At 72.6% G+C, this 229,774-nt stretch carries 197 protein-coding genes and 1 pseudogene (1 of these 198 cut by a window edge); 124 read left to right on the top strand and 74 right to left on the bottom strand.

Annotated elements, in window-relative coordinates; all coding sequences use genetic code 11:
• Positions 1-19 precede the first annotated feature (19 nt).
• From ACIBK9_RS16085 to ACIBK9_RS16055, 7 genes are all read left to right on the top strand, one after another.
• Positions 20-661 carry an HAD family phosphatase gene (locus ACIBK9_RS16085; RefSeq protein ID WP_364338290.1) on the top strand — a complete coding sequence of 214 codons (642 nt, stop codon included), beginning with the start codon at positions 20-22 and terminating at the stop codon, positions 659-661.
• An 85-nt stretch (positions 662-746) separates the two neighbouring features.
• Positions 747-1,211: a cellulose synthase gene (locus ACIBK9_RS16080; RefSeq protein ID WP_397158741.1), complete on the top strand. Its 465-nt coding sequence runs from the start codon at positions 747-749 to the stop codon at positions 1,209-1,211.
• Positions 1,212-1,485: 274 nt separating this feature from the next.
• Positions 1,486-2,484 carry an ABC transporter permease gene (locus ACIBK9_RS16075; protein WP_352364026.1) on the top strand — a complete coding sequence of 333 codons (999 nt, stop codon included), beginning with the start codon at positions 1,486-1,488 and terminating at the stop codon, positions 2,482-2,484.
• Positions 2,485-2,547: 63 nt separating this feature from the next.
• Positions 2,548-4,314 (top strand): ABC transporter substrate-binding protein, encoded by a 1,767-nt coding sequence (locus ACIBK9_RS16070; protein WP_397158738.1) that lies wholly within the window; start codon positions 2,548-2,550, stop codon positions 4,312-4,314.
• 93 nt (positions 4,315-4,407) lie between these two features.
• Entirely contained in the window at positions 4,408-5,421 is a 1,014-nt protein-coding gene (locus tag ACIBK9_RS16065; RefSeq protein WP_352364030.1) for an ABC transporter permease, read from the top strand.
• Positions 5,418-6,446, top strand: a complete 1,029-nt coding sequence (locus ACIBK9_RS16060) for an ABC transporter ATP-binding protein (RefSeq protein ID WP_358298997.1) — start codon at positions 5,418-5,420, stop codon at positions 6,444-6,446. The genes ACIBK9_RS16065 and ACIBK9_RS16060 overlap by 4 nt, the downstream gene beginning before the upstream one ends.
• Complete coding sequence (locus ACIBK9_RS16055) at positions 6,443-7,474, top strand: ABC transporter ATP-binding protein (protein WP_397158735.1); 1,032 nt, start codon at positions 6,443-6,445, stop codon at positions 7,472-7,474. The genes ACIBK9_RS16060 and ACIBK9_RS16055 overlap by 4 nt, the downstream gene beginning before the upstream one ends.
• Before the next feature lie 79 nt (positions 7,475-7,553).
• On the opposite strand, the gene ACIBK9_RS16050 is transcribed toward ACIBK9_RS16055, so the two are convergent.
• The 3 genes from ACIBK9_RS16050 to ACIBK9_RS16040 all read right to left on the bottom strand — a co-directional run bounded on the left by ACIBK9_RS16050 (position 7,554) and on the right by ACIBK9_RS16040 (position 10,356).
• On the bottom strand, positions 7,554-8,237 hold the full coding sequence (locus ACIBK9_RS16050; RefSeq protein WP_358298999.1) for a response regulator transcription factor: 684 nt from the start codon (positions 8,235-8,237) through the stop codon (positions 7,554-7,556).
• Positions 8,234-9,409: a sensor histidine kinase gene (locus ACIBK9_RS16045; RefSeq protein ID WP_397158733.1), complete on the bottom strand. Its 1,176-nt coding sequence runs from the start codon at positions 9,407-9,409 to the stop codon at positions 8,234-8,236. The genes ACIBK9_RS16050 and ACIBK9_RS16045 overlap by 4 nt, the downstream gene beginning before the upstream one ends.
• An 86-nt stretch (positions 9,410-9,495) precedes the next feature.
• Positions 9,496-10,356 carry a RecB family exonuclease gene (locus ACIBK9_RS16040; RefSeq protein WP_352364040.1) on the bottom strand — a complete coding sequence of 287 codons (861 nt, stop codon included), beginning with the start codon at positions 10,354-10,356 and terminating at the stop codon, positions 9,496-9,498.
• A 116-nt stretch (positions 10,357-10,472) separates the two neighbouring features.
• On the opposite strand from ACIBK9_RS16040, the gene ACIBK9_RS16035 reads away from it, so the two are divergent.
• Together ACIBK9_RS16035 and ACIBK9_RS16030 are read left to right on the top strand one after the other, a co-directional pair.
• Positions 10,473-11,609 carry a site-2 protease family protein gene (locus ACIBK9_RS16035; protein ID WP_364338295.1) on the top strand — a complete coding sequence of 379 codons (1,137 nt, stop codon included), beginning with the start codon at positions 10,473-10,475 and terminating at the stop codon, positions 11,607-11,609.
• Positions 11,610-11,925: 316 nt separating this feature from the next.
• On the top strand, positions 11,926-13,449 hold the full coding sequence (locus tag ACIBK9_RS16030) for an FHA domain-containing protein (RefSeq protein ID WP_397158730.1): 1,524 nt from the start codon (positions 11,926-11,928) through the stop codon (positions 13,447-13,449).
• 505 nt (positions 13,450-13,954) lie between these two features.
• Here ACIBK9_RS16030 and ACIBK9_RS16025 read toward each other — a convergent pair.
• Both ACIBK9_RS16025 and ACIBK9_RS16020 read right to left on the bottom strand, forming a co-directional pair.
• Complete coding sequence (locus tag ACIBK9_RS16025) at positions 13,955-14,425, bottom strand: hypothetical protein (protein WP_397158728.1); 471 nt, start codon at positions 14,423-14,425, stop codon at positions 13,955-13,957.
• Between the two features lie 189 nt (positions 14,426-14,614).
• Positions 14,615-15,706 carry a GNAT family N-acetyltransferase gene (locus ACIBK9_RS16020; RefSeq protein WP_397158726.1) on the bottom strand — a complete coding sequence of 364 codons (1,092 nt, stop codon included), beginning with the start codon at positions 15,704-15,706 and terminating at the stop codon, positions 14,615-14,617.
• A 55-nt stretch (positions 15,707-15,761) separates the two neighbouring features.
• Between ACIBK9_RS16020 and ACIBK9_RS16015 the strand changes: the two genes are divergently transcribed.
• From ACIBK9_RS16015 to dop, 6 genes are all read left to right on the top strand, one after another.
• Positions 15,762-16,613 carry a tRNA (adenine-N1)-methyltransferase gene (locus ACIBK9_RS16015; protein ID WP_352326892.1) on the top strand — a complete coding sequence of 284 codons (852 nt, stop codon included), beginning with the start codon at positions 15,762-15,764 and terminating at the stop codon, positions 16,611-16,613.
• Positions 16,614-16,817: 204 nt separating this feature from the next.
• Positions 16,818-18,581, top strand: coding sequence for a proteasome ATPase (gene arc / locus ACIBK9_RS16010; protein WP_358299011.1), 1,764 nt, complete (start codon positions 16,818-16,820; stop codon positions 18,579-18,581).
• A 147-nt stretch (positions 18,582-18,728) separates the two neighbouring features.
• On the top strand, positions 18,729-20,987 hold the full coding sequence (hypF, locus tag ACIBK9_RS16005; RefSeq protein WP_397158723.1) for a carbamoyltransferase HypF: 2,259 nt from the start codon (positions 18,729-18,731) through the stop codon (positions 20,985-20,987).
• Between the two features lie 65 nt (positions 20,988-21,052).
• Entirely contained in the window at positions 21,053-22,072 is a 1,020-nt protein-coding gene (locus ACIBK9_RS16000; protein ID WP_397158721.1) for a pyridoxal-phosphate dependent enzyme, read from the top strand.
• Between the two features lie 66 nt (positions 22,073-22,138).
• On the top strand, positions 22,139-23,218 hold the full coding sequence (locus tag ACIBK9_RS15995) for an acyltransferase family protein (RefSeq protein ID WP_397158719.1): 1,080 nt from the start codon (positions 22,139-22,141) through the stop codon (positions 23,216-23,218).
• An 86-nt stretch (positions 23,219-23,304) separates the two neighbouring features.
• Positions 23,305-24,822, top strand: coding sequence for a depupylase/deamidase Dop (dop, locus tag ACIBK9_RS15990; protein ID WP_358299020.1), 1,518 nt, complete (start codon positions 23,305-23,307; stop codon positions 24,820-24,822).
• Positions 24,823-24,847: 25 nt separating this feature from the next.
• Here the strand turns inward: dop and ACIBK9_RS15985 are convergent, their stop codons facing one another.
• Positions 24,848-25,252 carry a hypothetical protein gene (locus ACIBK9_RS15985; protein ID WP_352327589.1) on the bottom strand — a complete coding sequence of 135 codons (405 nt, stop codon included), beginning with the start codon at positions 25,250-25,252 and terminating at the stop codon, positions 24,848-24,850.
• Between the two features lie 149 nt (positions 25,253-25,401).
• Between ACIBK9_RS15985 and ACIBK9_RS15980 the strand changes: the two genes are divergently transcribed.
• Positions 25,402-25,611: a ubiquitin-like protein Pup gene (locus tag ACIBK9_RS15980; protein ID WP_132622197.1), complete on the top strand. Its 210-nt coding sequence runs from the start codon at positions 25,402-25,404 to the stop codon at positions 25,609-25,611.
• Between the two features lie 85 nt (positions 25,612-25,696).
• Here the strand turns inward: ACIBK9_RS15980 and ACIBK9_RS15975 are convergent, their stop codons facing one another.
• Genes ACIBK9_RS15975 through ACIBK9_RS15955 form a run of 5 tightly spaced genes read right to left on the bottom strand, consistent with a single transcriptional unit; the run spans position 25,697 to position 30,899 of the window.
• Positions 25,697-26,743: a DNA polymerase IV gene (locus tag ACIBK9_RS15975; RefSeq protein ID WP_397158716.1), complete on the bottom strand. Its 1,047-nt coding sequence runs from the start codon at positions 26,741-26,743 to the stop codon at positions 25,697-25,699.
• Between the two features lie 32 nt (positions 26,744-26,775).
• Positions 26,776-27,822 carry an ABC transporter ATP-binding protein gene (locus ACIBK9_RS15970; RefSeq protein WP_397158714.1) on the bottom strand — a complete coding sequence of 349 codons (1,047 nt, stop codon included), beginning with the start codon at positions 27,820-27,822 and terminating at the stop codon, positions 26,776-26,778.
• Positions 27,819-28,637, bottom strand: a complete 819-nt coding sequence (locus ACIBK9_RS15965) for a carbohydrate ABC transporter permease (protein ID WP_352364067.1) — start codon at positions 28,635-28,637, stop codon at positions 27,819-27,821. Before ACIBK9_RS15965 ends, ACIBK9_RS15970 begins: the two co-directional genes overlap by 4 nt.
• Positions 28,634-29,560 (bottom strand): carbohydrate ABC transporter permease, encoded by a 927-nt coding sequence (locus tag ACIBK9_RS15960; protein WP_397158712.1) that lies wholly within the window; start codon positions 29,558-29,560, stop codon positions 28,634-28,636. The genes ACIBK9_RS15965 and ACIBK9_RS15960 overlap by 4 nt, the downstream gene beginning before the upstream one ends.
• The gene (locus tag ACIBK9_RS15955) at positions 29,535-30,899 is read right to left on the bottom strand and encodes an extracellular solute-binding protein (RefSeq protein WP_397158710.1); all 1,365 of its coding nucleotides are present in this window, start codon (positions 30,897-30,899) and stop codon (positions 29,535-29,537) included. Before ACIBK9_RS15955 ends, ACIBK9_RS15960 begins: the two co-directional genes overlap by 26 nt.
• A gap of 170 nt (positions 30,900-31,069) precedes the next feature.
• Between ACIBK9_RS15955 and prcB the strand changes: the two genes are divergently transcribed.
• The 8 genes from prcB (at position 31,070) to ACIBK9_RS15915 (ending at position 38,231) form a co-directional block, all read left to right on the top strand.
• The gene (gene prcB, locus ACIBK9_RS15950) at positions 31,070-31,918 is read left to right on the top strand and encodes a proteasome subunit beta (RefSeq protein WP_397158707.1); all 849 of its coding nucleotides are present in this window, start codon (positions 31,070-31,072) and stop codon (positions 31,916-31,918) included.
• A 21-nt stretch (positions 31,919-31,939) separates the two neighbouring features.
• Complete coding sequence (gene prcA, locus ACIBK9_RS15945; RefSeq protein ID WP_397158705.1) at positions 31,940-32,794, top strand: proteasome subunit alpha; 855 nt, start codon at positions 31,940-31,942, stop codon at positions 32,792-32,794.
• Between the two features lie 152 nt (positions 32,795-32,946).
• Positions 32,947-33,507 (top strand): hypothetical protein, encoded by a 561-nt coding sequence (locus ACIBK9_RS15940; RefSeq protein ID WP_397158703.1) that lies wholly within the window; start codon positions 32,947-32,949, stop codon positions 33,505-33,507.
• Positions 33,508-33,643: 136 nt separating this feature from the next.
• Complete coding sequence (gene pafA, locus ACIBK9_RS15935) at positions 33,644-35,002, top strand: Pup--protein ligase (protein WP_125642647.1); 1,359 nt, start codon at positions 33,644-33,646, stop codon at positions 35,000-35,002.
• Positions 35,003-35,121: 119 nt separating this feature from the next.
• Positions 35,122-36,030 carry an FKBP-type peptidyl-prolyl cis-trans isomerase gene (locus ACIBK9_RS15930; RefSeq protein WP_397158701.1) on the top strand — a complete coding sequence of 303 codons (909 nt, stop codon included), beginning with the start codon at positions 35,122-35,124 and terminating at the stop codon, positions 36,028-36,030.
• A 94-nt stretch (positions 36,031-36,124) separates the two neighbouring features.
• On the top strand, positions 36,125-37,051 hold the full coding sequence (locus tag ACIBK9_RS15925) for an FKBP-type peptidyl-prolyl cis-trans isomerase (RefSeq protein WP_397158699.1): 927 nt from the start codon (positions 36,125-36,127) through the stop codon (positions 37,049-37,051).
• Positions 37,052-37,070: 19 nt separating this feature from the next.
• The gene (locus ACIBK9_RS15920; protein ID WP_397158697.1) at positions 37,071-37,718 is read left to right on the top strand and encodes a helix-turn-helix transcriptional regulator; all 648 of its coding nucleotides are present in this window, start codon (positions 37,071-37,073) and stop codon (positions 37,716-37,718) included.
• Between the two features lie 33 nt (positions 37,719-37,751).
• Entirely contained in the window at positions 37,752-38,231 is a 480-nt protein-coding gene (locus ACIBK9_RS15915) for a DUF3291 domain-containing protein (RefSeq protein WP_357977352.1), read from the top strand.
• Here ACIBK9_RS15915 and ACIBK9_RS15910 read toward each other — a convergent pair.
• Entirely contained in the window at positions 38,177-39,244 is a 1,068-nt protein-coding gene (locus ACIBK9_RS15910) for a DUF3866 family protein (RefSeq protein WP_387680262.1), read from the bottom strand. The genes ACIBK9_RS15915 and ACIBK9_RS15910 overlap by 55 nt on opposite strands.
• Positions 39,245-39,282: 38 nt before the next feature.
• On the opposite strand from ACIBK9_RS15910, the gene ACIBK9_RS15905 reads away from it, so the two are divergent.
• The 10 genes from ACIBK9_RS15905 (at position 39,283) to ACIBK9_RS15860 (ending at position 49,757) form a co-directional block, all read left to right on the top strand.
• A complete protein-coding gene (locus tag ACIBK9_RS15905) occupies positions 39,283-40,245 on the top strand; it encodes a WYL domain-containing protein (protein ID WP_358299042.1) in 963 nt (320 codons plus the stop codon).
• On the top strand, positions 40,242-41,210 hold the full coding sequence (locus ACIBK9_RS15900) for a helix-turn-helix transcriptional regulator (protein WP_397158694.1): 969 nt from the start codon (positions 40,242-40,244) through the stop codon (positions 41,208-41,210). The genes ACIBK9_RS15905 and ACIBK9_RS15900 overlap by 4 nt, the downstream gene beginning before the upstream one ends.
• Positions 41,207-41,425, top strand: coding sequence for a hypothetical protein (locus ACIBK9_RS15895; protein WP_397158692.1), 219 nt, complete (start codon positions 41,207-41,209; stop codon positions 41,423-41,425). The genes ACIBK9_RS15900 and ACIBK9_RS15895 overlap by 4 nt, the downstream gene beginning before the upstream one ends.
• Positions 41,426-41,438: 13 nt before the next feature.
• The gene (gene tatA / locus ACIBK9_RS15890) at positions 41,439-41,789 is read left to right on the top strand and encodes a Sec-independent protein translocase subunit TatA (RefSeq protein ID WP_358299048.1); all 351 of its coding nucleotides are present in this window, start codon (positions 41,439-41,441) and stop codon (positions 41,787-41,789) included.
• A 35-nt stretch (positions 41,790-41,824) separates the two neighbouring features.
• Positions 41,825-42,706, top strand: coding sequence for a twin-arginine translocase subunit TatC (gene tatC, locus ACIBK9_RS15885; RefSeq protein ID WP_364341932.1), 882 nt, complete (start codon positions 41,825-41,827; stop codon positions 42,704-42,706).
• A 16-nt stretch (positions 42,707-42,722) separates the two neighbouring features.
• Complete coding sequence (locus tag ACIBK9_RS15880) at positions 42,723-43,607, top strand: YegS/Rv2252/BmrU family lipid kinase (RefSeq protein WP_352364096.1); 885 nt, start codon at positions 42,723-42,725, stop codon at positions 43,605-43,607.
• Positions 43,608-43,686: 79 nt separating this feature from the next.
• Complete coding sequence (locus tag ACIBK9_RS15875) at positions 43,687-46,413, top strand: DEAD/DEAH box helicase (RefSeq protein ID WP_358299052.1); 2,727 nt, start codon at positions 43,687-43,689, stop codon at positions 46,411-46,413.
• 574 nt (positions 46,414-46,987) lie between these two features.
• Positions 46,988-48,637, top strand: a complete 1,650-nt coding sequence (locus tag ACIBK9_RS15870; protein WP_397158689.1) for an ABC transporter ATP-binding protein — start codon at positions 46,988-46,990, stop codon at positions 48,635-48,637.
• A 128-nt stretch (positions 48,638-48,765) separates the two neighbouring features.
• Complete coding sequence (locus tag ACIBK9_RS15865) at positions 48,766-49,344, top strand: TetR/AcrR family transcriptional regulator (protein ID WP_397158687.1); 579 nt, start codon at positions 48,766-48,768, stop codon at positions 49,342-49,344.
• Positions 49,345-49,586: 242 nt separating this feature from the next.
• Positions 49,587-49,757: a hypothetical protein gene (locus tag ACIBK9_RS15860; RefSeq protein WP_352331507.1), complete on the top strand. Its 171-nt coding sequence runs from the start codon at positions 49,587-49,589 to the stop codon at positions 49,755-49,757.
• Positions 49,758-49,875: 118 nt separating this feature from the next.
• Here the strand turns inward: ACIBK9_RS15860 and ACIBK9_RS15855 are convergent, their stop codons facing one another.
• Positions 49,876-51,291, bottom strand: a complete 1,416-nt coding sequence (locus ACIBK9_RS15855; RefSeq protein ID WP_358299252.1) for an RNB domain-containing ribonuclease — start codon at positions 51,289-51,291, stop codon at positions 49,876-49,878.
• A 36-nt stretch (positions 51,292-51,327) separates the two neighbouring features.
• Positions 51,328-51,660, bottom strand: coding sequence for an STAS domain-containing protein (locus tag ACIBK9_RS15850; RefSeq protein ID WP_352324744.1), 333 nt, complete (start codon positions 51,658-51,660; stop codon positions 51,328-51,330).
• 270 nt (positions 51,661-51,930) lie between these two features.
• Here ACIBK9_RS15850 and ACIBK9_RS15845 point away from each other — a divergent pair, with 270 nt between their 5' ends.
• On the top strand, positions 51,931-54,021 hold the full coding sequence (locus ACIBK9_RS15845; protein WP_397158684.1) for an alpha-galactosidase: 2,091 nt from the start codon (positions 51,931-51,933) through the stop codon (positions 54,019-54,021).
• Positions 54,022-54,200: 179 nt separating this feature from the next.
• Here the strand turns inward: ACIBK9_RS15845 and ACIBK9_RS15840 are convergent, their stop codons facing one another.
• Complete coding sequence (locus ACIBK9_RS15840) at positions 54,201-54,599, bottom strand: DUF3592 domain-containing protein (RefSeq protein WP_357977393.1); 399 nt, start codon at positions 54,597-54,599, stop codon at positions 54,201-54,203.
• A gap of 237 nt (positions 54,600-54,836) precedes the next feature.
• Here ACIBK9_RS15840 and ACIBK9_RS15835 point away from each other — a divergent pair, with 237 nt between their 5' ends.
• The 3 genes from ACIBK9_RS15835 (at position 54,837) to ACIBK9_RS15825 (ending at position 58,300) form a co-directional block, all read left to right on the top strand.
• Entirely contained in the window at positions 54,837-56,906 is a 2,070-nt protein-coding gene (locus ACIBK9_RS15835; protein WP_397158682.1) for an FUSC family protein, read from the top strand.
• An 84-nt stretch (positions 56,907-56,990) separates the two neighbouring features.
• Entirely contained in the window at positions 56,991-57,494 is a 504-nt protein-coding gene (locus ACIBK9_RS15830) for a MarR family transcriptional regulator (RefSeq protein ID WP_352364113.1), read from the top strand.
• Between the two features lie 158 nt (positions 57,495-57,652).
• Positions 57,653-58,300, top strand: a complete 648-nt coding sequence (locus ACIBK9_RS15825) for a DedA family protein (RefSeq protein WP_352324749.1) — start codon at positions 57,653-57,655, stop codon at positions 58,298-58,300.
• Here the strand turns inward: ACIBK9_RS15825 and ACIBK9_RS15820 are convergent.
• The 4 genes from ACIBK9_RS15820 to ACIBK9_RS15805 form a co-directional block, all read right to left on the bottom strand.
• A complete protein-coding gene (locus ACIBK9_RS15820) occupies positions 58,244-58,984 on the bottom strand; it encodes a GntR family transcriptional regulator (RefSeq protein WP_358299066.1) in 741 nt (246 codons plus the stop codon). The two genes, ACIBK9_RS15825 and ACIBK9_RS15820, sit on opposite strands and share 57 nt — an antisense overlap.
• A gap of 28 nt (positions 58,985-59,012) precedes the next feature.
• Positions 59,013-59,714: an HAD family hydrolase gene (locus ACIBK9_RS15815; RefSeq protein WP_397158679.1), complete on the bottom strand. Its 702-nt coding sequence runs from the start codon at positions 59,712-59,714 to the stop codon at positions 59,013-59,015.
• Positions 59,711-60,436: a hypothetical protein gene (locus ACIBK9_RS15810; protein WP_358299070.1), complete on the bottom strand. Its 726-nt coding sequence runs from the start codon at positions 60,434-60,436 to the stop codon at positions 59,711-59,713. The genes ACIBK9_RS15815 and ACIBK9_RS15810 overlap by 4 nt, the downstream gene beginning before the upstream one ends.
• Before the next feature lie 110 nt (positions 60,437-60,546).
• Entirely contained in the window at positions 60,547-61,200 is a 654-nt protein-coding gene (locus ACIBK9_RS15805; protein WP_352364123.1) for a GntR family transcriptional regulator, read from the bottom strand.
• 60 nt (positions 61,201-61,260) lie between these two features.
• On the opposite strand from ACIBK9_RS15805, the gene ACIBK9_RS15800 reads away from it, so the two are divergent.
• Both ACIBK9_RS15800 and ACIBK9_RS15795 read left to right on the top strand, forming a co-directional pair.
• Positions 61,261-62,448 carry a CoA transferase gene (locus ACIBK9_RS15800; RefSeq protein ID WP_358299074.1) on the top strand — a complete coding sequence of 396 codons (1,188 nt, stop codon included), beginning with the start codon at positions 61,261-61,263 and terminating at the stop codon, positions 62,446-62,448.
• Positions 62,445-63,281: a CoA ester lyase gene (locus ACIBK9_RS15795; protein WP_358299076.1), complete on the top strand. Its 837-nt coding sequence runs from the start codon at positions 62,445-62,447 to the stop codon at positions 63,279-63,281. The genes ACIBK9_RS15800 and ACIBK9_RS15795 overlap by 4 nt, the downstream gene beginning before the upstream one ends.
• Here ACIBK9_RS15795 and ACIBK9_RS15790 read toward each other — a convergent pair.
• Positions 63,278-63,916 (bottom strand): TetR/AcrR family transcriptional regulator, encoded by a 639-nt coding sequence (locus ACIBK9_RS15790; RefSeq protein WP_358299078.1) that lies wholly within the window; start codon positions 63,914-63,916, stop codon positions 63,278-63,280. The two genes, ACIBK9_RS15795 and ACIBK9_RS15790, sit on opposite strands and share 4 nt — an antisense overlap.
• Before the next feature lie 129 nt (positions 63,917-64,045).
• On the opposite strand from ACIBK9_RS15790, the gene ACIBK9_RS15785 reads away from it, so the two are divergent.
• The 9 genes from ACIBK9_RS15785 (at position 64,046) to ACIBK9_RS15745 (ending at position 73,414) form a co-directional block, all read left to right on the top strand.
• Positions 64,046-65,026, top strand: coding sequence for a sugar ABC transporter substrate-binding protein (locus tag ACIBK9_RS15785; RefSeq protein WP_397158675.1), 981 nt, complete (start codon positions 64,046-64,048; stop codon positions 65,024-65,026).
• A gap of 52 nt (positions 65,027-65,078) precedes the next feature.
• Complete coding sequence (locus tag ACIBK9_RS15780; RefSeq protein WP_397158673.1) at positions 65,079-66,119, top strand: ABC transporter permease; 1,041 nt, start codon at positions 65,079-65,081, stop codon at positions 66,117-66,119.
• Positions 66,116-66,871, top strand: coding sequence for an ATP-binding cassette domain-containing protein (locus ACIBK9_RS15775; protein ID WP_364341843.1), 756 nt, complete (start codon positions 66,116-66,118; stop codon positions 66,869-66,871). Before ACIBK9_RS15780 ends, ACIBK9_RS15775 begins: the two co-directional genes overlap by 4 nt.
• A 108-nt stretch (positions 66,872-66,979) precedes the next feature.
• A complete protein-coding gene (locus ACIBK9_RS15770) occupies positions 66,980-67,939 on the top strand; it encodes an alpha/beta hydrolase (RefSeq protein WP_397158671.1) in 960 nt (319 codons plus the stop codon).
• Positions 67,940-68,027: 88 nt separating this feature from the next.
• On the top strand, positions 68,028-68,444 hold the full coding sequence (locus ACIBK9_RS15765) for a nuclear transport factor 2 family protein (RefSeq protein WP_358299091.1): 417 nt from the start codon (positions 68,028-68,030) through the stop codon (positions 68,442-68,444).
• Positions 68,445-68,608: 164 nt separating this feature from the next.
• Positions 68,609-69,928, top strand: a complete 1,320-nt coding sequence (locus ACIBK9_RS15760; RefSeq protein WP_397158669.1) for an MFS transporter — start codon at positions 68,609-68,611, stop codon at positions 69,926-69,928.
• Positions 69,925-70,860, top strand: a complete 936-nt coding sequence (locus ACIBK9_RS15755) for a hypothetical protein (protein WP_397158667.1) — start codon at positions 69,925-69,927, stop codon at positions 70,858-70,860. The genes ACIBK9_RS15760 and ACIBK9_RS15755 overlap by 4 nt, the downstream gene beginning before the upstream one ends.
• Complete coding sequence (locus ACIBK9_RS15750) at positions 70,857-71,912, top strand: DUF917 domain-containing protein (RefSeq protein ID WP_397158665.1); 1,056 nt, start codon at positions 70,857-70,859, stop codon at positions 71,910-71,912. Before ACIBK9_RS15755 ends, ACIBK9_RS15750 begins: the two co-directional genes overlap by 4 nt.
• Positions 71,909-73,414, top strand: coding sequence for a PucR family transcriptional regulator (locus ACIBK9_RS15745; protein WP_397158663.1), 1,506 nt, complete (start codon positions 71,909-71,911; stop codon positions 73,412-73,414). The genes ACIBK9_RS15750 and ACIBK9_RS15745 overlap by 4 nt, the downstream gene beginning before the upstream one ends.
• Before the next feature lie 22 nt (positions 73,415-73,436).
• Here ACIBK9_RS15745 and ACIBK9_RS15740 read toward each other — a convergent pair whose 3' ends face one another.
• The 3 genes from ACIBK9_RS15740 to ACIBK9_RS15730 all read right to left on the bottom strand — a co-directional run bounded on the left by ACIBK9_RS15740 (position 73,437) and on the right by ACIBK9_RS15730 (position 78,445).
• Entirely contained in the window at positions 73,437-74,657 is a 1,221-nt protein-coding gene (locus tag ACIBK9_RS15740; protein ID WP_397158661.1) for a right-handed parallel beta-helix repeat-containing protein, read from the bottom strand.
• 123 nt (positions 74,658-74,780) lie between these two features.
• A complete protein-coding gene (locus tag ACIBK9_RS15735) occupies positions 74,781-76,421 on the bottom strand; it encodes a hydantoinase B/oxoprolinase family protein (RefSeq protein ID WP_397158659.1) in 1,641 nt (546 codons plus the stop codon).
• Entirely contained in the window at positions 76,418-78,445 is a 2,028-nt protein-coding gene (locus ACIBK9_RS15730; protein ID WP_397158657.1) for a hydantoinase/oxoprolinase family protein, read from the bottom strand. The genes ACIBK9_RS15735 and ACIBK9_RS15730 overlap by 4 nt, the downstream gene beginning before the upstream one ends.
• A gap of 135 nt (positions 78,446-78,580) precedes the next feature.
• On the opposite strand from ACIBK9_RS15730, the gene ACIBK9_RS15725 reads away from it, so the two are divergent.
• Positions 78,581-79,201: a YigZ family protein gene (locus ACIBK9_RS15725; protein ID WP_352364154.1), complete on the top strand. Its 621-nt coding sequence runs from the start codon at positions 78,581-78,583 to the stop codon at positions 79,199-79,201.
• Positions 79,202-79,207: 6 nt separating this feature from the next.
• Here ACIBK9_RS15725 and ACIBK9_RS15720 read toward each other — a convergent pair whose 3' ends face one another.
• Positions 79,208-80,443 (bottom strand): isochorismate synthase MenF, encoded by a 1,236-nt coding sequence (locus ACIBK9_RS15720; protein ID WP_397158654.1) that lies wholly within the window; start codon positions 80,441-80,443, stop codon positions 79,208-79,210.
• A 218-nt stretch (positions 80,444-80,661) separates the two neighbouring features.
• On the opposite strand from ACIBK9_RS15720, the gene ACIBK9_RS15715 reads away from it, so the two are divergent.
• The 3 genes from ACIBK9_RS15715 to ACIBK9_RS15705 all read left to right on the top strand — a co-directional run bounded on the left by ACIBK9_RS15715 (position 80,662) and on the right by ACIBK9_RS15705 (position 83,034).
• Positions 80,662-81,492, top strand: coding sequence for an SGNH/GDSL hydrolase family protein (locus ACIBK9_RS15715; RefSeq protein WP_397158652.1), 831 nt, complete (start codon positions 80,662-80,664; stop codon positions 81,490-81,492).
• 119 nt (positions 81,493-81,611) lie between these two features.
• Positions 81,612-82,175, top strand: a complete 564-nt coding sequence (locus tag ACIBK9_RS15710; protein WP_397158650.1) for an RNA polymerase sigma factor — start codon at positions 81,612-81,614, stop codon at positions 82,173-82,175.
• Entirely contained in the window at positions 82,168-83,034 is an 867-nt protein-coding gene (locus ACIBK9_RS15705; RefSeq protein WP_397158648.1) for a CU044_5270 family protein, read from the top strand. The genes ACIBK9_RS15710 and ACIBK9_RS15705 overlap by 8 nt, the downstream gene beginning before the upstream one ends.
• A gap of 129 nt (positions 83,035-83,163) precedes the next feature.
• Here ACIBK9_RS15705 and ACIBK9_RS15700 read toward each other — a convergent pair whose 3' ends face one another.
• From ACIBK9_RS15700 to ACIBK9_RS15665, 8 genes are all read right to left on the bottom strand, one after another.
• The gene (locus ACIBK9_RS15700; protein WP_397158646.1) at positions 83,164-86,349 is read right to left on the bottom strand and encodes a S8 family serine peptidase; all 3,186 of its coding nucleotides are present in this window, start codon (positions 86,347-86,349) and stop codon (positions 83,164-83,166) included.
• 92 nt (positions 86,350-86,441) lie between these two features.
• Positions 86,442-87,155 carry an HNH endonuclease family protein gene (locus ACIBK9_RS15695; protein WP_397158644.1) on the bottom strand — a complete coding sequence of 238 codons (714 nt, stop codon included), beginning with the start codon at positions 87,153-87,155 and terminating at the stop codon, positions 86,442-86,444.
• Between the two features lie 79 nt (positions 87,156-87,234).
• The gene (locus ACIBK9_RS15690; RefSeq protein ID WP_397158642.1) at positions 87,235-88,083 is read right to left on the bottom strand and encodes a hypothetical protein; all 849 of its coding nucleotides are present in this window, start codon (positions 88,081-88,083) and stop codon (positions 87,235-87,237) included.
• Complete coding sequence (locus ACIBK9_RS15685; protein WP_397158640.1) at positions 88,080-88,406, bottom strand: PadR family transcriptional regulator; 327 nt, start codon at positions 88,404-88,406, stop codon at positions 88,080-88,082. The genes ACIBK9_RS15690 and ACIBK9_RS15685 overlap by 4 nt, the downstream gene beginning before the upstream one ends.
• Before the next feature lie 101 nt (positions 88,407-88,507).
• The gene (locus tag ACIBK9_RS15680) at positions 88,508-89,842 is read right to left on the bottom strand and encodes a glycosyltransferase family 4 protein (protein ID WP_397158638.1); all 1,335 of its coding nucleotides are present in this window, start codon (positions 89,840-89,842) and stop codon (positions 88,508-88,510) included.
• Positions 89,843-89,976: 134 nt separating this feature from the next.
• Complete coding sequence (locus ACIBK9_RS15675; protein WP_397158636.1) at positions 89,977-93,099, bottom strand: PDZ domain-containing protein; 3,123 nt, start codon at positions 93,097-93,099, stop codon at positions 89,977-89,979.
• Between the two features lie 273 nt (positions 93,100-93,372).
• Positions 93,373-95,790, bottom strand: a complete 2,418-nt coding sequence (locus ACIBK9_RS15670) for a GTP-binding protein (protein WP_397158634.1) — start codon at positions 95,788-95,790, stop codon at positions 93,373-93,375.
• Positions 95,791-95,940: 150 nt separating this feature from the next.
• Positions 95,941-96,975 carry an Rv2578c family radical SAM protein gene (locus tag ACIBK9_RS15665; RefSeq protein WP_397158632.1) on the bottom strand — a complete coding sequence of 345 codons (1,035 nt, stop codon included), beginning with the start codon at positions 96,973-96,975 and terminating at the stop codon, positions 95,941-95,943.
• Positions 96,976-97,109: 134 nt separating this feature from the next.
• Between ACIBK9_RS15665 and ACIBK9_RS15660 the strand changes: the two genes are divergently transcribed.
• Positions 97,110-97,388, top strand: coding sequence for a DUF3040 domain-containing protein (locus tag ACIBK9_RS15660; protein WP_352328164.1), 279 nt, complete (start codon positions 97,110-97,112; stop codon positions 97,386-97,388).
• 24 nt (positions 97,389-97,412) lie between these two features.
• Here the strand turns inward: ACIBK9_RS15660 and ACIBK9_RS15655 are convergent, their stop codons facing one another.
• The 5 genes from ACIBK9_RS15655 to ACIBK9_RS15635 form a co-directional block, all read right to left on the bottom strand.
• The gene (locus tag ACIBK9_RS15655; protein WP_358299144.1) at positions 97,413-97,880 is read right to left on the bottom strand and encodes an OsmC family protein; all 468 of its coding nucleotides are present in this window, start codon (positions 97,878-97,880) and stop codon (positions 97,413-97,415) included.
• Positions 97,877-98,521, bottom strand: a complete 645-nt coding sequence (locus ACIBK9_RS15650) for a GntR family transcriptional regulator (RefSeq protein WP_358299147.1) — start codon at positions 98,519-98,521, stop codon at positions 97,877-97,879. Before ACIBK9_RS15650 ends, ACIBK9_RS15655 begins: the two co-directional genes overlap by 4 nt.
• 87 nt (positions 98,522-98,608) lie before the next feature.
• Complete coding sequence (locus ACIBK9_RS15645) at positions 98,609-100,183, bottom strand: penicillin-binding transpeptidase domain-containing protein (protein WP_397158629.1); 1,575 nt, start codon at positions 100,181-100,183, stop codon at positions 98,609-98,611.
• Positions 100,184-100,262: 79 nt separating this feature from the next.
• Positions 100,263-100,940 carry a lysophospholipid acyltransferase family protein gene (locus ACIBK9_RS15640; RefSeq protein WP_387653850.1) on the bottom strand — a complete coding sequence of 226 codons (678 nt, stop codon included), beginning with the start codon at positions 100,938-100,940 and terminating at the stop codon, positions 100,263-100,265.
• A 239-nt stretch (positions 100,941-101,179) separates the two neighbouring features.
• Positions 101,180-101,794: a TetR family transcriptional regulator gene (locus ACIBK9_RS15635; RefSeq protein ID WP_397158627.1), complete on the bottom strand. Its 615-nt coding sequence runs from the start codon at positions 101,792-101,794 to the stop codon at positions 101,180-101,182.
• A 66-nt stretch (positions 101,795-101,860) separates the two neighbouring features.
• On the opposite strand from ACIBK9_RS15635, the gene ACIBK9_RS15630 reads away from it, so the two are divergent.
• The 3 genes from ACIBK9_RS15630 to ACIBK9_RS15620 all read left to right on the top strand — a co-directional run bounded on the left by ACIBK9_RS15630 (position 101,861) and on the right by ACIBK9_RS15620 (position 106,008).
• Positions 101,861-103,831 (top strand): HelD family protein, encoded by a 1,971-nt coding sequence (locus tag ACIBK9_RS15630; protein ID WP_397158625.1) that lies wholly within the window; start codon positions 101,861-101,863, stop codon positions 103,829-103,831.
• Between the two features lie 93 nt (positions 103,832-103,924).
• Positions 103,925-104,236, top strand: coding sequence for a hypothetical protein (locus tag ACIBK9_RS15625; protein ID WP_387674300.1), 312 nt, complete (start codon positions 103,925-103,927; stop codon positions 104,234-104,236).
• Between the two features lie 116 nt (positions 104,237-104,352).
• Entirely contained in the window at positions 104,353-106,008 is a 1,656-nt protein-coding gene (locus ACIBK9_RS15620; RefSeq protein ID WP_397158623.1) for an acetolactate synthase large subunit, read from the top strand.
• Between the two features lie 25 nt (positions 106,009-106,033).
• On the opposite strand, the gene ACIBK9_RS15615 is transcribed toward ACIBK9_RS15620, so the two are convergent.
• On the bottom strand, positions 106,034-106,630 hold the full coding sequence (locus ACIBK9_RS15615) for an NUDIX hydrolase (protein ID WP_387674294.1): 597 nt from the start codon (positions 106,628-106,630) through the stop codon (positions 106,034-106,036).
• 43 nt (positions 106,631-106,673) lie between these two features.
• The gene (locus ACIBK9_RS15610; RefSeq protein WP_397158621.1) at positions 106,674-107,852 is read right to left on the bottom strand and encodes a cysteine desulfurase-like protein; all 1,179 of its coding nucleotides are present in this window, start codon (positions 107,850-107,852) and stop codon (positions 106,674-106,676) included.
• A gap of 9 nt (positions 107,853-107,861) precedes the next feature.
• Here ACIBK9_RS15610 and ACIBK9_RS15605 point away from each other — a divergent pair, with 9 nt between their 5' ends.
• The 6 genes from ACIBK9_RS15605 (at position 107,862) to ACIBK9_RS15580 (ending at position 111,508) form a co-directional block, all read left to right on the top strand.
• Entirely contained in the window at positions 107,862-108,917 is a 1,056-nt protein-coding gene (locus ACIBK9_RS15605; RefSeq protein ID WP_397158619.1) for a winged helix DNA-binding domain-containing protein, read from the top strand.
• 71 nt (positions 108,918-108,988) lie between these two features.
• Positions 108,989-109,564 (top strand): exonuclease domain-containing protein, encoded by a 576-nt coding sequence (locus ACIBK9_RS15600; RefSeq protein ID WP_397158617.1) that lies wholly within the window; start codon positions 108,989-108,991, stop codon positions 109,562-109,564.
• An 84-nt stretch (positions 109,565-109,648) separates the two neighbouring features.
• The gene (locus ACIBK9_RS15595) at positions 109,649-110,245 is read left to right on the top strand and encodes an SMI1/KNR4 family protein (protein WP_397158615.1); all 597 of its coding nucleotides are present in this window, start codon (positions 109,649-109,651) and stop codon (positions 110,243-110,245) included.
• A gap of 98 nt (positions 110,246-110,343) precedes the next feature.
• A complete protein-coding gene (locus ACIBK9_RS15590) occupies positions 110,344-110,727 on the top strand; it encodes an SMI1/KNR4 family protein (protein ID WP_397158613.1) in 384 nt (127 codons plus the stop codon).
• Between the two features lie 77 nt (positions 110,728-110,804).
• Entirely contained in the window at positions 110,805-111,371 is a 567-nt protein-coding gene (locus ACIBK9_RS15585; protein ID WP_397158611.1) for a DUF4291 domain-containing protein, read from the top strand.
• Entirely contained in the window at positions 111,368-111,508 is a 141-nt protein-coding gene (locus tag ACIBK9_RS15580) for a hypothetical protein (RefSeq protein WP_397158609.1), read from the top strand. Before ACIBK9_RS15585 ends, ACIBK9_RS15580 begins: the two co-directional genes overlap by 4 nt.
• A gap of 145 nt (positions 111,509-111,653) precedes the next feature.
• Here the strand turns inward: ACIBK9_RS15580 and ACIBK9_RS15575 are convergent, their stop codons facing one another.
• Together ACIBK9_RS15575 and ACIBK9_RS15570 are read right to left on the bottom strand one after the other, a co-directional pair.
• Positions 111,654-112,646 carry a hypothetical protein gene (locus tag ACIBK9_RS15575; RefSeq protein ID WP_397158607.1) on the bottom strand — a complete coding sequence of 331 codons (993 nt, stop codon included), beginning with the start codon at positions 112,644-112,646 and terminating at the stop codon, positions 111,654-111,656.
• 49 nt (positions 112,647-112,695) lie between these two features.
• The gene (locus ACIBK9_RS15570) at positions 112,696-113,535 is read right to left on the bottom strand and encodes a hypothetical protein (protein WP_397158605.1); all 840 of its coding nucleotides are present in this window, start codon (positions 113,533-113,535) and stop codon (positions 112,696-112,698) included.
• 314 nt (positions 113,536-113,849) lie between these two features.
• On the opposite strand from ACIBK9_RS15570, the gene ACIBK9_RS15565 reads away from it, so the two are divergent.
• The 7 genes and pseudogenes from ACIBK9_RS15565 (at position 113,850) to ACIBK9_RS15535 (ending at position 125,482) form a co-directional block, all read left to right on the top strand.
• Positions 113,850-114,209, top strand: coding sequence for a hypothetical protein (locus ACIBK9_RS15565; protein ID WP_397158603.1), 360 nt, complete (start codon positions 113,850-113,852; stop codon positions 114,207-114,209).
• 851 nt (positions 114,210-115,060) lie between these two features.
• Positions 115,061-115,963, top strand: a pseudogene (locus ACIBK9_RS15560) (RNA polymerase sigma factor); the annotation flags it as partial.
• 343 nt (positions 115,964-116,306) lie between these two features.
• Entirely contained in the window at positions 116,307-117,065 is a 759-nt protein-coding gene (locus ACIBK9_RS15555) for a class I SAM-dependent methyltransferase (RefSeq protein WP_358299223.1), read from the top strand.
• A gap of 11 nt (positions 117,066-117,076) precedes the next feature.
• Entirely contained in the window at positions 117,077-118,015 is a 939-nt protein-coding gene (gene add, locus ACIBK9_RS15550) for an adenosine deaminase (protein ID WP_397158601.1), read from the top strand.
• A 157-nt stretch (positions 118,016-118,172) separates the two neighbouring features.
• The gene (locus ACIBK9_RS15545) at positions 118,173-122,015 is read left to right on the top strand and encodes a Pls/PosA family non-ribosomal peptide synthetase (protein WP_397158599.1); all 3,843 of its coding nucleotides are present in this window, start codon (positions 118,173-118,175) and stop codon (positions 122,013-122,015) included.
• Positions 122,012-123,307, top strand: a complete 1,296-nt coding sequence (locus ACIBK9_RS15540) for a M1 family metallopeptidase (protein WP_397158995.1) — start codon at positions 122,012-122,014, stop codon at positions 123,305-123,307. Before ACIBK9_RS15545 ends, ACIBK9_RS15540 begins: the two co-directional genes overlap by 4 nt.
• An 81-nt stretch (positions 123,308-123,388) precedes the next feature.
• Positions 123,389-125,482 (top strand): molybdopterin-dependent oxidoreductase, encoded by a 2,094-nt coding sequence (locus ACIBK9_RS15535; protein ID WP_397158597.1) that lies wholly within the window; start codon positions 123,389-123,391, stop codon positions 125,480-125,482.
• On the opposite strand, the gene ACIBK9_RS15530 is transcribed toward ACIBK9_RS15535, so the two are convergent.
• From ACIBK9_RS15530 to ACIBK9_RS15485, 10 genes are all read right to left on the bottom strand, one after another.
• Positions 125,475-125,957 carry a metallophosphoesterase family protein gene (locus ACIBK9_RS15530; RefSeq protein ID WP_397158595.1) on the bottom strand — a complete coding sequence of 161 codons (483 nt, stop codon included), beginning with the start codon at positions 125,955-125,957 and terminating at the stop codon, positions 125,475-125,477. The genes ACIBK9_RS15535 and ACIBK9_RS15530 overlap by 8 nt on opposite strands.
• Positions 125,958-125,964: 7 nt before the next feature.
• Complete coding sequence (locus tag ACIBK9_RS15525) at positions 125,965-126,690, bottom strand: SRPBCC domain-containing protein (RefSeq protein WP_397158593.1); 726 nt, start codon at positions 126,688-126,690, stop codon at positions 125,965-125,967.
• A 1-nt stretch (position 126,691) separates the two neighbouring features.
• Positions 126,692-127,279 carry a helix-turn-helix domain-containing protein gene (locus tag ACIBK9_RS15520; protein WP_358299237.1) on the bottom strand — a complete coding sequence of 196 codons (588 nt, stop codon included), beginning with the start codon at positions 127,277-127,279 and terminating at the stop codon, positions 126,692-126,694.
• A 32-nt stretch (positions 127,280-127,311) separates the two neighbouring features.
• Complete coding sequence (locus tag ACIBK9_RS15515; RefSeq protein ID WP_397158590.1) at positions 127,312-128,538, bottom strand: RNA polymerase sigma factor; 1,227 nt, start codon at positions 128,536-128,538, stop codon at positions 127,312-127,314.
• Positions 128,535-128,879: a YciI family protein gene (locus ACIBK9_RS15510; RefSeq protein WP_397158993.1), complete on the bottom strand. Its 345-nt coding sequence runs from the start codon at positions 128,877-128,879 to the stop codon at positions 128,535-128,537. Before ACIBK9_RS15510 ends, ACIBK9_RS15515 begins: the two co-directional genes overlap by 4 nt.
• A 19-nt stretch (positions 128,880-128,898) precedes the next feature.
• Positions 128,899-129,375, bottom strand: a complete 477-nt coding sequence (locus ACIBK9_RS15505; protein ID WP_397158588.1) for an ATP-binding protein — start codon at positions 129,373-129,375, stop codon at positions 128,899-128,901.
• 114 nt (positions 129,376-129,489) lie between these two features.
• Positions 129,490-131,838 (bottom strand): SpoIIE family protein phosphatase, encoded by a 2,349-nt coding sequence (locus ACIBK9_RS15500; RefSeq protein ID WP_397158586.1) that lies wholly within the window; start codon positions 131,836-131,838, stop codon positions 129,490-129,492.
• A gap of 25 nt (positions 131,839-131,863) precedes the next feature.
• A complete protein-coding gene (locus ACIBK9_RS15495; RefSeq protein WP_397158991.1) occupies positions 131,864-136,117 on the bottom strand; it encodes a HAMP domain-containing protein in 4,254 nt (1,417 codons plus the stop codon).
• 191 nt (positions 136,118-136,308) lie between these two features.
• Positions 136,309-136,683: an STAS domain-containing protein gene (locus tag ACIBK9_RS15490; protein ID WP_397158584.1), complete on the bottom strand. Its 375-nt coding sequence runs from the start codon at positions 136,681-136,683 to the stop codon at positions 136,309-136,311.
• A gap of 368 nt (positions 136,684-137,051) precedes the next feature.
• A complete protein-coding gene (locus tag ACIBK9_RS15485) occupies positions 137,052-138,011 on the bottom strand; it encodes a helix-turn-helix transcriptional regulator (protein WP_397158582.1) in 960 nt (319 codons plus the stop codon).
• 141 nt (positions 138,012-138,152) lie between these two features.
• On the opposite strand from ACIBK9_RS15485, the gene ACIBK9_RS15480 reads away from it, so the two are divergent.
• A complete protein-coding gene (locus ACIBK9_RS15480) occupies positions 138,153-139,346 on the top strand; it encodes an amidohydrolase (protein WP_387674231.1) in 1,194 nt (397 codons plus the stop codon).
• A gap of 62 nt (positions 139,347-139,408) precedes the next feature.
• Here ACIBK9_RS15480 and ACIBK9_RS15475 read toward each other — a convergent pair whose 3' ends face one another.
• From ACIBK9_RS15475 to ACIBK9_RS15465, 3 genes are read right to left on the bottom strand one after another with little or no spacing between them, the layout of a single operon-like run.
• Entirely contained in the window at positions 139,409-140,068 is a 660-nt protein-coding gene (locus tag ACIBK9_RS15475; protein ID WP_397158579.1) for a GntR family transcriptional regulator, read from the bottom strand.
• A gap of 4 nt (positions 140,069-140,072) precedes the next feature.
• On the bottom strand, positions 140,073-141,041 hold the full coding sequence (locus ACIBK9_RS15470; protein ID WP_364338849.1) for a LysR substrate-binding domain-containing protein: 969 nt from the start codon (positions 141,039-141,041) through the stop codon (positions 140,073-140,075).
• Positions 141,042-141,072: 31 nt separating this feature from the next.
• Entirely contained in the window at positions 141,073-142,383 is a 1,311-nt protein-coding gene (locus ACIBK9_RS15465; protein ID WP_358299276.1) for an MFS transporter, read from the bottom strand.
• A gap of 173 nt (positions 142,384-142,556) precedes the next feature.
• Between ACIBK9_RS15465 and ACIBK9_RS15460 the strand changes: the two genes are divergently transcribed.
• From ACIBK9_RS15460 to ACIBK9_RS15430, 7 genes are read left to right on the top strand one after another with little or no spacing between them, the layout of a single operon-like run.
• Positions 142,557-143,990, top strand: coding sequence for a 2-hydroxymuconic semialdehyde dehydrogenase (locus tag ACIBK9_RS15460; RefSeq protein WP_397158576.1), 1,434 nt, complete (start codon positions 142,557-142,559; stop codon positions 143,988-143,990).
• A gap of 8 nt (positions 143,991-143,998) precedes the next feature.
• Positions 143,999-144,796: a 2-keto-4-pentenoate hydratase gene (locus tag ACIBK9_RS15455; protein WP_397158575.1), complete on the top strand. Its 798-nt coding sequence runs from the start codon at positions 143,999-144,001 to the stop codon at positions 144,794-144,796.
• Entirely contained in the window at positions 144,793-145,539 is a 747-nt protein-coding gene (locus ACIBK9_RS15450; RefSeq protein ID WP_397158574.1) for a 2-keto-4-pentenoate hydratase, read from the top strand. The genes ACIBK9_RS15455 and ACIBK9_RS15450 overlap by 4 nt, the downstream gene beginning before the upstream one ends.
• A complete protein-coding gene (locus ACIBK9_RS15445) occupies positions 145,536-145,961 on the top strand; it encodes a RidA family protein (protein ID WP_357981716.1) in 426 nt (141 codons plus the stop codon). Before ACIBK9_RS15450 ends, ACIBK9_RS15445 begins: the two co-directional genes overlap by 4 nt.
• The gene (locus ACIBK9_RS15440; protein ID WP_357981713.1) at positions 145,958-146,500 is read left to right on the top strand and encodes a 3-hydroxyanthranilate 3,4-dioxygenase; all 543 of its coding nucleotides are present in this window, start codon (positions 145,958-145,960) and stop codon (positions 146,498-146,500) included. Before ACIBK9_RS15445 ends, ACIBK9_RS15440 begins: the two co-directional genes overlap by 4 nt.
• Positions 146,501-146,502: 2 nt before the next feature.
• Complete coding sequence (locus ACIBK9_RS15435) at positions 146,503-147,480, top strand: amidohydrolase family protein (protein WP_397158989.1); 978 nt, start codon at positions 146,503-146,505, stop codon at positions 147,478-147,480.
• On the top strand, positions 147,477-148,715 hold the full coding sequence (locus tag ACIBK9_RS15430; protein WP_397158572.1) for a carboxylesterase family protein: 1,239 nt from the start codon (positions 147,477-147,479) through the stop codon (positions 148,713-148,715). Before ACIBK9_RS15435 ends, ACIBK9_RS15430 begins: the two co-directional genes overlap by 4 nt.
• Here ACIBK9_RS15430 and ACIBK9_RS15425 read toward each other — a convergent pair.
• Complete coding sequence (locus ACIBK9_RS15425; RefSeq protein ID WP_397158570.1) at positions 148,693-149,142, bottom strand: Lrp/AsnC family transcriptional regulator; 450 nt, start codon at positions 149,140-149,142, stop codon at positions 148,693-148,695. The two genes, ACIBK9_RS15430 and ACIBK9_RS15425, sit on opposite strands and share 23 nt — an antisense overlap.
• 166 nt (positions 149,143-149,308) lie before the next feature.
• Here ACIBK9_RS15425 and ACIBK9_RS15420 point away from each other — a divergent pair, with 166 nt between their 5' ends.
• The 4 genes from ACIBK9_RS15420 to ACIBK9_RS15405 are packed head-to-tail and all read left to right on the top strand — an operon-like array spanning position 149,309 to position 153,469.
• Positions 149,309-150,169 (top strand): tryptophan 2,3-dioxygenase, encoded by an 861-nt coding sequence (locus ACIBK9_RS15420; protein ID WP_397158568.1) that lies wholly within the window; start codon positions 149,309-149,311, stop codon positions 150,167-150,169.
• A gap of 14 nt (positions 150,170-150,183) precedes the next feature.
• Positions 150,184-151,449 (top strand): kynureninase, encoded by a 1,266-nt coding sequence (kynU, locus tag ACIBK9_RS15415; protein ID WP_397158566.1) that lies wholly within the window; start codon positions 150,184-150,186, stop codon positions 151,447-151,449.
• On the top strand, positions 151,446-152,780 hold the full coding sequence (locus ACIBK9_RS15410; protein WP_387674203.1) for an FAD-dependent oxidoreductase: 1,335 nt from the start codon (positions 151,446-151,448) through the stop codon (positions 152,778-152,780). Before kynU ends, ACIBK9_RS15410 begins: the two co-directional genes overlap by 4 nt.
• Before the next feature lie 2 nt (positions 152,781-152,782).
• Positions 152,783-153,469, top strand: coding sequence for an alpha/beta hydrolase family protein (locus tag ACIBK9_RS15405; RefSeq protein ID WP_397158564.1), 687 nt, complete (start codon positions 152,783-152,785; stop codon positions 153,467-153,469).
• Here ACIBK9_RS15405 and ACIBK9_RS15400 read toward each other — a convergent pair.
• Entirely contained in the window at positions 153,435-154,766 is a 1,332-nt protein-coding gene (locus tag ACIBK9_RS15400; RefSeq protein WP_397158562.1) for a M14 family zinc carboxypeptidase, read from the bottom strand. The genes ACIBK9_RS15405 and ACIBK9_RS15400 overlap by 35 nt on opposite strands.
• Positions 154,767-154,834: 68 nt before the next feature.
• On the opposite strand from ACIBK9_RS15400, the gene ACIBK9_RS15395 reads away from it, so the two are divergent.
• The 12 genes from ACIBK9_RS15395 (at position 154,835) to menC (ending at position 169,735) form a co-directional block, all read left to right on the top strand.
• Positions 154,835-155,446, top strand: coding sequence for a TetR/AcrR family transcriptional regulator (locus ACIBK9_RS15395; RefSeq protein ID WP_397158560.1), 612 nt, complete (start codon positions 154,835-154,837; stop codon positions 155,444-155,446).
• A 63-nt stretch (positions 155,447-155,509) separates the two neighbouring features.
• Positions 155,510-156,943 (top strand): MFS transporter, encoded by a 1,434-nt coding sequence (locus ACIBK9_RS15390; RefSeq protein WP_397158558.1) that lies wholly within the window; start codon positions 155,510-155,512, stop codon positions 156,941-156,943.
• 2 nt (positions 156,944-156,945) lie between these two features.
• Positions 156,946-157,800 (top strand): M55 family metallopeptidase, encoded by an 855-nt coding sequence (locus ACIBK9_RS15385; protein ID WP_387674189.1) that lies wholly within the window; start codon positions 156,946-156,948, stop codon positions 157,798-157,800.
• A 59-nt stretch (positions 157,801-157,859) separates the two neighbouring features.
• Entirely contained in the window at positions 157,860-159,425 is a 1,566-nt protein-coding gene (locus ACIBK9_RS15380; RefSeq protein WP_397158555.1) for a serine hydrolase domain-containing protein, read from the top strand.
• Between the two features lie 121 nt (positions 159,426-159,546).
• Positions 159,547-161,106 (top strand): ABC transporter substrate-binding protein, encoded by a 1,560-nt coding sequence (locus tag ACIBK9_RS15375; protein ID WP_397158553.1) that lies wholly within the window; start codon positions 159,547-159,549, stop codon positions 161,104-161,106.
• Positions 161,106-162,053 carry an ABC transporter permease gene (locus ACIBK9_RS15370; protein WP_352325726.1) on the top strand — a complete coding sequence of 316 codons (948 nt, stop codon included), beginning with the start codon at positions 161,106-161,108 and terminating at the stop codon, positions 162,051-162,053. Before ACIBK9_RS15375 ends, ACIBK9_RS15370 begins: the two co-directional genes overlap by 1 nt.
• Complete coding sequence (locus ACIBK9_RS15365; protein WP_352355187.1) at positions 162,050-162,907, top strand: ABC transporter permease; 858 nt, start codon at positions 162,050-162,052, stop codon at positions 162,905-162,907. The genes ACIBK9_RS15370 and ACIBK9_RS15365 overlap by 4 nt, the downstream gene beginning before the upstream one ends.
• Positions 162,900-164,612, top strand: coding sequence for an oligopeptide/dipeptide ABC transporter ATP-binding protein (locus tag ACIBK9_RS15360; RefSeq protein WP_397158550.1), 1,713 nt, complete (start codon positions 162,900-162,902; stop codon positions 164,610-164,612). The genes ACIBK9_RS15365 and ACIBK9_RS15360 overlap by 8 nt, the downstream gene beginning before the upstream one ends.
• A gap of 41 nt (positions 164,613-164,653) precedes the next feature.
• Entirely contained in the window at positions 164,654-166,204 is a 1,551-nt protein-coding gene (locus ACIBK9_RS15355) for an amidohydrolase family protein (protein ID WP_397158548.1), read from the top strand.
• A complete protein-coding gene (locus tag ACIBK9_RS15350) occupies positions 166,201-167,808 on the top strand; it encodes a PucR family transcriptional regulator (RefSeq protein ID WP_397158546.1) in 1,608 nt (535 codons plus the stop codon). Before ACIBK9_RS15355 ends, ACIBK9_RS15350 begins: the two co-directional genes overlap by 4 nt.
• Positions 167,809-167,861: 53 nt before the next feature.
• On the top strand, positions 167,862-168,620 hold the full coding sequence (locus ACIBK9_RS15345; RefSeq protein ID WP_397158544.1) for a GNAT family N-acetyltransferase: 759 nt from the start codon (positions 167,862-167,864) through the stop codon (positions 168,618-168,620).
• On the top strand, positions 168,617-169,735 hold the full coding sequence (menC, locus tag ACIBK9_RS15340; RefSeq protein WP_397158542.1) for an o-succinylbenzoate synthase: 1,119 nt from the start codon (positions 168,617-168,619) through the stop codon (positions 169,733-169,735). The genes ACIBK9_RS15345 and menC overlap by 4 nt, the downstream gene beginning before the upstream one ends.
• Positions 169,736-169,765: 30 nt before the next feature.
• Here the strand turns inward: menC and ACIBK9_RS15335 are convergent, their stop codons facing one another.
• On the bottom strand, positions 169,766-170,221 hold the full coding sequence (locus tag ACIBK9_RS15335) for a MarR family transcriptional regulator (RefSeq protein WP_358299336.1): 456 nt from the start codon (positions 170,219-170,221) through the stop codon (positions 169,766-169,768).
• 89 nt (positions 170,222-170,310) lie between these two features.
• On the opposite strand from ACIBK9_RS15335, the gene ACIBK9_RS15330 reads away from it, so the two are divergent.
• Complete coding sequence (locus ACIBK9_RS15330; RefSeq protein ID WP_397158539.1) at positions 170,311-170,856, top strand: YceI family protein; 546 nt, start codon at positions 170,311-170,313, stop codon at positions 170,854-170,856.
• An 18-nt stretch (positions 170,857-170,874) separates the two neighbouring features.
• Here the strand turns inward: ACIBK9_RS15330 and ACIBK9_RS15325 are convergent, their stop codons facing one another.
• Positions 170,875-171,936, bottom strand: a complete 1,062-nt coding sequence (locus ACIBK9_RS15325; protein ID WP_397158537.1) for a hypothetical protein — start codon at positions 171,934-171,936, stop codon at positions 170,875-170,877.
• A 54-nt stretch (positions 171,937-171,990) separates the two neighbouring features.
• On the bottom strand, positions 171,991-172,347 hold the full coding sequence (locus ACIBK9_RS15320; RefSeq protein WP_397158535.1) for an ArsR/SmtB family transcription factor: 357 nt from the start codon (positions 172,345-172,347) through the stop codon (positions 171,991-171,993).
• A gap of 136 nt (positions 172,348-172,483) precedes the next feature.
• Between ACIBK9_RS15320 and ACIBK9_RS15315 the strand changes: the two genes are divergently transcribed.
• Positions 172,484-173,908: an MFS transporter gene (locus ACIBK9_RS15315; RefSeq protein ID WP_397158533.1), complete on the top strand. Its 1,425-nt coding sequence runs from the start codon at positions 172,484-172,486 to the stop codon at positions 173,906-173,908.
• A gap of 141 nt (positions 173,909-174,049) precedes the next feature.
• Here ACIBK9_RS15315 and ACIBK9_RS15310 read toward each other — a convergent pair whose 3' ends face one another.
• Positions 174,050-174,475: a MerR family transcriptional regulator gene (locus tag ACIBK9_RS15310; RefSeq protein WP_358299351.1), complete on the bottom strand. Its 426-nt coding sequence runs from the start codon at positions 174,473-174,475 to the stop codon at positions 174,050-174,052.
• Between the two features lie 180 nt (positions 174,476-174,655).
• On the opposite strand from ACIBK9_RS15310, the gene ACIBK9_RS15305 reads away from it, so the two are divergent.
• Both ACIBK9_RS15305 and ACIBK9_RS15300 read left to right on the top strand, forming a co-directional pair.
• Entirely contained in the window at positions 174,656-175,111 is a 456-nt protein-coding gene (locus tag ACIBK9_RS15305) for an SgcJ/EcaC family oxidoreductase (RefSeq protein WP_397158530.1), read from the top strand.
• A 39-nt stretch (positions 175,112-175,150) separates the two neighbouring features.
• Positions 175,151-175,777, top strand: coding sequence for an NAD(P)-dependent oxidoreductase (locus ACIBK9_RS15300; protein WP_387674145.1), 627 nt, complete (start codon positions 175,151-175,153; stop codon positions 175,775-175,777).
• Positions 175,778-175,791: 14 nt separating this feature from the next.
• On the opposite strand, the gene ACIBK9_RS15295 is transcribed toward ACIBK9_RS15300, so the two are convergent.
• Positions 175,792-176,448, bottom strand: coding sequence for a TetR/AcrR family transcriptional regulator (locus ACIBK9_RS15295; protein ID WP_397158528.1), 657 nt, complete (start codon positions 176,446-176,448; stop codon positions 175,792-175,794).
• Positions 176,449-176,503: 55 nt separating this feature from the next.
• Between ACIBK9_RS15295 and ACIBK9_RS15290 the strand changes: the two genes are divergently transcribed.
• From ACIBK9_RS15290 to ACIBK9_RS15280, 3 genes are read left to right on the top strand one after another with little or no spacing between them, the layout of a single operon-like run.
• Positions 176,504-177,160 carry a CatB-related O-acetyltransferase gene (locus ACIBK9_RS15290; RefSeq protein WP_364338778.1) on the top strand — a complete coding sequence of 219 codons (657 nt, stop codon included), beginning with the start codon at positions 176,504-176,506 and terminating at the stop codon, positions 177,158-177,160.
• A 38-nt stretch (positions 177,161-177,198) separates the two neighbouring features.
• Positions 177,199-178,386, top strand: coding sequence for a macrolide family glycosyltransferase (locus ACIBK9_RS15285; protein WP_397158525.1), 1,188 nt, complete (start codon positions 177,199-177,201; stop codon positions 178,384-178,386).
• A gap of 41 nt (positions 178,387-178,427) precedes the next feature.
• On the top strand, positions 178,428-178,994 hold the full coding sequence (locus ACIBK9_RS15280) for a YciI family protein (RefSeq protein ID WP_397158523.1): 567 nt from the start codon (positions 178,428-178,430) through the stop codon (positions 178,992-178,994).
• A 109-nt stretch (positions 178,995-179,103) separates the two neighbouring features.
• Here ACIBK9_RS15280 and dgoD read toward each other — a convergent pair whose 3' ends face one another.
• From dgoD to ACIBK9_RS15265, 3 genes are read right to left on the bottom strand one after another with little or no spacing between them, the layout of a single operon-like run.
• Positions 179,104-180,246 carry a galactonate dehydratase gene (gene dgoD, locus ACIBK9_RS15275; RefSeq protein WP_397158521.1) on the bottom strand — a complete coding sequence of 381 codons (1,143 nt, stop codon included), beginning with the start codon at positions 180,244-180,246 and terminating at the stop codon, positions 179,104-179,106.
• The gene (locus ACIBK9_RS15270; RefSeq protein ID WP_397158519.1) at positions 180,243-181,322 is read right to left on the bottom strand and encodes a Gfo/Idh/MocA family protein; all 1,080 of its coding nucleotides are present in this window, start codon (positions 181,320-181,322) and stop codon (positions 180,243-180,245) included. The genes dgoD and ACIBK9_RS15270 overlap by 4 nt, the downstream gene beginning before the upstream one ends.
• Before the next feature lie 19 nt (positions 181,323-181,341).
• Positions 181,342-182,466, bottom strand: a complete 1,125-nt coding sequence (locus tag ACIBK9_RS15265) for a GntR family transcriptional regulator (protein WP_358299374.1) — start codon at positions 182,464-182,466, stop codon at positions 181,342-181,344.
• 89 nt (positions 182,467-182,555) lie between these two features.
• Here ACIBK9_RS15265 and ACIBK9_RS15260 point away from each other — a divergent pair, with 89 nt between their 5' ends.
• From ACIBK9_RS15260 to ACIBK9_RS15220, 9 genes are all read left to right on the top strand, one after another.
• Positions 182,556-184,160 carry a hypothetical protein gene (locus tag ACIBK9_RS15260; protein ID WP_397158517.1) on the top strand — a complete coding sequence of 535 codons (1,605 nt, stop codon included), beginning with the start codon at positions 182,556-182,558 and terminating at the stop codon, positions 184,158-184,160.
• Between the two features lie 15 nt (positions 184,161-184,175).
• Positions 184,176-185,426, top strand: coding sequence for an enolase C-terminal domain-like protein (locus ACIBK9_RS15255; RefSeq protein WP_397158515.1), 1,251 nt, complete (start codon positions 184,176-184,178; stop codon positions 185,424-185,426).
• A 114-nt stretch (positions 185,427-185,540) separates the two neighbouring features.
• Positions 185,541-186,899 carry an extracellular solute-binding protein gene (locus ACIBK9_RS15250; RefSeq protein ID WP_397158513.1) on the top strand — a complete coding sequence of 453 codons (1,359 nt, stop codon included), beginning with the start codon at positions 185,541-185,543 and terminating at the stop codon, positions 186,897-186,899.
• Positions 186,896-187,828, top strand: a complete 933-nt coding sequence (locus ACIBK9_RS15245) for a carbohydrate ABC transporter permease (RefSeq protein ID WP_397158511.1) — start codon at positions 186,896-186,898, stop codon at positions 187,826-187,828. The genes ACIBK9_RS15250 and ACIBK9_RS15245 overlap by 4 nt, the downstream gene beginning before the upstream one ends.
• On the top strand, positions 187,825-188,679 hold the full coding sequence (locus tag ACIBK9_RS15240) for a carbohydrate ABC transporter permease (RefSeq protein ID WP_397158509.1): 855 nt from the start codon (positions 187,825-187,827) through the stop codon (positions 188,677-188,679). The genes ACIBK9_RS15245 and ACIBK9_RS15240 overlap by 4 nt, the downstream gene beginning before the upstream one ends.
• Positions 188,679-189,524 carry an NAD-dependent epimerase/dehydratase family protein gene (locus tag ACIBK9_RS15235; RefSeq protein ID WP_397158507.1) on the top strand — a complete coding sequence of 282 codons (846 nt, stop codon included), beginning with the start codon at positions 188,679-188,681 and terminating at the stop codon, positions 189,522-189,524. Before ACIBK9_RS15240 ends, ACIBK9_RS15235 begins: the two co-directional genes overlap by 1 nt.
• Before the next feature lie 22 nt (positions 189,525-189,546).
• Positions 189,547-192,699 carry a sugar-binding protein gene (locus ACIBK9_RS15230; RefSeq protein ID WP_397158505.1) on the top strand — a complete coding sequence of 1,051 codons (3,153 nt, stop codon included), beginning with the start codon at positions 189,547-189,549 and terminating at the stop codon, positions 192,697-192,699.
• A 91-nt stretch (positions 192,700-192,790) separates the two neighbouring features.
• A complete protein-coding gene (locus ACIBK9_RS15225) occupies positions 192,791-193,498 on the top strand; it encodes an RraA family protein (RefSeq protein WP_397158503.1) in 708 nt (235 codons plus the stop codon).
• A complete protein-coding gene (locus ACIBK9_RS15220; RefSeq protein ID WP_397158501.1) occupies positions 193,498-196,650 on the top strand; it encodes a hypothetical protein in 3,153 nt (1,050 codons plus the stop codon). Before ACIBK9_RS15225 ends, ACIBK9_RS15220 begins: the two co-directional genes overlap by 1 nt.
• On the opposite strand, the gene ACIBK9_RS15215 is transcribed toward ACIBK9_RS15220, so the two are convergent.
• Positions 196,575-197,357 carry a polysaccharide deacetylase family protein gene (locus ACIBK9_RS15215; protein WP_397158499.1) on the bottom strand — a complete coding sequence of 261 codons (783 nt, stop codon included), beginning with the start codon at positions 197,355-197,357 and terminating at the stop codon, positions 196,575-196,577. The two genes, ACIBK9_RS15220 and ACIBK9_RS15215, sit on opposite strands and share 76 nt — an antisense overlap.
• A 142-nt stretch (positions 197,358-197,499) precedes the next feature.
• On the opposite strand from ACIBK9_RS15215, the gene ACIBK9_RS15210 reads away from it, so the two are divergent.
• From ACIBK9_RS15210 to ACIBK9_RS15200, 3 genes are read left to right on the top strand one after another with little or no spacing between them, the layout of a single operon-like run.
• A complete protein-coding gene (locus ACIBK9_RS15210; protein WP_397158497.1) occupies positions 197,500-198,984 on the top strand; it encodes a twin-arginine translocation signal domain-containing protein in 1,485 nt (494 codons plus the stop codon).
• Positions 198,981-202,592 (top strand): beta-galactosidase, encoded by a 3,612-nt coding sequence (locus ACIBK9_RS15205; RefSeq protein ID WP_397158495.1) that lies wholly within the window; start codon positions 198,981-198,983, stop codon positions 202,590-202,592. Before ACIBK9_RS15210 ends, ACIBK9_RS15205 begins: the two co-directional genes overlap by 4 nt.
• Before the next feature lie 41 nt (positions 202,593-202,633).
• Entirely contained in the window at positions 202,634-204,493 is a 1,860-nt protein-coding gene (locus ACIBK9_RS15200) for a glycoside hydrolase family 97 catalytic domain-containing protein (RefSeq protein ID WP_397158493.1), read from the top strand.
• Positions 204,494-204,538: 45 nt separating this feature from the next.
• Here ACIBK9_RS15200 and ACIBK9_RS15195 read toward each other — a convergent pair whose 3' ends face one another.
• Positions 204,539-205,828, bottom strand: a complete 1,290-nt coding sequence (locus tag ACIBK9_RS15195; RefSeq protein WP_397158491.1) for an ROK family transcriptional regulator — start codon at positions 205,826-205,828, stop codon at positions 204,539-204,541.
• 127 nt (positions 205,829-205,955) lie between these two features.
• Between ACIBK9_RS15195 and ACIBK9_RS15190 the strand changes: the two genes are divergently transcribed.
• Together ACIBK9_RS15190 and ACIBK9_RS15185 are read left to right on the top strand one after the other, a co-directional pair.
• On the top strand, positions 205,956-208,187 hold the full coding sequence (locus tag ACIBK9_RS15190) for an FAD-dependent oxidoreductase (protein WP_397158489.1): 2,232 nt from the start codon (positions 205,956-205,958) through the stop codon (positions 208,185-208,187).
• Positions 208,188-208,205: 18 nt separating this feature from the next.
• Positions 208,206-211,175 (top strand): alpha-mannosidase, encoded by a 2,970-nt coding sequence (locus ACIBK9_RS15185; RefSeq protein ID WP_397158487.1) that lies wholly within the window; start codon positions 208,206-208,208, stop codon positions 211,173-211,175.
• Here the strand turns inward: ACIBK9_RS15185 and ACIBK9_RS15180 are convergent.
• Positions 211,156-212,190, bottom strand: a complete 1,035-nt coding sequence (locus ACIBK9_RS15180) for a LacI family DNA-binding transcriptional regulator (RefSeq protein WP_397158485.1) — start codon at positions 212,188-212,190, stop codon at positions 211,156-211,158. The two genes, ACIBK9_RS15185 and ACIBK9_RS15180, sit on opposite strands and share 20 nt — an antisense overlap.
• A gap of 210 nt (positions 212,191-212,400) precedes the next feature.
• Here ACIBK9_RS15180 and ACIBK9_RS15175 point away from each other — a divergent pair, with 210 nt between their 5' ends.
• From ACIBK9_RS15175 to ACIBK9_RS15155, 5 genes are all read left to right on the top strand, one after another.
• Positions 212,401-213,780, top strand: a complete 1,380-nt coding sequence (locus tag ACIBK9_RS15175; protein ID WP_397158483.1) for an ABC transporter substrate-binding protein — start codon at positions 212,401-212,403, stop codon at positions 213,778-213,780.
• Positions 213,764-214,651, top strand: a complete 888-nt coding sequence (locus tag ACIBK9_RS15170; protein WP_397158481.1) for a carbohydrate ABC transporter permease — start codon at positions 213,764-213,766, stop codon at positions 214,649-214,651. The genes ACIBK9_RS15175 and ACIBK9_RS15170 overlap by 17 nt, the downstream gene beginning before the upstream one ends.
• Entirely contained in the window at positions 214,648-215,526 is an 879-nt protein-coding gene (locus ACIBK9_RS15165) for a carbohydrate ABC transporter permease (RefSeq protein ID WP_397158479.1), read from the top strand. The genes ACIBK9_RS15170 and ACIBK9_RS15165 overlap by 4 nt, the downstream gene beginning before the upstream one ends.
• Before the next feature lie 4 nt (positions 215,527-215,530).
• Complete coding sequence (locus ACIBK9_RS15160; protein WP_397158477.1) at positions 215,531-218,659, top strand: glycosyl hydrolase; 3,129 nt, start codon at positions 215,531-215,533, stop codon at positions 218,657-218,659.
• Between the two features lie 108 nt (positions 218,660-218,767).
• On the top strand, positions 218,768-219,769 hold the full coding sequence (locus ACIBK9_RS15155) for a LacI family DNA-binding transcriptional regulator (protein ID WP_397158475.1): 1,002 nt from the start codon (positions 218,768-218,770) through the stop codon (positions 219,767-219,769).
• 95 nt (positions 219,770-219,864) lie between these two features.
• On the opposite strand, the gene ACIBK9_RS15150 is transcribed toward ACIBK9_RS15155, so the two are convergent.
• The 5 genes from ACIBK9_RS15150 to ACIBK9_RS15130 all read right to left on the bottom strand — a co-directional run bounded on the left by ACIBK9_RS15150 (position 219,865) and on the right by ACIBK9_RS15130 (position 223,885).
• A complete protein-coding gene (locus tag ACIBK9_RS15150) occupies positions 219,865-220,584 on the bottom strand; it encodes a cupin domain-containing protein (RefSeq protein ID WP_397158473.1) in 720 nt (239 codons plus the stop codon).
• Positions 220,581-221,489, bottom strand: a complete 909-nt coding sequence (locus ACIBK9_RS15145; protein WP_397158471.1) for a PmoA family protein — start codon at positions 221,487-221,489, stop codon at positions 220,581-220,583. The genes ACIBK9_RS15150 and ACIBK9_RS15145 overlap by 4 nt, the downstream gene beginning before the upstream one ends.
• 210 nt (positions 221,490-221,699) lie before the next feature.
• A complete protein-coding gene (locus ACIBK9_RS15140) occupies positions 221,700-222,884 on the bottom strand; it encodes an alpha/beta hydrolase family protein (RefSeq protein WP_397158469.1) in 1,185 nt (394 codons plus the stop codon).
• Between the two features lie 222 nt (positions 222,885-223,106).
• On the bottom strand, positions 223,107-223,502 hold the full coding sequence (locus ACIBK9_RS15135) for an STAS domain-containing protein (protein ID WP_397158467.1): 396 nt from the start codon (positions 223,500-223,502) through the stop codon (positions 223,107-223,109).
• Positions 223,502-223,885: an STAS domain-containing protein gene (locus ACIBK9_RS15130; RefSeq protein WP_397158465.1), complete on the bottom strand. Its 384-nt coding sequence runs from the start codon at positions 223,883-223,885 to the stop codon at positions 223,502-223,504. The genes ACIBK9_RS15135 and ACIBK9_RS15130 overlap by 1 nt, the downstream gene beginning before the upstream one ends.
• A 228-nt stretch (positions 223,886-224,113) precedes the next feature.
• On the opposite strand from ACIBK9_RS15130, the gene ACIBK9_RS15125 reads away from it, so the two are divergent.
• The 3 genes from ACIBK9_RS15125 to ACIBK9_RS15115 are packed head-to-tail and all read left to right on the top strand — an operon-like array spanning position 224,114 to position 225,244.
• Positions 224,114-224,446 (top strand): helix-turn-helix transcriptional regulator, encoded by a 333-nt coding sequence (locus ACIBK9_RS15125; protein WP_397158463.1) that lies wholly within the window; start codon positions 224,114-224,116, stop codon positions 224,444-224,446.
• A 51-nt stretch (positions 224,447-224,497) separates the two neighbouring features.
• The gene (locus ACIBK9_RS15120; RefSeq protein WP_358299460.1) at positions 224,498-225,070 is read left to right on the top strand and encodes a dienelactone hydrolase family protein; all 573 of its coding nucleotides are present in this window, start codon (positions 224,498-224,500) and stop codon (positions 225,068-225,070) included.
• Between the two features lie 51 nt (positions 225,071-225,121).
• A complete protein-coding gene (locus ACIBK9_RS15115) occupies positions 225,122-225,244 on the top strand; it encodes a hypothetical protein (RefSeq protein ID WP_358299463.1) in 123 nt (40 codons plus the stop codon).
• 18 nt (positions 225,245-225,262) lie between these two features.
• Here the strand turns inward: ACIBK9_RS15115 and ACIBK9_RS15110 are convergent, their stop codons facing one another.
• Together ACIBK9_RS15110 and ACIBK9_RS15105 are read right to left on the bottom strand one after the other, a co-directional pair.
• Positions 225,263-225,748, bottom strand: a complete 486-nt coding sequence (locus tag ACIBK9_RS15110) for a DUF4232 domain-containing protein (protein ID WP_397158461.1) — start codon at positions 225,746-225,748, stop codon at positions 225,263-225,265.
• A gap of 215 nt (positions 225,749-225,963) precedes the next feature.
• Positions 225,964-228,969, bottom strand: a complete 3,006-nt coding sequence (locus tag ACIBK9_RS15105; protein ID WP_397158459.1) for a M4 family metallopeptidase — start codon at positions 228,967-228,969, stop codon at positions 225,964-225,966.
• Positions 228,970-229,388: 419 nt separating this feature from the next.
• Here ACIBK9_RS15105 and ACIBK9_RS15100 point away from each other — a divergent pair, with 419 nt between their 5' ends.
• Positions 229,389-229,774, top strand: the start of a protein-coding gene (locus ACIBK9_RS15100; RefSeq protein WP_397158457.1) for a hypothetical protein. Its footprint extends 1,684 nt past the window's final position; the window shows 386 of its 2,070 coding nt (coding positions 1-386); its start codon is at positions 229,389-229,391; its stop codon lies off the right edge, out of view.

The raw sequence follows: 229,774 nt of genomic DNA, 5'->3' as shown, positions 1-229,774 counted from the left end.
CGTCATCGGGGGAAAGCACGTGGAAGCGGTCTTCTTCGACATGGACGGCCTGCTCGTCGACAGCGAGAAGGTCTGGCTGGAGATCGAGACCAGGGTGATGGCCAGGCTCGGCGCCGAGTGGACGCCGCAGCACCAGGCCCACCTGGTCGGCGGGTCCATGGAGCGCACGCTCGACTACATGCTCGCGGTCTCCGGGGCCGACGTCCCGGCGCCGACGGTGCAGGAGTGGATGGTCTCCGGCATGGTCGAGCGCCTGGCCGAGGGCGTCGCCGTCATGCCGGGGGCCGCGGAGCTGCTGGAGGCGCTGCGCGACGAGGGGGTGCCGGTCGGCCTGGTCACCTCGTCGATGAAGGAGATCGCCGACGCCGTGCTGAAGGGCTTCGGCGAAGACCGCTTCGACGTCGTCGTCACCGCCGCCGACGTCGAGCGGACCAAGCCCGACCCCGAGCCCTACCTCAAGGCAGCCGGGCTGCTCGGCGTCGAGCCGGTGCGCTGCGTGGTGCTGGAGGACTCACCCAACGGCGTGGCGGCCGCCACGGCGGCCGGCTGCGCCGTCGTGGCCGTCCCCAACCTGCTGCCCGTCGAGCCGGCCCCCGGCCGTCTGGTGGTCTCCTCGCTGGCCGGCGTCGGCGTCGCCGATCTGCGCGCGCTGATCCCCTAGGGGGCGTCTGGTCCTCGCGGAGGAGAGGCCCCCGGCGTTTCGCGTGCCAGGATGGAAGGCGTAGTCGAGACGAGGGGCGGCCTTAATGTTCAATCAGATCGCCTGGTTGCCGCTGTGCGCCGGGGTGACGGCGGTAGGGCTGGTGCTGAGCTTCCTGGCCTTCAGGCGCCGGGGTGCGGCCGCGGGGATGAGGCTGGCGGCCTGGTCCCTGCTGCCGGTGGCGGCCTACCTGACCGGCGCGCTCAGCGCGCTGTGGACGATCGGGGCGACCGCGGTGGGGTTCGTCACCGGGCTGGTGCTCAACCCGATGGTGTGGGCCGGTGTGGCCGTGGCGGGCCTGGCCGCCGTGCTGTTCGTGGTCTCCGGGGTGATGCGCGGCCGCAGGCTGTCCGTGGGGCGCAAGAAGAAGGCCGCTCCCGAGCCGGGAGGGAAGCCGCCGGTTCAGCCCGTAGCGAACAAGCCCCAGCCGTCGGTGGCCGCGAAGACCCCCAAGAACGACGATGACTTCTCCGATATCGAAGCGCTTCTGAAGCGCCGCGGCATCAGCTGATTTCGGACGGAAACGGTCGTGGATCGGCACTGTCACAGTTCCGAGACCCAACCGGGACGGGCCGTAGACATTCACATCAAGATCGATACGAATAAGTTTCGCGTCAATCACAGTTGAGCCACATCGAGCGCTGAGGGACTGGTCATACCAGCTCAGGCCATAGATTCTGCCTCCTGGGGCCGCGACTCTGCGGACTCGCCTTGCACGGGCGCACTACCCTGACCGGGTCGCGCCGACACGGACGACGTCGTCTGGAATCCAGGGGGCCACTGGCATGACCGCACCGCTCGATGTTCCTGACTCGGCCGTCGAGGCCGGGCCGGAGACCGTTCTTGAGGGGGCGGAGTCTTCAGTCATCCGGGGGCGTTCCCTCGGGCAGATCGCCTGGATGCGCCTCAAGCGCGACCGCATCGCGATGATCGGCGGCATCGTCATCGTCCTGCTGATCCTCGTGGCGATCTTCGCGCCGCTGCTGGTGTCGTGGTTCGGTCACGACCCGGCCGAATGGCACCGGGAGAAGATCGACCCGGCGATCCAGGCTCCGATCGGCGCCTTCGGCGGCATGAGCTGGGACTTCCTGTTCGGTGTCGAGCCCACCACGGGCCGCGACCTGTTCAGCCGGATCCTGTACGGCGCCCGCATCTCGCTGCTGATCGCGTTCTTCGCGACGCTGCTGTGCGTGGTGATCGGCACCGTGCTGGGGATGATCGCCGGCTTCTTCGGCGGCTGGGTCGACACCATCATCTCCCGCCTCATGGACATCTTCCTCGCCTTCCCGCTGCTGGTGTTCGCGCTGGCGCTGGCCGGCGTCATCCCCGACAAGGCGTTCGGCATGTCGGGCGACACCCTCAGGATCAGCCTGCTGGTGTTCATCATCGGCTTCTTCAACTGGCCCTACATCGGGCGCATCATCCGGGGCCAGACGCTCTCCCTGCGCGAGCGGGAGTTCGTCGACGCCTCCAGAAGCCTGGGCGCGCGCAGCCACACGATCCTGTTCAAGGAGATCCTGCCCAACCTGCTCGCGCCGATCCTCGTGTACTCGACGCTGCTGATCCCGTCGAACATCCTGTTCGAGGCCGCACTCTCCTTCCTCGGCGTGGGCGTGCGGCCGCCGACCCCCACGTGGGGAGGCATGCTGGCTGAGGCGGTCCACAACTACGACGTGGCGCCCAACTTCATGATCTTCCCCGGCCTCGCGATCTTCATCACCGTGCTGGCGTTCAACCTGCTCGGTGACGGCCTCAGGGACGCCTTCGATCCCAAGGCCCGATAAGGCCTCGTGAGTAGTTATCCGCAAGTTCTCTCAACTCCTAGATTCAAGGGGTGTGTCAGGTCGATGAAGATGAGATCTAAGGCGTCGGCGATCGCGGTGACCGCCGCTCTCGCCGTGGTCGTCTCCGCGTGTGGCGGCGGCGGTGGCAGCAAGAACACCAGCGGCTCGGGCAGCGACGACAAGCCGTCCAGCAAGTACAACGCGGGCGTGACGGCGGTCATCAACCCGTCGGAGAAGGTCGGCGGCACCCTGCACATGGGCATGCCCGGCGACTTCGACTCGGTGGACCCGGGCGACATGTACTACGGCTACGCCTGGAACTTCGCCCGCCTCTACACGCGCGCGCTCACCATGTTCAAGCCGGTCCCCGGCGAGGAGGGCCTGCAGCTCGTCGGCGACCTGGCCGAGGGCCTGGGCACGCCGAGCGACGGCGGCAAGACGTGGACGTACAAGCTGCGCAAGGGCGTCAAGTTCGAGGACGGCACCCCGGTCACCTCGAAGGACGTCAAGTACGGCGTGGCGCGCTCGCTGGACAAGGACATCCTGCCCAGCGGCCCGACGTACTTCAACGACTGGCTCGACGTCGGCAGCTACACCGGCCCGTACAAGATGAAGGGCAAGCTCGACGACTTCAAGGCGATCGAGACCCCCGACGACCAGACCATCGTCTTCCACCTGAAGAAGGCGTACGGCGGTTTCGACTACTTCGCCATGCTCCCGCAGACGGCCCCCGTGCCCGAGGCCAAGGACACCGGCTCGAAGTACAAGGAGCACCCGGTCGCGACCGGCCCGTACATGTTCAAGGCGCACGAGCTCACCAAGCGCATCGAGCTCGTCAAGAACCCGAACTGGGACGCGGCGACCGACCCCAACCGCAAGCAGCTCAACGACTCGATCGAGGTGCTGCTGGGCCAGAACGAGGACGACCTCGACCAGCGCCTGCTCTCCGGCAAGATCGACGTCAAGGTCAACAGCACCGGCGTGGCGGCCAACGCCCGCAAGACGGTCCTGACCGACGAGAAGGTCAAGCAGTACGCCGACTCGGCCCCGATCGACCGCACCTGGTTCACCAACATCAACGGTGACGTGCCGCCGTTCGACAACATCCACTGCCGCAAGGCCGTGCTGTACGCGACCGACCGCTCGGCCATCCAGGGCGCCTACGGCGGCCCGGACGCCGGTGGCGACGTGGCCCTCAGCCTCATGCCGGCCAAGATGACCGGTTACGAGAAGATCGACCCCTACGGCGTCGAGGCCAACCCGACCGGTGACCTCACCAAGGCCAAGGAAGAACTGGCGGCCTGCGGCCAGCCCAACGGCTTCAGCACCACCATCTCCTTCCGCAACGAGCGCTCGGCCGAGAAGCAGACCGCCGAGTCGCTGCAGCAGTCGCTCGGCCGCGTGGGCATCAAGCTGGAGCTCAAGGGCTTCCCGCAGGGTGACTACTTCAAGCTGTACGCCGGCAAGCCCGACTTCGCCAAGAAGAACAACCTGGGCCTCATGGTCTACGGCTGGGGCGCCGACTACCCCGAGGGCTTCGGCTTCTTCCAGCAGATCGTCGACAGCCGGGTCATCCGTCCCGCCGGTAACACCAACCTCGGCGTGAAGGACCCCAAGATCGACGAGCTGATCGACCAGGCCGCGGGCGAGACCGACGCGACCAAGCGCAACAGCATCTGGGCCGCTGTCGACAAGCAGGTCATGGAGTCGGCCTACATCCTTCCCTACGTCTGGGCGCACGGCCTGTTCTACCGTCCGCCGCAGCTGAAGAACGTCTTCGTCTCCCAGAACTGGGGCATGTACGAGTTCCTCACGCTGAGCACCCAGTAACAACGGCGCCAACTGCCGGAACGTCCCGTACCGAAAGCAGGTGAAGGCTTCGGCGGCCGGGCTCACAAGGCCCGGCCGCCATGGCCGAGATCAGTGTTCACATACATTCTCAGACGGTTGATAGCGGCCGTCATGCTGCTCTTCGTGGTGAGCATCGCGACGTTCGCCATCTTCTTCCTCGTGCCTCGGCTCGCTGGGATGTCCGCTGACGACCTGGCCTCCCGGTACGTGGGCAAGGCGGCCAACGCCGAGGTGATCCACGACACGGCTGTGCGCCTCGGCTTCTACGACCCGATCCTGGTCCAGTACGGGCGTTTCGTGCAGGGCATCTTCGTCGGCGTCGACCGCAACTACGGCCCCGGCATCGAGCACTGCCCGGCGCCCTGCTTCGGCTACAGCTACGTCAGCCAGAACCCGGTCCTGCCCGACCTGCTCAACCGCCTGCCGATCACCTTGTCGCTGGCGCTCGGCGCGGCCGTGGTGTGGGTCATCTTCGGCGTGGCCACCGGCGTGCTGTCGGCGCTGCGCCGCGGCAGCTTCTTCGACCGCCTGTCCATGGGCATCGCCCTGGCCGGCGTCTCGCTGCCGATCTTCTTCACCGGCATCGTCTCCCTGGCCATCTTCCGCGACCAGCTCGGCCTGGTCGGCGACGTGGCCGACTGGGTGCCGATCAGCGAAGACCCGCTCACCTGGGCCAACAACCTCATGCTGCCCTGGGTGACGCTCGCCTTCCTGTACGCCGCCGGCTACGCCCGCCTCACCCGCGCGGGCATGTTGGAGACCATGTCGGAGGACTACATCCGCACGGCCAGGGCCAAGGGCCTGCCCGAGCGGAAGGTGGTGCTCAAACACGGGCTGCGGGCCACGCTCACCCCCGTGGTCACCATGTTCGGCCTCGACCTGGGGCTGCTGCTCGGCGGCGCCGTCCTGACCGAGAGCACCTTCTCGCTGCCCGGCATCGGCAAGTACGCCGTCGACGCCATCAGCAACAACGACCTTCCCCAGGTGATGGGCGTCACGATCGTCGCGGCGGCCTTCATCATCCTGGCCAACCTGATCGTCGACCTGCTCTACGCGGTCGTTGACCCGAGAGTGAGGCTGGCGTGAGTCCCTTCCTCGACGTCAAGGACCTGAAGATCCACTTCCCGACCGACGACGGCCTCGTCCGCTCCGTCGACGGGCTGACCTTCAGCCTCGAACGCGGCAAGACCCTCGGCATCGTCGGCGAGTCCGGCTCGGGCAAGTCGGTGACCAGCCTCGGCATCCTCGGCCTGCACAAGGGCAAGGGCGCCAACGTCTCGGGCGAGATCTGGCTCGACGGCGAGGAGCTCGTGGGCGCCTCGCAGGAGCACGTGCGCGGGCTGCGCGGCAAGAAGATGGCGATGATCTTCCAGGATCCGCTGTCGGCGATGCACCCCTTCTACACGGTCGGCGACCAGATCGTCGAGGCGTACCGGATCCACCACAAGGTCACCAAGGCCGTCGCCAAGAAGCACGCCGTGGACATGCTGGGCCGCGTGGGCATCCCCGAGCCGCAGCGCCGCGTCGACTCCTACCCGCACGAGTTCTCCGGCGGCATGCGCCAGCGCGCGATGATCGCCATGGCGCTGTCGTGCGACCCCGAACTGCTCATCGCCGACGAGCCGACCACCGCGCTCGACGTGACCGTGCAGGCCCAGATCCTCGACCTCATGGTCGACCTGCAGCGCGAGTTCAACTCCGCGCTGATCATCATCACCCACGACCTGGGCGTGGTGGCCGAGCTGTCCGACGACATCCTGGTCATGTACGGCGGCAAGTGCATCGAGTACGGCACCGCCGACGACATCTTCTACCGTCCCGAGCACCCCTACACATGGGGTCTACTGGGATCGATGCCCCGCCTCGACCGGGAGCCCACCGAACGGCTGCTGCCGATCAAGGGCTCGCCGCCGTCCCTGATCAACGTGCCTTCGGGCTGCGCCTTCCACCCCCGCTGCCCCTACGCCGAGCGCACCGGGGGCAAGTCCAGCAGCGAGGTGCCCGGCCTGATCGAGACCGAGGGCGGCCACCTGGTGCGCTGCCACATGAGCAGGACGGAGCGGCGGGAGCTGTGGGAGAACGAGATCAAGCCAGTGCTGGAGAGCCAGTGAGCGAGACGGTGACCGCGAACGAGCCGCTTCTTTCCGTCCAGGGGCTGGAGAAGCACTTCCCGGTGACGAAGGGCCTGCTCAAGCGGCAGGTCGGCGCCGTCAAGGCGGTCGACGGGGTCAGCTTCGACGTCTACAAGGGCGAGACGCTCGGCCTGGTGGGGGAGTCCGGCTGCGGCAAGTCCACCACCGGCCGCCTGGTCACCAGGCTCCTTGAGCCGACCGGCGGCAAGGTCGTCTTCGAGGGCCAGGACATCACGCACATGGGGCAGGGCAGGCTCAGGCCGCTCCGCCGCGACATGCAGATGATCTTCCAGGACCCGTTCTCTTCGCTGAACCCCCGCCACACCGTCGGCACCATCGTCGGCGCGCCCTTCCGCATCCAGGGCGTGCAGACCGAGAACGGCGTCAAGAAGGCGGTCCAGGACATCCTCGCCCTGGTCGGGCTCAACCCCGAGCACTACAACCGCTACCCGCACGAGTTCTCCGGCGGTCAGCGGCAGCGCATCGGCATCGCCCGCACGCTCGCGCTCAAGCCCAAGCTCATCATCGCCGACGAGCCGGTCTCCGCGCTCGACGTGTCCATCCAGGCTCAGGTCGTCAACCTGCTGGAGGACCTGCAGAACGAGCTCGACCTGACCTACGTCGTGATCGCCCACGACCTGTCGGTGGTGCGCCACATCAGCGACCGGGTCGCGGTCATGTACCTGGGCAAGATCGTCGAGATCGCCGACCGCAAGAGCCTCTACAGCTCGCCGATGCACCCCTACACCAACGCCCTGCTGTCGGCCGTGCCCGTGCCCGACCCCAAGGCGCGCAAGGAACGCGAGCGCATCAGGCTCACCGGCGACGTGCCCAGCCCGCTCAACCCGCCGCCCGCCTGCCGCTTCCACACCCGCTGCTGGAAGGCGCAGGAGATCTGCAAGACGGTCGAGCCGCCCCTGGAGCAGCTGGCCGACGGCCACCGCGTGGCCTGCCACTTCCCGGAGAACGCGCCCGCCGCCGCGACCGCCGCGGCGACTCAGGCCTGAACCGGGCCTGAGCCGGGCTCGACCGGCCCCGATCGGGGCCTGATCTTGCGGCCGCCGCCCTCCTGCCGGGGCGGCGGCCTCAGGATGTCGCGCCGGGCGTGATCAGCCCGGTCTCGTACGCCAGCACCACGGCCTGCACCCGGTCGCGCAGCCCCAGCTTGGTCAGCACGTTGCCCACGTGCGTCTTGACCGTCGTCTCGCTCACCACGAGCTTGGCCGCGATCTCCGCGTTGGACATGCCCTTGGCGATCAGCCGCAGCACCTCCAGCTCCCGCTCGGTCAGCCGGTCGAGGCGGGCCGGCGTGGCCTGCTCGTAGGCCGAGGGCAGCCGCTTGGAGAACCGGTCGAGCAGCCGCCTGGTCACGCTCGGCGCCACGATCGCGTCGCCCGCCGCCACCACCCGGATCGCCTGCACCAGCTCGTCGGGCGGCACGTCCTTGAGCAGGAAGCCCGACGCCCCCGACCGCAGCGCCTCCACGATGTACTCGTCGAGGTCGAACGTGGTCAGCACCAGCACCTTCGGCACGTGCGCCGTGGGCGCGGCCTCCCGCACGATGCGGCGGGTCGCCTCGATGCCGTCGACGCCCGGCATGCGGATGTCCATGAGCACCACGTCGGGCAGCAACGCCCTGGTCTGCTCCATCGCGTCCTTGCCGTCGCCGGCCTGGCCGACCACCGTGATGTCGGACTCGGCCTCCAAGATCAGGCGAAATCCCGTGCGCAGCAGCGGCTGGTCGTCCACCAGCAGCACTCTGATCGTCATTGGCCGTCCTTCAACGGGAACCTCGCCCGCACCTCGAAACCGCCCCCCGGTCGCGGACCGATGTTCAGAATTCCACCATAGAGTGCGACCCGCTCGCGAATGCCGACCAGGCCGTGGCCCGTCCGGTCGGCCGCAGGCGCGGCGCCCCTGCCGTCGTCCTCGACGCGTACGTCAAGGCCCGAGGGGGCGTGCGAGACGGTGACCACCGCCTCGGCCCCGGCCCCCGCGTGCCGCAGGCTGTTCGTCAGCCCCTCCTGGACCAGCCGGTAGGCGGCCAGGTCGACCCCCGCGGGCAGCGGCCGCGGCTCGCCCTCCACGCGCAGCCGCGTGGGCAGCCCCGCCTCGCGCATCTGCTCCACCAGCCCCGGCAGGTCGCCCACGCCCGGCTGCGGCCCCAGCTCGGCCCGCGCGTCGGTACGCAGCACGCCCACGATGTTGCGCATCTCGGACATGGCCAGGCGCCCGGTGTTCTCGATCGCCGACAGCGCCTCCCGCGCCAGGTCGGGATCGGCGGCCAGCACCCGACGCGCCGCGGCCGCCTGCACCGTCATCACGCTCACGTGGTGGGCCACCACGTCGTGCAGCTCACGGGCGATGCGCGAGCGCTCCTCGGCCCGCGCGGCCCGCGTGTCGGCCGCGTGGGCCCGCTCCAGCCGGGCCGCCCGGTCGCGCAGCTCCTCCAGGTACGCCCGCCGCAGCCGCAGGCTCCTGCCTGCCCCCCAGACCGCCAGCAGCACCAGGACCGCCACCACGTGCCCGCTCGCGCCCGGCGGCGTGACCGGCCCGGCGACAGCCCCCACCGCGTACGTCAGCAGCGAGACCAGCAGCCCGCCCAGCGCCACCGCCAGCCCCCGGTTGGAGGCCACCGAGTACACCAGCACCAGGCCGGACACCCCCGACGCGCCGGTGCCGTAACCCAGCGCGGTCAGCGCCGTCTCGGGGATCAGGCCGGCGCACAGCGCCGCCAGCGGCCAGCGCCTGCGCACCGCGATGGGGGCGGCGGCCAGCACCAGCAGCGCCGCCCCGAGCCCGTCGGGCGCGCGCATGCTCACCGTCGTCAGCTCCGCCGGCTCCAGGCGCTCGGGCCCGTAGAGGAGGAAGAGCGTCACCGAGGCCGCGGCCACCACCACGGCCAGGACCGTGTCGTGGAACAGGGGTCGGTCGATCCGCACCGCTTCACTGTAGGCCCAGGTGAGAGCCTTGAACTCCTCCCTTCGGAGGATAAGGTGCGGCCTGCGGGAGGGCTACGGGCCCAGGGCTACAGCTCGTCGGTGGCCGCCCGCCGGTTGCTGCGCACCGTGTCGCCGGGCTGGCGGTCGGGCACCGGCGGCGGGGTGCCGCCGAACTCCGGGCACAGCGCCTGATGGTCGCACCAGTCGCACAGCCGGCTGCGGCGCGCCCGCCACTCGCCGGTCTCCAGCGCCCGCTCGATCGCCGTCCACAGCGCCATCACCTTGCGCTCGGTGGCCAGCAGGTCGGCCTCGTCGGGGGCGTAACGCAGCACCTCGCCGCGCCCGCCCAGGTAGACCAGCTGCAGCAGCCGGGGCACCTGCCCGCGCAGCCGCCACAGCACCAGCGCGTAGAACTTCATCTGGAACAGCGCCTTGGCCTCGAAGTCGGGGCCGGGCGCGCTGCCCGTCTTGTAGTCGACCACCCGGACCTCGCCGGTGGGCGCCACGTCGAGCCGGTCGACGTAGCCCCGCAGCATCAGGCCGCCGTCGAGCACCGCCTGCACGTAGAGCTCGCGCTCGGCGGGCTCCAGCCGGGTCGGGTCCTCCAGCGTGAAGTAGCGCTCCAGCATCGCCCGCGCCTGCGCCAGCCACTCGGCCTGCTCGGCGTCGTCGGCGAACATCCGCGCGTACTGCTCGTCCTCCTGCAGCAGGCGCTGCCACTGGGGCTCCAGCAGCTCCAGGGCCGCCTGGACCGACCGGCGCGGCGCCGGCAGGTCGTAGAGCCGCTCCAGGACGGCGTGCACCACGGTGCCGCGCACGGCCGCGGGGGAGGGTTTCTCGGGCAGCTGGTCGATGACCCGGAACCGGTAGAGCAGGGGACAGGTCATGAAATCGCCTGCCCGGGACGGGGAGAGAGCTCCGATGATCACCGGTTCGGTCAACGTCATGCACCGCACTCTAGGTCAAGAGCCCGACAGAATAACCCTCGCCGGGACGAGGATCACGTGATCCGGCGCGTAGCATCGAGGCAGCAACAGCACGTAATGGACGTACGAGGAGTGCGGTGAGCGAGCAGAGCCCGCGTCAGGAGTTCCCCGGCCTTCGGATGGGGCGGCCCTTCGGCATCCCGGTGTACGTCTCCTGGACGTGGTTCATCGTCGCTGCCTTCATCACCGTCATGTTCGGCCCCCGCATGCGCGACATGCTGCCCGAGCTGGACAGCACCGTCGCCTACGCGGTGGCCTTCGTCTTCGCCGTGCTGCTCTACGTCTCGGTGCTGCTGCACGAGCTGGCCCACAGCGTGCTGGCCAAGATGTTCGGCCTGCCGGTGCGCCGGATCACCCTCTACTTCCTCGGCGGCGTGTCGGAGATCGAGAAGGAGCCGCCGACGCCGGGCAAGGAGTTCCTGGTCGCCGCCGCCGGGCCGGCCCTGTCGCTGGGCCTGGCCGGGCTCGGCCTGCTCGCCGACACGTACGTGATCAACGACGGCGGCATCGCCGAGGTGCTCATCTGGCAGCTGTGGGTGGCCAACCTCATCGTCGGCGTGTTCAACCTGCTGCCCGGCCTGCCGCTCGACGGCGGCCGGATGCTGCGCGCGGGCGTGTGGAAGCTGACCAGGAACCCCGGCTCCGGCACGGTCGTGGCCGCCTGGGGCGGGCGCGTGCTGGCCGTGCTGCTGGTCGTCCTGCCGTTCGCGACGTCGATGACGAGCGGGCAGGAGTTCGACCCGGTCGAGCTGCTGTGGCCGGTGGTGCTGGCCTCCTTCATCTGGATGGGCGCCACCCAGTCGCTGCGCGTGGCGCGCATCCGCGCCCGCATCCCGCAGGTCAACGCGCGCGCGCTGGCCCGCAGGGCGATCCCGGTGGCGGCCGAGACGCCGCTGGCCGAGGCGCTGCGGCAGGCCGCCGAGCAGCGGGCGGGCGCCCTGGTGGTGGTCGACCACGACGGACGGCCGGTCGCCATCGTCAACGAGGCCGCCGTCCAGGCCACCCCCGAGCATCGGCGCCCCTGGGTCGACGTGGGCTCGCTGGCCAAGGCGCTCGAACCGACCATGGTGCTGGCCGCCGACCTGACCGGCGAGCCGCTCATCGACGCCATGCGCTCGGCCCCCGCGGGTGAGTACCTGCTGGTGGAGCACGGCGGCGACATCTACGGCGTGCTCGCCACCGCCGACGTCAACCGCGTCTTCACCGGGGTCTGACATGCCCGGCGCGTTTGCGGCTAAGGTCTTGTCCGGCCACTTCCCGTAGCCCGGCGATTTCGATGCCAGGACGGCAGGCCGATAGTCTTCTGTTTGGCCGAACTTGCACAGTTGACGGGTTGGTCGTGGTCCACCGGTTCACCGAATCGAGACGCCTGGGCCGCGACACGGCGTCGTCGTCTGGGTATGCGTATGGCTGGTGGCCGGCACGGCAGTGCGGGTGCCGTAATACCGCCGGCTTCCGGGAGGAGAGTTGAGTGACCGAGCGCAGCGAGGGCACCGATGAGCGCAGCACGGTCGTCATGAGGGAGGGCGCATGAGCGGCCAGGGCTTCGGAGTGGTGCGTCCCCTTCCCGGCGACGGGCTGGTCGCCTACATCGGCGGCCTGCTGCTGGTGTGCGACGCGGGCGAGGCGGCCGCCGACGGCCTGATCGAGGCGCTGCGCGACACGGCGGCCTCCGGCGGCGACGGCCGGGCGCTGGCCCGCCGCGCGGCGCAGGTGCTGGCCGCCAACATGGCGGGCGACCCGGCCACGTGCGCGGTCGCCGGTCCCGTCGACGGCGGCGTGGCCGTCCTGGTCAGCGGCTCGGCCTCGGCCTCGGTCAGCACCTCCGGCGGCGAGACGCGCCTGGCCGGCAGCGACTCCCTCACCTGGGCCGACCGGCTGATCAGCGGCCCGGTCGAGCGCGTCGAGCTCACCCTGCCCGGCGCCGGCAGTGCGCATCCCGCGGTCGGCTTCGAGGGCGGCGTCGTCCACGGCGGCGGCCTGATCGGCGACCTCACCGACCAGCCGTCGCACGTCCGTCCCCAGGGGCAGGCGGCCGACCGGTCCAGGCCGCTCACCAGTGAGATGCCCAACACGGCCCTGCACATGGAGCCCGACCTGGCCCCGCCGCCCGAGCGGCCGGTGGAGCGGCCCGTCGAGCGGCCTCCCTATCCGCTGGCCGACCAGCCGCCGATCGTCCAGGGGCCGCCCTCGGGCGCGCAGGCCGGCGTCCCGCACCCGGGCCCCCAGCCCGGTCCTCACTCCGGCCCGCCGTCGCTGGACCAGCCGCCGTTCGGGCACGAGCAGCCGCCCTTCGGCCAGGAGCAGGCGCCGTTCGGGCACGAGCAGCCGCCCTACCTTCCGCCCCAGGACCAGCCTCCCTTCCTGCCCGTGCAGGAGCAGCCCCAGCCCGAGCCCCAGCAGCAGTTCCCGTCCTACGACGAGCTGCCGCCGTCCGGCAACGGCATGGCCGACCAGCCGCAGCACATGGGTCCGCCCGATCACTTCGACCAGCCGGCCCCGCCCGTGCTCGGCCCGCCGGAGCACTTCGACCACCCGGGGCCGCCGCCGCAGGAGCAGCAGCAGGGCGACCACGGCGACCGCCCGCTGGTCTACGGGGTCGACTGCAAGAACGACCACTTCAACGACCCGAGGGTGCCCTACTGCGCCGTCTGCGGCATCGCCCTGGTGCAGCGGACGCTGGTGCCGTACAAGGGGCCGCGGCCCTCGCTCGGGGTGCTCATCCTCGACGACGGCACGGCGCTGCCGCTGGAGAGCGACTACCTGCTGGGCCGTGACCCCGAGCGCGCGCCCGAGGTGGCGGGCGGCTCGGCCCGGCCGGCCAAGGTCACCAGCCCCGACGGCTCGGTCTCGCGCCGCCACCTGCGGGTGGCCCTCGACGGCTGGGACGTCAACCTGGTCGACCTGGGCTCGGTCAACGGCACCCAGATCCAGCCGCCGGGCGACCCCAACTTCTACGACATCCCGCCCAACGAGCCGGTCACCATCGCGCCCGGCACGACGGTTCGCGTGGGCGTCTCCCGCACGCTCCGCTTCGAGGCCCACCGGGGCTGATCCCGGCACCTGTCCGCCCGCACCTCTTTCCCGGGGGTGCGGGCGTTCGTGTTTCCGGAAACCCTTCAGGAAATGCGTCAGGAATGTCCGGTGGTAAATGGCTGAATGGGAATTGCCGGGGCCGGGGGAGGGGGTGAGTAAGGGTATTTCGTGGGCAATGGGCGATATTTCGGGAAAAGTCAGGACCGGGTTCGCGGCCCTTTCTGAATGAGGGATCCGGACCGTCCCAAAGGGCGGCCGTGCCCATGGGACAGCCGTTCCGAGGGGGCGGAAGTTCGGGGGGTGCAGCCGTTTCGAGGGCGGGCGTTCCGAAGGTGCAGCCCGTCCCGAAGAGGTGGCGGGGCCGAAGGTGCAGCCGTTCCGAGAGGGTGGGTGTCCCGGACGTGCAGCCCGCCCCGAAGGGCGGCAGGCCCGAAGGTGCAGGTGTTTCGAGGGGGGTGGGGTTCGGAAGGGGCGGCCCATGCCCGGAGGGGCGGGCGGTCCGGGAGGGTGGCTGGGCTGGGGGTCAGGTGGGGCGGAAGGTGCGTACGCCGCGCAGCAGGCGCACGGCCGCCTCCAGGCCGCGGGCCCCCTCCACCGCCCGTCCCGCCGCCGTCGCGTACCGGCTCAGCAGGTGTTCGTCCCCCTCCTGGAACCCCCGTCCCGCCACCCACACGAACGTGTGGTCGCGGACCTGCGCCGGCACCGGCACGGCCAGGAACCCCGGCTCGCCCATCGTCTCGTCCCGCGCCAGCCGGAGCGACCCCTCCGCGGTGGCCAGCTCCTTCAGCACCCCGGACCCCGACAACCAGCGCCGCACCCGCAGCGGGTCTCCCGGCGGCGCGTGGACGTGCAGCGGACGGGCGTCCCGCCGCAGTGCGTCCACGTGCACGAACCCCGCGTACGCGGTGCCCGCCACGGCCGCCGCGGCGCGCGCGAGCCGATCGATCACGTCGGCGACCTCCAGGCAGGAGAACGCGGTGATGAGTTCACGCATGGCGATATCGACACGGTTGTTTGGCATCGCGGTGATTCCCTCGGGTGGAGGGGGGAAGAGATCGCGCGGCCCGATCACGCGAAACTCCGAACGGTGCCCCGGAGTATCACCCTCGACGCGGCTCTTGACTACCCCTCAACAGGAAATTGCGATTTTTCCGCATTTCGCAGGCAGAGCCGGTAGAGCCGTTCACGACGAGCGCAGCCGCACCCACTCCACGTCGTCCGCCCGCGTGCCGTCCGGCTTCGGGAACAGCTCCCGGTGCAGGCTCTCCCTGCTGAAACCGGCACGTTCCAGCACCGCGTGCGAGGCCGCGTTCACCACGTCGGTGCCCGCCACCACCCGGTGCAGGGCCGTGCGCGCGAACGCCCAGTCGACCAGCAGCCGCACCGCGCGGGTCATGAACCCCCTGCCGCGGAAATCCGGCACCAGCGAGTAGCCGATCATGGCCTGCCCGAGCACGGGGACGACCTGCATGAGCTGGAGGTGCCCGGCGAACGCGCCGGTGGCGGCGTCCCGGACCGCCAGTTCGATCCGCTGCCCGGTGACCCACCAGTAGCCGGTGCAGCGGCAGCGCTGCTCGTCCTCCTCCAGGGAGGCGGGCGGGGTCAGGGAGTAGGCGGTCACGCTCGGGTCGCACATCATCCGGTGGTACTCCGGGGCGTCCTCCACCGAGAGCGGCACGAGCCGCACCACGCCGTCGGTCAGCTCGCCGCCGTCGAAGAAGGGCAGGTACGGCTCCTCGGCCGCGGCCGGCTCCCCGGCGATCCGGGCGAAGGACACCAGGTCGGCCCACCGCCCGTCGCGCAGCCGCTTGGCCTTGCGCCGCCGGCCCTCCTCGCGGAACCCGGCCCTGAGCGCCACCCTGAGGCTGGCCACGTTCTCCACCTCGGCCTGCAGCTCCACCCGGTGCACACCCTGGTCGGTGAGCCAGTCGGACACCGCCCTGGCGGCCCGGGCGGCCACGCCCCTGCCGCGCGCCCACGGCGCCACCACGTAACCGATCTCGGCCGTGCCCCAGCGGTCGGGCGGGCGGACCCCGATCGCGCCGGCGTAGCGGCCGTCCTCGGTGACGGCCCACTCCGCGCCGCCCGACGCCCACTTGTCCTCGGCGAACTTCAGGTACGCGCGGGCGTCCTCGACCCGGTACGGCGACGGCAGCAGCGGCAGATGCCGGGCGGTGACGGGATCGTCCATCATGCGCGCGATCGCCTCGGCGTCGGGGTCGGCGGGCATTCGCAGGATGAGGGGACCGGTGGAGATCACGTCGCGCGGGAGCATCCCCCATAGATACCGTGCGTCCGGAGGCGTGAGAAACCCATATAACCTTGCCGACATGGGTTTCCGCAGGCATGGGCCGTTCCAGGCAGGGGATCAGGTGCAGCTCACCGACCCCAAGAACAAGCGCCACACGATCACGCTCAAGCAGGACGGCGTCTTCCACACGCACAAGGGCGCCATCCCGCACAGCGAGCTGATCGGGCAGCCTGAAGGCTCCGTCGTGCGGTCCTCCGGCGGCACCGCCTACCTCGCCTTCCGCCACCTGCTCCAGGACTACACGCTCGCGATGCCGCGCGGCGCGGCCGTCATCTACCCCAAGGACGCCTCGATGATCGTCGGCATGGCCGACGTCTTCCCCGGCGCCCGGGTGATCGAGGCCGGCGTCGGCTCCGGCGCCCTGACCTGCTTCCTGCTGCGCGCCGTCGGCCCCGAGGGCCACGTCACCTCCTACGAGCGCCGCGAGGAGTTCTCCGAGGTGGCCCGCAAGAACGTGGAGAAGTTCTTCGGCGACCCGATGGAGGACAACTGGCGCCTGGTCGTCGGCGACCTGGTCTCCTCGATCGACGAGGCCGACGTCGACCGCGTCATCCTCGACATGCTGGCCCCCTGGGAGTGCGTCGACGCCGCCGCCAAGGCCCTCACGCCGGGCGGCGTCATCTGCTGCTATGTCGCCACCACCACCCAGATGTCCAAGACCGTGGAGGCCATTCGCGATCACGGGTGTTTCACCGAGCCTCATGCGTGGGAGACCCTGGTTCGCGACTGGCATGTCGAAGGGCTCGCGGTTCGTCCCGATCATCGGATGATCGGCCACACCGGCTTCCTCGTCAGCGCCCGCCGCATGGCAGACGGAGTGACGCCGCCGCCGCGACGCCGCCGACCGAAGGGAACCACCGAGGAACTATGACAATTTGGCCACGAGGGTGCGTTGGTGCGTGACACGGGAACAGATCGCCGTGTTCATATGCTGGGAGTATTAAACGCACCATTGGGGATTATTCACCGAATACTGCATGTCACTCGACGAACACTGCCCGGCCAGGTTACGGAGGGGCCCGAGATAGGTAAGGTCCTTAGTAGTCGCCCTCGACTGGGAAGGAGGTGACGGGGCGTGGCAGCTCGCGATGATGCTGAGGCTCGAGCCGCGCAGCGCGAACGGGAGGTCGCTGATCTTTCAACACAGGTCTCCTTCCTCCAGGAGGAGATCACCGCGCTGAGGCGGAAGCTGGCCGAGTCACCCCGTCAGGCCAGAGTCCTCGAAGAACGTCTCCATGAGGCACAGGCGAATCTCGCGGCCGTGACAGGCCAGAACGAGCGCCTGGTGGCCACACTCAAGGAGGCCCGGGACCAGATCGTCGCTCTCAAGGAGGAGGTCGACCGGCTGGCGCAGCCGCCGTCCGGCTTCGGCACCTTCCTTGAAGCCCGAGAAGACGGCACGATCGAGGTGTTCACCGGAGGGCGCAAGCTCCGGGTGAACGTCAGCCCCGCCGTCGACGTCGACTCGCTGAGGCGTGGCCAGGAGGTCATGCTCAACGAAGCACTCAACGTGGTCGAGGCGCTCGGCTACGAAGAGGTCGGCGAGATCGTCATGCTCAAGGAACTGCTGGACGAGGGCAGGCGGGCCCTGGTCATCTCGCACGCCGACGAGGAGCGCGTCGTGCGACTGGCCGACTCGCTGGTCGGCCAGCCCATCAGGGCCGGTGACTCGCTCCTGCTCGAACCCCGCTCCGGCTACGTCTACGAGCGCATACCCAAGTCCGAAGTCGAAGAGCTCGTGCTCGAGGAGGTCCCCGACATCTCCTACGAGGAGATCGGCGGGCTCATGCGGCAGATCGAGCAGATCAGGGACGCCATCGAGCTGCCCTACCTGCACGCCGACCTGTTCCGCGAGCACAAGCTCCGTCCCCCGAAGGGCGTGCTGCTCTACGGCCCGCCCGGCTGCGGCAAGACGCTCATCGCCAAGGCGGTCGCCAACTCCCTGGCCAAGCAGGTCGCGGAGAAGACCGGCCAGTCCGGCAAGAGCTTCTTCCTCAACATCAAGGGCCCGGAGCTGCTCAACAAGTACGTCGGCGAGACCGAGCGGCACATCCGCCTGGTCTTCCAGCGGGCCCGTGAGAAGGCCTCCGAGGGCACCCCGGTGATCGTGTTCTTCGACGAGATGGACTCGATCTTCCGCACCCGAGGCTCCGGCGTCTCGTCCGACGTGGAGAACACCATCGTCCCTCAGCTGCTGTCGGAGATCGACGGCGTCGAGGGCCTGGAGAACGTCATCGTGATCGGCGCCTCCAACCGCGAGGACATGATCGACCCCGCGATCCTGCGGCCGGGCCGCCTGGACGTGAAGATCAAGATCGAGCGGCCCGACGCCGAGGCGGCCAAGGACATCTTCTCCAAGTACCTGCTGGCCGAGCTTCCCCTGCACCCCGACGATCTGTCCGAGCACGGCGACTCTCGCGAGGCGACCATCCACGGCATGATCCAGAGTGTGGTGGAGCGCATGTACACCGAGAGTGAGGAGAACCGCTTCCTCGAGGTGACCTACGCCAACGGTGACAAGGAAGTCCTCTACTTCAAGGACTTCAACTCCGGCGCGATGATCCAGAACATCGTCGACCGGGGCAAGAAGATGGCCATCAAGCAGTTCCTGGAGAGCGGACAGAAGGGCCTGCGGGTGCAACACCTGCTCACCGCCTGCGTCGACGAGTTCTCCGAGAACGAAGACCTGCCCAACACCACCAACCCCGACGACTGGGCCCGCATCTCCGGCAAGAAGGGCGAGCGGATCGTCTACATCCGCACGCTGGTCTCCGGCAAGCAGGGCACCGAGGCCGGCCGTTCGATCGACACGGTCGCCAACACCGGCCAGTACCTGTAGGGAACGTCTGGAAAGGGCCGCGCGGCCGTCCGCGCGGCCCTTTCCATGCCCACCGGGGGAGATGGGCACGTTGACTTCCTGAGAGGAAGGCCGCGACACGCCTCATCCGGCGTACAAGCCGCCCCGGCGAGGCGCACACTGGGGCCTGTGACCGTCCGTAAACGGGTGGACGTCCGCGTCGAAGGCGTCGTCCAGGGCGTGGGGTTCCGCCCCTTCGTGTATTCGCTGGCCAGCAGGCTCGGCCTGGCCGGCCGCGTGCGCAACGACGTCGAGGGGGTGTTCATCGAGGTCGAGGGCGCCCTGGCCGGGGTCGAGGAGTTCCTGACCGCGCTGGAGCGCGACGCGCCCGCCCTGTCGGAGATCGAGAGCGTCACCGTCGTCAGCGGCGCGCCCGCCGGCCACCGGGGCTTCAGCATCGCCGCCGGCGACCCGGCCGGCCCGCGCCGCGCCCTCGTCCCGGCCGACCTGGCCACCTGCGACGACTGCCTGCGCGAGCTGGCCGACCCGGCCGGCCGCCGTCACCGCTACCCGTTCATCGCCTGCGCCAACTGCGGGCCGCGCTTCACCGTCGTGCGCGGCGTGCCCTACGACCGGCTGCTGACCACCATGGCCGGGTTCGCGATGTGCGCCGGCTGCTCGGCCGAGTACCACGACCCCGGCGACCGCCACTTCCGCGCCGAGTCCACCTGCTGCCCGGCCTGCGGCCCGTCCCTGCGCCTGCTGGACGCCCGCGGCGCCGAGCTGTGCGGCGACCCGGTCAGCGCCTGCGCGACCCTGCTGCGGGCCGGCCGCGTCGTCGCCGTCAAGGGGCTGGGCGGGTTCCACCTGGCCGTGCCCGCCGCCCACCAGGAGGCCGCCGCGGCGCTGCGGGCCCGCAAGCACCGCGCGGAGAAGCCGTTCGCCGTCATGGTCGCCGACCTCGACCAGGCCCGCCGGCTGTGCGCGGTCGACGGGCAGGGCGCCGCGCTGCTCACCGGCCGCGCGCGCCCGATCGTGCTGCTGCCCCGGCTGCCCGGCGCGCCCGTCGCCGACGCCGTCGCGCCCGGCAGCCGCGACCTCGGCCTGATGCTGCCCTGCACGCCGCTGCACCACCTGCTGCTCGCGGAGCTGGCCGAGCCCATCGTCCTGACCAGCGGCAGCGTCGGCGACGAACCCCTCGCCTACGAGGACGCCGACGCGGTCACCCGGCTCGGCGGCATCGCCGACGCCTTCCTGGTCCACGACCGGGCCATCCACGTGCCCGCCGACGACTCGGTGCTGCGCCCCTGGTCCGGCGGGCACACCGTGCTGCGCCGCGCCCGCGGCCATGCGCCCGAGCCGCTCACGCTGCGCCGTCCCGCGCCCCGCCCGGTGCTGGCCTGCGGCGCCGAGCTGCGCAGCACCTTCTGCCTGGTACGCGGCCGGCGCGCGTTCCTGTCCCAGCACATCGGCGACCTGGACGACCAGGAGACCCTGCGCTCCTTCGTCGAGGGCATCGACCACTTCTGCGGCCTGTTCGACATCCGTCCCGAGGTCGTCGCCCACGACCTCGACCCCGGCTACCTGTCCACCAGGCACGCCCTGGAGCTGACCGGCGTCGAGCTGGTCGGCGTCCAGCACCACCACGCCCACATCGCCTCCTGCCTGGCCGACAACGGCGAGACGGGCCCGGTGATCGGCGTGGCCCTCGACGGCCCCGGCCACGGCCTCGACGGCACGCTTTGGGGCGGCGAGTTCCTGCGCGCCGACCTGACCTCCTGCCACCGGCTCGGCCACCTGGCCCTGGTCCCGATGCCCGGCGGCGGCGCCGCGGCCCGCCAGCCGTGGCGCATGGCCGCCGCCTACCTGCGCGACGAGCACCCCGGCCTGGACGTCGTCCGCCGCAACGCCGCCCACTGGCCCGACGTGCTCGCCCGGACCCGCACCGGGCTGGGCGCGCCCATGACCTCCAGCGCCGGGCCGCTGTTCGACGCCGTCTCGGCGCTGCTCGGCATCCGGGACGCCGTCACCTACGAGGGGCAGGCGGCCGCCGAGCTCGAACAGCGCGCCGACCCGGCCGAGAGCGGCTCGTACCCGGCGACCATCACCGAGGGCGACCTGCTCGTCGTGCACGCCGCCGACCTCGTCCGGGCCGCCGCCGCCGACGTCGCGGCCGGGGTGGCCACCGGCTCGATCGCGGGCCGCTTCCACAACGGCGTGGCCGACGCCGTCGTGCGGTGCTGCGTCATGCTCAGGGACGGCACCGGCCTGAACACCGTGGCGCTGTCGGGCTCGGTGCTGCAGAACGCGCTGCTGCTCGAACGGGCCGTCGAGCGCCTGCGCGGGGCCGGGTTCCGGGTGCTCACCCACACCCGGGTGCCGCCCGGCGACGGCGGCCTCAGCCTCGGCCAGGCCGCCGTGGCCGCCGCCCGCGACCGGTCCGCGTGACATGCGGCCGGGCGCGCCCGCCGGGTGCCGGGGAACGCCGCCCGGCCCGTCCTAGCATGGCGATCATGCATTTCTTCAACCCCGGCCGCACGCCCTACGCCGAACGCGACCGTGAGCTGATCGGTGTGGAGCACGCCCGGCTCGCCCGCGCCCATTTCGCCCGGCACCCGGCCTACCGGCCCACGCCCGTGCACACCCTGACCGATCTGGCCGGGGCGGGCACCGTGCACGTCAAGGACGAGAGCGGCCGCATGGGCCTGGGCAGCTTCAAGGCGCTCGGCGGGGCCTACGCCGTGCACCGGCTGTCCGAACGCGACGGCGGCGGCACCACGTACGTCTGCGCCAGCGCCGGCAACCACGGCATCTCGGTCGCGGCCGGGGCCAGGGAGCTCGGCGCGCACTGCGTCGTCTACCTCAGCGAGCAGGTGCCCGAGCCGTTCGCGCACCGGCTGCGCGCCCTGGACGCCGAGGTCCGCCGCGAGGGCGGCGACTACGACGCCAGCCTGGCCGCCGCCCTGCACGCCTCCCAGGAGCACGGCTGGCGCCTGGTCGCCGACACCTCCTGGGAGGGCTACGACGACATCCCCCTGGACGTGATGCGCGGCTACACCGTCCTGTTCGACGAGATCGAGATCCCGCCCACCCACGTGTTCGTGCAGGCCGGGGTGGGCGGGCTGGCCGCCGCCGCGGCCGGGTACACGCGCGACCGCTGGGGCGAGCAGCCGAGGATCGTCGTGGTCGAGCCCGATGGCGCGCCCTGCCTGCTGGAGAGCGCCCGCGCGGGACGGCCGGTGCACGCGACCGGTTCGCCCACGCGCCTGGGCAGGCTCGACTGCCTGGAACCGTCCCTGATCGCCTTCGACCTGCTGAGCCGCCAGGCCGACCTGTTCGTCACCGTGGCCGACGAGCAGGCCGCCGAGGCCGCCGCGCTGCTGGCCGAGCACGGGGTGGCGCTGTCGGAGTGCGGCGCGGCGGGGGCCGCCGGGCTGCTCGCCCTCGACCCGGGCACCCGCGAGGCGATCGCGCTCGGCCCGTCCGCACGCGTGTTGCTGGTGGGAACAGAGGGACCCGTGGAACCAAAGTGATCAGCGGGTCGTCAAAAGGGCGTGCATCAAGCTAACCGGCCAAAGCATGCTCGGGGAGACGGCCGGTTGGCCGAGCTCGACCTGCTGCGCTTCCTCGCCGCCCTGGCGGTCGTCGCCTTCCACTACCTGGTGGCCTTCGCCTCGGTCTGGGGGGCCAGGCCCGCCGCGCTGTTCCCCGCGCTGGCGCCCTTCGCCGGGCTGGGCATCCTCGGCGTCGAGCTGTTCTTCGTCATCAGCGGGTTCGTCATCCTCATGACCGTGTGGGGGCGGGGGCTCGGGGCGTTCGCCCGGTCGCGGCTGGTGCGGCTCTACCCGGCGTACTGGCTGAGCCTGGGCGCGGTGGCGGCCCTGTACGGGCTGACCGGAGCCACCGCGCTGGACCCAAAACTTTCACCAGGGCAGTACCTGGTGAACGCCACCATGTTCCAGCGGCTGTTCAAGGTGGCCGACGCCAGCGGCGTCTACTGGTCGCTCTGGGCCGAGCTGCGCTTCTACCTGCTGATCGCGATCCTGGTGATCGCCGGCGTCACGTACGGGCGCGTTTTGGTCTTCTCGGGCGTCTGGCTGGCCGCCGCGCTGGCCGCCAGGTTCGTGGAGAACGATCTGCTGAAGGAGATCGTCATGCCCGACTACGCCCCCTATTTCGTCGCCGGCATGGCCCTGTATCTCATCCACCAGAACCGCAAGGCCCTGCTCCCGTGGCTGTACGTCGCCGCCGGATACGCCATGGCCATTCCCGCCGCGCTGGGCCGCGTGCACCGCCGCATCGACGCCGCCGGGTTCAAGAACATGCCCGTCACCGACACCAGCGTGATCGTCACCCTCACCCTGATCTTCGCCGCCATGGCCCTGGTCGCCCTCGGCCTGATCCGCCTCAAACCCTCCAGGACGCTCACCGCGCTGGGCGCCACCACTTACCCGCTTTACCTCTTCCATGGGGTCGTCGCGGCGGCGCTCATCCCGCTGCTCACCGGCGACCTGCCCCCCTGGACGGTGGCCCTGGTCACGACGCTGGCCGCCGTCGTGCTGTCGTATCTGATCTACTCCTTTGCCGAACGGCCGATCCAGCGACTCCTCAAGCCCCGCAGATCACCGCAAACCACAACAAGCTCCGCCGTACAGATTCAGAAGGCGTCGGTGCCATAACTCTGTGGCCTCGGGGCACTGTGAAGGGCATAGGCTCGGGCATATAAACGGCGGATAGGCAGATCCGGACGAACAGAGGGTGTTGCATGACGGTGCGTCGGGTGATGGGCATCGAGACCGAATACGGCATCTCCGTACCAGGTCAGCCAGGCGCCAACGCGATGGTGACCTCCTCCCAGGTCGTGAACGCCTACCTGGCCGCCTCGGCGGCCCGCGCGCGCAGAGCGCGATGGGACTTCGAGGAGGAGAACCCGCTGCGCGACGCGCGCGGCTTCGACCTGGCCCGCGAGGTCGCCGATCCCAGCCAGCTCACCGACGAGGACCTCGGGCTGGCCAACGTCATCCTCACCAACGGGGCCAGGCTCTACGTCGACCACGCCCACCCGGAGTACTCCTCGCCGGAGTGCACCAACCCGCGGGCCGCGGTCATCTGGGACAAGGCCGGCGAGCGCGTGATGTACGACGCGGCCACCCGCGCCTCGGCGATCCCGTCCAACGCGCCGATCCAGCTCTACAAGAACAACACCGACGCCAAGGGCGCCTCCTACGGCTGCCACGAGAACTACCTGATGCGGCGGGCCACGCCGTTCGCCGACATCGTCCGGCACCTGACGCCGTTCTTCGTCTCGCGGCAGGTCGTCACCGGCGCGGGCAAGGTCGGCATCGGCCAGGACTCCCGCGGCGAGGGCTTCCAGATCAGCCAGCGCGCCGACTTCTTCGAGGTCGAGGTGGGCCTGGAGACCACGCTCAAGCGGCCCATCATCAACACCCGCGACGAGCCGCACGCCGACCCCGAGAAGTACCGCCGGCTGCACGTGATCATCGGCGACGCCAACATGTCGGAGATCTCCACCTATCTCAAGCTCGGCTCCACCGCGCTCGTCCTGGCCATGATCGAAGAGGGCTTCCTGACCCGCGACCTGGCCGTGGAGAACCCCGTTCAGTCGCTGCGGGCGGTCAGCCACGACCCGACCTGCCGCTACGAGATCCCGATGCGCGACGGCCGCAGGCTCACCGCCGTGCAGCTCCAGATGGAGTACCTGGAGCAGGCCCGCAAGTACGTCGAGGAACGCGGCACCGCCCAGGACGAGATGAACAAGGACGTCCTCGACCGCTGGGAGTCCGTGCTCACGCGCCTGGCCGAGGACCCGATGCAGCTCTCGCGCGAGCTCGACTGGGTCGCCAAGCTGGAGCTGCTGGAGGGCTACCGCACCCGCGACAGCCTGCCCTGGTCCCACCCGCGGCTGCAGCTCGTCGACCTCCAGTACTCCGACATCCGCCCCGACCGCGGCCTGTACAACCGGCTCGTGGCGCGCGGGCGCATGCAGCGCCTGATCAGCGAGGAGGAGGTCGAGCGCGCGATCGAGCTGCCGCCGACCGACACCCGCGCCTACTTCCGCGGGCGCTGCCTGAGCCAGTACAGCGAGTCGGTGGCCGCCGCCTCCTGGGACTCGGTGATCTTCGACATCCCCGGCCGGGAGTCCCTGCAGCGCGTGCCCACGCTCGAACCGCTGCGCGGCACCAAGGCCCACGTCGGCGAGCTCTTCGACCGCTGCCGCACCGCGGCCGAGCTGGTCGCGGCGCTGACCGGCACCGGGGAGTAGCCGGGGCCCCGGGCCGTCCCGGGGCTCACAGCAGGCCGATGCCGAGCGTCAGCGTGCCCGCGGCCAGCGACGCGCCGCCCACCGCGGTCAGCCAGATCAGCCGGTTCGGCTTGGTGTCGCGCGGACGCAGCACCGACAGGAAGAAGCCCAGCGGCATCAGGATGGGCGCGGCCACGATGAGCGTGCGCGTCAGCGCCTTCACGCCTTCGGACAGGCTCGCCTGGTCCACGTACACCATCGCGACCAGGCTGAACAGCACCAGGACGCCCGCGTGCGCGTGCCCGGCCCGCCACAGGCCCCTGCGGACGGGGTTGTCCAGATAGCCCGGCTCGTTGCGCATGAGGAAACGCAGCAGCGTCACGCCGCCGAACGCGACGCCGGGGACTGTGATGAGGAGCACACCTGCCGTGTGCAGCGACGAAGGCGACATGTCGGGATCTCCTTGTGTAGAGGTGGATCCATTATTGGATAGGAGTGCTATCCAGTCAAGCCGCCAAGATCGCAGGGTGTTCGACGCGAAATGTCGTCCGGTTCGGGGAAGATATGCCTTAGAGGCAGTCCCCCAAGCGGAGGTAGGACATGGCAACCAAGGACACCGGCGGGCAGAAGCAGACCGGCCGGCGTGAGGCCGAAGTTGAGGAGACCGAGGCCTCGGCGGCGCCGGACGTGCAGGAGCGACAGGAGAAGCTCACTGACGATGTCGACGCGATCCTGGACGAAATCGACGAAGTACTCGAAGAGAACGCAGAGGAATTCGTGCGTTCCTATGTGCAAAAGGGTGGCGAGTAGGGCCAGTAGGGCCTTGTCCTCACCGCTCTGACCATGGGGAAGGAGGAGCCCCGGCCGATGCGGCCGGGGCTCACTCCTCTGGCACTCAGCCAGGAGTTCGGTCGGGCGCCGTGTAGTCGACCGCCACGCCGAGCAGCCGGACCGGGCGGTCCAGGTCGAAGCGGCCCAGAGCGGCGAGCGCCGCCTCGGTCAGCGCGCCGGCGTCGGCCGTGGGCTCGGGGAGCGTGCACTGCCGGGTACGGGTCAGGAACGGGGTGAAGCGCACCTTGACCGTCACCCGCGCGCAGAGACGCCCCGCCGCCACGGCGTCGCGGGCGACCTGCCCGGCGAGGTCGGCCACCTGGCCGGCGACGGCCTCCCGATCGGTGAGGTCACGGGGAAAGGTGATCTCGCGGCTGTGACCGCGGGCCACCCAGGGAGTGGTGTCCACCTCGGCCTCGCCCTTGCCGAGGGCCAGGTAGTGGAACCAGGGGCCGTTCACCGGGCCGAAGGCCCGGGCCAGCTCGGCGGGGTCGGCGGCGGCCAGGTCGGCGACCGTGCGCAGGCCGAGCCCGGCGAGCTTCTTCGCCGTCCGGGCGCCGATGCCCCACAGCGCGTCGGTCGGCCGGTCGTTCATCACCTCGGCCCAGTTCTCGCCGGTCAGGCGGTAGACGCCGGCCGGTTTGGCGAAGGCCGAGGCGAGCTTGGCCTGGTGCTTGTTGTCGCCGATGCCGACCGAGCAGCTCAGCGTGGTGCGGTCGAGCACGACCCGCCGCAGGTCGGCCGCCAGCGCCTCGGGGTCGTCGGTCGTGGCGCCGACGAACGCCTCGTCCCAGCCCCAGACCTCCACCAGCACCGGCAGCTCGCGCAGGGCGGCCATGACGCGCTCGGAGGCGGCCTCGTAGGCGGGCGGGTCGCTGGGCAGGAAGACGGCGTCGGGGCAGCGCCGCAGCGCGGTGCGCAGCGGCATGCCGGAGTGCACGCCGTGCGCGCGGGCCTCGTAGGTGGCGGTCGCGGCGACCGTGCGCGGCTGGGCGGGGTCGCCGGAACCCCCCACGACGACGGGCCTGCCGCGTAGCTCGGGATGGCGCAGCAGCTCGACGGCGGCGATGAACTGGTCGAGGTCGACGTGCAGGATCCAGGACCTGGCCATGAGTCCAGTATGCGAGGCGGGCCGCCCCGGGGTCACAGCAGCCGGTCGTCGCGGTAGACCAGGGCGCGGCGCGGCACGGCCCAGCGGGCGGCGCCGAGCGGCGGCTCCTCGCCCTCCGGCACGACGGCCTGGATGAGCGCGTCCGGCGACTCCAGGGTGATGAGGGTGTGGGTGCCCATGTTCTCCAGGACGGAGACCACGCCCGGGAAGGCGTCGGGGCGCTCGGCGGGGGACAGGTCCATGTACTCCGGGCGCACGCCGTACGTCACGGGGGCGTCGTCGTCCGGGGTCAGGCCGTCGGGCAGGGGGCGCAGGGCGCCGGCCACCTTGAGCCCGGAGCCGGTGACCTGGGCGGGCAGCAGGTTCATCGGGGTGGAGCCGATGAAGGAGGCCACGAACGTGGTGGCCGGCCGGTGGAAGATCTCCGCCGGGGTGCCGACCTGGATCATCGAGCCCCTGGACATGACGGCGATACGGTCGGCCAGCGCGAGCGCCTCGGCCTGGTCGTGGGTGACGAACACGGTGGTGACGGCCAGCTCCCGCTGCAGCCGCTTGAGGAAGGTGCGCGCCTCCAGACGCAGGCGGGCGTCGAGGTTGGACAGCGGCTCGTCGAACAGGAACGCGGCCGGATGGCAGGCGATCGCGCGGGCCAGCGCCACCCGCTGCTGCTGGCCGCCGGACAGCTCGGACGGACGCCGCAGCAGCAGCTCGGTGAGGCTGAGCCGGGCCGCGACCTCGGCCGCCTTCTCCGTCCGGCGGGCGCGGGGGACCTTCCTGATGCGCAGCGGGTAGGCGATGTTGGCGGTGACGTCCATGTGGGGGAAGATCGCGTAGTCCTGGAAGACCATGGCGACGTCGCGCTCGCCCGGCGGCAGCGCGGTGACGTCCTTGCCGTTGATGGCGACGGTCCCGGAAGTGGGGGTCTCCAGGCCGGCGATGCTGCGCAGGAGGGTGGTCTTGCCGCAGCCGGAGGGGCCGAGCAGGGCGAAGAACTCGCCGTCCTCGACGGTGAGGGCGAGGTCGTCGAGCGCGCGCACGCCCCCGGGGAACACCTTGGTCAGGCCGTGCAGGGAGATCAACGCTTGATTCCTCCGTGGAAGCGGAAACCGTACCGCTGGGAGACGAACAGGTACATCAGCACCACCGGCAGGGAGTACAGCAGCGAGAAGGCGGAGATGAGGTCGAGCCGGGGCGCGCCGCCCTCGGTGTAGAGCGTGTAGAGGATGATCGAGCCGGGCGCCTTCTCGGGGTCGCGCAGCAGGATGAACTGGAACAGGAACCCGCCCCACACGCTGGCCAGCGCCCACACGGCGATGGTGGCCAGCCCCGGCCGGACGAGCGGGACCACGATGTGCCGCAGGATCTGCAGCGACGAGGCGCCGAAGACCCGGGCCGACTCCTCGTAGGAGGTGGGCGTCTCGTCCATGAAGTCCTTCAGGATGAAGATCGCGGCGGGCAGCAGACCGGCCGAGACCACGAGGACGACGCCGAGATGGGTGTCGATGAGGCCGAGCCGGGTGGCCAGCTCGAAGATCGGCACCATCGCCGCGGTGCCGGTGACCACGGACGACAGCAGCAGGAGCAGGTAGAGCAGCACGTCGCGGCCGGGCAGCCGCACCCGCGACAGGGCGTAGGCGGCCAGCGCCGACAGGACGACGACCAGCACCGCCGCCCCGCCCCCCTGGATGAGTGAGTTGCGGATCGAGCCCAGCGCGTACGGGTTGTCCAGGACGGCGGCGAAGTTGCGCAACGTGAACTCGGGGATCGACGTGGTGATCGTCGGCGTGTCGTCGAAGGGCGCGCTGGCCAGCCAGAGCATGGGCAGCGCGAAGAAGGCCAGGACGACGGCGACGAACACGGTGGCGGCCAGCCGTCCGAGCGTGTGGCGGATCATGCGGGCGGTCCTCCGGCGGCGGCGACCTCCCGCGTGCGGCGACGTCCGCGCAGCAACCGCAGGTAGGCCAGGGCGAAGACGAGGTTGATCAGCAGGATGAGGAAGGAGATGGCGGCGCCCACGCCGAGCTGCCCGTCCTGGAGGGCGACGCGGTAGACGTACACGGGCAGGATCTCCGAGCGGCCCTCGGGCCCGCCGCCGGTCAGCACGAACGGCGTGAAGTCGTTGAACGTCCACAGGCTGATCAGCAGCAGGTTCGTCAGGACGTGCCGCCTGATGGCGGGCAGCACCACGTCGCGCAGCTGCTGCGGCACGCTCGCGCCGGCCAGCCGGGCGGTCTCCAGGTGCGAGGGCGGCACGTTCTCCAGGGCGGCCGAGTAGAGCATCATCGAGAACGCGGTGCCGCGCCACACGTTGAAGACGATGATCGACAGCAGCGGGTAGTCCAGCAGCCAGGCGAACCCGGGCGTGTGCAGCAGGGCGTTGAGCGTGCCGTCGTCGCGGTCGAGCAGCGCGAACCACAACATGCCGACCACGGTGCTGGGCAGGATCCACGACAGCAGCACCGCGCCCTCGACGACCCGGCGCAGCGGGCCGGTGCGCGAGCGCAGGATCCAGGCCAGGGCGAAGCCCAGCCCGGCCTGCCCGACGACGGCCGAGCCGCCGACGTACAGCAGGGTGAGCCACAGCGAGGACAGGAATCGGGGGTCGGCGAGCGCGGCGGTGTAGTTGTCCAGTCCGACGACCTGGGGGTCGGCGGCGGCCAGGCCGGTCAGCCGGTAGTCGGTCAGGCCGAGGTAGATGGTCCACAGGGCAGGGAAGAGCAGGAAGACGCCGATCAGGACCAGGGCGGGCAGGACGAACGCGACCGCCCCGCCCCGGCCCAGTCCGGCGGCGTCAGCCGCCGACGTTGGCCGCGCCACCGACCAGTCCCTCCAGCTTGCTCCGGTACGCCGCGGCCGCCTCTTCGGCGCTCTTCCCGGCCACCACGGCCGCGGTGGCCTCCTGCAGGGCGGTGGAGACCTGCGGGTAGACGGCCAGGCCCGGCCGGTAGGCGGTGATGGGCAGCACCTCGTCGGCGACGAACTTGAGCATGGGGTCGGCGCTCAGCACCTCTTCGTTGACGTCGGTGCGGGCGCTGACGCGGGCCTGCCCGGCCAGCTGCGACTTGGTCGCGGCGGCCGAGTGCATGAAGGCCAGCAGCTCCCAGGCCGCCTTGGGGTTCTTGGAGAAGGGGTTGAGCACGCGGACCGCCCCGCCGGACATGCTGACGAAGTCCTGGCCGCGGATGCCGCCGCCGGGCTGCCTGGCCGGGATCTTGGCGTAGCCGACGACCTGGTCGCGGTCGGGCATGGGGGCGACCCCGGCCTTGGGCTCGATGACCGAGCGCCAGAAGTAGTCGCTCTCGGCCAGGATGGCGATCTTGCCGGCGGCGAACTGCGCGAAGGACTTGTCGCGGCCCTTGGCCTCCTGCTGGAGCTTGGGGTCGCCGAGCCCGCTGCCGCCGTAGACCTGCTGGTAGAAGCCGAGGACGTCCTTGACGGCCTGGGAGGCGCCGGTCCACTTGCCCGAGGCGTAGATCTCCGCCCCGGCGCCGGCCAGCAACGGCAGCACGCCCTGCATGGTGGTGGCCTCGCCCATGGCGGTGCCGGCGTCGATCTGGAGGGGCGTGGGCACCCCGGCGGCCTTGAGCTTGACGCCGGCGTCGATGATCTGCTGCCAGCTGGTCGGCTGCCAGGTCTCGGGCAGCCCGGCCTTCCTGAACAGCGCCTTGTTGTAGTACAGCACGCGGCCGTCGGTGCCCTGGGGCAGGCCGTACTTCTTGCCGTCGAAGATGCCGAGGCCCTGGACGGCCTGCGGGATCTGCGACCAGCCCTCCCACTGCTCGACGCCGGCGCCGCCGACCTCGGTGAGCGGCTTGATGTATCCGGCCTGGGCGAACTCGCCGACCCAGATGCCGTCGAGGTCGATGACGTCGGCCCCGGTCCTGGACTTGAGGTCGAGGGCGATCTTGGTCTTGTACTGCTCGTCGTCCACGCCGTTGCCCTGGAAGAGCACCTTGACGTTCTGGTGGGTCTTCTCGAACTCGGGGATGACCCACTTCTTGATCCAGGCGGCGGACTCGGAGTTCTTGCCGCCCTCGATGGAGTTGGCGGTGATGGTGAGGGTGATGCTGCCCCCGGACTGGGTGCCGGAGCCGCAGGAGGTGAGGGCCAGGACGGCTGCGGCCGCGACGAGCGCGGGCCGGCTGGGAAGTCGCAAGTCGGCCTCCTGTTCAGGACGTGCAGACATACCGACAATCGCACGGGGTGTGGCGGGCGTAAAGAAACGATCTGATGAACGGTTCGCCGTGAGCTGATCGTGGGAAGTGCAGACAGCAACGCAACATGAGTAGGGTCGGCCTAGAGACACTGATGTTGGGAGGGAGTCGCGTGGCACCGAACAGGGATCTGCCCGTCGGCCTGGTGGACCAGCTTTTCCGAAACTCAGGGAACTCCTCGTTCACCGAGTTCGTCGGCTCTTACGCGCCCGAGTTGCTGCCGCAGCGTCACCAGGCGCTGGCCACTCCGATCGGCGACCAGGTCCCGCACGCGACCACGATCGTGGCCGCCACCTTCGCCGGCGGCGTGGTGATGGCGGGCGACCGGCGGGCCACGTCGGGGAACATCATCTCGCAGCGTGACATCGAGAAGGTGTTCCGCTCCGACGACTACTCGTGCATGGGCATCGCGGGCACGGCCAGCACCGGCATCGAGATGGCCCGCCTCTACCGCGTGGAGCTGGAGCACTACGAGAAGATGGAGGGCCGCACGCTCTCGGTGGCGGGCAAGGCCAACCGCCTGGCCACCATGATCCGCGGCAACCTCGGCATGGCGATGCAGGGCCTGGTGGTGGTGCCGCTGTTCGCGGCCTACGACCCCGACCGCGACGAGGGCCGCATCTTCAGCTACGACGTGGCGGGCGGCCCCTACGAGCGCGACCGGTACGACGCCATCGGCTCCGGCTCGATCTTCGCCCGCGGCTCGCTGAAGAAGCTCTACCGCGACGGCGCCTCGGCCGACGACATGGTGATGACGGTGATCCAGGCCCTCTACGACGCGGCCGACGACGACTCGGCGACCGGCGGGCCCGACGTGTCCAGGAAGATCTGGCCGATCGTGTCGATGATCGACGCCGACGGCTTCCGCAGGCTGACCGACCAGCAGGTGGCCGCCAAGGTCGAACAGATGCTGGAGGCGCGGATGATCTCGCCCGACGGCCCCATCGCCCCGCTGCGCTAGAAAGGACCACTGCCCGTGTCCATGCCTTTTGGATATGCGTCCCCTGAGCAGATCATGCGGGACAAGGCCGACTACGCGCGCAAGGGCATCGCGCGGGGCCGGTCGGTCGTCGTGTTGCAGTACGTCGACGGCATCCTGTTCGTGGCGCCCAACCCGTCGCGGGCGCTGCACAAGATCAGCGAGATCTACGACCGCATCGGGTTCGCCGCCGTCGGCCGCTACAACGAGTTCGAGGAGCTGCGCCTCGGCGGCATCCGCTACGCCGACATCAACGGCTACACCTACGACCGCTCCGACGTGACCGGCCGCGGGCTGGCCAACCTCTACGCCTCCAACCTGGGCCGCATCTTCACCGAGTCGATCAAGTCGCTGGAGGTGGAGGTCGTCGTCGCCGAGGTCGGCGACACGCCCGACGGCGACGCCATCTACCGGCTGACCTTCGACGGCTCGGTGTTCGACGAGCACGGCTTCGCGGCCATGGGCGGCCAGGCCGACGCCGTGGCCGGGCGGCTGAAGGAGCGCTACCGCGAGTCGATGTCGCTGGCCGACGCCCTTGAGGTGGCGCTGGCCGCGCTCACCGAGCCGGGCGGCGAGCGGCCGCCGGTCACCCAGCTGGAGGTCGCGGTGCTCGACCGCAACCGCGAGCACCGCAAGTTCCTGCGGCTGACGGGCGCGCGGCTGGAGCGCCTGCTCGCCCAGACGACGACGTCCGCCGCGCAGCCCGCCACCCCGCCCGAGGCCCCGCCGACCGGGCCCGCCGCGGAGTCGTCCGAGACGGCGCCTGAGACCCCGCCCGCCACGCCGCCCGCCGCGCCGCCGACCGGTCCGCCCACGGGCCCCGAAGGCGACGTCGACGACGGCTCCGGGCCGCTCTGAGCCTTCGAAGACCGCAGGGAAGGGGCGAGGGCCGCCATGACGGCTCTCGCCCCTTCCCTTGAGCTCACCGCCCGCGCCAGGGCTCGCGCTGTGTGACCTGTATCACCGGCATGGCGGTGAACCCCGGGGCGCGAGGTGGGATCTCAGCAAGCGTGAACACAACGATGCGCACCCTCCTCGCCGGCGGCACCGCCGCCGCCGCGCTGCTGGCCTCCGGCGTCGCCGCCCACGCCGCCACCGCCACCGCCACCGCCACGGCGAGCCAGGCCGCCACCGCCTACCCGGCGTACAAGAAGCCCGCGATCTTCGGCACGAGCTTCCAGGCCGACCCCGGCCACGACTTCACCAAGGGCATCCACTCCCGCCGCAACGGCATCCTGCGCGGCTGGATCACCGACGTGCGCGACGGCGTCGCCGAGTACGAGCCCATCAAGTGGAAGCGGTCCAAGACCACCGAGGGCTACTTCGTCGGCCCGCCCGAGGGCGACGTGACGGCCTACGCCTCCCCGATCGCCAAGGACGTCGTCTTCCTGTCGGCCTACGGCTGCAAGCCGGTGATGGCGGCCATGACCGTCGACCGCAACACCGGCCTGGGCGCCAAGCGCTGCCCCGCGTCCGTGCTGGTCAAGCGGCACGACAAGCAGCGGCAGCCGTCGCTCATCACGGTGCACCAGGGCAAGATCGTCAAGGTGCAGGAGATCTACACCCCGTGATCCCGGCTCCGCGCTTCGCGGGGGCGGGCGCGGACCTGGTAAAACCCACCCAGCAAATCTGGCAAATGGGACGTCCGCCGGAAAACACCTGTGAAGATCTCTCCCGATCGCCGATCCGTGGGCATAGTGTGAGGTGATGGATCGTCGCATCTTCGGGCTGGAGAACGAGTACGGCGTGACCTGCACGTTCAGGGGACAGCGCAGGCTGTCCCCCGACGAGGTCGCGCGCTACCTGTTCCGGCGGGTCGTGTCCTGGGGCCGATCGAGCAACGTCTTCCTCCGCAACGGCGCACGTCTCTACCTCGACGTGGGCAGCCATCCTGAGTACGCAACACCCGAGTGTGACAACGTCATCGAACTCGTCACCCACGACAAGGCGGGCGAGCGCATCCTTGAGGGCCTTCTCGTCGACGCCGAGAAACGCCTGCGCGAAGAGGGCATCGCGGGTGACATCTACCTGTTCAAGAACAACACCGACTCGGCCGGCAACTCCTACGGCTGCCACGAGAACTACCTGGTGGGCCGGCACGGCGAGTTCGGCCGTCTGGCCGACGTGCTGATCCCGTTCCTGGTGACCCGGCAGATCGTGTGCGGGGCGGGCAAGGTGCTCCAGACGCCGCGCGGCGCCGTCTACTGCGTCTCGCAGCGGGCCGAGCACATCTGGGAGGGCGTCTCCAGCGCCACCACCCGGTCCCGGCCGATCATCAACACCCGCGACGAGCCGCACGCCGACGCCGAGCGCTTCCGCCGCCTGCACGTGATCGTCGGCGACTCGAACATGAGCGAGACCACGATGCTGCTCAAGGTCGGCGCGACCGACCTGGTGCTGCGCATGATCGAGGCCGGCACGGTGATGCGCGACCTGTCCCTGGAGAACCCGATCAGAGCCATCCGCGAGGTCTCCCACGACATGACCGGCCGCCGCCGGGTGCGCCTGGCCAACGGCCGGGAGGCCTCCAGCCTGGAGATCCAGCAGGAGTACCTGTCCAAGGCCCAGGACTTCGTCGACCGGCGCGGCGGCGACGCCATCACCCGCCGGGTGCTGGAGCTGTGGGAGCGCACGCTGCGCGCGGTCGAGACCGGCGACCTCGACCTGGTCTCGCGCGAGATCGACTGGGTGACCAAATACCAGCTGATCGAGCGCTACCGCAAGAAGTACGACCTGCCGCTGTCCTCGCCCAGGGTGGCCCAGCTCGACCTGGCCTACCACGACGTCCACCGCAAGCGCGGCCTGTTCTACCTGCTGCAGAAGCGCGGCTCGGTCGAGCGGGTGGCCTCCGACCTGAAGATCTTCGAGGCCAAGTCGGTGCCGCCGCAGACCACCAGGGCGCGCCTGCGCGGCGAGTTCATCCGCAAGGCGCAGGAGAAGCGGCGCGACTTCACCGTCGACTGGGTTCACCTGAAGCTGAACGACCAGGCCCAGCGCACGGTGCTGTGCAAGGACCCCTTCCGCAGCGTGGACGAGCGCGTCGACAAGCTCATCGCCGGCATGTGAGGCAACGGCCGGGGCGTGGTGTTTACCTCGGCCCTACCTCGATGTCGGGTAGGGTGACGCGAATCTGACGTCTTTTCCGAGGGAAGTCCATGCGCCGCGCTCTGGCCGTACTGGCAGCCGTGCCTTTGATCTTCGTCGCCGCCGCGTGCGGCGACACCGACGCCGGGGCGAACGGAGGCGCCACCACCGGCACCGACGCGGCCGGGCTCACCGTCACCGGGAACGTGGGCGTCAAGCCCACGGTGACCTTCCCCGCCGGCTCGCCGGCGACGAAGTCCTCCTACAAGGTGATCCAGCCGGGCACCGGCCCGGAGGTCAAGACCGGCGACAAGCTGATCGTCAACCTGACCGTCTACAACTGGGACGGCAAGGGCAACGCGATCCAGGGCTCCTCCTACGACACCAAGCAGCCCGAGACCGTCCCGGTCAACGAGCAGCTGCCGCAGGTGCTGCGCGACGGCTTCACGAAGGTCAAGCACGGCGGCCGGCTGCTGGCCGTGCTGGCCAACGACTCGGCCCCGGCGGGGCAGGCCACGGCCGGCGCCGAGCCGACGAAGGTGTTCGTGCTCGACGTGGTCGGCGCCCGGCCCCCGGCGCTGAAGGCGGCCACGGGCAAGGAGACCGGCCAGACCCTCAAGGGCGTCAAGGTGGACAACCCGGGTGGGGAGAAGGCTCCGACGCTGACCACCAAGACCGGCGAGAAGCCGTCCAAGGAGCTGGTGGTCAAGACCATCATCGAGGGCACCGGCGCCAAGGTGCAGCCCACCCAGACGCTGACCGTCCACTACACGGGCAAGATCTGGGGCACCGACAGCCAGTTCGACTCCAGCTGGGAGCGCGGCGAGCCGGCCGAGTTCCCGCTCGCGAACGTGATCCAGGGCTGGCAGAAGGGCCTGGCCGGGGTGCCGGTCGGCAGCCGGGTCGTGATGAGCATCCCGCCGGACCTCGGCTACGGCGACCAGGCCCAGGACAAGATCCCCGCCAAGAGCACGCTGGTGTTCGTGGTCGACGTGCTGGCGGCCTCCTGACCGGGTGATCTCCTGACGGGCCGTCCGACGACGCGGTAGCATCTCGTGGCCCGGTGGCGTCTCGCCGCCGGGCCACTTTGTCGTGGGAGGGCAGATGCGCCGCCGTACGATCGTGCCGTCGCTGGCGTCGCTGCTGCTGCTGGCCGCCGCCTGCACGGGCCCGACGGCCGGCGCGCCCGCGCCCAAGGCGGCGGAGAAGCTCGACCTGAAGGTGGGCGGCGCGTTCGGCGCCCGGCCCACGATCGTCTTCCCCGCCGGCCGGCCCGCCGCCGATCTCCAGGTCGACGAGCTGACCACGGGCGGCGGCGACCGGCTGGGCGACGACGACGTCGCGGTCGTCCAGTACACCGCGCACGTCTGGGACGGCCGTGACAACCGCCTGGTCGACTCCAGCTTCAACCGGGGCGCCCCGGCGGCCTTCCCGGTGGGCTCGCTGCTGCCGGGGCTCGGCAGGGCGCTGCGCGGCCGTACGGTGGGCAGCAGGGTGCTCGCGGCAGTCCCGCCCGACCAGGGCTTCGGCGCCACCCCGCCGCGCGGCGTCGGCCCGGCCGACGACCTGGTCTACGTCGTGGACATCCTGGGCGCCCACCGCAAGGGCGCCTCGGTCGAGGCGGCCGGCGGGTCGCTGGCCGGCGTCCGGGTGACCGGCGGTGAGCGGCCGAAGGTGTCGATCCCGGCCGCCGCGCCGCCGCGCGCCTTCGCCGCCAAGGTGCTGCGGCGGGGGAGCGGCGGCCCGGCGCGGGCCGGGCAGCTCCTGGTCACCCAGTACGAGGGCGCGATCTGGGCCCGGCGCGCGGTCTTCGACGCCACCTGGTCGACCGGCCTGCCGAAGGCGTTCCGGATCGGCGACGGCACCGTGATCAAGGCGTGGGACAAGGCGCTGGTCGGCGTGCCGGTCGGCAGCCGGGTGCTGATGGTCGTCCCGCCCGCCTACGGCTACGGCGCGCCGGGCCATCCCGCGTACGGGATCAAGGGCTCCGACACCCTCGTGTTCGTCGTGGACGTCCTGGCCGCCTACTGAGGCTCCGTAGACTCCGGCTGTGAGCACTGACGACGACCTGCAGGCGCTCGGCCTGCTGCACGACCCCGTGCGCCGCAGCCTGTACGAGGCCGTGACGGCCGGCGGCGGCGACGTCGGCAGGGGCGAGGCCGCCGAGGCGGCCGGCGTGTCCAGGACGCTGGCCGGCCACCACCTCGACAAGCTCGTCGAGGCAGGGCTGCTGGAGAGCGGCTTTCGCCCCCAGGACAGGAAGGGCCCCGGCAGCGGCCGCCCGGCCAAGGTCTACCGCAGGGCCAAGGGCGAGCGCACGGTCAGCCTGCCCCCGCGCGACTACGCGACGCCCGCCGCGGTGCTGGCCGACGTGGTGGAGCTGCTCGGCGCCGAGGAGCAGGCCGAGCAGGCGGCCCGCCGGGCGGGCGCGCGCATCGGCAGGGGGCGCGGCGGCGAGCCCGTCGGCCGGGTGCTGCGCGAGCGCGGCTACGAGCCCTACGACGAGGGCGGCGCGCTGCGGCTGCGCAACTGCCCCTTCCATCTGCTGTCGCAGGAGCAGCCGCTGCTGGTGTGCTCGATGAACCTGGCGCTGTGCCAGGGGCTGCTGGAGGGCATGGGCGAGGACCCGGGCAGGGCGCGGCTGGATCCGCGGCCGGGGGAGTGCTGCGTCTCGCTTTCTAAAACAAATGAAGATTGACATAGAGGCCGCGAGAGTGATGTGCTGAGCCCCATGCATCTGGCCCAGCTCAACGTCGCGCACCTGCGCGCGCCCATCGACGCCCCCGAACTCGCCGAGTTCGTCGCCCTGCTCGAACCCGTCAACGCCGTCGCCGACGAGGCCCCCGGCTTCGTGTGGCGGATGAAGGAGAGCGAGAGCGACCCCACCGCCACCGTCGTGCACGACTTCGGCGACCACCTGCTGATCAACTTCTCGGTGTGGGAGTCGCTGGAGACCCTGTGGGACTTCACCTACCGCAGCGTCCATCTGGGCGTGCTGCGCCGGCGCAGGGAGTGGTTCCTGCGCGTGGCCGAGCCGTACATGGTGATGTGGTGGGTGCCCGAGGGGCACATCCCGTCGCTGGCCGAGGGCATGCGGCGGCTGGAACGCCTCAGGACCGAGGGGCCGAGCCCCGAGGCGTTCACGTACAAGGACTCCTACGACAGCAGCGAGGCCGCCAGCCTGCCCGCCGCCGCCGAGGTCAGGAAGTAGGGCAGGTCCTCCTCCAGGCCCCTGCCCATGGTGGACAGCTTCACGGGCGCGGCGCGCAGCGCCTCGTGCAGGCCGTCCACCGGCACCGGCACCAGCCGGTGCCGGGCCGCCAGCGGCCCGGCCTGCTCGCGCACCCGCTCGCCGAACGCGCCGGGCAGCTGCGGCACCGCCACGTCGGCCGGCGAGAGCGCGACCCGGCCGTAGGCGGTCAGCGAGTGGTGGGAGACGCCGACGTGCCGCTCGCGCGCGTCGCCCTCGCTGACCCGCAGCGCCGCCACCGGACGGCCGCCCAGCACCCCGGCGGCGTTGACCGCCTCGCCCGCCGCCACGCCCGAGAAGCCCCAGCGGGTGCCCGTCCCCAGGTTGCCCGGGCCCTGCGTGACGATCGCCACGTCGGCCCGCAGCACGTGCCTGGCCGCCAGCAGCCCGGTGTGGACGGTGACCGTCTCGACGTCGCCGCCGAACGCCTGGCCCGTCGTCACCACCCCGGCCAGCCAGCCGGTCTCGCGCAGCCGGGCCGCCGACATCGAGAACCAGGCGGGCAGCGCGCCGCCGTCCTGCATCACGTACGCCACCCGCGGGCCGGGGGCGCCGTCGTACAGGCCGGACAGGATCGGGGCCAGCGCGGAGTGCAGATCGGCCACGATCACCGGCATCCCGGCCAGGTCGTCGGCCTCGCTCAGGACGTCGTGGAACGGCGAGTCCTGCTCGTCGGCGCCCAGCACCGTGGCCTGCAGCGGCGTGTAGCGGGCCTTCACCAGGTGCCCCGGACCCACCGGATCTTGCGGCAAACGGTTCGGGACGGCCACCACCATGGCGTAACCTCCCGTACCGAGACCCATCGCGAGTGCGGTCGTGTTGAGCAGCACCTCGTCACCGGGTTCCGGGCGGCCCACCAACGGGGGGTAGGCCAGTGCCCGGCACTCACCTTCGGGAACGGCGACGTCCAGCTCCACCGCTCCCGGCCACTCGCGTCGGATCCGGACAACCTCGCCCTTGCGCCATCTGATCACGGGGGCAGGGTAGCGTCGATGAAGGAGGAGTGAGGCAGATGTCGCGCCGTAAGACCGAGCGGTTGCTGAATCTGGTGATCTGCCTGCTCGCCACCCGTCGCCCGCTGTCGGCCGAGCAGATCCGCCAGGCGGTTCCCGGCTACGACCGCGACGGCGACGAGGCGTTCCAGCGCATGTTCGAACGCGACAAGAACGAGCTGCGCGAGATCGGCATCCCCATCGACGTCGTGCGCGACCCGTGGGAGGACGAGCCGGGCTACCGCATCGACCCGCAGTCCTACGAGCTGCCGGAGATCACCCTGGAGGCCGACGAGGCCGCCGTGCTGGGCCTGGCGGCGCAGGTGTGGCAGCGGGCCAGCCTGGCCGAGGCCGCCTCGGGGGCGCTGCTGAAGCTGCGCGCCGCCGGCGTGGCCACCGACGAGCCGGTCGGCGGCCCGATCGGCGGCGGCGCCCTGGAACTGCGCGTCGACACCCGCGACCCAGCCTTCCCCGCCCTGTGGGACGCCGTGCGCGACCGCCGCGTGGTGCGCTTCGACTACCGCGCCTCCGGCAGCGAGACCGTGCGCGCCCGCACCGTCGAGCCGTGGGGCGTGGTCAGCCGGCGCGGGCGCTGGTACCTGGCCGGTTTCGACCGCGACCGCGCCGCGCCGCGCGCCTTCCGGCTCAGCCGCATCGCCGGGCCGGTCACCGCCCTCGGCCGCCCCGGCGTGGTCGAGGTGCCCCACGGGGTCGACCTGCGGGCCATGGTCGGCTTCCCCGAGGAACCCGTGGACGAGCGCGTCGCCGTCATCCGGGTGCGCCGGGGAACCTGCGAGGGCCTGCGCCAGCTCGCCAGGGCCGTGCACCCGCGCGAGGACGGCTGGGACGAGGCCGAGCTGGCCTTCGCCGACCCCGAACGCCTCGCGGGCTGGATGGCCAGCCTCGGCGCCGACGTCGAGGTGGTCGGGCCGCCCGACGCCCGCGAGGCCGTCATCCGCCGACTGAAGGGAGCCCTGGCATGAGCGGTTCGGCTGACCGGCTGCCCAGGCTGCTGGCGCTGGTGCCGTACCTGATGTCCCACCCGGGGGCCCAGGTCGGCGAGGTCGCCGAGGTCTTCGGGCTGAGCGAGAAGCAGCTCATCGACGACCTGCAACTGGTGTGGATGTGCGGCCTGCCCGGCCACACCCCCGGCGACCTCATCGACGTCTCCTGGGACGGCGGCGAGATCATCATCGACAACGCCGACACCATCGCCCGGCCGCTGCGGCTCGGCATCGACGAGGCCAGCGCGCTGCTGGTCGCGCTGCGCATGCTGGCCGCCACGCCCGAGCTGGCCGACGTGGCCGCCGGCGACGCGCTGCCGCGCGTGGTGGCCAAGCTGGAGCGCGCCGCGGGCGAGGGCGCGGCCACCGTCAGCAGCCAGGTCGCCTTCGACGTCGAGGCCGCCCCCGACGCGCTCGGCCGGGTGCGCGAGGGGCTCACCGCCCGGCGCCGGCTGTCGCTGCGCTACTACGTGCCCGGGCGCGACGAGGTCACCCCGCGCGAGGTCGACCCGACCCGGGTCGTGGTCGCCGACGGCCGCACCTACCTGGAGGGCTGGTGCTACCGGGCCGAGGCGATGCGGCTGTTCCGGCTCGACCGGGTGCTCGGCGTCGACGTGCTCGACGTGCCGGCCGACCCGCCGGCCGAGGCCGAGCCCATCGACGTCACCCGCGGCGTCTTCCGTCCCTCGCCGACCGACGAGCTGGTCGAGCTGGAGGTCAGCGCCGCCGGGCGGTGGGTGGCCGAGTACTACCCGTGCGAGGAGGTCACCGAGCTCGGTGAAGGACGGCTGAAGATCTCGTTGCGGGCGCGTGACGAGGACTGGATCGTCAAGCTGGCGCTGCGGCTCGGCGACACCGGCCGGGTCGTCTTCCCGCCCGCGATGGCCGAGACCGTGCGCGGGGAGGCCGAGCGGGCCCTGGCCCTGTACGCTCAGCACCCATGACGTGGATCTTCTTGGCCGCCGGGCTGGTCCTGGCCGGGCTGGCCGTGCTCGGCGTCGCGGGCGCCAGGGCCGCCGCCGCGGCACGTTCCCTGAAGAGGGAGGTCGCCGCGGCGAAGGCGCGTCTGGACCGGGGGCAGGTCAGATTGACGCCCCGGAAGGATGAGACCACGGCCCCTGGGGGCGTACCATCGGGGCTGAAGACCGGCACTCGCTGATAAAGGACGTTTCATGTCGAACCTTGGAGTTCCCGAGCTCCTGATCATCGCAGGCGTGCTCGTCCTGCTGTTCGGTGCCAAGAAGCTGCCCGACGTGGCCAGGGGCGTCGGCAGGTCGCTGCGCATCTTCAAGTCGGAGACCGCCAAGCTCCGCGATGACGACGACGACACGCCCCACACCACGGTCCAGGCGCAGCCGGCCCCGGCTCCGGCCCAGCAGGCCGCACCGCAGCCGATCACCCCCGCTCCCGCCCCGGCCCCCGCCGCCGCCCCGGCGCTCTCGGCCGAGGAGCAGGCCCGCCAGCTCGAGGAGCAGGCCGCCCGCCTGCGCGCCAGCGCCGCCCAGGCCGACAAGCAAGGCTGACCCCCCTTCCTCCTCCTTCACCCCTGGACGTGCGAATGGCGCTGCTCAAACGGTCGAGAGATTCCGGATCGGCCCCCGACCCCGAGGGCCGGATGCCGCTCATGGAGCACCTGCGCGAACTGCGCAACAGGCTGCTCATCTCGGTTCTCGCGGTGGTCGTGGGCATCGTCGTCGGCTGGATGCTGTTCGACCCGGTGTGGGAGGCGCTGCGCGCGCCCTACTGCGAGACGGTGCAGTCGCGCCAGCTCAACGGTCACTGCAGCCTGGTCTACAACGGCATCTTCCAGTCCTTCTTCATCACCCTGAAGGTCTCGGCGATGGTGGGCGTCGTGGTGGCCTCACCGGTCTGGCTCTACCAGATCTGGGCCTTCGTCACCCCGGCCCTCTACCGCAACGAGAAGCGCTACTCGATCGCGTTCCTCGGCCTGGCCGTCCCGCTGTTCGTGTTCGGCGCGGGCCTGGCCTACGTCATCATGGACACCAGCCTCGGCATCCTGCTGAGCTTCTCGCTCGAGGACACCGTCGCGACGATCTCGATCGACGAGTACCTCGACTACGTCCTGATCATGTTGATGATCTTCGGCGTGTCGTTCGAGCTGCCGCTGCTGCTGGTCTTCCTCAACGTCATCGGCGTCCTGTCCCACGCGACCGTGAAGAAGCACCGGCGTACGGTGATCTTCGCGATGTTCGTGTTCGGGGCGGTCATCACCCCCGGTGGCGACCCGCTCACCATGATGGCGCTGGCCGCGCCGATGATCATCCTGTACTTCCTCGCCGAGCTCTTCATGTACGTGCGGGAACGCCGCAGGCCCGCGGGCGAGGACTTCTCGCACCTGTCCGACGACGAGGCCTCGCCGCTGGCGGACGCCCCGTCCGACGCCGCGTCCGACGCCGAGGATTCCGACGGCGCCCGATAGGCGATAGGTTCCGGGCGTGGCCCCCCAAATCGCCCTGCTCGTCAACCCCGCCGCACGCGGCGGGCGCACCCTGCGACTGCTCGAACCCGTCGCCCGCCGGTTGCGGGCCGGCGGCGCCGAGCTGTCGGTGATCGTCGGCGCCGACGCCGCCGACGCCCTCGAACGTGCCTGCACCGCCGTCGCCGAGCGCCCCGACGCGCTGGTCGCCTTCGGCGGCGACGGGCTGGTCCACCTCGCCGTCCAGGCCGTGGCGGGCACCGACGTGCCGCTCGGCATCATCCCGGCCGGCACCGGCAACGACTTCGCCGCCGCCCTGGGGCTGGCGCGCGACCCGCTGGCCGCGGCCAGGACCGTGCTGCGGATGCGGGCCCGGCCGGTCGACGCGGCCCGCGTACGGGCCGGGGAGTCGGAGGAGCTGTTCGCCGGGGTGCTCTGCTGCGGCTTCGACTCACGCGTCAACGAACGCGCCAACCGCCGCACCTGGCCGCCCGGCAAGGGCCGCTACCTGGTGGCGGTGGCCGAGGAGCTGCGCGCCTTCCGGCCCATCCCGTTCCGGGTCACCCTCGACGACGGGGAGGTGGTCGAGCAGGAGGCCATGATGGTCGCCGTGGCCAACACCCGCTCCTACGGGGCCGGCATGCGCGTGTGCCCCGACGCCTCGCCCGACGACGGCCTGCTCGACGTGATGATGGTCGGCGCGGTGTCCAAGGGCGAGTTCCTGCGCGTCTTCCCCGGCGTCTACCGGGGCACCCACGTGGGGCACCCGGCGGTGTCGGTGCGGCGGGCCCGCCGGGTCACGCTGGAGGCGGCCGACGTGGTGGCCTACGCCGACGGCGAGCGCGTGGGGCCGGTGCCGGTCAGCTGCGAGATCCAGCCCGGCGCGCTCCGCGTGATCACCTGATCCACGACGTGAAGGCTGTTCGCCGCGGGCCGAGTCCGCCGGGACGGACCGGAATGGCGATTTCGGTAGGCTGACGGGTATGACAACGCCAGCGGAACGCTACGCGGCCTTCCGTCAGAAGCACGGAGACGACGGAGGGGCGCTGAGATCGTTCCGCGGTCTCTACGACTTCGAGCTCGACGACTTCCAGCTCGACGCCTGCCGGGCCCTGGAGGCGGGCGACGGCGTCCTGGTGGCCGCGCCCACCGGGTCGGGCAAGACGGTCGTCGGCGAGTTCGCCGTCCACCTGGCCTTGGAGCAGGGCCGCAAGTGCTTCTACACCACCCCCATCAAGGCGCTGTCCAACCAGAAGTACAACGACCTGGTCAAGCGCTACGGCACGGCCAAGGTCGGCCTGCTGACGGGCGACAACAGCGTCAACGGCGAGGCCCCCATCGTGGTCATGACCACCGAGGTGCTGCGCAACATGCTCTACGCCGGCTCGGCCACCCTGGCCGGGCTGGGCTTCGCCGTCATGGACGAGGTCCACTACCTCGCCGACCGCTTCCGCGGCGCGGTGTGGGAAGAGGTCATCATCCACCTGCCGGAGTCGGTGCGCCTGGTGGCGCTGTCGGCCACGGTCAGCAACGCCGAGGAGTTCGGCGAGTGGCTGGGCGAGGTGCGCGGCGACACCACGGTCATCGTCGACGAGCACCGGCCGGTGCCGCTGTGGCAGCACATGATGGTCGGCAACCGCGTCTACGACATGTTCATGACCGACGACCTGACGCCGCGCATCAACCCCGCGCTGATGCGGGTGACGCGCGACGCCGAGCGGCTGATGGCCGGGCGGCGCGGGCGCGGCGGCTACGGCAAGGTCCACCGCTCGCGCCCACCCGACCGCGTCCAGGTGATCGAGAAGCTCGACTCCGAGGGGCTGCTCCCGGCGATCACGTTCATCTTCTCGCGGGCCGGCTGCCAGGCGGCCGTGCAGCAGTGCCTCTACGCCGGCATCCGGCTGACCACCGACCGCGAGCGCCACGAGATCAGGCAGCTCGTCGACGAGCGCACCGCCCACCTGCCCGACGAAGACCTGGCCGTGCTGGGCTACCTGGAGTGGCGCGACTGCCTGGAGCGCGGCCTGGCCGCCCACCACGCGGGCATGCTGCCGGCCTTCAAGGAGGTCGTCGAGGAGCTGTTCACCCGGGGGCTGGTCAAGGCCGTCTTCGCCACCGAGACGCTGGCGCTCGGCATCAACATGCCCGCGCGCAGCGTGGTGATCGAGAAGCTCGACAAGTGGAACGGCGAGACCCACGCCGACCTCACCCCGGGCGAGTACACCCAGCTCACCGGGCGGGCCGGGCGGCGCGGCATCGACGTCGAGGGGCACGCGGTGGTGCTGTGGCAGCCGGGCATGGACCCGCTGTCGGTGGCCGGGCTGGCCGGCACCCGCACCTACCCGCTGCGCTCCAGCTTCCAGCCGTCCTACAACATGGCCGTCAACCTGGTGGGCCAGTTCGGCCGCGAGCGCGCCCGCACGCTGCTGGAGGAGTCCTTCGCGCAGTTCCAGGCCGACCGGGCGGTCGTGGGCCTGGCCAAGCAGCTGCGCAAGCACGAGGAGGCCCTGGAGGGCTACCAGGAGGCCATGACGTGCCACCTGGGCGACTTCCCCGAGTACGCCGCGCTGCGCCGGCGTCTGTCGGACCGTGAGGCCGAGCTGTCCAAGCAGCGCGGCGCGGCCCGGCGCGCGGCCGCCGTGCGCTCGCTGGAGGCGCTGCAGCCGGGCGACGTGATCCGGGTGCCGGGCGGGCGCCGGGCGGGCCTGGCCATCGTGCTCGACCCCGGGCGCAACCCGCGCGGCCACGGCCCGAGCCCGCTGGTGCTGACCATCGGCAAGCAGGTCAAGAAGCTCGACCCGGCCGACTTCCCGGTGCCGGTCGAGCCGCTGGAGAAGCTGCGCATCCCGAAGAACTTCAACGGCCGCTCGCCGAAGGAGCGCGCCAACCTCGTCTCCACCCTGCTGGCCAAGATCGGCGACCGCGACCTCGGCAAGCCGGCCAGGGCGCGCGACCACTCGGTCGACGACGACGAGGTCAACGAGCTGCGCCGGAGCATCCGCCAGCACCCCTGCCACGGCTGCGACGAGCGGGAGGACCACGCCCGCTGGGCCGAGCGCTACTACAAGCTGCAGCGCGAGACCGAGGGGCTGCGCCGCCGCGTGGAGGGCCGCTCCCACGTCATCTCCCGCACCTTCGACCGCATCTGCTCGGTGCTGGAGCAGCTGGGCTATCTCGACGGCGAGGCCGTCACCGACGAGGGCCGCCGCCTGGGCCGCCTCTACACCGAGCTCGACCTGCTGACCGCCGAGTGCCTGCGCGGCGGCCTGTGGGAGGAGCTCGAACCGGCCGAGCTGGCGGCGTGCGTGTCGGCGCTGGTGTTCGAGTCGCGGCAGTCCGACGACGCGCGCCGTCCCAAGATCCCGGCCGGGCGGGCCGAGGACGCGCTGTCGTCGATGATCCGGCTGTGGGGCGAGCTGGAGGGCATCGAGTCCGACCACGGGCTTTCCACCATCCGTGAGCCCGATCTGGGGTTCGCGTGGGCGGCGTTCCGGTGGGCCAAGGGCCACAGCCTCGACGCGGTGCTGCTGGAGGGCGTGGCCGGCAACGAGCTGGCGGCCGGCGACTTCGTGCGATGGATCAAGCAGCTGATGGACCTGCTCGGCCAGCTCGGCAACGCGGCCCCCGAGGGCAGCAAGATCAAGCAGACCGCGGGCAAGGCGATGGACGCCATGCGGCGCGGCGTCGTTGCGTACTCGTCGCTCACCTGAGGACTCACCTTGAGGGCTCATCTGAGCCGCGGGAATGTCCGCGAAGGGCGGGCGGATCCGGCCGGATCCGCCCGCCCTTCGGGTTTTCCGATTAGGTGAGAACCAGTTCTGAGTAGCATCTTTGGGCGTTCCGTGACCGCTATCAGCGGATTTCGCGATTTACGGCTCATTTAAGTGGCCGGCAGCAGTGCCTTTGTGGCCGGGATTCACCGGTCAATTCTCCCTTTAAGTCCGAACTTCTGGTGATTTGCGGCGAATTCGTGGGTATCGTCCCATTTGTCGAATGGAACAGCCATACGGGGGAGGAAAACATGGCTAACAACCAGCTGACCCAGCCCGGCTTCCAGGAGTCCTGGCGCTGCCGCCGTCGCCGGTGGTACCGCCGTCGCTGCTGCTACCGCAGGTGGTGGGGCTGGGGGTGGTAGAGCAACCCCGTGAGAGCCGGCGGCCCAGCCGCCGGCTCTCCCTTACGCTCTCCGGCCGTGAACTCGCTCCTGCAGTTTCCATCCGTCGAACCTTTCGGGAGTTCTGGCCGGACACCAAAGGTCTGCGCCGGTTCTTCGCGTGTGGCGTGGTGTTCGCCGTCCTTGCAGCACTTTGCGAGGTCGCCGCGATCCGTCTGTTCGGGCACATCACGGACGACGTGCTCGCCACCCGCGATCTGGACGCCTTCTGGGCGCCCGCCTTCACCTGGCTCGGGCTCGCCGCCTTCGCCGGGCTGACGTCCTTCGTCGGGACGTACGCCACGGCCTACGGCGCGGAACGTTTCCTGCTCGCCCTGCGCGACCGCGTGTTCGCGCACATCCAGACCCTGTCGCCGGACTTCTCGGAGAACCGGCGGCTCGGTGACCTCATGGCCCGGCTGACCGACGACATCCAGGCCATCGAGGAACTGGTCGGCTCCGGCCTGGTCAAACTGTTCACCACCGCGGCCAGCGTGGTGTTCTTCGCCGGCGCCGCCTTCCTCATCCGCTGGGACCTCGCCCTCGTCACGATGGCGCTGATCCCGGCGTTCCTGGTCGTCTCGAAGCTGTTCGCGGCCAGGTTCAGGACGGCGGCGGCGCGCGAGCGGCTCAGCAACGGCGCCATGAACAGCGTGCTGGAGGAGGGCCTGGCCAACCAGGCGCTCGTCCAGGCCTACAACCGGCAGGGGGCCGAGTCCGGGCGCCTGCACGGCGAGGGCCGCCGCTGGCTGCGCGCCAACCTGTCCCAGGCCTGGCTGTCGGGGCTCTACCAGCCCGTCGTCCAGGTCATCGAGACGGTCTGCCTGATCGTCATCATCGGGTTCGGCGCCTGGGAGATCGTCTCCGGACGGCTCACCCTGGGCGGCCTGCTCGCCTTCGCCGCCTACCTGGCGATGCTCTACCCGGCCGTGCAGAGCCTGGGGGAGCTCGCGCTGACGGTGTCGGAGGCGGCGGCGGGATCCGACCGGGTGATCGAGGTCCTGCACGTCCGGCCCCTCGTCACCGACCCCGAGGGGGCGGTGGCGCTGCCCGGCCGGGCCGAGGGACGGGTGGAGTTCGACGGCGTCGGCTTCACCTATCCGGGACGCACCCGTCCCGCCGTGCGCGATGTGTCGTTCACCGCCGGGCCCGGCGAGCTCATCGTCTGCACCGGGCCCAGCGGGAGCGGCAAGTCGACGCTGGCCAAGCTGCTGCTGCGGTTCTACGACCCGGAAAGCGGGCGCATCCTGCTCGACGGCCGCGACATCAGGGGCCTGACGCGGGAGTCGCTGCGTGCCAACGTGGCGATCCTGCACCAGGAGACGCTGCTGTTCTCGGGGTCCGTACGCGACAACATCGCCTACGGCCGGCCGGGCGCCTCGCTCGACGAGGTGATCAGGGCGGCCGAGGCCGCGGGCGTGCACGACTTCGTCAAGCTGCTGCCCCAGGGGTACGACACCCCGGTCGGGCAGCGGGGCCGGCTGCTGTCCGGCGGCCAGCGGCAGCGGATCGGGATCGCCAGGGCCATCCTGCGCGACGCGCCCGTCCTGGTGCTCGACGAGCCGATGACCGGGCTGGACGACGCCACCGTCGCCCAGGTCATGAAGCCGCTGCGGCGGCTGATGGCCGGGCGCACGACCATCCTCATCACCCACGACCTGCGTCACGTGCCCGAGGGCGCGCGAGCCGTGGAGCTGGAGCCGGTGCCCCGCGAGGAGCGCATCCGGCTCAAGCGCGTCGGCTCGTTCGGCCTCAGGCCGCGGCTGACGACGCCGCCCTGAGCGGCGGGTGCGACAGGTCCCACGCGGCCGCCCCTCCTGGCTCCGGCCAGGGCGGGCGGCCGCGCCACGCCGGGCTACCGCCCGGTAGAATCGGAGCCCTCCCTCCGCTTGCCGAAGGCAGGTTCCCCATGGGCGACCACAGCTCCGCCCGGCCGTTACGCGCCGACGCCCGCCGCAACCGCGAGCGGGTGCTGCAGATCGCGCAGGAGGCGCTGGCCGCCGACGGGCTGACCATCTCCCTCGACGAGATCGCCCGCCGCGCCGGGTTCGGGGTCGGCACCGTTCACCGGCATTTCCCCACCGAGGAGGCGCTGCTGGCGGCCGTGCTGCTCGGCCGGGCCGAACGTTTCGTGGCCGACGCCCGCGCGCTGGCCACCGCCGAGGACGCCGGGCGGGCCTTCTTCGGCTGGTTCTGCCGGGTCGCCGAGCAGGCCGCGGCCCACCAGGCGCTGTGCGACCTGCTGGACGGCGGCGCGGGGCCGGCGCCGCGGCCCGGCTCGGCGCTGGAGGCCGACCTGGCCGACGCGGTCGGGCGGCTGCTGGCCCGCGCGCAGCGCGCCGGGGCCGTGCGCCGCGACCTGTCCGCCGACGACGTCCGCGACCTGCTGCGCGGGGCCCTGGCGGCCGAACGCCACGCGCGGGGCAGGGGCGCGGCCGGGCGGATGGCGGCCGTGATGTGCGACGGCATGCGCGCCACAGCCGACTGACCGGCCGCCCGTCCCGCCGCACATCACAGAGCACAGCCGGCTGACCGGCCGCCCGTCCAGCCGCACATCACAGCGGCCGGAGCCGACTGACCGGCCGGTCAAGGGGGTGTCGTCATATGGCTACAGATCGTCACCCTCGGGGCAGTTTCTCCGCCGAATCCGGCGGACATCCCCAAGACGTAGGAAAGGGATCCCCCTTCAGGCCCATGAGGCCGGGGTCCGGTCAGCTCGGGAGGTAACCCGTGTTCGCTCTCATCGCCGCCCTGTTCTTCCTGCTCGCCCTGATCTTCGACATCGCCGGCACCGCCGTCGGCAACGTGCTCACCGCGGGCACGCTCACCACGGCCGGGCTGCTGTGCGTCGCCCTCCACCTGCTGGGGGTCGGCGCGGGATGGTCGCCGCTCAAGCGGTGAGGGCAGGTCCACCGGGGGCCGCGCGTGAGGTCGTCGAGCGCGCGGCCCTCGCCGTGCCCGTGGGCGCCCGGCGGCGCGGCCCTCGCCGTGCCTGCGGGCACCGGCCCCGCGGTGGGTTTCAGGCCAGGGTGAAGCGGACCTCGCGGGTGGCCGGGTCGGCCTGCGTCAGGCGGACGGTGACCCGCTCGCCCAGCGGCAGGACGCCGTCGCAGCGGGCGATCACGGCCGGCTCGACGAGCTGCACCTGGCCGCCGCCGCGGCGCTCGTCCACGTCGATCACCATCGCCTCGAACGACTGGCCGATCCGCTCCCGCAGCAGGAACGCCTCCACCAGGTCCACGCAGGCCCGGTCGACCGCCCCGGCGCGGCGGCCGGTCGCCGACATGATGTCGGGCAGCAGCGGCAGCGCGGCCCGTACCTCGGCGGGCACCGGCTCGCCCGCCGCGACCGCCAGGCACACCTCGGTCGCGTACCGGTCCACCAGACGCCGCAGCGGAGCCGTGACGTGCGCGTACGGCGCCGCCACCGCCGCGTGCTCGGCCAGCTTGGGCGGCGCGCCGTCGAAGGCCGCGTACCCGGCGCCGCGCAGCAGCACCTTCGACTCCTGCAGGAACGCCGCCTGCTGCGGGTTCTTCGGGTCGAGGTCGTGCACGACCTCCCCGTAACCGGCGCCCTCGGGCCACGGCACGCCGAGCGCCTGCGCGACCCTGCGCACCTTGGCCAGGTCGTCCGGCTGCGCCGCGGGCAGCACGCGCAGGATGCCGACCTCGGCGTCCAGCATCATCGAGGCGGCCGCCATGCCGGTCAGCAGCGAGATCTGGGCGTTCCACGCCTCGGCGGGCAGCGGCACGCGGAACTCCAGCCGGTAGCCGCCGTCGGCGTCCCGGACGACCTCCTGCTCGGGCGTGGGCAGGGTGACGCCGCCGCGCGCCCGCTCCAGCCCCAGCCGCAGCGCGCCGATCTCGGCCAGCAGGCTCAGGGTGCCGTCGGCGGTGCCGGTGTCCACGGCCGCCTGCACGTAGGCGTAGTCGAGCCGTTCGCGGCTGCGCACCCGGGCACGCTGCACGTCCGCGCCGACTATCCGGCCCTCGGCGTCGAGGTCGACGCGCCAGACCGCGGCCGGACGGATCGCGCCCGGCAGCAGGCTCGCCGCGCCCTCCGACAGCACCTTGGGATGCAGCGGCACCCTGCCCACCGGCAGGTACACCGTCTCACCCCTGGTCCGGGCCTCGACGTCGATCGGGCCGCCCGGCCGGACGAAGGCCCCGACGTCGGCGATGGCGTACCAGACGCGGTAGCCGTCGCGCAGCCGTTCCAGGTGCAGGGCCTGGTCGAGGTCCATCGAGCCCGGCGGGTCGATGGTCACGAACGGCACGTCGGTCAGGTCTTTGGCGTCAAGCCTGGGCACCTGCGCCACCCAGTCGGCCTCGTCGAGCACGTCCTGGGGGAACCCGGCGGGCAGCCGCTGCTCGCGCAGCACGCGGTCGAACCCGTCCTCCAGCCTGGCGGGGATCGGGCCAGGAACCTGAATCATCGACACGCCCACAACCTACTCAAGGCGGGCGTACCGTCACGACTGGGGCGTCAGGTGGGCGTCGAGACCGGTGATGCGCAGCAGGCGCTTCATGTTGGGCGGGACGTTGGCCAGCCGCAGGCTGGTGTGCCCGCGGGCGGCCTGGTTGTGCAGGGAGACCAGGATGCCGAGCCCGGCCGCGTCGATGAAGGACAGGCCGCCCACCTCGATCACCACCGACATGTCCGGCCGCCGCGCCCGCCCGGCCTCCTCCAGCACGCCGAGCAGGTGGCCGCGGACGGCCTCGGTGGTGGCGATGTCGAGCTCGCCGCTCAGGGAGACGGTCACGGTCGTGTCGTGGCGGCTGGTGGTCAGGTGAAGAGAATCCATGTCGGCTCCCCGCTGTTGGTCCGGGCGGAGGAAGGTGGTGCTGACTACGGGGACCCGCCCCTGGCCGAAGGCGCCGGATGCGATGATCGTCACGCAGCGCTACGGTCTGTTTCCGAAGAGGAGTGTACATGCCCTCCTGTCCGGGCTCGCGGAGCAGGCCCCCTCCGTGCGGAGAGCCCGCGGCGACCGGCGCCACGGGCGTTGCGGGCGGGGGTGTACTGCCCGGTAACGTCTCGTTCCACCTGATCTACTGACATAGAGGAGCGTGACGTGCCCCCCGTCATCCTTTCCGCCGCCGGCTCGGCCCTGGTGCTCGACGACTCCGGCCCCGGGCTGCCGCGGGTGCGGCACTACGGCGCCGACCTCGGGGCGGTCGCCGGAGCCGACCTGGCGCCCGCCCTGCTGTCGCTGGCCCCCGCTCTGGCGCTGCTGCCCGGCCAGGACGAGTCCTGGTTCGGCCGGCCGGGTCTGTCCGGTGACCGGGCCGGTGAGCACTGGCCGGTGCGCTGGAGCGCCGAGAGCGTCGAGACGGCGGCCGAGCCGGGCGCGGGCGGCCGCGTCACCGTCGCCGCCGTGGACGCCGAGGCGGGGTTGCGGCTGCTCAGCGAGCTGGTGATGGACGCCTCCGGCGTCGTCATGATGCGGCACACGGTGACCAACACCGCCGCCTCGCCGTACCGGCTGCAGGGATTGACGTGCGCGCTGCCGCTGCCCGCCAGGGCCGGGGAACTGCTGGACTTCACCGGACGGTGGGCGCTGGAGAAGGTGCCGCAGCGCAGGGAGTTCGGGCAGGGGGTGTGGTCGCGGGAGAGCCGTCGCGGCCGAACCGGACATGACGCGACCGGTCTGCTCGTCGCGGGCACGCCCGGCTTCGGGTTCCGCTCCGGCGAGGTGTGGGCCGTGCACGCCGGCTGGAGCGGCGGCCACGTCCACTACGCCGAACGGCTCGTCGAGGGGCAGGCCGTGCTGGCCGCCGGCGAACTGCTCGAACCCGGCGAGATCACCCTCGCCCAGGACGGCGCCTACACCACCCCGTGGGTCTACTTCACCTGGTCCGGCAGCGGCCTGGACGAGGCCGCCGGTCGCCTGCACGACCACCTGCGCGCCGCCCGTCCGCTCCCGGTCCGCCCGGTCACCCTGAACAACTGGGAGGCCACCTACTTCGACCACGGCCTCGACCGGCTGCGCGAGCTGGCCGACAAGGCGGCCGCCGCCGGCGTCGAACGGTTCGTGCTCGACGACGGCTGGTTCCGCCACCGCCGCCACGACCGCGCCGGGCTCGGCGACTGGTACGTCGACGAGGACGTGTGGCCCGGCGGCCTGCACCCGCTGGCCGAGCACGTACGCGAGCTGGGCCTGCAGTTCGGCCTGTGGTTCGAGCCCGAGATGGTCAACCCCGACTCCGACCTGGCCCGCGCCCACCCCGACTGGATCCTCGCCCGCGCCGCCCGTCCGCCCGCGCTCTGGCGCAACCAGCAGGTGCTCGACCTGGCCCGGCCCGAGGTCTACGACTACCTCCTCGACCGCCTGGACACGCTGACCCGCGAGTACGCGCTGGACTACATCAAGTGGGACCACAACCGCGACCTGGCCGAGCCCGTCCACGACGGGACGCCCGGCGTGCACGCGCAGACGGCCGCGGTCTACCGGCTGATCGACGAGCTGCGCCGCCGCCATCCCGGGCTGGAGATCGAGTCGTGCTCGTCGGGCGGCGCGCGCATCGACTACGGCGTCCTGGCCCGCACCGACCGCGTGTGGGCCTCCGACAGCAACGACGCCCTCGACCGGCAGGCCATCCAGCGCTGGACCGGGCTGCTGGTGCCGCCGGACCGCATGGGCTGCCACGTCGGCGCGCCTCACGATCACATCACCGGCCGCGCGCTGCCGCTCGCCTTCCGGGCGGCGACCGCGATGTTCGGCCACATGGGCGTGGAGTGGGACCTGACCTCGGCGAGTCCGCAGGAACTGGAGGAGCTGGGCGTCTGGATCGCGCTGCACAAGCGGCTGCGGCCGGTGCTGCACGCCGGGCGGGTCGTGCGGGCCGACCATCCCGACCCCTCGACGCTGGTGCACGGGGTCGTGCTGCCGGAAAAGGCCGTGTTCGCCTGCGTCCAGCTCACCAGCCGCGTCACCGTCAGCCCCGAACCGTTGCGGCTGCCGGGGCTCGACCCGGCCGCGCTGTACGAGGTGCGCGCCGCGGGGCCGCTGCCGGAGGGCGCGGGGCTGCCGCAGTGGGTGTTCGCGCCGGCCCGGCTGCCGGGGGCGGCGCTGGCCGAGCTGGGGCTGCCGGGGCCCGCGCTGCGTCCGGCCTCGGCGCTGGTCTTCGAGGTCGAACGGGTGGCAGGGGGCCGGCAGAGCTAGCCGCTCGATCGCGGGGCCCGACCGCCCGCTGCCGTTGCATGAGGACCACTCCCGGTCGCGCGGTGCTCAGGCCGGGGGCCGGGTCCCGTGGGGGTTCGGTGGTGTGCTCAGCGGGGCAGTCGATGGCGCGGCCGGTGGCGCGGCCGGTGGCGCGGTCAGCGGTGCGGTCTGCGGGGCGGTCAGTGGGTGGCCGGGCGCCAGGGGGCGTCGGCGGGGGAGGGGCGCCAGGCTGCCCAGTCGATGCGCACCCGGTCCGGCCGGGCCGGGTCCACCTTCACGGGCAGCACCGCGCCCGGGACCACCAGGCCCATGGGGATGCGCGGCAGCGTCTGGCGGTGGGCGACCCGGTAGGCGGGGCCCTCGTGCGGCTGCACCACCAGCCCGAAGCTGACGACGGGCTGGTCGTTGACGGACATGTGGGTGTCGGCCATCGACTCCACCACGGCCTGCGCGGGAATCCCGGTCGCCAGGAGCCGCTGGCCGTTCCTCGCCATGATCAGGAACGGCACGCCGACCGCGGCCGTGATCAGCGTCGTCCCGGCGGTGATCGCCACAGCCAGCAAGATTCCCGTGGTCACTGTGCTTCCCCAGTTCTGTCCTCCGCCCGGCGTCCGGGCGGCTCGTTCCGTCTGATCTCGAAGGACTTTCTAGCCGGGACGGCTTGACCGCCGCTTGATCGCCGGTTGCAAGATCCCGTCGTCGACCTGGTTTATTTCACAGGTAAAACACCTGGTAATCTTTTGGGGATGACCAGAGCCCTCCGATCCCGTGCCCGATTCCTGCTGACCCCTGCCTCGCCTTCGCTGGGGCCCTCCTTGCGGTCTGCGGTGGGGGCGTCGGCGGGGTGGCGGGCGCGGCTGCCCGTGCGTGCGGCGCTGCGGCTGGGGCCCGTCGGTGACATCTGGCACAAACCCGCCCTCAGCGCCGTCGTCGCCCTCGCCGTCCCGCTGCTCGCCCTCCTGTGGGCCGGGCGGCTCGACCTCGTGCCCTACGCCGCCGCCGGCTCGATGTGCGCCCTGTACGGTCACGGCCTGCCGTACGCGGCCCGTGCCAGGGCGCTGGCCTGGGTGGTGCTGGGGATGACGTCCGGCACGGCGGTCGCGCTGGTCGCCTCGGCCCTCACCGGCTCGGTCGCCGTCCGGGTGGCGGTGGCCGCCCTGCTGGCCGGGTTGCACAAGGCGGTCTGCGACGCCACCCGGATCGGGCCGCCGGGGAACGTCGTGCTCACGTTCGTCGCCGCCGGCGCGGTGTTCGTCCCGCAGGAACTGGGCGACGTGCCGGCCCACGTCGGCCTCGGGCTGCTCGGCGGGCTCCTGGCCTGGACGGTCGGCATGGCCCCCGTCCTCCTCCGCCCCGACGGCCCCGAACGCATCGCCGTCGCCCGCGCCCTCGAATCCACCGCCCACCTCCTGCGTACGACCCCCGAGCCCCGCGCCCTCCCCGAGACGTGCACTCTCGCCGAGACTCGCGTTCTCCTGGAAGGACGCAGCCTCCTCAGCACCCGCAGCCTCCCCGGCGCCCGTGGCCTCTTCGATGGGCGTGCTCTCTCCGGCATCCGCGGCCTCTTCGAGGGGCGCGATCTCTCCGAGACCCGCGATCTCTCGGAGGCCCGCGACGTCCCTGAAGGGCGCGAGGCCGCCGCGGTCCACCAGGCGCGCCATGCCGCTGCGGCGGCGGTCAACGCCGCCTGGCAGACGCTGTTGCGCTCCGGCGTCCCTGCTCGGCGCCGTGACGCGCTGGCCCGGCTGCTGGTCCGCGCCGAGTCGGCCGCCGCTGGGATTGTCGGTGAGACCGGTCCGGGCGCTGCGAGGACACCGGGCCTTCGGGGCCTTTCGGGTGTTTCAAGCCTTCCCGGTGTTTCTGGCCCTCCTGGCCCTCCTGGTGTGCCCGCTGTTTCGGGGGTTCGGGTGATTCCTGGGGCTCCGGCTGCTTCAGGTGCGGTGCGGCGGGCCACCCCCGGAGAGCTCGCTGACTGGGCCCGCGACCTGCGCAAGGGACGCCCGCTGCCGTCCCCGCGCGAGGTCGCGCTCCCTGCGGATGAGCGGGCCGAACTCGAAGGCGTCGCGGTTGGACGGGACGAGTCCGCGATGACCGGGGGACGTGCGGCAGCGGCCGCCGGGGTGCGGCGTGGGGCGGCGGGCGGTGGGGTGCGTGGATCGGGCGAGGGAGTGCGGGGTGGGCCAGGGGGTGGCGTTGTGCGGGTGGTGGGCGAGGTGGTGAGGCGGTGGCGGGTTGTCGGGATGGTGTTCGCCGGGGCCGCTGCGGCCGGGTGGGGGTCGATGGCGTTGGGGGTGGGCAGGCCGTACTGGGCGGTGGTGACGGCGGCGGCCGTGTTCGCGGCCAACACCACCCTCTCCTGGAGCCGCGCGATCCAGCGTGTCGTCGGCAACCTGCTGGGCGTCGGGCTGTTCACCCTGGTCGCCCCCGTGACCCGGCTCGGCGCGGTGGCGCTCGTCGTGGCCGTGCTGGCGTTGCAGTTCGCGACGGAGGCGGCCATCACGCGCAACTACTGGCTGGGAAGCGTCTTCGTCACGCCGATGGCCATCCTCATGGGGGAGTTCGCCGGGACGCGGCCGGTGGCCGAGCTCGTGGCCGATCGCTGGCTGGACACGTGTCTCGGCGCGGTGGCGGGGCTGCTGGCCTGCGTGCTGGTGCCGGACCGGCGGGCGGCCCGGCGCGTACGGGCGGGGCTCGTACGTCTGGAGCGGATGCTGGCAGGGACGCCGGAACCGGGGGACCGCGACCGGCTCCGCGCGGCGCTGGTGGAGGTCCGCGAAGCGGCCGACGTGGCTTCGGGCGAGTGGTGGACCGGGGCGCTGCCCCATGAGCGCATCGCCGCCGCCGAGCGCGCCGGTCACCGCAGACTCGCCACCCTGTACGCCTGATCGTTCCACCCGGGGCCGGAGCGGCGCCGTCGGCGCGTACGATCGGAGCCACCGGAAGATCGGCACGATGAGAGGAACGAGCACGTGGAGGACGCCGTCGCGAAGGCGTTGCGGCAATGGCGGCAGGTCCTTCCCGACGCCGACCTCGACACGATCGCCGTCATCGGCAGGCTCAACCGCTGCGCCGCGCTCCTGCAGCAGGCCGCCGACGCCCCGCTCGGGCGGGCCGGGGTGAGCCGTCCCGAGTACGACCTGCTGTGCGCCCTGCTCAGGGTCGGCGGCGAGCTGACGCCGGGCAGGCTGGCCCGCGAGACGTTCGCCTCGGGAGCGGCGGTGACCAAGCGGGTCAGGCGGCTGGAGGAGATCGGCCTGGTCGCCCGGCGGGTGGACGAGCGAGACCGGCGCGTCGCCCACCTCTCGCTGACCGGACGCGGCAGGGAGCTGATCCTGCGCCTGCTGCCCGAGCAGCTCGACTACGAGACCGAGCTGCTGGAAGGGCTTCCCCGCGACCGCGAACGCCAGCTCGCCGACCTGCTGGCCGAACTGCTGCTCGTCCTGGAGGGCCGCCTCGGCGGCCTGCTCGGCTGAGCGCCCGCCACCTCAAGCACCCCCACCGCCGCACGGCGGGCCCGCCGACGGGCGGCCCGGGAGTGGCCCGGGGAGCGCGACCCGGGAGTGCGGCACAAGGAGTGCGGTTCGGGTGGCGGACGGATGGAGGAGGCGGGGAGCGGGGTTAGGGTGGCCGCGTGCATATCGACGAATGGCTGCAAGCGATCCCCGCCGCCTGGTTGTGCGCGATGGTCGCGCTCGTGATCGGCCTGGAGAGCCTCGGCATCCCGCTGCCCGGCGAGATCGTGCTGGTCAGCGCCGCCATTCTGTCCGCCAAGGGCGTGGTCAGCCCGGTCGCCGTGGGCGTGTGCGCGAGCGCGGGGGCGATCGTGGGCGACTCCGCCGGCTACGCCATCGGGCGCAAGGGCGGCCGCCGGCTGTTCGAACGGCTGGGCCGCCGCTTCCCGCGCCACTTCGGCCCCCGCCACGTCGCCAAGGCCGAGAACTACTTCCACCGGTACGGCGTCTGGGCCGTGTTCGTCGGCCGCTTCATCGCGCTGCTGCGCATCCTGGCCGGGCCGCTGGCGGGGGCGCTGCGCATGCCGTACTGGCGGTTCGCCGTGGCGAACGTGCTGGGCGGCATCGTGTGGGCGGGCGGCACCACCGCGGTGATCTACTATCTCGGCATGGTGGCCGAGAAGTGGCTGAAGGGCTTCTCCTGGGTCGGGCTCGGGGTGGCCGTCCTGTTCGGCATCGGCACCACGCTCTACCTCAAGCGCCGCGCGGCCTCAGCGCTCGATGAGGGTGACCTCGAGGGAGTAGTGCGAGGCCCGATAGACGTGTGAGCCGTGCTCGACGGCCCGGCCCTGGTCGTCGTACGTCGTCCTGATCATGGTGAGCAGCGGCGCGCCGCGGCGCTCGTCGAGCAGCTTGGCCTCGATCTGGCCGGCGGCGCGGGCCCCGATGCGCTGGTTGGCCACCCGCATGCGCACGCCCGCGCCGCGCAGCAGCTCGTACAGGCCGCGGCCCTCCAGGTCGGCGGCCGAGAGCGGGGCCAGGCCCAGCGGCAGCCAGTTGTGCAGCACGGCGAGCGGCTCGCCGGCGGCGAAGCGCAGGCGTTCGAGGTAGAGGATCTCGGTGCCGGGCTCGACGCCCAGGATGGCCGCCTTGTCCTCCTCGACCGGGCGCGGCTCCAGCGCGAGCACCTGCGTGGCCGGCTCCTGGCCCGAGCGGCGCAGGTCGTCGTAGAGGCTGGTCAGCTCGACCGAGCGCTTGACCTGGCCGTGCACCACCTGCGTGCCGACGCCGCGCTTGCGCACCAGCAGGCCCTTGTCCACGAGGTATTGGATCGCCTGGCGGATCGTCGGCCTGGACAGGCCGAGCTTGTCGGCGAGCAGGATCTCGTTGTCCAGCCGGGAGCCGGGCGCCAGGTCGCCGCGCCGGATCGCCTCGGCGATCTGCTCGGCCACCTGGAAGTAGAGCGGCACAGGGCTGGATCGGTCCAGGTCGATGGCCAGGTTCGGGGTCATGCTGATCAGCCTAACCGAGGTCAGAATGTCAAGACAAATAGCGAGTGGCGAGCAGCGCGGGCAGCCCGGCGAGCGAGGTGAGGCGGGGGAACCCGGCCGGCGCCGCCTCGACTCCCAGCCGGTCGAGCCACACCGAGGGCATGCCGGCCGCCGCCGGGCCGCGTACGTCGTTGTCGAGGTCGTCGCCCACCAGGAGCACCTGCTCGGGCGGCAGCCCGAGGGCCCGCGCGGCGGCGGCGTAGCAGGCGGCGGACGGCTTGAAGTGCCCGCCCAGGCACTCGCCGGTCAGCACCGGGCCCACGTCGAGGCCGAGCGCCCGGATCTTGGCCTCCTGCACGCCCTGTGACCCGTTGGTCAGGACGCCCAGCGTGTAACCGCGCAGCCCGGCCAGCGCCGGGGCCACGTCGGGGTAGGCGGCCCAGCCGCGCCGGTAGTGGTCGGCGTAGCTCGCGAAGGCGGCCTCCAGGTCGGCGGGCGCCTCCACGGACAGCTCCCGGCACAGGGCGCGCACCCGGCGGCGGCGCTGCTCCTGCCAGGAGCACTCGCCGGCCTGCCAGGCGGCCAGGTGGGGGATCTCCAGCGCCGCCCACAGCGAGGCGACCTCGGGCAGGCGGGGATGGCCGGGGGCCAGCTCCGACGCCCACGCGGTGATCGCGGCGTCGGCCGCGCCGCGATGGTCGAGCAGAGTGCCGTCGAGGTCGAACAGGATTCCCTTGATGCTGCCGCTCACCCGGCGAGCATATCGGCGGCGACGCGGGCGGCCGTCTCGCGCGGCGGGTAGCCCAGGGTGAGGCCGCGCACCGAGCGCGGCGCGGCGGCGAAGCGCGCCTCGGCGTCCTCGCCCAGCACGTAGGCCAGGGCGGGGGACAGGCCGCGATGCGACTCCAGCGCCGCCACCTCGGCCGCGGCCCGCCCGGGGGGCAGGGCCTCGTGGTAGTCGGCGATCAGGGAGTCGAGGTCGAAGAGCCGCTCGTAGGGCTCGGTGGTGCCGGCCACGACCCGGACGGCCGCGCCTTCGGCGCGCGCCCGGTAGACCAGGCCGGTGCCGCCGCTCTTGGCGAACCAGCGCAGCGCCTCCTCGGCGGGCAGGGTGAAGGTGCCGTACGGCTTGCGCCCGTACAGCAGGGCCTCGGCGATCCAGCGGTCGCACCAGTGCTCGTCGCGGTACGGCGTCGGCGACCCCGGGTCGCAGCTCAGGCCCTGGGCCAGCACCGGGTTCCAGGCCGAGACCAGCGGGCTGCTGAAGCGCGGCATGCGGGGGCCCAGGCAGCGGCTCAGCGCGTAGCCGTACCAGACGGTGACGACCTCGGTGCGCCGCTTGGGACGCCTGCGCTCGTAGGCGCCGTTCATCACCTGGCCGTCGGGGTGGCGCCAGGGGCCGGGTTCGGTGGCCTGGTCTGTGGGGACCCGGGGGGTGCGGTAGTCGGGATTGAGCGTCCACACGTCCGCCACAGTGTCGGCTCCTTCGGCGTCGGGGTCGCGGCAAGACCATCAGAGTGACTCATCGTGCAACACCCGTCACGGTGAATCAATGAACCGGGGGTGAACGATGATGTTTGTCATCAGTGGTGCTTGCGGTACTCGCCCGCCTGCCGGATGTGGTCGATCATGACGCGCTCCGCGGCGTCGGCGTCGCCCGCCTCCAGCGCGGCCAGCAGCCGCTCGTGCGCCTGGAGCTGCCGCCCGACCTGCTCCGGGTCGAGCCACAGCGACGCCTCGGCGGGCACCGGGACGCCGTTGCGCACCGACCTGGCGTGGGCGCCGAGGAAGGCCGGGCCGCCGATGTCGACGATGCGCAGGTGGAAGCGGCTGCTCTGGTCGGCCAGCCGGTCGTGCCTGCCCTGCTCGGCGTCGGCGGCCATCTCGCGGTGCAGGTCGCGCAGCCCGGCGAGGTCGTCGGCGGTGATCCGGGCGGCGGCCAGCCGCGCCCCCAGGCCCTCGACGACCGCGCGCAGCCCGTAGTACTCGGCCAGGGCGTCGTCGCCGAGGTCGATGACGGTCGCGCCGTGGTGGGCCTCGTAGCTGATCAGCCGGTCCTTCTCCAGCCGGCGCAGCGCCTCGCGCACGGGGGTGACCGAGACGCCGAGCCGCCGGGCGACGGCCCCGGCGCGCAGGGCGGTGCCGCCCGGGATGCGGCCGCCGCGGATCTCGTCCAGCAGCACGCTGTAGACGTAGTCGGCCTTGCTCATGGGCGGCGTGGGCTCGCTGGCTGTCATGTCCCCAGTCTCTCGCACGGCCGGTCGCGGCTATAAATTATTTCTTATAACTTACAAACTATGACAAGTCTGGCCGACCTGCGGGTCATCGACGCGGCGACGCTGTTCGCCGGTCCCTCCGCCGCGATGATGCTCGGCGACTTCGGCGCCGACGTGATCAAGATCGAGCACCCGCGCCGCGGCGACCCCTCGCGCGGCCACGGCGCCTCGGTGGACGGCGTCGGCCTGTGGTGGAAGTCGTTGTCCCGCAACAAGCGCACCGCCGCCGTCGACCTCTCCCGCGCCGAGGGCCAGGAGATCCTGCGCCGCCTGGCCGAGCGCTCCGACGTGCTGATCGAGAACTTCCGTCCCGGCACCCTGGAACGCTGGAACCTGGCCCCCGAGGACCTGCTCAAGGCCAACCCGCGGCTGATCGTGGCCCGGATGACCGGCTTCGGGCAGATCGGCCCGATGGCCGGGCAGCCGGGGTTCGGGACGCTGGCCGAGGCCATGAGCGGGTTCGCGGCCATGACCGGCGAGCCGGACGGCCCCCCGACCCTGCCGCCGCTGGCCCTGGCCGACGGCATCGCCGGCCTGGCCATGTCGTACGCGATCATGGTGGCCCTGCACGCCCGCGCGGCGACCGGCCGCGGGCAGGTGATCGACCTGGCCATCATCGAGCCGATCCTGGGCCTGCTCGGGCCGCAGATGACTGCCTACAAGGCGCTCGGGGTGGTGCCGCGGCGCACCGGCAACCGGTCCAGCAGCAACGCCCCGCGCAACACCTACCGCACCCGCGACGGCCGCTGGGTGGCGATCTCCACCAGTGCCCAGCCCATCGCCGAGCGGGTCGTCACCCTCGTCGGGCGGCCGGACCTGGTCGAGCAGCCCTGGTTCGCCAGCGGTCACGGCCGCGTCCAGCACGTGGACGAGCTGGACGAGGCGGTCGCCACCTGGATCGCCGCCCGCGACGCCGACGAGGTGATCGCCCGCTTCGAGGAGGCCCAGGCCGCCGTCGCCCCCATCTACGACGTCACCGACCTGGCGACCGACCCGCAGTACGCCGCGCTCGGCACGTTCGTCGAGCTGCCGGACGCGGAGCTGGGCACGGTCACCCTGCAGAACGTGCTGTTCCGCCTGTCGGAGACGCCCGGCGAGATCCGCTGGCCCGGCCGCCCGCTCGGCCACGACACCGACGAGGTGCTCGGCGAGCTGGACTACCCGGCCGAGACCGTCGCGGCCCTGCGCGAGGCCGGGGTGATCGCGTGAACGCCCCCGTCACCTGGCTGTACGTGCCCGGCGACCGTCCCGAGCGCTTCGCCAAGGCCGCCGCCTCGGGCGCCGACGTCGTCATCATCGACCTGGAGGACGCGGTCGCGCCCGCCGCCAAGGACGCCGCCCGCGCCCACGCCGTCGCCTACCTGCGCGGGCCCAGGCAGGCCGGGCCGCGCATCCACGTCCGGGTGAACGACGTGACGACCGCGCGCGGCCTGGACGACCTGGCGGCCGTGGGCGAGCTGGCCGACGCCGTACGGCTGCCCAAGGTCGAGTCGGCCGCCGCGCTGGACGCCCTGCCCGGCACGGCCCCCCTGTACGCGCTGCTGGAGTCGGCGGCCGGGATCGTCGAGGCCCGCGCCGTGGCCGCGCACCCGCGGGTGGCCGGCGTGGCGCTGGGCGAGCAGGACCTGGCCGCCGAGCTGTCCCTCACCGACGAGACCGCCATGAACCACCTCAGGCTGCAGGTCGTCCTGGCCGCCGCGGCGGCGGGCCTGCCGCCGGTGCCCATGTCGGTCTACCCCGACATCAAGGACGAGGACGGGCTCCTCGCCTCCTGCCGGGCCGGCCGCGCGCTCGGCCTGTTCGGCAGGACCGCCATCCACCCCGCGCAGCTCCCGGCCATCCGGCGGGCCTTCCGTCCCACCGAGGAGGAGACGGCCAGGGCCGCCGAGATCGTCGAGGCGGCCGAGCGGGCGGGCGCGGGCGCGGGGGCGGTCGCCCTGCCCGACGGCCGCTTCGTGGACGCCCCGGTCCTCGCCAGGGCCCGCCGCGTGCTGGACCTGGCCCGCCGGCTCGCCCCGGCGGACCGGCCAGGACCCGGTTAACGCGACGGGTACCAGCGGACCTGCAGCTCCTCGTCCGCCGGGGCCGGGCCGGGCAGGTCGCGGTGGGCGGGCGGCACCCGCAGCGAGTCCATCATCAGCGTCAGGTAGCGGTGGCGGAGCTGGGAGGTGCGCTCCTCGTCGCCGAGCTTGATCGAGGCGATCTGCTCGAACAGCAGCGCGATGTCGGCCACCGTGACGTCGGCCCGCAGCACGCCCGCCTCGACCGCCCGGCGGTGCAGCCGGGCGGCCAGGTCGCCGGCGCGGACGGCGTCGTGGTAGAGCTCCTCCGTCGGCTGGAAGGTGCCGGCCAGCTTGATCGTCAGGGAGTTGGTGTCGGCGTCCACGATGCCGCGCAGGTAGGAGGCGAACGCCTCCCAGGGGTCGCCCTCGTCGTCCATCGCGCGCTGGGCCACGGCGGCGTAGAGCTTCAGCCCGTCGCCGCACAGCTTCTGCAGCAACGCCTCCTTGCTGGGGTAGCGGCGGTAGAGCGCGCTGATCCCGACGCCCGCCTTCTCGGCCACGGCCGCGATGGGGGCGCCCGGATCGGCGGTGAAGACAGCCCTGGCCGCCTGGAGGATCAGCTCGTCGTTGCGGGCGGCCTGCGCCTTGCGGCCGCTCATGGGTGCGCTGGTCATGCCTCCAGCATACGGGAACGAAAGATTCCGTTCTACTCCAGTGAAGATCGAAGCGCTGGTCCGTATGTCTATACAAAGAGATCACATTGCGGTAGAACCAGGCTAGCCCGTTGGTCTTGGAGGTATTCGATGAGACGTACCCCGATCGTGCTGGCGCTGGCCGGCGTACTCGCCCTGACCAGCTGTTCCTCCTCCGCCGAGCAGGGCGCGCAGAGCGCCGCGCCCGGCTCGGCCGCCGCCCCGGCGGCCGGCGGCGGCAGCTTCGCCGTCATCACCCACGGCGGCGCCGGGGACGCCTTCTGGGACGTGGTCAAGAACGGCGCCGAGGCCGCCGGCAAGCAGTACGGCGTCAAGGTCACCTACCAGGGCGACGGCGACCCCGCCAAGCAGTCGCAGCTCATCGACCAGGCCGTCGCGGAGAAGGTGGACGGCCTCGTCGTCTCCATGGCCAACCCCGACGCGCTCAAGGAGGCCGTCGGCAAGGCCGTCGCGGCGAAGATCCCGGTCGTCACCATCAACTCCGGGGCCGACTCCTCCAAGGCGTTCGGCGCCCTCACCCACGTCGGCCAGTCCGAGGACGTGGCCGGGCGCGGCGCCGGCGAGCAGCTCAAGGCCGCGGGCGTCACCAAGCTGCTGTGCGTCGTGCACGAGGCCGGCAACGTCGGCCTCGACCAGCGCTGCAAGGGCGCCGAGCAGACCCTGGGCGGCACGGTCGAGCGCCTGCAGGTGGACGTCGCCAACCTGGCCGACGTCACCTCCAAGGTCACCGCCAAGCTGCAGTCGGACAAGCAGGTCAACGGCGTGCTCGCGCTCAACCCGGCGGTCGCCGTGGCGGCCAGGGACGCGATCAAGGACTCGGGGTCGCAGGCCAAACTCGCCACCTTCGACCTGTCGGGCGACGTGGTCGCCGCGATCAAGGACGGCGAGATCCTGTTCGCCGTCGACCAGCAGCAGTACCTGCAGGGCTACCTGCCGATCACGTTCCTGAAGCTGTACAAGGACAACCTCAACACCGTCGGCGGCGGGCTGCCGGTCAACACCGGGCCCGGGTTCGTCACCAAGGACAACGCCGAGCAGGTGGCCAAGCTGGCCGAGGCGGGCACCCGATGAGCGGCCGCCGGGACGCGGCCGGGGACGAGGCCGGGCACGGGGAGGGCCGCCGATGACGGCCGCTCCCGCGCGGGCCGACGAGCGGGTCGCCCGCGTCGGCCTGGCCCGCCGCCTGATCGTCCGGCCCGAGCTCGGCGCCGTGGTGGGGCTGGTGGTGGTGTTCGCGTTCTTCGCCGCGCAGTCGGAGGTGTTCCGCTCGCCGGCCGGGATCGCCAACTGGCTCGACCCGGCCGCCACGCTCGGGATCATGGCGGTCGCGGTGGCGCTGCTCATGATCGGCGGCGAGTTCGACCTGTCGGCGGGCGTGCTGACCGGCACCAGCGGGCTGATCCTGGTCACGCTGGCCACCCGTTACGGGTTCGGCGTGTGGCCGGCGATGCTGGCCGGGCTGGTCGTGGCGCTCGCCGTGGGGTTCGCCAACGGCCTGGTGGTGACCCGGACGAAGCTGCCCAGCTTCATCGTCACGCTGGGCACGTTCCTCATGCTGCAGGGCGTCAACCTCGGCGTCACCAAGGCCGTCACCGGGACCGTGCAGGTCGGCGGCCTGCGCCGGGCGGCCGGGTTCGACGGCGCCAGCGCGCTCCTCGCGGGCACGATCCAGATCGGCGGCGCGTCGTTCCGGGTGGCGATCCTGTGGTGGATCGCGATCACCGCGCTGGCCACGTGGGTGCTCATGCGCTCCCGGCCGGGCAACTGGATCTTCGCCGTGGGCGGCGACGAGCAGGCCGCGCGGGCGGTCGGGGTGCCGGCGGCCCGGACGAAGATCGCGCTGTTCATGACCACGGCGGTGGCCGCCTGGCTGGTCGGCTCGATCCTGGCGCTGCGCTACACCTCCGTCCAGGCCAACATCGGCATCGGGCAGGAGTTCGTCTACATCATCGCGGCCGTCATCGGCGGCTGCCTGCTGACCGGCGGGTACGGCTCCGCCGTCGGCGCCTCCATCGGCGCGGTGATCTTCGGCATGGCCGACAAGGGCATCGTGTTCCTGGGGTGGGACGCCGACTGGTTCAAGTTCTTCCTCGGGGCCATGCTGCTGCTCGCCACGCTGGCCAACCGGATGGTCCGGCGCTACGCCGAGGAGGTGCGGCATTGATCCTGCAGACCCGCGACATCGGCAAGACGTTCGGCTCGGTGCTGGCCCTGCGCGGGGTGTCGATGGGCGTGGAGGCGGGCTCGGTCACCTGCGTGCTCGGCGACAACGGGGCCGGCAAGTCCACGCTCATCAAGATCCTGGCCGGGGTGCACCAGCACGACACGGGGACGTACCTGGTGGACGGCGCCGAGGTGCGCTTCGCCGGCCCGCGCGAGGCGCTCGACCGCGGCATCGCCACCGTCTACCAGGACCTGGCGATGATCCCGCTCATGTCGGTCTGGCGGAACTTCTTCCTCGGCTCCGAGCCCCGCAAGGGGCTCGCCTTCGACGTGGCCAGGGCCCGCCGGGTGGCGGCGGAGGAGCTGCGCGCCATGGGCATCGACATCCGGGACGTCGACCAGCCCGTCGGCACGCTGTCGGGCGGCGAGCGGCAGTCGGTCGCCATCGCCAGGGCCGTGCACTTCGGCGCGCGGGTCCTCATCCTGGACGAGCCCACCTCGGCGCTGGGCGTCAAGCAGGCGGGCGTGGTGCTGCGCTACATCGCCCGCGCCCGCGACCGGGGGCTCGGCGTGGTGTTCATCACCCACAACCCGCACCACGCCTACCCGGTCGGCGACCGGTTCCTGCTGCTCAACCGCGGGACCAGCATGGGCGAGTACGCCAAGTCCGACATCGGCAAGGACGAGCTGACCGCGCTGATGGCCGGCGGCGCGGAGCTGGCGGAGCTGGACCACGAGCTCCGGCGCGAATGAGCACCGCTTGATCGGAATTTGACGAAACCGGGCGATCGGATCGAGGTAGGCCAAGGCAGGAACCGGGGTGGACCACACTGACGACCGGGGGCGGCCACCGTGACGACGATGATCAGCAAGCAGATCGTGCTGGAGAAGGCGGCGCAGGAGTTCGCCGACGCCAACGCCAAGCGGCCCTTCATCTATGAGCTGCCGCCCGAGCAGGGCCGCGAGGTCCTGGAGAAGCTGCAGTCCGACCCGAGCGTGCCCAAGCCGGAGATCGACGAGGAGTGGATCCAGGTCCAGGGCGGCCCGACGGGCATCGTGCCGGTGCGCATCGTCAAGCCCAAGGGCGCCACGGGCACGCTGCCGGTCATCTTCTACATCCACGGCGCGGGCTGGGTGTTCGGCTCGGCGCACACGCACGACCGGCTCGTGCGCGAGCTGGCCGTGCGGACCGGCGCCGCCGTCGTCTTCCCCGAGTACGACCGCGCGCCCGAGGCGAAGTACCCCACGCAGATCGAGCAGAACTACGCCGCCGCCCAGTGGGTGGCCGAGCACGGCGCGGAGAAGGGCCTGGACCCCTCCCGCATGGCCGTGGCCGGGGACTCGGTGGGCGGCAACATGTCGATCGTGCTCACGCTCATGGCCAAGGAGCGCGGTGACGTGCGGCTGCTCGGCCAGGTGCTGTTCTACCCCGTCACGGACGCGAACTTCGACACCGAGTCCTACAAGCAGTTCGCCACGGGCTACTACCTCAACCGGGACGGCATGAAGTGGTTCTGGGACCAGTACACGACAGATCCGGCGCAGCGCGCGGAGAGCCACGCCTCGCCGCTGCGCGCGAGCGACCAGGAGCTGCGCGGCCTGCCGCCGGCCCTGGTGCTGAACGGCCAGGCCGACGTCCTGCGGGACGAGGGCGAGGCGTACGCGGCCCGGCTGCGGGAGGCGGGCAACGACGTCACGGCGGTCGAGCTGGCGGGGATGGTGCACGACTTCGCCATGGTGGACCTGCTGCGCGACACCAACGCCAACAAGGCCGCCATGAGCCTGGCGGTCACCAAGCTGCGCGAGTGGCTGAACGCCTGATCTACAACGTAAAGACGCCCGCGTTCCACGCTGCCCATACGGTGAGAAAGAACCATATTTCTCCACCAAGACAAAGGAGTACGGAAGCGTGGCACGCGACGCTGTCTGGGCCGTTATTACCGGCATGTACGACGCCTACGCGCGAGGCGACAGGCAGGGCATCGACCGGCTCCTCCACCCGGAGGCCACGATCTGGGACTCCGCCGAGCCCGGCCTGATCACCAGCAGGCGGCAGCTCGAAAGAGTGCGCGACGCACGGCCGTCGGACGGCCCGGCGGAGACCTCCGTCCGGGCCATCGACGAGATCGTGGACGTGTGGGGCGACACCGCCCTGGCCCGGTACCTGCTGCAGGTGGACTTCGAGCACGGCGACCCCGAACTCGTCCGGACGACCAGCGTGCTGCGCCTGGTGGACGGCGAGTGGAAGATCGTCCACGTGCACGAGAACACGCTCAGCTCGTGCACCAGGCCGCACACGGACGACGCGCGCGCGGACACGCCCTGACGACCTGACCGGGCGCGGGCGCGCCACGCGGGGCCCGGCACAGCGACCCGGCAGTGCGCCGCGCACAGCCGGGCCGGCTCCGGCCGGGCGTCGCGCACACCGAGGCGGAAGGGGGACGGCCCTATGGTGCGGCAATACTTCGCGCCCCCCTCCGAGGAGCTTGTATGACCGCCACCGACGCACCGACGCTCCCCATCGGGGCGGCGTTCGACCGGATGCCGTTCTCCCGCCGGCACGTGCTCATCGCGCTCGCCCTGTTCATCGCCTTCGTCATCGAGTCCTGGGAGCAGCTCGCCCTGGTCTACGTCTCCGGCGACCTCGGGCCGGCGTTCGGCATCGACGAGGCCGGGATCGGCGTCGTGCTGTCGGCGGTGGCGTTCGGCATGATCCCCGGCGTGCTGGTCTGGGGGCCGCTCGCCGACCGCGTCGGGCGCCGGCCGACCGCGTTCTGGTCGCTGCTGGCCTACGGCGTGATCGCGTTCGCCTCGGCGTTCGCGCCGAACATGGCGACCCTGGTCGCGCTGCGCGTCTGCTCCGGGCTCGCGCTGGCCGGGGTCTACACGATCACCTTCCCGCTCTTCCTGGAACTGCTGCCGACCAGGCACCGGGGCCGGGCCGCGGTCTACCTGTCGATCGGCTGGCCCATCGGCATGCTGGCGGCCATCGCCGCCTCGGTGACGCTCGGCGGGCTCGGCTGGCACGTCGTGGTCATCGCCAGCGCGGCGGCCGGGCTGTGGGCGTTCGCGATCAGGGCGTGGGTGCCCGAGTCGCCGTACTGGCTGGCCGCCCGCGGACGGCAGGAGGAGGCGCGGGCCGTGCTGCGCGTCCTGGGCAGCCCCGACGCCGAGGCCACGTTCACGATCGCCGGAACGGTGGCCGGCGCGCGGGCCGGCAACCCCATGGACCTGTTCCGCGGCCGGCTGGCCCGGATCACCGTGCTCATGCTGCTGCTCAACTTCGTCTTCAACTGGGGCTACTGGGGGCTGCAGACCTGGCTGCCGACGCTGCTGCAGGCCAAGGGGCTGTCGCTGTCGGCCTCGCTCGGCTTCGCCGCGCTCAGCGCGCTGATGATGATCCCCGGTTACGTGAGCGCGTCCCTGCTGACCGGCCGGTTCGGCCGCAAGAAGGTCTTCCTGTTCTACGTGGTCGCCGCCGTGCTGGGCGGCCTGTGGTTCGCCACCGCGAGCAGCCTGACCGGCCTGTACCTGGGCAACTTCGTCCTGTCGTTCTTCAGCCTGGGCGCGTGGGGCGTCTGGAACACCTGGAACGGCGAGTTCTACCCGACCGCCCTGCGCGGCACCGGCTACTCCTGGGCCACGGCCTCCCAGCTCGTGGCCACCACGGTCGCGCCGTCGGCCGTGGGCGCGCTGCTGGCCCACGCCACCGGCTTCACCGCGACGATGCTGGTGATCAACGCGTTCATGGTGGCCACGGCGCTGCTGGCCATGCCGCTGCCCGAGACCGAAGGGCGCGAGCTGGAGTGATCCTCGGCGTCGCGCTGGACGGGCCGTCGCCGGCGGTGGTGGCCGTCGGCGACGGCGCTCCGCTGTCGCAGGCCGTACGCGCCTGCGTGGCGGTCGACCTCGACGGGATCCCCCGCGCGCCGGTGGCCGCGATCCGCGTCGGCGGACCGTGCCCGCCGGTGCTGCGGCCGGTGGCCGACCCGGGGGTGGCCACGATCGTGCGCGGCGGGCACAGCCTGACCGGCCGCCCGCTGGCGCCGCTGGACACCGGCGCGGTACGCGAGTTCGCCGCCGGCTGCGGCCTGGTCGACTTCGCGGTGACGGCGACCGGCTCGCCGATGCTGGCCGACCACGAGCTGGCGGTGGCCGCGATCATCGCCGCCGAGGTGCCCGCGGCCAGGATCACGCTGTCGTACGAGTTCGGCCGCCCCGGCCTGCGGGAACGCGAGGCGCACGCGATCCGGAACGCGGCGCTCGGCCCCGAGGCGGGCCGGATCGCCGACCGGGTGGCGCGGGAGCTGCCCGGGGTGCCGGTGTTCTTCGCCCGCACCGGCAGCGGCCTGGTGTCGGCGCACTACTTCCGCAGGTTCCCGCGGGCCTGCGACCGCGGCGGGACGACCAGCCTGCGCCGCGGCCGGGCCGCCCTGGCCACGGCGGACGTCCCGGCGCCGTTCCAGGTGGTCGAGTCCGCGGGCGAGGACCTGCTGGCCGCGGCCTACGGCGCGGCGCTCGCCCGTCCCGAGGCGCAGGTGGAGCGCATCGTGCAGGCCCGCGGCCGGGCCGAGCTGGACCGGGCGCTGCAGGACGCCAGGGACGAGGCCCTGACCCGCGTGGTCAGCGCCGGCGCCGCGCCCGGCTTCGCCCGGATCGCCGAGACCACCGTCAACCCGCTGTCCTACCTGCCCGACGGCTTCTACCGGGTGCGCGTCACGGCCGAAGGCGCGACGCCGTGACCCGGCGCGTCGGCCCCGAAGAGCTGCGCCGCTTCTCGGCCGGGTCGCGGCTGTTCGCCACGGGCGCGGGCGAGTCCTCCTACGGCCTCACCCTGGCCTGGGCGGAGTCGGTGCTCGGCGACGGCGTCGAGCTGGCCGCCGCGCGCGAGCTGGACCCGGGGACGTTGTGCATGGTGGTCAGCCTGGTCGGGTCCACGACCGCGCTGGGCGAGCAGCTGCCCGCGGGCGACGAGCCCGTACGGGCGGTGCGGGCGCTGGAGCGGCGGCTGGGGGAGCGGGCCGGAGCCGTGGCGGCGCTCAACCTGGCGGCCGAGAACGCGCTGATCCCGCTGGTCGCCGCGGCGGCCCTGGGCGTGCCGCTGGTCGACGGCGACGGGACGGGCCGGGTGTTCCCGCTGGTGGAGCAGACGACGTACAGGCTGGGCGGGCTGAGCGCGTCCCCGCTGGCGCTGGCCGGGGCGTCGGGGGAGCTGGTGCTGCTGGAGACCGCGGGCGGCCGGGTGGAGGAGCTGCTGCGTCCCGTCGTGCTGGCGGTGGGCGGGTGGGCGGTGGCCGCCTGCTACCCGATGGCGGCGCGGGACCTGGCCCGGGTGCTGGTGCCGGGCACGGTCAGCCTGCTGCTGGCGGCCGGGGTGCCCGGCGCGCCGCGCTCGGCGGCCGCCCCGTACGGGGTGCGCACGCTGTGCGCGGGCCGCATCCTGGCCGTCGAGGGCAGCACGGGGCACGGCGCCGACGTGGCCATGCCCTCGCTGCCCTCCAGCATCGTGGTGCAGGAGACGGGCGGCCTGCGCAGGCTCGTCCGGCTGGAGGCGCACAACGAGATCGTGCTCGCCCTGGCCGACGGGGCGCCGGTGGCGATGGCGCCGGACCAGATCTGCATGATCTCGTCCGCCGACGGCCTGGTCGTGGACGTCGACAAGGCGGCGCCCGGCATGGAGGTGGAGGTCATGGTGGTCAAGGCCGCGCCGGTCTGGCACACGGACGCGGGGCTCGCGCTGGGCGGGCTGCGGGCGTTCGGGATCCCGTTCGAGCAGCGGGCGGAGTCGCCGTGAGCGGCCTGCGCGAGCCCGGCTGGGAGGCGCCGGTCACGGTGGCGGAGCTGGTCAACACCGGCCCGCTGGCCGGGGCCAGGATGTACGGCGGCGGCGACAACCCCGTGCACCAGGTCCGCATCGTGGACGACCTGTCGGTGTTCGGCGCGGTGACGCCGCACACGGCGGTCGTGCTGATCGGCGCGGCGGCCGGCGGCGGCTGGGCGGTCGAGATGGCCATGCGCCGGGCCTGGGAGCAGGCGGCGGCCTGCGTGATCGCGCCGTCGGGCGGCCTGAGCGCCGGGTCGGGCGAGGTGCTGGCCGAACGGCTCGGCGTCACCCTGATCTTCGTGGACGAGGACCCGCTGATCGTCGCCGTCCGGGTGGCCTCGGCGGCCTCCAGGCCGGAGGCGGCCCGCACCCAGCTCGTCGCCCGCTGCGCGACCCGGCTGGCCGACGCGGGCCCCTCGGCGCGGCGGGTGCTCGGGGTGCTCAACGCCGAGCTGCCCGGCACGTCGGTGGCCTTCCTCGACCGGTACGGCCTGCACGTCGCCGGCCGCCAGAGCGCCACCCGCGCGCCGGGCGAGCACGAGCCGGCCCGGCCGCCGGGGTCCCGGTGGGCGGCCGAGGTCGAGGTGCCCGGTCAGGAGGGCCCGGCGCTCGGGACGCTGGTGGCCGCCGGCACGTCCCGCTCGCCCGGCTGGCCCGCGGTGGTGCGGACCGTGCTGGGCCTGGCGGTGGCCCCGCTGGCGGCGTGGGCGGCCCAGGAGCGCCTGCGCGCCTCGCGTGACTTCGCGCTGCAGTCGGCGCTGGCCCGGCGGCTGCTCGCGGCGGGCCGGCCGGCCCACGAACCGGCCGGCGACGGCGGCATCTGGCTGGAGGGGGCGCCGGCCGAGGCCGTGGCGCTGGGATGGGGGGTGCGCGGCACGCTGACCGCCTACCACGTCCGCCCGATGGGGGCGCTGGCCGACGACGGGCCGCTGGTGCAGGCGCTGGTCACCGCGGCGCTGGGCCAGGTGCCGGTGCTGCGGCGCGGCGAGGGCTGGGCCGGGTGGTCGCCGGAGCCGCCCGGCGAGCTCGCCGAGCACCTGCGGCGCTGCGTGCACGGCATGCCCTGGCCGTGCGCGGCCGGGGTGGGCGCGGCGGCGGAGGGGCTGGAGGCGGTGGGGGAGTCGCTGCTCGGCGCCGAGGCGGCGGCGTTCGTGGCCGGCGCGGGCACGGTGGCCCGCGCCGACCGGATGGGACCGGCCGAGCTGCTCGGCGCGCTCCCGGCGGGGGTGCTGCGCGCGCCGGCGACCGTCGTGCTCCAGCCGCTGCTGGCCGTCGACAAGGACGGCACGCTGCTGGTGACGCTGGCCGCCGTCCTGGACGAGGGCGGCGCGCTCAAGGCCGCCGAACGCCTGGGCGTGCACCGCAACACGGTCACCACCCGCCTGGACCGCATCAAGGCCGCCGGCTTCGACCTGGACGACGCCGCCACCCGCCTGGCGCTGCAGCTCGCCTGCCACGTGCTGCTGCGCTGAGCCGGGCGGCGGCGTCGCCGGGTCAGTAGCCCCTGGTGAGGTGGACGCCCGCGCCGACCTTGCGCTGCTTCCCGACGCCGTCGAGGAGGTTGCCCGAGGAGGCGATCGACATCGACTCGCCCTCGCCCTTGGCCAGCAGGATGCCGGTCTCTTGCTTGGTGCCGTGGCCGACGACGGTGTTGCCGGTGATCGCGGCGTGGCCCGCGCCGTAGTTGACCGCGTCCAGCGCCAGGTAGACGAAGTCCACGCCGTCCGGGAGCGGGCCGGTCGCGGCGATCTTGCGCTCGGGCGGCGCCGCGCCGCTCTGGCGGGCCTTGCGCAGCTCGGCCAGCGCGTTCGGCGGCGGCAGGAACTTGTGCACGCGGTTGCCGGTGATCGTGGTGGCGGCGTCGCCCTGCAGGTCGCAGCGGATGCCGTAGTACGTCTGGCCGGCCGTGCTCTCGGCGCCGAAGTCCTCGATGTAGTTGTCCTGGATCGAGGTGCCGAAGCAGCGGTGGGCGTCGATGGCGTTCTTCGGCGTCCCGTACAGGTGCAGGCCGCTCATCGTCCAGCCGGCCGCGTTGTCGCTCTGGATGGCGCTGGTGCCGCTGAAGCCGATCCAGGAGCGCTGCAGCGTCCAGTCGGTGACGGAGTTGCCCGGGTCGACGACGCGGATCCCGGCCTCGGCGGCGCCTTCGATGTAGACGTCGCTGATGACGCTGTTGACCATGGTGTTGCGCAGCGTCGTGCCGTTCCTGGACGGATTGCTGATGCGGATGCCGTCGGACGGCGTGCCGTAGATGTCCACGTCGTAGACGCGGGTGTTCCACGAGCGCAGCAGCAGGCCGACCGTGCCGGTGTTGTGGTCGCGGTTGCCGTCGATGGTCAGCCGCTCGACCCGCACGCTCTCGCCGCTGAACTCGGTGTCCTCCAGCCAGCCCTTGGAGGCCAGCACGGCGGGCAGGTTGGCGCCGTCGGCCTGCTTGAGCACCGTGCCGGCCTTGGCGTCGCCCCGGTAGGTGCGCCGGTCGGCCAGGCTGATCGTGGCGTTGATCAGGCACGGCCCCTTGATGACGATCTCGTCGCCGTCCTTGGAGGAGTCGATGGCGGCCTGGATCGCCGCGGCGTCGCCGGGGGCGTCGGAGCAGGCGGCCTCCACCCTGTCGGCCGAGGCGGGCGCGGCCGGCGTCAGCACGGCGACGCCGGCCAGGCCCGCGGCGAGCGCGGCCGAGCCCGCGAGCAGGCGCGTTCGTAACGCAGTCATGAGAGTCCCCTCGTGAAGATGGTCATGACGGGGACACAGCCTCCCCAGGCTTCGCGTGCCCCGCGTTGTCGATCATCTTCACAGACCGGAGAACAATCCGTGCGATTTTCGGTCGAATGCGGATCAGTTCGTGATCATGCCCTCGGCCAGGTCGGCCGCCCGCGCCAGGGGGGAGCGCCGGTCGGCCGGGCCGTAGCCGCCGCCTCCGCCGGACTCGCAGCGCAGCACGTCACCGGCCGACACCGGCAGGGCGTTGACCTTGAGCATCCGGCGCTCGCCCGCCGTGCCCGGATTGAGCGTCACCCGTGGGGGAGCGCCCGCCGCTCCGCCGGCCAGGCCCCACGCGGGCGTGACCGAGCGCTCGAACCACAACGACAACGAGGTGTCGCCGCAGAACTCGTACTCCCGCACCACGCCGTTGCCGCCGCGCCACTGACCGGCGCCGCCGGTGTCCGGACGCATCTCGTAGCGGCGCACCCGGACCGGGAACAGCGTCTCCAGCACCTCGATCGGCATGTCCCGCAGCGAGCCGTTGACGTTGTTGATCAGGCACGACTCGCCGTCGCCGCCCTCCCACGCCCCCCAGCCGCCGACCGTGGCCTCCTGGGAGACGTACAACTTCCCGGTACGCGGGTCGGTCCCGGTGAACTGCACGATCATCGAGTCCCCGTACGAGGCCGCCGCCGCCTTGCCCGGCAGCGCCGGGGCCAGCGCCTTGACCACCAGGTCGATGAGCAGCCCGAGGTGGGAGTAGTAGTACTGGCAGGCGGCCGGCGACCGCGCGGCCAGCATCGAGCCCGGCCGGGTCTCGACGCTCAGCGGGCGGAAGGAGCCGCCGTTGAGCGGCACGTCCCCCGACACCAGCAGCTTGTACCCCACCCGCACCGCCGCAACGGCCTGCGCCGCGCCGCAGTTGACCGGCCCGCGGGCCTGGTCGGCGCAGTCGGTCAGGTCCACGTGCATCGACTCGCCCGACACCGTGACCCGCACGTTCACCGGCAGCGGCGTGGCCAGGTCGACGCCGTCGTTGTCGAGGAAGCCGGACGCCTCGTACACGCCGTCGGGGATCGCGGCGATGGCCTGGCGTTCCATGCGCTCGGTCTGGGCGAAGATCTCGTCCCGGGCGGCCATGACCGTCTCCAGGCCCCAGCGCGAGACGATCTCCTGCAGCCGCCGCTGGCCGGTCATCGCGCAGCTCACCTGGGCCCGCATGTCGCCGAGCGTGGCGTGCGGGAAGCGCACGTTGCGGGCGATCACCTCGTGCAGGTCGCGGCACGGCCGCCCGCCCGCGTACACCTTCACCGGGCCCAGCCGCAGGCCCTCCTGGAAGATCGAGGTGGAGTCCATCGAGCCGCCCGGGTCCTTGGAGCCGACGTCCAGCCAGTGGGCGCGCGAGGCGGCGAACCCGGCCAGCTCGCCGCCGGCGAAGATCGGGCCGTAGACGGTGACGTCGTTGAGGTGGGTGCCGCCGACGTAGGAGTCGTTCAGCACCCACACGTCGCCCTCCTGCCACACCTCGCGGCCGTACATGCGCTCGGTCTCGCGGGTGCACACCTCCAGGTTGCCCAGGAAGATCGGCAGGCCGGACGACTGCCCCAGCACGTTGTGGTCGCGGTCGAGCAGCGCCACCGCGCAGTCCTTGGCCTCGTAGATCACCGGCGTGTACGAGCTGCGGATCAGCGTGGTGTTCATGTCCTCGGCCGCCTGCAGCAGAGCGCACCGGATGATCTCTGTGGTAACCGCGTCGATCATTGGGTCGATCACTGGACGTCCACCTTCACGATGAGGAAACCGTTGTCGTCGACGGCCGCCAGGCAGCCCGGCGGGATGACCGTGGTCGCGGTCTCCTCGACCACGATCGCGGGCCCGGCGAACGAGCCGGACAGGCCCGCCCGCCGCAACACGGGCGTGCGGTGCACCACCCCGTCGAAGATCACGTCCCGGACGTTCCCCGACGTCTCCTCGCGCGGATCGGCGGCCCCGGCGGCGGCGCGCGGGAACGAGCCGAACCCGGTGCTGCGCAGCATGACGAACTCGACCGGCGCCTCGGGGGTGGCGTGGCCGTACCGGCTGGTGTGCGCCTCGGCGTAGCGGGCCGCGACCGCGGCGAGGAAGCCCGGCTCGCCCGGCTCGGCGGCGTCGCGCAGCGGGACGGTGAGCGTGTAGTCCTGGCCCTCGTAGCGCATGTCCACGGCGTGCTCGACCCGGCGGCGCTCCTCAGGGACGCCCTGCCCGGCCAGCGCCTCCAGCGCCTCCCGCTCCAACGTCGCCAGATGCCCGGCCATGTCGTCGCCGTCGAGCGTGTCCTGCGGCCGGAAGTACGGGTGCGTCAGGTCCCGCCGCACGTCCGCCTCCAGCATGCCCCAGGCCGAGAACGCCCCCGGGAAGCGCGGCACGACCACCTCGGAGATGCCCAGCTCGCGGGCGATGAAGACGGCGTGCATCGCGCCCGCGCCGCCGAAGGCGACCAGCGCGAACTCCCGCGGCTCCACCCCGTGCTCGACCGTCAGCGTGCGGATCGCCTGGGCCATCTTGGCGTTGGCCACGTCGCACACGCCCTCGGCCAGCCGCAGCGGGTCCAGATCCAGCTCCCGCGCCAGCGTGACCACGGCCGCGCCCGCGGCCTCCTCGTCCAGCGTCATCAGCCCGCCCGCGAACCAGGCCGGGTCCACCCGGCCGAGCACCACGTTCGCGTCGGTCACGGTGGGCTGGGTGCCGCCCCGGCCGTAGCAGGCCGGGCCCGGCACGGCCCCGGCCGACTCCGGGCCGACGCGCAGCGCGCCCGCCTCGGCGTAGGCGATCGAGCCGCCGCCCGCGCCGATGGTGTGCAGGTTCACGATGGGCATGAGCACCGGGTAGCCCTCGATGCGGGCCTCGGCGCTGACGTCGGGCCGCCCGTTCACCACGAGCGAGACGTCGAAGGAGGTGCCGCCCATGTCCACGCAGATCGCGTTCTCCCGGCCCAGCATGCGGGCCGCGGCCACGCCGCCCATCGTGCCGCCGACCGGCCCCGACAGCAGCGTCTGCAACGGCCGCCGCATCGCGTACGAGGCGTTGACCAGCCCGCCCGACGACTGCATCACGTGCACCGGCACCGACAGGCCGCGCTCGGCGAAGCGCCGCTCGATCCTGGCCAGGTACCTGCGCACGACCGGCCCGGTGTAGGCCTCCAGCACCGCCGAGGAGGTGCGCTCGTACTCGCGCCACTCGCGCGCGACCTCGTGCGAGAGCACCACGAGCACGTCCTCGCCCAGCTCGGCCCGCAGGATCTCGCCCGCGCGCAGCTCGTGCGCGGGGTCGGCGAAGGAGAACAGCAGGCACACGGCGACGGCGTCGAAACCCTCCTCGCGGGCCCGCCGCGCGGCCCGCCGCACCGCCTCCTCGTCGAGGGGTTCCAGCTCGCGGCCCCGGTGGTCGAGGCGGCCGCCGGCCTCCATGACGTCCTGGCGCGGCACGAGCGGCGACGGCTTGCGGTAACGCAGGTCGAACATGCGGTCGCGGTTGCCGCGGGCGATCCGGTAGACGTCCCCGGCGCCCCGGCTCGCCAGCAGCAGCACCCGCGCGCCCTTGCGCTCCAGCAGGGCGTTCAGTCCCTGCGTGGTGCCGTGCACGAAGAAGGAGATGGCCGCGGGGTCGTCCACGACCCGGCCGAGCGCGGCGAACACGCCCTCGGCCAGGTCCCCCGGCGTGGTGGGCGCCTTCGAGGCGGTGACGGCCCCCGTGCGCTCGTCGTAGCAGACGACGTCGGTGAAGGTGCCGCCGATGTCCATGGCGACGCGATAGGTCATGCGCCGCACCGTACGCGCGCGGCGGCGCCGCGATCATGGGCGTCCTGCACAGGGACGGGACGCCGCCCGTGCATCGCGCTCAACCGGGTGCGCCCGCCCAAAAATCTACAACGTAAAGGCGGTAGCCTGGCAGGCGTGTCCCAGTCGTACCTCACCCTCGCGACCGGCGTCGAGCACGAGACCGAGGTGCGCCGCTCCCGGTTCGTCTGCGCGCTGGCCCCCGCCCGTACCGTCGAGGAGGCCGCCGCCTTCATCGCCGCCCGCCGCCGCGAGCACGCCGGCGCCACCCACAACTGCACCGCGTACGTGATCGGCGGGCGGCTGCAGAAGGGCGACGACGACGGCGAGCCCGGCGGCACGGCGGGCACGCCGATGGTCCAGGCGCTGGTCGGCCGGGGGTTCAACGACGTGGTCGCGGTGGTCACGCGCTATTTCGGCGGCGTCCTGCTGGGCGCGGGCGGGCTGGTGCGCGCCTACGGGGGAGCGGTGACCGAGACGCTCGACCTGGTGGAGCCGGTGCGGATGGTCCCGGCCAGGCTGGTGAGCGTCTCGGTGGCCCACGACCAGGCCGGCCGGGTGGAGAACGACCTGCGCGCCTCCCGCTACGCGCTGCGCGAGGTGACCTACGCGGCCGGGGTGACGTTCTCGGTGGCGGTGGGGGAGGACGAGGTGGCGGCGTTCGGCGAGTGGGTGGCCGCGCTGACGGCCGGCCGGGCCCGCGTCGAGGTGGGCGAGGGCGTGCACGTGCCCGGCTGAGGCCGCTCAGCCCTCCAGGGCGTACTGCATGACGCGGAACTTGGCCTGGGCCTCGGCCAGCTCGGCGGCCGGGTCGGAGTCGCCCATGATGCCGCCGCCGGCGAACAGCCGGGCGCGGTTGCCCTCGATCAGCCCCGAGCGCAGGGCGATGCCCCATTCGCCGTCGCCGTGGGCGTCGATCCAGCCGACCGGGCCCGCGTAGCCGGCGCGGTCCATGCCCTCCAGCTCGCGGATGACCTTGATGGCGGTGTCGGTCGGGGTGCCGCCGACGGCGGCGGTGGGGTGCATGGCGGCCACCACGTCGAGCACGGACGCGCCGTCGGCCAGCCGCCCGGTGACGTGGCTGGCCAGGTGCTGGACGTTGGGCAGCACGAGGAGTTCGGGCTCGTCGGGGGTGTGCAGGGAGGAGCAGAGGGGGGCGAGGGTCTGGCGCACGGAGGCGATGGCGCACTCGTGCTCGTGGCGGTCCTTCTGGGAGGCGAACAGCGCGGTGCCGCGGGCGACGTCGTCGGCCGGGCCGGTGCCGCGGGCGGTGGTGCCGGCCAGGACGAGGGACTCGATCTCCTGCCCGGTGCGGCGGATGAGCAGCTCGGGGGTGGCGCCGACGAGGCCGGCCACGGAGAAGGTGTAGCACTCGGGGTAGCGCCGGGCCAGCCGGGTCAGCAGCAGTCGCACGTCGATGGGGTGCTCGGCGGTGGCGAGCAGGTCGCGGGCGAGCACGACCTTCTCCAGTTCGCCGTCGCGGATGCGGCGGGCGGCCCGGGCGACGACGTGCTCCCATTGGGGGGCGGTGAGGCTGCCGTCGCCGTAGCTGATGCGGCCGGGCTCGCGGATGGGGCTGAACGTCTCCAGCGGGGCCTCGCCGACGGTGGTGAGCCAGGCGCGGCCGCCGCGGCGGGCGAGCACGGCGCGGGGGACGACGAGCACGGATCCGGGGGCGTCCTCGTCGAAGGTGAAGCTGCCGAAGGCGACGGGGCCGGAGCCGGAGCCGGGGGCGCGCCCGGCGTCGTCGGCGGGCGCGTCGCCGAGGACGGTGCGCAGCCACTCGCGAGCCCAGGCGAAGCGGCCGGGGCCCGGCGGCACGGCGACGCGGGCGGCCTGGCCCCATCCCACCAGGCCCTCGCCGTTCCTGATCCAGGCGTAGGGCGCCGTCTTCGGGAGGGATGCCAGCAGGTCACCGGGGTCGCCGACAGGGGTGGTGCGAACCGGTAGCGGGCGGGTTGTTCCGAGCGCGACACTCACTCAAGACACTCTATGCGGGAACTGAACACGTTCGACTCGGACCCCCGTGAATGCGGTGTTACTGCCCACGAGCCAGGAAATAACCGGATCTTGACGTTCATTGGGGGCGCCCAGCTCGCGGAGGCACTGTCAAGCGGCGATAGGAAGACGGTCCTGAAATGGCAGACCTCGCCTGAAGGTCATGGTGCGTCCTTGATCGACTCCCTACCTTTGGGGCCATGATCGGTCGCCTGTCCCCTGTCGTCACCGCCGTCCTCGTCCTGGCCGCTTCGGGCCCCGCGCAGGCTGTCGTCGCAGCTCAGCCCGTCCCTGAGACGATGGCGGCGCTGGGCGACTCGATCTCCACGGGCTTCAACTCCTGCGGCTGGTACGTCTCCTGCGCGGCCCGTTCCTGGGCGGCCGGCGACAACGCGCAGGTGGTCAGCCACTACCTCCGGCTGCGGGGCCTGGCTGGAACGCTCCACCGGGAGAACTTCGCGGTGCCGGGCTCGACGAGCGCCGACCTGCTCGGCCAGGTCAACCAGGCGATCGCGGCGAAGGCCGATTATGTGACGATCCTCATAGGCGCCCAGGACGCGTGCAAGCGCACCGAGCGGGAGATGACGCCGGTCGCGCTCTACCGCCGGCGCATGGACGCCGCGCTGTCGGCCCTGCGTGCCGGCATGCCGCAGGCCAGGGTGTTCATCGCCAGCGTGCCCGACCTGCGGCGGTTGTGGCAGGTCGGCAAGGGCAACCCGCTGGCCCGTACGTTCTGGACCGTCGGGAGGATCTGCCAGACCATGCTGGCCGACCCGGCCTCGGTGAAGAAGGCCGACGTCGAGCGGCGGGCCCGGGTGCGGGCGCGGGTGATGGCCTACAACAGGGAGGCGGCGTTGGCGTGCGAGGCGATGGGGCCCTCGTGCGACACCGACGAGGGCGCGATCTTCTCCTTCCCGTTCACGCTCGACCACGTCAGCAAGTGGGACTTCTTCCATCCCAACCTCGCCGGGCAGAAGGCGCTGGCCGAGCAGACGTTCGAGCACGGCTTCGTCTGGGAGGACCCGCGCTAGCCCCACCCGGGTGAGTGGCCGCCTTCCGGCGCGCGGGAAGAAAAGCCGCGTACGCCGCGAAGGATGGGTGAAAGCAATGATCACCCACCGGAAGGCACACTCATGACGGAGACGGGCACATGACCGCCGACGTGGGCGAGCAGGTGACCGACGCCGACCTCGTCGCCGGCTACCGGCGGAACCCTGAGCTGTTCACCGCCGTGTATGACCGGTATTTCCGTGACGTCTACCGGTACGTGGCGGGACGCCTGGGCGCCCAAGCGGCCGAGGACGTCGCGGCCGAGACGTTTCTGCTGGCGTTCGACCGGCGTGACCGTTTCGCGCTGGAAAAAGGTGCTCTGCGGCCCTGGCTGCTCGGCATCGCCACGAACCTGGTGGCCCGGCATCGGCACAAGGAGGCCCGCCGGTACAAGGCGCTGGCCCGGCTGGACCCCGTGCCGGTCGTGGAAGGGCACGAGAACCGGGTCGTCACCGCCGCGACCGCGCAGCCGTACCTGGCCATGGCGCTCGCCTCGCTGAACGGCGGCGAGCGTGACGTGCTGCTGCTCCTGGCGCTGGGCCAGCTCAGCTACCTCGAGATCGCCCAGGCGCTCGGCATTTCCCTCGGCACGGTCGGCTCACGCCTCAGCCGGGCCCGCGCCAAGATCCACGCCCTCACCGACAAGGAGACCCCTCATGCGTGACCTGGAAGAGATCGCCGCTTTGCTGGACGAGCCTGAGCCGTCCGCCGAGACGGTCGCGCGCGGCAGGGAGCGCCTGCAGCGGCGGGTGCCGGCGGGCCGGGCGCGCCGGCGTGCCGGCTGGTTCGTCCCGGGAGTGGCCCTGGCCGCCGCCGGTGCCGTCGCCGCGGTCGTGTTCGCCACGGGGGCGCCCACGAACGACGGCGCACCGGTCACGGGCAAGGAGGTCCTGCTCATGGCCGCCGTCCGCGCGGAACGCACGCCCCAGGGCTCCGGGACGTACTGGCACGTCACGCGCCGGTGGCTCTCGTCGGACGCCCCGCCGATGGAGAGCTGGACCAGGCGCGACGGCAAGCGCTGGACCAGGGCCGTGCCGGGGGATCCCGCCGGCGCCGTCATCCAGGCGCCGGAGGGGCAGACGCTCAGGCTCAAGGGCGCCGAGGTGAGCTTCGAGGAGCTCGAAGGGCTGCCGACGGACCCCGAGGCGCTGAAGGCGTCGCTCGTCGCCCGCAAGGGTCAGGAGAGGGACATGACCGGGTCAGAGATACGCGGCGATCCCACCCTCACCCTGCTGGCGCTGATCACGGACCTGCCGGCGCCCGGGGAGGTCCGCTCGGCGGCGTTCCGCGCGCTCGCCGCGACACCGGGGGTGGAGAACGCGGGCGCGGTCGAGGGCGGTCAGCATCTGCGCATTCCCGACCCCGATGGCGACACGGACATCGAACTGGTCGTCGATCCCGAGGAGGCCCGGGTGGTCCGCGCCAACCTCGTCCTCGTCGACGACGGCGGCCTGGCGTTCAGCGCCCAATTCATCTCCGTGACCACCGAGTGGACGGACCAGCTTCCCGCGGTGCAGAGCTGAGGCGGGATGCCGTGAGCCCCGCGGGTGATCGCGACCGCTGACGGTCCTCCTCTCCCGCACGCGTCCGCCCCCCGGGCTGGAAGGCCCGGGGGGCGGACGCGTCGTGATTCAGCTTTCCGGCCGTACGGGTCAGCCCACGGCGTAGGCGCGGGTCACGGTCTGGGTGACGCCGTTGCCCGCCTTGTCGGTGACGGTCGCGCGCAGCGAGACGTGTCCCGCGGTGGCGGGGTTGTCCAGCTGTGCCGTCCAGCCCGATCGGCTCGCCCGGACGTGCACCGGCCGCCACGTCCTGCCGTCGTCGGCGGACGCCTCCAGCTTGATCGAGGAGACCGCCGCCCTGGCGGCGCCGGGAGCGCGTTCGACCTGGATCGGGACGGTGGTCCGTGATCCCGGCCTGGCGCGGTTGGCGTCACCGAGGCCCTGGGGCGCGTAGCGCACGGCCATCAGCGGCAGCGGCTCGGGCTTCGCCGTACGGGCCGAGCGGAAGGTCCAGACGGCGTCGACGCCGGTGGACAGCTCGGCCTGCGATCGCCGGGTGGAGGCGGTCAGGGTGTAGGCGGTGTCGGCCTGCGGCAACGTGGCGGTGAGCGTGCACTCCGCGCCGGGGTAGGGCAGGCAGCCGGTGATGCCGGTCGTGGCGATCTGCTTGCCGTTCCCGGTCAGGGTGAGGGTGCCGGTCGCGGTCGCGTCCATGCCGGTGCGTCCGGCGACGCCGCTGCTGTACAGCCCGTGGGCGGGGAAGGCCAGGGTGTCGCCGGCCCGGCTGCCGCCGGAGGCGGCGAAGGAGGGGCCGGTCACCGCGGCGTTCCAGACCTGGGTGAAGTTCCTGTCGCGCACCGGGCCGGTGCCGAGCTCGGTCAGGCCGCCCGTGATGAACTCGTCGTTCCACGCGAATCCCGGGGTGAGGTACCTTGTCACGCTGCTCGGCAGCGGGATGTCGTCCCAGATGCCCAGTCCTGGCGAGAGGGCGTCGCCGGGCGGCACCGGCCCCGTGATCAGCGTGCCGGTGGCGCCCGGGACGGTCGAGCGGTAGGTCTCGGTCGCCTTGACCAGGTCCCGGGTCCGCGCGGCGTACCCGGGGGCGTCGGGGAAGCCGTCCGTCCTGTGGTCGACGAGGTCGTAGCGGTACGGGCTGGGCGTCGTGTCCTTCTTGGTCCACGTGGTCTGGGCCAGGTAGGTGAGCCCCGGCTGCCGCACCGGGACGACGTAGAAGCCGCCGGAGTAGCCGAACGCGCTCATCGCGGTCCTCCAGGGCCCGTTGGCCACGGAGAGGGCGAATCCGGGACCGGGGACGGCGGTGGGCTCGTCCACCGTGAACGTGATCCGCTTCGCCTGGCGGCCGTCGACCGTCAGCGACACGTCGGCGTCGCCGACCTCGAACGGCCGGTGCGCGAGCGTCAAGCTGCGCTCCGCCCTCCCGAGGATCTCGGTGTAGAGGTTCCAGCGTCCCTTCGGCAGCCTGATCCTGGCCGTGCCGCCGTGGAAGACGAGGTTGCGCGGCGCGCCGGTCGCCTGGTCGTAGACGACGCCCTGCGCATAATCGGTGGCGGCCCCGTCCCTGTCCTGGACGGTTACCGTGACGTCATGGGACTCCGGCTCCACGTAGGCCCCGGCCGGGGTGCGGACCACCGTGTCGCCGGCCGTGGCGGTGACGATGCCCGGATGGTCGCCGGGGCCCTTGCCCTCGGCGTCGATCGTCACCGCGACCGAGGCCTGCCCGCCCGCGGGCACCTCCAGTCGTTGCGGCGACAGCGTGAGCACGTCGGAGCCGGCCGCGAGGTCCAGGGTGACGGGCGTGGCCCCGGTGTTGCTGTAGGTGATCTTCCCGGTGGCCCGCCGCTCGCCCGGCCGGTCCCAGGGGAAGGCGGCCCACACGCCGGTGGGAGTGGCGATCACCTCCTGGGCCAGCGAGCGGAGCACGTCCACCCGCCCGGTGCCCTGCTGGTACGGCGTGGCGCCGTCGGTTGGCCGGGCACTGCCGACGAGCGCCGCCTTGAGCTGCTGCCCGCTCCAGTCGGGATGGCGCTGGGCGAGGATGGCCGCCGCTCCCGCCACGTGCGGACTGGCCATCGACGTGCCGCTCATCGCCACGTGGGTTCCGTCGGCGGTGCCCGCCGCGGCGGCGGCCATGATGTCCACGCCGGGGGCGGTGACGTCCGGCTTGACGGCGTGGTCGCCGATCCGCGGGCCCGTGCTGGAGAAGTCGGCCACCTGGTCGGAGCGGTCCACCGCGCCGACGGTCAGCGCGGCGTCCGCGCTGCCGGGGCTGCTCACGCTGCCCCCGCTCTGCTCGCCCTCGTTGCCCGCGGCCGCCACGAACAGGGTGCCCGTGGCCTGCGAGAGGGTGTTCACGGCCTGCTCGATCGGGTCGAGGCCGGCTTCGTCGGGGCCGCCGAAGCTCATGTTGACGATCTTGGCCTTGACCTCCGTGGCGGCCCACTCCATCCCGGCCAGGATCGCGGAGTCGCTGATCTGCGTGCCCAGCTTGCCGAAGGCGATGCGGGCTCCCGGCGCCACGCCGCGGTACTTCTCGCCGGCGCCGGCGATGATCGAGGTGACGTGCGTGCCGTGCCCGAGTCGATCAGTCATGTCAGGCTCGTCGGAGAAGTTCCGCGACTGGGTGACCACGTCCTTCAGGTCGGGATGCGTGGGGTCGTACCCGCTGTCGAGCACGGCGACCGTGACGCCCTGTCCGGTGAATCCCCGCTGCCACGCCTCGGTCGCGCCGATCTGCCTGGTGCTGCGGTCCAGGGTGTAGGCACGCCGGCCGTCGAGCCAGATCCTGCCCTTGCCCGCGGCCAGCGTGGACGCCCCGCCGAGCAGGCTCCGCCACGCCTGGCCCGCGCCCTTCTTGGCCACCCGCTGGGCCGTCATGTCGAGGGCGGCCAGTCGCCGGGTGGTGGCCGCGCCGCGCAGCGCGGGGGCGCTTCCCCGCGGCGACTGGGTGATCAGCGGGATGTCGGGCGTGTCCGCGTCGCCGTAGCGCCAGGCGAGCAACTGGGTGACGTCGAACAGCCGCTCGTCCAGCACCCCCTGGGCGACCAGGGGCGCGGCGTCGGACGGGACGACGTACAGGTGCCCGGCGCGGTAGCCGGAGGAGAAGTGCACCTCCCGGGCCGTGCCCGGCTCCACCCGGAAGCTCCTGCCCGTCACCACGACCCGGTCGCCGGTGAGCAGCGTCACACTGCCCGCCGGGCCGGAGCGCGGCTCACCGGGACGTGCCTGGCCCGCCTCGGCCGTGCCGGTTCCCGTTGTCGCGCCCATACCCAGCGTGCCTGCCAGGACCGCTGCCAGCAGTCCTTTGCCTAACGTCATTGATCCTCGCAAGAAGAGAAGACGATCGCTTTCCTCTCCTCTTCCGCGTAAGGCGGATTCTTCTTCCCTGGGCCCCTGAGGCGGGGGACGAGCTAGCGGCACTGCGCGAGCATGGCGTTCTTGTCGGCCCTGGTCACGGGCAGGTCGTACTTGAGCGCGACCTGGGCGAAACGGGTGACGTACGCGCAGCGGACGCGGCGCTGGGGAGGCAGCCACCCGGCCGGGCCGGAGGCGTCCTTCTCCTCGTTGGCGCGGCCGTCGACGGGTAACAGGTTGAGCGGGTCGTTGGCGAAGTCGAGGCGTTTCGACATCGGCCAGCGCGGCGCGCCCATGCGCCAGCCGTAGTTGAGCGGCACGACGTGGTCCACCTGCACCTCGTCGGCCTGGGCCTTGTGCCAGGAGATGAGCCGGCCGGTGTAGGGGTCGGTCAGCTCCATGGCGACGACCTCGCAGCTCGACCCGGGCCGGTACTCGACGCCGGTGCCGTCGCGGGCGAGCAGGTCGTCGCGGGTGCGGCAGCCGTTGCGGGCGTAGGGGACGCCGGTGGCGGTGTCGGCCCAGTTCTCGCCGTACCGGCTGCGGGCGTAGCCGGTGTTGGGGCCGCGGCCCTTGACGCGTAAGCGGCCGATGAGGGCGCGCGCCCTGGCCCTGTCGCCGTCGGACAGGACGGGGGCGAGGCCGGGCAGCGTCCCGCTGGCGTTGCTGAGGGGGCTGGCGGCGGTGGCGGCGGGGCTCTTGGCGCTGCCGATGAAGGAAGCGACGATGACGGCTCCGGCGAGGATCGCGATGGCGTCCTTCGTGCTCAAGCAGCCCTCCGTGGCTCCCGCGGGCGAAGTTGTCTAGAGAATTCCCGCCATCGCCGGATTTGACACAGGAAGGCTTCCGTCACTGATCGACCCCGCGCCGCCTCACCCGCACTCCCCACCGCTCGCGCAGCTTCTCCACGCCTGCCCAGTACACGACGACGCCCGGGATCGTGAAGACCGCCGATCCCCATCCCTGCTGCAGGAACACGTTGACGATCGCCAGCAGCAACGGCGGGCCCAGCACGCCCCACGTCCGCCACTCCGAGCCCAGGACCCAGCACGCCAGACGGTGCAGCCGGAACCATCGGGGACGCAGCGGCTCCTTCAGGGCCGCCCGGAGCCGCCACACCCCGCGCAGTTGCCGCAGGGCGTACCGGGACTGCCCGGCGGGGGTGGCTCCCGCCCGCGCGAGATCGTGGAGCTCGGCGTGGAACTCCTCGGCGTACCGGGCTCTGTGGGCGGGTGGCAGCAACCGGAGTTCGACGTCGATGAGCTTCTCCGCCGGGCGTGCGGCGGTGACCGCCCGCGCCGCGGCGACGCCGGTCGCGGTGTTCCGCGGCGGTGGGCCCGCCGGGTCCTGCGCGGAGAACGTGGCCGCCTGGTCGGCGAGCCGCCGGTGCAGCCCCGCCCCGAGGGCCCACGCGCCGGGGAAGCCGCCGAGCAGGGCGCGGGCCGTCTCGTAGGCCGGCGCCAGGTCGCGGACGACGGCGGTCTCGACGGCCCGGAACAGGCGGTGGACGACGAGCAGGTCCTCGCGCAGGCGGGCGTCGAGGGAGCGGGCGAGGACGAGCAGGCCCTCCAACTCGGTCAGCGGCGCTTCGACCTGCGTGAGTCCGGCGCTCGCCGCCTCCAGGCGGTGGCCGATCCGCCGGGTCTCGCGTAACGCCTCGCCGGACAGGCCGCGCCTGGCCGGTGCCAAGGTGTTCACGCCACACCGCCGGAGGGCCGCAGCCGCAGGGCGGCGCGCTTGGCGGCGGAGCGGTCGAGCGCCTGCCTGGCCAGCTGGGCGCCGTCGGGGGTGAAGCGGTAGTAGCGGCGGCGCGGACGGCCCTCCTCGCGCGGATCCAGTTCCTCCCAGCTCGACTCCAGCCAGCCGAAGCCTTCCAGCCGGGCCAGGATCGGATGGATGGTGCCGCTGGGCAGGCCGGCAGCCGCGCAGATCTCCAGGCCGTACATGGCGCGGGTGGGGTCTTCGAGCAGGGCGCGGAGCACGAGCATGGTCGGCATGGTCATGCGGGGGAGGCTTCCCATGGTCTAACTCTACCTAGGGGTGTCGCAGGCCGCCAGATCCCTCGACGCCGCCCTTCGCCGAGCCGGTGCAGGTCCGGCCCGGCGGTGTGACGCTCGTCCCGCTAGGCCCGGGGCCCGGCCGGCCCGGTGGCCTCGACGGGCGTGGTGGCCTCGTCGGGTTCGGGGGCGGGGCGGGGCGGCCGGACGTACGTGCCGTTGCGGCGGGCCACCAGTTCGTCCAGCAGCTCGTCCCACTTCTGGCCCACCGCGTGCACGTCGTACGTGCGCGCCGTCTCCAGCGCGGCCGCCGCCAGCGACCGGCGCAGCGGCTCGTCCTCGATGACGCGCATGATGGAGGCCGCCAGGTTGGCGTTGGTACGCGGCTTGACCAGCAGCCCGTCCACCTCGTCGGTGATCATCTCCTTGGGCCCGTGCGGGCTGTTGAAGCTGACGATGGCCAGCCCCTTGGCCATGGCCTCCAGGATCGTCATCGGGAAGCCCTCGTGCCGCGAGCTGAGCACGAAGATCGACGCCTTCTCCAGCTCGGCCCCCACGTCGCTGGTCGGCCCCGGCAGCTCCACCTTGCCCTCAAGCCCGGCCTCGACGATCTGCGCGGCCAGGTTGTCCTCCTGCGGCCCGGCGCCGAAGATGCGCAGCTTCCAGTCGGGGTGCGCGGCGGCGACGGTCTCCCACGCGGTGATCAGCCGGTGGAAGCCCTTGAGCCGGGTCATCCGGCCCACGGCGACGACGACCTTGGCGTCCAGCCTGGACACCTCGCCGCTCATCGGCGGGACGGCGTTGGGGATGCGCGCCAGCTTCTTCGGCTTCTTCGGCAGCGTGCTGCGGTAGTCGCGCAGGTCGGCCTTGGTGAGGGTGACCAGGGCGTCCATCCGCCGGTACCGCCACTTGATCAGCTTCTGCATCGGCTCGGCCTGGGTGCGCAGGGCCACGTGCTCCTGCCCGATGGTGATCACGCCCGGCTGCGCCAACTGCGCCATGGCCAGGTTGAGCCCGGGACGGGTGGCCATCAGCACGCCGCTGTCGAGCGAGCGGATGTAGCGGGCCAGCTTGTAGTCGGTCCACAGGGTGAAGCGGTGGTAGGCCGTCTCCTCCGGCGGGATCAGCTTGCTGGGGAACTTCGACAACATCGCCCGCAGCGGATCGGGGCTGGGCTTGAGCCGGTCGTCGAGGAAGCGGAAGCGCACCCGCGGGTCGATCGGGAAGAACGGCTCCTCGGCCTCCTTCAGGATGCTGACGATCTCGACGTCGTGCTTCTCGGCCAGGTAGCCGGCCAGGTTGAACACCGTCCTGATCGTGCCGCCCATGCCGTTGGCGTGCAGGAGCAGGATCCTGATGCGGTCGGTCGACGGCGGCGGCGCGTTGCGTGCCTTGCGCCGGTTGTACCCCCGGTACAACCGGACCATCGCCGACTTCCCCCTGCGTGCCAGTGCGCGCACCTGGACGATCCCCCTTGTGCTCGGTTGCATTCGCATGCGCGCGGAGCCGGTCGTCAGGCCGCGCGCGAGCGGAGTGCACATGTCATCCCCTGTGCGCTTTCCCCGCCTATGATCTTTAGACGCCCAAGAGGTTCCTAAGGTTGCATACCTGGCCGATGCGACGGATCCGGCGTATGCGGCGAATGCTCGGCAAGCAGGCCAAGGGCGACGTCGATGGCCCGCTCCAGCTGCGTGTCCACGCCTTTGGCGTAGTCCTGCGGGGTGATGTCCACCTCGATGTCGGGATCCGTGCCGTAGTTCTCCACCTGCCAGCCGACGTCGTCGAAGGCGAAGGAGAACTCCGGCTGCGTGGTCACGGTCCCGTCGGCGAGCCGGTGGCGCGGCCAGATGCCGATCACCCCGCCCCAGGTGCGCTTGCCGACCAGCGGGCCCAGCTTGAGCAGCTTGAAGGTGTGGCTGAAGATGTCGCCGTCCGAGCCCGCCCACTCGTTGGTGATGGCCACCAGCGGCCCGCGCGGCGACTCCGGCGGGTACGGCTCCGGGTCCCCCCACCGCGGGTAGTCGTAGCCGAGCCGCCGCCTGGCCAGCTTCTCCAGCAGCAGCGCCGAGACGTGCCCGCCGCCGTTGAAGCGCACGTCCACGATGAGGGCGTGCCGGTCGTACTCGGCCAGGAAGCCCCGGTGGAACTCGCCGAACCCCTCGGTGCCCATGTCGGGGACGTGCAGGTAGCCGATGCGCCCGCCGGAACGCTCGTGGCACTCGGCGCGGTTGAGGTTCACCCAGTCGCGATAACGGGCCGGCTGCTCGTCGGCCAGCGCGCGCACGGTCACCGTGAACACCCGCTCCTCGCGCCGCAGGGTCAGCTCCACCTCCTCGCCGGCCTGGTTGACCAGCCGCTCGTTCGGGGTGGCCGCGCGGCCGATGGGCGCGCCGTTGATGGCCAGCACCGCGTCCCCCGGCCGCACGTCGAGCCCCAGCCGGTTCAGCGGCGAGGTGGCCTCGGGGTCCCAGGGGTCGCCGGTGACGATCGCGCGCACGCGGTAGACGCCGTCGCGGTAGTCCCAGTCGACGCCCAGCTTGCCCTGGCTGTAGTCCGGCCCGGGACGGTACTCCCCGCCGCTCTCGTAGGCGTGGCTGGTGCCCAGCTCGCCGTGCAGCTCCCACAGCAGGTCGGAGAACTCGCCCCGGGTGGTGACCCGGTCCACCAGCGGCTCGTAGCGCCGGTACACGCCCGGCCAGTCGACGCCGGCCATGTCCTCGGTCCAGAAGTTCTCCCGCTGCAGCCGCCACGCCTCGCGGAACATCTGCCGCCACTCCGACTCCGGCGCCACCGACACCTTGATGCGCGACAGGTCGATCCAGCCGCTCTCGCGTCCGGGCGGGTCGTCGTCGTGCTCGGGCACCTCGCCGGCCCTGACCACGCGCAGCCGGCTGCCGGCCCGGTACAGCAGCGTCTTGTGGTCGCGGCCCAGCTCGAACGCGGTGACGCCGTCGGCGAACGTCTCGTTCCTGCCCTTGGCGAAGTCATACAGGTGCAGGGTGTTCTCGCCCTCCAGCGGGCTGGTCAGCAGCAGCGCCTTGCCCTTGAGCCCGGCCACCCCCTCGTAGCGGCCCTCCGGCAGCGGGAAGGCGGTGACGCGGGCGGCCAGCCCGTCCAGGTCCACCCGGACGGCCTCCACCGGCTCGTCCTCCTCCTCGTCCTTGCCGTTGAGCGGACGACGTCCGGGCACGAACGGGTCGGGCGCGTCGGCCCGCAGCGCGATCGCGTACGGCCGGGTGCCCAGCGGGAACCCCAGGTCGAACTGCAACTGGTCGTAGACGGGCGAGAAGACCCGCTGGCCGATGAAGTACAGGTAGCGGCCCTGGGGGTCGAAGGCCGGCATCGAGTCCTTGAGCACCGGCTCGGAGGCGGCCACCGTCCGGCCGGTCTCCGGGTGGTGCAGCTTGATCGCGGTCGTCTGGGCGTTGAGCGGCCCGGCGTAGGCCAGCCACTGGCCGTCGTGCGACCAGGCCGGGTCCTCGGGGGGCCCGTGCGGGTTGCGTTCCACCAGCGTGGCCGCGCCCGTGGCCAGGTCCAGCAGGTACAGCTCGTGGCGGTGGTTGACCACCGCCACGCGGTCGTGCGCGGGGTCGGGGACCAGCTCGTTGATCCGGCCCAGCCGGGCCACCTCGACGCCGCAGCCGCCCTCGTGGCCCTCCAGGATGACCAGCGTCTCCTCGTCGGACTCGCCGCTGGCCGCGGCGATCAGCCGCACGCCGTCGTTCAGCCAGGTCAGGAAGCGGTAGCGGACGCCGTCCGGCTCGCCGTGCTGGCTCACCGGGCCCTCCCAGTCGGCCATCGCGTACGCCTTGCCGCGCGAGGTGATCGCCAGCGCGCTGCCGTCCGGGCTGAGGGTCGCGCTGTCGAGGAAGTCCTCGGCGTCGACGAACCGGCGGTTGCGCTGCGTCCTGGAGCTGGCCAGCCGCACGTCCAGCCGCCTGGGCCCGTCGCCCGGCCCGTCGCCCGGCTCCAGCAGGTACAGGTCGGCGCCGGCGTGGTAGACCAGCCGGTGGCCGTCGCCGGACAGGTTGCGCGCGTAGTAGTCCTCGTGGTGGGTGTGCTTGCGCAGGTCGCCGCCGTCCGGAAGGCAGGAGTAGACGTTCCCGACCCCCTCGTGGTCGGACAGGAAGCACACCCGACGGCCGCTCCAGCACGGCGAGGCCAGGTTTCCCGGCAGCCGGATCAGCCGCCTGAACTCGCCGTCGCCGTCGGTGTCGATCCACAGGTCGCCGACCGTGCCGCCGCGGTAGCGCTTCCAGCGCGCGGGGTCGGCGGTGTTGCGGCCGAGCACGATCATCCCGTCGGGGCCGTGGGCGATCGAGTTCGCCGGTCCGTACGGCAGCCGCTGCGGCACCCCGCCCGGCGCCACGCGGTGCAGCCATTTGCGCCCGGCGAACGGCTGGGACTGGTCGCTGGCGTACAGGATGCGGCCCTCGTGGTCCCAGCCGGTGACCGTGCAGCGGGCGCCGTGGAAGGTGACCCGGCGCGCGGCGCCGCCGACGGCCGGCATCACGTAGACCTCCTCCGGGCCCTCCTCCCGGCCGACGAACGCGATCTGGTCGCCGCGCGGGGAGATGCGCGGGTAGCCGGCCTCGGCCGCGCCGGCGGTCAGGCGGAACGCGCGGCCGCCCTGGGCCGAGACCATCCACAGGTCGTCCTCGGCGGCGAAGACCACCACGTCCTGAAATACAGTGGGAAAGCGGAGATAGGCCGACATGTGCGCAGCTCCTCTTCCACCGGACAGCCGAGGGCCGCCGGCCCCCGGCTGCGCGATTCACCTCACGGGGTCATCCCTCGTCGGTCCTTCGGGTTTCCTTCTTGGTCTCCTTGGCCTGCCGGCTCGTCTTGATCGCCTGCTTCTTGGCCTTGCCCGACTTGGTGGCCGGTTTCTTCTTCGTGTCAGCCATTGTTCTCCCCCTGTAACGGTTGCGCCCGATTGGCACACTATGGCGGATTAATACCCATCTATCCCTGATATCCGACATACCGCCTATCGCGTACGAATCGGGCGATCTCCGGACGGACGCGACCACCAAACCCCTTCGCCGCGCGACAGGCCCGGCAGCCGCCGCTCGGCCTCGTGCACGGCCGCCGCCGGGATCTCCCCTTCGAGCACCCACGTCCCGTCCCGCCTGCTCGTGCCGTCCAGGACCGCGCCCAGCCCGGCCAGGCGGGACGACACGGCGGCGAAGGCATCGGCGGGCACCTCCGCCTCGAAGCGGTGACACGGCTCGTACACCCTGGTCCCGGCCCTGCGCAGCGCCTCGGCCAGCACGACCCGGGCCTGCCCGCGGAAGTCGCCGGCGGTCGTGACCGGGGAGGCGTAACCCGTCGCCGTCAGCGTGACCAGCACGTCGGTGACCGGCCACCCGCGCGGGCCCGCCCCGAGGCCGTGCCGCACGCTCTCCTCGATCGCCCGGTGGAAGGCCAGGGGCAGCGAGCCCAGATCGACCTCCAGCCGGTAGAGCACGCCCGAGCCCGGCGCGGCCGGCTCGACCCGCAGGCCCACGGTCGCCATGAACGCGCCCCCGGCCTGACGCATCTCCTTGCTGGCCGCGCCGGTGCCCGCCGGACGCTCGAAGTGCACCGGACGGCTCGGCTCGAACTCCGCCTCCACGCCGAAGTCCCTGGCCAGGGTCTCGCCGATGACCTCCTTCTGGACCTCGCCGTACAGCAGGACCGACGTCCGGCCGCCGGGCAGCGTACGGGTGCCGATCAGGGGGTCCTGCTCGGCCAGCGCGACCAGCGCGGCGTGCAGGCGCGGCTCCTGGCCGGGGACCCGGGGGCGTACGACGGTCTCCAGGCTGGGCGGCGTGAAGTGGGCCTGCCCCGCCGGGCCGGGCTCGCCCAGCCGGTCGCCGACCCGGATCTCGGGCACGCCCCGGACCGTGGCGATGTCGCCCGCCACCGCCACCCGCGCCCCGGACCCGACGACGGCCACCCCGCTCGGCCGCCCCTCGTACGCGTGGACGCCCCCACCCGGCTCCCGCCGCAGAAACGTCACCCGCTCCCGCGCCCGCAGCTCTCCGCTCCACATCCGCAGATACGCGACCTTCTCCCCACCCCGCCCCCGCCCCACCGCAAACACCACAGCCACAGCCACAGTCGCCGTCGCCGTCGCCGTCGCCGTCGCCGTCGCCGTCGCCGCCGCTGCCGCCGTGCGGTCGGCGCTTCCATCCGCGCCGAGCGGCGGCTGGGGAACCGCGGGCAGCAGCCGGACCGCCCCGAGCAGCTCGGCCACGCCCTGGCCGGTGATCGCCGACCCGAACAACGCCGGATGCGCATCGCCCGCCGCGCACTGCGCCGCAAGTGCCTCCCGCACCCGCCCCGCACCCGGAACCACGTCATCGACGAGCAACTCCAACAGCCCGTCATCCCCCTCGGCCAACACCTCAGCCGCCACCATCCCCGCAGCCTCTGCGCCGCCCTCTGCGCCGCCCTCTGTGCCGCCCTCTGCGCCGGGCCCGGCGTCGGCCGCCAGGTCGGCCTCCGTCCTGGCGGGCTCGGCCTCGACGGGCCCAGCGGCCCGCACCACCTCCTCCGAGCCGTCGCCCGCCACCCCTGGGCGGGAAGCACCCCCGGAGGAGGGGGGAGCAAAGACGGGGGAGCGGGTGGCGACGACCGGGCCGCCGGAAGCCGCCCCGGAAGTCGAGGAAGGTCCGGTGGCGGGGGCCGGGTCGCGGGGAGCGGCCCCGGAGGACGGGGGAACGGAGGTGACGAGACTGGAGGGAGCCGCCTCGCGGGGAGTGGCGCCCGGAGGCAAGGGAGTGGAACCCGGTGGCGAAGGAGCGGAGCCCGGGGGCGGGGGAGTGGAGGCGAGGGGGTCAGGGGGCGGGGCGCTCGGGGCGGTGCCGAAGGGAGGCGGGGCGAAGGTGAAGGGAGGCGGGGCGAAGGTGAAGGGGTGGGTGGTGGCGGACGGGCCGCCGATGCCGCTCACCGTGTTGAGCGGGACCACCCGCGGCGACAACCACCGCCGGATCTCGGCGAGCACCCCCGCCTCCCGCGCCCCCATCCGGTCGATCTTGTTCACGAAGATCAGCGTGGGCAGCCGCAACCGCCGCAGCGTCTTCATCAGGACCCGCGTGTGCGGCTGTACGCCCTCCACGGCCGACACCACCAGGACGGCGCCGTCGAGCACGCCGAGCGCGCGTTCGACCTCGGCCACGAAGTCGGCGTGGCCCGGCGTGTCCACCAGGTTGACCCGCAGGTCGCCCATGGTGAACGAGGCCACCGCCGAGCGGATGGTGATGCCGCGGCGGCGTTCGATCTCGCCGCTGTCGGTCTGCGTGCTGCCGTCGTCGACGCTGCCGAGGCGCGCGATGACCCCGGTCTCGAACAGCAGCCGCTCAGTGAGGCTGGTCTTGCCCGCGTCTACGTGCGCGAGGATGCCGATGTTCAGGATGTGCATGAGTGGTGGAGCCCTCGAGAACTCTCGTGCCAATGGGGCGCTGGAAGATCTCTGGGCGGCGCCGCATCTCATGCTCCTGAACGTCGTCCGGCTGGGTGCCCGGTCATCCTGTCACCGGGGCGGGCCGGCGGACCACCGATTTAAACCGGGTCACAACAGGCGAAGCTGCTCCGGCTCTGCGACGGTGCCGGGCGTTCGGCGGGGCGGAACGCGGCGGGCCATGGCGGGCGTGGCTCTGCCGACCCCGTGGCGGCGGGCCAGCTCCTTGACCTGGGCGACGACGCGGTCCTGGTAGGAGGCGGGGGCGTAGGCGCCGCGGCCGTACAGCTCCAGATAGCGCGGCACCAGGCGCGGGTGCTCGCGCCCGAGCCAGCTCACCCACCACTCGCGCGCCCCCGGCCGCAGGTGCAGGACGATCGGGGCGAGGTGGGTGGCGCCGGCCTCGGCGATCTCCTTGACGGTGCGTTCGAGCTGGGCGGGGGAGTCGGTCAGGTACGGCAGGATCGGCGCCATCAGCACCCCGCACGCCACGCCGTTGTCGTTGAGCGTGGCGCACGCCTCCAGCCGCCGGCGCGGGTTGGGCGTGCCGGGCTCGACCTCGCGCCACACCGCCTCGTCCACGAAGCCGACCGACACGCTCGTGCTGACGTCGGTGACCTCGGCCGCCTCGGTGAGCAGATCGAGGTCGCGCAGGATCAGCGTGCCCTTGGTGAGCACCGAGAACGGGTTCGCGGCGTCGCGCAGCGCGGCCAGGATGCCCCGCATGAGCCGGTAGCGGCCCTCAGCGCGCTGGTAGCAGTCGACGTTGGTGCCCATGGCCACGTGGTGGCCGCCCCAGCGGGCCGCGGCCAGCTCCTTGCGGGCCAGTTCGGCCGCGTTGACCTTGACGACGATCTTCGAGTCGAAGTCGGCCCCGGCGTCGAGGTCGAGGTATTCGTGCGTCCTGCGGGCGAAGCAGTAGACGCAGCGATGCCCGCACCCGCGGTAGGGGTTGATCGTGTACTCGAACGGCACCCGGCTGGCCCCCGGCACCCGGTTGATGATGGACCGGGCCTGGACCTCGTAGAAGGTCATCCCCCTGAACTCGGGCGTGTCGAACGTACGGGTGACCGCGCCGCGGGCGAACAACGGCACGGCTGGATCGGCCTGACCGGGCCCGGCCAGGCGCAGGTTGTCCCAGCGCATCCCATGATTAGAACAAAAGTTCGAGCGTGATCGCAAACCGAAAAGAGGCGGTAATTAGGGGGTCACGTCAAGGCTAATGATCTTCATGGTTGGGGAGGAACACGCCACAGTGCTTGCGTTCCGGAGGTACGTCTATGGCCTGGTCGCAGGACGAGGAGCGAATGCTGGCCCAGATCGAGCAGCACCTCGTCGACGACGATCCGCGGCTCGTCGCCCGGCTCGAGTCGTTCAACGAGCGGGCTCGTCGCAGCGAGGCGCGGGCGAAGGGGCAGCCGGGCCACAGGCGGCCACGCCGGTCGACGGTCATCATCGTGATCAGCTGGGTGCTCATCGCGACGCTGGTGGCCACCCTGCTGATCATGGTGCTCCAGCACGAGGCCGCCACCGCCGTGGCCCTGGCCGCCTCGCGCTGACCTCCCCCGGACCGTCGGCCTGTCTCAGGCCGTGCGAACGGTCGGTTCGTGGCGTACCGGGAAGTTGACCGAGGCGGCGATGAAGCACGCCTTGTGGGCGTCCTCGTGCAGGCGGGCGGCGGTCTCGGCCATCTCCGGCGCGGCCACGGTCACCTCGGGGCGGAGCACGACCTCGGTGAAGTGGCCGCCGGCGCCGCTCTCGGCCATGGTGCCCGCCGCGTGGTCGGCGTACGCGGTGACCACGACGCCCGCCTCGGCGCACAGGTGCAGATACCACAACATGTGGCACTGGGAGAGCGAGCCGACCAGCAGCTGCTCGGGGTTCCACCGGGCGGGGTCGCCGCGGAAGGCGGGGTCGGAGCTGCCCGCGATGACCTGCCGGCCCTCGGCGGACAGGTCGTGGTCGCGGTCGTAGTCGCGGTAGCCGCTGGTGCCGGTGCCCCGGTTGCCGGTCCAGGTCACGGTGGTGGTGTACGTGTGGTGGCGGGTCATGCGGGTTCGTCCTTGCTGTGAGTGACGGCGCGGGTGTCGAGGACGTGCGCGCGGGCGATGGCCGCGGCGTCCTGCGGCCGGGCCTCGGTGATCGCGGCGAGAAGCTGTTCGTGCTGGCCGGAGACGTGCGCCGGACGGGACGGCGGCGCCAGCGAGCGCAATGTGGACACCTGGATCTGGTCCCACACGCGCTCCAGGGTGTGCAGCGCGATGGCGTTGGCCGCCAGCTCGGCGATCCGCCGGTGGAAGCGGCGGTTGAGCCCGACGGCCTCGCCGAGCCGACCCTGCGCGGTGGCGGCCGCCGTGGCGTCGGCGACCTGCCGCAGCGAGGCCAGGTCGGCGGGGGCGATGCGGCCCTCGCCCTGGCGGGTGGCCGCCAGCTCGGCCGTGAGCGCCTCCAGCGCCGCCCGCACCTGGTAGGCGTCCTCCAGTGCGGACGGCTCCAGGGCCACGACGACCACCCCGCGCCCGGCCGGGCGCACCAGGCCGTCGGCGGTCAGCGCCCGCAGCGCCTCGCGCACGGGGGTGCGGCTCATCTCCAGACTCGCCGCGACCTCCGTCTCGGTCAGCCGCGCCCCCGGCGGATAGGTTCCGTCGAGGATCAGCTCCCGCAACCGGCTCCAGGCCACATCGCTCTGCACGTACCCGACTCTAACGCTTTGCATACATTGCATGCAATGCATGCGACTCCTGTGAGAGAGAAGCTTCGAGCTGTCCCTGAGGAGAGGTCAGAGGCCCTTGAGGAAGGTCGCCGCCACCGGGGCCGCGACCTTGCCGCCCGTGCCGCCCCCCTCCACGACCACCGCGAAGGCCACGTCGCCCTTGAACCCCATGAACCAGGCGTGGGTGTCGAGCTTGTCGCCGGTGCCGAACTCGGCCGTGCCGGTCTTGCCGTGGGTGCCGGCGGGCAGGCCGCTGGCCCTGGCGGTGCCCTTGGAGACCACGGCCGCCATCATGCTGTGCAGCTGCTCCTTGACCCCCTTGGGCAGCGCCTGCTCGCCGGCCTTCTGCTTGAGCGAGGGCACCAGCGTGGGCGGCCGCCACGTGCCGTTGGCGATGGCGGCGGCGACCGAGGCCATCGACAGCGGGCTCGCGGTGATCCTGGCCTGGCCGAAGGACTCGGCGGCCAGCTCGGCGTCGGACTGGGCCCGCGGGAAGCTGGCCTTCGTGGCCGGCACGCCGATGTTGAGCGGCTGGTTGAAGCCGACGCCTTCCGCCGTCTTGAGCAGCTTGTCGGCGCCGAGCCGCTGTTCGGCCAGCGGCGCGAAGGTGGTGTTGCACGAGTGGGCGAAGGAGTCGAGGAATGACAGCGAGCCGAACTCCTCCTTCTCCGAGTTGCGGATCTTCAGCCCGCCGACGGTGGCGTACATCGGGCAGGTGACCTTGTCGCTGGGCGACAGGCCGGCCGCCAGCAGGCCGATCGCGGTGACCGCCTTGAACGTGGAGCCGGGCGGGTAGCGGCCGTCGAGGGCCCGGTTGAAGCCGCCCTGGTTGTTGACCACGGCCAGGATCTCGCCCGTGGAGGGCCGGATGGCGACCATGGAGGTGGGCTTGGGGACGTCCTTGACCGCGGTGACGGCCGCCGCCTGCGCCCGCGGGTCGAGCGAGGTCTCCACGGGCTTGCCGTCGGTGCCCTCGATGGTGCCGAGGGTCTTGCCGCCGAGCTGGATCTGGGTGGTGGGGGTGCCGGCCAGCCGCTTCTGGAACGTCTCCTGCAGGCCGCCGCGCCCGATCGCCTGCCCCGGCTTGTAGGAGGCGCCGAGCTTGGCGACGTCCTTCTTGGTGGCCTTGTCGAGGTAGCCGACGAGCTGCTGCACCGAGCCGCCGGACGTGCCGGTGTCGATGCGGCCGCCGTCGGCGTCGGTGATCTGCGCGCGCTGCGGCCAGCTCGTCTTGACGGCGAACGCCGCCCCCGGGGTCAGCTGCGGGTGCAGCGTGGACGGCCGCCAGTCGACCTTCCACATGCGGTCGGCCACAACGAGGTCGAGCTGCCCGTCGTAGGACCAGGAGCCGATGTTCTTCAGCGCCAGGGTCGCGGTGTAGGGGACCTTGGCCCGGCCGTCGCCCTCGACGACCCGCCCCAGCTTGACCGTGGCCGACTCGACGCCGAGCGCGGCGCGCTGCTGGTCGTAGGCGGTGAGCTGCTGCTGGGTGGCCAGCTCGGCGGTCATGGCGGCCTTGTCGCCGGCCTGCCAGGCGGCGGCGAAGCGCTGCGCCGTCTCGCCCGGTGTGCCCTTGGTGCGCAGCAGGTAGTAGGCGCCCCCGCCCGCGGCCCCCGCCACGAGCACGGCGGACACCGACACGATCGCGATGGTACGGCCCCGCGCCACTGGTCAGCCCCCTGGTCCTCGACGTCAGGTGTCAGAGCCTAGCGGTGACCGGTCACGTCGTTCCATTGGCGGTCTTGAAGCTGGAGGCGTACGCGGGCACGTACTCCTGCCCGGACAGCTTCTGGACGGCCTCCATGACCTCGTCGGTGACCCGGCGCCGGTCGCGCGCCTTGGTGTGGTCGCCCTCGAAGCGCATGGGCCGGCCGATGGAGATGCCGATCTTGGCGGGCCTGGGCACCTTGGCCCCGACCGGCAGCACCTTCTCGGTGCCCTTGAGCGCCACCGGCAGCACGGGCGCGCCCGTCTTGAGCGCCAGCCAGGCCACGCCGACCTTGCCGCGGTAGAGGCGGCCGTCGGGGGAGCGGGTGCCCTCGGGGTGGATGCCGAACAGCTCGCCGCGCTCCAGCAGCTCGGCGGCGGCGTCGAGCATGGCCTGGGCGGCGTGGGCGCTCTCGCGGTCGATCGGCAGGCTGCCGCCCAGGCGCATGAAGAAGCCGGAGACGGGGTTGCCGTCGAAGTACTCGTTCTTGGCGGTGAACGTGACGCGCCGGGGGAGCAGCGCGGGCAGCAGGAAGGAGTCGAGCACGGAGAGGTGGTTGGCCGCCAGGATGGCCGGGCCGACCCTCGGGACGTTCGCGGCGCCGGTGATGTGCGGCCGGCACATCGCGTGGGCGAGCGGCGCGGCGGCGAACTTGACCACTTCGTACAGCAACGGGCTCTCCTGGATCATGGGCAGTCAACCTTGCCACCCTAAGGCAGCGGGACGCCCGGAAAGCTTTAAGGCCGATGTGGTGGTCGCCTCCTCGGCGAGGTGCACAACACGGTTCCAGCCGAACGGTATTCCGTGAAGGCGGTAATTTGCGGCCCGGGGGACACAGCCACATCGGCATTTCCGAGTTAAGCACAGCCTCTGGCGTTGGAGGTAATCGTGCCCGCCGGATGGGGCGCGCGTGACCTGCGCGCCGGAGCTCAGGGGCCGGCGGGGCCGTCCATGAGCAGGGCGTAGGCGTGTTCGGCGGCGCGCACCGCGTCGGCCTCGGCCTCGGTCAGGGGCCGGCCCCCGGCGAGCTGCGCCCAGGTGCGGCGGGCCAGCACCCGCTGCACGGCCAGCGCCTGGGCCGCCAGCAGCGCGGCGGTCAGCTCGTCCATGCTCTCGGCCAGGGCCTCGGCCAGCTCGGCCTCGTCCTGGGTCATGTGGTGGAACAGGCGGACGGCCAGGCTGGGCGTGTCGAACACCATGCGGTGGAAGGCCAGCACCTCGGGGTGGTCGTTGAGCCCGGTGACCGGGTCGTGGGCGGCCAGGCCGTCGAGGTGGTGGCGGCGCAGCGCCGCGACCGGGTGCTCGCCGGGCGCCCGGCCGCGCACCACGCGGGCGGCCTCGCCCTTGTGGTCGGCGAACCGGTGCAGGACGAGGTCCTCCTTGGTCGGGAAGTACTTGAACAGTGTCGGCTTGGACACCCCGGCCGCCGCCGCGATCTCGGTCACCGGCACCTCGTCGAAGCCGCGTTCCAGGAAGAGCGTGATCGCCGCCGTCGAGATGGCCTCGTGCACCCGCTGCCGCTGCAGCTCCCGCAGTCCCGTCATGGCCGCACCCTATCAAAGTGTTAACCTGGTCAATGTCTTAACCGAGTTAACGCTTTGGGGGTGGGCATGGGAACGCTCGACGACGAACGGCGTCACGTCGAACGGTGCAGGGCGGGGCTGCGCAGGATGCTGGAGGGCGCGCGGGAGAACGTGATCGTCGGCGAGACCGTCGTCGGCGACCGCTACAGCGCGGAGCGGCTCGGCCGCCATCTCAAGAGCCTGGCCAAGGAGCTGAGCGAGGAGCCCGACGGGCCGCCGTTCTTCGGCCGGCTCGACTTCGGCCAGGACTCGGCCGAGCACCGCGGGCGGGCGTACCACATCGGCCGGCGGCACATCGCCGGCGAGCACGGCGGACCGCCGGTGGTGATCGACTGGCGCGCGCCCGTGGCGCGCGCCTTCTACCGCGCCGGCGCCCGCGACCCCCAGGGCGTCGAGGTGCGCCGCCGTTTCGGCTGGTCGGGCAGCACGCTGACCGGCTACGAGGACGAGCGTCTCGGCGCGGGGGAGGAGGGCGGCGGGGCGCTCCTGGCCGCCGAGATCGAACGCCCCCGCGTCGGCCCGATGCGCGACATCGTCGCCACCATCCAGCCCGAGCAGGACGACCTCGTCCGCGCCGACCTCGACACCACCATCTGCGTCCAGGGCGCCCCCGGCACCGGCAAGACCGCCGTCGGCCTGCACCGGGCCGCCTACCTGCTGTACGCCCACCGCCGCCGCCTCGAACGCTCCGGCGTCCTGGTGCTCGGCCCGAACCGGACCTTCCTCGGCTACATCTCGGCCGTGCTGCCCGCGCTCGGCGAGGTGGACGTCGAGCAGACCACCCTGGAAGGGCTGCTCGGCGCCTACCCCGTACGGGCCGTCGACTCCGCGGCGGCCGCGGCGGTCAAGCACGACGTCCGGATGGCCGAGGTGCTGCGCCGCGCGCTGTACGGCCGCATCCGCAGGCCCGCCGAGCCCGCCGTGGTGGCCGACGGCTCCTACCGCTGGCGCGTCGGCGAGGACGAGCTGCGCCGCATCGTGGAGGACACCAGGCGGGCCGCGCTCCCGTACGGGGTCGGCCGCGAACGCGTCAGGGCCAGAATGGTGGCGGCGATGCGGCGGCAGGCCGAGGCCCGCGGCCAGACCTGCGACGCCGCCTGGGAACGCCGGATCGGCCGGGCGCTCACCCCGGCGCTCGACGCGACCTGGCCCGCCGTCCGCCCCGAGGACGTGCTGTACGAGGTCCTCAGCGCCCCGCCCGAGGGCCTGCTGACCGATGCCGAACGCGCCGCGCTCGCCTGGCCCGGCCCGCCGCACGGGGCCAAGAGCGCCAAGAGCGCCAAGTGGACCGAGGCCGACCTGGTGCTGCTGGACGAGCTGGCCTGCCTGCTCGAACGTCCCCGCGGCTACGGCCACGTCATCGTGGACGAGGCCCAGGACCTGTCGCCCATGCAGTGCCGCGCCGTGGCCAGGCGCAGCGAGCACGGCTCGCTGACCGTGCTCGGCGACCTGGCCCAGGGCACCACGCCGTGGGCGGCCAGGTCGTGGCCGGAGCACCTGGAGCTGCTCGGCAGCCCCGGCGGGCGGATCGTCGAGCTGACCACCGGCTTCCGCGTGCCCGGCGTGGTCGTGGAGCTGGCCAACGCGCTGCTGGCCGCGCTCGACGCCGACGTGCCCCCCACCCGCTCCCACCGCTCCGACGGCAGGCTGCGCGTCATCGCGACGGCCGAGCTGGAGAAGGGGGTCGTGGCGGCCGTACGGGAGGCGGGCGGGTTCGAGGGGTCGATCGGGGTGATCGCGGCCGACGCGCACGTCGAGGCGATCACCTGCGCGCTCTGGAACGAGGGGCTGGACCTCGGCGAGCGGCTGAGCGTCATGCCCGCCTCGATGGCCAAGGGCCTGGAGTACGACCACGTGGTGCTCGCCGAGCCGGCCGCCGTCGTCGCGGCCGAGCCGCGCGGGCTCAACCGTCTGTACGTCGCCCTCACCCGCGCGGTCTCCCGGCTCGACGTCGTCCACGCCGAACCCCTTCCCCCTCAGTTTTCCCGCCCGTCATAACCCTTCTGAAATGGGCAGATGTCGGGACTCGGCGGCTCGACAGGCCTCCGGCTCTGGTGTGTGATGTGACTCACTTCACGAGGGAGCCGGAGAATGACCGCTTCGCAAGACCCGCCCCCGGGCGACGACGAGCACACGCGTGAAGGGCGCCGGCCGCAGCCGCCGCCCTACGCCCGGCCGCCGCAGCGGCAGGGCGCCCAGGTCCTGTCGATCATCGGGTTCGTCAGCGCCGCGGTGGCCATCCTGTTCATACCGATCCTGTTCGGCCTGGCCGGCATCGTGCTGGGCATCGTCGGCCACACCCGCGGCGAGTCCCTGGGCAAGTGGGCCGCCATCGCCGCCGCGGCCTGCATGGTCGTCGGCATGGTCCTCGGCGCGCTGGCCACGCGCGCGCTGGGCTCCTGACCCGCTGTGCCCGCGTGAGATCCGCCGTCGCGCGGGCACAGGGACGCGTCCCGGAATGAAGCGCGCCTCCCGGATGCTGTCAGGGACGCAGTCGCTCATGGAAGAAGGCGTTAACCATGTCCCCGCAGGCGGACGCGGCCCATCTGATCGTGCGAGCCCTGGAGGCGGAAGGCGTCGAGTACGTCTTCGGCATCCCCGGCGAGGAGAACATCCACTTCGTCGACGCGCTCAACGACTCCTCCATCCGTTACATCCTCGTCCGGCACGAGCAGGGCGCGGCGTTCATGGCCGAGATCTACGGCAGGCTCACCGGCAAGGCGGGGGTGGCCTCGGCCACGCTCGGCCCCGGCGCGATCAACCTGCAGCTCGGCGTGGCCGACGCCACCACCAACAGCACCCCCGTCGTGGCGATCACCGCCCAGGTCGGCCTCGACCGCATCTACAAGGAGTCGCACCAGGTGGTCGACCTGGTGTCGCTGTTCCGTCCGATCACCAAATGGGCCGACCTCGCCCCCACGGCCCTGGCCCTGCCCGAGATGATCCGCAAGGCGTTCAAGACCGCCCAGACCGAGCGGCCCGGCGCCGTCTACCTGGCCATCCCCGAAGACGTCGAGTCGGCCCCCGTGCCGGCCGACCTCGGGCCGCTGCCGGTCAACGTCGTACGCCCCCAAGACCCCTCCGCCGCGCAGATCGCCCGCGCGGCCGACGTGCTGGCCCGCGCGCGCCGGCCGATCGTGCTGGCCGGGCACGGCGCCGGGCGGGCCGGGGCGGCCGCCGCGCTGGTGCGCTTCTCCGAACGGCTCGGGCTGCCGGTGGCCACCACGTTCAACGGCAAGGGCGTCTTCCCCGACGACCACCCCCACGCGCTGGGCGCGGTCGGCTTCATGCGGCACGACTACGTCAATTTCGGCTTCGACGAGGCGGACGTGCTGATCAGCGTCGGCTACGAGCTGCAGGAGTTCGACCCCGTCAAGATCAACCCCAACCGCGACAAGGAGATCATCCACCTGCACCGGTTCCCCGCCGAGGTCGACGACCACTATCCGGTGTCCGTCGGGGTGCACGGCGACATCTCCCGGTCGCTGGACGCGCTCGCCGACGCCGTCCCGCGCCGCTTCGAGCTCAACGGCACCGGTGAGAAGATCCGCCGCCTGATGCGCGAGGAGCTGGAGCAGGGGCGCTCGGAGGACGGCTTCCCGCTGTCGCCGCGGCGCGTGGTCGCCGACATCCGGGAGGCCATGGGCCGCGAGGACATCGTGCTGGCCGACACCGGCGCGGTGAAGATGTGGATGGCCCGCATGTACCCGACGTACGAGCCCAACACGATGCTGGTCTCCAACGGGCTGTCCTCGATGGGGTTCTCGGTGCCCGGGGCGCTGGCCGCCAAGCTGGCCTTCCCCGAGCGCAAGGTGCTGGCCGCCACCGGCGACGGGGCGTTCCTGATGAACTCCCAGGAGCTGGAGACGGCCGTCCGCGAGCGCGTCCCGATCACGGTCCTGGTGTGGGTCGACGACGCGTACGGGCTGATCGAGTGGAAGATGGACCTGGAGCTCGGCCGTCACTCGGGCATCCGCTTCGGCAACCCCGACTTCGTCGCCTACGCCGAGAGCTTCGGCGCCCGCGGCTACCGGATCACCAGCGCCGGAGAGCTGCTGCCCACGCTGCGCAAGGCGCTGGCCGACGAGACGGTGTCGGTGATCGCGGTGCCCGTCGACTACGCGGCCAACCTGGAGCTGACCGGCAAGCTCGGCGAACTCACCGGCCCGTTCTGACCGGCCGTTCCCAGGGGCATCTGGGTCAGGTTCTCGTCCAGTGGGGCTGCGCGACGTCGAACACCCGCTGTTCGCGCCCGCGCAGCGCCACCTCGGCGAACTGCCACAGGATCGCCCCGGTCGGCGCGTGGATCACGATGTCCGGCCCGAGCGGCATCTGCAGCAGCTCGCCCTGCCAGCGCGGCACGCCGGGCGCGAGGAAGCGCTCCAGCGGCACCGCGTGCACCGAGGCCACCTCATGGGCGTCGCCCACCGGCTCCTGACGGCCCCCGAACGCCACCACCGGAGTGATCACGAACCCGGAGTCGGCGACGAAGTCGTCGAGCAGCCCGGCCACCGCCACGCCGGTCACCCCTACCTCCTCGGCCAGCTCGCGCAGCGCCGCCTCCACCGGCAGCTCGCCGTCGTCGAGCCGCCCGCCCGGCAGCGCCCACTGCCCCGCGTTGCGCCCCCGCGCCGCCCTGCGGATCAGCACCGTGTACGGGACGCGCTCGGCGTCCTCCAGCACGCACACCGTCACGGCCGCCCGGCGCACCCCTGGGACGGGCGGCACCTCCCGGCGGTCGAAGGCGGCGAGATGCGCGGTGACCTGCTCGCGCAGCACGTCGATCGGGGGCAGCATCCCCTCAGGATCCCACGCCCTGCCCGTACGGGCCGAGGGCCCGTCAGGAGAGGGCGGCCACCCCCTCCAGGAGGCGGTCGACGTCCGAGCGGTCGTTGTAGTGGACCAGGCCCGCGCGGACGGCGCCGCCCGAGTCGCGCACGCCGAGGGCGCCGGTCAGCTCCCAGGCGTAGTTGTGGCCGTTCCAGACGTTCACCCTCAGCCCGGCCAGATGCTCGGCGACCTGGCGCGGGGTGTGCCCGGCGACGGTGAAGTAGGCGGTCGCGGTGCGCCTGGCGGGCTTGCCGAGCAGGGTGACGTGCGGCATCGTCTCCAGGCCGGAGATCAGGGCGGCGAACAGCTCCAGCTCGTGCTCCTCGGCGGCGGCCATCGAGGCGAGCAGGCGTTCGCGGCGGGTGCCGACGCCGGGGACCATGGCGGCCAGGTGGTCGACGGCCGCGGTGACCCCGGCCAGGTCGGCGAACGCGGACGTGCCCGTCTCGAACCTCTCCGGCACGGTGTCGGGGGAGGGCCGCAACTTGGCCGGGCGGACCGTCTCCAGCAGCGCCGGGTCGGCGACGACGGCCCCCACGTGCGGCCCCGACCACTTGTAGGCGCTGGTGGCGTAGAAGTCGGCGCCCAGCGCCCGCATGTCCACCGGGCCGTGCGGGGTGGCGTGCACGCCGTCCACGTACAGCAGGGCGCCCGCGCGGTGGGCCAGCTCGGCGATGGCGGCCACGTCGGGACGGGTGCCGAGGATGTTGCTGGCCGCCGTCACCGCGACGACCTTGGTCCGCTCGCCGATCAGGTCGGCGTACTGGTCGACGGGGAGCTCGCCGGTCACCGCGTCCACCTCGGCCCAGCGGACGGCGGCGCCCGTCTGGGTCCACGGACGCACGTTCGCGTCGTGGTCCAGCCGGGAGACCACCACCTCGTCGCCGGGCCCGGTCAGCGCCCTGGCCAGCCGGTACGTCAGCGTCGTCATGTTCGGGCCGAGGATCACGCCGGCGGGACGGCCGCCGACGAGGTCCGCGACGGCGGCACGGCAGGCGGCGACGATCTCGTCCGCCCGGCGGCTGGCGGGGAAGGCCCCGCCCACGTTGCCGAGCCCGGCCCGGTAGGCGGCGGAGATGGCGTCGATCACCGGCTGGGGCGTCTGGGTGCCGGCCGCGCCGTCAAGGTAGGCGAAACCATCGGAAAGCGCAGGATAGGAGGAACGTACGGACTCCAGGGGGAAAGGCATGATAAGTAGATGCTCACCCTCAGAGACCTCAACCGCGCCACCTTGGCCCGGCAGCACCTCCTCGCCCGGCACGAGGGCCGCCCGGCCGACGTCGTGCACCGGCTGGCCGGGCTGCAGGCGCAGGAGCCGCGGCCGCCCTACCTGGGGGTGTGGACGCGGCTGGCCGGCTTCCGGCGCGAGGACCTGCACGACTCGCTGCACGCGGGCGGCCTGGTGCGGGCGACGATGATGCGGGCCACGCTGCACCTGGTGACGGCGGAGGACTACGCGTCCTTCCGCCCGCTGCTGCGTCCCATGCTGGCCGCCGCGGCGCGCCGGTTCGAGGGCGTCGACTTCGAGGCCGTCGCCGCGGTCGCCGACCGGCTGCTCGCCGACGGGCCGCTCACCTTCAACGAGCTGCGGCCCCTGCTGCTGAAGGAGTTCCCCGGCGCGGACGAACGGGTGCTCGGCTACGCCGTGCGCATGATGACGCCGCTGGTCATGGTGCCGACGCAGGACCGGTGGAGCTTCCCGCGCGAGTCCGCCTTCGGGCTGCCCGGCGTCGAACTGGACCCGGCGCCCAGCGTGGAACGCCTGGTCGAGCGGTACCTCGCCGCGTTCGGCCCGGCCACCCCCGCCGACGTCCAGACCTGGTCGGGACTGGGCGGGATGCGGGCCGTCATGAAGGGGATGGAGCTGGACAGGCTCGCCGACGAGACGGGACGCGAACTGTTCGACCTGCCCGGCGCGCCGCGGCCGGGCGGCGACGTGCCCGCGCCGGTGCGCTTCCTGCCCGACTTCGACAACCTCGTCCTGGGGCACGCCGACCGTACGCGGGTGCTGGCGGACGAGTTCAGGCCGCTGGTCGCGACCAAGAACCTGCGGATCAAGGCCACGTACCTGGTGGACGGGTTCGCGGCGGGGACCTGGCAGATCAAGCGGTCCGGCAAGAAGGCCAAGCTCCTCATCAGCCCCTTCGCCGCGCCGACGCCTCTGGACGCCCTGGAGGAGGAAGGGCTCGCGCTCCTCGCCTTCGCCGAACCGGACGCGACCACCTACACCCTCGAACACACCCCACCCAACTGACCACCCCGCCCGAAGAACGAACGTGGGAAATTGAGATGCCGGAGCCGGGGGTGCATCCCTACCCTCGGCCCATGCGTCACGAATCCGCCCTGTTGAACGTCATCGACGTGGAAGCCACCTGCTGGGACGGGCAGCCGCCGCCCGGCTCCGTCAACGAGATCATCGAGATCGGCCTCACCGTCGTGGACGTGTCGGCACGGAGCCGGGTGTCCCGGCACCGCATCCTGGTCCGCCCTGTCCGGTCGGCGGTGAGTGACTTCTGCACGGAACTGACCGGCCTGACGCAGGCCGAGGTGGAACGGGGTGTCACCTTCGCCGAGGCATGCCGGATCCTCGCCGAGGAGTACGGCGCCGGGGAGCGTCCCTGGGCGAGCTGGGGCGAGTACGACCGACGGCAGTTCGCTCGACAGAGTCAGGCCGACGGAGTGGCCTACCCGTTCGGCTATCCGACGGAACGCACCCACACCAACGCCAAGGCCGTGTTCGCGGCGGCGTACGGACTACGCAAGAAACCCGGCATGGATCACGCTCTGCAGATCGCCGGACTGCCGCTGGAGGGACGCCATCACCGCGGCGAGGACGACGCGTGGAACATCGCGGCACTCGTCCTCGACCTGTTGGACCGCGGGGCATGGCCGGGCCTCTAGCTCCTGGTGCGACTGACCGCGATTGCGGCGTTGTGTCGGTGTGGCCTCGTAGACTCCCCGGCCACGTCGTCGAAGGGGATTGCCGTGGAAGACCCGACAGGGATCGCAGCGCTGACCGAGATCCTGCCCGCGAATCTCGGTGCGGACGAGGAGATCGACTGGCCGGCGGCAGAGGCGCGGTGGGGCACGCGGTTCCCGCGTGACTACATGGCCTTCATGTCCGTCTACGGCGGCGGCTCGTTCGCCGAGGTCGGCATCCTCATGCCGTTGCCCAAGGAGTACATCCAGTGGGATCCCGGGACCTTCGAGGAGGAGACGGAGAACGCCCGTGACACCTGGGAGATGCTGGGCGGCCAGGAAGGGCTCGACATCGACCCGAACCACATCCTCGCCTGGGGCATCACTTCGGGCCCCGACATCCTGTGCTGGCTGACCACCGATCCCGACCCCGACCGGTGGCCCGTCCTGGTCTGCGGCCGCCATACCCGCGAGGGCTTCACCCTCTTCCCCTGTGGCATGGTCGAATTCCTCCGCATGCTGCTCCTGGACGAGCACGACCCCTACCCCCTCAGCGTCGAGGTGCGTAACGCCTCGCCGCGCTACGTGCACTGGCTCGAAGAACAGAAGCGCTGGAAGGCGAGAGCGGCCGGCTTCGGTTCGCCACGATCAGCCGATCAGTAGGGTTCGTCGCGCTCCGGGATCGTGCGGCCGATGCCGCGTCCGCGGGCAGGCGCGTCGATGATCGTGTTGGGGCCGGAGGCTGTCGGGAGGGGTGCAGGGTGGCGGAGGCGGTTCCGAGGCCGGCGGCGGCGACGCCGGACGATGTCCTGCGGGCGCGGGCCGAGACGGCGATGAGCCTGCCGGCTCCGCTGGTGGCACTGTGGAGCGTTCGGAACGGCCTGCACACGGAGTGCGGTGTCGCGGTGTACTCGGCGGAAGACATCGGTGAACGCAACGCCACTTACGAGGTCGCGCGGTATGCGCCAGGGTTCCTCCTCGTCGGCGATGACAGCGGTGGCCGCGGATTCCTCCTGCGCGCCGACGACCCGGACTCCGCCGTGTTCTCCTCCGGTCTGGGCGATCTGGAGCCTGCGGGCTTCGACGTCGTGGCGGCGGACTTCGCGTCCTGGATCGAATCGCTTGGTCCTGGCCCCTCCTGCTGACAGCGGCCGGCGAGTCGATTCGACCGGAGGCGAAAAGGCTTCGCGATGTGAGCGCACCGGATGGCAGGGTGCAGCGCATGGCACCCCAGTACCAGATTCGCGCAGACTACGACGCTGACACGATCGTGGTCTACCAGGCGTATGCACCTGCCATAGCCGACGCGGCGCTGCGAGCGGGCCGCTTCGTCGCGCCGTTCTCGTTCCAGAGGATGACCTGGATCAAGCCCTCGTTCCTGTGGCTCATGCATCGCAGCAACTGGGCCCGCAAAGCCGGTCAGGAGCGCGTTCTCGCAGTGCGGATGACCCGGCGGGGCTGGGAGGAGGCTCTGTCCCAGGCCGTGCTCACGACAGCGGATCCGGCGGCTGTGGCCCGGGCAGCCGTACATGTCCAGTGGGACCCGGAACGTTCGTTGCGCGGAGCGGCGCTGAACCACTACAGCATCCAGGTCGGCATCGGCCGCGACCTGATCCGCGCCTTCACCGACGACTGGATCGTCAGCCTCACCGACCTCACCCCGCAGGTCCGCAAGGCCACGGTTCTGACACAAACCGGGCACGCCGCCAAGGCCCGACGGCTGTTCCCCGCCGAGCGGGTGTATCCCCTGCCGCGGACGCTGGAACGCCTCCTTGCCCCGGGCAGATGACGGCCTACCGGCAAGAGGGATGGACGAACCGTGCCAAGAGCGCATGGGATGCCACAGGCGCCGACCCGGAACTGGTGCACGAGACGCCGGGCGACCTGATGGACGACGTCCTCGGCAACCTGCCGCAGAACGTGTGATCGCGGTCGCGGTCCATGCTGGACGACTACGCGAGGCGGTGGCGCTTGAACCGGCGCATCGGCCGCGAGCCGACCCCCGATGGCGCGCCCACGCTCGTCCTGCCGACGTCCGGCGTGCGGACGAGGTCCGGCGCGCCCGGCTCGGCTAGGCGAGGCCGAGGTCCCGCCGCACGCGGGCGTAGTGGCGGCCTGGCAGCAGGCTGCCGACCGCCCATGGCTGGTTCTCCGGCATGCGCCTGCCCAAGCTCTCCAGCAGGCGCTGCGCGCCGGTGAGGTGGCCGCCGTGGTAGAGCGCCGCGCCGAACAGGTGCGCGGCGTCCAGCGCCCGCGGATGCGGCCGGGCGCCCTCGCGCCACTTGTCGGACGCCGCCACCAGCGGGCCGGCCACCTCAGGGTCGCCGAAGTAGCCTTCGAGGATCTCCCGGGCCGTACGCTCCGACTCGCCGATCCGGCCCCACGCGACTTCGAAGTGCGCCAGCGCCAGCGTTGCCGTCACAGGGTCGCCCGGCGGCGCCGCGTCCGCCGTGCGGCGGGCGAAGGCCAGCACCTCGTCGTCGGAGCCGTACCACTTGCCGCACAGCACCTGGACGCGGGTGTAGTGGCCCAGATACAGGTGCGGAGCGCGGGCGGTCAGCTCCGTCCAGAGGCGGTCGAGCTCCTGCTGGCCGGCCTGCGCGCCGAGCGCGTGCCACTGCAGCCGCTCCCACGGAACGGGATCGTCCGGACGGGCCTCGGCGGCCTGCCGCAGCGGGACGGCGGCGTCCGCCAGCACCTCGTGGAAGCGGGCGAAACGCTGGTCGCCCACGTACGTGGCGTAGGCGCCGCCGCGGATCGCCCATGCCTGCCTGATCCGGGCGGCGCCGAGCCAGAGCAACGCGTCGGGGTCGTCGCCGGCCAGCCGCAGCAGCGCCTCGGTGTGCGCACGGGCGGCGATCCCCAGTTGCTCGACGCGCAGCGCACGCACCTCGTGGTCGTCGCGCGCCTGGCGGACCAGCTCCAGGCCCGGCTCCAGCCGTCCGGCCCGCACCTGGCGCAGCGCCTGCTCCAGCGCGGGATCGTCCCACGACCGGCCCGGACGCATCCGCGAGGTCTTGTCGAGCAGCTCGGCCGCGGCCGTGATCACCCGTATCAAGGACATCCGTGATCAATACCGCACGTGATCATGGCGTCGCAACAGCGCCAAGCGGCTAGTTCCAGGCGCCAGGCACCCCGTAGGGCACCTTGCCTTCGAGTTGCTTCTGATCGAGCACCTCGCTCTCCAGAGGCAGCGCAACGGTGACCTGCCGTCCCCAGGTGGAGTAGCGGGTGTCCGCCGTGAGCCGGAACACGGACCCCTTCCAGTGGTGCATGACCCCCTTGGCCGTGACTCGCTCCACCAGTCCAGCCGTGCTCAGGCGGATGGTGTAGGAGATGGTGCTGACGGGCTCGCTCCAGGAGTAGCCGCGAAAGCGCGAGGCGAAAGAACGCGACACCTTGACCAGCTTGTCGGCCTTGATCATGCCCTTCACCACTCCGCCCCGCCAGGACGTGCGGTGGGCCAGCAGCGTCTTGAGCGTGGCGGGTTCCAGAACCTCCAGCAGCGGGTTGCTGGCCGGCAGATCGGTGTACGGATAGCGCACCCAGCTCGTGCCCTGCGGCAGTACGTCGGCGAATCGGGGGCCGGAGACGTAGTCGTCGTGGCCTGACGAGATCACCCTCAGGGGCAGTTCTTCAGCAGCGGCGTCCTCGGCCATGCCGAGTTTCTTCAGACCGCTCATCACCGTCTTGCTGTACCGCACGCGCTGGGACGTGTCAGAGGCGATCTCACCTTGCGGCCCGAACCCGACCGTGCCGTCCAGGGCCAGGGTGTAGGACCCGCCGCGACCGTGGTCCACCTTCGCGGTGGACACGATGTTCACGCCCTTGCCGCGGGTCAATGTGGCTTGGAGCGCTTCTACCGGGTCGTTCCCGGACGCCGCCTGGGCGGGAACGGCGACGAGCTGTGCCAGGCCCGCGATCAGGATGACACCCATGACGGTCCGCTTCATCACGTTCCTCTGGAGATGGTGGGAGGGCGCAACAATCTTGTGCCTACGAGATCAACTGTCAAGCTGAACCGTGACCGTGGGGTCCCCGGACCCGGCCGGCATCCTGGCCATCTTCGCCGGCCGGGCGGGGCCGGAACTCGGTGACGATCCTGAGCCCGACGTCATGAACTGCTGCGACCACTCCGCGGACGACGTTTGTCTGGGCCGGTGCAGCCGGGTTCCAGACAAACCACCAGCCACCAAGACTGAGCCCTGACACGCCTACTGGGGCGTGCTCCTCATCGAGCCGTGAGAGGCGATCCGTGATCAATAAGATGCCGCTTCGACGTCTGACCGCCGGTCTGGGCAGCGCCGTCGTAGCGCTGGGTGGTGTCGCTGTGCTGTTCACCGCGACTCCCGCAGCGGCCTCGGCCGGCACGGCCACCGCCCTGATCTTCAAGTGCAAGTACGACGGCAACGTCCGCAGCTCTCCCCGGCTCGGACAGCCCAACTTCCTCTTCACCTGCTATGTGGGGACGCAGATCTACCCGTGCTGCTGGGTTCGTGGAGACTACAGCGGCGGGGACAACCGCTGGTACACCTGGCGTGGCGGCCAGGGCCAGCCGGACCGCTACATCCACTTCAGCCAGGTCTCCAGCGAAGGAGACGGCGGCGGCATGATCCAATGCCCCTAGTGCATCGAGACAACCAGCGGACCAGTGCCGGTGCACCCGCCATCAGGCGACGAAGCCGTCCTTGACCAGGTGTTGATCCGGAAGGCCGCGTCGGATGACGTAACCGGGGTTGCCGTGGACGTCCGTGTCGTACCCGGGCGGCAGCACGCGCATCCGCGGTCCGCAGTTCCTGTCCGAATGCGGCCCGCCCCCCGACGATCGCCGGGCGGGCCTCGCGTTCCAGCACCCGAGCGCCATGACGGCGGACGTCATCGAGGGTTCTGATCGACAGCGTCTTCGCATACGCGTGGCGACCGGCTCTCACCGAAGCGTGCGGGTCGGACATCGCGATCAGCCAGGTGACGCGGCGAGTGGCCCGCCGGGAGTTTCATGGTCTTGTCCAGCGTGGGTGGCTCCTTCGAGGAAGGCCGGGCGCGCGAGCAGAAGGGCTTCGTCAAGCCGGAGAGATGCCCGTCGCCATGAAGCAGGCCAGGGCGGGGCGAGGGAGCGGGCGTCTTCTGAAGTGCCGTCGGTCGGCGGGGGTGGTGGCGAGGGGACGGGGTTGGGGGGCTGGTCAGGGGGTGGATGGCGCCGGCGGGGAAGCGATGATCGGGTGTTCGTCGAAGCCACGTTCGAGGAAGTGTTGGGTAGCCTGGTCAGAGACGGCCCTGCCAGGCCCCGCTTCTTCCGTTCCCTCATGCCCTGAAGGTTCCGACGCCTATCGGCCCGCTACGTTTCCCCGCCGGCCCTGCCCGCAGGCCGGCTCAGTCACTGAGCGTCCACCCAACGCGAGCGAGGAGAGAATTTTGTCCCAAGCAGCAGAGGTTCTCGAACTGGACGACACCATCGCCGACGGTGGCACGGCCGTCGGCGCCGACTCGGTCAAGACCTATCTGAAGGAGATCGGGCGCGTCCCGCTGCTCACCGCCGAGCAGGAGATCGAGCTGGCCAAGCGCATCGAGGCCGGCCTGTTCGCCAGGGAACGGCTCGACAGCGAGCCCGGCCTGCCCTCCGAGCTGCGTGCCGACCTGGAGTGGATCGCCGACGACGGCCTTCGTGCCAAGCGCCGCATGCTGGAGGCCAACCTCCGGCTCGTCGTCTCCATCGCCAAGCGTTACACCGGCCGCGGCATGCTCTTCCTCGACCTGATCCAGGAGGGCAACCTCGGCCTGATCCGGACGATCGAGAAGTTCGACTACCGGCTCGGCTACAAGTTCTCCACCTACGCCACCTGGTGGATCAAGCAGGCCATCACCCGTGCCATGGCCGACCAGGCCCGGACGATCCGCATCCCCGTGCACATGGTCGAGCTGATCAACAAGGTGGCCCGCGTGCAGCGCCGCCTGCAGTCCGACCTGGGCCGCGAGCCCACCCCCGAGGAGATCGCCGCCGAGACCGATCTCGACGTCGAGCGGGTGTCGGAGGTGCAGGGCTACGGCCGGGAGCCGATCTCGCTGAGCACGCCGCTCGGCGAGGAGGGCGACAGCGAGTTCGGCGACCTGATCGAGGACACCGAGGCCGTCTCCCCGGCCGACGCGGTCTCGTTCACGCTGCTGCAGCAGCAGTTGCACAGCCTGCTCGACCAGCTTTCCGAGCGCGAGGCGGGCGTGATCACGATGCGCTACGGCCTGGCCGACGGCAAGCCGCGCACCCTCGACGAGATCGGCCGCGTCTACGGCGTCACCCGTGAGCGCATCCGGCAGATCGAGGCCAAGACCATGTCCAAGCTGCGTCACCCCTCCCGGGCCATGGCGCTGCGCGACTACCTGAGCTGACCGCCCGGTCCCGGGAACGGCAGCACGCCGCTGCCTGAGCCGATCGTTCCCGCCCGGGAACGGCAGCACGCGACACGCCGAGCAGGGCTCGCCGTGTGGACGTGGAGCGTCACCGCCTTGTCGACCGAACCAGCCGCCGCGACGCCGGCGCGACCAGCGACAGGCACGACCTCCGTCCACCCCGGCGACGGCCACCCGAGCACCCGCGTGCCGCGAGCCACGGCGACGCGCCCGTCACCCACGGGGAAGAGCGGTCCAGGGGTGGGAAAGGGCGGGTAAAAGGGCGCTCTGGAGTGTGTGGAGCCCGGAGCGGGCCGGGTGGGCCGGACCTACTCTGCCCAACGTGAAACGCTCCCGTACGAGCCTCGTCCACCAGGCCGCCTACGCGTTCCGGCACCCCCACAGGATCGCCCCTCACCTGCGCCGGCTGGCCCGCGACACCTGGTTCCGGCTCCGCACCCACGACCACGTCACCTACTACCGCGCCGTCATGAGGTCCGACACGGCCCGCGACCCCGAGGGCGCCGTGGGGTCGCACCGGCACCGGCGCTGGCTCGCCCTGGGACGCATGCAGTTCGACTACCTGGTGGAGCACGGGCTCAAGCCCGACTGCCGGATGCTGGAGATCGGCTGCGGGAACCTGCGCGCCGGCCGCCTGTTCATCGGCTACCTGTTCACCGGCAACTACTACGGCATCGACATCTCGCCCGACATCCTGCTGGCCGCCCAGGACACGGTCGAGAAGCACGCCCTGCAGGACAAGCTGCCGTACCTGGCGCCGGTGCGCGACCTGCGGCTGGCGTTCCTGCCGGACGAGTACTTCGACGTCGTCCACGCCCACAGCGTCTTCTCGCACTCGCCGATCGAGGTCATCGAGGAGTGCTTCGCCAACGTGGGCCGGGTCATGAAGCCGGACGGCTGGTTCGACTTCACCTTCGACCGGACCGAGGGCGAGGAGCACCACGTCCTGCGCGAGGACTTCTACTACCGCACCGAGACGCTGGTCGAACTGGCCCGCAAGCACGGGCTGAAAGCGACGTTCATGGACGACTGGGAGCAGGGCCCACATAAGCAGTCGAAAATCCGCATCACCCGGCGATAACCTCCCGGAGAGTGAGAAACCTCCGCCTGCTGCCCAAGGCCCACCTGCACGTCCATCTGGAGAGCACCGTACGGCCCGCGACCGTGCGCGAGCTGGGCGGCCCGCCCGAGCCCGAGGGCCCGTTCGCCGACTTCCGCGAGTTCGCCGACCAGCGGGCCAAGGTGCGCGGCCTGCTGCGCACCCCCGAGCACTTCCGGCGCGTCGCCCTGGAGTTCTGCGAGGACGAGGCCGCCCAGGGCACCCGCTACGTCGAGGTCACCTTCACCGCCGCCGCCCACGGGGAACGGCTGGGCGCCCCGGAGATGCCGCTGGAGGCGGTGCTCGACGGCCTGGCCGAGGGCAGGCGGTACGGCGTCGAGGCCCGGGTGCTGCTCGACCACTCCAGGCGGCGGCCCCTGGAGCGGCTGTGGCGGACGTACGAGCTGGCCACCCGCTACGACGAGGTGATCGGCCTCGGGCTCGCGGGCGACGAGGCCCATCCGCTGGCCCCCTTCGCCGAGGTGTTCGCCGCGGCCGGGGACGCGGGCCTGCACCTGGTGCACCACGCGGGCGAGGCGGCCGGGCCGGCGAGCATCCGCGAGGCGCTGGACCTGGGCCGCACCGAGCGGCTCGGCCACGGCATCCGGGTGCTGGACGACCCGGCGCTGGTGGCCGAGGTGCGCGAGCGCGGCGTCCCGCTGGAGGTCTGCCCCACGTCGAACGTCCTGCTCGGGCTGGTGCCGTCGCTGGCCGCGCACCCGCTGCCGCGCCTGCGCGAGGCGGGGCTCGCGGTCACGGTCAACACCGACGGCGAGACGGCGCTGGCCGAGGAGTACCTGCGGCTGCGCGAGGTCTTCGGGTACGGCGACGACGTCCTGGCCGAGCTGGCCCGCGCCTCGATCAGGGCCTCCTTCGCCCCGGGCGCCCTCAAGGCGGACCTGCTGGCCGCCGTCGACGCCTGGCTCCGCTGACCCGACCGGCCCCCGCCGGGCACGGCGATCTCCGTCACACCATGGAATAGTTGGCGAATCGGCGACCGTTGCGAACGGAGGTGGCGCGAACGCCACGACAGTGGCAGCCCGCGGCCTTGACGGGCCGGGGCCCACAGCCCGACCGAAGGAGCAGCGTTTGCGCACCGACTCGGCAGACTTAGGACTCAGGACCGCGTCGGCGGTCTACCCGGCGGGCATGCTGGCCGCGCCGCCCCGCACGCTGATCGACATCCTCGACGAGACCACCCGCCGCCACCCCGACGCGCCCGCGCTGGACGACGGCGCCGTGTGCCTGGACTACCGGTCGCTGCGCGCCGAGGTCGACCGGGTCGCCGCCGAGCTGGCCGCGGCCGGCGTCGGGCGCGGCTCCCGGGTGGGCGTGCGCATCGCCTCCGGCACCGCCGAGCTGTACGTCTCCATCCTCGCCGTGCTCGCCGCCGGCGCCGCGTACGTCCCCGTGGACGCCGACGACCCGGACGAACGCGCCGAACTCGTCTTCGCCGAGGCCGCCGTGGACGCCGTGCTCGACGGCGGCCCGGTCACGCGGGCCCGCCAGGCGGCCACGCCCGAGCGGCCCACCCCGGACGACGACGCCTGGATCATCTTCACCTCCGGCTCCACCGGCAGGCCCAAGGGCGTGGCGGTGACGCACCGCTCGGCCGCCGCGTTCGCCGACGCCGAGGCCGGGCTCTTCCTGCAGGACCGGCCGCTCGGCCCGGGTGACCGGGTGCTGGCCGGGCTGTCGGTGGCCTTCGACGCCTCATGCGAGGAGATGTGGCTGGCCTGGCGGCACGGCGCCTGCCTGGTGCCCGCGCCCAGAGCGCTCGTGCGCACCGGCATGGACCTGGCCCCCTGGCTGGCCGGGCAGGGCGTCACCGCCGTCTCGACGGTGCCGACGCTGGCCGCGCTCTGGCCCGCCGCGCACCTCGACGGCATCCGGCTGCTCATCTTCGGCGGCGAGGCCTGCCCGCCCGAGCTCGCCGAACGGCTGGCCGTGCCCGGCCGCGAGGTGTGGAACACCTACGGGCCCACCGAGGCGACCGTGGTGGCCTCGGCCGCCCGCCTGACGGGGGAGGGACCCGTACGCATCGGCCTGCCCCTGGACGGCTGGGACCTGGCGGTCGTGGACGGCGCGGGCGAGCCGGTCGCCATGGGCGAGACCGGCGAGCTGATCATCGGCGGCGTGGGCCTGGCCCGCTACCTCGACCCGGCCAAGGACGCCGAGAAGTACGCGCCGCTGCCGTCCCTGGGCTGGGAGCGCGCCTACCGCAGCGGCGACCTCGTCCGCGCCGAGCCCGAGGGTCTCGTCTTCGCCGGCCGCGCCGACGACCAGGTGAAACTGGGCGGACGCCGGATCGAGCTGGGCGAGGTGGACGCCGCCCTGAACGCGCTGCCCGGCGTCACCGGCGCGGCCGCGGCCGTCCGCACCGCGGGCGGCGGCCACCAGGTGCTCGTCGGCTACGTCGTCACCGGGCCCGGCTTCGACGCCGGACGGGCCCGCGAGCTGCTGGCCGGCTCGCTGCCCGCCGCGCTCGTGCCCCGCCTGGCCCCTGTGGACGCCCTGCCCACCAGGACCTCCGGCAAGATCGACCGGGACGCGCTCCCGTGGCCGCTGGACGGCCCGGCCGCCGCGGACCCCGGCCTGACCCCGGCCGAGGCGCTGCTGGCCGCGCAGTGGACCGAGATCCTCGGCGTGCGCCCGGAAGGGCCCGGGTCGGACTTCTTCGCCGACGGCGGCACCAGCCTGGCCGCCGCCCGCCTGGTCTCCGTGCTCCGGGCCACCCACCCCGACGTGGCCGTCGGCGACGTCTACGCCCACCCGACCCTCGCCGGACTGGCCGAGCTGCTGGCCGCCAGGGGCGGGACGCAGGCCCCCGCGCACGCCGCGGCCGCCCCCATGCCGAAACGCGCCGCGCTGGCGCAGACCGCGCTGATGATCCCGCTGCTCACCGCGGGCGCGCTGCGCTGGGTCGTGCCGCTGGCCGCGCTCGGCAACGTGCTCGCCCCGCCGTGGGCGCCGCGGCTGTCGTGGTGGTGGGTGACGCTCGGCGCGCTGGCGTTCGTCACCCCCATGGGACGCATGGGCCTGTCGGCGGCGGTCGCCCGGCTGCTGCTGCGCGGCGTGCGCCCCGGCGCCCACCCGCGCGGCGGCGGCGTGCACCTGCGGTTGTGGTTCGCCGAGCGGTTCGCCGAACGGCTCGGCGTGCCCGACCTGGCCGGCGCGCCGTGGATGGCCTGGTACGCCCGGCTGCTCGGCGCCACCGTCGGCCCGGACGCCGACCTGCACTCGCCCCCGCCGATCACCGGCCTGCTCAAGCTGGGCCGGGGCGCCTCCGTCGAGCAGGAGGTCGACCTGTCCGGCCACTGGTACGACGGCGACGTGCTGCACGTCGGCGAGATCCGCATCGGCGCGGGCGCCACCGTCGGCTCCCGCTCGACCCTGCTGCCCGGCGCGCGCGTCGGCAAGAACGCGCAGGTCGCCCCCGGCTCCGCGGTGGCCGGGACGATCCCCTCCGGCGAGCGCTGGGCCGGCGTCCCGGCCTTCCGCCAGGGCAAGCCGCGCCGTTCCCGGCCGGCGGAGCGCGCCGCCCGCTCCCGCCCGTGGGTCGCGCTGTACGGGGTGAGCGCGGTCGTGCTCAGCCTGCTCCCGGTGGCCGCGGCCGGTGTCGCGCTCGCCGTCCTGGCCGCCTTCGCCGGGGACGAGGTCACGCTCGGCGGCGCGCTGGCCGCCGCCCTGCCCGCCGTGCCGTTGGCCACGGTCGCCGGCATGGCGGCCTTCGCGCTGGTCACGCTGGCCGGCGTGCGGCTGCTCGGCCTGGGGCTGCACCCCGGTCACCATCCGGTGCACAGCCGTCCGGCCTGGCAGGCGTGGGTGACCGGCCGGCTGATGGCCTCGGCCCGGGTGTGGCTGTTCCCGCTGTACGCCAGTGTCCTGACGCCCGTCTGGCTGCGGGCGCTCGGCATGAAGGTGGGCCGCGGCGCCGAGCTGTCCACGGTGCTCGCGCTGCCCACGATGACCTCCGTCGGCGACGGCGCCTTCCTGGCCGACGACACCATGGTGGCCCCGTACGAGCTGGACGGCGGCTGGATGCGCCTGGCCTCGGCCCGGATCGGCAAGCGCGCCTTCCTCGGCAACTCCGGGATGACCGCCCCCGGCCGCAAGGTGCCCAAGGACGGCCTGGTCGGCGTGCTGTCGGCAACGCCCAAGAAGGCCAAGTCGGGCTCCTCGTACGTGGGCATGCCGCCCATGGAGCTGCGCCGCACGGCCGAGGAGGCCGACCGCAGCAGGACCTACGACCCGCCCGCGCGGTACCGGGCGGCGCGGGCGCTGGTCGAGGTGTGCCGGGTGGTGCCCGCGATGGGCGTGGTCGCGCTGGCCGTGCTGGCGGTGGCGGCGTTCGAGTGGCTGGCCGCCGGTCACGGCTTCGCCGTGGCCGCCGCGCTCGGCGGGCTGGTGGTGCTGGCCGCCGGGGTGCTCGCCGCGGTGGTCGCCACGGCCGCCAAATGGGCGCTGGTCGGCCGGATCAAGGCCGGGAACAGGCCGCTGTGGAGCTCGTTCGTGTGGCGCAACGAGCTGGCGGACAACTTCGTCGAGGTGCTGGCCGCGCCCTGGTTCGCCCAGCCGTGGCTGGGGACCGCCCCGCTGAACGTGTGGCTGCGCTCCCTCGGGGCACGCATCGGACGTGGGGTCACCTGCGAGACGTACTGGCTGCCGGAGGCGGATCTGGTGACGCTCGGCGACGGCGCGTGCGTCAACCGGGGATGCGTGCTCCAGACGCACCTGTTCCACGACCGGGTCATGAGCATCGACACGGTGACGCTGGAGGCCGGCGCGACGCTCGGCCCGCACGGCGTCGTCCTGCCCGCCGCGCGGGTGGGCGCGGGCACGACGGTCGGGCCGGCGTCCCTGGTCATGCGCGGCGAGGCGCTGCCCGGCGGCAGCCGGTGGTTCGGCAACCCCGTCTCGGCGTGGCGATGACGGCGTACTTCCCGGGGCACGGCGACCACCGGTACGCGGTCGAGCACTACGACCTGGCGCTGCACTACCGGCTCGCGGCCAACCGGCTCGACGGCACCGCCCGCCTGACGGTCCGCGCCGCCGAGCCGCTCGCCGATCTCGGCCTCGACCTCGGACACTTCCGCGTCCAGGGCGTCACGGTGGCCGGCCGGGCCGTCCGCCACACGCACGGCCAGGGCAAGCTGCGCCTCACCCTGCCCGGCCCGCTGGCCGCCGGGGAGCGGGCCGTCGTCGAGGTGCGGTACGCGGGCACGCCCGTCCCGGTGCGCAGCCCGTGGGGCGGCCTCGGCTGGGAGGAGCTGACCGACGGCGCGCTGGTGGCCGGTCAGCCGATCGGCGCGCCCTCCTGGTTCCCGTGCAACGACCGGCCGGACGACAAGGCCCCCTACCGGATCTCGGTGACGACGGCGCCGGCGTACCAGGTGATCGCCAACGGCGTGCTCACCGCCAGGCGGCGGGCGTCCGGGACCACGACGTGGGTCTACGAGCAGGCCGAGCCGATGGCGACGTACCTGGCCAGCGTGCAGATCGGGCGCTACCAGCTCTCGGAGGCGGGCGGCACGCGCCTGGCCCACCCCGCGCGGCTGGCCGCCCGCGCCCGGCACGACTTCGGCCGCCAGGGCGAGATGATGGCGCTGTTCGGCGAGCTGTTCGGGCCCTACCCGTTCAGCGGCTACACCGTCGTCGTGGCCGACGACGACCTCGACATCCCGGTCGAGGCGCAGGGCATGTCGATCTTCGGCAGGAACCACGTCGACGGCGCGCGCGGCTGCGAGCGGCTGGTCGCGCACGAGCTGGCCCACCAGTGGTTCGGCAACAGCCTCACCGTGGCGGGGTGGGCCGACATCTGGCTGCAGGAGGGGTTCGCCACGTACGCGGAGTGGTTGTGGTCGGAGCGCTCGGGCGGCCCGCCCGCGGACGAGCACGCGCTGCGCTGGCACCGCAGGCTCGCCGCGCTGCCGCAGGACTTCGTGCTGGCCGACCCCGGCCCGGCCGCGCTGTTCGACGACCGCGTCTACAAGCGTGGCGCGCTGACCCTGCACGCCCTCCGCCGGGCGGCCGGCGACCAGGCGTTCTTCACGCTCCTGCGCTCCTGGGCCGACAGCCGCCGGTACGGCAGCGTCACCACGCGGGAGTTCGCCGCGCACGCCGAGCGGCACGTCCCGGCCGGCGCGCTGCTGACCGCGTGGCTGCACGCCCGGCCCCTGCCGCCGATGGCGGGCGGCGCGCTGACCCGCGACCGCGGCGCCTGACCCGCACACCGCGCCGACCTGGCCGGACGGTCGCCGGGGTGGCGGCTCGGGGACGGACGCGTCCGCTCATAGCCTGGTCACATGGTGACCCGGCTCGCGACCTGCAACCTGTGCGAGGCCATGTGCGGCCTGCGCGTCGACCTGGACGGCGACCGGATCACCGGCATCCGCGGCGACGAGGACGACCCGCTGTCGGCCGGGCACCTGTGCCCCAAGGCGGTGGCCCTGCAGGACGTGCGCGAGGACCCCGACCGGCTGCGCCGTCCCGTGGTCCGCACCCCGGACGGCTGGCGCGAGGTCCCCTGGGCGTACGCGTTCGACCTGGTCGCCGCCCGGCTGGCCGGGACGCGCATCGTGCACGGCCCCGACGCCGTGGCCGTCTACCTCGGCAACCCGGTGGTCCACAGCCTGGGCGCGCTGACGCACGCGCCGCCGTTCGCCCGCCTGCTGGGCACCCGCAACCGCTACTCCGCCGCCTCCCTCGACCAGCTCCCGCACCAGTACGTGGCCCGCCACCTGTACGGCAGCCAGTGGCTGCTCCCCGTGCCCGACATCGACCGCACGGCCTACTTCCTGGCCTTCGGCGCCAACCCGGCCGTCTCCAACGGCAGCGTGATGAGCGCGCCCGGCGTCGTCCGGCGCATCCGCGACCTGCGCGCCCGCGGCGGCCGGATGGTGCTGTTCGACCCGCGCCGCACGGAGACCGCCCGCCTCGCCGACGAGCACCACTTCGTCCGCCCCGGCACCGACGCCGCGCTCATCCTGGCCATGGTCGGCCTGATCGTCACCGGCGGCGCCGCCCGTCCCGCGCCCTACGTGGACGGGCTCGACCGGCTGGCCTCGGCGCTGGAGGCGTTCACGCCGGAGCGGGCCGCGGCCGTCACCGGCGTGCCGGTCGAGGTGATCACCCGGGTCGCGGCCGAGTTCGCCGCCGCTCCCAGCGCCGCCGCCTACGGCCGGATCGGCGTGTCCACCCAGCGGTTCGGCACCCTGTGCCAGTGGGGGATCCAGCTGCTGAACCTGGTCACCGGCAACCTCGACCGGCCCGGCGGCACGCTGATGAGCAGGCCGGCCGTCGACCCGGTGCGCAACCGCCTGATCGACCCCGGCCACGAGGGCAGGTGGCGCAGCCGGGTGCGCGGCCTGCCGGAGTTCGGCGGCGAGCTGCCCGCCGCGGCGCTCGCCGAGGAGATCCGCACGCCCGGCGCAGGGCAGGTGCGGGCGCTGGTGACCATCGCCGGCAACCCGGTGCGCTCGGCCCCCGGCGGGCACGAGCTGTCGCGGGCCCTTTCCGGACTCGACTTCATGGTCAGCCTCGACTTCTACGTCAACGAGACCACCCGGCACGCCGACGTCATCCTGCCGCCCACCGACCTGCTCGAACGCGACCACTACGACCTCGTCTTCAACCTGGTCGCGGTTCGCGACCACGCCCGCTACACCCCGGCCGTGCTGCCCAGGACGCCCGGCGCCCGGCACGACTGGGAGATCCTGCGCGAGCTGGCCCGGCGATACGGCCGCCTGGTCCGGGCCGGGTCGCTGTCCGACCGGCTCATGCTGCGGCTCTCGCCGGAGCGGATCGTGGACCTCGGGCTGCGGGCGGGGCCGTACCGGCTGAGCGTGGCGCGGTTGCGCCGCCACCCGCACGGGCTGGACCTGGGCCCGCTCAAGCCGAGCCTGCCGGGCCGGCTGCGCACGCCGGGCCGCCGCGTCCAGGCCGCGCCGCCCGTCCTGCTCGACGGGCTCGCCCGCGCCCGCGCCGAGCTGCTGGCCCCCGCCCCCGCCGGGCTGCTGCTGATCGGCCGCCGGCACCTGCGCGACGACAACTCCTGGCTGCACAACTCCGCCCGGCTGGCCAAGGGCCGCCCCCGGCACCACCTGCTCATGCACCCCGGCGACCTGCGCGCCCGCGGGCTCACCGACGGCGCGCCGGTCCGGGTGCGCTCCCGCAGCGGCGAGGTGACGGTGGAGGTCAGCGCGAGCGAGGACGTCATGCCCGGCGTGGTCAGCCTGCCCCACGGCTACGGCCACGACCGGCCGGGCGTGCTGCTGTCGGTCGCGGCCACGCTGGGGGGCGCCAGCGCCAACGACCTCACCGACCCCTGCCTCCTGGACGAGCTCACCGGCACGGCGGCGCTGAACGGCGTGCCGGTCACCGTCGAGCCGCTCAGCTGACGGGCACGATCTCCGCGCGGGTCAGGACGCCGTCCTCGACGGTCAGCAGCCCGATCGTGCCGTGCGGCTGGCGACGGCGGTCGGTGGGGGAGCCCGGGTTGAAGATGCGCAGCCCCTCGCCCGACTCGTCGAGCGGGATGTGCGAATGGCCGAAGACCACCAGGGCGGCCTCGGGGAAGCGGCGGCGCAGCCGGGCCACGCGGCCCTGGGCGGGCCCGCTGTCGTGGATCATCCCGATCCGCAGGCCCTCCAGGGTCAGCTCCAGCGTCTCCGGCGCCACCACGTCGGGGCCGTCGTTGTTGCCCTTCACCACGTGCACCGGGGCGTAGGCGGCCAGCTCGTCGAGCACCGAGCGCACGCAGACGTCGCCGGCGTGCAGGATGACGTCGGCCCCGCGCAGGTGCTCGGCCACCCGGGGCGGGCAGGCGCGCCACCGCCGGGGCGCGTGCGTGTCGGACAGCGCCACCACGTTCATCCGGACGTCATGCCCGCAGATCCTCCAGCCAGGCCCGCCAGGCCGGAGCCTGCCCCGCGGGGTCGCCGAACAGCAGGTGCATGGCCAGCAGGCTGCCGCCCATGCCCTGGACGAACCGGTAGAGGGCGTCGGGGGTGCGGACGCCGACGCTCTGGGCGTTGCGGACGTAGACCACGCCCTGGACCGGGGGCAGACCGGGCGGCGCGAGCCGGACGGTGGCGCCGGGCTCGGGGCGGCCGCCGAGGGCGGCGTACAGGGCCCGCCAGGCGCGCGGCCAGTCGCTCACCGGCGGGCCGGACTCGGTGAGCGGGGTCGCGGCCCGGCCGGCGAAGTGGCCGAGGTACTCCGTCAGCGTCGCGAAGAACAGGGCCAGGCCCGTGGACATCGCCTCGTACTCCTGCTCCCAGTCGTCGCCGGGCAGGAAGCCGCTGGTGACCATGCGGAGCAGGGTGCTGCCCTGGCCGCGGCCCTCCAGCAGGAACTCGTAGGCCACGAAACGGCCGTCGGGGCCCGGGACGCCGGAGTGGGCGAAACGCTTGAGCGGGTCTTCGGCGGTCACCCTGGACTCGGGCAGCTCGGCCCCGGCGAAGGCGGTGCGGATCGCGCCGCCCTCGACCTCGTTGCGGCCCATGAACCACGAGTCGATGCCCGGCCCGGTGGTGATGGCCGCCCACACCTGCTCGGGCGTCGCCTCGACCATGGACTCAAGGGGGATCTCGAACTCGCGCCCCACCTCAGGAACCCTTCTTCACAGACGGGTGCACGGCGACGATCAGACGATGGTCCCGCCCGCCCTCCGCGGACTCGTCATGATATTTGCTGACCAGCGAGGTGACGCACTGCGCCAGCTCCTCGGCGAACGCGGCCCGGTCGGCGGCCGAGGCGAAGCGCACCTCGCCGTCGATGGCGAACGTGGCCACCTTCTTCTGCGCCTTGGCCGCGCCGGTGATCAGCGTGCCGACGTCGCGGACGAGCTGCGCCGCCAGGGCCAGCAGCCAGCGCGCCGACAGCCGGTCGGGGGACCGGGCCGGATCGGGCTGCACGGCGGCCAGGGCCGTGGGGGAGATCACGAAGGAGGCGGCCGTGGCCTGCATGACGCGCTCGGTGACGTTGCCCTTTCTGCGCTCCTCGACCAGCTCGACCAGCCCGTGGCGTTCGAGGGTGCGCAGGTGGTAGTTGACCTTCTGCCTGGCCAGGCCCACCTTGGCGGCCAGGGACGTGGCAGAGCCCGGCTCGACCAGCTCCGCCAGCAACTTCGACCGCATCGGGTCGAGCGACGCCTCGGCGGCCGCCGCGTCTTCGATCGCTGCCACTTCGTGCATGCCTGAAACGATCGCACCGAAAAAAATCGTTGTCAAGCCAGCCGGGCGGCCTTGCCCTCCAGATAGCGCTGCTCAGGCAGACTGAGCGTCCGCCGGGCCGCCTCGCGGAAGGCCAGCGCCGCCCCCTCCGCGTCGCCCTCCATCTCCAGCAGGTGGGCGCGGACCGCGGCCAGCCGGTGGTGGCCCGCCAACCGGTCGTCGGCGGCCAGGCCGTCGAGCAGGTCGAGCCCGGCCCGCGGGCCGTGCACCATGGCGGCGGCCACGGCCTGGTTGAGCCGCACCACCGGGTTGTCCTCCAGCCCGGCCAGCACGCCGTAGAGCGCCAGGATCTGCGGCCAGTCGGTCTCGGCGGCGGTGGGCGCCTCGTCGTGCACGGCCGCGATCGCCGCCTGCAACTGGTACGGGCCCAGCGCGCTGGTGGCCAGCGCCTTGCTGACCAGCTCGACGCCCTCCTCGATCAGCCGCCGGTCCCACGACGAGCGGTCCTGCTCGGCCAGCGGCACCAGCGAGCCGCCCGGCCCGGTGCGCGCCGCCCGCCGCGCCTCGGTCAGCAGCATGAGCGCCAGCAGCCCGGCGACCTCGCCGTCGCCGGGCAGCAGCCGGTGGACGAGCCGGGCCAGCCGGATCGCCTCGCCGGTCAGCTCGGGCCGCTGCAGGTCCGGCCCGGAGGTGGCGGTGTAACCCTCGTTGAAGATCAGGTAGAGCACGTGCAGCACCACGCGCAGCCGCTCGGCCCGCTCCGGCTCCGGCGGCGGCCCGAACGGCACCCCCGTGGACCTGATGCGCTGCTTGGCCCGGCTGATGCGCTGGGCCATCGTCGCCTCCGGCACCAGGAACGCCGCCGCGATCTGCGCCGTGGTCAGGCCGCCCACGGCCCGCAGCGTGAGCGCGAGCTGCGAGGGCTCCGAGAGCGACGGGTGGCAGCACAGGAACAGCAACGTCAGCGTGTCGTCGCCGGACGGCGTGCGCTCCTCGCCCGGCGCCGGCTCGACGAACTCGTCGGCCGGGACGGCGACCGCCGCGCTCTCCTCCCGCCGCCGGCGCGCGCTCTCGCTGCGGAAGTGGTCGATGACCCGGCGGGAGGCGACCGTGATCAGCCAGGCCCGCGGGTTGTCCGGCACGCCCTGGTCGGGCCACTGCACGGCGGCGTCGAGCAGGGCCTCCTGGACGGCGTCCTCGCAGGCGTCGAACTGCTCGTAACGGCGGACGAGCACGCCGAGCACCTGCGGCGCCAGCTCGCGCAGCAGCCCTTCGATCACTCCGCCACCTCGTCGATGACGGGCCGCACCTCCATGGCGCACAGACGCGCGTCCGGCCAGCGCGCGGCGATCTCGGTGGCCCGCTCGACGCTCGCGCAGTCGACGATCAGATAGCCCGCCAGGTACTCCTTGGCCTCCAGGAAGGGGCCGTCGGTGACGGCGGGCACGCCGTCGCGCACCTTCACGGTCTTGGAGGAGGCGGGGTCGCCCAGCGCCTGGCCCCCGGCCAGCTCGCCGTTGGCCTCCAGCTCGGCCATGAGCGCGTCGACCTCGGCCATGACCTGGTCGAACCCGTCGGCGACGGCCTGCTGGGCGGCGGGGTTGCTGTAGATGAGCAGCATGTATTTCACCTGCCTCATCCTAGGGTTCCGGGAAATCCGGCCGGGCCGGGCCGGAGTCAACGGGGTCGCAGCCCTGCGGGACGAGGGTGCCGGGCGGCCGGTCGGCGGCGGTCCGCACGCTCATGTGCAGGCGTAACCGGGAGCCCCGCGGGCTCTGGTCGAGCTCGACGCGGTCGCACAGGTGCTGGATCAGCCACAGGCCGAAGCCGAACCCCGCCGAGTGGGCGCGGCCGTGCTCGGCCGCGGCCAGGTGGGCCGCGCTGAGCCGGCCGGCCTCGTCCGCGATCTCCACCGTGACGCCGCCGGAGTCGGTGCGGGCCAGCACGGTGCCGGTGCCGCCGCCGTGGTCGAGGACGTTGGTGACCGCCTCGTTGACCGCCAGCACGAAGTTGTCCAGGCGCTCACCGGACAGCCCGCCGCGGCCGGCGTGGTCGCGCACGAGGCGGCGGATGGCGTCGAGATCGGTGCTGATGGGACAGCGTAGCTCCGGTTCCATGCCCATGGTCTGATCAGTCCTGCCTGGGTGTGGCGTGGCGGGGGACCCGGCTCTGGTTGCTTACCAGACGCAAGCCCGGCAAACTCCCGGGCCGCCCGGCCGCGGCGCGGACGGCTACTGGAGGCGGGCGCCGATGATGCACGTGTCGTCGTCGGTGTCGGAGTTGCTGTGCGTCAGCAGGTGGTCGAGGCGCTGCTCCAGGGGGGCCGCGGGGTGCCCGGCGATGTCCAGGAGCCGCTGCTGGGACTCGTGCAGGTTGACGTCCCGCCGTTCGATCAGGCCGTCGGTGTACATGAGCAGGATGTCGTCGGAGGCGAGCTGGACGTGCGTCTCCTCGTACTCGGCCTCGGCGACCGCCCCGAGCAGCAGGCCCTTGGTCATGTCGAGCTCCCTGGCCTGGCCGTCGCGGACCAGGATGGGCGGCAGGTGCCCGGCCCTGGCGTAGCGCAGCACGCGGGTGCGGGGGTCGAACAGCCCGCAGATCGCGGTGGCCGTGACGTTGGCGGTCAGGTGGTGGGCGACCAGGTTGAGCCAGGTCAGCAGCTGGCCCGGCCCGGCGCCGGTGGCGGCCAGGCCGCGCAGCGCGTTGCGCAGCACGACCATGCCGGTGGCCGCCTCGATGCCGTGCCCGGCGACGTCGCCGACCGACAGCAGGATCTGCTTGGTGGGCAGCACGACCGCGTCGTACCAGTCGCCGCCGACCAGGTGCTCCTTCTCGGCCGGCCGGTAGCGCACGGCGATCTGCAGGTCGAACGCCTCCAGCGGCTCCCGGCTCGGCGGCATGATCGCCTGCTGGAGCTGCAGGGCCAGCCGGTTGCGCTCGGCGGCCTGCTGCTCGGTGTGGGCGAGCTGGTCGCGGGTGGCGGCCAGCGCCACCTCTGTCCAGTGCTGGGAGGAGATGTCCTGGTAGGCGCCGCGGATGGACAGCAGCAGGCCGCTGTCGTCGAAGACCGGCTCGGCGACCACTCTGATGTGCCGCACGGTGCCGTCGGACCGCTGCAGCCGGTAGGCGGTGGAGGCCGGACGGCGGTGGTGCAGCACGGCCCGGACGAACCGGCCGATGGCCACGGCGTCGTCGGGGTGGGCGTGCGTGGCCAGGCGTTCCAGCGGGATGGGCGGCTCGTCGAGGGACATGCCGTACAGGTCGTGGAGCTGGGCGCTCCAGACGATCTCGCCGGTGAGCAGGTTCTCCTCGAAGCCGCCGATGCGGCCCAGGCGCTGGGCGTGCTGGAGCAGGTTGGCGAGCTGGGCGTCCTGGTCCTGCAGCCGCCAGATGAGCAGCACGCCGTCGCCGAGCCGGATGATCGCGATGCCCGCGACGGTGTGCAGCGGGATCTGGTCCACCAGGGCCGTGATCGTCATCTTCTCGGCCCTGAAGGTCTCGCCCGTGGCGTGCACGTGCTCGATCCTGGCCAGCAGCGCGCCCTCCTCGGCGGCCAGCGGGTACGCCTCCAGGAACAGGCTCCCGACGACCTCGCCGCGCGGCCGCCCGGCGGGGTCGAGGAAGCGCGGGTTGGCGTGCACGATGCGGAAGTCGGTCAGCCGGCCCTCGGTGCCCAGCTGCGGGCGCAGCACCAGCGCCGCGTCCGGCAGCGCGTCGGCCAGGTCGATCAGCTCGGGCAGCACCTGCGGCTCGTGCACGGCCTGGTCGGTGGTCTCGAAGGTGTGGGCGCACAGGTCGGCCAGCACCTCGATCTGCTTGACGATCCGCGCGCCGGGCTGCGGCATCGCGTGCGGCCAGCCGATCTCCAGCACGCCCAGGATCCGGCCGCCCGTCCCGGCCGGGGCGGTCGCCCGCGCGCCGGGGGTCTGGCGCTGCCCGATCGAGGGCAGGCCGACGGCGGCCAGGTCGTCCAGCCACACCGTGCCGCGTTCCAGCAGCGCGCGGCGGGCCGGCGTGGCCACGCCCGGCGGCACGTAACGCCAGCGCCTGGCCTCCTCGTCGGCCAGCCCCGCGTACCCGGCCAGGGTGAGCGACGCGTCCGGCCCGGCCTCCCAGATGGCCACCGTCGTCGCGCCGAGCGCGGACAGGGCCTGCTCCAGCAGCGACTGCGCCACGGCCTGCGCGTCGGTGGCGGTCAGCGCCCCGTTCTCGGCGGTGCGCAGCCGCACCGCCACCTCCGCCGACTCCTGGGCGCGGGCCGAGCTGAGGAAGTCGCGGGCGGCCTCGCTGATGCGGTCGTGGGCGGCCTGGTTGATGATGTCGGCGGCCAGTTCGAGCTGCGTCACCCCCGCCTGGTCGGCCAGGGTGGCGAGCTGCCTGGCGGCGGTGGCCAGGCTGCACTGCAGGCGCTCGACCAGCACGCCCTTGGCGACCTCGACCAGGGCGCGGCCCTCGGCGGCCCGCTGGGCCTCCAGGATCTGGTTGTGCAGGCGGTCGACCGTCGCGGCCAGGCGGCCGAGATTGGGCGGCTCGGTACGCTCCGGCGGCACGGCGGCCGCCGGATCGTGCTGGTGGTGCACTGCGTTGCTCCTTGAGGGGGACGGGTCAGGCGCCGAGCCAGTGACGGATGCGTTCGACCAGATGGTCGGCCTCGACGGGCTTGGTCACGTAGTCGCTCGCGCCGGCCGCCAGCGCCTTCTCCTGGTCGCCCGGCATCGCCTTGGCCGTGACCGCGATGATGGGCAGGTCGGCGTACTGCGCCATCGCGCGGATGCGGGCGGTGGCGGTGTAGCCGTCCATCTCGGGCATCATCACGTCCATCAGCACCAGGTCGATCTGCGGGTGGGCGACGAGCGTGTCGATGCCCTTGCGGCCGTCCTCGGCGTGCAGCACGTCGATGCCGTGCACCTCCAGCATGCTGGTCAGCGCGAACAGGTTGCGGGCGTCGTCGTCGACGATCAGCACCGTCCGGCCCGTCAGCGAGGTGTCGATCTCGGCCCCGGCGAGCTGGTTGACGTTCCCGGCCCGGATCAGCGGCAGCACGTCGCCGGGCTGGTCGGCGGTCAGGTGCAGGGCGATGCGCTCGCGCAGCTCGTCGAGGCTGGACAGCAGCTCCAGCGGCTGGCCGCCCTCGCGCGTCTGCAACGGCACCGCCTGCTGGGAGCTGGCCCGCCAGTTGTTGTAGGCCAGGACCGGCACCGAGTTCAGGGCCTGGTCGCCGTCCATGGCCTCCAGCAGGCGGTAGGCGCTCTGGTCGGGCAGGTCGAGGTCGAGCACGATGCAGTGGCAGGGGTCGGCGGCCAGCGTGGCCGCGGCCTCCTGCGCTCCGGCGGCCGTGACGATCTCGATCGTCTCGTCCTTGCTCAGCGCCAGCTCCGTCACCACGCTCTCGGCCACGTGCGAGAGCAGGCCCTGCGGCCGTTCCTCGATCACCAGCAGGCGGCGCGGCTGCGGCTGGTGGGACCTGGCCGGCGAGGCCGCCTCCTGCTCGGGCGTGCTGACGCGGGCGGCCTCGACGAGCACCGAGGGGTCGGCCAGGGCCTTCTTCGGGGAGAGCCCGATGAAGTCCGGCCGGGCGATCGGCAGGTAGAGGGTGAACACGCTGCCCTGGCCCGGCGTGCTCTGCGCGCCGATCGCGCCGCCGAGCAGGTGGGCGATCTCGCGGCTGATGGACAGGCCGAGGCCGGTGCCGCCGTACTTGCGGCTGGTGGTGCCGTCGGCCTGCTGGAACGCGCCGAAGATGGCTTCGAGCTGCTGGGCGGCGATGCCGATGCCGGTGTCGACCACCCGCAGCGCGATGGCCGCGCCGTGCTGGCGCACCGAGGCGGGCAGCTCGTCCTGGGCGGCCGGCTCGATGCGCAGCTCGACGCTGCCGGTCTCGGTGAACTTGACCGCGTTCGACAGCAGGTTGCGCAGCACCTGGCGCAGGCGCGAGTCGTCGGTCACGACCTCCACCGGGATGCCGGGGGCGTTGGTGATCGTGAAGTCGAGGCTCTTCTGCGACGTCATCGGCCGGAACGTGGCCTCGACGTAGTCCAGCAGCTGCCGCAACGGCACGCGCTCGGGGTTGATGTCCATCTTGCCCGCCTCGACCTTGGACAGGTCGAGGATGTCGTTGATCAGCTGGAGCAGGTCGGAGCCGGCCGAGTGGATGATCTCGGCGTACTCGACCTGCTTGGGCGTCAGGTTGCGCGTGTGGTTCTGGGCCAGCAGCTGGGCCAGGATGAGCAGCGAGTTGAGCGGGGTGCGCAGCTCGTGGCTCATGTTCGCCAGGAACTCGCTCTTGTACGTCGAGGCCAGCGTCAGCTGGTGGGCGCGGTCCTCCAGCTCCTGCCTGGCCTGCTCGATCTCCAGGTTCTTGGTCTCGATGTCCTGGTTCTGGCGGGCCAGCAGCGTGGCCTTCTCCTCCAGCTCGGCGTTGGAGCGCTGGAGCTCCTCCTGCTGCTGCTGCAGCTCCTCCGACCGGGCCTGCAGCTCCGCCGCGAGCCGCTGCGACTCGGCCAGCAGCTCGTCGGTGCGGGCGTTGGCGACGATCGTGTTGAGGTTGACGCCGATCGTCTCCATGAGCTGGTCGAGGAAGGCCCGGTGGACCGGCGTGAACGCCTGCACCGAGGCCAGCTCGATCACGCCGAGCACCTGCTCCTCGACCACGATCGGCAGCACCACCACCGAGGCGGGCTCGATCGTGCCGAGGCCGGTCGAGATCCGGACGGAGCCGGAGGGCACGTCGTCGACGGCGATGACCCGGCGGCTGCGGGCGGCCTGGCCGACCAGCGCCTCGCCGAGCCGGAACCGGGTCGGCCTGCCCGGGTCGGCCGGGTAGCCGTAGGCGCTGATGAGCTGGAGCTCGTTCTCCTCGGCCAGGAAGAACGCGCCGTACTGGGCGCTGACCAGCGGGGCCAGCTCGTTCATCACCAGCTCGGCGACGGCCGCCAGGTCGCGGTGGCCCTGCATGAGACCGGACATGCGGGCCAGGTTGGACTTGAGCCAGTCCTGCTGCTCGTTGGCGGTCGTGGTCTCGCGCAGCGACTTGACCATCGAGTTGATGTTGTCCTTCAGGTCGGCCAGCTCGCCCTCGGCGTCAACGGTGATCGAGCGGGTCAGGTCGCCGGAGGTGACCGCGCTGGTGACCTCGGCGATGGCGCGCACCTGCCGGGTCAGGTTGGCGGCCAGCTCGTTGACGTTCTCCGTCAGCCGCTTCCAGGTGCCGGACACGCCCTCGACCTCTGCCTGGCCGCCGAGCCGTCCTTCGCTGCCGACCTCGCGGGCCACGCGGGTGACCTCGGCGGCGAACGAGGACAGCTGGTCGACCATCGTGTTGATGGTGGTCTTGAGTTCCAGGATCTCGCCGCGGGCGTCCACGTCGATCTTCCTGGTCAGGTCGCCCTTGGCCACCGCCGTGGTGACCTGGGCGATGCTGCGCACCTGGTTGGTCAGGTTGTCGGCCATCGAGTTGACGTTGTCGGTGAGGTCCTTCCAGGTGCCGGCCACGTTCGGGACGCGGGCCTGGCCGCCGAGCTGGCCTTCGGTGCCGACCTCGCGGGCCACGCGGGTGACCTCGTCGGCGAACGCGCTCAGCGTGTCGACCATGGTGTTGATCGTCTGGGCGAGCGCCGCCACCTCGCCCTTGGCCTCGACGGTGATCTTCTGTGACAGGTCGCCGCGGGCGACGGCGGTGGCCACCTGGGCGATGCTGCGCACCTGGCTCGTCAGGTTCGACGCCATGACGTTGACGTTGTCGGTGAGGTCCTTCCAGGTGCCCGACACGCCCCGGACCGTGGCCTGACCGCCCAGGTTGCCCTCGGTGCCCACCTCACGCGCCACCCGGGTCACCTCGTCGGCGAAGGCCGACAGCTGGTCGACCATCGTGTTGATGGTCTCCTTCAGCTCCAGGATCTCCCCACGGGCATCCACCCGGATCTTCTGCGTCAGGTCGCCCTTGGCCACCGCCGTGGTCACCTCGGCGATGCTGCGCACCTGCGCCGTCAGATTGTCGGCCATCACGTTGACCGACTCCGTCAACGCCTTCCACGTACCCGACACACCCTTCACATCGGCCTGACCACCCAGCCGCCCGTCCGTGCCCACCTCACGCGCCACCCGCGTGACCTCGTCGGCAAAGGACGACAACTGGTCGACCATCGTGTTGAGCGTGTTCTTCAGCTCCAGGATCTCCCCACGAGCCGACACCGTGATCCGCTGCGACAGATCACCCCGCGCCACCGCCGTGGCCACCTGCGAGATGTTCCGCACCTGATCGGTCAGGTTCCCCGCCATGAAGTTCACCGAGTCGGTCAGGTCACGCCAGGTGCCCGCGACCCCCTCCACCTCTGCCTGTCCACCCAGCTGACCCTCGGTGCCCACCTCACGCGCCACCCGGGTGACCTCGTCGGCGAACGAGGAGAGCTGGTCGACCATCGTGTTGACGGTGTTCTTCAGCTCCAGGATCTCCCCGCGCGCGTGCACGGTGATCTTCTGCGACAGGTCACCCCGCGCCACCGCCGTCGTCACCTGCGCGATGCTGCGCACCTGATCGGTCAGGTTGCCCGCCATCGCGTTCACCGACTCGGTCAGGTCCTTCCACGTGCCCGACACCGCCGGCACATCGGCCTGACCACCCAGCCGCCCGTCCGTGCCCACCTCACGCGCCACCCGGGTCACCTCGGAGGTGAACAACGACAACTGATCGACCATGCCGTTGAACACCGAGGCGATCTCACCCAGCAGCCCGTCGGCGTCCTCGGGCAGCCGGGTGCGGAAATCGCCGTCCCGGACCGCCGTCAGCCCGCCGAGCAGCTGACGCAGCCGAAGCTCGCCGACCTCGGCGCCCCCGGACGCGGAACGGGAGCCACCGGTCATCGCTTCGCTCATGTCACCCTCGTGTCCTACGACGTTGTCGGGACTGTCCTGCCGGTGACCTCGCGAACGGCCCTGATCAGGAGGCCATGATCGAGGTCGTCGACGGAACAGTCGTGGTTGTTGGTCATCCGGATTCTAGAGCCGGCACTCATGATCTTCAGCCCCGAACGCCGAGGTGCTGCGGGGACCGCTCACGACGACTCGCGGAGGCTGTCGGGGCGCTGCGCGCCCATCGCGGCCACGGCGTCGCCCACGTCGGCGTGGACGGTCAGCGAGGACCACACGCCGGTGACCTGGAGCACGCGCGCGGGCAGCTCCTGCACGCCGGCCAGGCGGAGGACGCCCCCGTGTTCGAGCACCGCGGCGTTGAGACGTAACAACACGTGCAGGCCGCGGCTGTCCATGAAGCTCAGCCCGCCCAGGTCGAGCACCATGCCCGCCCCGGGCCGCAGGTGCCGCTCGGTGGCGGACTCCAGCCGCGTCGAGTTGGAGGCATCGAGCTCGCCGATCACGGTCACCAGCACGCCGCCGGGCAGGTCGCGGCAGCTCAGGCTCAGAGGGGTCACGCCGTCACCGAAGGCCGGGCAGCACGAAGGCCCGTCCGGCCGGAAGGGGACGGGTGTGGCGGCGGACGAAGGAGGTCAGGCATCACAGGCCGGCGGCGGGATCGGCTCGGTCACGGGACCGACGCGGTCGCCCGAAGGGCGCGGCCACCCCGACTGTGCTGCCTCTCGATCGCCTGGCCTGCGGCTACGCCCTCGCCGCGGACGCGCCATGTCGCCGCTACGGCCGGGACTCAATCGCGATCATCTCCTCCGTGCCGCGGCGATCGGTGCTCGCCTCCAACCCTTGAGCCTTCGACGGTGGCGGGTCAGCACATCAGGCGAAGAATCCGGCTCACTCCTGTCCACAGAACGAAACGGGCATCAGAGGATCAGTCGTGGTGGAGCTCGGCCGCGGAGCGGAGGGTGTCGCCGGGCGAGCAACCGAAGGCGGCCCGGTGGAGCTGGGCGAAGCGCCCGGGGTGGAAGAAGCCCCAGCGGGCGGCGACGGCGGTCACCGTGGTGGTGGGATCGCCGGTCTTCAGCTCGGCGTGCGCGCGGGCCAGCCGGGCCTGGCGCAGGTAGCCCAGCGGGGTGGTGCCGAGGTGCCGGCGGAAGGCGTACTGGAGGGCGCGGGCGCTGACCCGGGCGGCGGTGGCGATCTCGTCGATGCCGATGGGCAGGTCGGCGTGGTCGTCGATGAAGGCCGTCGCCCGGCGCAGCGCCTCGGGACGGGCGGAGCCGGGGGCGGCGGCGGCGTCGGCGTTGGTGGGCAGGGCGGTGAGCACGCTGGCGGCCAGGAGCTGCCCGGCGGTGGAGACGACCAGCGGCTCGGCGGCCAGCTCGGGGGCGGCCAGGACGTCGTCGCGCAGGTAGGCGAGCGTGCGCCGCAGGTGGCGGCCGGCGGCGGCGGAGACCGGGCGGTGCCCCACCAGCCGGACCGGCTCGGCCCGGCGGCCGGGCAGCGTGCCGGCCACCTGCTGCAGCAGCGCGGGGTCGAACATGATGATGTCGTAGCGCGAGCGGCGGATCTCGCCGGTGTAGGGCAGGTCGTGCGGGGCGAACAACACCGTGTCGCCGGGGCCGAAGAGCTCGTCCGGCCCGCCGGCGACCTGCTGGGCGATGGTGCCGGTCTCGACCGCGCACAGGCACACCTTGCCGAGTGGGTTGACGTCGAAGCTCATCGCGTATTCCAGGTTGAGCCGGTCGATGCTGACCGAGCCCATGACCTGGCGGGAGATCTGGGTGCGGGGGTTCTTCACGTCGGAGCCGATGCGCATCTTGGCGTACGCCTTGCTGAGGAACTCCTCCGTCTGGCCGATGTCACGGCTGTCGAAGACCTCTGGGCCCATCGGACCACCTCTCTCCGGTCGGGGGGACCGCGCCTGCCGCGGCCCGTGCCGATTTTCCCAAACGGCTACGACAACGGCCGGCCGCCGACGGGACAGGGCCCTCTGCCAGGGACGATCCGCTTTTGGTATACCATTTTTCAGGTGACTTCCTGGACGATCTCCAACGTGCGCCCCTGGGGCGGCGCGCCCGTGGACCTGACCATCGACGGTACCCGGATCGCCGCCGTGCTCCCGGCCGGGACCACCCCGCCCGCCGGCGAGCACATCGACGGCCGCGGCCTGCTGGCCCTGCCCGGATTCGTCAACGCCCACGCCCACGTCGACAAGAGCTGGTGGGGCCGGCCCTGGGTGTCGTACGGCGGTGTGGCGACCACGCAGGGCCGCATCGAGCACGAGCGCGCCGAACGGGACAAGTACGGCATCCCGGGTGTCGACGGCACGGTGGCGGTGCTGCGCGAGTTCCTGCGGCACGGCACCACGGCCACCCGCACCCACGTCGACGTCGACCTCGGGGTCGGGCTGCGCGGCATCGAGGCCGTGCGCGAGGCCGCGGCACGGCTCGACGGGGCGATCGAGGTCGAGATCGTGGCCTTCCCGCAGGACGGCGTCGTCCGCCGGCCCGGCGTGCTCGACCTGCTCGACCAGGCCGCGCGGGCGGGCGCCACCAGCATCGGCGGCATCGACCCCGCGACCATCGACCGGGACCCGGTCGCCCAGCTCGACGGCCTGTTCGAGATCGCCGAGCGCCGCGGCGTCGGCCTGGACATCCACCTGCACGACGGCGGCGAGCTCGGCGCGTTCCAGTACGAGCTGATCATCGACCGCACGCTCAGGACCGGCCTGCAGGGCAAGGTCACCGTCTCCCACGGCTTCGCCCTCGGCGACCTGGCCCCCGAACGCCAGCGCGGCCTGCTCGACGACCTCGCCGCGGCGGGCATCTCCTGGGCGACGGTCGCGCCGGTGCGCACCGCGCCCCTCCCGTGGCGGGGCATGGCCGAGCGCGGCATCGGCCTCGGCCTCGGCACCGACGGGATCAGGGACCTGTGGTCGCCGTTCGGCGACGGCGACCTGCTGCGCATCGCCCTCGGCTTCGCCCGGCTGCACGGGTTGCGCTCCGACGACGAGCTCACCGCCGCCGTGGAGCTGGCCACCACGAAGGCGGCGCCGTTCGTGCACCGGGACCGGCACGACCTCGTCGCGGGGGCACGGGCCGACGTCGTGCTCGTGGACGCCGAGAACGTGCCGGACGCGCTCGTGCGGGTGCCGCCGCGGGCGCTCGTGGTCGCCGGCGGCAGGGTGGTCGCCCGCGACGGCGACGTGCTCCTTGACGCCTGACGCCCGCGACGCGCTCCTGGTCGCCTGACGCCCGCGCGGGGTCGCCTGACGCCCGCGCGGGGTCAGGGAGTGCCGGACCGCTGCCGGTCGGCGTGTTCCCCGATGAGCCGGGCGCTGGTCGCCACGTGCCGGGCGACCAGCTCGCCGACGTGGGTCACGTCGCGGGCGGCGATCGCCTCGTAGAGCTCGCGGTGCTCGTCGGCGACCGCCTGGAGGTCGTCGTGCCGGCCGAGCAGCCAGCGCATCCGGCTGCGCAGGACCTGCCCCACCTCGACCAGCAGGTCGTTGCCCGCGATGGCGGTGGCCGTCTCGTGGAAGTCGGCGGCGGCCCGCCGGGCGCGGACCGCGTCGCCGGCGCGCGCCGCCCGCAGCTCGGCGTCGAGGTCGGCGCGCAGCCGCCGCAGGCCCTGCGCGTCGTGCCGCCGGGCGGCGAGCTGGAAGGTGACGGCCTCGAACGCCGAACGCACCTCCACCAGGTCGGCGACGTCGCGGGCGGTGAACTCGCGCACCACGGCCCAGGTGCGGGGCCGCAGCGTCACCAGCCCCTCGGCTGCCAGGGTGGCCAGGGCGTCGCGCACCGGCACCCGGCTCACGCCGAGCTCGGTGGCCAGGTCGCGCTCGACGAGCTTGCTGCCCGGCGGGCGGACGCCGTCGAGGATGTCGTCGCGCAGCCGCCGGATGACGCGTACGGACTCGGGCTCGAACCCGGCTCCTGCCACCATGCCCTCAGTCTCCCACCGGCGCCGCACCGGACGGGCTGTCCGCGTCCCCGGTGTCGAGGCGGCGTGCCTGCTGCTGGAGATGGGCGAGCATGACCTTGCCCGCGGGCGTCAGGGCGCGGGCCCCGGGCAGGGTGGCGCCCACCGAGCGGCGCACCGACGGCAGCGGCACCTGGAGTTCGAGGAGCTGAGGGTCGGTCCTGACGAAGAGCGCGGGCAGCGCGGCGATCATGTCCGTGCCGAGCAGCAGGGAGCGGATCGTCAGGATGGAGCTGCATTCGGTGCGGTCGGGCGGCAGCGGCAGCCCGTTGCGGTGGAACACCTGCTCCAGTTCCCGTCGCAGCGAGGTCTGCTCCAGCGGCAGGATCCACGGGTAGTCCAGCAGGCCGGCCAGCGCACGGGCGTGCGCCGCCGGGTGCCCGGCGCGGGCGACCAGCAGCACGGGCTCGTTGTAGAGCGGGATCTGGCGCAGGTCCGGGCGGTCCTCGATCGGGTTGAGCCGGCCGAGGATCAGGTCGAGGTCGCCGCCGGTGAGCTGGGGGACCAGCGAGTCGAACGTGCCCTCCTTGACGATCACGGTGATGCCCGGCCGCTCGGCCTTGAGCGCCGCGATCGAGCGGGGGAGCAGCACGTTCGTGGCGGCCAGCAGGGTGCCGACGGTGACCGTGCCGGCCGTGCCGTCGGCCAGGCCGGCGATGCGCTCGCCCGCGCGGCGCAGCTCGGCCTGCACGGCGCGGGCGTGGTCGATGAACGCCTCGCCGAAGAGGGTGGGGGTGACGCCGCGCGATCCGCGGGTGAACAGCTCCACCCCGAGGATCTGCTCCACCTCCCGCAGCCCCCGGGTCACGGCGGGCTGGGCCAGGTGGAGGTGCTCGGCGGCGCGCAGGACGCCGCCCTGCTCGGCGATGGTGGTCACGAGCACGAGGTGCCGCAGCTTGAGCCGGCCGCTCAGCAGGTCCAGCGGACGAGATATCACGAAATCATCATATGACCAGGGCGAACCTGCCCTATTTCGCTATGTCGGCGGGAACCGGCTGGTCACCCAGGCGTTCGGCGTCGTTGCGGGGGATCACCAGGGCGGCGACCAGGCTGATGACCGTCACCACGGTCAGGTAGGCGGTGATCGACAGCGAGGTCCCGGTCGAGGCGAACAGCGAGGCGGCCACCAGCGGCGTGATCCCGCCGCCCAGCAGCGAGGCGAGCTGGTAGGCGACCGACGTGCCGGAGTACCGGATCGCGACCGGGAAGAAGCTGGCGGTCAGCGTGCCCTGCGGCGCGTGGGTCATGGCCAGCACCGCGCCCATCACCAGCATGAACACCGCGATGAGCGGCTTGTTGCCGGTGTTGACGACCGGCAGGATCGCCAGGGCGCCGGCCAGCAGCACCACCGAGCCCCAGGTGAAGACGGCACGCAGCCCGTGCCGGTCGCCGAGGTGGGCCCACAGCGGCGCGGTGACCAGCCAGACGGCGGCGCCGCCGATCACGCAGCTCAGCAGGAACGTCCGCGACAGGCCGGCCGCGGCCTCGCCGTAGCCGAGGATGTAGACCATGAAGATGTAGGCCAGCGCGCTGTTGCCGATGATCACGCCGATCGTGTGCACCACCTCGCGCCAGTGGTCGCGCAGCACCACCGCGATCGGCAGCTTGACCGGCTTGCGCCGCTCGACCAGGTCGGCGTAGTCGGGGCTCTCCTCGATGCGCAGCCGCAGGTACAGGCCGACCGCCACCAGCACGATGCTGAGCAGGAAGGGCACCCGCCAGCCCCAGGCCATGAAGCTCTCCTCGCCCAGCAGCGAGGACGTGCCGAGGAAGACGGCGTTGGCGCACAACATGCCCGCCGGGGTGCCCATCATCGGGAACGCCCCGAACAGGCCGCGCCGGCCCTTCGGCGCGTGCTCCATCGTCAGCACCACCGCGCCGCCGAGCTCGCCGCCCAGGCCGATGCCCTGGGCGACGCGCATCACCACGAGCAGCACCGCCGCCCACACGCCCAGGCTGTCGTACGTCGGCAGCACGCCGATCAGCGTGGTGCCGATCCCCATGATGAGCAGCGAGACGACGAGCGTGTTGCGCCGCCCGATCCGGTCGCCGAAGTGGCCGAAGACGATGCCGCCGAGCGGGCGGGCCAGGAATCCCACGGTCATGGTGCCGAAGGAGGCGATGGAGCCGGCTACCGGGTCCATGGCGGGGAAGAACTGCTTGTTGAAGACGAGGGCCGCGGCGGTGCCGTAGAGGAAGAAGTCGTACCACTCGATGGCGGTGCCGATGAAGGCGGCCCGCGAGACGCGGCGGGCGGCCAGGCGGCGATCTGTGTCCATCTCTCTGTGCCTTCCGAATGAGGGTACGGAAGAGGATGCACGCTGGTGGTATGCCAGAACGAATACCGATTCGGTCGGCAGGCATAGCAGAACCGACATATAACGAAATAAGGATAGACAGGCGACATTTCGGTATTGGACTGTTATGTCGAGCGATCAGCAGAATGTCGACCATGAAGCCCGCGCACTACGTCAACGGCGTCTTCACGACGGCGGGGACCGACTTCCCCCTCATCTCGCCCGTCGACGGCCGCACCGTCGGAGCCGTCCCCGAGGCGTCCCGCGAGACCGTCGACGAGGCGGTCCGGGCCGCCCGCGCCGCCCTCGACGGCCCCTGGGGCGCCACCTCCACCGAGGAGCGGTGCGCGTACCTGCGCCGGATCGCCGACGGGATCGAGGCCAGGTTCGAGGAGTTCGTCGAGGCCGAGGCCGCCGACACCGGCAAGCCACGCGAGCTGGCCGCGACGGTGGACATCCCGCGCGCCGCCGGCAACTTCCGCGCCTACGCCGACCTGGCCTACGGGCGTCCCGAACGGGCCTACAACACCAGCGTCCCGGCCTGGAGCGGCAGCGGGCAGGCGCTCAACTACACCGTGCGCCGCCCGCTCGGCGTGGTCGCCGTCATCTCGCCGTGGAACCTGCCGCTGCTGCTGCTCACCTGGAAGGTCGCGCCGGCCCTGGCCGCGGGCAACGCCGTCGTCGCCAAGCCGTCGGAGGAGACCCCCTCCACCGCCACCCTGCTGGCCGAGGTGATCGACGCGGCGGGCCTGCCGGCCGGCGCGTTCAACCTGGTCCACGGCCACGGCGCGGGGGCGGCCGGCGAGCACCTGACCGCGCACCCCGGCGTGGACGCCATCGCCTTCACCGGCGCCTCGGCCACCGGCAGCGCCATCATGCGCAACGCCGCCGCGCACGTCACCCCGGTCTCCTTCGAGCTCGGCGGCAAGAACCCGGCCCTGGTCTTCGCCGACGCCGACCTGGAGGAGGCCGTCGAGGGCACGATCCGCTCCAGCTTCACCCACTCCGGCCAGATCTGCCTGTGCACCGAGCGCGTCTACGTCCAGCGCCCGATCTTCGAGGCGTTCACCCAGGCACTGGCCGAGCGGGCCAGGGGCCTGAGCGGCTACGGGCCGATGATCTCGGCCCAGCACCGCGACAAGGTGCTGTCCTACTACCGCCTCGCCGTCGAGGAGGGCGCGACGGTGCTGGCCGGAGGAGGCGTGCCGGAGTTCGGCGACGCCCGCGACGGCGGCTTCCACGTCGAGCCCACCGTGATCACCGGCCTGCCGCCGCACGCCAGGACCGTCCGCGAGGAGGTCTTCGGCCCCATCTGCCACGTCGCCCCCTTCGACGACGAGGACGAGGCCGTCCGGCTGGCCAACGACAGCCCGTACGGCCTGGCCGCCACCGTGTGGACCACCGACCTGTCGCGCGCCCACCGCGTGGCACCCCGGATCCAGGCCGGCATCGTCTGGGTCAACTGCTGGAACCTGCGCGACCTGCGCACCCCGTTCGGCGGCGTGAAGGCCTCCGGCATCGGGCGTGAGGGCGGCGAGTACTCGCTCGACTTCTTCTCCGAGCCGGTCAACGTGTGCGTCAAGATATGAGGACAGAAGTGACAGACAACCATCGCGCCGCCGCCGCGCGGCTGCTGGAGGCGTACGCGTCCGGCCGCCCGTGCGAGCCGGTCCGCGACCTGGTCGACGGCCTGGAGGCGGCCTACGCGGTGCAGAGCCTGCTCACCGAGCACTGGCTCGGCGAGGGCAGGCGGATCACCGGCCGCAAGGTCGGGCTGACCAGCGAGGCCGTGCAGCGGCAGCTCGGCGTCGGCTCGCCCGACTTCGGCGTGCTGTTCGCCGACATGGCGGTGCCCGACGGCGCGGAGATCCCGGCCGGCGCGGTGCTCCAGCCGCGCGCCGAGGCCGAGGTCGCGCTCGTGCTCGACCGCGACCTGCCGCACGAGCGCCACACGGTCGCCGACGTGATCGCCGCGACGGCGTTCGCGCTGCCCGCGATCGAGGTCGTCGGCAGCCGCATCCGCGACTGGGACATCACCCTGGCCGACACCGTCGCCGACAACGCCTCCTCCGGCCTGTACGTGCTCGGCAACCGCCCGGTCCCGCTGCGCGACGTGGACCTGCGGCTGGCCGGCATGGTCATCGAACGGCGCGGTGAGCAGGTCTCGACCGGCGTCGGCGCGGCCTGCCTGGGCCACCCGCTGCACGCCGCGGTCTGGCTGGCCGACACGCTGGCCGCGCTCGGCCGTCCGCTCCGGGCGGGCGACACCGTGCTGACCGGGGCGCTCGGCCCGGTCGTCCCGGTGAGTCCGGGCGACGTGCTGGAGGCCCGCATCGACGGGCTGGGCGACGTCCGCGCCGCCTTCGCCGCCGACGAGAAGAAGGAGGAGCGGTGAACGCGCTCGCCGAACGCCTGGACGAGGCCACCCTGACCGGCCGCGCCATCCCCCGCCTGACCGACACGGCCGACCTCGACGTGCCCGCCGCGTACGAGGTCCAGCGCGCCCTGATCGAACGGCGGCTGGCCCGCGGCGAGCGGCTCGTCGGCGTCAAGATGGGCTTCACCAGCCGCGCCAAGATGGCCCAGATGGGCGTGGACGACGTCATCTGGGGCCTGCTCACCGACGCCATGCTGGTGGAGTCCCGGCTCGACACCACCGGCCTGATCCACCCGCGGATCGAGCCGGAGATCGCGTTCCTGCTGGACCGGCCGGTGCGCGGCACGGCCGACGTGGCCTCGGCCGTCGGCGGCGTCGCGGTCGGGTACGAGGTGCTCGACTCCCGCTACGAGGGCTTCAGCTTCACCCTGCCCGACGTCATCGCCGACAACGCCTCGGCCAGCGGCTTCGGCGTCGGCCCCTGGCGCCGTCCGCAGGACGCCGGCGACCTGGGCAACCTCGGCCTGGTCATGGAGATCGACGGCCGCCAGGTCGCCGGCGGCTCGTCGGCGGCCATCCTCGGCCACCCGCTGCGCGCGCTGACCGCGGCCGCCCGGCTGACCAGGGCCGCCGGGATCGAGATGGAGGCCGGCTGGATCGTCCTGGCCGGCGCGGCCACGGCGGCGCTGCCGCTGCCCGCCGGGGCGCACGTACGCGTCGGCGCCGCCGGCCTCGGACACGTGGAGGTGACCACCCGATGAGCGACGCGCTGCTGGTCGAGGGCAAGGCCCGGCCCCGCGGCCGGTTCCCGCACGTCAAGCGGGCCGGAGACTTCGTGTTCGTGTCGGGCACCAGCTCGCGCCGCCCCGACGGCTCCTTCGCCGGGGCGAGCGCGGACGAGCTGGGCACCACCAGCCTCGACATCCGCGAGCAGACCAGGGCGGTGATCGAGAACATCGCCGACCTGCTGGCCGCCGCCGGAGGCGGCCTGGACGACGTGGTGAACGTGACCGCGTACCTGGTCAGCATGAACGACTTCGGCGGCTACAACGAGGTCTACGGCGAGTACTTCGACGAGAGCGGCCCCGCCCGCACCACCGTCGCCGTCCACCAGCTCCCGCACCCGCACCTGCTGATCGAGATCTCCTGCACCGCCCTCATCCCCCAAAGGAGCCAGGCATGATCCCCCCCTTCAACCTGAACAAGTGGATCGACGAGCACCAGGACCTGCTCAAGCCGCCGGTCGGCAACGCGCAGATCTGGAAGGACGCCGACCTCATGGTGACGATCGTGGGCGGGCCCAACCAGCGCACCGACTTCCACGACGACCCGATCGAGGAGTTCTTCTACCAGCTGCGGGGCGGCATGGTGCTGCGGGTCATGGAGGAGGAGGGCAAGCCGCCGGTGGACGTGCAGATCGGCGAGGGCGACGTCTTCCTGCTGCCGCCGCACGTGCGGCACTCGCCGCAGCGGCCGGTGCCCGGCTCGATCGGCCTGGTCGTGGAGTTCGCCCGCCCGCAGGGCGCGCTGGACGCCTTCGAGTGGTACTGCGTCAACTGCCACCGCCTGGTCCACCGTGCCGAGGTGCAGCTCCAGTCGATCGTGGACGACCTGCCGCCGGTCTTCCGCGCCTTCCACGAGGGCGACCGCACCTGCCCCCACTGCGGTGCCGAGCACCCCGGCAAGGACTGGCCGGACCACCTGCGGCCGGTGGTCCGGTGACCATGATCGACGTGCACGCGCACGTCTTCCCGCGGATCTCCCGCGAGGAGGCCAGGACGCTCGCCGGGGCCGGCGAGCCGTGGCTGCGCGACGGCATGATGATGAGCGGCGAGGACGACTACCGCCCGGTCACGCCGGAGCTGTGGGACGCCGGGGCCCGCGTGGCCGCCATGGACCGCACCGGCGTGGCCGTGCAGGCGGTCTCCTCGACCCCGCTGCTGTTCGGCTACGCGGCCGACCCGGCCCGCGCCGCCGAGTGGTGCGCCATGGTCAACGACCGCGTGCTCGACCACTGCGCGCAGGCCCCCGACCGGCTGCTGCCGCTGTGCCAGGTGCCCTTGCAGGACGCCGCGCTGGCCGCGAAGACCGTCACCGAGGCCAAGGCCGCCGGTCACCGCGGCGTGCACATCGGCAACCACGTCGGCCCGCGCAACCTGGACGACCCCGACATCGTCGCCTTCCTCGCGCACTGCGCCGAGCAGGACATGCCGGTGCTCGTCCACCCCTGGGACATGCTCGGCGCCGACCGCATGCGCGGCCACATGCTGCCGTGGCTGGTCGGCATGGCGGCCGAGACCCACCTCGGCATCCTGTCGCTGATGTTGTCCGGGGCGTTCGAGCGGCTGCCGGGCTCGCTGCGGCTGTGCTTCTGCCACGGCGGCGGCAGCTTCGCCTACCTGCTGGGCCGGGCCGACAACGCCTGGCACCAGCGCGACATCGTCCGCGAGCACTCGCCCAGGCCGCCGTCGGCCTACACCGACCGCTTCTACGTGGACTCCGCGGTGTTCGACCCGCGCGCCCTGCGGCTGCTGGTCGAGGTGATGGGGGCCGAGCGCGTCATGCTCGGCACCGACTTCCCGTTCCCGCTGGGGGAGCAGGAGCCGGGCGCGGTCGTGCGCGCCTGCGCCGAGCTGGACGAGCAGGGCCGCGCGGCCGTCCTGGGCGGCAACGCCGCCGCCTTCCTGGGGCTCGGGGGATGACGGTCGCCGAGACGCCGCTCGGGGCGTTGCGCGGCGTTCGGGCCGGCGGCGTGTGCACGTTCAAGGGCGTGCGCTACGCCGCGCCCGCCCGCCGCCTGGCCGCGCCGGAGCCCGCGCGCCCCTGGCGGGGCGTCGCGGACGCCCGCACCCCCGGCCCGCCCGCCCCGCAGCGGCCCGGCCGCATGGCCTGGGTGCCGGGCCTGGAGATCGACCCGGCCACGTCGGCCGAGGACTGCCTGTTCCTCGACGTCTGGACGCCCTCCGCCGAGGGGCGCCGCCCGGTGCTGGTGTTCCTGCACGGCGGCGCGTTCGTCTTCGGCTCCGGCTCCCAGGCGATGTACGACGGCACCGCGCTCGCCCGGGACCACGGCCTGGTCGTGGTGACCGTGAACTACCGGCTCGGCCTGCCGGGCTTCTGGCACGGTGACGGCGTGCCGGCCAACCTGGCGCTGCGCGACCAGATCGCCGCCCTGGAGTGGGTGCGCGCCAACGTCGCGGCTTTCGGCGGCGACCCGGCGAACGTCACCCTGGCCGGGCACTCGGCGGGCGGCACCTGCGTGCTGGCCCTGATGACGTGCGCGCCCGGCCTGTTCGCGCGGGCGGCGGCGATGAGCCCCGTCCCGTACGGGTTCCGCACGCCCGCCGAGGCCGCCGACTGGACCTCGGTGGCGCGTTCCGCGCTCGGCGGCGACCCGTACGCCGTGCCGCTCGCCGGGCTGCTGGCCGCCGAGGAGGCCGCCGTACGCGCCTGCGCCCCGGCCGCGGGGCTGCTGCCCGCCGCGCCCGTCGTGGACGGCGAGCTGCTGGCCGTCCACCCGGTGGAGGCCGTCCGCACGGGCGCCGCCGCGCGCGTCCCGCTGCTGGTGACGACGACGGCCGAGGAGACCCGCCTGTTCACCGCGATCGGCCAGGACGGCCTGGACACCGGCGAGCTCTTCGCCGGGCCCGCCCAGGAGCTGGCCGACGCCCATCACGGCCCCGCCGGGCACCACGTCTGCGGGCACCGCTCGCCGATGAGCCACGCCGGGGTCGCCCTGGGCGCTTGCCATCTGGCGGACGTCCCCCTCTACCTCGGCACCCACGGAACCCCGCTGACCGGCACGGGCCCCCAGGTGGACGCCCTGGCCCACGCGATGAGCACCACCTTCGCCCGCTTCTGCCACGACGGCACAGGCCCGTGGATCACCACGGCCGGCCGCGAGGCGGACGGGCTCACGGGCCGTCGGGGGTGGTGAGGGGGTGGCCGGGGAGCGGGGTGGACAGGATCATGGTGCTGGAGGGCGGGCCGTAGACCGCCAGGCGGTCGATCAGGTCCTCGAAGGCGACCATGGAGACGGCCACGATCCGCAGGATGCTGCACACGTCGCCGGTGACCCGGTGGATCTCGCGGACCTCCGGCCAGCCGGCCACCTCGGGGTCGCGCAGCACGCAGCGGGTGCCGTAGCAGGACATGCGGATGAAGGCCGAGACCGGCCAGCCGGCCCGCACCGGGTCCACCGCCGCGTGGTAGCCGGTGATCACGCCCGACTCCTCCAGCTTCCGTACGCGGTCGGCCACCGAGGGCGCGGACAGGTGGACCCTGCGGGACAACTCCTTGAGGGAGAGCCGGGCGTTGTCCTGGAGTTCGCGCAGCAGCTCCCAGTCGGTCTCGTCCACGATCATGCCTTCCGTTCGTAAGCCCCAAATCACGATTTATACCGAAACATAAGCCTATATGGCGATATAGCCTTCCATATGGCATTCCTTCTCCACCATCCCGACGCCATCATGGGGACAGCAAGGCTAAGAGAAGGGCAAGCGCGTGGACGCGACGCGACAGTTAGCAGCAGTGCGGCCGACCACGGCGGAGGAACGCGCCGCAAGAGCCAGGGCCACGGGCGGAGCTCCCACCCTGGACTTCCAGACCCGCACCCCCTACGACGCCTACGTCCGCACCGACGTGCTGCACGACCTGCAGCACCCGATGAGCGACGACGCGGGCGAGATGTCGTTCCTGATGATCACTCAGGTGATGGAGCTGTACTTCAAGCTCATCGCCTTCGAGCTGCGCAACGCGCAGGAGCGGCTGCGGGCCGACGACGTGTGGGCCGCGCTGGACCCGCTCCGCCGTACCGTGCTGCACCTGGAGGGCCTGAACGCGAGCTGGCGAGGCCTGCGCTGGATGACCCCCGCCGACTTCAACCGCTTCCGGGACGAGCTCGGCGAGGCCAGCGGCCTGCAGTCGGCGATGTACCGGCACGTGGAGTTCCTGCTGGGGCTGAAGAACCCGGCCCTGCTGCGCCCGTTCAGACGCCAGGACCGCACCCACCGCGACCTGCTCACCACCCTGGAGTCGCCGAGCCTGTGGGACGACGCCATCGCCCTGCTGGCCCGGCTCGGCCACGACCTCCCCCGCGAGCTGCTGGAGCGCGACTTCGCCGTCGAGCACGAGCCGCACCCGGCCGTCGAGCGGGCCTGGGTCGAGGTGTACCGCGACACCGGCCCCGGCAACGCGCCGCGGCTGCTCGGCGAGGCGCTGACCGACGTGGCCGAGCAGTTCGGCGACTGGCGCTACCAGCACGTGACGGCGGTCCGCCGGTCGATGGGCGCCAAGCCCGGCAGCGGCGGCTCCAACGGCCTGGCCTGGCTGGAACGCAGCATGGCGCGGGTGGTCTTCCCCGAGCTGTGGTCCGCCCGGACCCACATGTGAAGAACGGACGACACGTGATCGACGACTGGAAGCCCGCCGAGCAGGACGCCCTGCGCCGCGACCGCGACGACCCGGGCCACCGCGAGCTGTTCCTCATCCCGCCCGCCGACGGCGGCGGCCACCCCGAGTGCGCCTACTTCGCCGGCAACTCCCTGGGCCTCCAACCCCGGGCGACCGCGGCGGAGCTGGCCGAGGACCTGGAGGCATGGGCCCGGCTCGGCGTGGAGGGACATCTGGAGGGGGCCCGCCCGTGGCTGCCCTACCACGAGCGGCTCACCGGCCCGGCCGCCCGGCTGGTCGGCGCGCTGCCCGAGGAGACCGTGGTGATGAACTCGCTGACGGTCAACCTGCACCTGCTGATGGTCTCGTTCTACCGGCCGCGCGGCACGCGGACCCGGATCCTCATCGAGGACACCGCGTTCCCCTCCGACAGCTACGCCGTGCGCAGCCAGGCCCGCCTGCACGGCCTCGACCCGGACGAGACGGTGGTCCGGCTGCGCGACGGCCGGGAGGTGCTGGACTACCTGGACCGCGAGGGCGACACGGTCGCGCTGGTCCTGCTGGGCGGCGTCAACTACCTGACCGGCGAGCTCATGGACATCCCGGCGATCACCGCGGCCGGCCGGGCGAGCGGCGCGGCCGTCGGCTGGGACCTGGCGCACGCCGCCGGGAACGTGCCGCTGGAGCTGCACGCGTGGGGGCCGGACTTCGCCGCCTGGTGCTCCTACAAGTACCTCAACTCCGGGCCCGGCGCCCTCGGCGGCGTGTTCGTCCACCAGCGGCACCTGGGCGACCCGGCGCTGCAGCGGCTGGAGGGCTGGTGGAGCACCGAGCAGGCGACCCGGTTCGAGATGGCGCCGGTCTCCCGGCCGCCGGCCAGCGCCGACGCCTGGCAGGTCTCCAACCCGCCGATCTACGCGATGGGCCCGGTGCGCACCTCGCTCGGCGTCTTCGACCGGATCGGGATGACCGCCCTGCGGGCCCGCAGCGTACGGCTCACCGCGTACCTGGAGAGCCTGCTCGACCGGGTCACCCCCACCAGGCCGCTCACGGTGGTCACGCCGCGCGACCCCGCCCGCCGGGGCTGCCAGCTCTCCCTGCGCGTCGAGCGCGGCGGCGCGGCCGAGCTGACCCGGCGGCTGCGCCACGAGCACGGGGTGATCGCCGACGCCCGCGAGCCGGACGTCGTCCGCCTGGCGCCGACGCCCCTGTACTCGACCTACCACGACTGCTGGCGCGCCGCCGTCGCGCTGGCCGAGTGCGTCGAGGAGGACCGATGAACGTCACCGTGGTCGGCGCGGGCCTGACCGGCTGCCTGCTCGCCTGCTACCTGGCCCGGCGCGGCCTCGACGTGACCGTCTACGAACGGCGGCCCGACCCGCGCGCCGGGCTCGCCGAGCGCGGCCGGTCGATCAACCTGGCCATCTCCGAACGCGGGCTGGACGCGCTGCGCCGGATCGGCCTGGAGGAGCAGGTCATGGCCGGCGCGCTGCCCATGCGCGGCCGGATGATCCACCCGGTGGACGGGCCGCTGAACTTCCAGCCGTACAGCCACGACGGGGTGCGCTCGATCAACTCCATCAGCCGCGGCGCGCTCAACAACACGCTGCTGGACGCCGCGGAGTCCGCGCCCGGGGTGAAGATCTTCTTCGGGCACCGGCTGACCGGCCTGGACCCGGCGACCGGCGCGATGGAGTTCGACACCGAGGCCGGCCCGGTGCGCGCGGCGGCCGGCGTGGTGCTCGGCGCCGACGGGGCCGGCTCGGCCGTGCGGGCCGAGCTGGTGGCCCACCGGGGCATCCGGGAGAGCCTGGACTTCCTCGGCCACGGCTACAAGGAGCTGACGATCCCGCCCGTGGCCGGCGAGTTCGCCTTCGACCCCGGCGCCCTGCACATCTGGCCGCGCGGCACCTCGATGATGATCGCGCTGCCCAACCCCGACCGCTCCTTCACCTGCACGATGTTCTGGCCGACCGAGGGCGCGTCGAGCTTCGCCTCGCTGAGCGGCCCGGCCGCGATCGAACGCCACTTCCGCACCCACTACCCGGACGTGCCCCCCCTCGCGCCCGGTCTGGTAGGGGAGTACATGGAGAACCCGGTCGGCCGGCTCGGCACCGTCCGCTGCGCGCCCTGGCAGACGGACGGCCGGGTCGGCCTGATCGGCGACGCCGCGCACGCCATCGTGCCCTTCTACGGCCAGGGCGCCAACTGCGGCTTCGAGGACGTGACCGTGCTCGACCGGTGCCTGACGGAGACCGGCGGCGACTGGTCCCGCGCGCTGCCGCTGTTCGAGTCGCGGCGCAGGGACGACACCGACGCGATCGCCGAGATGGCGCTGGCCAACTTCGTCGAGATGCGCGACAAGGTCGCCTCCCCGGTGCACCGGCTGACCAAGAGCGTGGAGCACCGCCTCGAACGCGCGCTGCCCGGCCGCTACGTGTCGCGGTACGAGCTGGTGTCGTTCTCCACGGTGCCGTACGCGCAGGTCCGGCGGCGGGTCCGGCGGCAGCACCTGCTGCTGGCCGGGGCCGCCGGGGCCGGGGCCGCGCTGCTGGCGGCGGGCGCGGCCGGGCTCGCCCGGCTCGGCTCCCGCCGGTCCGGCGGGAGGTGAGGGTGGAGAACCGTGCCGTCCTGACCCGCCCGGCGCCCGGCCCGCTCCGGACCCTGCGGTACGGGGACGACGCCGACCAGGTGATCGACCTGTGGCCGGGCGACGGACCCGTGGTGGCGCTGGTGCACGGCGGGTTCTGGCGCCCGGAGTACGACCGGACGCACCTGCGGCCCATGGCCAACGCGCTGCACCGGGCGGGGTGCGGCGTGGCCGCCGTCGAGTACCGCCGCAGGCCGGGAGATCCGGCGGCGGCGGTCGCCGATCTGCGGGCCGCGGTCGGCCTGCTGCGTCCCTCGGTGGTCGTCGGCCACTCGGCCGGCGGTCATCTCGCCATGTGCGCCGCGCCGGACGGGACCGCCGTCCTCGCCCTGGCACCGGTCGCCGACCTGCGGCTGGCCGCGCGGCTGGACCTCGACGACGGCGCGGTGGCCGACTTCCTCGGCGGGCCGCCGGAGGACCATCCCGGCCTGGACCCGGTACGCCTGCCGGACCGGACGGGCCCGCTGGTGATCGTGCACGGCACGGCGGACGAGCGGGTCCCCGTCCAGGTCTCGGAGTCGTACCTGGCGGCCCACCCGGGGACGTCGCTGGTGCGCGTCCCGGGGGCGGGCCACTTCGTGCTCATCGACCCGGAGAGCCGTACCTGGCCGCTGGTCAGGCGTGAGCTGACCGCCCTCCTGCCCGCCTGACGGCGTCCGCCGCGAGCAGCGCCGCGCCGAGCTGCACCGCGACCAGCGAGCGCAGCGGGATCGGCGTGCCCTGCGCGTCGGCCTCGGCCTGCTCGAACCACTCGTCGAAGCGCGCGCCGAGCCGGGCGCGCTCGGCCCGGACGGCGGGCGTCGCGTTGCCCGCGGCCAGCTCGGCGTCCAGCATGCGCAGGTAGGTGCCGCAGTACCGCAGCCTCATGGAGTGCACGAGCTGCCGGCCGCCGACCACCTCGGCCACCGTGGCCGGGCGGTCGGTGCCGGGCAGGTCCTCCCACTCGCTGATGAACTCGTCGTGGGCCCCGACGAAGTCCTCCAGCGCCCGGCGGAAGGGGGAGGACACGGTCAGGTCGCCCTTGGCGCGGGCGAGCGAGGCGGCCAGCTCCCCGATCAGCTCGCGCTGCCCGGCCAGGAAGTCGCGGATCGTCTCGTGGTACTTCTGGCCGGTCGGGGTCTGGTCGGCGACGCGGGGGTCGGCCCAGTAGGGCAGCTCGGCGATCAGGTGCAGGGCGCCGAAGCGCTCGGCGTAGTCGATGCTGCCGCCGCCGATGCCGTACGTCGCGGCGATGTCGGCGCCGCGCGGCGTCAGGTAGGCCGCCGGCGCGATCTGGACGGCGCCCGGCAGCTCCGGCGGGCCCATGTGCAGCGGCAGGCCCTCGGCCGTGGCGATGGCGGTCAGGCGGGCGGCGAGCGCGGGGTCGTCGCGGTTGAGGTAGTAGAAGGCGCCCTGGAGCTCGCCGTTGTGCAGGGAGTAGACGAGGGCGGGCCGGACCTCGTCCATCAGCCGCATCAGCGCCTCGGTCTCCGGCAGCGTGCGGTCGAAGAAGTAGTCCTCGCCGGTCAGCGGGAAGGTCCATTCGACCTGGTCGGCCTCGGCCGGGCGGTAGAAGTGCTCGGCGTAGGCGCGGCGGTCGCTCGGGCGGGCGTACCAGCCCTCGTTGAGCCGGGCGCCGTCGGGGTCGACGCAGGGGACGAGGTGCCAGCGGAAGCCGAAGTCCTCCCGCAGCGCGGCGTCCTCGACGAGCTGCCGCAGCAGCGTGCTGACGGTGAGCGCGCCGATGGGCTCGTTGGGGTGGGGGCCGCCGATGATCACGGCGTCATGGGGACCCGCGCCGATGGTGGCCACGCGCAGCGGCTCGCCGAGGCGGGAGGTGCCGATGCGGCGCAGGCGCACCAGGTCGGGATGGGCGGCGGCGAGGTCGTCGAGCTCGGCGTGCATCTGGTCCACCGTCGGGAACGCGGTGAAGTCGGGCACGCGGCTCATGTGGGGGGCGACGTCCATTTCGGGCCTCCTGATAATCTGGATTATTCTAGTAAATCAGATTATCTTTACGGCATGCAGGAGATGTCATGCGGCTGACCAGAGCGGAAAGTAAGGCCGCCAACAAGCGCGCGCTGATCGAGGCCGCCCGCGAGATCGTCGGCAGGGACGGCTCGAAGGCCAAGCTGGAGGACATCACCGAGCTGGCCGGTCTGACCACGGGGGCGGTCTACTCGTTGTTCGGCGGCAAGAACGGGCTGATGGCCGCCATGGTCGACGACTACGTCGGCCCGCTCGACCTGCGCACGCCCGAGACCGGCAGGTTCGGCCCGCGGCTGGCGGAGGTCGTGGCCGAGATCGCCCGCCGCTTCCTGCGCATGTCGGCCGACCCGCAGGCGGCCGGCCGGATGTTGTTCGAGACGCGCGTGCTCGACCTCGTGCTCAACGACCCCGACCTGCGCCGCAGGCTCAACACCTCGATCAGGTCGACCGAGGTCGAGCTCGCCGCGCTGTTCACCGGCCGCGAGCACGGCGGGGCCGCCGTCACCGCGGAACAGGCGCTGCGCCTGGCCCGCGCCCTGAGGGCCCTGCTGTCCGGGCTCGGCCAGAACGTCGTGCTCGGCGCCCACGAGGCCGACGAGCAGTTCTTCGTCGAGACCGCCCTGGCGCTGATCACGCCGACGGTGCTCGGACCGGCCTAGATCACGGCCGGGGTTCGGGGGGACCACACGGCCGCACGTCACCCCACCCCGAAAGGCAGAACCATGTCCAGATCCGGCTTCGGCGTCATCGGCGCGCCGGTGTTGTACATCGGCGTCCTCCAGACCATGGAGATGACGCTCTCGCCCGCGCTCCCGCTCGTCCAGCAGGACCTGGGGGCCTCGCCCGGCGCGCTCGCGTGGATCTTCACCGGCTCGCTGATCAGCTCGGCGATCAGCACCCCCATCGTCGGCCGCCTGGCCGACATGTACGACAAGCGGCGCGTGCTGCTCGCGCTGATGGCGCTCAGCGGCGCCGGGGTCCTGCTCTCCGCGCTGGCGCCGAACATCACCCTGCTGATCGCCGGCATGGCGATCGAGGGCATCTGGCTGGGCGTGCTGCCCCTGACCGTGGGGCTGTTCCGCGACACCCTCACCCCCGAGCGCGCCGCCACCGGCAACGGCCTGGTCGTCGGCGTCGCCGCGCTGGCCAGCGCACTCGGCCTCATCCTGGCCGGGCCCATCACCTCGGCCCTCGGCTACCGGTCGCTGTTCCTGCTGGCCGTGGCCGGCGTGGCGGCGGCCGCCCTGCTGGCCTGGTTCACCGTGCCGTCCACCCCGCGCGCGGCCGGCGGTCGCGTCGACTGGGCGGGCGGGCTGCTGCTCGGCGGCGGCGTGGCCCTGGTCATGCTGGGCCTGACCGCCGTCTCCAGCTGGGGTTGGACGTCCCCGGCCACGCTCGCCCTGTTCGCCGCCGCCGTGCTGACGCTGGGCCCGTGGGTGGTCGTCGAGCTGCGCGTCGCCGACCCGCTCGTGGACCTGCGGCTGCTGGCCGGACGCACCCCGGCCGGGGTGACCGCCATGGGGGTGCTGCTCGGCTTCGCCTCCTTCGGCCTCGTCGTCGCCCTGCCGATGATGCTGGCCGCGCCCGCCGGCACCGGGTACGGCCAGGGCGCCGACACCCTGTGGATCGGCATCTACATGTTCCCCATGGGCGTCGCGGGCACCGTGATCGCGCCGCTGGTCGGGCCGATGACCAGGCTGCTCGGGCGGCGGGCGGTGCTGGTGCTGGGCAGCGTGCTCGTCTGCGCCGGGACCGGCGGGCTGGCCCTGTGGCACTCCGCGCCCTGGCAGGTCATGGCCGCGGTGACGGTCATCGGGCTGGGCGCCTCCATCGGCCTCACCGCCGGGCTCAACGCCGTGGCCGCCGACGTGCCGGGCGAGCGCGCGGCCGGGGTCAGCGGCGTGGTCTTCGTCGCCAAGAGCATCGGCGGCACGTTCGGGGCCCAGTTCGGCGCCATGGTGCTGGCCTCCGGCGCCGTCGCGGGGGTGCCCACCGAGCAGAGCTTCGTCGACACGTACCTGCTGTCGGCGGCGCTGGGCCTGCTGGCCGTCGCCGCCGCCTTCGTGATCCCGGCCACTGTGCGGAAGACGCAAGCAGGGCAGGCGGTTTCTGCCCTGGCGACGAAGCCGTCCGTCCGCCCCGGTGAAAGCCTGTGACGATGACGAACGTCTACATCTCCATCGACATGGAAGGCGTGGCGGGCATCGCCACCATGGACCAGGTCTCCCGCGCCGGCCACGGCTACCCGCGGGCCCAGCGCCTGATGACCGCCGAGGCCAACGCCGCCATCGAGGGCGCCTTCGCGGCCGGGGCCGCCAGCGTCCTGGTCAACGACAGCCACGGCACCATGGACAACCTGCTGCACGAGGAGCTCGACCCGCGCGCCCGGCTGATCTTCGGCACGCCCAAGCTCGACTGCATGGCCGAGGGCGTCTCGGCCGAGCACGACGTGGCCATGTTCCTCGGCTACCACGCCGCCGCCGGCTCGCCGGGCGTGCTCGCCCACACCTACTCCTCGCACTTCTACGAGGTGCGGCTCAACGGCGCCATCGTCTCCGAGGCCGAGGTCAACGCCCTCCAGGCGGCCGCCGTCGGCGTGCCGGTGGGGCTGCTCACCGGCGACGACGTCATCTGCGACGTCGCCGGCAAGGCGTTCCCCGGGGTGCGCACGGTCGCCGTCAAGATCGCTCACGGGCACACCGCGGCCGACAGCCTCTCGCCGTCCGAGGCGCGGCGGCTGATCAAGGAGGCGGCGGCGGAGACCGTGCGCTCGGCCGGGGAGCTGCGGCCGGTCGAGCTGCCCGGCGTGCTGGAGCTGGAGATCGACATGCCCACCACGCCCGCCGCCGAGCTGGGCGAACTGGTGCCGGGTGTGCGCCGGATCGCCGACAAGACGCTCGCGGCCACCTTCACCACCCCGAGGGAGGTGCTCGGATGCGTGACGACCTGCTACCACCTGGCGGCGGACGCCATGATCGCCAGGATGGCCCTGTACGGCAGACCAACCAGGTAGCCCCCAGGTTTGCCGCTCCGGACAAGCGTTTCGAACCCGGACATCCAGATACTTGAACGATGGATTTTGAGCAGGTAGAACGCGCGCTCGACGCCCTTCCCGGCCTCCGCTCCGGCGGGCCGGGTCTGGCCGTCGGGGTCTACGCCGACGGCAAGGTGCTGCACACCGCGGCGAGGGGCGTGGCCACCGTCGAGTTCGGCGTCCCGATCGACTCCCGTACCCGCTTCGACATCGCCTCCATCAGCAAGCAGTTCACCGCCGCGTGCCTGCTGCTGCTGGCCCGCGACGGCAGGCTGAGCCTGTCGGACGACGTCCGCGAGCACGTCCCCGAGCTGCGGCTCGGGGTGCCCGTCACGCTCGACCAGTGCCTGCGGCACACCGGCGGCCTGCCGGAGTGGTACGGCCTGCAGGCCGTCACCGGCGTCCCGTTCACCCTGATGGACGAGGAACGGCTGATGAAGCTCGTGGCGGGCATGCGCCGGACCACGTTCGAGCCCGGCACCCGTTTCTCCTACTCCAACACCGGCTACGTCCTGGCCGCCGTCGTGATCCGGCGGCTCACCGGCCGGTCGCTGGCCGACTTCGCCCGCGAACGGCTCTTCGAGCCGCTCGGCATGGACGACACCGTCTTCCGCGACGACGCCTCCGTCCCGCTGCCGCGGATGGCCTACGGCTACGACGGCGCCGGCGCGCGGGCCGACACGCAGGAGAGCGCGGTCGGCGACGGCGGCCTGGTGACCGGCGTCGCCGACCTCGCCCCCTGGTTCGGCTTCCTGGCCGACGGCCGGGTGCTGGGCGCCGACGTGCGCAGCGCGCTGCTGGAGCGCACCACGCTCGCCGACGGCGCCGTCCTGCGGTACGCCCGCGGCATCTGCCACCTGACCGTCGGCGAGCTGGACGCCTACGGCCACGCCGGCGGCATGCACGGCTACGTCGGCAACCTGCTCCACCTGCCGGATCCCGGCCTCGGCGTGGCCGTCCTGACCAACCACAGCGGCCTGGACCCGGTCGGCCTCAGCCTCCGCCTGGCCCGCGCCCTCACCGGCCAGGAACCGGCCCCCCGCCCGGCCCCCGCCCCCCGGGCCGACGCCGAGGCCGCGCGGCCCGCCCTGCTCGGGCACTGGTACGACCCGGAGACCGACGCCACGCTCACGCTCGAACCCGCCGGCGACGACGACGGCGGCAAGATCGCCCTGACCGGCGCCCTCGACCTCGAACTCGCCCTCGACGACGACGGCCGCTGGTACGCCCAGGTCCCGGCCGGCCGGATCTGGATCGTGCCGGAGGACGGGCGGCTGCTGTTCGGCCACGACGGGTCGATCCGATGGCCGCACGCGTACGAGCCGTGCGACCCGCCGGGGGAGGAGCCCGCCCCGCGAGGCGCCTGGCTCAACGACGAGACGGGCGTGCTCGCCGTCATCGACGAGGGGACGCTGCGCGTCGGCCTCACCTTCCAGGCCCCCGTGGCCCCCGCACCCGCCGGGACGTGGCGGGCGGGCCCGTTCACCCTGCGCCTCGACGGGGATGGCGACCTGCTGCTCAGCGGCTTCGGCCTGCTCGGCCTGCGCTTCGCCGCCCAGCCCGCGGGCACCGCGCCCGTCGGCATCCCCCCTGGTCTGGTCTAGGGCCGTGTTGGCCTGCAGCACGAGCCGGGGCGCGCAGAGTTTGGCTGCCGGGTCAGTGAACGAGGGAGGCCGGGCTTCTAGCGTCCGACTATTCCCCCCGCTCACTCCCCGAGGTGGTTCCATGACATCCGCAACCGCACTCGCCAGGCTCGCCACGGGCGCTCTGCTCGTGCTGGTGGCCGGCTGCGCCGGAGCCGCGAGCTCCGGCGCGGCCCCCGACACGCTCCGCTGGGCGACGGGGACGGCCCCCAACAGCCTCGACATCGCCCACGGCTTCAACGACGCCTCCACGACCGTGCAGTTCGCCGTCCTCGACACGATGGTGACCCTCGGCCCGGACGGCCGGGTCATCCCGAGCATCGCCGCCTCCTGGACCCATCCCGACCCGCGCACGTACGTCTTCACCCTGCGCGAGGGCCCGAGGTTCAGCGACGGCACGCCGGTCACCGCCGAGGACGCCGCCTACTCCCTGACCCGCCACCTCGACCCCGCCGTGACCTCCCAGGCCGCCAGCTACGTCACGCAGGTCAAGAAGGTCGAGGCCACCGGCCCGCGCACGGTGAAGGTCACCCTGAGCAAGCCCAGCGCCAGCTTCCTGGCCACCGCCGCGCTGGCCTGGCAGATCGTGCCGAAGAAGCTGGCCGCCGCGCACCCGAAGGACCTCGGCTCGCCCGAGGTCGGCACGCTCGGCTCCGGCCCCTTCAAGGTCACGAAGTTCTCGCTCACCTCGGGGGTGACGCTGGAACGCAACGACCTGTACTGGGGCCCCAAGCCGGAGCTGCGCAGGATCGAGATCAAGGCGATCGGCGACCCCGAGACGCTGCGCCTGGCCGTCTCCTCCGGCGAGGTGGACGGCACCAACGACATCCAGGTCAGCGAGACGCGCAAGTGGAGCGCCCTGCCCGGCGTCACGACCTCCTTCTACCCGGCCAACAACATCGCCTACCTGTCACTCGGCGTGCGCGAGGGGCCGCTCAAGGACGTGCACGTGCGCCGCGCCATCGCCCACGCCCTCGACCGGGAGGCGCTGGCCACGCTCATGACCAGCGGCCACGGCGGCATCGCCGACCTGATGCTGCCCAAGCCGCAGCTCGCCGCCCTGTACGGTGGCACGCCGCCGAAGCTGCCCGCCTACCCCCACGACGTGAACGCCGCCAAGGCCGAGCTGGCCAAGTCGGCCCACCCTCAGGGCTTCACCCTGGCCGCGCCGTACGACAGCGGCAGCGACGACGTCAAGGCGCTGCAGGCCATCGCCGCCGACCTGGCGGTGATCGGCGTCAAGCTCGACCTCCAGCCGCTGCCCACCGAGCAGTACCGGCAGCGCATGTTCAGCCACCAGGACACCCCGCTGCAGCTCGTCGACCTGCTCTACGGCACCCCCGACCCGGGTGAGGTGCTGCCCGACCTGGTCAGCCGCGCCTCGGCCGGGCCCCAGGGCTTCAACTTCAGCGGCTACGGCTCGCCCGAGATGGACGCCCGGCTCGACGACCTGGGCAAGCTCGAGGGAGCGGACCGTGCCGCCGCCGTCACCGAGGTGCTGGCCGAGATCGCCGACCAGGTGCCGTACGTGCCGCTCTACACCAAGGAGGCCGCCGTCGCGCTGCGCAAGCGGTTCACCGGCCAGTTCGGCACCTGGACCATGAACGTCTTCAGCACCATCCGCCCGGCGGCCGGTGTCTGATGGCCTTCGTCGCCCGCCGCCTGGCCGCCGCGCTGCTCCTGCTCGGCGTGCTGTCCGTGCTCACCTACGCGCTGCTGGCGCTCGCCCCCGGGGATCCGGAGCAGGTCCTGCTCGGGCCGCGGCCCTCCACCGCGGAGTCGCGCGCCGCCGTCCGCGCGCAGTACCACCTCGACGACCCGCTGCCCGTCCGCTACGCCACCTGGCTCGGTGACGCCGTGCGCGGCGACTTCGGGGCCTCCCTCTACAGCCGCGAACCCGTCACCAGCGTCATCGCCGACCGGCTGCCCGTCACCGCCGGCCTGGCCGCCTACGCGATCATCCTCACCCTCGCCGTCGGCCTGCCCGCCGGGCTGGCCGCCGCCATGCGCAGGGGCGGCCCGCTGGACCGGGGCATCACGCTCTCCGCGCTGGTCGGCCTCGCGATCCCGCCGTTCGCGATGAGCATCCTGCTGCTGTACGGCTTCGCCGTCACCCTCGGCTGGTTCCCCGTCTTCGGCGCGGGCGAGACGTTCGCCGAGCGGGTCGCGCACCTGACGCTGCCCGCGATCGCGCTGGCCACCGGGCAGGCGGCGGTCGTCATCAGGCAGATGCGGGCGGCCGCGCTCGACCTGGCCGGGCAGGACTTCATGACCTTCGCCCGGGCGCGCGGGGTCGGCCGCGCCCGCTACTGGATCGGGTACGCGCTGCGCAACACCGCGCTGCCCGTCCTCACGGTCGGCGGGCTGCTGCTGGCCGCCAACCTCACCGGCGCGCTGTTCGTCGAACGGGCCTTCGGGCTGCACGGCGTCGGCGAGCTGCTCGTCAGCGCCGTCGGGCAGAAGGACCTGCCCGTCGTCCAGGCGCTCGTCCTGATGGGAGGCGCCGTGGTGGTCGCCGTCAACCTGCTGATCGACCTGGCCTACCTCGCGGTGGACCCGCGGGTGCGTCACGGGGCGGTGGCCGCGTGAGCGTCGTGACGGGGACCGTGCGCCTCGGCGGACGGGCGCGGCGGCTGCGCCGGGCCAGGCCGGGGCCGCTGACGCTGCTGTCGGGCGGGATCCTCGCCCTGATGGCGTTCGCCGCCCTGTTCGGAACGTGGATCGCGCCCTACGACCCGGCCGCGCAGGACCTCGCGCTCGGCGCGACGATGCCGAGCTGGGCCCACTGGGCGGGCACCGACGAGCTGGGCCGGGACGTGTTGTCGCGCTGCCTGGCCGGAGCCCGCTCGGCGCTGCTGTGGCCGCTCGTCGTCGCGCTGGGCACGTGCGCGATGAGCACCTCGCTCGGGCTGCTGGCCGGCTACCGCCGCGGCTGGATCGACGCCGTCATGATGCGGGTGGTCGACCTGCTCATCGCGATGCCGGGGCTGCTCATGCTGATCGTCCTGGTGGGCGTGCTGGGCGGCGGCATCGGGTGGGCGGTGCTGGCGATGGCGGTGCTGTTCACGCCCGGCGACATCCGGGTGGTGCGCAGCCTCACCATGGCCCAGCGCGAGCTGGCCTACGCCGAGGCGGCACGTACACTCGGGCTCAGCCGCGGCCGCATCATGTTCAGGCACCTGCTGCCCAACATCGCGCCCACGGTCGTGGCCGGCGCGCTGCTCAGCTTCGTCGCCGCGCTGGTCGCGCTGTCCGGCCTGTCCTTCCTGGGCATCGGGCTGCCAGCCGGCACGCCCGACTGGGGGCTGATGATCGAGGAGAACCGCGGCCTGCTCGACCTCAACCCGTGGGCCGCGGTGGTGCCCGCCGCGCTGGTCACCGTCGCCGCCACCGCCGCCACCCTGCTGGGCGACCAGCTCTTCGAGAGGCTCTCCGATGCTTGAGACACGCGACCTGCGGGTCGTCGGCGACCGGGTGCTCGTGGACGGCGTGGACCTGACGGTCGCCGCGGGCGAGACCGTCGGGCTGGTCGGCGAGTCCGGCAGCGGCAAGTCCCTGACCGCCCGCGCCCTCGTCGGCCTGCTCCCGCGCGGTCTGCGCGCCGAGGGGTCGGTCGAGGTCGGCGGCGTGCAGCTCGTCGGCGCGTCCGAGCGGCTGCTGCGCGGCGTGCGCGGACGACGGATCTCGCTGCTCATGCAGGACCCCTTCGCCATGCTCAACCCGCTGCGCACGGCCGGCGCGCACATCGCCGAGACCCTGCCCGGCCGCACGTCCCGGCAGGAGATCGCGCGCAGGCTGGCCGAGGTCGGCATCGACGACCCCGCCGTGGCCGGGCGTTACCCGTTCCAGCTCTCGGGCGGCATGCGGCAGCGCGTCGCCCTGGCCGCCGCGCTGGCCGGCGACCCCGAGCTGCTCATCGCCGACGAGCCCACCACCGCGCTGGACGCCACCACCCAGCACGAGATCCTGGCGCTGCTGCGCCGCGTCCAGGAGGCGCGCGGCATGGGCGTGCTGCTCATCACCCACGACCTGCGCGTGGCGTTCGCCGTCTGCGACCGGGTCGCGGTGATGTACGCCGGGCGCGTCGTCGAGCAGGGGCCGGGCCCGGAGCTGGCCGCGGAGCCCGCGCACCCGTACACCGCGGGGCTGCTGGCCGCGCTGCCCTCGGCGGAACGCACGCTGGAGCGCCTGGTGGGCATCCCGGGCGCCGTGCCGCGGGCGGACGCGGTGGCCGACGTCTGCGCGTTCGCCACCCGCTGCGACCTGGCCGCCGACGCCTGCACCGCGGCCAGGCCGCCGCTGCGCCCGATCGGCCCCGACCGGCTGACCGCCTGCGTGCACGACACCGCCGGAGCCGCCCGCCCGGCGCTGCGCGAGGCCGCGCTGCCCGCCGCCCCGGCCGCCGGCGAGCCGCTGCTGCACATCGAGGACCTGCGCAAACGGTACGGCGCCCACACCGCGCTCGGCGGCGTCAGCCTGCACGTGAACCCCGGCGAGACCGTCGGCCTGGTGGGCGAGTCGGGCTCGGGGAAGACCACGCTGGCCCGGTCGGTGCTCGGCCTGATCACCCCCGACGGCGGCCGGATCCGGCTCGCCGGCCTCGACGTCACCGACCGCGCCGCCCTGGACCCGCGCGAGCGCGCCCGCGTGCACCGGCTCGTCCAGTGCGTCTTCCAGGACCCCTCCACCTCGCTCAACCCCGCCATGACCGTCGGCGCGACGCTGGCCGAGGCGATCGCCAGGGCCGCGCCCGCCGACCGGATCGGCGTGGGCGAGCTGCTGGAGCTGGCCGGCCTGCCCGCCGCGTACGCCGCCCGCCGCCCCAAGGCGCTGTCCGGCGGCGAACGCCAGCGCGTCGCCATCGCCCGGGCCCTGGCCGTCCGGCCCGCGCTGCTGATCTGCGACGAACCGGTCGCCTCCCTGGACGTGTCGGTCCAGGCGCACGTGCTCGAACTGCTGCGCGGCATCGGCCGGGAGCTGGGCACCGGGATGTTGTTCATCACCCACGACCTGGCGGTCGTCCGCCAGGTCGCCGCCAGGACCGTGGTGCTGCTGAAGGGCGCGGTCGTGGAGGAGGGGACGACCTCGGCCGTCCTGGACGCCCCGGCCCACGACTACACCAGGCGCCTGGTGGCGGCCGTCCCCTGACATGACCGACGAATCTCGTACCCGGGAAAGGTAATACCTGCATGCACGACCTCATCCTGCGCGGCGGCACCCTGCACGACGGGTTCGGCTCGCCAGGCCGCACCGCGGACGTGGCCATCGGCGGCGGACGCGTCATCGCGACCGGCCGCGACCTCGGCCGGGCCGCCCGCGTGGTGGACGTGGACGGCATGGTCGTCGCGCCCGGCTTCATCGACCCGCACAGCCATTCCGACACCGTGCCGTTCATGGCCGGTGCGCAGCCGTTCAAGCTGTGGCAGGGCGTCACCACCGAGATCATCGGGAACTGCGGCTTCTCCTGCGGGCCGGCCGACCCCGAGTCGGCCCGTTTCACCCCCGGGATCTTCGGCGAGCACGCCTTCACCACCTTCGGCGGCTACCTCGACGCCGTGGAGCGGGAGGGCACGACCAACAACCTGGCCGCGCTCGTCGGCCACAACACGCTGCGCACGGCCGTCTGCGGCATGGACGCCGCGCCGCCGCCCGGCGCGCTCGACCGGATGACCGAGCTGGCCGAGGAGGCGTTCGCCGCGGGCGCGTGCGGGCTGTCCAGCGGCCTGGAGTACGTGCCGGGCGCCTACGCCGGCACCGGCGAGCTGATCGCGCTGGCCCGCGCGGCCCGGCGCTGGAACCTCGTCTACGCCACCCACCTGCGCAGCGAGAGCGAGGGGCTGGCCGGCGCGCTGGACGAGGCCGTCGAGGTCGCTGCGGCGGCCGGGGTGCGGCTCCAGGTCTCCCACTGCAAGGCGTCGGGCCGGGCCGTGCACGGCTCGTCGGCCATGCTGCTGGACAAGCTGACGGCCGCCCGGGTCCGGGGCGTGGACGTGCGGGCCGACGTGTACCCGTACCGGGCGTTCTGCACCGGGCTGGTCGCGCTGCTGCCGCCCGCCGCGTGCGAAGGCGGCGAGCCGGAGCTGCTCAGGAGGCTGGCCGACCCGGCGGAACGGCGGGCGCTGCGCGCGCTGGCCGAGGATCCCGAGCGCACGACCGGCGTCGGCCTGTGGCGGGAGACGCACCCCGAGGACGTGCGGCTGCTGCGGCACTCCTCCGCCGCCGTCACCGGCCGATCGCTGGCCGACCTGCTGGACGGCCGCGAGCCCTGGGACGCGCTGTGCGACCTGCTCATGGCCGACCCGCACGCCGACGGCGTCTTCCACACCATGCACGACGACGACGTCACCCGGATCATGCGGCACCCCCTGGTGTCGATCGGCTCCGACGGCGGGCCCCCCGACGGACCGACCCACCCGCGCACGTACGGCACCTTCCCCACCTTCCTCGGCGAGTACGTGCGCGAGCGCGGGGTCGTGCCGATGGCCGAGGCGATCAGAAAGGTCGGCTCGACCACCGCGGCCCAGTTCGGCCTGGCCGACCGGGGCTGGCTGGGCAGGGGAGCGGTGGCCGACGTGTGCGTGTTCGATCCCGCCGCCATCCGCCACGACGGCACCTACGACCAGCCCGCCACCCGCCCGGCCGGCGTCACCCACGTGCTCCTGGGCGGCCGCATGGTGATCGACGACGGCGAGTTCACCGGCGGCCGGCACGGACGTCTCCTGCGCGGGGGCCGGGCGTGAGCGGCCAGGGCCGGGTGACGCTCGGCGTGCTGCTCGACAGCCTCGGCGCGGAGACGGTGAGCGCGCTGTGCCTGCCGGCCGGCCGCCAGGCGATGGTGGGCGCGCCGGTCATCCACGGCTCCGACGAGCCGCTGGCCGCCTACGCCGGGGCGCTGCTGCTGGCCACCGGCAGGCCGGAGCCGTCCCTGCTGGAGAGCGCGGCCGGGGCGGGCGTGAGCGCGGTCGTCGTCCGGGCCGGGATCGGCGACGCCGCCGCGCTGACCGAGGCGGCCCGCGGCGCGGGCGTGGCGCTGCTGGCCGCCGCCCCCGGCCTGGCCTGGGGCCAGCTCTACGCCCTGGTGGACGCCCTGCTCGCGCTCGTCGCCCCGGCCGCGGACCTGGGCGGCGGCCAGGCGGGCGACCTGTTCGCGCTGGCCAACCAGGTCGCCGCCCGCGTCGGGGGCGCGGTGGCCATCGAGGACCTGGCCATGCGCGTCCTGGCCTACTCCACGATCGGCCAGCCGATCGACGACCTGCGCAGGGAGGGCATCCTCGGCCGGCGCGTGCCCGAGCACCCGACGAACGCCGAGGAGTACGCCGCCGTCCTGCGCTGCGAGGGGGCCGTGTGGAGCCACGAGCCGCGCGAGTACCTGCCCCGGCTGGCCATCGCGGTCCGCGCCAGGGGCGAGGCGCTCGGCACGATCTGGGCCATCCAGGCCGACGAGCCGCTCGCGCCCGACGCCGACGCGGTGCTCGCCGAGGCTGCCAGGACCGCCGCCCCGCACCTGGCCCGCCTCAGCCTGGCCGCCGACGAGGCCCGCCGGACCAGGGACGAGTGGGTGGGCCGGCTGCTGCGCGGCGCCGGCCCCGCCGGGGAGCTGGCCGCCTCCTTGGGCCTGCGCCCGGACGAGCCGGTCAGGGTGGTGGCCGCCGGGGACCCGGCCGGGCGGACCGACGTCTTCGCCGCCACGCACGCCGCCGACCTGCTGCGCACCGCCTACGCCGTCTACCGGATCAGGGCCGCCGTCGGCGCCGTGGACGGCCGGACGTACGCGATCGTGGCGGCCGGCGCCGGGACCGCGTTGCTGCGCCGCGTCACCGCCGAGACCCTCGGCCGGATCACCGACCGGCTCGGCGGGCACTGGCGGGCGGGCGTCGGACGGGTCACGGCCTCGCTCGCGCAGGTCCCGGCCGCCGCCCGGCAGGCCGAGGAGGCCCTGCGCGCGATGGGCGGCCCGTTCGCGGGCGGCGAGGTGGGCCTGCACGAGGAGCTGGCCGCCGCGCTGTTCCTGCTGGACGCGGCCGCCTCGATGCGGTCCGGCCCGGCGCTGACGGGCGAGCCGCTGTCCCTGGTGGCCGAGCACGACGCCGGGCACGGCACCGACTACGTGCGCAGCCTGCGGGCCTGGCTGGCCGCCCACTACGACGTGCCCAGGGCGGCCGAGGCGTTGTCGCTGCACCCCAACACGCTCAGGTACCGGCTGCGCCGCATCGGCGAGCTGATCGCGCTCGACGAGCCCGACGTCCGGCTCGTGCTGGGCCTTCAGCTGCGGCTGGCCGAGATCGGGGCGTCCGGCGCGGGCGACGGTCAGAGCCCGGCGTCCGGCACAAACGGCGGCGGCTGAAGTTGGGCTTGCGCGCCAACGATCCGGCGGCGGTCCGGCGGAATGCTGGTGCCATGCTCGATATCCGCATCCTCCACGGGACCTCCGAGTTCCAGGCCGCCGACCGGCTGCTGCGCCGCGTCTGGAACACCAGGGCGGGCGACGACCCGCCGGTGGCCGTCGACCTCATGTGCGCCCTTGAGCACACCGGCGGTTACGTCGGCGGCGCCTTCCTCGACGGCGTGCTCGTCGCCGCCGCCTCCGGGTTCCTCGCCGAGGGGGGCAGCCTGCACTCCCACGTCGTGGGCGTGGCCGCCGAGGCGCGGGGCCGGGGGATCGGCCAGGCGATCAAGGCGCACCAGCGCACGTGGGCCGCCGAACGCGGCCTGAACTCCATCTCCTGGACCTTCGACCCGCTCGTCCGCCGCAACGCCTTCTTCAACCTCGCCCGGCTCGGCGCGCGGGCCGAGCGGTACGTGCCCGACTTCTACGGGCCGATGAACGACGGCATCAACGGCGGCGACGTCACCGACCGCCTGTTCGCCCACTGGCCCGTCGACCCGGCCCCTTCTCCGGAGCGGTCGGCCCCGGGCGAGTCCCGGAAGGCCGAGGTGATCCTCGACGAGAGCGGTGCGCCGCGCGAGCCGGGCGGCGCGGCCGTGCTGCGCTGCGCCACGCCCGCCGACGCCGAGCGGCTGCGGCGCGAGCAGCCCGCGGAGGCCGCGCGGTGGCGGGCCGCCCAGCGGGCCGCCCTGGGCGGCGCGCTCGCCCGCGGCTACCGGATCGCCGCCTTCACCAGGGACGGCTGGTACGTGCTGGAGCGCGCGGCATGAGGATCGCCGAAGCCGAGCTGCGCACGGTCGCGCTGCCCCTGATCACCCCGTTCCGCACCTCGCTCGGCACGCAGACCGTGCGCCGGGCGCTGCTGGTGCGCGTGCGCGGCGCCGAGGGGGAGGAGGGCTGGAGCGAGTGTGTGGCCGACGACGAGCCCACCTACAGCTCCGAGTACCTGGAGGGCGCGGCCGACCTCATCCGCCGCTTCCTGCTGCCCGCCCTGTTCGCGGTGCCGAGCCTCGACCCGGCCGGCGTCGGGCCCGCGCTGGCGCACCTGCGCGGCCATCCGATGGCCAAGGCCGCCGTCGAGACGGCCGTCCTGGACGCGGTGCTCAGGGCGCGCGGCCTGTCGCTGGCCGCCCACCTGGGAGGGGTGCGGTCCAGCGTGCGCGTCGGCGTGTCCGTCGGCATCGCGGACACCCTCGACGACCTGCTCGACACCGTGGACCGGCACATCGGCGCCGGGTACGCCCGGATCAAGCTCAAGATCGAGCCCGGCTGGGACCTGGAGCCGGTGCGGCTGGTGCGCGAGACGTTCGGGCCCGGCCTGATGCTCACCGCCGACGCCAACACCGCCTACACCCCCGCCGACGCCCGCCACCTGGCCCGCCTGGACGCCTACGGCCTGACCATGCTGGAGCAGCCCTTCGCCCCGGACGACCTGGACGGCCACGCCCGGCTCGCCGCCCGCATGGACACCCCGATCTGCCTGGACGAGTCGATCACCTCGGCCCGCTCCGCCACGGCCGCGATCAGGGCGCGCGCCTGCTCGATCATCAACATCAAGCCCGGCCGGGTCGGCGGCTACCTGGAGTCCCGCCGGATCCACGACCTGGCCCTGGCCGCGGACGTGCCGGTGTGGTGCGGCGGGATGCTGGAGACCGGGCTCGGCCGGACGGCGAACCTGGCGCTGGCCAGCCTGCCCGGCTTCACGCTGCCGGGCGACATCTCGGCGACGGCCCGCTACTACGAGCGTGACATCACCGCGCCGATCGAGCTGACCGGCGACTCCATCGTGGTGCCCGACGGCCCCGGCGTCGGCGTCACGCCGGACCCGGACGCCCTGGCGGCCTTCACCACCGACCCGCCCGTCCGCGTCACCCCCGCCGGGTGAGACGGTCGGGCGTGGGCTGACCGGACGTTGTCACTCCTGCTCGACGAGGTGGTCGAGCAGGACCTGGCTGATGTCGGCGAGTTGCCGCAGCTGTTCCGCGGTGAGCAGGTCGACCAGGTGCTCACGGACGCTGGCCACGTGCTTCGGGGCGGCCGCCCGGAGCGCGGCGTGCCCGTCGTCGGTGAGCACGGCCAGCCACCCGCGCCGGTCGCCGGCGTAGTGCTCCCGGCGCACCCACCCCTTCTGCTCCAGCTTGTTGACCGCGTGCGAGATGCGGCTCGGCTTGGAGTTGGTCCACTGCGCCAGCTCGCTCATGCGCATCGTGCGCCCGGGGGCCTCCGACAGCAGGACGAGCAGCTCGTAGTAGGTGGGCGGCATGTCGGCGGCCGCCATCAGGTCGCGTTCCAGGCGGTCGGTCAGCAGGCGGGTGGCCAGCCCGAACCTGCGCCACGCCTGCTGTTCGTCGTCGTTGAGCCAGCGGGTCATGCCCCGATCGTACTGGAAGGTTGCGTGCTGAAATAAATCTAGGTACTGTCGTGCCGAATCTTCCAGTGCTGAACTAATTGGAGCGCGACATGTACCCCAGCGAGCTGAGCGGCGACTACACCTTCGACCCGGCCCACAGCCGGTTCGGGTTCGTCGCCCGCCACGCCATGGTGACCAAGGTGCGCGGCAGCATCCCCGTCCAGGAGGCCACCGCCCGCCTGGACGCGGCGAACCCGGCGGCCTCCGCCGTCCGCGTGGTGCTCGACGTGGCCGGCATCCAGACCGGCAACCAGATGCGCGACGGCCACCTGCGCACCGGCGACTTCCTCGACGCCGCCGCCCACCCGCACATCGTCTTCGAGTCCACGTCCGTCAAGCACGCGGGCGGCGACGCCTTCGAGGTCACCGGCGACCTGACGATCCGCGGGGTGACCCGGCAGGTCACCGTCCCGCTCGACTACACCGGCACCGCCGTCGACGCCCAGGGCGTGACCAGGGTCGGCTTCGAGGGCGGCACGGCGATCAACCGCAAGGACTTCGGCATGACGTACAACGCCGCGCTGGAGACCGGCGGCGTGATGATCTCCGACCGGATCACCCTGGAGTTCGACATCTCCGCCGTCAGGTCCGCCTGAGCGCGCGCCCGAGGTTTCTCAGCGTCCCAGCCAGGCGTCCAGGCGGGACAGCAACTCCGCCGTGGGGATCCTGCCGCCCGTCGATCCGGCGTACACGGCCCGGCAGGGCGCGCGCCAGACCCGCACCTCGGCGACGGCGCCGGTGGTGTCGCCCACCCACACCACGTCGAGGGCGGCCGGGCGGGTGAACCTGCCCAGGCCGCAGTCGGTGGCGTTGGTGACGCTCTCCGTTCCGCCACGGTCGGTCACCGTGTCCACGGCCGTCGAGACATTGAGCAGCGACCGCACGGATTCAAGATCATCCGGGACGCGGGCCTGGGCCCGTAACCGCAGCACGTCCCCGTCGAGCCGGTACCGGCAGGCGGCGGCGGCCGACAGCGGGCTGGGCAGGAGGGCGCGCCACCGGAAGCCGCGGTTGGCGGCGACGTCGTCGCGCGGCCAACCGCGCGGGCGGGTCAGGTCGATGTCGGCGGCCGGCAGCGCGTCCGCGCACCCGGGAAGCCGCACGAGCGCCGGCCGCGCCTCCAGTTGCGCCCGGTAACGGCGGAGGAAGGCGTCGCTCGGATCGCCGAACCGCGTCCGGCCCGCGTACCGGGCGGTGCCGCAGTTGCGATCGACCAGCACGACGGCGGGCCGGCGCACGTTCCCGTAATGCACGACGAAGGACAGGCTCGTGCCGTAGCCGACCAGGGTGCAGATCTCGCCGAGGTGGAGGTCGTCGCCCAGGACGCGCCCCTTGGCCGACTCGCGCCGGCGCAGCTCGGCCTCCAGCGCGTCGCGCGTGGGCAGGCCGTTGAGCTCGGAGACCATCGCGCCGACCCCGTCGGTGAGCCTCTTGACCGCCCCTGCCGCCTGCCCTTGGGACGACGGCAGGGGCAGCTCGCACATCGTCACCGACACGGCGCCGTCGGCGGGCACCAGCTCCCCGGGCCGGTCACCGCGCTCCCACCCGCCGGCGGACGAGACCGGACAACCGCCGGCTCCTGGCCGCGGGCCCCGGGCGTTCAGCGGAAAGGCGGCGGAAGCCGCCAGCACCAGCGCGACCACACCCGCGACCACCCGGCCGACGCGCAGCAACATGCCAGCAATGTACGCGCCGGAAGCCGGTCGGACCGCCTCTCCGGGAGGACTGCTTCACCGGGAGGGCTGCCCGGTGTCGTCGTGCCGGTGGGCGGCGGCGTCGGTGCGGGCGCCGGACAGGATGGCGTCGAGCAGGCCGGGGTAGCGGGCGTCCAGGTCCTCGCGCCGCAGGACGAGCAGGTTCTCCCGGCCCGACGGCTGCTGCCAGATCACCCCGCTGTCGCGCAACACCCGCCAATGGTGGGTCATGGTCGACTTCGCGGTGATCCCCAGCGTGTTCAGCACGCTGGTGCAGTTGTGCTCACCCCCGGCGTCGAGGATGCGGACGACGGACAGCCGCACGCCGTTCCCCAGCGCCGACAGCACGTCTTCGACCCGGATCTGGTCGCGGTCGGGATGACGGAAAGCCATGGTCCAACTGTACCGCGACTGTCGAACAATCGCCTTCCGGTCTGGCATAGTACAGCCGTACGTAAATCATCGTACGATCGTTTCGTGCGGCGGGCTTCCGCGTGCCCGCTCACCGGCTCCCTCCGAAGGGCGTTCCATGTCCACACCATCCACGCTGCCCGCGTCCGTCGCGGACGGCGTCAAGCCCCGGCTCGGCTGGACCCTGGCGCTGCTCGCCCTGGCCCAGCTCATCTACGCGCTCGACCTCAACATCGTCTTCGTCGCGCTCCCGCGGATCGGCGCCGACCTGGGCTTCCCCGGCCAGACCCAGCAGCTCGTGGTCAGCGCGTACGTCGTCTTCGCCGGCGGCTTCCTGCTGTTCGGCGGCCGGGCGGCCGACCTGCTCGGCCGCCGCCGCGTCTTCGTGCTCGCCCTGGCCCTCTACGCGCTGTCCTCGCTCGCGGGCGGGCTGGCCACGGGCCCCGTCGTCATCATCGTCGCCCGCGCGGTGCAGGGCGTCGGCGGGGCGCTGCTGCTGCCCTCGACGCTGGCGCTGCTCAACAGCCTGTTCGCCGAGGGGCGGCAGCGCAACCGGGCGCTGGCCGTCTGGGGCGGCGCGGGCGCCAGCGGGCTGACGATCGGCGCGCTGCTCGGCGGCGTCCTCACCGAGAACTTCGGCTGGCCCGCCGTCTTCTTCGTCAACGTCCCCCTGGCCGGGCTGGTCGCGCTGGCGGCCCTGGCCGTCGTCCCGCGTGACCCGGCCAGGCGGGAACGGCGCAGGTTCGACATGCCGGGGGCGCTCACCGTGACCGGCGGGTCCACGCTGCTGGTCTTCGCCCTGGTCGAGGGGCCCGAGCTGGGCTGGGGCAGCCCCCTGGTCGCGGGCGCCTTCGCGGTGGCCGCCGTGCTGCTGGCGATCTTCGCGCTGGTCGAGGCCCGCAGCGCGGATCCGCTCATGCCGTTCCGGCTGTTCCGCAACCGCAGCCTGACCGTCGGCATGCTGGTCACCTTCGTCTACATGGCCACGTTCGGCGTCCTGCCGTACTTCCTCACCGTGCTGCTGCAGAGCGTCCACGGCTACAGCGCCCTGCAGAGCGGGCTGGCCTTCCTCGTCCCGTCGCTGGCCATCGCCGCCGGCACCCAGGGCGGCGAACGCCTGGCCACCCGGATCGGCACCCGGGCCACGCTGCTGATCGGCTTCGCCGTCGGCGTCGCCGGGACCGCCGTCCTGGCCCTCGGCTTCGACGCCGACGCCGGGTACGGCCTGCTGATCCCCGGTCTCGTCGTCTCCGGCCTGGGTCAGGGCGTGGTCTGGACCGCCATGTGGATCGCCGCCGCCACCGGCACCCCCGCCCACGAGCAGGGCGTCGCCAACGGCATCGCCTCCACCGCGCTCAACATCGGCAACGCCATCGGCCTGGCCGTCTTCACCGTCATCGCCGACCTCGGGACCGCGGGCAGGACCGGCCAGGCCCTGCGCGCCGCCACGGCGGACGGCGAGTTCCTGGTCGTCCTGCTCACCGCGGCGGTGATGATCGCCGGCCTCCTGGTCACCCTCACCCTGCCCCGCAGCACCCCCTGACCGCTCGCCCCTGACCGTTCGTGCCTGACCGCCTGACCGCCTGACCCCCTGGCCGCTTGCCCCCTGACGCGCGCCTCGGCCGCCGCGGGCACCCCTTCGGTGCAGCGGCGGCCGAGGCGTCCGCGCCCGCAGGGCCGCCGTTCAGTGCTGGTGCGCCTCTTCCAGCGACGCCCCCGCCAGCCGCGCCCTGACCGCCCCGGTGAAGGCGGGACACTCGAAGACGTTCTCGTGCGGGCAGGCCATGCCGTGCGCGATGGCGGTGCGCGCCACCTGGGCGCGGGCGATGCGCTCGTCCAGCTCGGCGAGTTTGCGCCCGTACAGCTCCCGCCACCCGTCGCCCGGCTGGGACCGGGCCGCGATGAAGGTCCTGATCTCGCGCAACGTGAGGCCGACCTCGCGCAGCAGCAGGATCACCGCGACCAGCTCGGCCGCCGACGGCGGATACCGCCGCTGCCCCGAGACGCGCTCGGGCTCCGGGATCAGCCCGAGCTCCTCCCAGTAGCGCAGCGCGGAGGTGGCGACCCCGGTGCGTTCGGCCAGCTCGCCGATCGTCAACTGCTCACTCATGGGACCGCAAGCATACGTGAGCCCGCCGTCCTGGATCAGGCCCCGGCAGGCGGCGCGGCGGCGATCGGCGGCGCCCCGTGTTGACAGGGGCCGACCCCTCTCCTAATCTCTTCTTCAGAGAAGATAAATCTTCAAAGAAGCAAATGCTTCCGCGAAGTCACCTGAGGAAGGGCAACGACCATGAGCAACACCCTCACCGCCGCCGACGCCGCCGCCATCACCTCCGTGCTCGACCGTCTCGCCGACGCCTGGAACCGGGCCGACGGCGGCGCGTACGGCGACCTGTTCACCGAGGACGCCACCTACATCACCTACGTCGGCACCCTCTACACCGGCGCCCGCGAGATCGGCGACGCCCACCAGGCGCTGTTCGACAGCTTCGTCAAGGGCACCAGGCTGGCCAGTGAGACCGTCGGCATCCGTCTCGCCGGCCCCGGCACCGCCCTCGTCATCACCCGCGGCGACACCTACAAGGGCAAGCCCGGCAAGCCGCACAAGATCCAGACCTACACGATGGTCCGGCAGGCGGACGGCGACTGGAAGATCGCCGCCTTCCAGAACACCAAGCACCAGGCCCTCATGGAGGCCATCTCCTTCACGTTCCAGCCCGCCAGCAAGCCCGCCGCCCACGTCTGAAGCTCTCCCGCCACCCTCGCCACGGAAGATCGCCCGCTCATGACCTCCCTCGCCGTCGTCGCCGCCACGGGCCGCACCGGACGTCTCGTCGTCGAACGCGCCCTCGCGGCCGGGCACGCCGTCACCGCCGTCGCCCGCCGCCCCGGCGGCCTCGACCTCGACCACCCGCGGCTCGTCCGCCGCGCCGCCGACGTGACCGACCCCGAGAGCCTGCGTGACGCGCTGACCGGCCACGACACCGTGATCTCCGCCCTCGGCCCGTCCGGCCGCGGCCCCACCACGGTCTACTCGCAGGGGACCGCCGCGATCGTCGCGGCGCTGCCGCCGTCCGCCCGGCTCGTCGTGATCTCCTCGGCCGGGCTGGCCGTCCCGCCCGGCGCGGGGCCCGTCACCCGCCTGCTCGGCCGCGTCCTGCACCACGTCATGCGCCATCCGTACGCCGACATGGCGCGCATGGAACAGGCGCTCGCCGGGACGCGGCTGAACTGGACGGCCGTCCGCCCCACCGGCCTGACCGACCGGCCCGGCACCGGCCGCCCCCGCGTCTCGATCGGCGCGACCGAACGCCTGGGCGCCCGTACGTCCCGCGCCGACCTGGCCGCCTTCATCGTCGGCCACCTCGACGACCCGCGGACCTACCGCCTGCCCGTCGCCGTCTCCTCCTGACCGCGACCCCGGCCTCACCGCCCCGGCGGAGCAGTGAAGGCGCCGGCCGCGGCGGCGAGCACGGCCGTCCGCGCCGCCTGCTCCGGCAGGTCCGGGTCGGGGGGAGTGCGGAGGAGCACCAGGTGGTGGTAGAGCGGCGCGGTGGCGGCGACGAGCAGCCGCCGCGCGTCGGTGCCGGCCGGCAGCTCGCCCCGCGCGACCGCCCGCCTGACGATGACCTCGCAGCGGGTGTACCGGTCCTCCCAGAGCCGCCGCACGCCGCGAGCGGCCTCCTCCGAGCGGAACGAGGCGGCGATCAGGGCCGCGGCGATCGACGGCTGCGCGGTCATCGCCGCCTGGTTCTCGTGGTTGAGCGCCGCCAGGTCGCCCAGCAGGGAGCCGGTGTCCCGGGGCTGCCAGTCGTCGTCGCCGGTCGCCTCCAGGACGTCGGCGAGCAGGCCGCCGACGTCCCGCCAGCGCCGGTAGACCGTCGCGCGGTGCACGCCCGCGCGGGCCGCGACGGCGTCGAGGGTCAGCCCGTCGAAGCCGCGTTCCGCGAGCTCGGCGCGGACCGCGTCGAGAACCTGCGCGCGGATGCGACCGGTACGGCCACCCGGACGGCGGCGCGGCCCGGACGACGGGCTCTCGGACGTCGTCGTCCCCTTACCTGTTTGCGAGGCGGACGTCGGCATGCCACCATCTTAATGTACAAGTTGTCGCATTAGCAGTGGCGGAAGGTAGAGATCCATGAACGCCCGCGTCCCCGCCGACCCCACCGTCCTGCACCCGATGCCCGCCCAGCCGCGGGTGGTGCTGCTGCGGCCGCTGGTCAAGTCCCCGCTGATCGAGGTGGGGGAGTTCTCCTACTACGACGACCCCGACGACCCGACCGCGTTCGAGACCCGCAACGTGCTCTACCACTACGGCCCGGAGAAGCTGGTCATCGGCCGGTTCTGCGCCCTGGGCACCGGCGTGCGGTTCATCATGAACGGCGCCAACCACCGCATGGACGGCCCCTCGACCTTCCCCTTCCCCACCATGGGCGGCTCGTGGTCCGACCACTTCGACCTGCTCACCGGCCTGCCCAACCGCGGGGACACCGTCGTCGGCAACGACGTCTGGTTCGGCCACGGCGCGACGGTGCTGCCCGGCGTGCGCATCGGGCACGGCGCGATCATCGGCGCCGGCTCCGTGGTCACCTCCGACGTGCCCGACTACGGGATCGTCGGCGGCAACCCGGCCCGCCTCATCCGCACCCGCTACCCGGCCGACGACGTCGCCCGCCTGCTCGCGGTGGCCTGGTGGGACTGGCCCGCCGAGCACATCACCGAGCACGTGCGCACGATCATGTCGGGCAGCGTCGCCGACCTGGAGGCCGCCGCGCCGGATGCGCGTCGCGCCTGACCGTCGTCCAGCACCTGTTCCGCCGCGCAGAACCCGAAATGAGTGACTCGCCCATGTCCCGCCGCCGCGCCCACATCGCCATGGTCGGCATCCCCGCCGTCAGCCACGTCCTGCCCAGCCTGGAGATCGTCCGCGAGCTGGTGGCCCGCGGCCACCGGGTGACGTACGCCAACGACCCGGCGGTCGCCGACCTGGTCACGGGCACCGGCGCCGAGCTGGTCCCGTGCACCTCGACGCTGCCGGTCGCCGACAACGACTGGCCCGACGACCCCATCGCGGCGATGAGCCTCTTCCTGGACGACGCCGTCCAGGCGCTCCCGCAGCTGCGCGCCGCCTACGACGACGACCCCGCCGACCTCTACCTGTACGACATCGGCGCCTACGCCGCGCGGGCCCTGGCCGAGGCGCAGGGCCGACCCCTGCTGCAGCTGTCGCCGACGTTCGTGGCCTGGAAGGGCTACCAGGAGGAGGTGGCGGCGCAGCTGTGGCGGCTGCCGGGGGCCGACGCCTACCGGGCCAGGTTCGCCGGCTGGCTCGCCGGGTCCGACGCCACCACCACCGACGTCGACGCCTTCTCCGGCCATCCGCCCCGCGCGCTGGCCCTGATCCCGCGGGCCATGCAGCCGCACGCCGACCAGGTCGACACCGCCACCGTGACCTTCGTCGGCCCCTGCCACGACCTGCGCGGGCAGGGCGGCTGGACCCGTCCGGGCGACGCCGCGAACGTCCTGCTGATCTCCCTGGGGTCGGCCTACACCCGTCAGCCGGAGTTCTACCGCCGGTGCCTGGCGGCCTTCGGCGACCTGCCCGGCTGGCACGTCGTGCTGCAGATCGGCAAGTACACCGACGTGGGGGAGCTGGGCGAGATCCCGTCCAACGTCGAGGTGCACCCGTGGGTGCCGCAGCGGGCGATCCTCGACCAGGCCGACGCGTTCGTCACCCACGCGGGCATGGGCGGCTGCTGCGAAGGGCTGCTGGCGGGCGTGCCGATGATCGCCGTCCCGCAGGGCGCCGAGCAGTTCGCCAACGCCGACCGGCTCGTGGAGCTGGGCGTGGCCCGCCGCATCGACACCGCCGACGCCACGGCCGAGGCCCTGCGCGCCGCGCTGGCCGAGCTGACCGGCGACCCCGAGGTGGCCCGCCGCCTGACGCGCCTGCAGGCCGAGGCGCGGGCCGAGGGCGGCACCACCCGCGCCGCCGACCTCGTCGAGCAGATGCTCGGCTGAGCCGCCGGGCCGGGCGGCGATGGTGACCGGGTGAAGATCACGTGGTAGGTACTCTCGGCATGGAGTTCTTCTGCTACCACCGTGACCGTCCCGGATCGGGCCCCCTGCGCGGGGAGTTGGGGGAGGCGCACTGGTCCTACATGGACCGGTACGAAGCGGAGCTGATCGCCCGCGGCCCGACCTTCGACCGCGACACCGACGCGGCCACCGGCAGCGTGCACATCGTCGACCTGCCCGACCCCGCCGCCGCGCGGGCGTTCGCCTTCGACGAGCCCAACTACCAGGCCGGGGTCTACCGCGACGTGCTGCTCCGCCGCTGGCGCAACGTGCTGGGGCGCACCATGTGGGAGTTCCCCGGCGGCCGGCAGGGCGGCAACCGGTACCTGGTGCTGGGCCTCGGCTCCGGGCAGCCCGCCGACCTCGTCCCGCCGGCCGACGGCGACGAGCTGATCGCGTACGGGCCGCTGCTGTCCGACGACGGCGCCACCTGGGTCGGCACCGCGCTGCTGGTCCGCGCGCCGGACGCGGACGCGGCCCGCGCGGTCCTCACCGCCGACCGCTACGCCGGGATCGAGGTGCACGACTGGGGGTTCGGCGGCCGTCGATGACGACCGGCGGCCGCGCGACGGTCAGGGCGATGCCGGGGAACCGAAGCTGGTACCCATGACGATCTCCCGCACGCGCGGCCGTGGGCTCGGCCGCGCGTTCCATGGACGGCTACCACTCGGCGAACGAGCCGTCCCGGTGCCGCCAGATCGGGTTGCGCCCGGCGTGCGACGACGCCGGGCGCACCGCCTTCTCGTCGACCTCGATGCCCAGGCCGGAGGCCGTCGGGCGGTCGAGGTGGCCGTCGGTGAAGGTGAAGACCGAGCGGTCCACCAGGTAGTCGAGGAGTTCGCTGCCGTCGTGGTAGCCGATGCCCAGCGACTGCTCCTGGATGAGGAAGTTCGGGGTCGCGAAGTCGATCTGCAGGCAGGCTGCCAGAGCGATCGGGCCGAGGGGGCAGTGGGGAGCGAGGGTGACGTCCCAGGTCTCGGCCATCGCGGCGATCCGGCGGACCTCGGAGATGCCCCCGGCGTGCGACAGGTCCGGCTGGATCACCGCCACGCCCGTCGGGAGCACGTCGCGGAAGTCCCAGCGGGAGAACAGGCGCTCGCCGGTCGCGATGGGAATCGTCGTGGACTCCACCACTCGTCGCAGGTCGCGGGAGAACTCGGGAAGCACCGGTTCTTCGGCGAACAAGGGGGACAGCGGCTCAAGCAGCGGCAGCACCTTGCGCGAGGCCGCCGACGTGAAGCGGCCGTGCAGGTCGACGGCCAGGTCGACGCCGTCGCCAACCGCGTCGCGCACCGCCGCGAAGCGGGCCACGATCCGGCTGGTGAGGGCCGGTGACGGGATCGGCGGCATCCGGCCCTCCCAGGCGGCGAACTTCAGCGTGTCGAAGCCCGCCTCCACCCGGGCCACGGCGTTCTCGGCCAGTTCCGCGTCCGTGTCGCCGTGCGCCCACGTGTAGACCTTGGCCTGATCGCGCACCGGGCCGCCGAGCAGGTCGTAGACCGGCACGCCGAGAGCCTTGCCCTTGATGTCCCACAACGCCTGGTCGATCCCGGCGACCGCGCTGGACAGCATCGGGCCGCCCCGGTAGAAGCCGCCCTTCGACATCACCTGCCAGTGGTCCTCGATGCGTCCGGGGTCGGCGCCGACCAGCGCCTCCATCAGCGTGTTCACGCAGGAGGCGACCGTCTCGGCGCGGCCCTCGACGATGGGCTCGCCCCAGCCGCTGACGCCCTCGTCGGTGTCGACGCGCAGGAACATCCAGCGCGGGGTGACGGTGAAGAGCTCGAAGCCGATGATCTTCACTGGAACACCTCGGGGTTGTCGCCGTGCAGGTTCCGGTGGAACGGGTCGCCCGGACCGATCTCGCCGGAGCGCACCGGCTGCCCGGTGAGCGCCGACTTGTACATCGCCGTGATCAGCTCCAGCGCCCTGCGGCCGTCCTGGCCGCTGCCGCGGGGCCGCCGTCCGGCCCGCAGGTCGGCGATCAGGTCCCGGAGCTGGGCCAGGTGGGAGCTGGGCACGTCGTCGGGCGGCGGCCAGTCGAGACCGGTCACGCCGGGGGCGGGGGTGATCGTCCAGTTCTCGTTGGCGTAGCCGTACAGGTGGGTGAGCTCCAGGGTGGCGGCGGCGAGGTCGACGCGCAGGTGGCTGACCTGGCGCGGCGCCAGCGACGTGCTGACGACCGTGGCCAGCGCGCCGGAGTCGAAGCGGACCAGCGCCGTCGTCACGTCGTCGGTCCGCACGTCGCGGGCGAGCCTGGCGGCCATGCCTCGCACCTCGCTCCAGTCGCCGAGCAGTTCGAGCATGAGGTCGATCTGGTGGATGCCGAGACCCATGGCGGGGCCGCCGCCCTCGGTCTCCCACCGGCCGCGCCACGGGACCGCGTAGTAGCCGGCGTCGCGGAACCAGGTGGTCTGGCAGTGCGCGACGTACGGCCGGCCGAGTGCGCCGCCGGAGATCAGCGCGCGGGCGTGCTGCGCGGCCGAGCCGAAACGCTGCTGGTAGACGACCGCGGCGTACGGGCCGCCGGCCTGTTCGGCCGCGGTGATCTCGTCGTACTCCGCCAGCGACAGGCACGGCGGCTTCTCGCACCACGCCCACGCGCCCGCGCGCAGCGCGGCGACCACCTGGTCACGGTGGAGCGCGGGCGGGCTGGCGATGTCGACGAGGTCGGGGCGCAGGTCCCGCAGCGTCGCGGCGAGGTCGTCGGAGGCGTGCGGCACGGCCCACCGGTCGGCGAACGACCTGGCCGCCTCGACGGTGGCGTCGACGACCGCCACAACCTCGATATCGGCCGACATTTCGCGAAAAGCCGGCATGTGGGTGGAGTCGGCGATCTGACCGCCGCCCACCAGGACGACGCGAAGAGGGGAAGGCATGGGGGGTACCTCGGGAGGTTCAGGCGGTTTGGGCGGAGACCACGCGCAGATAGGCGGAAGCCGACTCGCGGGTGCGGATCTCGATCGGCAGCACCACGTGCTCGACCTCCGACGCCGTCTCGGGATGGTCGATGCGCTCGGCCAGCAGCCGCATCGCCCGCTCGCCCATCTCCCGCGACGGCAGGCGGGCGGCGGCGACCGTCAGCGGCAGCAGGTCGAACGGCCCCGCGTCGTCCATGCCGGCCAGCTCGACCTGGCCGGGCACCTCGACGCCCATCGCGGTGAGGTCGGAGGCCGCGTGCGCCAGCACGAACCCGTTGGCGCACAGCAGCACCGTCGGCGGCTCGCGCCGGTCGAGCAGCCCGGCCAGCATCTCCCGCCGCCGGTCCTCCGGCAGCCGCAGGTAGGTCTTGAGCGCGGTCAGCTCCGGCGAGACCGGCAGCCCGTGCTCGCGCAACGACTGCACGTGCCCGGTGAGGCGCTCCTGCACCGAGGTGCACTCGGTGGCGTCCCACAACGCGGTGATGCGCCGGTGCCCCTGCCCGATGAGGTACTCGGTCAGCCGGTAGCCGATGGCGAAGTTGTCGAAGAGCACCGCGTCGGTCGGGGACTCGGGGTGGTAGCGGTCGACCATGACCAGCGGGACGCGCCGCCGTCTCAGCTCGGCCAGGGCGGGGGAGTCGTGGTGGGCGTCGACCGAGTACAGCGCGACGCCGCTGGCCTGGGTGTCGAGCGCCTGACGCAGCGCCTTCTCCTGGGCGGCCGGTGAGCCCTTGGTGTTGGACAGGAACATCCGGTAGCCGAGTTCGGCGCAGACCGACTCGATTCCGTCGATCACGTCGGAGTTGTGCGGCCCGTGCCCGTGCATGATGTAGGCGATGGAGCGCTCCCGCGTCGACTCGGCCGGGACGGGCCGGTCGGCCACGAACGTGCCGCGTCCGCGCCGGCGTACCAGGTAGCCCTCGGTGACCAGCTCGTTGAGCGCGCGCACCGCGGTGGTGGTGCTCACCCCGAACCGTTCGCAGACCTCGCGCTGGCTGATGAACGGCTCGTCCTGCACGTACTCACCGCGCGAGATCGCCGCGACCAGATCCCGCTTGACCTGCTGGTAGAGCGGCTCCTGGCTGTCGGACGATTCGTTCATCCTGCCCCCATCCGTCCCGTTCGTGATCGTTGACACGTTAACACGCTAAGACTAACGTCGGGCCGCATTCGGCGAAAGGACACCCAGCGGTGACACCCGAGGAGTTCCTGAAGGTTCAGGACGAGCGCTACGACCCCGAACACCGGCTGCCGTGGCAGCTGTCACGCAGCAACGGATACCACACCACGATCCCGGCCGGCAGCCGCGTGCACGACACCCGCGCCTCCACCGACTACGCGATCGCGTTGCTGCAGGCAGGCCGCCTCGACCGGGCCAAGGAGGTGCTCGGCGCGATCGTCGACCTGCAGGAGCGCGACCCGCTCGACGACCACTACGGCATCTGGGGCTACTTCATGGAGGAGCCGCCCCAGGCCATGGCGCCGGCCGACTGGAACTGGGCCGACTTCATCGGCGTACGGCTGGCCCAGGTGCTGGCCGCGCACGGGGACGTCCTCGACGGCCGGATCGCCGAGGCGCTGCGCCACGCGGCCCTGTCCATCTTCCGGCGCAACGTCGGCCCGCGCTACACGAACATCGCCCTGCTCGGCTCCGTCACCTGCGCGAGCGCCGGCGAGCTGCTCGGCACGCCCGAGTTCCTCGCCTACGGCAGGCGCAAGCTCACCGCGATGCTGGAACGCGACGCCTTCGCCGAGTACAACTCGCCCGCCTACAGCCCGTTCCTGCTGGAGATCTGCGAACGCGCCCACGTGGTGGTCCGCGACCAGGGGTTCCTGGAGCAGATCGAGGTCATGCGGGAACGCGTGTGGGCGGCGCTCGCCGAGCGCTTCCACCCGGGCACCGGGCAGCTCGCCGGACCGCACGCCCGCGCGTACACCGACTGGCTCAGCGAGGAGTTGACGTGTTATCTCGCCGCCCAGACGGGGGCGCCGATCGAGGCGCGCCCCGGCGTCGGGATCCGTGACGACACCCCGCGCATGGTGCCCACGCTGCCGTGCCCGCCGCGTCTGGCCGGGCGCTTCGCCCGGCTGCCCGAGCCCGAGGTGCAGGTCAGGACCGTCTTCGACGGCCAGACCACCGGCACCACCTGGCTCGGCGAGGACGCCACGCTGGGCACGGTCAACGAGGAGTTCGCCTGGGTGCAGCGCAGGCCGCTGCTCGGCTACTGGCGCACGCCCGAGGACCCGGCCGTGGTGCTGCGCGCCCGGATCATGCACAACGGCCACGACCTGACCGCCGCGTGGTGCCGTCAGGCGCAGGACGGGCCCAGGGCGCTGGCCGGATGGTGGCTCACCTACGACTCCGGCGACTTCCATCCAAACCTGGACAAGCCAGAAGGCAGCGTCTTCGACGTGGGCGACCTGCGGCTGCGCGTCACGCTGCGCGGCCGGGGCGTGCACGGCCGCGAGCTGGGCGACGGCGTCTTCGAGCTCGCCGCCGGAACGCGCAGGGCGGTCGTGCACACCGGCGCGGCCGCCTTCCTCGGCGAGCCCGCCACCTGGGCCCTGGCCCGCGGCGAGGACGAGGTCGCCGTCGAGGCGGTGCTGTACAGCGGGCCGCGCCGACCGGTCGACTTCCACCACGCGATCCTGCGCGCCGGGTTCGCTGTGGAACTGCTCGCGGAAGGCGCGGAACCCACCGCGCAGGCGCTGCTCAGCGCCGTGGGGGAGGAGGAGGTCCGCTGGTCGTGGGGCGGCCTGGAGGTCGCCGTGCCCGCCCGTCCCACCCGCTTCTGAAAGGCGCGTCCCCGCATGCAGGAAACCCAGGCCCCCTGGCCGCCCAGGGACGGGCTGACGATCACGCGGGTGCGTGCCGTCGTCACGGCGCCCGAGGGCATCCCGCTGGTCGTGGTGCGGATCGACACCTCCGACGACGGCCTGTACGGCCTCGGCTGCGCCACCTTCACCCAGCGCTTCCACGCTGTCGCCGCGGCCGTGGACGAGCACGTGGGCCCGATGCTGATCGGCCGCCATCCGGCCGACATCGAGGACATCACCCGCATGATCCACCTGTCGTCCTACTGGCGCGGCGGACCGGTGCTGAACAACGCGCTGTCCGGCGTCGACATGGCGCTGTGGGACATCGCGGGCAAGCGCGCCGGCATGCCCGTGTACGAGCTGCTCGGCGGCCGGGTGCGCGCGGCGGCGCCCGTCTACCTGCACGCCGAGGGCGCCACCGTCGAGGGCACGCTGGAGCACGCCCAGCGGCTCATGGCCGCCGGATATCGCCACGTCAGGCTGCAGACCGGGCAACCGGGGCTGGGCGGCTACGGAGCGCCCGGCAGGGCGAACGCCTACCCGGACGCGCCGCATCCCGACGGCTGGGACGTCAGGCACTACCTGCGCACCACCCCCGCCCTGTTCGACCGGGCCCGCGAGGTCCTGGGCGAGGACGTCGAGCTGCTGCACGACGTGCACAGCCGGCTCACGCCGAAGGAGGCGATCCTGCTGGCCAGGTCGCTGGAGCCGTACCGGCTGTTCTTCCTGGAGGACGTGGTCGCGCCCGAGCACTACGACCGGCTGCCCGAGGTGCGGGCGGCCTCGCCCGCGCCCATCGCGGTCGGCGAGCTGCTCGTCTCGGTGCCCGACGCGGCCAGGCTGGTCCTGGGCGGCGGCGTCGACCTGCTGCGCTGCCACGTCTCGGCCGTCGGCGGGCTGACCCCGGCGCGCAAGCTGGCCGCGCTCTGCGAGCTGACCGGGGTGCGCACGGCCTGGCACTCCCCGGGCGACGTCTCGCCCGTCGGCGTGGCGGCGAACCTGGCGCTGGACGTCACCACGCCCGCGTTCGGCATCCAGGAGGGGCACGTCTACCCCGACAGCGTGTGCGAGGTGTTCCCCGGCACGCTCAATCCCGTCCGAGGTCACCTGCGTCCCGCGGACCTGCCCGGCTGGGGCATCGAGCTGGACGAGAAGCTGGCCGCCGGGTACCCGCCGGTCACGCACCTGCACGAGCGGTGGGCCGCGCGGGTCCGCCGCCCCGACGGCGGCATAGAGCCACCTTAGTTGACGCGTTAACTCGTTGCATTTCGTGCGCGTTACCATCCCGTGCTTTACACGTTAACGCGTCATATATAGCGTTCGACTCGACTCGCCCCCCGGCATGAACTTGGAGTCCCGATGAACACGTACATGGCTAGAGGAGCCGCGGGTCTGCTGCTCCTGGCCGCGGTCGCGGCGTGCGGCGGCGGGCAGGACGGCACGTCCGGCGGCAAGACCGAGATCACCGTCTCCGGCATGCCGCCCAGCACCCAGCCGGAGAGCCAGAAGAACTTCCTGGCCCAGGTCGCCGAGTTCGAGAAGGCCAACCCGACCATCAAGGTCAAGCCGACCGAGACGCAGTACGACGTCAAGACGTTCGCGGCGCGCCTGGCCGCGGGCCAGCTGGAGACGGTCTTCCGCGTCCCGCTGACCGACCCGCAGGCCATGATCAGGCGCGGCCAGGTCGCCGACCTCACCGCGGACCTGAAGCTGCTCGCCAAGTCCGACTTCGACAAGCGCATCCTGGCCCCGAGCAGCACCCCGGACGGCAAGATCTACGGCCTGCCCACCGAGGCGTACGCCGCCGGCCTCGTCTACAACCGTGAACTGTTCACCAAGGCCGGGCTCGATCCCGACAAGCCCCCGGCCACCTGGGACGAGGTGCGGGCCGCCGCCAAGACGATCAGCGACAGGACCGGGGTGCCCGGCTTCGGCATGCACGCCACCGCCAACACCGGCGGCTGGATGCTCACGACCATGACCTACTCCTACGGCGGCCGGATGGAGAAGGAGGAGGGCGGCAAGGTCGTCCCCGCCTTCGACGACGCCCCCACCAGGCAGGCCCTCGCCCTGCTCAAGGCGATGCGCTGGGACGACCGCTCGATGGGCACCCAGCACCTGCGCAACCAGGACGACCTGCTGCGTGACTTCGCCGCCGGCAAGGTCGCGATGATGATGGGCGCGCCCAACCTCTACGGCAGTTACGTCGCCAAGTTCAACGGCAAGCCTGAGGTGTACGGCCAGACCACGCTGCCGTCCGGGTCGGGCAAGGGCACGCTGCTGGGCGGCACGGTCGCCGTCGTCAGCCCGAAGGCCACGCCCGAGCAGCGCCAGGCGGCGGTCAAGTGGATCGACGCCGTCTACCTGCGGCCCAAGTACGACCCGGCCCTGGCCACCGAGCGGGCCGAGAAGAAGAAGGCCGACGGTCTCGTGGCCGCCGTGCCGCAGCTGCCGTTCTTCGCCCCCGCGGTCTCCGACCCGGTGATGGCCGCGGAGAAGGCCGTCTCCAACGTCGACTGGGAGCACTTCGCCACCTACAACGAGGGCGTGAAGGCGCAGGAGTTCATCTCCGAGCCGCCCGTCGCCGGCCAGGAGCTCTACGCCGCGCTCGACACGGTCGTCCAGGCGGTGCTGACCCGCCAGGACGCCGACCCTGCGGCCGAGATCACCAAGGCCGTCGAGAAGGTGAAGCCGATCCTGGACAGGTCGCAGCAGTGACGGCGCTGGCCGAGCAGGCGGACGCGGCGGTCACCACGCCGCGCCCGCCCCGGCGGCGCCGGGCCCGGCACCCCTACGCGGTGGCCTCGGTGTTGTTCCTCGCGCCGCTGGTGCTCGTGTTCGCGGTGTTCTCCTGGTGGCCGATCCTGCAGAGCGCCATGCTCGCCTTCCAGCGCACCAACCTGGTCGAGGCGGCGAGCTGGGTCGGCTGGCAGAACTTCGCCAACCTGTTCGCCGATCCGCTGCTCGGCAAGGCCGCGCTGAACACGCTCTGGTTCACCGTCCTCGCCCTGATCCTCGGCTTCCCCGTGCCGGTCCTCCTCGCGGTGGTCATGTCGGAGCTGCGCAAGGGCGGCGGCCTGTTCCGCGTGCTGGTCTACCTGCCGGTGGCGGTGCCGCCGGTCGTGGCGATCATGATGTGGAAGTTCTTCTACAACAGCGACTACGGCCTGCTCAACGGCCTGCTCGGGCTCGTCGGCCTGGGCCCGTTCCCGTGGCTGCAGGACACGCGGTGGGCGATGCCCTCGCTGGTGCTGGAGGCCACCTGGGCGGGCGCGGGCGGCACCGTGCTGATCTACATCGCGGCGCTGACCAGCGTCCCCAGGGAGCTGTACGAGGCGGCCGAGAGCGACGGCGCGTCGATCCGGCGGCGCGTGTGGCACATCACGCTGCCCCAGCTCCGCGGCGTGCTGCTGCTCATGCTGCTGCTGCAGGTCATCGGCACCTTCCAGGTCTTCACCGAGCCGTTCGTCATGACCGACGGCGGCCCCGAGGACGCGACGGTGACCGTCCTGCTGCTCATCTACCGGTACGCCTTCGTCTACGGCGACTACGGCATGGCCGGCGCGCTGTCGGTGCTGCTGGCGGTCGTGCTCGGCCTGCTGTCGGCGGTGTACCTGCGCATGACGAAGGCTTGGAGCACGACATGAGCGGACTCATCTCCGACTCCGACCGCAAGAAGCGCGGCGTACGCGCGGTGCTCGGCTCGACCCAGTTCGCCGTCTTCCTCGGCGTGCTCGTCGCCGGGCTCGGCCCGATCCTGTGGACGGTCAAGGGGGCGATCTCCCCGACGCGGGAACTGCTCACCGACCCACTGCGCCTCTACCCGGCCGCCCCCGACTGGTCGCTGCTCGCCGAAGCCTGGAGCAGGCTGCGCATCGGCCACTTCATGCTCAACACGGTCGTCCTGGCCGGAGGGTCGTGGCTGGCGCAGATCGTCGTGTCGGTCATGGGCGCGTACGCGCTGTCGGTGCTCCGGCCGCGCTACGGCAAGTACGTCTACGGCGCGATCCTGGCGACGCTGTTCCTGCCGGGCAGCGTGTCGCTCGTCGCGCTCTACCTGACGGTGCTCGACGTGGGCATCGCCGACACCACGTGGGCGGTGTGGCTGCCGCACGCCGCGCACGCCTTCACCGTCCTGCTGATGAAACGTTTCTTCGACGGGATCCCGCGCGAGCTGTTCGGCGCGGCCCAGGTCGACGGGGCCGGACCGTGGCGGATGTTCTGGCACATCGTGCTGCCCATGTCGAAGCCCATCCTGGCCGTGACGTCCCTGCTGACGATCATGGGCGCCTGGAAGGACTTCCTGTGGCCCATGGTGGCCATCTCCGACGGCGAGCTGCACCCGATCTCGGTGGCGCTGCCCAGGCTGGCGGAGTTCGCCGAGGAGAACATGGTCATCGCCGGCATGTTCATGGCGTTGATGCCGCCCGTGCTCGTCTTCATCGTCTTCCAGAAGTACATCGTGCGCGGCGTGGGGTTCACGGGGGTCAAAGGTTGATGCTCAGCAGAGTGCTCGTCACCGGCGCCGCCGGGCTGATCGGCCGGGCCGTCCTCGCGCGCTGCGCGGCCGAGGACGTGCCGGTGACCGCGCTGGTCCTGGAGGATCCGGGCGACCTCAAGGCCGACCGCGTCGTCGTGGGCGACGCGGGCGACCCCGAGGTCGTACGGCGGGCGCTGGACGGCGTCGACGCCGTGATCCACCTGGCGGCCATCCCCAGCCCCAACGACAACCCTCCGCAGGAGGTCTACCTCAACAACACCGGCGCCACGTTCGCGGTGCTCGACGAGGCGGGCCGGGCCGGGGTGCGCCGGGCGGTCATCGCCAGCAGCCTCAGCGTGCTCGGCATGCCGTTCTCCCCGCACCGCCTGGAACCGGCCTACCTGCCTGTCGACGAGGCGCACCCGCTGCTGGCCGCCGACCCGTACGCGCTGTCGAAGGAGGCCGACGAGTCCACCGCGCGCATGATCCACCGGCTGCACGGCATGACGGTGGTGGCGCTGCGCTTCCCGTTCGTCGGCGGCCCCGAGGACCGGCTGCCCGAGCGGGCCGCCGAGTTCGCCGCCGAGCCGGCCAGGGGAGTCGCCGACCTGTGGGCCTACCTCGACTCCCGGGACGCGGCCACCGCCTGCTGGCTCGGCGTCACCCGGCCGATCGACGGCTCCCACGTGCTGTTCGTGGCCGCCCCCGACACCATCGTCCCGCTGCCCACCGCGGAACTCGTCCGCCACTTCCTGCCCCGTTCCCCGCTGCGCGCCGCCCTGCCCGGCCGGGCCGTGCCGATCGACGTGACCCGGGCCCGCCGGGTTCTCGGCTTCGAGGCGGAGCACCTGTACCAGCTCTGACAACGGAGAGGATCCACCCCCCATGAGATCCCGCATCCATCTCTGGTTACGAACCGTCATCATCTCCCTACTTTCCGTCCCGTTCCTGGCCGCGCCCTCCCACGCGGCCACCGACATCGACCAGGTCGTCGGCGACTTCGAGTACGGCACGCAGGGCTGGGCCCTGGGGCTCGGCCCGGAGTTCCCCGGCGCCAAGGGCGCCCTCACCAGCGACGCGGCCGACGCGAGGACCGGAGCGCGCTCGGCCCTGCTGACCGCCGACCTCACCGCCGGCGGCAAGTACGTCGAGGCCGGGTACGCCACGGCCGCCGACCTCAAGGCGCTGTCGCTCTGGGCGCGCTCGCCCGCACTGCCCACGGTGACGCTCCGGCTGGTGGACAGCACCGGGCAGACCCACCAGCAGCGGCTGCCGCTGGCCGCGGGCGGCGACTGGCAACGGCTCACCGTCACCTCCTTCACCGCCGGGCAGTCCTACCAGCACTTCGGCGGGGCCGGCGACGGCGTCTGGCACGGGCCGGCCAAGCGGGTGGCGTTCCTCGTCGAGCGCACCGGGCAGCTCCGGCTCGACGGGGTCACGATCACCGCGCCCGCCCCCGACCTCGCCCTGGGGCAGCGGGCCGTGGGCAACGTGTTCGTGCAGCCCGCCCAGCCCTCGTTCGACGTGACGAGCCGGGGCGACGCGCTGACCTGGACCGTACGCGACCTGTCCGGCGTCCAGGTGGCCGCGGGCGGCGGAACTCCCGGGACGCTGGCCGTACCGGTCGCCAGGCCGGGGCACTACCGGCTCAGCGTGACCGCGACCTCGGCCGGGACGGCGATCGCCACCAAGGAGACCACGTTCGCCGTGCTCACGCCCTTCACCGCGACGGGTGACTCCCCGTTCGGCGTGGCCGGTCACTTCACCCGGGCCGACTGGGGCGCTCCCGGAGGCGACCTTCTCGAACTGGCCGCCAAGGCCGGGGTGCGCACCGTGCGCGACGACGCGTTCTGGGAGTCGATCGAGAAGACCGAGGGCGTCTACGAGTACGGGCGCTACGACCCGCTGCACGCCACGCTCGACGCCAAGGGCATGCGCTGGCTGCCGATCGCCGCCTACACCAACCCCCACCACGACGGGAACGCCACGCCGTACACCGACGCGGGCCGCGCCGCCTACGCCGCCTACGCCTCGGCGTTGGTCGGCACGTACGACCTGCCGTGGATCGAGGTCTACAACGAGTTCAACATCGGCTTCGGCGACCGCGGCGACGGCCCGGCCGACTCGCGCGCCGACTACTACTTCCCGCTGCTGAAGGCCACCTACGAAAAGGTCAAGGCCGACCACCCGCAGGTCACGGTCGTCGGCCCGGCCTCCGCCGGCGTGCCGCTCGCCTGGCTGGAGGAGCTGTTCAAGCTCGGCGCCCTGAAGTACCTCGACGCCGTCTCCATCCACCCCTACGTCTATCCGGGCACCCCCGAGTCGGCCGCCAAGAGCATCGACGACCTCGACGCGCTGGTCAGGAAGTACAACAACGGCCGGTCCAAGCCCATCTGGATCACCGAGCAGGGCTGGCCCACCCACGCCGACGCGCGCGGCGTCACCGAGGCCGTCCAGGCCGCCTACGTGGTCCGCACCCACGTGGCGGCGCTGGCCAAGGGCGTGCAGCGGTTCTTCTGGTACGACTTCATGAACGACGGCACCGATCCGGCGCTCAACGAGGACAACTTCGGCCTGGTGCGCAACACCGCCGACGCCTCCGGCCGGTGGACGCCCAAGCCCGGCTACGTCGCCTACGCCGCCATGACCAGGCAGCTCACCGGGGCCGCCTACGTCAGGCAGGAGGCCGAGGGCCGTCAGCTCTTCCGCAAGGACGGCCATGACCTCCGCGTCCTGTGGTCGGCCCAGCCCGCGACCGTCTCGCTGCGCACCGACGCCCCGCTCACCGTCACCGACCTGACCGGCGGGAGCGAGGTGCTGCGCCCGCTCGGCGGCCGCGTCACGCTCTCGCTGTCCGGCGACCCGATCTACGTGCGCGGTGACGCCGTGCTGGAGGACGCCGCCCGCTACACGATCACCGGCGGCGGCGCCGTCGTCGGCGAGGGGATCGAGCTGAAGCTGGCCGTTGACGCCACGCGCGGCCCCGCCGTACGCGGCAGCTTCGCCGTCGGCGACGTCGACGTGCCGGTGTCGGTGCGCGGCGGGCGCAGGGCCGAGATCCCGGTGTCGCTGCCCGCCGTGACCCGCACCGGCCCGCTCGACCTCGTCGGCCGCCTGAAGATCCACGGGAGGCCGGTCGCCAGACTCGGCTCGCGGGTCGAGGTGACGCAGCCGTTCGCGGTCACCGCCAGGCACGTGCTGCCCGACGACCTGGCGATCACCGTGCGCAACCTGTCGGCCAAGGAACTCGCCCCCGGCGACCTCGGCTGGACCTTCGGCGCTCGCACCGGCACGCTTCCGATCGCCGGGACCGTGCCCGCGGGCGGCTCGCGCACCGAGCGCCTTCCGCTGGCGGACCTGCCCGCCGGGCCGTACGAGCTGCGGCTGGACGCCGTCGCGGGCGTCGGCGTCACCGGCCGGGTGGCCCGCGTCGCCGACGGCGCGCTCAACCGGGCCGGCCGCGCCACGATCACCGTCGACGGCGTGCCCGACGACCTGACCGGCCGCCCGGCCGTCGACCTCGCCGACGGAACCGTCAAGATCCCCTCGTACGGCGGGCCGGACGACCTCAGCGGCATCCTCCACGTCACCTGGGACGCCGACCGCTTCTACCTCAGCGCCAGGATCCACGACGACGTCCACACCCAGACCAGCACCGGAGCCGACATCTGGCAGGGCGACTCCCTGCAGTTCGCCGTCGCCGCCGGGCTGCCCGGCGAGACGCGCACCTGGTCCGAGCTCGGCCTCGCGCTGACCGCCCAGGGCCCGCAGTTCCACCGCTGGCTCGGCGACGGACCGGAACCCGACGCCAAGGTCGCCGTCACCCGGGACGAGACGGCCGGGGAGACCGTCTACGAGCTGTCGCTGCCCTGGGCGGCACTGGCCCCGCTCACCCCGCAGGACGGCCTGTTCAGCCTGTCCGTCGTCGCCAACGACAACGACGGGACCGGCCGCGAGGGCTGGATCGAATGGGGTTCCGGCATCGCCGGGACGAAGAACCCCGCCCTCTTCCGCCCCGCCCGCTTCATCGGGCAGTAGACGAAACCCCCTGCCCCCACCTCACCCTGCCCACCGGGACCCGCACCGGTCTTCGCGCGGGGCCCGATCACGAGCGTCACCTAGGAGTGGCATGCATCGGCTGAAACGCTGGAACACCCCCACCGTCTACAACGGCTGGGAACAGATCACCCAGCGCGACATCGCCTTCCACCAGGAGGAATCGCGCGACTTCATGCCCCAGATGGGCCCCATGGTCGGCCGGACGGTCACCGTCGTCATCGAGCCGGGCAACCCGGAGCACCCCGCTGACGTGTGGGACGACTACCGGCGCTACGTGGCCTCGGTCGACGGGCCGAAGATCGTCGTCGTGCAGGACCTCGACAAGCCCAGAACCGTCGGCTCGTTCTGGGGCGAGGTCAACAGCGGCGCGCACCGCGCGCTGGGCTGCGTCGGCACCATCACCGACGGCGCGATCCGTGACCTGGACGAGATGACCGGCGCCGGGTTCAAGGCCCTCGCCAGGCGGCTGTGCGTCGGGCACGCCCATGTCCGCCCGGTGCGCTGGGGCGTACCGGTCGAGGTGTTCGGGCAGGTCGTCGAGCCGGGGCAGCTCGTGCACGCCGACCAGCACGGGTTCCTGGCGATCCCGGCCGAGGACGAGGAGGGACTGCTGGAAGCGGCGGCCTTCATGGACGCCAACGAGTGCGGCACCGTCATCCCCGCCGCGCAGGCGGCGGGCCGCTCCCACGAGCAGGTGATCGCCGACCTCGGCGCGGCGGGCGAGGACTTCGCCCGCGCGGCCGGAGAGCGCTACGGACGGCAAGGAGAATCCCGCTGATGAAGATCATCTCAAGGAGGGTGGCCGCCGCCTGCGCGGCCATCCTGGCGGCCGGGCTGCTGACGGCACTGCTGACGGCCCTGCCCGCGCAGAGCGCGAGCGCCGCGGCGGCGGCCACGGCCGTGCTCGGCGCCGACCCCGTCTACACCGGCGTCGTCAAGGCGTGGCCGGGCGACGGCGACAAGGACCCGGCCCACGCCGTCAGCGAGCGCGGCGGCGAGTCGTGCTGGCAGATGTCCGGCACGCCGTACAACCGCTACGTCTACGTGGACGTGGCCGACGCCGCGATCCCGGCCGGGGCGACCCGCGCCTGGGTCGTGGTCCGCTACTTCGACGCCGGACCGGTCGGTCTCGACGTGCACTACGACGGCAAGGCCGGCGCCTTCACCGGCAGCGCCAACGTGGCGCTGACCGGCACCGGCACGTGGAAGAGCTCGGTCATCGGGCTCAGCGACATCAACTTCAAGAACCGGGTCAACGGCGCCGACTTCCGGCTCAACGTCAAGGCCGACGCCGCCTCGATCCCCGCCGTGTGCTTCAGCAGGGTCGAGGTGCACTTCACCGACCCGTCGCAGCTCACGATCACCAACCCGTCGCTGGTCTTCACCCAGGGGACGAACACGATCGACGTCGCCGCGGCGGCCGACCAGGTCGAGTGGACCATCGGCGACCCGAACGGGGTCCCGCTGCGGTCGGGCACGCGGGCGGTGGCCGGCGGCACCACGAAGATCGACATTTCCGATCTCGGCCCGGGTTACTACCGGCTGACCGTCTCGACCGGGGTCACCACTCGTTCCACCTCGTTCGGGGTCGTCACCCCGCTCGCCACGAGGGATCCGTACTTCGCCGCCGCCATCCACTACGGCTGGCAGCCGGGCATCGAGGAACAGCTGCTCAGGACGGCCGCGCAGATCGGATGGACCGAGGTGCGCTCCGACGCCAACTGGTCGGGCATCGAGAAGCAGGCGGGCGTCTACGACTTCACCGGCGCCCTCGACACCGGCCTGCGCAAGGCGCATGAGAACGGCATCACCACGATGCCCATCCTCGGCTACCGCAACCCGCTGTACGACGGCGGCAAGACGCCCAGCACCCCCGCCGGTCTGGCCGCGTTCGCCCGCTTCGGCGCGGCCGTGGCGGCCAATTACGCATCCTTCACCAAGGACGTCTCGGTCTACAACGAGTACAACTCCACCGGCTTCAACGACGGCGCCTGCGGCATCACCCCGCAGTGCTACCTCGACGTCGTCAAGGCCCTCTACCCGGCCATCCACCAGGCCGTGCCCGCGGCCAACGTGGTCGGCCCGACCTCGGCCGGCACCCAGCTCGCCTGGCACGACCAGTTCTTCGCCCTCGGCGGCCTGGACTACCTCGACACGCTGAGCGTCAACTTCTACGGCTACGCCGACGCCGGGGCCGGCACGCCGCCCGAGCGGACCGTGATGACGACCGAGTTCCCGCAGCTCGTGGCGAAGGTCAAGGCCAGGAAGGACATGCCGATCTGGATCAGCGAGAACGGCTGGCCCACCCACACCGCCGGCTCCACCGAGGCCCAGCAGGCCGACTACCTGATCAGGGCGCAGACGCTGGCCAGGAGCGCGGGCGCGGACAAGTACTTCTGGTACGACCTCATCGACGACGGCGACAACGCCGGCGAGCGCGAGCACCGCTTCGGCCTGTTCCGCCGCCCGGCCTCCGGCGTCGCCGCCCCCTCGCCCAAGCCGGCCGCGATCTCCCAGGCCGTGCTGATCCGCAAGCTCGCCGGCCGCACGCTCGGCGCCCGCCAGGACACCGGCGACGCCGACGTCCACTCCTACCCGATCAGCGGCGGCACCCGGCTGCTGTGGGCCGTCCAGCCCCGCTCGGTCACGCTCAGCGCGCTCGGCGACGTCACGCTGACCGACCAGTTCGGCGCGGTCAGCACGCTCAGGCCGCAGGCCGGCAAGGTGCGGCTCGACCTGGACGGCAGCCCCGTCTTCGTCTCCGGCCCCGTCTCCTCGGTCAAGGCCGGCGCCTCGCCGCTGTCGGTCAGCGCCCCCGAGCAGTCGGTCACCGGTGAGAAGCTGGTCGTGACCGTCACGGCCGACCGCACCGGCGGCGCGAAGCTGCCGGGCAGGCTGGCCGTGGCCGCCGGCGGCGTCAAGGCCGACCTGGTCACCCGCAAGGGCAGGAAGACGTCGGTCACGCTGGAGCTGCCCGCCACTCCGGTGACCGGCCGCAGGCCGGTCACCGCGACGGCCGCCGACGACCGCGGCCCCATCGCCCGGCTGCGCTCGGGAACCCAGGTGGTCAGGCCGTACACGGTCAACGGGCGGCCGGTCGTCGACGGGAGGAAGCTCCGGGTCACCGTGACCAACAACAGCCCGTCCACGCCGGTCAAGCTGAGCTCCGTCGGCTGGCAGGTGGGCTCGTGGCGCGGGGTGGTCGCCGATCCGGCCGAGGTGCCCGCGCTGGGCTCGGCCTCGGTGGAGGTGCTGGTGCCGGACGCCCTGCCGTACGTGAACTACAGCTACGCGGTCACGGCCGGGAACGCGAGCGACACCGGGTCGCTCAGCTTCAGTCCGATCGAGAAGGCCGGGGCGACCACCCTGGACCCGATCGACCTGAACGGCCTCGGCCGCTGGGTGGGCCTGCGCGGCGGCACCCGGACCGGCCCCGACGACCTGTCCGGGACCATCCGGTTCACGCACAGCCCGGACGCGCTGATCCTGGACGCGGTCATCAAGGACGACGTGCACAACGCCGCCCGCACCGACCCGTCGCAGACCTGGCAGGTCGACTCCGTGCAGTTCAGCCTGTACTCGGCCTTCCCGGGCGAGCTCACCGGCGAACGCGTCGAGATCGGCGCGGCCCTGCTGCCGTCGGGGCCCGCCGCCTACACCTGGACCGGCCCGGCCGGGCCGACCCCGGGCGCCGACGTCGCCATCACCAGGGACGAGACGGCCAAGACCACCACGTACCGGCTGGCCGTGCCGTGGGCGTCGCTCGGCTACGACAAGCCGCCGACCGGCGTGATCGGGATCTCGTTCCTCGTCAACGACGCCGACGGCGGAACGGGCGGCGACGCCCGCGACGGCTACCTCGAATGGGGGAGCGGCGTCGGCAGCGCGCCGAAGAACCCGGCGCTGTTCCGCTCCGCCCAGCTCGTCTGAGCGGTCCGGTCCAGGTCGTCGAAGCCCAGGACGTCGAGTCCCAGCTCGGCGGCCTGGGCCAGCACCGTCTCCAGCCGCGCCGGTGACACGTGGTTGCACTCGTGCGAGTCGGCGACCGCGTGCGCGTAGAACGTCACCGCCTCCTGCCGCCCGGCCGCGCGCACCAGGGCCGAACGCACCGAGGCGTCGTCGACCCCGGCGGGCTTGAACAGCTTGCCCGTGTCGATCCCGGCCCCGATCAGCACGCGGCGCCGGGCGAGCTCGGCGACCGGGGTGAAGATCTCGTCCACGGTGTCCAGGCCGCCCCCGGCCGGGTGCCGGGCGCCGCCGCGCAACCGGGGGAACACCCCGCCCAGCACCGCGTCCGACTGTTCGTCGCGGCGGCTCACCGGATAGGCGAAGCAGGCGGCCTCGAACCCGTGCGCGCGCAGCGCCGCCAGGCACGGGGTGACGTCCTCGGCCAGGTAGCCGTCGCCGCCGAGAGCCGCGATCCGGTCGGGCGCCCACAGGTGCCGGTAGCCGTGCGCCCCCACGGTGTGCCCGTCGTCCGCCAGCTCGCGCAGCCGTTTCCAGCCGTCGTCGTCGATCCTGTACGGCTCGCTGACGAAGAACGTCACCCGCGCGCCGTACTCCCTGAACAGGCCGCGCACCGCGCTCCACTCGGGGACGAAGAAGTCGTCGAAGGTCATCAGCAGGATGCCGCTCATGACGGTGATCATAACGTGTTAACGCGTCAACTTGAAGGCGTACACGTCCCTCGTCCGCGTCCGTTGACGGGAGGTGGTCCGGATCTCTAGTCTCCACTTAATCCGGGGGATGGATTTAGTCGCCGTTCGCGAAGGAGAACCCGTGACCGCAGCCGATCCGCCCGACGTTCCTCGTGCCCTCTCCCGCCGTGCCGTCCTCGCGGGCGCGGGTCTCGGCACGGCCGCCGCCGTGCTCGGGCTCCCCGGGCCGGCGAACGCCGCCGCGACGCCCGTGCCGCTGGGGGCGCTGCTCGGCACCAACCACGCCGCCGGGGCCGGTCCCGGGATCGGCGCCCTGGCCGGGATGTCGTGGGATCGCGCCGACGTCCTCTGGGCCGCCGTCGAACCGGCCCAGGGGACGTACGACGACACCGCCGTCCACGCCTTCGGCGCCCGGTTCGCCGCCGCCGCGCTGAACGGCGTCACCCTGCTCCCGGTCCTGGCCTACTCCGCCCCCTGGGCCGCCCGGACGACGGCGTACGGCTGGACGCACTGGGACGTGCGGTACGAGGTCGGCGCCGCCCAGGCGAACACCGGCTCGGGCTGGTCGCGCCGGGTGACCAGGACCCGGATCAGCACCGGCGAAGTCCTCCAGGACGAGGTCGTCGTGCTGCCCAAGGACAGGACGCCGCCGGCGGACCCGGCGAGGTGGAGCGCGTTCGTCGACCACGTCGTGGGGATCCTGCGCGGCACCTACGGGGTCGAGTACTTCCAGGTGTGGAACGAGGCGTACTGGTCGGCGGGGTTCTGGTACGGCAGCCCGTACGAGTACGTCGACCAGATCCACAAGCCCGCGTCGGCGGTGATCCGCGGCCACGGCGGCAAGGTCGTCTACGGCGGCTGGCCCTCGGTGGCGGCGATCGCCCGCTTCACCGCCCTGCTGACCGAGACGAGCGCCTGGTCCAGCATCGACGTGTTCGACGTGCACTACTACAAGCCGTCCGACCTGGAGTCGCTGCGGGTCGCGTGCGTCGCCGCGCTGGGGACGTCGCTGCCGATCTGGCAGACCGAGATCGGCTACTCGACCAGCCCCGCGGCGGCCGCCCTGGTGTACCCGGGACTGCTGCACTGGGCGATCACGCGCGGCCTCGCGCAGCGGCCGGACGGCTTCAAGCTGCTCTGGTACGCCTGGCAGGCGCCCGCCTCGGCGTCCGCCGCCGACGCCGGCCGCTACCTGCGCGCAGCCGACGGGACGCCGACCTCCCACGGCGTCTGCCTCGCCACCGTCGCCGACCTCTTCGACGGCGTGGTGCCCGAGACCTACGACACCCACACCAACGACGCCGGGCTCACGACGGCCCGGGACTGGGCCGCCGGTTCCGTCGAAGGGTTCCTGGTCGGCGGCAGCAGGATCGTCATCGCCGTCCACACCCCGGCCGGCTGGGCGGGCACGCACGTGACCTTCACCCTGGCCTCGCCGCCGCCGACGGCCGTCGCGGTACGCGTGGACCTGACCGGTCAGCGCACGCCGCTGGTCCTCACCGGCGACACGGTCACCGTGCCGCTGGCCGACGCGCCGGGGTCGGCCGCCGCCGCCTACAACGCCGCTTCCAGCATCCGCACCTGCTATCTCGAGGTCTCCTTGTGACAATCTCCCGCCGTACCTTCCTGCGCGGCGTCGGCGTCTCCGCCACCGCCGCCGTGCTCCCCGCCGTCACCGCCCAGTGGGCGGCCGCCGACCCGCGCTCCGCCCTGCTGACCCGCGAACAGCTGACGGCGCTGCTCGGACGGGGCGCGCACCTCCCGCTCGTGAGGCTCGCCGCGGCGGGGGACCTCGGCGGCGCGTTCTGCGCCCGCCTGCCGAGCCGCGACGACCAGGTGTCCATCACGGGGTGGGCCGGCGCGGACGACCTGTCGGCCGACCTCGCGCTCGGCTACGACGCCGAACGTCTGTACGTCGCCGCGACGGTGACCGACGACGTCCACCACCCGATCGGCGGCACCAACCAGTGGCAGGGCGACGGGCTCCAGATCGCCTTCGGCGACAGCGGCGGCGGATACGGCCCGGAGTACGGCCTCGCGCTGCTGGACGGCGGCCCCGAGGTCTACCGGTTCAGCGACGGCCCGGTCACCTCGCCGGTCGGCGACGTCACGCTGACCGCTCGGCGCGAGGGGACGAAGACGCACTACCTGGCGGCATTCCCGTGGGCCTCGACCGGCGTCGACGCCCCGGCTCCCGGCGGCTCGGTGCTGTTCAACGCGATCGTCAACGACAACGACGGCGCGCACCGGCGGGGCTGGATCCAGTGGCGTCCCGGCATCGCCACCGGCAAGTCCGCGCAGGAGTTCGTGCGGCTGGCGGCCCTGCCCGAGTCGGGCGCGTGCCAGGCCTGGATCACCCTCGACGAGGACGAGGTCGAGGCGGGGTCCACGATCGAGGCGGCGATCTACGTCCTGAACTGGGACGACGCAGACCGCCGCGTCGAGGTGACCGGCCCGGACGGCGCCGCGACCCCCGCGACGATCCCGGCTCGCACCACCCTGCGGCTCACGATCCCGATCACCGCGACGACCGCGGGCGAGCTCGCGATCACCGCCTCGGTCAAGGACCTGACCGGCGGCGCGACCACCGATCTGGCGGCGACCGGCCGGGTCACGATGTCGGCGGAGGCGATCGCGCGGGACCTCGCCGGGATCGCCGCATCCGTCAGGACGGCCGGGGACCTGCTGGCACAGTGCGAGGACCGGGGGATCCCCACTCACTACGAACGCGTCGACGCGACCACCTTGGAGAAGTTCACCGGCTACACCCGCGACGACGTCACGGCAGGTCAGAGGTGGCGCGCCACCTACAACACGGTCACCATGACGGCGATGGCCGACCACCTCCTCACCCGCCTGCGCTCCCTGGCCGCCGGGAAGGCGCGGGGGACGCGGGTGCCGCGCTACGTCACCGGGCCGATCGGCCGCGACGACTGGATGTTCACCGGCACGGTCTCCGACGGCACGACGACCAGGAAGGGCAGACCGGTCGTGTTCAGCGGCCCGATGGGATGGGCCGAGGTGGTCGCCGACATCCCCAGGCTGGCCGATCTCGGCTTCAACGCCTGCGCCCTGGAGATGGGGCCGCAGAGCGCGATCGTCCCGCCGGACGCGATCCCGGGCTGGGGCACGACGGGCGTCGGCGACGCGGCGGTGACCTTCGCCCGCGACGCGTCGGTCTCGCACGGCTCCGCCGCGTCCCTGCGCGTGTCGTTCGCCGGTCCGAGGAGGCCGAACAACTACCGCCAGTTCTCCCAGCTGCTGACCGTGGAGCCGGGGGCCGCCTACCGGGTCCGCGCGTGGATCAAGGGGCAGGACGTCACCCTTCGCGCGGTGTCGATCCCCACCGCCACCTGGGCCACCCGCTACTACCCGCCGGAGGGCAGCTACGACTGGCAGCAGGTCGAGTTCGCCCTCACCCCCGGCAACGTGTCGTCCTACCGCTTCTCGATCATCTGCGAGGGCCAGGTCGGGGCGCTGTGGATCGACGACGTGACCATCACGCGCGCCGACGGGACGGGTCCGGAGAACATCGCGGGCAACGGCGGGTTCGACGAAGCGGTGACGGTCGCGGCGAGCGGCGAGTACGCGGTGTCGCCGTACGAGATCGACCGGGGCCCGGTCCGCTGGCTCGCGGCGGCGGCCGAGGCGAACGTCGCCCTGAGCCTGCTGCTGGCGCCGCAGTACTTCCCGGCCTTCCTGACGGCCAGGCACCCCGAGCTCAAGCTGGCCGAGGGATACGACGTGCACCACCCGCTGGCGCGGGAGGTGATCGAGGCGTTCCTGCGTGCGATCATCCCCAGGATCGCGAAGTCGCCGGCGCTGCACAGCCTGATCCTCAGCAACGAGCCGCGCTACGTCGACACGGCGAGCCCGTCGACCAGGCGCGGCTGGGCGCGCTTCCTCACCGCGGAGTACCGCGACATCGCCGAGCTCAACAAGGTGTACGGCACCGCCCACCGGACCTTCGACGAGGTGCCCGCCCCCGGCGTGCGGGCGGTCGAGCCGACCGTGCGGTGTCACGACTGGATCACCTTCAACACCAGGGCGTTCGCCGCGTGGCACGCGTGGATGGCCGAGGTGGTCCACGACATCGCCCCGGACGTCCCGGTGCACTCCAAGATGGTGGGCAGCACCCTGAAGGACCGCAACTACCTGTTGTGGGGCCCCGATCCCGAGCAGTGGGCCACCTTCTCCCAGCTGTCGGGCAACGACGCGTCGAACTACCCGGGACAGGGCGCCGACGGCTTCCTGGGCAAGTTCGCGTTCTACGACCTCCAGGCCGGCATCGCGCGGACCCCGGTGTTCGACTCCGAGGACCACGTGATCCCCGACCGCAGCACGTCGTACTCGAAGGTGGAGGCGGCCCACGTCGCGGCGGACCTGTGGCAGGGCGCCCTGCACGGCCGTTCCGCCACCGCCTTCTGGGTGTGGGCGCGGACCACCGAGGCGGCGTCCACGCTGGCGGGCAGCATGCTGCACCGGCCGGACGTGATCGCCGCGGCCGGCCGGACCAGCCTGGACCTGAACCGGTTCGCCGCCGAGGTGGCCCTGCTGCAGGGCGCCGGGGCCGGGGTCGGCATCCTGTACTCGCGCACCTCGTCGGTGTACTCCGCGCAGCACCTGGCCGCGGTGCGCGAGGTGTACAAGGCCCTAACCATGAACGGGGTCCCCGTGCACTTCGTCACCGAGTCCGGCCTGTCCGGGCGGCAGGCCGCCGAGGGGGTGAAGACGGTGATCGCACCCGGGGTGACGCATCTGCCGTCCGCCTGCCTGCCAGGGCTGCGGGACCTGGCCGGCAAGGCCCGGCTCGTCGTCGCGGGCGCCGACGCCCTGACGCGCGACGAGCGGAACCAGGCCCTTCCGGCCGGTGAGCGCGCGCAGGTGCTCAGGAAGGCGACCGTCCTGCAGGCCGACGGCCCGGCCGGCATCGGGGCCGCCGTCCTCGGCCTGGCACGGCGGCTCCGGCTCGACGTGGTGACGCTGGAGCGGACGTCCGGCGGCCCGCCCGTGGACGTCGAGTGGCGGCCGGTGCACGACGGCAGGCGCTGGCTGGTCGGCGTGACGAACTACGGCAAGCGGCCGGAAGTGGTGACGATCAGGCTCCACGGCCGCGGGCCGCGCGAGCTCCAGGACCTGCTCACCGGGGAACGACTCGACCGGTCGCGGACGGAGCTGGCCCCGCTGACGCCGCGCCTTCTGACGCTCCGGTGAAGCCGTTTTTTATTCCACCCATCGGACTAAAGGAAACCAACGTGTTGTGGACCGTGAAGTCGCCCGAGGGCGCGGTCGAGCTCGACGTCTCACTGGACGACCAGGGCCGGCTCTTCTACGACGTGCGGCGGCGCGGCGTCGTACTGCTGCGGCGGTCCAGGCTCGGCGTCGAGCGGCGGGACGCGTCGTTCCACGACGGGCTCACCCTGGTCGCCGAACCCGTGGCCGAGGTGCGGGAGGACGGTCACGTCGCGGCGCACGGCAAGCGCGCCGTGCTGCGCGAGCGGTCCACGGCGGCGACGCTGTCGGTGCGCGGACGCAACGGCGCGCGCCTCGACCTCGACCTCCGCGTCCTGGACGACGCCGTCGCCTTCCGCTACCGCTTCCCCGAGGGCTCCGGCACGGCCACGGTCACCAGGGAGCTGACGACCTTCGCGTTCGCGGCGGAAGGGCGGGCCTGGGCGCAGCCGACCTCGCCCTCCGACGGCGGCGGACCCGCCCACGAGAACCTCTACACCAACGGCGTGCCCATCGGCACCCCGACCGGCGCGCGCTCGTACGACCTGCCGGCCACGTTCGAGGTGAACGGGCAGTGGCTGCTCCTCTCCGAGGCCGGGCTCGACGAGACCTTCCACGGCACCCGGCTGGCCCCCGTCCCGGCCGGCCGGGAGTACGGCGTGCTGGGCCCCGACCCGGACGAGGGCCTCGGGCACGGCGACGCCCTGGCCACCTCGGCGTTGCCGTGGACGCTCCCGTGGCGGTTCGTCGCCATCGCGGACACCGCGGCCGGGCTGATCGGGTCCACGACCGTGTGGCACCTGGCCGAGCCCGCCGCGATCAACGACACCTCGTGGATCAGGCCGGGACGCGTGTCGTGGAGCTGGTGGTCGGAGAACGCCAGCCCGCGCGACCTGGCCGCGCTGCGGCGCTTCGTGGACCTGGCGGGCGAGATGGGCTGGGAGTACTCGCTCGTCGACGCGAACTGGACGGTCCACACCGAGCAGGAGATCCGCGACCTGGTCCGCTACGCCACGGAACGGGACGTGCGCCTGTTCCTCTGGTACAACTCCGCCGGGCCGAACAACGACTCGACCGAGGGGCCGCGCGACCTCATGCACCTGCCCGAGACGCGGCGGGCGGAGCTGGCCAGGATCGCGGGCTGGGGGATCGCCGGGATCAAGGTCGACTTCTTCCACTCCGACAAGCAGGCCGGGATCGCGCACTACCTCGGCATCCTGCGGGACGCGGCCGAGGCCGGGCTGATGGTCAACTTCCACGGCAGCACCATCCCGCGCGGCTGGGAGCGGACGTGGCCGCACCTGATGACGCTGGAGGCCGTGCGCGGGGCCGAGTGGTACCTGTTCGGGCCGGCGTTCGCGGAGGAGGCCGTGTGGCACAACACCGTGCTCCCGTTCACCCGCAACGTGATCGGCCCGATGGACTACACGCCGGTGACCTTCGGCGACGCGCTGCGGCCCCGCAGGACCACGGCGGCCCACGAGCTGGCGCTCGCGGTGGTCTACGAGTCGGGGCTGCTGCACTTCGCGGACTCGCCCGAGTCCTACCGGGCGCAGCCGGCGGAGGTGCGCGAGGTGCTGCGGGCCGTGCCGGCCGCCTGGGACGACACGGTCGGGCTGGCGGGGGAGCCGGGCGACCACGTCGTGCTGGCCCGCCGTACGGGAGGGACCTGGTGGCTGGCGGGCATCAACGGCCCGGTCGCGCGCCCGGCGGCCACCCTCGGCCTCGGGCGCCTCGGGCCGCTGAGCGGCACCTGGCGCCTGGTCGGCGACGGCGCGGACCGCGACGCGGTGGCGGTCTCCGACGTCGCGGCGGACGAGGCGTTCCGGCTGCCCGCCATGCCCCCGGGCGGCGGCTTCGTCGCCCGCCTGCTCCCGCGGTAGGGCTCAAGGCGGACGAGAAGCGTCCGCCTGCTCCCCGGGCGGGACCTAGGGGCGGGCCGAGAAGCGTTCGTCGAGGATCAGGCAGGCGGCGCCGATCGCGGCGACGTCGGCGCCCAGCGCGGTCCCCATGACGCCGAGATCGTGGATCTCGCGCATCACGAACCGCTCGGCCACCGCCGACCTGAGCAGCGGCAGGTAGTGGTGTGCGGCCGGCGCCCACGCGGGCCCGCCGCACACCACGAGCTCGGTGTCGAGCAGGTTGCCGATGGTGAGGATCGCGCGGGCGAGCCGCCGCCCGGACCGGCGCAGGATCTCCACCGCCCGCGCGTCGCCGTCGTCGGCCGCCCGGCACAGCGCGCCGAGCCGCCGGACCGCCTGGACGAGCTGACCGTCCTCCGGCGTGGCGGGCAGGACGCCCGCCGCGACGGCCTCCTGGATGAGGAACAGCGGCGAGCAGGCGGTGCCCAGGCAGCCGCGCTGCCCGCACTCGCAGGGCGGCCCGTCGGCGTCGACGATCAGGTGCCCGATGTCGCCGGCGTTGCTGGACCGGCCGCGTACGACGATGTCGCCGCTGACCAGCCCCACCCCGACGCCGGTGCCCAGGTAGAGGAAGACGAAGTCGCTGTTGCCCGTCGCGCCGCCGGCCCAGCGCTCGGCCACCGCGGCGGCGGTGACGTCCTTGTCGAGCACGATGGGCAGCCCGGTCGCCCGGTGCAGCCGGTCGACGAGCTCGACGCGGTGCCAGCCGGGCAGATGCGGCGGATCGACCATGGCCCCGCCCGCGATGTCGAGCGGGCCGGGCGCCGCGATGCCGAGGCCGAGCACCCGGTCGCGCTCGACGCCGGATCCGGCGAGCAGGACGTCGAGGGCCGCGGCCATGCCGGTCATGATGGCGTCGGCGTCCTGGGGGCTGGCGGTCTGCCTGCTGAAGTGGGCCACGAGGTTGCCGCCGAGGTCGAGCAGCACGTACGTGATCGTGGCCGGGTCGATGTGCACGCCGAGCGCGTAGCGGCTGGCAGGGACCAGCTCAAGGGTGCGGCGCGGCCGGCCGAACCCGGTCGTGGACGTGCCGGTCTCCGCGATGAGCCCCTGGTCGAGCAGCCGCTGGCAGACGTCCGACACGGTCTGTGCGGCGAGGCCCGTCTCGACGACCAGCTCCGCGCGCGAGCTCCCGGTCCGCGCCCGCCTGATCGCGTCGAGGACGACCGAGTCGTTGAAGTCCGCGACGTGTTCGAGATTGGAGCCGCGCCGGAGCCCGGAGGATCGGGCCGGCGGCCCGCCCTCGCGTCTGGCTGCCTTCCCGGCCGTGGTCGACTCCCGCCTGGCTGCTGCCACTGCTCCCCGTTCCCCTCGCCGTCGTCGCGCTCTGCGCCTACCTTAGCCAACCCGTCGTTGACTTATTCAAGACGTCGGAAATATTGTAGATCCGCGTTGCTCGATTCGACCAAGAAAGTCGGCAATCATGATGCAGATCGCACACACCGCCGATGTCACCGTGGTCGGCGGCGGCCTCGCCGGTGTCACGGCCGCCGTGAGCGCCGCCCGCAACGGCGCGAAAGTGGCCCTGATCAACAACAGGGGAGTGCTGGGCGGCAACTCCAGCAGCGAGATCCGGGTGTGGGTGGTGGGCGCCACCGCGCACGGCGCGCAGAAGTTCGCCCGCGAGACCGGCCTGATGGGCGAGCTGTTCGCGGAGAACCAGTGGCGCAACCCGGAGGGCAACCCGATCCTGTGGGACCACGTCGTGCTCGACCTGGTACGCGCCGAGCCCAACATCACCCTCTTCCTCAACACCGAGGTCCGCGAGGTCGAGGCGGGCGGCGAGGAGGAGGACCGGGTGATCCGCTCGGTCACCGGCTGGCAGTCCGGCTCGGAGAAGCTGATCACGTTCGAGTCGCCGATCTTCCTCGACTGCACGGGGGACGGCCTGGTCGGCCTGCTCGCCGGCGCCAGGTTCGCCACCGGCCGGGAGGACCGCAGCGTGTACGGCGAGGATTGGGCCCCCGACGTCGCCGACGACAACATGCTCGGCAGCACGATCCTCTTCTACACCAAGGACACCGGCCGCCCGGTCCGTTTCGTCCCGCCGGGCATCACCAAGGACGTCGAGGCGTTCGACCTGCCGCTGCGCCGCCACATCGACCCCGGCATGAACGGCTGCGACTACTGGTGGATCGAGTGGGGCGGCGAGCTCGACGCGGTCGCCGACAACGAGCGCATCCGCGACGAGCTGTGGGGCATCGTCTTCGGCATCTGGCACCACATCAAGAACTCCGGCCGCTTCGACGCCGACAACCTGACGCTGGAGTGGGTGGGCAGCCTGCCGGGCAAGCGCGAGTACCGCCGCTTCCTCGGCGACCACGTCCTGACCCAGCAGGACATCGTCGGCCAGACCCGCTTCCTTGACTCGGTCGGCTTCGGCGGCTGGTCCATCGACCTGCACCCGCCGGGCGGCATCTACGCCGCCGACAGCCCCTCCAAGCACCTGTTCGGCCCCGGCCTGTACGACATCCCGTTCCGCTGCCTGTACTCCGCCAACGTCCGCAACCTGATGCTGGCGGGCCGCGACATCTCGGCCAGCCACGTCGCCTTCGGCAGCACTCGCGTGATGGCCACCTGCGCCGTCGTGGGCGAGGCCGCGGGCGCGGGGGCCGCGCTCGCCGTGCGCAGGGGCGTGACGCCGCGCGAGATCGCGACCTCGCACCTGGGCGAGCTGCAGTCGATGCTCCTGCGGCAGGACGCCTCCCTGTTGGGCGTGCCCTGGCAGGACCCGTCCGACCTGGCGCTCAAGGCCGCGGTGACGGCGTCGTCCACGCTCACCCGCCTGGCGGGTGACGGAGACGGCGAGCCGGAACCGCTCCCGATCGGCGAGGCCGACTTCGGGCTGCTGCTGCCCGCCGACCCGCGGATCGACGTCGTGCGGATCGGCGTCGACGCCGCCCGCGCCACCACCGCGACGGTCGAGCTGTGGGGCACGGGCGGCGGGCTGAACCACATCCCCGTGGAACCGCTCGCCCGGCGCGAGGTCCGGGTGGAGGCCGGGCGCGGCCGGCTGGAGGCCCGCTTCGACGACGTGCCCTTCGACGGGGGCGAGGTGGTCGTGGTCGTCCGGCGGAACGCCGACCTCGCCGTCCTGGTCGGCGCGGGTCGCCCGCCGTACGGCGTCCTCGGGCTGCTCAGCAGGGAACCGGCGCTCGACACCGGCAAGCCGCAGAGCAACGCGTGGTCGGCCTTCGAGCTGCGCAGGCGCACGCCGCGGTTCGAGGTCGAGCCCGCGACCGCCGCCTACCGGCCCGAGCAGGTCGCGGGCGGGCTAGCCAGGCCTTACGACGGGCCCAACCTGTGGGTCTCCGAAGGCGGCGGCGAGCAGCACGTCGAGCTGCGCTGGAGCGAGGAGCGGGTGATCGGCCGGGTGGAGCTGATCTTCAACGACGACGTCGACGAGGACCTGATCAACCTGCATCACCATCGCACGCCGTACCTCGTCATGCCGGAACTGGTGAAGGACTACCGGATCGAGGTGGCGCGTACGGGCGGCTGGGAGACGGCCGTGTCCGTCACCGGCAACCGCATGCGCCGCCGGGTCCATGTGCTTGATCCCGCCACGCGGGCGGGCGCCCTGCGGGTCGTCGTCACGGCGACCAACGGCGACGAGCGAGCCATGATCGTCGCCGTGCGGGTCTTCGAAACCTGACTTTGGAGAGAGTGCATCGTGCATGACAACCGTTCGATCGTCGAGGGACGGCTGGCGCGTTTCGTCCAGCAGTTCCTGCCCGGCGCCCTCTACCGGGAACGACGGCCCCTCACCGTGGAGGCGTGGAACGTGCCGGGCGAGCCGGTGCCCGCGCAGGCGGCGTTCGCGGCCGGCTACGAGCCGGTCACGCTGCCGCACCGGTGGGGCGACCCGTGGGGCACGACCTGGTTCCACGTGACCGGCCGGACGCCGGAGGAGATTCCCCCGGGCACCCGGCTGGAGATCGTCGTCGACCTGGGCTTCTCCGGGCCGCGTCCCGGGTTCCAGGCCGAAGGGCTCGGCTACCTGCCCGACGGCACGCTCATCAAGGCCGTGGCGCCGCGCAGCTCCCACCTGCCGTGGGACCCGGCCGAGCCGTACGTCGACCTGTACGTCGAGGCGGCGGCGAACCCGGAACTCGCCGGCGAGAACACCTACGAGCCGACGACGCTGGGCGACCGGGCGACGGCGGGCGGCGGGCCGTTGTACACCGCCAGAGCGTTCGACGTGGCGCTGCTGGACATCGGGGTGTGGGAGCTGGCGCAGGACATCTGGACGCTGGACGGGCTGATGCGCGAGCTGAGCCCCGACTCGGCGCGCCGGTGGGAGATCCTGCGGGCGCTGGAGCGGATGCTCGACGCCGTCGACCCCGCCGCCGTGTCGGCGACCGCGGCGGCGGGACGCGCGGCGCTGGCCGGCGTGCTGGCCAGCCCGGCCGCGGCCAGCAGCCACCGGATCGTCGCCGTCGGGCACGCCCACATCGACACGGCCTGGCTGTGGCCGGTGCGCGAGACGATCCGCAAGTGCGCGCGCACGTTCGCCAGCGCGGTGACGCTCATGGACGAGCACCCCGAGTACCGCTTCGCCTGCTCCTCCGCCCAGCAGCTGGCCTGGGTGAAGCAGCACTATCCGGCGCTGTTCGAGCGCATCAGGAAGAAGGTGGCCGCCGGGCAGTTCATCCCGGTCGGCGGCATGTGGGTCGAACCCGACATCAACATGCCCGGCGGCGAGTCGCTGGCCCGCCAGTTCCTGTACGGCAAGCAGTTCTTCCTGCAGGAGTTCGGCGTGGACACGCTGGAGGCCTGGGTGCCGGACACCTTCGGCTACTCGGCCGCGCTGCCGCAGATCATCGCCGCCTCGGGCAGCCGCTGGTTCCTCACCCAGAAGATCTCCTGGAACCAGGTCAACCAGATCCCGCACAGCACCTTCCTGTGGGAGGGCATCGACGGCACTCGGATCTTCACCCACTTCCCGCCCGCCGACACCTACATCTCCGAGCTGTCCGGCGCCGAGCTCGCCCACGCCGCGCGCAGCTACAAGGAGAAGGGCGTGGCCGGGACCTCGCTCGTGCCGTTCGGCTGGGGCGACGGCGGCGGCGGCCCGACCCGCGAGATGCTCGCCGCCGCCGAGCGGCTCAGGTCTCTGGAAGGCTCGCCGGCGGTGGCGATCGACTCGCCCCAGGCCTTCTTCGAACGCGCCGAGGCCGAGTACGAGAACCCGCCGGTGTGGTCGGGCGAGCTCTATCTCGAACTGCACCGCGGGACCCTGACCAGCCAGCACCTGACCAAGCAGGGCAACCGCCGCAACGAGCACCTGCTGCGCGAGGCCGAGCTGTGGGCCGCGACCGCCGCCGTCCGCGAGGGCGCCGCCTACCCCTACGACGAGCTGACCGACAGCTGGCACACCGTGCTGCTGCAGCAGTTCCACGACGTGCTGCCGGGCACCTCGATCGCCTGGGTGCACGACGAGGTCGAGCAGAACAACGCCGACCTGCTGGAGCGGCTGGACCGGGTGATCGACGAGAGCGTGCGCGTCCTCGTCGGTGACGGCGACCTGGAGCTCGCCACGGACGGGCTCGGCATCCGTGAGCGCGCCACGCACCCGGCGGGCGTCTCCCTCACCGCGGAGGACGCCGGGTTCGTGCTCGACAACGGGCTCGTCCGGGCCGTGATCGACCGCCGGGGCCACCTGGTGTCGCTGCGCGACGCCGGGACCGGCCGCGAGGCGATCGCGCCGGGCGCGGCGGGCCACCGCCTGGTGCTGCACCGCGACATCCCCAACGAGTGGGACGCCTGGGACATCGACGAGCACTACCGGCGCGTCGCCCGCGACGTCGACGAGGTCGAGAGCCTGGAGACCGGCGACGGGGAGGTCGTCGTGACCCGCCGCTTCGGCGACTCGACGATCAGGCAGACGTTGCGGCTGCGCCCGGGATCGGCCGCGCTCGACCTGGTCGCCGAGGTCGACTGGCACGAGCGCCACGCCCTGCTCAAGCTCGTCTTCCCGCTGGACGTGCACGCCGACAGGTTCGCCGCCGAGACCCAGTTCGGCCACGTGTACCGGCCCACGCACACCAACACCTCCTGGGACGCCGCCCGCTTCGAGGTGTGCGCGCACCGCTGGATCCACGTCGGCGAGCCCGGGTACGGCGTGGCCATCGCCAACGAGTCGACGTACGGGCACGACGTGGTGCGCGACACCCGCCAGGACGGCGGCACGACCACGACCGTCGGCCTGTCCATGCTGCGCGGGCCGATGTTCCCCGACCCCGGATCCGACCTGGGCAGGCACACGCTCGCCTACTCGATCAGGCCGAACGCCGGCATCCGCGAGGCCGTCGCCGAGGGGTACCGCGCGAACGTGCCGGCGCGTGCCGTGCGCGGGGGGCGTGAGGTCGAGCCGCTGGTGCGGGTCTCGCACCCGGCCGTGATCGTGGAGGCGGTCAAGCTCGCCGAGGACCGCAGCGGCGACGTGATCGTGCGCCTGTACGAGTCGGAGGGGACCAGGGCTCCCGTGCGCGTCGAGGGGGTCGGGGCCGCCCGCTTCGTGGACCTGGTCGAACGCGACGTCGAGCCGCCCGCGGACGCGCGGTTCGAGCCGAGGGCCGTGTCGCTGACGCTGCGCCCGTTCCAGCTGGTCACGTTGCGCTTCACAGCAGCTGGTCGATGAACTCCAGCAGGGTGGCGAGGTCGCCGGCGGCCTGACCGCCCGCGGTGGTGCGGCCGACGACGAGCTTCGGCGCGAAGTCGGCCGCCGTGCCCGGCGCGATGAGGTGCCGCGCCGCCGCGTCGCCGAGCGCGGGCAGGTTGGGGTCGATGGTCGTCAGGAACCCCGACCTGCGCTGCGGCGGGTCCATCGAGAAGTGGTCGTGGCCGACCAGCGCCACGTCCTCCGGGATCCGCAGGCCGTGGGCGCGCAGGCCGACGTAGGCGCCGTAGGCGATGAAGTCGTTGGCGCAGAAGATGGCGTCGACCTCGGTGCCCGCCTCGATCAGCCGGTTGACGGCCTGCAGGCCCCACGCCTTGGACCAGTCGCCGACGATGGGCTCCACCGCCTGCCCGGCGGCCGCCAGGGTCTCCACGAACCCGCGCGTGCGCAGCTCGGCGCCCCGCTCGCTGCCCTCGCCGATGTGCGCGATCTTCGTCCTGCCGAGCGACAGCAGGTGCTCGGCGGCGATCCGCCCCGCGCCGTGGTCGTCGGGCAGGAACGAGACGTCGGCCGGGTCGTCGGACTCGCAGAAGGCGTAGGCGACGGGGCACGACAGCCGGTCGGAGACCGACGGGTAGAGGCCCGACGGCCCCGACCCGATGACCAGCACGGCGTCGACGTGACGGGCTTCGAGCGCCCGGACGAACTGGGCACGCCGCTGGTCGCTCTCGGCGGCGTCGCACACGAGCGTGGCCAGCCCGGCCGCGGCCAGCCTGCGTTCCGCGCCGCGCAGCACCATGCTGCTGAAGATCTCCGAGGCGTCCTCGATGATGATCCCGACCAGCTCGCTCCGCCCTCTGGCGAAGGACTTGGCCAGAGCGTTGGGCCGGAAGTCGAGGCGTTCCACGGCCTCGTGGATGCGCCTGCGGGTCTCCTCGGAGGCGCGTCCGGTGTTGTTGAGCACCTTCGACACCAGCGACACCGAGACGCCGGCGGCCGCGGCGACGTCCGCGAGGGTAGCGGCCTTGCGCGCCATCAGTTCCTGTCCTCCCGGTGACAACAGGTGACGTCCACGTTTCTCCGGACTCTTGACAAAGTAGCAGGATCAGCACGACCATGGCGATGGTCAACCGGTTGACCATCGCCACGAAATCCGCCGGCACGCCACTGCTGCCCGCGTGAGCCCCCAGCGGTCACGACACCGCCCGAGCTCGATCGCCACCATGCCCGCAAAGAGGGATTCGTCATGCTTTATCACAAAAACTGGCGGCTCGCCGGTATCGCGATGACCGGAATCATAGCTCTCACCGCGTGTTCGTCCGGACGTCCCGACGCCGGGACGGACCCGGACGCCAAGGTGACGATCCACGTCGGCAACATGCCCACCAAGGACAACGCCGACAATCTCGCTCTGTTCAACAAGCAGGTCACGGCCTTCCAGAAGCTCCACCCGAACGTCACCGTGGTGGGCGAGGAGACCAAGTTCGACCCGCAGACGTTCGCCGCCCTCGTCGCCGGCGGCTCGATGCCCACCACGATGCAGGTGCCGTACACCAACATCCAGCAGCTCGCCCTCAACGGCCAGGTACGCGACATCACCGACCTGGTCAAGGGCGACGCGGTGCTCTCCAGGCTCAACCCGGCCGTCGCCAAGCAGACGCAGAACGCGGAGGGCCACACCTTCGGCGTCGTCTCGGCCGCGTACACGATGGCCTTCATCTACAACCGGGCGCTGTACGAGAAGGCGGGCCTCGACCCCGACACCCCGCCGAAGACCTGGGACGAGGTGCGCGCCAACGCCAAGGCGATCAGCAGGTCGAGCGACGCGGCCGGCTTCACGATCGCGACGACGACCAACTCCGGCGGCTGGATCCTCACCACGATGGCCTACGCCAACGGCAGCATGATCCAGCAGCGCCAGGGCGACACCGTCACGTCCACGATCGACGCGGCCGGCGTGCAGGACGCGCTGACGTTCCTGCACGACGTCCGGTGGACCGACCAGGCCGCGGGCAAGAACTTCCTGCTGAGCCAGGACGACATGCGCAACTCCATCGCCGCCGGGCGGATCGGGCAGACCGTCCTCGGCGCCGACCTCTACCGCGACCTCGTCGGCAACCGCGACATGCCCGGCGACGACCTGGGCATCGCGCCGCTCCCGCAGTCGGCCGCCGGCCTTGGCACGCTGGGCGGCGGCGACATCGCCGTCGTCAGCCCCAAGGCCGCCCCGAGCGAGGCGGCCGCCGCGCTGGAGTGGGTGAAGTTCCGGTACCTGAACCGCTTCCTCGACCAGCAGGCCGCCGTCGAGTGGGCCGAGACCTCCAAGGCGGGCGGCCTGCCCGTGGGCGCACCGGAGGTGCCGCTGTTCTCACCGGAGATCTACGACCGCTACCTGACCTGGGTCTCCGGCTACGTCAACGTCAAGCGGGACCACTACCGGGCCTACTTCGACAGCCTGGGCAGACTGCCCATCCTCGGCGAGCCGCCCGTGGCCGCGCAGGAGACCTACGCGCTCCTCGACGCCGTCACCCAGCAGGTCCTCACCAAGCAGGACGCCGACATCCCGGCGGCGCTCACCCAGGCCCGGACGGACGCGCAGGCGCTGATCGATGCCGCCGCTCAGTAGGTGGACCCAGCGCGGCGGCCTCGGGAAACTCCTGTTCACCGCGCCCATGCTCATCGTGTTCGGGCTGTTCTCGTGGTGGCCGATCCTGCGCAGCCTGGTCCTCAGCTTCCAGCGCACCAACCTGGTCACCGACCCCACCTGGGTCGGGCTGCGCAACTTCAGCAGGGTGCTCGCCGACCCGCTGCTCGCCACCGCCGCCTGGAACACCGTCTGGTTCACCGCGCTGGCCCTGGTCGTCGGCTTCCCCGTGCCGGTGCTGCTCGCCGTGTTCATCGGGGAGCTGCGCCGTACGCGGACGATCGCCAGCGTGCTCGTCTACGTGCCGATCATCATCCCGCCGGTCGTGGCGGTGCTGCTGTGGAAGCAGCTGTACGACCCGAGCGAGCACGGCCTGCTCAACACCGTGGCCGGCTGGGCCGGGCTGGGACCGTTCCCCTGGCTGCAGAGCGCCGAGACGGCGATGCCCAGCATCGTCGTCCAGGCGACCTGGGCGGGCTTCGGCACGACGACGATCATCTACGTCGCCGCGCTGATGTCGGTGCCGCCCGAGCTCTACGAGGCGGCCGAGCTCGACGGCGCCGGGGTGCTGCGCCGGGTGTGGCACATCACGCTGCCCCAGCTGCGCCCGGTCATCCTGCTCATGCTGATCCTCCAGGTCATCGGCACCTTCCAGGTGTTCACCGAGCCCTACGTCATGACCGGCGGCGGGCCGGACAACAGCACGGTCACGCTGCTCATGCTGATCTTCAAGTACGCCTTCGTCGCCGGCGACTTCGGCAAGGCGACGGCCCTGAGCCTGATGCTCGCCGTCTTCCTCACCGCCCTGTCCGCGGTGTACCTGCGCGCGACGAGGGGGTGGAAGCACTCATGAACGAGCGTGGCATCCTGTCCAGCGGCGAGCGGCGCAGGCCGGCGACCCGCGTGGTGTTCACCGTGCTGATCGTGGCCGTGCTCGCCTGCCTCGCGATCGTCGCGGCCGGACCGATCCTCTGGCTGGCCAAGTCGGCGGTGTCGACCTCGCAGGACATCCTGCGCGACCCGTTCGGCTGGTGGCCGAGCGGCATCCGGTGGGACAACCTGGCCAGGGCGTGGAACGGCATGGACATCGGCCGGGCACTGGCCAACACGGTCTGGATCGCGGCCGGCAACTGGTTCTTCGGCCTGCTGGTCGCCCTGACCGGCGGCTACTCCCTCGCCATCCTGCGGCCGAGGTACGCCGGGGTCGTCTCGGCCGCGGTGATGGCCACCCTGTTCATCCCGGGAGTCGTCTCCCTGGTGTCGCTGTACCTGACCGTGATCGACGTGCCGGGCGTCGGGGCCAACCTGATCGACAGCTACTGGGCCGTGTGGCTGCCCGCCGCCGCGCACGCCTTCAACGTGCTGCTGGTGAAGAACTTCTTCGCCGAGCTGCCGAAGGAGGTCTTCGAGGCGGCCAAGGTCGACGGCGCCAACTCCTTCGAGGTGTTCCGGCGCATCGTGCTGCCGATGTCGCGGCCGATCATCGCCGTCGTCTCGCTGCTCACGCTGGTGTCGGCCTGGAAGGAGTTCCTGTGGCCGCTCCTCGTGCTGCCCTCGCCCGATCTGCAGCCGCTGTCCGTCGTCCTCTACAAGATCTCGGCCACCGCGGAGACCAGCACGCTCATCGCCGCCATGTTCATCGCCGTGATCCTGCCGCTGGTCTTCTTCCTGCTGTTCCAGAAGCAGTTCCTACGAAGCGCCGGCCGCGCCGGCGCCGTCAAGGGGTGACCCGATGAAAACACTGTCAGCGCTCCTCCTCGTCACCACCGCGTTAGCCGTCCCGAAACTCCCGTACTCCAACACCTTCGACCCGTGGGCCATCAGCAGGAGCGGTTCGGCCGAGGTCGCCTTCACCGCCACCGCGCAGGGCCACACCGGGTCGGCGGTGCGCATCGTCAACCAGACGCCGAGCAGCCCGAACACCTACGGGCAGCTCGCCCAGACCGTGCCGGTCAAGCCGGGCACGCTCTACCGGTTCACCGCCTGGGTGGCCTCGGAAGGGCTGTCGAAGGCGGCCGCGCTGCAGGCGGTGCTGAGCCCGGACAGCACCCAGCGCTTCAACTTCCCGATGGGCGCCTACGACTGGCGTCAGGTCTCCTGGACCTACACCACCCCGGCCACCCAGACCAGCTTCTCCCTGCGCATCGTCTCCCAGGACGTGACCCCCGGCGTACGGCTGGACGACCTGACCATGACCGAGGACGGCAGCGGCCGGAACCTGCTGGCCAACCCCGGCTTCGAGGAACACTCCACCTACTTCGGGGTCATGAACGACTCCCTGCTCTTCGACCCAGGCAAGGCCGCCCTGGAACTGTTCACCGACGCCCAGAACCCGGCCCCCGCCCCCTGGGCCGTACAGGACGCCCGGGGGACGCAGGTCGCGAGCGGCACGGCCGCCTTCACCGGCGGGCACAGCGTCGTGGACCTGGCCTCGCTGCCCAACGGCTTCTACACCTTCACCTCCGGGACGCTGAGCACGAGCTTCGGCATCGTGCCGCCGATGCCCGCCGAAGCGGCCGGCTCGCCGTTCGGGGTCGGCCTGCACGGGTACGAGCAGGAGCTCATCGACGGCATCGCGCGCATCGGCTACACCCACTCACGCAACGACGTGGGCTGGTCGGCGGTCGAGAAGCAGGCGGGCGTCTACACCTTCGACCGCTACGACGCCGGATTCGCCGCCCTGCACGCCGCCGGGATCGAGCCGCTGCCGATCTCGGCCTACCGCAACCCGCTCTACGACGGCAACCGCACGCCCAGCTCGCCCGAGGGCCTGGCCGCCTACGGACGCTTCACGGCCGCCGTCAACCAGCACTTCGCGAGCTACACCCGGGCGACCGAGGTCTACAACGAGTTCAACATCAACTTCAACGACGGCCTGTGCGGCCGGACCCCCGCCTGTTACGCGCAGCTCCTCCAGGCCGCCGCCGCCGCCAAGCCGCAAGGAGCCCGGCTCGTGGGCCCGGCGATCTCCGGCGCTTCGGCCGACTACGTGCGCCAGGTGCTCGAACAGGGCGGTGCGCAGGCGCTGGACGCGGTGTCCGTCCACCCCTACCGCCACCCGACGCCGCCCGAAGGCATGGACACGCAGATGGCGTCGCTGAGCCAGACCATCGACGCCGCCGCCGGCCGCCCGCTCCCGCTGTGGCTGACCGAGTACGGCTGGCCGACCCACACCGCGGGTGGCACGACCGACGCCATGCAGGCCGACTACCTGGTGCGCTCGGCGGTGCTCTCCCTGGCCGGCGGCGCCGACCGCCTCTACTGGTACGACGCCCGCGACGACGGAACCGATCCAAACAACCAGGAGCACAACTTCGGCGTCTTCGAGGTCCGGCGCGCGACGGCCCGCTACGCCGCCGAGCCCAAGCCGGCCGCGGTCGCGCAGGCGGTGATGGCGGCCGAACTCGCCGGACGCACGATCACCGAGCGGGACACGCTGGACGCGACCACGTACTCCTTCCCCTTCAGGGGCACCGCGGGCGACCTCGTCCGCGTCATGTGGGCGTCGGACGGCCCGCGGACCGTGACCCTGCGCACCGCCCAGCCGCTCACCCTCACCGACCAGTACGGCGTGCCCGCCACCCTGAGCCCGCACGCCGGGGCCGTCCAGGTGACCCTGACCGAGCACCCGGTCTACGTCAGGGGCCAGGTCGACTCCCTCGCCCTCGACCCCGCGCCCGCGATCACGCTGAAGACGCCGCCGACCGTCGCCGACGGCGAGGGCATCGAGGTGCGCGCGGTCGTCGACCGCACCGGCCGCAACTGCCGCGCCGTCCCCGCCAAGGTGACGATCACCCTGGACGGGCGGCGCCACGACGTCAAGGTCAAGGGCTGCGGCACCGCCGAGACCGTCTTCGACCTCCCCGCTCCCGCGGGCGGCAAGGCGAGCTGGGTCACCGGCTGGGCCACCACCGGGAACGAGAAGGTGGCACGACTCGCGACGCCGACGATCAGGGTCACCACCCCCGTGGTCGCCGCCATCGGGGTCGACCTCGTCCGCGACGGCGGCTACCGGGCGCAGGCGTCCGTCTCCCTGTCCAACACCTCCCGCAAGACCCCCGTGACGCTCGACGGCATCACCTGGACGCTCGGCAAGGAGTCGGGCACGATCGACGACACCACCACGCTGCAGCCCGGCAAGCAGGTCTCGCACGCCGTCCCCCTTCCGTCGCTGCGCGTGTGGGAGCAGGGCTACCTCGACGTGTCCGTCAGGCTGCGCGGCCGTCCCGCGCTCCAGCTGCGGCAGTCCGTCGGCGCGGGACCGATCGAGCCCGACACGGCCACCACGGTCGCGCCGATCGACCTGGCGGCCGACGCGACCTGGTTCCGCTACACCGGCGACTGGGGCGGTGCCGCAGACCTCGGCGGTCCCGTCCGGATCACGCAGACGGCGACGGGGCTGCGCCTCCAGGCCACGGTCCAGGACGACGTGTTCACCCAGAAGAACCCGGCGGGCAACCTGTACAACGGCGACTCCATCCAGCTCTCCCTGTCGCCCGCGCTCCCCGGCGCCTCCACCGAACGCACCGAGATCGGCCTGGCGCTGACGCCCGACGGGCCGGCCGCCTACACCTTCGCCGCCTTCGGCATCGCGATCACCGGCCCGACCCCGACGGAACGGCTCGCGGTGACCAGGACCGGCGCCACCACTGCCTACGACGTCGTCCTGCCCTGGCAGAGCCTGGGGCTCAACGGACCTCCGGCCGGGGTGTTCGCGCTGTCCCTGCTGGTCAACGACGACGACGGCCCCGGCAGGAAGGGCTATCTGGAGTGGTCGTCCGGCATCGGCCACAGCAAGGACACCGGCCGGCACTTCCCCGTACGACTCACCAGCGGGCTCCAGGGGCCGTCCGGCTCCTGAGGGCTCCACGAGGGCCGGGGCGACGGCGAGGTGATCGATCACTTCGTCGTCGTGCGGCGCGCGGGCGACCGGCTAGGCTGTGACGCGCAGCGCGAGGAGAGGGGGCCCTTGGACGAGGCTGAGACGCCGCGCCTCACGATCCACGAGGTGGCCCGGCGCGCGGGCGTGTCGCACCAGACGGTCTCCCGGTACTTCAGGAAGAACGAGACCCTGAGACCGGCGACCCGCGCCAAGATCGACCTGGTCGTCCAGGAGCTCAACTACCGGCCGAACCTCGTCGCGCGTTCCATGCGCACCCGGCACACGAACCGGCTGGCGGTCACCCTGCCCGCCTCCGACTACCTGTGGCCGGCGCGCATGCTCCGCGCCGCCGCGGCCGCGGCGCACGCCGAGGGCTTCCAACTGGAGGTGCTCAGTGTCGAGGGAGATCCGCGGGCCAGGGCGGAGCGGGTGCTGGAGCTGGCCGGATCCGGGCAGGTCGAGGGCGTTCTGTCGCTTACGCCCCTGGAAACCGATCCGGCCGCCTCGCCGGTGCCCATCGTGGTCACGGGCGACTACGACGACCGACTGCGCGGGACGAACGAGCTGGCGGACGCCTCCCCGGTCGAGGAGATCATCGACTATCTCGCCTCGCTCGGCCACCGGGTCTTCTTCCACATCGCGGGCGCGCAGAGCTGGGCCTCTGCCCGCAACCGCAGGCTCGTCTTCGAGCAGACGATCGCGCGCCGCGGGCTCGTCTCGTACGGCGTCGCGCTCGGCGACTGGAGCTCCCGGTCCGGCTACGACGCCGTTCGCGGTCTGCCCGACGGCTGTGGCGTGACCGCCATCGTGGCCGTGAACGACCACGTGGCGATGGGGGCCGTACGCGCGGCGCTGTCACGGGGCTGGCGGATCCCGGGCGACGTCAGCGTGTTCGGCTGGGACGACGAGGAACTGGGACGTTTCGCCACCCCCTCGCTGTCCACCGTGGCGGTGGACCGGGAGGTGCAGGGGCGGGAGGCGATGGCCCGGCTCATCGCGGCGGTGCGCGGCGAGCCCGCGCCGCCGCCGTCCGACCGGTCGATCAACCGGGTCATCGTCCGCGAGACGGCCGGTCCGGCGCCCGCCTGAGGACCGGCCCGCACGTCGGCGCCGATCCAGCCGCAGGACCCGTCGGCCGCCCTATCAGTGGCGCGGCGCCCACGTGCGCGCAGCCGGCCGCCCGATCAGGGGAGTGGCGCCCACGTGCGCAGCCGGCCGCACATGCCGAAGGCGCGAGGGCCCGGCCCAGCAGTGGTCCGCACCACGGCGGCCTGCCCGAGATGGGCGGGATCACCACCCGCGATCGCGTCGAGCTGTGACGCCGTGCGCTCGGTCTCGGCGGCGACGGTCTCGTCCCACAACTCCTTCCAGGACGCCACCCGGGGACGCACGATCGCGGCCGCCAGCCGATGGAAGTCCGCCAGCGCCTGCCCGCCGCGCTCCGCGGCGTCCGCCACCAGCCGCCGGAAACCGGTGACCGCCAGGTCTCTGCGGGCCCGTGCGGCCGCCGCCCGTTCGTCCTCCGAACACCCCACCGGCAGCGTCGCCGCGGCCAGGTAGGCGTCGCGGTCGCGCAGGACGTCGGCGGGGAAGGTGAGCACGGCGTCCCCGGCCTCGGGCAGGCCCGCGTTCTGCATGATCACCAGCAGCCGGAGCCCGTCCTCGTTGACCAGGCGGTGAACCGTCCCGGGCGAGAACCACAGGACCGTGCCCGCTTCGAGCCGGTCGCGGGCGAAGCCGGCGGCGCTGAGGGTGTGCACCTCCCCGCGGCCCGCGGTCACGACGTACGCCTCGGTCGAGACCGTGTGCAGGTGCGGCGTGCCGCCGTGCACACCGTCGGCGCACTCCCAGTCGTAGACCGCCAGATCGCTGATCGAGGTGCCGCCGGGGAACAGCGGGGTCACAGCGCGAACTCCGTGCCGAGTTCGTCGAGCTGGGCACGGTCGCACATGTGGTCGATGAAGACGTAACGGTGCGCGAGTTCGAGGGTGTCGCCGTCGGCCAGAGCGATCTCCTCGTCGAAGGAGGGGGAGGGGCTGATCACGGCGAACGCCTCGCTGCGGACGAACCACTTGATCGGCGCCGGCGCGCTGGAGTGCCCGGCGACGGCCAGCACGGTCCCGCCGCCGTCGATCCCGTCGTGCTGCCCGACCATGGCCAGCCATGGCGCCTCGACGCCCATCATCTCCTCGCCGCCCAGACCGCCGGCGCCGATGATCGTGCCACCGGTCCAGGACCTGGGGCCGCGCCAGAAGTAGCCCGCGTACCCGGCCATCGGCCGGCCGTGCGTGGTGGGGCTGCCGAAGTCGAGCGTGGCGCCGCGGACGTTGTGCAGCGACGTGGTGAAGTCCAGGGCCCAGAGGCCGCGCGCGCGGTCCACGCCGTGGAAGACCTGGCGGCGCTGCTCGGTGATCCAGTGCTCGCCCCGGGCCGAGAGCCAGTGCAGGCTCTCCTCGACCACGACTCGCGTGCCGTCGGAGGTGACGTCGGAGAAGGCGAGGTGGTTGATGTGGCCGTGGTTGTCCTCCCAGTGGTAGTCCCGCTCCGCCGAGAAGGTCGGGCCGCCCCAGAAGTTCTGCCCCGACAGGTGCGCCCAGGTCATCTGCAGGCCCTTGTGCCAGCGGTGGTCGTGCGGCCGGTAGACCGACATGGGCGCGCCGGACAGGCTGCGGATGGGGTGGAGGTAGGGCTTGGGGGACTCGGCGTCGGGAGCGTCCGGCCGGTGGACGTACCGGGCGATCCGCACGTCGCCGGCGGTGACGGCCAGGGCGTCGTCCTCTTCGCGGACGGCGAGCGTGGTGTCGGGCATGGGGCGGGTCCTTCTGCTGGGAACGGGGGGCGGCGGCGGGCGGAGCGTGGCCGCCGCTGGGCGGGGAGAGGTCAAGAGTGATCGATCACTTTTGCTTGATCAAGCTATGCCGACCGCTCCTCGGGGTCAACCCCGTGCCCAGGGCTCATGGCGCCGGGTTCCGGCCGGCGGAGGCGCCGGCGCGGACGTCACGAGATCAGGCCAGGGAGCTCAGCGGGCGATCACCTGCACCTCGGGGAACCGTGAGGACGGCTTGCCGAGCAGGGTGCCTTCGCGTCGAAGATGCAGATCGAAGAAGGCCCTGGTGTAGGCGCGGGTGACGGCCACGGAACGCGCCGCGGACAGCGTGCCGTTCACCGCTCGCAACTGCTCCTTCGACATGCCCGTCGCCGCGGCCGCCTGCTCGTACACCACCGGCAGGTCGGTATAGGAATTGTGCTTGGCGCCGTTGGTCCGCACGTGCAGCCGCCAGCCCTTCAGCCGGGACCAGAACGCCTTCTGCCCGCGGATGGGCTTGTCGAAGATCTCGGCCTCCATGAGCATGTACGGCTTGGCCAACCCCTTGGCGGCCACCTTGCCGAGGGCGGGTCCGTCCAGGTTCAGCACCGCCTTGATCCGCCGGTCCGCCAGCATCGTCGCGGCGGCCGTCGCTCCTCCGGCGGAATGGCCGAACATCCCGACCCTGCCCAGGTCGAACGCGCCACGCAGCCCCTCCGGCAGCGTCCGGCGTTCAGCGTCGGGGTTCTGCCCCTTGTTCAGCTCCTTGAGCTGGTCCAGCACGAAGCGCGCGTCAGCCACCCGCACCTTGATCTCGTCGGCCTTCTCCGCCAGCCGGCTCACCGGGACCGGCTTCAGCACGCGGCCGGTGACCGTGCCGTCGGGGAACTCCACCTCGCCGGCGTCGCCCGGATGGTCGATGGTAACCACCATGTAGCCCCAGCTGGCCAGTTCCTCGACCGTGGTGGTGTTCATGGAACGGTCGGCGCCGTTGCCGGGCGAGAACAGGACGACGGGCAGCCCCCGGCCGGCTACGCGGGCCCCTTCGCGGCCATGGGTCAGGGGCAGGCCGACAGCCGCGGGCGACAGGCCGTTGCTGCGGTAGAAGGCCTCGGCGGCGCGAGGCGGCAGCCAGGGCGCGGCGGGGTGGCCGTCCGGACGGCGCGTGGGGTACCACAGGCTGACCATCAGCTCACGCCGGTCATGGGCCTTGATCCACGGGTCGGCCCTGGAGCCGTCACGCAGGTGCAGTGTGACAGTGCCGATCTCGCGTGGGCCCGTCGGCTGCGGCAGGGTCACGGTGACGGGCTTCGACCTGGCCTGTACGGCGGGTCCGGTGAGCAGGAGGCCGACCGTCACCGCGGCGGCCAGACCCCGTCGGAGAAGTGCGCGATTCATGACCGCCACGCTAGGGAGACGCAGCGCGCAAAAACTCCGTACCGGAGATGATTTCGGCACTCATGCGCATGAACGAAGCCGCCGTCCACCTGGAGGAGAGGGCACGGCCGGCTGGGCCTGGACACCGAGTGCGCTTCCTGCTAGCGACGGCGTCGTCGAGCAGGTGGTGGGGCGGCACCCGTCTTCGGCGGCCGTCGATGACGACCGGCGGCCGCGCGACGGTCAGACGGCCTCGGAAGGCTCGGCGGGCTCGTCCGGCTCGCCGGGCCCCGCGTCCCGGAGCGCCTCCACCGCGGTGACGGCCTGGGAGACGCGGTCGTGGATCGTCACGAGCTCGACGGTGCCGGTGATCTCCAGCAGCCGGGCCACCGTGGGCTGGAGACCGGCCAGGTGCACGTCGACGCCGTGCGCGCGGGCCAGCGTGGCGGCGGCGAGCAGGACGGACAGGCCGGAGCTGTCGAGGAACGTCAGCCGGTGCGCGTCGATGATCAGGTGCTCGTCCAGGCTGCGGCGCACCTGGTCGAGGTAGGTCTCCAGGTGACCGGAGGCGGTGGCGTCGACCTCGCCGGCCACCGTGATCACGGTGATCCCCGGCAGGTAGCTGCTGGCCAGATGCATCACAACCGCTCCACATCATCCGGCAGCCGATCGGGCCGGGCGTCCGCGGTCGCGCCGACGGCCTCCTCCACGCAGGCGTGGATGTGCAGCGTGTCCCACACTCCGGTGATCTGCAGGATGCGGGCCGGGATGTCCCGCACGGCGGCCAGGCGCAGGCTCCCGCCCGTGTCGTGGACGTCGTCGTGCGCCCGCAGCAGCACGTGCAGGCCGCTGCTGTCCATGAAGGTCAGCTCGCCCAGGTCGAGGATCACGGACCGGCCGGGGCGGTGGGCGTCGCGGATGGCGGACTCCAGGCGATCGGCGTTGGTGGCGTCGAGCTCACCGGAAACCGTGACCAGCGCGCCGGCCGGAACCGGCCGGCAGCTCATGCTGAGCACGGACATGGCGGCCTGATGGCGGCGCTCGGCGCGACGGCGAGGTACGTCTGGGATACGGACATCTTTTGTTCCCCAAGTGGGCCTGGCCGGTAGGGGCGGCGTCGGGGCCGCCCCACGCCCCAAGGTTAGGGGCGAAGAGGGTTGCAGGAAAGAGCTTTCGTCATAGGATCTTCAGGTAAGCATTTTCGTCCGCCCCGCGGATCCGGGACGTCCAGGTAGAAAGCGTCAGAGGCTGTGCCCGACCCTGAAGACCATCCGGCGACGTGGACGTTCCTGACCCATCACGCCCGCGTGCTGGTGGAGATCGCCCGCGACCCCGACGCGCGGCTGCGCGACATCGCCGCCCGCATCGGCGTCACCGAACGCACCGTGCAGAACATCGTCTCCGACCTCTACCAGGCCGGCTACCTGACCCGCGAGCGGATCGGCCGCCGCAACCGCTACAGCCTCGACCTCGACCGGCAGTTCCGCTACCCGACCGAGGCGGGGCTGCCCGTCCGCCTGCTGATCGACATGTTCACCGCCCACGACCTGCCCACTGAAGACATGCCCACTGAGGACGGCTGACCCGCCGCCGCCGGGCCGGGCGCACCCGTCCAGGGCCGCTAAGCTGCGCGTATGGCGCGGATTCTCCTCCTGCACTCGATGTACGGCCTGCGGCCCGCCGTCCACCAGGCCGCCGACAGGCTCCGGGGGGCGGGGCACGAGGTGCACGTCCCCGACCTCTACGACGGCCGCGTCGTCGACACGCCCGAGGAGGGCATCGCGATCAAGGAGGAGATCGGCAGCGAGGAGCTGCTGAAGCGGGCCATCACGGCGGCGGCCCCGCTGTCCGGCGACGGCCTGGTCTACGCCGGTTTCTCCCTCGGCGCGGCCATCGCCCAGAACCTCGCGCTGGGCGACGAGCGTTCCCAGGGGCTGCTGCTCATGCACGGCACCTCCGACATGGCCGAGGGCGCCGTCGCCGACGACCTGCCGGTGCAGCTGCACGTCGCCGACCCCGACTTCTACGAGCCGGTCGACTGGCTCAACGCCTGGTACCTCCGGATGCGCCGGGCGCGGGCCGACGTCGAGGTCTTCCGCTACCCGGGGGTCGGCCACCTGTTCACCGACCCCGGCCTGCCCGACTACGACGCCCCGGCCGCCGAACGCGCCTGGGCGGTCGCCCTCGACTTCGTCGCCGGGCTCTGACCTCCGCCCCGGCCCGGGTACGGCCCCGGCCGCCCCGGGTAGGGGCCGGGGATGAGGTTCGGGAACTGGGAAGTGCGACCGCTGGGCGGCTGGCCGGGCTGCCTGGCGATGATCCTGATCTCGCTGCTGCTGTCGGCCGTGCTCACGGTCGTCGTCAACTGGCTGCTGCGCTGACCGCCCCGCGTTTGGACGTCAGGCCAGCGGGGTGACGTCGAGCCGTCCGCCGTCGCACACCTGGCCGGCGTCGAAGGGCACGTTCAGGTACGAGTGCTCGTCCGGCGGGATGACCAGCAGGCGGGCGGGGCTCGGGCAGGCGGTCTCGGCGCCGGTCTCGACGACCGTCCAGTGCAGCGTGGTGCGGGCGCTGCCGCCCGGCTTGACCGTCACCCGGTGCTTGGGGCCGGCGGTGCGGCGGACGCGGGTGCGCAGGGTGTCGCCCTGCTTGTCGATCATGATCAGGCCGGGGTGGCCGTACAGGGTGCAGGCGGTCCGTGAGCTGTTGGTGAACACCAGCGGCGCGTTCCTGTTGCCCGCGCCGGCGTCGATCGTGCCCAGGCGCACCTGGAGCTGGGCGGCCGAGCAGCGGCGGACGGGGGCGGACTCGCCGGCCAGCGCCGGCGCGGCCCCGCCCGCCAGCAGCAGTCCGGCCACGAGCGTGGCGGTGGTGAAGCGTCTCATGTGGTTTTTGACGCAGGAACCGCGGTGAAAGTTATGGCCGTACGTCAACTCGTCCGGGCAGCAGCGCCAGCACGACGGCGGAGGCGAGGAAGGCGGCGCCGAACCACAGCCCGTGCCGGAGCGTCCGGAAAAACCAGAACGGAGGGGGTCCGGTGGGACCCCCTCCGCTCCGGCCCTCAGTCACCCCCCGGGTACGTGGGGCACCGGGCGGACCGTCATCCGATCCGCTGCCACAGAGCCGGTACGACGTCGGGCGTCCAGTCCGGCTGCGAGGTGTGGGCGATCACGCAGCGGTAGCGGACACCCTGGTAGGTGACCTCGTCGCCGGCGTTGTAGGCGTGCCATTCCTGCCAGGTGTCACCGGTCCCGCCACCGTTCACCGTCAGCGAGAACGACGTGCCGTGGCTGGCGGAGCCGTTCGCGTTGAGGATGATCGTGTACGTCTGCGCCGGCGTGCTGGACGACGTGGTCACCGTCACCGTGGACGACTCGCCCGAGTTGATGGACGACGGGCTGAAGGTCACGGTCGCGCCCGGCGGCACGCCGTCGGCCGCCAGCGTGAGCGGGATCGGCCGGCCGGTGGTGACCTGCGTGCTCAGCGTGGTGGTCGCCGTCGCGCCCGCCGTGACGGTGGCCGAGGACGGGTCGGCGGCGACGGTGAAGTCGCCCGCCGGCGTGCCGCCGGTGACCGTGAGCGCGTAGCTCGCCGTCTGCGTCTGGGCCGTGCCGGTGGCCGTCACCGTGATCGGGTACGTGCCGTTCTTCGCCGTCGAGGCCACCGTGAAGGTCAGCCTGGACGACTGGCCCGACTGGATCGTGGCCGGGTCGAAGGCCACGGTGACGCCGTTCGGCAGCTTGGCCGCCGACAGCGTGACCTGCTGGGGCTGCCCGCCGGTCGTCGCCGTGTTCACCGTGGTGGCCACGGTGCCGCCGGCCGTCGCGGTGCCCGCCTCCGGGTCGAGCCGGACGGAGAACGCGTCCGGGTCACCGGGCCGGGAGACGGTCAGGGTGTAGTTCTGCGTCTGCGTCTGGGCCGTGCCCTGGGCGATCACCTGGACGGTGTACGTCCCGGCCGGCACGGAGGACGCCGTCGCGAGCGTCAGCGCCGACGACTGGCCGGACTGGATGGTGGCCGGGTTGAACTGGGCGGTCACGCCCGCCGGGAGCGTGCCCGTCCTGAGCTGGATCTGCTGGGCGTTGCCGCTCGTGGTCGTGGTGGTCAGCGTCGAGGCGGTGCTGCCGCCCGCGTCCACGGACCCCGACGTGGGGCTGAGCGCCAGCGAGAACTGGTCGGGGATCGGCCGGTTGACGGTCAGGGTGTAGTTCTGCGTCTGCGTCTGGGCCGTGCCCTGCGCGGTCACCTGGACGGTGTACGTCCCGGGGGCCGCGTTCGCCGCCACGTTGAGGGTCAGCGTGGACGACTGGCCCGACTGGATGGTGGCCGGGTTGAACTGGGCGGTCACGCCCGCCGGCAGGGTGCCCGTCCTGAGCTGGATCTGCTGGGCGTTGCCGCCGGTCGTCACCGTGCTCAGGGTCGTGGTGACCGAGCCGCCCGGGTCGGCCGCGCCGGAACCGGGGCTGACCTGCAGCGAGAAGGTGTCCGGGTTGGCCACGCAGGTCGGGTCGCTGGTGCCCCGGACGCTCACGGCGTCCCAGGCCGACTTGACCGCGTTGAACTCCACGCAGCTGTTCGGGAACAGCGCCTTGGCGGCGTTGAGCGAGGCCACCCGCGCCTTGGCGTGGGTCCACGGCTGCGTCTTGGCCTGCAGCGTGCCCATGAAGATCTTGCCGGCCTTCTGGATGCCGATGCCGGTCACCGAGGACGGTCCGCCGGAGCAGATCGGGCTGGAGGGCTTGCCGCCGCCGGGGTTGTTGCCCTCGGCCAGCAGGTAGAACCAGTGGTTCTGGGGCCCGGCCGCCGCGTGCACCTCGGTGGTGGGGATGGCGGTGCTGTAGCAGTTGGGGTCGCCGACCTGGGACGGGTTGTACATGTACCGGATCGGGCCGTTACCGACGAGGTTGACCTCTTCGCCCACCTGGTAGTCCGGCGGGTCGTTCGGGTTGTTGGCGTAGGCCTCCGTCAGCGCGCCGAAGATGTCGCCCGTGGACTCGTTCAGGCCGCCGACCTCGTTGTTGCCGTTGTCGCCGCCGGGGGTGTTGGTGAAGACGGAGTGGCCGAACTCGTGGCCGACGACGTCCATCGGGGTGGCCTGCTGGTTGCCGGCCTGGTTGTGGCCGAAGGTGGTGTACGAGCCGTTCCAGAACGCGTTGACGTCGTTCAGCCCGACCCGGATGGGGAACGAGCGGCCCGTCCCGCTGTGGCCGTTGCGGCCCAGCCAGTCGCGCAGCATGTTCCATTCCATCTGGGCGGCGTACAGCGCGTCCACGCAGGCCGTCTCCAGGTCGGTGCCCGAGCCGTTGCCCCACGAGTCGCTGCTCTTGGTGTAGGCCGCCCCGTTCTGGCCGCCGCACTGGAGGCCCGGCCTGGCGGTGTCCACCATCCGGTACGAGCCGGCGGAGCCGCTGGTGTCGATCGTCACCGTGCCGTCGTAGAAGCCGCGGCCGGTGCCCTCGTGCACCTTGTCGAACTTGTCGATCAGGGAGCCGGAGCGCGCGTCCACGAACACGTCGAGGATGCTGGGCCTGCCGGTGGCCGTCCGCCCCGTGACCTGGACCCGCCAGGCCAGCTTGGGGGTGGCGCTGGTGGCGTGCACGACCAGCTTCGCCGTGGTCACCTCGTCCACCTGCGGCAGGAGGGCTCTGGCGGTGGCCGCCGCCTGCCTGGCCGGGATCGAGGGCTCGGTGCCGACCTTGATCTTCGCGGTCTGGCCGGTGACCACCTGCTGGATCACCTGGCCGGCCCGGTCGGTGCCCACGACGACCTCGCCGCCGTAGACGGGCAGGCCCTTGTACGTGCGTTCGTAGGTCAGATATTGCAGGCCGTAGGTTCCGGCGACGTTGGACGAGAGAGTGAAGGCGTCGCCGGAGCCCTTGTGCAGGCGTTCGGCTCCGGCGGCGAGTGCCGCGTCGGCGTTCACTTTCGCGCGGTCGCGCGATTTGGCGTCCGCCGGCGCGAACGCCGGGGGGTCGGTCCTGGCGACGGTGGTCGCCGCGGTGGATAAGTGCGCCTTCGAGGTGGCGCCGGCGGCGCCTGTCATCGAGGCGGTAAGGGCCGCCGCCGCCAATACGGCGATCGTGCCCGACTTGAACGTGCTGTTCACTCTGGGTGACTCCTCTCACATGTCCCCGGGGGTGTGGGGATCGAAGGAGCCCTTTGGCTGGGGCTTGATTAAAGTTGTCACCCAGGGTGGTCAGGCGAACAGCTCACAAATTTCCATAACGCCACGGTATGCCGGGGGCACCGGCAGATCCGGCTCCACAAATCCTTGATCTTCAGCAAATGGACGCTGATATCCTCCGAAAAAGGACGGGCTCGAAGGGCGGGGAGAGCGCACGTGCGGCACGCACCGGAGCAGGCAGACCGGATCCGCGCCTGGGCGCGCGTCGCGCTCGACGCGCCCGGCCTGGAGACCGAGCCGCCGCGCCCGGGGCCCGAGCCGACACGGTCGCGCCCGGGGTTGCAGACGACACGGTCGCGCCCGGGGTCCGAGCCGGCCCTGTGGCCGAGGGACGCGGCCCGATGAGCGACTCGACGAGCGACCCGGGCACCGGCCCGACGAGCGGCCCCGCGAGCGGCACCGACCGGGCGGACCTCGTCCTCGGACGGCGTCTCGGGCCGGACGGCCGGGGCATGCTCCACGAGGTGCCCGGCCGCCGGATCAACGGCCAGTTCGAGGTCGTCTACAAGGAGTACGACCCCGACGTTCTGCCCGGCCTCGACGCGGGCGTCCTCACCGAGATGGCCGGGCTGATCGGCCGGCTACCCGGATGGGACGCGGCCTGGTTGTGCGACAAGGCGGCCTGGCCCGCCGAGATCGTCATGTCCGGCGGCGCGGTCCGTGGCTTCCTCATGCGGTCGGTGCCCCACCGGTTCTCCTTCGACCTGCGAACGCCGTCGGGAACCGA

Origin of the sequence: Nonomuraea sp. NPDC050227 (genome assembly GCF_044459705.1) — a bacterium.
In the GTDB taxonomy this organism is placed as follows: Bacteria; Actinomycetota; Actinomycetes; order Streptosporangiales; family Streptosporangiaceae; genus Nonomuraea.
Note: the sequence above shows the minus strand (reverse complement) of the source record. Positions and strands in the feature narration are given on the sequence as shown.

Excerpts from the sequence above, each read along its gene's own strand:
- ACIBK9_RS16080 (WP_397158741.1), top strand. The coding sequence starts at position 747 with ATGTTCAATCAGATCGCCTGGTTGCCGCTGTGCGCCGGGGTGACGGCG.
- ACIBK9_RS16075 (WP_352364026.1), top strand. The coding sequence starts at position 1,486 with ATGACCGCACCGCTCGATGTTCCTGACTCGGCCGTCGAGGCCGGGCCG.
- ACIBK9_RS16070 (WP_397158738.1), top strand. The coding sequence starts at position 2,548 with ATGAAGATGAGATCTAAGGCGTCGGCGATCGCGGTGACCGCCGCTCTC.
- ACIBK9_RS16050 (WP_358298999.1), bottom strand. The coding sequence starts at position 8,237 with ATGACGATCAGAGTGCTGCTGGTGGACGACCAGCCGCTGCTGCGCACG.
- ACIBK9_RS16040 (WP_352364040.1), bottom strand. The coding sequence starts at position 10,356 with ATGACGTTGACCGAACCGGTGATCATCGGAGCTCTCTCCCCGTCCCGG.
- ACIBK9_RS16030 (WP_397158730.1), top strand. The coding sequence starts at position 11,926 with ATGAGCGGCCAGGGCTTCGGAGTGGTGCGTCCCCTTCCCGGCGACGGG.
- ACIBK9_RS16025 (WP_397158728.1), bottom strand. The coding sequence starts at position 14,425 with ATGCGTGAACTCATCACCGCGTTCTCCTGCCTGGAGGTCGCCGACGTG.
- ACIBK9_RS16020 (WP_397158726.1), bottom strand. The coding sequence starts at position 15,706 with ATGCTCCCGCGCGACGTGATCTCCACCGGTCCCCTCATCCTGCGAATG.
- ACIBK9_RS16015 (WP_352326892.1), top strand. The coding sequence starts at position 15,762 with ATGGGTTTCCGCAGGCATGGGCCGTTCCAGGCAGGGGATCAGGTGCAG.
- ACIBK9_RS16000 (WP_397158721.1), top strand. The coding sequence starts at position 21,053 with ATGCATTTCTTCAACCCCGGCCGCACGCCCTACGCCGAACGCGACCGT.
- dop (WP_358299020.1), top strand. The coding sequence starts at position 23,305 with ATGACGGTGCGTCGGGTGATGGGCATCGAGACCGAATACGGCATCTCC.
- ACIBK9_RS15985 (WP_352327589.1), bottom strand. The coding sequence starts at position 25,252 with ATGTCGCCTTCGTCGCTGCACACGGCAGGTGTGCTCCTCATCACAGTC.
- ACIBK9_RS15980 (WP_132622197.1), top strand. The coding sequence starts at position 25,402 with ATGGCAACCAAGGACACCGGCGGGCAGAAGCAGACCGGCCGGCGTGAG.
- ACIBK9_RS15975 (WP_397158716.1), bottom strand. The coding sequence starts at position 26,743 with ATGGCCAGGTCCTGGATCCTGCACGTCGACCTCGACCAGTTCATCGCC.
- ACIBK9_RS15965 (WP_352364067.1), bottom strand. The coding sequence starts at position 28,637 with ATGATCCGCCACACGCTCGGACGGCTGGCCGCCACCGTGTTCGTCGCC.
- prcA (WP_397158705.1), top strand. The coding sequence starts at position 31,940 with ATGCCTTTTGGATATGCGTCCCCTGAGCAGATCATGCGGGACAAGGCC.
- pafA (WP_125642647.1), top strand. The coding sequence starts at position 33,644 with ATGGATCGTCGCATCTTCGGGCTGGAGAACGAGTACGGCGTGACCTGC.
- ACIBK9_RS15925 (WP_397158699.1), top strand. The coding sequence starts at position 36,125 with ATGCGCCGCCGTACGATCGTGCCGTCGCTGGCGTCGCTGCTGCTGCTG.
- ACIBK9_RS15915 (WP_357977352.1), top strand. The coding sequence starts at position 37,752 with ATGCATCTGGCCCAGCTCAACGTCGCGCACCTGCGCGCGCCCATCGAC.
- ACIBK9_RS15905 (WP_358299042.1), top strand. The coding sequence starts at position 39,283 with ATGTCGCGCCGTAAGACCGAGCGGTTGCTGAATCTGGTGATCTGCCTG.
- ACIBK9_RS15900 (WP_397158694.1), top strand. The coding sequence starts at position 40,242 with ATGAGCGGTTCGGCTGACCGGCTGCCCAGGCTGCTGGCGCTGGTGCCG.
- ACIBK9_RS15895 (WP_397158692.1), top strand. The coding sequence starts at position 41,207 with ATGACGTGGATCTTCTTGGCCGCCGGGCTGGTCCTGGCCGGGCTGGCC.
- tatA (WP_358299048.1), top strand. The coding sequence starts at position 41,439 with ATGTCGAACCTTGGAGTTCCCGAGCTCCTGATCATCGCAGGCGTGCTC.
- tatC (WP_364341932.1), top strand. The coding sequence starts at position 41,825 with ATGGCGCTGCTCAAACGGTCGAGAGATTCCGGATCGGCCCCCGACCCC.
- ACIBK9_RS15875 (WP_358299052.1), top strand. The coding sequence starts at position 43,687 with ATGACAACGCCAGCGGAACGCTACGCGGCCTTCCGTCAGAAGCACGGA.
- ACIBK9_RS15865 (WP_397158687.1), top strand. The coding sequence starts at position 48,766 with ATGGGCGACCACAGCTCCGCCCGGCCGTTACGCGCCGACGCCCGCCGC.
- ACIBK9_RS15855 (WP_358299252.1), bottom strand. The coding sequence starts at position 51,291 with ATGATTCAGGTTCCTGGCCCGATCCCCGCCAGGCTGGAGGACGGGTTC.
- ACIBK9_RS15850 (WP_352324744.1), bottom strand. The coding sequence starts at position 51,660 with ATGGATTCTCTTCACCTGACCACCAGCCGCCACGACACGACCGTGACC.
- ACIBK9_RS15820 (WP_358299066.1), bottom strand. The coding sequence starts at position 58,984 with ATGACCCCGAACCTGGCCATCGACCTGGACCGATCCAGCCCTGTGCCG.
- ACIBK9_RS15805 (WP_352364123.1), bottom strand. The coding sequence starts at position 61,200 with ATGACAGCCAGCGAGCCCACGCCGCCCATGAGCAAGGCCGACTACGTC.
- ACIBK9_RS15800 (WP_358299074.1), top strand. The coding sequence starts at position 61,261 with ATGACAAGTCTGGCCGACCTGCGGGTCATCGACGCGGCGACGCTGTTC.
- ACIBK9_RS15790 (WP_358299078.1), bottom strand. The coding sequence starts at position 63,916 with ATGACCAGCGCACCCATGAGCGGCCGCAAGGCGCAGGCCGCCCGCAAC.
- ACIBK9_RS15785 (WP_397158675.1), top strand. The coding sequence starts at position 64,046 with ATGAGACGTACCCCGATCGTGCTGGCGCTGGCCGGCGTACTCGCCCTG.
- ACIBK9_RS15780 (WP_397158673.1), top strand. The coding sequence starts at position 65,079 with ATGACGGCCGCTCCCGCGCGGGCCGACGAGCGGGTCGCCCGCGTCGGC.
- ACIBK9_RS15770 (WP_397158671.1), top strand. The coding sequence starts at position 66,980 with ATGATCAGCAAGCAGATCGTGCTGGAGAAGGCGGCGCAGGAGTTCGCC.
- ACIBK9_RS15760 (WP_397158669.1), top strand. The coding sequence starts at position 68,609 with ATGACCGCCACCGACGCACCGACGCTCCCCATCGGGGCGGCGTTCGAC.
- ACIBK9_RS15740 (WP_397158661.1), bottom strand. The coding sequence starts at position 74,657 with ATGACTGCGTTACGAACGCGCCTGCTCGCGGGCTCGGCCGCGCTCGCC.
- ACIBK9_RS15730 (WP_397158657.1), bottom strand. The coding sequence starts at position 78,445 with ATGACCTATCGCGTCGCCATGGACATCGGCGGCACCTTCACCGACGTC.
- ACIBK9_RS15715 (WP_397158652.1), top strand. The coding sequence starts at position 80,662 with ATGATCGGTCGCCTGTCCCCTGTCGTCACCGCCGTCCTCGTCCTGGCC.
- ACIBK9_RS15710 (WP_397158650.1), top strand. The coding sequence starts at position 81,612 with ATGACCGCCGACGTGGGCGAGCAGGTGACCGACGCCGACCTCGTCGCC.
- ACIBK9_RS15705 (WP_397158648.1), top strand. The coding sequence starts at position 82,168 with ATGCGTGACCTGGAAGAGATCGCCGCTTTGCTGGACGAGCCTGAGCCG.
- ACIBK9_RS15700 (WP_397158646.1), bottom strand. The coding sequence starts at position 86,349 with ATGACGTTAGGCAAAGGACTGCTGGCAGCGGTCCTGGCAGGCACGCTG.
- ACIBK9_RS15685 (WP_397158640.1), bottom strand. The coding sequence starts at position 88,406 with ATGGGAAGCCTCCCCCGCATGACCATGCCGACCATGCTCGTGCTCCGC.
- ACIBK9_RS15675 (WP_397158636.1), bottom strand. The coding sequence starts at position 93,099 with ATGTCGGCCTATCTCCGCTTTCCCACTGTATTTCAGGACGTGGTGGTC.
- ACIBK9_RS15670 (WP_397158634.1), bottom strand. The coding sequence starts at position 95,790 with ATGCACATCCTGAACATCGGCATCCTCGCGCACGTAGACGCGGGCAAG.
- ACIBK9_RS15665 (WP_397158632.1), bottom strand. The coding sequence starts at position 96,975 with ATGCGCTGGGACAACCTGCGCCTGGCCGGGCCCGGTCAGGCCGATCCA.
- ACIBK9_RS15660 (WP_352328164.1), top strand. The coding sequence starts at position 97,110 with ATGGCCTGGTCGCAGGACGAGGAGCGAATGCTGGCCCAGATCGAGCAG.
- ACIBK9_RS15655 (WP_358299144.1), bottom strand. The coding sequence starts at position 97,880 with ATGACCCGCCACCACACGTACACCACCACCGTGACCTGGACCGGCAAC.
- ACIBK9_RS15640 (WP_387653850.1), bottom strand. The coding sequence starts at position 100,940 with ATGATCCAGGAGAGCCCGTTGCTGTACGAAGTGGTCAAGTTCGCCGCC.
- ACIBK9_RS15635 (WP_397158627.1), bottom strand. The coding sequence starts at position 101,794 with ATGACGGGACTGCGGGAGCTGCAGCGGCAGCGGGTGCACGAGGCCATC.
- ACIBK9_RS15630 (WP_397158625.1), top strand. The coding sequence starts at position 101,861 with ATGGGAACGCTCGACGACGAACGGCGTCACGTCGAACGGTGCAGGGCG.
- ACIBK9_RS15625 (WP_387674300.1), top strand. The coding sequence starts at position 103,925 with ATGACCGCTTCGCAAGACCCGCCCCCGGGCGACGACGAGCACACGCGT.
- ACIBK9_RS15620 (WP_397158623.1), top strand. The coding sequence starts at position 104,353 with ATGTCCCCGCAGGCGGACGCGGCCCATCTGATCGTGCGAGCCCTGGAG.
- ACIBK9_RS15615 (WP_387674294.1), bottom strand. The coding sequence starts at position 106,630 with ATGCTGCCCCCGATCGACGTGCTGCGCGAGCAGGTCACCGCGCATCTC.
- ACIBK9_RS15610 (WP_397158621.1), bottom strand. The coding sequence starts at position 107,852 with ATGCCTTTCCCCCTGGAGTCCGTACGTTCCTCCTATCCTGCGCTTTCC.
- ACIBK9_RS15605 (WP_397158619.1), top strand. The coding sequence starts at position 107,862 with ATGCTCACCCTCAGAGACCTCAACCGCGCCACCTTGGCCCGGCAGCAC.
- ACIBK9_RS15600 (WP_397158617.1), top strand. The coding sequence starts at position 108,989 with ATGCGTCACGAATCCGCCCTGTTGAACGTCATCGACGTGGAAGCCACC.
- ACIBK9_RS15585 (WP_397158611.1), top strand. The coding sequence starts at position 110,805 with ATGGCACCCCAGTACCAGATTCGCGCAGACTACGACGCTGACACGATC.
- ACIBK9_RS15580 (WP_397158609.1), top strand. The coding sequence starts at position 111,368 with ATGACGGCCTACCGGCAAGAGGGATGGACGAACCGTGCCAAGAGCGCA.
- ACIBK9_RS15575 (WP_397158607.1), bottom strand. The coding sequence starts at position 112,646 with ATGTCCTTGATACGGGTGATCACGGCCGCGGCCGAGCTGCTCGACAAG.
- ACIBK9_RS15570 (WP_397158605.1), bottom strand. The coding sequence starts at position 113,535 with ATGAAGCGGACCGTCATGGGTGTCATCCTGATCGCGGGCCTGGCACAG.
- ACIBK9_RS15565 (WP_397158603.1), top strand. The coding sequence starts at position 113,850 with ATGCCGCTTCGACGTCTGACCGCCGGTCTGGGCAGCGCCGTCGTAGCG.
- ACIBK9_RS15540 (WP_397158995.1), top strand. The coding sequence starts at position 122,012 with ATGACGGCGTACTTCCCGGGGCACGGCGACCACCGGTACGCGGTCGAG.
- ACIBK9_RS15535 (WP_397158597.1), top strand. The coding sequence starts at position 123,389 with ATGGTGACCCGGCTCGCGACCTGCAACCTGTGCGAGGCCATGTGCGGC.
- ACIBK9_RS15530 (WP_397158595.1), bottom strand. The coding sequence starts at position 125,957 with ATGAACGTGGTGGCGCTGTCCGACACGCACGCGCCCCGGCGGTGGCGC.
- ACIBK9_RS15520 (WP_358299237.1), bottom strand. The coding sequence starts at position 127,279 with ATGCACGAAGTGGCAGCGATCGAAGACGCGGCGGCCGCCGAGGCGTCG.
- ACIBK9_RS15510 (WP_397158993.1), bottom strand. The coding sequence starts at position 128,879 with ATGCTGCTCATCTACAGCAACCCCGCCGCCCAGCAGGCCGTCGCCGAC.
- ACIBK9_RS15505 (WP_397158588.1), bottom strand. The coding sequence starts at position 129,375 with ATGGAACCGGAGCTACGCTGTCCCATCAGCACCGATCTCGACGCCATC.
- ACIBK9_RS15495 (WP_397158991.1), bottom strand. The coding sequence starts at position 136,117 with ATGACCGGTGGCTCCCGTTCCGCGTCCGGGGGCGCCGAGGTCGGCGAG.
- ACIBK9_RS15485 (WP_397158582.1), bottom strand. The coding sequence starts at position 138,011 with ATGGGCCCAGAGGTCTTCGACAGCCGTGACATCGGCCAGACGGAGGAG.
- ACIBK9_RS15475 (WP_397158579.1), bottom strand. The coding sequence starts at position 140,068 with ATGGTGGCAGGAGCCGGGTTCGAGCCCGAGTCCGTACGCGTCATCCGG.
- ACIBK9_RS15465 (WP_358299276.1), bottom strand. The coding sequence starts at position 142,383 with ATGGACACAGATCGCCGCCTGGCCGCCCGCCGCGTCTCGCGGGCCGCC.
- ACIBK9_RS15460 (WP_397158576.1), top strand. The coding sequence starts at position 142,557 with ATGAAGCCCGCGCACTACGTCAACGGCGTCTTCACGACGGCGGGGACC.
- ACIBK9_RS15445 (WP_357981716.1), top strand. The coding sequence starts at position 145,536 with ATGAGCGACGCGCTGCTGGTCGAGGGCAAGGCCCGGCCCCGCGGCCGG.
- ACIBK9_RS15440 (WP_357981713.1), top strand. The coding sequence starts at position 145,958 with ATGATCCCCCCCTTCAACCTGAACAAGTGGATCGACGAGCACCAGGAC.
- ACIBK9_RS15435 (WP_397158989.1), top strand. The coding sequence starts at position 146,503 with ATGATCGACGTGCACGCGCACGTCTTCCCGCGGATCTCCCGCGAGGAG.
- ACIBK9_RS15430 (WP_397158572.1), top strand. The coding sequence starts at position 147,477 with ATGACGGTCGCCGAGACGCCGCTCGGGGCGTTGCGCGGCGTTCGGGCC.
- ACIBK9_RS15425 (WP_397158570.1), bottom strand. The coding sequence starts at position 149,142 with ATGATCGTGGACGAGACCGACTGGGAGCTGCTGCGCGAACTCCAGGAC.
- ACIBK9_RS15410 (WP_387674203.1), top strand. The coding sequence starts at position 151,446 with ATGAACGTCACCGTGGTCGGCGCGGGCCTGACCGGCTGCCTGCTCGCC.
- ACIBK9_RS15400 (WP_397158562.1), bottom strand. The coding sequence starts at position 154,766 with ATGGACGTCGCCCCCCACATGAGCCGCGTGCCCGACTTCACCGCGTTC.
- ACIBK9_RS15395 (WP_397158560.1), top strand. The coding sequence starts at position 154,835 with ATGCGGCTGACCAGAGCGGAAAGTAAGGCCGCCAACAAGCGCGCGCTG.
- ACIBK9_RS15390 (WP_397158558.1), top strand. The coding sequence starts at position 155,510 with ATGTCCAGATCCGGCTTCGGCGTCATCGGCGCGCCGGTGTTGTACATC.
- ACIBK9_RS15385 (WP_387674189.1), top strand. The coding sequence starts at position 156,946 with ATGACGAACGTCTACATCTCCATCGACATGGAAGGCGTGGCGGGCATC.
- ACIBK9_RS15380 (WP_397158555.1), top strand. The coding sequence starts at position 157,860 with ATGGATTTTGAGCAGGTAGAACGCGCGCTCGACGCCCTTCCCGGCCTC.
- ACIBK9_RS15375 (WP_397158553.1), top strand. The coding sequence starts at position 159,547 with ATGACATCCGCAACCGCACTCGCCAGGCTCGCCACGGGCGCTCTGCTC.
- ACIBK9_RS15370 (WP_352325726.1), top strand. The coding sequence starts at position 161,106 with ATGGCCTTCGTCGCCCGCCGCCTGGCCGCCGCGCTGCTCCTGCTCGGC.
- ACIBK9_RS15360 (WP_397158550.1), top strand. The coding sequence starts at position 162,900 with ATGCTTGAGACACGCGACCTGCGGGTCGTCGGCGACCGGGTGCTCGTG.
- ACIBK9_RS15355 (WP_397158548.1), top strand. The coding sequence starts at position 164,654 with ATGCACGACCTCATCCTGCGCGGCGGCACCCTGCACGACGGGTTCGGC.
- ACIBK9_RS15345 (WP_397158544.1), top strand. The coding sequence starts at position 167,862 with ATGCTCGATATCCGCATCCTCCACGGGACCTCCGAGTTCCAGGCCGCC.
- menC (WP_397158542.1), top strand. The coding sequence starts at position 168,617 with ATGAGGATCGCCGAAGCCGAGCTGCGCACGGTCGCGCTGCCCCTGATC.
- ACIBK9_RS15335 (WP_358299336.1), bottom strand. The coding sequence starts at position 170,221 with ATGACCCGCTGGCTCAACGACGACGAACAGCAGGCGTGGCGCAGGTTC.
- ACIBK9_RS15330 (WP_397158539.1), top strand. The coding sequence starts at position 170,311 with ATGTACCCCAGCGAGCTGAGCGGCGACTACACCTTCGACCCGGCCCAC.
- ACIBK9_RS15325 (WP_397158537.1), bottom strand. The coding sequence starts at position 171,936 with ATGTTGCTGCGCGTCGGCCGGGTGGTCGCGGGTGTGGTCGCGCTGGTG.
- ACIBK9_RS15320 (WP_397158535.1), bottom strand. The coding sequence starts at position 172,347 with ATGGCTTTCCGTCATCCCGACCGCGACCAGATCCGGGTCGAAGACGTG.
- ACIBK9_RS15315 (WP_397158533.1), top strand. The coding sequence starts at position 172,484 with ATGTCCACACCATCCACGCTGCCCGCGTCCGTCGCGGACGGCGTCAAG.
- ACIBK9_RS15310 (WP_358299351.1), bottom strand. The coding sequence starts at position 174,475 with ATGAGTGAGCAGTTGACGATCGGCGAGCTGGCCGAACGCACCGGGGTC.
- ACIBK9_RS15305 (WP_397158530.1), top strand. The coding sequence starts at position 174,656 with ATGAGCAACACCCTCACCGCCGCCGACGCCGCCGCCATCACCTCCGTG.
- ACIBK9_RS15300 (WP_387674145.1), top strand. The coding sequence starts at position 175,151 with ATGACCTCCCTCGCCGTCGTCGCCGCCACGGGCCGCACCGGACGTCTC.
- ACIBK9_RS15295 (WP_397158528.1), bottom strand. The coding sequence starts at position 176,448 with ATGCCGACGTCCGCCTCGCAAACAGGTAAGGGGACGACGACGTCCGAG.
- ACIBK9_RS15290 (WP_364338778.1), top strand. The coding sequence starts at position 176,504 with ATGAACGCCCGCGTCCCCGCCGACCCCACCGTCCTGCACCCGATGCCC.
- ACIBK9_RS15285 (WP_397158525.1), top strand. The coding sequence starts at position 177,199 with ATGAGTGACTCGCCCATGTCCCGCCGCCGCGCCCACATCGCCATGGTC.
- ACIBK9_RS15270 (WP_397158519.1), bottom strand. The coding sequence starts at position 181,322 with ATGCCTTCCCCTCTTCGCGTCGTCCTGGTGGGCGGCGGTCAGATCGCC.
- ACIBK9_RS15265 (WP_358299374.1), bottom strand. The coding sequence starts at position 182,466 with ATGAACGAATCGTCCGACAGCCAGGAGCCGCTCTACCAGCAGGTCAAG.
- ACIBK9_RS15255 (WP_397158515.1), top strand. The coding sequence starts at position 184,176 with ATGCAGGAAACCCAGGCCCCCTGGCCGCCCAGGGACGGGCTGACGATC.
- ACIBK9_RS15250 (WP_397158513.1), top strand. The coding sequence starts at position 185,541 with ATGAACACGTACATGGCTAGAGGAGCCGCGGGTCTGCTGCTCCTGGCC.
- ACIBK9_RS15240 (WP_397158509.1), top strand. The coding sequence starts at position 187,825 with ATGAGCGGACTCATCTCCGACTCCGACCGCAAGAAGCGCGGCGTACGC.
- ACIBK9_RS15235 (WP_397158507.1), top strand. The coding sequence starts at position 188,679 with ATGCTCAGCAGAGTGCTCGTCACCGGCGCCGCCGGGCTGATCGGCCGG.
- ACIBK9_RS15230 (WP_397158505.1), top strand. The coding sequence starts at position 189,547 with ATGAGATCCCGCATCCATCTCTGGTTACGAACCGTCATCATCTCCCTA.
- ACIBK9_RS15225 (WP_397158503.1), top strand. The coding sequence starts at position 192,791 with ATGCATCGGCTGAAACGCTGGAACACCCCCACCGTCTACAACGGCTGG.
- ACIBK9_RS15220 (WP_397158501.1), top strand. The coding sequence starts at position 193,498 with ATGAAGATCATCTCAAGGAGGGTGGCCGCCGCCTGCGCGGCCATCCTG.
- ACIBK9_RS15215 (WP_397158499.1), bottom strand. The coding sequence starts at position 197,357 with ATGAGCGGCATCCTGCTGATGACCTTCGACGACTTCTTCGTCCCCGAG.
- ACIBK9_RS15190 (WP_397158489.1), top strand. The coding sequence starts at position 205,956 with ATGATGCAGATCGCACACACCGCCGATGTCACCGTGGTCGGCGGCGGC.
- ACIBK9_RS15180 (WP_397158485.1), bottom strand. The coding sequence starts at position 212,190 with ATGGCGCGCAAGGCCGCTACCCTCGCGGACGTCGCCGCGGCCGCCGGC.
- ACIBK9_RS15175 (WP_397158483.1), top strand. The coding sequence starts at position 212,401 with ATGCTTTATCACAAAAACTGGCGGCTCGCCGGTATCGCGATGACCGGA.
- ACIBK9_RS15170 (WP_397158481.1), top strand. The coding sequence starts at position 213,764 with ATGCCGCCGCTCAGTAGGTGGACCCAGCGCGGCGGCCTCGGGAAACTC.
- ACIBK9_RS15165 (WP_397158479.1), top strand. The coding sequence starts at position 214,648 with ATGAACGAGCGTGGCATCCTGTCCAGCGGCGAGCGGCGCAGGCCGGCG.
- ACIBK9_RS15160 (WP_397158477.1), top strand. The coding sequence starts at position 215,531 with ATGAAAACACTGTCAGCGCTCCTCCTCGTCACCACCGCGTTAGCCGTC.
- ACIBK9_RS15145 (WP_397158471.1), bottom strand. The coding sequence starts at position 221,489 with ATGCCCGACACCACGCTCGCCGTCCGCGAAGAGGACGACGCCCTGGCC.
- ACIBK9_RS15140 (WP_397158469.1), bottom strand. The coding sequence starts at position 222,884 with ATGAATCGCGCACTTCTCCGACGGGGTCTGGCCGCCGCGGTGACGGTC.
- ACIBK9_RS15135 (WP_397158467.1), bottom strand. The coding sequence starts at position 223,502 with ATGCATCTGGCCAGCAGCTACCTGCCGGGGATCACCGTGATCACGGTG.
- ACIBK9_RS15130 (WP_397158465.1), bottom strand. The coding sequence starts at position 223,885 with ATGTCCGTGCTCAGCATGAGCTGCCGGCCGGTTCCGGCCGGCGCGCTG.
- ACIBK9_RS15120 (WP_358299460.1), top strand. The coding sequence starts at position 224,498 with ATGGCGCGGATTCTCCTCCTGCACTCGATGTACGGCCTGCGGCCCGCC.
- ACIBK9_RS15115 (WP_358299463.1), top strand. The coding sequence starts at position 225,122 with ATGAGGTTCGGGAACTGGGAAGTGCGACCGCTGGGCGGCTGGCCGGGC.
- ACIBK9_RS15110 (WP_397158461.1), bottom strand. The coding sequence starts at position 225,748 with ATGAGACGCTTCACCACCGCCACGCTCGTGGCCGGACTGCTGCTGGCG.